The organism is Sphingomonas sp. CL5.1, from assembly GCF_013344685.1.
GTDB lineage: Bacteria > Pseudomonadota > Alphaproteobacteria > Sphingomonadales > Sphingomonadaceae > Sphingomonas.
On record NZ_CP050137.1, the window covers coordinates 3132386 to 3357407 of the forward strand.

At 67.8% G+C, this 225022-nt stretch carries 223 protein-coding genes, 4 tRNA genes, 2 other RNA genes and 1 pseudogene (2 of these 230 cut by a window edge); 129 read left to right on the forward strand and 101 right to left on the reverse strand.

Annotated elements, in window-relative coordinates; translation table 11 throughout:
- The 4 genes in view from F9288_RS15090 to F9288_RS15105 are tightly spaced (at most 52 nt apart) and all read left to right on the forward strand, a layout consistent with a single transcriptional unit that may run on beyond the window.
- A protein-coding gene (locus F9288_RS15090) for a bifunctional riboflavin kinase/FAD synthetase (RefSeq protein ID WP_174837539.1) crosses the window boundary here: on the forward strand, nt 1-498 show its 3' portion. The gene continues 429 nt to the left of window position 1, outside the view; only the last 498 of its 927 coding nucleotides appear in the window; its start codon lies beyond the left edge, outside the window; it ends in the stop codon at nt 496-498.
- A gap of 52 nt (nt 499-550) precedes the next feature.
- Nucleotides 551-3424, forward strand: a complete 2874-nt coding sequence (gene ileS, locus F9288_RS15095) for an isoleucine--tRNA ligase (protein WP_174837540.1) — start codon at nt 551-553, stop codon at nt 3422-3424.
- A complete protein-coding gene (gene lspA, locus F9288_RS15100; RefSeq protein WP_174837541.1) occupies nt 3421-3924 on the forward strand; it encodes a signal peptidase II in 504 nt (167 codons plus the stop codon). Before ileS ends, lspA begins: the two co-directional genes overlap by 4 nt.
- A gap of 2 nt (nt 3925-3926) precedes the next feature.
- Nucleotides 3927-4337 carry a DUF3035 domain-containing protein gene (locus F9288_RS15105; RefSeq protein ID WP_174837542.1) on the forward strand — a complete coding sequence of 137 codons (411 nt, stop codon included), beginning with the start codon at nt 3927-3929 and terminating at the stop codon, nt 4335-4337.
- Nucleotides 4338-4344: 7 nt separating this feature from the next.
- Here the strand turns inward: F9288_RS15105 and metC are convergent, their stop codons facing one another.
- The 3 genes from metC to F9288_RS15120 all read right to left on the reverse strand — a co-directional run bounded on the left by metC (nt 4345) and on the right by F9288_RS15120 (nt 6882).
- Complete coding sequence (gene metC, locus F9288_RS15110; protein ID WP_254620904.1) at nt 4345-5541, reverse strand: cystathionine beta-lyase; 1197 nt, start codon at nt 5539-5541, stop codon at nt 4345-4347.
- A complete protein-coding gene (locus tag F9288_RS15115) occupies nt 5538-6374 on the reverse strand; it encodes a sulfurtransferase (protein ID WP_174837544.1) in 837 nt (278 codons plus the stop codon). Before F9288_RS15115 ends, metC begins: the two co-directional genes overlap by 4 nt.
- Nucleotides 6375-6525: 151 nt before the next feature.
- Nucleotides 6526-6882, reverse strand: coding sequence for a hypothetical protein (locus F9288_RS15120; RefSeq protein WP_174837545.1), 357 nt, complete (start codon nt 6880-6882; stop codon nt 6526-6528).
- Between the two features lie 155 nt (nt 6883-7037).
- Here F9288_RS15120 and queF point away from each other — a divergent pair, with 155 nt between their 5' ends.
- The 3 genes from queF to F9288_RS15135 all read left to right on the forward strand — a co-directional run bounded on the left by queF (nt 7038) and on the right by F9288_RS15135 (nt 11200).
- Nucleotides 7038-7481 carry a preQ(1) synthase gene (gene queF / locus F9288_RS15125; protein ID WP_174837546.1) on the forward strand — a complete coding sequence of 148 codons (444 nt, stop codon included), beginning with the start codon at nt 7038-7040 and terminating at the stop codon, nt 7479-7481.
- A 128-nt stretch (nt 7482-7609) separates the two neighbouring features.
- Nucleotides 7610-9877, forward strand: a complete 2268-nt coding sequence (locus F9288_RS15130) for a glycosyltransferase family 4 protein (protein WP_254620905.1) — start codon at nt 7610-7612, stop codon at nt 9875-9877.
- 42 nt (nt 9878-9919) lie between these two features.
- The gene (locus F9288_RS15135; protein WP_174837548.1) at nt 9920-11200 is read left to right on the forward strand and encodes a glycoside hydrolase family 130 protein; all 1281 of its coding nucleotides are present in this window, start codon (nt 9920-9922) and stop codon (nt 11198-11200) included.
- On the opposite strand, the gene F9288_RS15140 is transcribed toward F9288_RS15135, so the two are convergent.
- Nucleotides 11175-13151 (reverse strand): OPT family oligopeptide transporter, encoded by a 1977-nt coding sequence (locus F9288_RS15140; RefSeq protein ID WP_174837549.1) that lies wholly within the window; start codon nt 13149-13151, stop codon nt 11175-11177. The two genes, F9288_RS15135 and F9288_RS15140, sit on opposite strands and share 26 nt — an antisense overlap.
- Nucleotides 13152-13254: 103 nt before the next feature.
- Here F9288_RS15140 and F9288_RS15145 point away from each other — a divergent pair, with 103 nt between their 5' ends.
- Nucleotides 13255-14541: a homoserine dehydrogenase gene (locus tag F9288_RS15145; RefSeq protein ID WP_174837550.1), complete on the forward strand. Its 1287-nt coding sequence runs from the start codon at nt 13255-13257 to the stop codon at nt 14539-14541.
- A 10-nt stretch (nt 14542-14551) separates the two neighbouring features.
- On the opposite strand, the gene F9288_RS15150 is transcribed toward F9288_RS15145, so the two are convergent.
- The 3 genes and pseudogenes from F9288_RS15150 to F9288_RS15160 all read right to left on the reverse strand — a co-directional run bounded on the left by F9288_RS15150 (nt 14552) and on the right by F9288_RS15160 (nt 16494).
- Nucleotides 14552-14890, reverse strand: a complete 339-nt coding sequence (locus tag F9288_RS15150; protein ID WP_174837551.1) for a DMT family protein — start codon at nt 14888-14890, stop codon at nt 14552-14554.
- Nucleotides 14891-15045: 155 nt separating this feature from the next.
- A pseudogene (locus F9288_RS15155) lies at nt 15046-15195 on the reverse strand (DNA primase); the annotation flags it as partial.
- Between the two features lie 66 nt (nt 15196-15261).
- Nucleotides 15262-16494: a multidrug effflux MFS transporter gene (locus F9288_RS15160; RefSeq protein WP_174837552.1), complete on the reverse strand. Its 1233-nt coding sequence runs from the start codon at nt 16492-16494 to the stop codon at nt 15262-15264.
- 104 nt (nt 16495-16598) lie between these two features.
- On the opposite strand from F9288_RS15160, the gene F9288_RS15165 reads away from it, so the two are divergent.
- A complete protein-coding gene (locus F9288_RS15165) occupies nt 16599-17555 on the forward strand; it encodes an isopenicillin N synthase family oxygenase (protein ID WP_174837553.1) in 957 nt (318 codons plus the stop codon).
- Between the two features lie 26 nt (nt 17556-17581).
- Here the strand turns inward: F9288_RS15165 and F9288_RS15170 are convergent, their stop codons facing one another.
- Nucleotides 17582-18010 (reverse strand): helix-turn-helix domain-containing protein, encoded by a 429-nt coding sequence (locus F9288_RS15170; protein WP_254621209.1) that lies wholly within the window; start codon nt 18008-18010, stop codon nt 17582-17584.
- A gap of 200 nt (nt 18011-18210) precedes the next feature.
- Here F9288_RS15170 and F9288_RS15175 point away from each other — a divergent pair, with 200 nt between their 5' ends.
- The 7 genes from F9288_RS15175 (at nt 18211) to F9288_RS15205 (ending at nt 27292) form a co-directional block, all read left to right on the forward strand.
- The gene (locus F9288_RS15175) at nt 18211-18549 is read left to right on the forward strand and encodes a hypothetical protein (protein ID WP_174837555.1); all 339 of its coding nucleotides are present in this window, start codon (nt 18211-18213) and stop codon (nt 18547-18549) included.
- A gap of 106 nt (nt 18550-18655) precedes the next feature.
- On the forward strand, nt 18656-20761 hold the full coding sequence (locus F9288_RS15180; RefSeq protein ID WP_174837556.1) for a bifunctional (p)ppGpp synthetase/guanosine-3',5'-bis(diphosphate) 3'-pyrophosphohydrolase: 2106 nt from the start codon (nt 18656-18658) through the stop codon (nt 20759-20761).
- A gap of 91 nt (nt 20762-20852) precedes the next feature.
- Complete coding sequence (locus F9288_RS15185; RefSeq protein WP_174837557.1) at nt 20853-22451, forward strand: S10 family peptidase; 1599 nt, start codon at nt 20853-20855, stop codon at nt 22449-22451.
- Nucleotides 22452-22541: 90 nt separating this feature from the next.
- Complete coding sequence (locus tag F9288_RS15190) at nt 22542-24344, forward strand: DUF885 family protein (RefSeq protein WP_174837558.1); 1803 nt, start codon at nt 22542-22544, stop codon at nt 24342-24344.
- A 97-nt stretch (nt 24345-24441) separates the two neighbouring features.
- Nucleotides 24442-25452 (forward strand): glycosyltransferase family 2 protein, encoded by a 1011-nt coding sequence (locus tag F9288_RS15195; protein ID WP_174837559.1) that lies wholly within the window; start codon nt 24442-24444, stop codon nt 25450-25452.
- 108 nt (nt 25453-25560) lie between these two features.
- Nucleotides 25561-26523 (forward strand): RcnB family protein, encoded by a 963-nt coding sequence (locus F9288_RS15200; protein WP_174837560.1) that lies wholly within the window; start codon nt 25561-25563, stop codon nt 26521-26523.
- 85 nt (nt 26524-26608) lie between these two features.
- A complete protein-coding gene (locus tag F9288_RS15205) occupies nt 26609-27292 on the forward strand; it encodes a 2OG-Fe(II) oxygenase (RefSeq protein WP_174837561.1) in 684 nt (227 codons plus the stop codon).
- Between the two features lies 1 nt (nt 27293).
- Here F9288_RS15205 and F9288_RS15210 read toward each other — a convergent pair whose 3' ends face one another.
- The gene (locus tag F9288_RS15210; RefSeq protein WP_254620906.1) at nt 27294-28217 is read right to left on the reverse strand and encodes a LysR family transcriptional regulator; all 924 of its coding nucleotides are present in this window, start codon (nt 28215-28217) and stop codon (nt 27294-27296) included.
- An 85-nt stretch (nt 28218-28302) separates the two neighbouring features.
- Between F9288_RS15210 and F9288_RS15215 the strand changes: the two genes are divergently transcribed.
- From F9288_RS15215 to F9288_RS15225, 3 genes are all read left to right on the forward strand, one after another.
- A complete protein-coding gene (locus tag F9288_RS15215; RefSeq protein ID WP_174837562.1) occupies nt 28303-28626 on the forward strand; it encodes a UrcA family protein in 324 nt (107 codons plus the stop codon).
- A gap of 80 nt (nt 28627-28706) precedes the next feature.
- Nucleotides 28707-30464: a single-stranded-DNA-specific exonuclease RecJ gene (gene recJ, locus F9288_RS15220; RefSeq protein ID WP_174837563.1), complete on the forward strand. Its 1758-nt coding sequence runs from the start codon at nt 28707-28709 to the stop codon at nt 30462-30464.
- Nucleotides 30465-30527: 63 nt separating this feature from the next.
- Nucleotides 30528-30602, forward strand: a tRNA-Glu gene (locus tag F9288_RS15225).
- A 77-nt stretch (nt 30603-30679) separates the two neighbouring features.
- On the opposite strand, the gene F9288_RS15230 is transcribed toward F9288_RS15225, so the two are convergent.
- Nucleotides 30680-31513, reverse strand: a complete 834-nt coding sequence (locus F9288_RS15230; protein ID WP_174837564.1) for a methyltransferase domain-containing protein — start codon at nt 31511-31513, stop codon at nt 30680-30682.
- An 82-nt stretch (nt 31514-31595) separates the two neighbouring features.
- Between F9288_RS15230 and F9288_RS15235 the strand changes: the two genes are divergently transcribed.
- The 5 genes from F9288_RS15235 to F9288_RS15255 all read left to right on the forward strand — a co-directional run bounded on the left by F9288_RS15235 (nt 31596) and on the right by F9288_RS15255 (nt 34250).
- Nucleotides 31596-32318 carry a ComF family protein gene (locus F9288_RS15235; protein WP_174837565.1) on the forward strand — a complete coding sequence of 241 codons (723 nt, stop codon included), beginning with the start codon at nt 31596-31598 and terminating at the stop codon, nt 32316-32318.
- Nucleotides 32319-32350: 32 nt separating this feature from the next.
- Nucleotides 32351-32608: a glutaredoxin 3 gene (gene grxC, locus F9288_RS15240; RefSeq protein WP_174837566.1), complete on the forward strand. Its 258-nt coding sequence runs from the start codon at nt 32351-32353 to the stop codon at nt 32606-32608.
- Nucleotides 32605-33429 carry a carbon-nitrogen hydrolase family protein gene (locus tag F9288_RS15245; protein WP_174837567.1) on the forward strand — a complete coding sequence of 275 codons (825 nt, stop codon included), beginning with the start codon at nt 32605-32607 and terminating at the stop codon, nt 33427-33429. The genes grxC and F9288_RS15245 overlap by 4 nt, the downstream gene beginning before the upstream one ends.
- Entirely contained in the window at nt 33426-33854 is a 429-nt protein-coding gene (locus F9288_RS15250) for a DUF1178 family protein (protein ID WP_174837568.1), read from the forward strand. The genes F9288_RS15245 and F9288_RS15250 overlap by 4 nt, the downstream gene beginning before the upstream one ends.
- A gap of 319 nt (nt 33855-34173) precedes the next feature.
- Nucleotides 34174-34250 (forward strand) — tRNA-Arg (locus F9288_RS15255).
- A 157-nt stretch (nt 34251-34407) separates the two neighbouring features.
- On the opposite strand, the gene F9288_RS15260 is transcribed toward F9288_RS15255, so the two are convergent.
- Complete coding sequence (locus F9288_RS15260) at nt 34408-34668, reverse strand: SWIB/MDM2 domain-containing protein (RefSeq protein ID WP_174837569.1); 261 nt, start codon at nt 34666-34668, stop codon at nt 34408-34410.
- A gap of 219 nt (nt 34669-34887) precedes the next feature.
- Complete coding sequence (locus F9288_RS15265) at nt 34888-37923, reverse strand: TonB-dependent receptor (protein WP_174837570.1); 3036 nt, start codon at nt 37921-37923, stop codon at nt 34888-34890.
- 231 nt (nt 37924-38154) lie between these two features.
- Between F9288_RS15265 and folE the strand changes: the two genes are divergently transcribed.
- From folE to F9288_RS15290, 5 genes are all read left to right on the forward strand, one after another.
- Nucleotides 38155-38769: a GTP cyclohydrolase I FolE gene (gene folE, locus F9288_RS15270; protein ID WP_174837571.1), complete on the forward strand. Its 615-nt coding sequence runs from the start codon at nt 38155-38157 to the stop codon at nt 38767-38769.
- Nucleotides 38766-39515 (forward strand): SDR family oxidoreductase, encoded by a 750-nt coding sequence (locus tag F9288_RS15275; RefSeq protein ID WP_174837572.1) that lies wholly within the window; start codon nt 38766-38768, stop codon nt 39513-39515. The genes folE and F9288_RS15275 overlap by 4 nt, the downstream gene beginning before the upstream one ends.
- Entirely contained in the window at nt 39508-39858 is a 351-nt protein-coding gene (locus F9288_RS15280) for a dihydroneopterin aldolase (RefSeq protein WP_174837573.1), read from the forward strand. Before F9288_RS15275 ends, F9288_RS15280 begins: the two co-directional genes overlap by 8 nt.
- 95 nt (nt 39859-39953) lie before the next feature.
- The gene (ettA, locus tag F9288_RS15285) at nt 39954-41633 is read left to right on the forward strand and encodes an energy-dependent translational throttle protein EttA (RefSeq protein ID WP_174837574.1); all 1680 of its coding nucleotides are present in this window, start codon (nt 39954-39956) and stop codon (nt 41631-41633) included.
- A gap of 2 nt (nt 41634-41635) precedes the next feature.
- Nucleotides 41636-42175 (forward strand): hypothetical protein, encoded by a 540-nt coding sequence (locus F9288_RS15290; protein ID WP_174839117.1) that lies wholly within the window; start codon nt 41636-41638, stop codon nt 42173-42175.
- Nucleotides 42176-42219: 44 nt separating this feature from the next.
- Here the strand turns inward: F9288_RS15290 and F9288_RS15295 are convergent, their stop codons facing one another.
- From F9288_RS15295 to F9288_RS15310, 4 genes are read right to left on the reverse strand one after another with little or no spacing between them, the layout of a single operon-like run.
- A complete protein-coding gene (locus F9288_RS15295) occupies nt 42220-43842 on the reverse strand; it encodes a M28 family metallopeptidase (protein ID WP_174837575.1) in 1623 nt (540 codons plus the stop codon).
- An 8-nt stretch (nt 43843-43850) separates the two neighbouring features.
- Nucleotides 43851-44591, reverse strand: coding sequence for an NYN domain-containing protein (locus F9288_RS15300; protein ID WP_174837576.1), 741 nt, complete (start codon nt 44589-44591; stop codon nt 43851-43853).
- A 30-nt stretch (nt 44592-44621) separates the two neighbouring features.
- Nucleotides 44622-45104 carry a transcription elongation factor GreB gene (gene greB / locus F9288_RS15305; protein ID WP_174837577.1) on the reverse strand — a complete coding sequence of 161 codons (483 nt, stop codon included), beginning with the start codon at nt 45102-45104 and terminating at the stop codon, nt 44622-44624.
- A 3-nt stretch (nt 45105-45107) separates the two neighbouring features.
- Nucleotides 45108-47123: a lytic transglycosylase domain-containing protein gene (locus F9288_RS15310; protein ID WP_254620907.1), complete on the reverse strand. Its 2016-nt coding sequence runs from the start codon at nt 47121-47123 to the stop codon at nt 45108-45110.
- Between the two features lie 104 nt (nt 47124-47227).
- Here F9288_RS15310 and dapA point away from each other — a divergent pair, with 104 nt between their 5' ends.
- From dapA to F9288_RS15355, 9 genes are all read left to right on the forward strand, one after another.
- Complete coding sequence (dapA, locus tag F9288_RS15315; RefSeq protein WP_174837578.1) at nt 47228-48109, forward strand: 4-hydroxy-tetrahydrodipicolinate synthase; 882 nt, start codon at nt 47228-47230, stop codon at nt 48107-48109.
- An 18-nt stretch (nt 48110-48127) separates the two neighbouring features.
- Entirely contained in the window at nt 48128-48610 is a 483-nt protein-coding gene (gene smpB / locus F9288_RS15320) for an SsrA-binding protein SmpB (protein WP_174837579.1), read from the forward strand.
- Between the two features lie 97 nt (nt 48611-48707).
- Nucleotides 48708-50741, forward strand: a complete 2034-nt coding sequence (locus F9288_RS15325; RefSeq protein WP_174837580.1) for a M13 family metallopeptidase — start codon at nt 48708-48710, stop codon at nt 50739-50741.
- A 60-nt stretch (nt 50742-50801) separates the two neighbouring features.
- The gene (locus F9288_RS15330) at nt 50802-53186 is read left to right on the forward strand and encodes an ATP-binding protein (RefSeq protein ID WP_174837581.1); all 2385 of its coding nucleotides are present in this window, start codon (nt 50802-50804) and stop codon (nt 53184-53186) included.
- A 40-nt stretch (nt 53187-53226) separates the two neighbouring features.
- The gene (locus F9288_RS15335; protein ID WP_174837582.1) at nt 53227-53571 is read left to right on the forward strand and encodes a response regulator; all 345 of its coding nucleotides are present in this window, start codon (nt 53227-53229) and stop codon (nt 53569-53571) included.
- Nucleotides 53572-53622: 51 nt separating this feature from the next.
- Nucleotides 53623-55344: a dihydroxy-acid dehydratase gene (ilvD, locus tag F9288_RS15340; protein ID WP_174837583.1), complete on the forward strand. Its 1722-nt coding sequence runs from the start codon at nt 53623-53625 to the stop codon at nt 55342-55344.
- On the forward strand, nt 55325-55699 hold the full coding sequence (locus F9288_RS15345) for a hypothetical protein (protein ID WP_174837584.1): 375 nt from the start codon (nt 55325-55327) through the stop codon (nt 55697-55699). Before ilvD ends, F9288_RS15345 begins: the two co-directional genes overlap by 20 nt.
- Nucleotides 55696-57078: an NAD(P)H-hydrate dehydratase gene (locus F9288_RS15350; RefSeq protein ID WP_174837585.1), complete on the forward strand. Its 1383-nt coding sequence runs from the start codon at nt 55696-55698 to the stop codon at nt 57076-57078. The genes F9288_RS15345 and F9288_RS15350 overlap by 4 nt, the downstream gene beginning before the upstream one ends.
- A complete protein-coding gene (locus tag F9288_RS15355) occupies nt 57069-58262 on the forward strand; it encodes a class I SAM-dependent RNA methyltransferase (RefSeq protein WP_174837586.1) in 1194 nt (397 codons plus the stop codon). Before F9288_RS15350 ends, F9288_RS15355 begins: the two co-directional genes overlap by 10 nt.
- On the opposite strand, the gene truA is transcribed toward F9288_RS15355, so the two are convergent.
- Both truA and fmt read right to left on the reverse strand, forming a co-directional pair.
- On the reverse strand, nt 58234-58980 hold the full coding sequence (gene truA / locus F9288_RS15360; protein WP_174837587.1) for a tRNA pseudouridine(38-40) synthase TruA: 747 nt from the start codon (nt 58978-58980) through the stop codon (nt 58234-58236). The genes F9288_RS15355 and truA overlap by 29 nt on opposite strands.
- Nucleotides 58977-59879, reverse strand: coding sequence for a methionyl-tRNA formyltransferase (gene fmt / locus F9288_RS15365; protein ID WP_174837588.1), 903 nt, complete (start codon nt 59877-59879; stop codon nt 58977-58979). The genes truA and fmt overlap by 4 nt, the downstream gene beginning before the upstream one ends.
- A 54-nt stretch (nt 59880-59933) precedes the next feature.
- Between fmt and recR the strand changes: the two genes are divergently transcribed.
- The 3 genes from recR (at nt 59934) to alaS (ending at nt 63824) form a co-directional block, all read left to right on the forward strand.
- A complete protein-coding gene (gene recR / locus F9288_RS15370; RefSeq protein WP_174837589.1) occupies nt 59934-60530 on the forward strand; it encodes a recombination mediator RecR in 597 nt (198 codons plus the stop codon).
- 31 nt (nt 60531-60561) lie between these two features.
- Entirely contained in the window at nt 60562-61101 is a 540-nt protein-coding gene (gene def / locus F9288_RS15375; RefSeq protein ID WP_174837590.1) for a peptide deformylase, read from the forward strand.
- A 62-nt stretch (nt 61102-61163) separates the two neighbouring features.
- Entirely contained in the window at nt 61164-63824 is a 2661-nt protein-coding gene (alaS, locus tag F9288_RS15380; protein WP_174837591.1) for an alanine--tRNA ligase, read from the forward strand.
- Nucleotides 63825-63865: 41 nt separating this feature from the next.
- Here the strand turns inward: alaS and F9288_RS15385 are convergent, their stop codons facing one another.
- Nucleotides 63866-64399: a hypothetical protein gene (locus tag F9288_RS15385; RefSeq protein ID WP_174837592.1), complete on the reverse strand. Its 534-nt coding sequence runs from the start codon at nt 64397-64399 to the stop codon at nt 63866-63868.
- Nucleotides 64400-64559: 160 nt separating this feature from the next.
- On the opposite strand from F9288_RS15385, the gene F9288_RS15390 reads away from it, so the two are divergent.
- On the forward strand, nt 64560-65264 hold the full coding sequence (locus tag F9288_RS15390; RefSeq protein ID WP_174837593.1) for a glutathione S-transferase family protein: 705 nt from the start codon (nt 64560-64562) through the stop codon (nt 65262-65264).
- A gap of 4 nt (nt 65265-65268) precedes the next feature.
- Here the strand turns inward: F9288_RS15390 and F9288_RS15395 are convergent, their stop codons facing one another.
- Nucleotides 65269-65703, reverse strand: a complete 435-nt coding sequence (locus tag F9288_RS15395; RefSeq protein ID WP_174837594.1) for a hypothetical protein — start codon at nt 65701-65703, stop codon at nt 65269-65271.
- A 73-nt stretch (nt 65704-65776) separates the two neighbouring features.
- Between F9288_RS15395 and radA the strand changes: the two genes are divergently transcribed.
- Genes radA through F9288_RS15420 form a run of 5 tightly spaced genes read left to right on the forward strand, consistent with a single transcriptional unit; the run spans nt 65777 to nt 70258 of the window.
- Nucleotides 65777-67150, forward strand: a complete 1374-nt coding sequence (radA, locus tag F9288_RS15400; RefSeq protein WP_174837595.1) for a DNA repair protein RadA — start codon at nt 65777-65779, stop codon at nt 67148-67150.
- Nucleotides 67151-67189: 39 nt separating this feature from the next.
- Nucleotides 67190-67744 carry a CvpA family protein gene (locus F9288_RS15405; protein WP_174837596.1) on the forward strand — a complete coding sequence of 185 codons (555 nt, stop codon included), beginning with the start codon at nt 67190-67192 and terminating at the stop codon, nt 67742-67744.
- A complete protein-coding gene (locus F9288_RS15410) occupies nt 67741-68169 on the forward strand; it encodes an iron-sulfur cluster assembly scaffold protein (RefSeq protein WP_174837597.1) in 429 nt (142 codons plus the stop codon). The genes F9288_RS15405 and F9288_RS15410 overlap by 4 nt, the downstream gene beginning before the upstream one ends.
- Nucleotides 68166-69929: a cation:proton antiporter gene (locus tag F9288_RS15415; RefSeq protein WP_174837598.1), complete on the forward strand. Its 1764-nt coding sequence runs from the start codon at nt 68166-68168 to the stop codon at nt 69927-69929. The genes F9288_RS15410 and F9288_RS15415 overlap by 4 nt, the downstream gene beginning before the upstream one ends.
- The gene (locus tag F9288_RS15420) at nt 69926-70258 is read left to right on the forward strand and encodes a DUF423 domain-containing protein (RefSeq protein ID WP_174837599.1); all 333 of its coding nucleotides are present in this window, start codon (nt 69926-69928) and stop codon (nt 70256-70258) included. Before F9288_RS15415 ends, F9288_RS15420 begins: the two co-directional genes overlap by 4 nt.
- A 1-nt stretch (nt 70259) precedes the next feature.
- Here the strand turns inward: F9288_RS15420 and aroB are convergent, their stop codons facing one another.
- Nucleotides 70260-71351, reverse strand: a complete 1092-nt coding sequence (gene aroB, locus F9288_RS15425; RefSeq protein WP_174837600.1) for a 3-dehydroquinate synthase — start codon at nt 71349-71351, stop codon at nt 70260-70262.
- Nucleotides 71348-71890, reverse strand: coding sequence for a shikimate kinase (locus F9288_RS15430; protein WP_174839119.1), 543 nt, complete (start codon nt 71888-71890; stop codon nt 71348-71350). The genes aroB and F9288_RS15430 overlap by 4 nt, the downstream gene beginning before the upstream one ends.
- 81 nt (nt 71891-71971) lie before the next feature.
- Between F9288_RS15430 and F9288_RS15435 the strand changes: the two genes are divergently transcribed.
- The 5 genes from F9288_RS15435 to F9288_RS15455 are packed head-to-tail and all read left to right on the forward strand — an operon-like array spanning nt 71972 to nt 75917.
- A complete protein-coding gene (locus F9288_RS15435; protein ID WP_174837601.1) occupies nt 71972-72109 on the forward strand; it encodes a hypothetical protein in 138 nt (45 codons plus the stop codon).
- Nucleotides 72090-73871: a hypothetical protein gene (locus F9288_RS15440; RefSeq protein ID WP_174837602.1), complete on the forward strand. Its 1782-nt coding sequence runs from the start codon at nt 72090-72092 to the stop codon at nt 73869-73871. Before F9288_RS15435 ends, F9288_RS15440 begins: the two co-directional genes overlap by 20 nt.
- Nucleotides 73872-73875: 4 nt before the next feature.
- Nucleotides 73876-74775 (forward strand): tyrosine recombinase, encoded by a 900-nt coding sequence (locus tag F9288_RS15445; RefSeq protein ID WP_174837603.1) that lies wholly within the window; start codon nt 73876-73878, stop codon nt 74773-74775.
- 9 nt (nt 74776-74784) lie between these two features.
- Nucleotides 74785-75732 (forward strand): acetyl-CoA carboxylase carboxyltransferase subunit alpha, encoded by a 948-nt coding sequence (locus tag F9288_RS15450; protein ID WP_174837604.1) that lies wholly within the window; start codon nt 74785-74787, stop codon nt 75730-75732.
- Complete coding sequence (locus F9288_RS15455) at nt 75729-75917, forward strand: hypothetical protein (RefSeq protein WP_174834736.1); 189 nt, start codon at nt 75729-75731, stop codon at nt 75915-75917. The genes F9288_RS15450 and F9288_RS15455 overlap by 4 nt, the downstream gene beginning before the upstream one ends.
- A gap of 32 nt (nt 75918-75949) precedes the next feature.
- Here F9288_RS15455 and F9288_RS15460 read toward each other — a convergent pair whose 3' ends face one another.
- Nucleotides 75950-76606 (reverse strand): alpha/beta hydrolase, encoded by a 657-nt coding sequence (locus F9288_RS15460; protein WP_174837605.1) that lies wholly within the window; start codon nt 76604-76606, stop codon nt 75950-75952.
- 98 nt (nt 76607-76704) lie between these two features.
- Here F9288_RS15460 and F9288_RS15465 point away from each other — a divergent pair, with 98 nt between their 5' ends.
- The 7 genes from F9288_RS15465 to F9288_RS15495 all read left to right on the forward strand — a co-directional run bounded on the left by F9288_RS15465 (nt 76705) and on the right by F9288_RS15495 (nt 81739).
- Nucleotides 76705-77766: a cysteine desulfurase family protein gene (locus F9288_RS15465; RefSeq protein WP_174837606.1), complete on the forward strand. Its 1062-nt coding sequence runs from the start codon at nt 76705-76707 to the stop codon at nt 77764-77766.
- A complete protein-coding gene (locus tag F9288_RS15470; protein WP_174837607.1) occupies nt 77763-78833 on the forward strand; it encodes a cysteine desulfurase family protein in 1071 nt (356 codons plus the stop codon). The genes F9288_RS15465 and F9288_RS15470 overlap by 4 nt, the downstream gene beginning before the upstream one ends.
- Nucleotides 78830-79165, forward strand: coding sequence for a 2Fe-2S iron-sulfur cluster-binding protein (locus F9288_RS15475; protein WP_174837608.1), 336 nt, complete (start codon nt 78830-78832; stop codon nt 79163-79165). The genes F9288_RS15470 and F9288_RS15475 overlap by 4 nt, the downstream gene beginning before the upstream one ends.
- Nucleotides 79166-79209: 44 nt before the next feature.
- A complete protein-coding gene (locus F9288_RS15480; protein WP_174837609.1) occupies nt 79210-79461 on the forward strand; it encodes a hypothetical protein in 252 nt (83 codons plus the stop codon).
- 38 nt (nt 79462-79499) lie between these two features.
- An RNA gene (gene ffs, locus F9288_RS15485) (signal recognition particle sRNA small type) lies at nt 79500-79597 on the forward strand.
- A gap of 193 nt (nt 79598-79790) precedes the next feature.
- A complete protein-coding gene (locus tag F9288_RS15490) occupies nt 79791-81419 on the forward strand; it encodes a DNA polymerase III subunit gamma/tau (RefSeq protein WP_174837610.1) in 1629 nt (542 codons plus the stop codon).
- Complete coding sequence (locus F9288_RS15495) at nt 81416-81739, forward strand: YbaB/EbfC family nucleoid-associated protein (protein WP_174837611.1); 324 nt, start codon at nt 81416-81418, stop codon at nt 81737-81739. The genes F9288_RS15490 and F9288_RS15495 overlap by 4 nt, the downstream gene beginning before the upstream one ends.
- A gap of 54 nt (nt 81740-81793) precedes the next feature.
- Here the strand turns inward: F9288_RS15495 and F9288_RS15500 are convergent, their stop codons facing one another.
- The 4 genes from F9288_RS15500 to F9288_RS15515 form a co-directional block, all read right to left on the reverse strand.
- Complete coding sequence (locus F9288_RS15500) at nt 81794-82342, reverse strand: DUF3617 domain-containing protein (protein WP_174837612.1); 549 nt, start codon at nt 82340-82342, stop codon at nt 81794-81796.
- 99 nt (nt 82343-82441) lie between these two features.
- Nucleotides 82442-83119, reverse strand: a complete 678-nt coding sequence (mtgA, locus tag F9288_RS15505; protein WP_174837613.1) for a monofunctional biosynthetic peptidoglycan transglycosylase — start codon at nt 83117-83119, stop codon at nt 82442-82444.
- 56 nt (nt 83120-83175) lie between these two features.
- Nucleotides 83176-84078, reverse strand: coding sequence for an RNA polymerase sigma factor RpoH (rpoH, locus tag F9288_RS15510; RefSeq protein ID WP_174837614.1), 903 nt, complete (start codon nt 84076-84078; stop codon nt 83176-83178).
- A gap of 63 nt (nt 84079-84141) precedes the next feature.
- Nucleotides 84142-85092 carry an RluA family pseudouridine synthase gene (locus F9288_RS15515; RefSeq protein ID WP_174837615.1) on the reverse strand — a complete coding sequence of 317 codons (951 nt, stop codon included), beginning with the start codon at nt 85090-85092 and terminating at the stop codon, nt 84142-84144.
- A 16-nt stretch (nt 85093-85108) separates the two neighbouring features.
- On the opposite strand from F9288_RS15515, the gene F9288_RS15520 reads away from it, so the two are divergent.
- From F9288_RS15520 to F9288_RS15570, 11 genes are all read left to right on the forward strand, one after another.
- The gene (locus F9288_RS15520) at nt 85109-85522 is read left to right on the forward strand and encodes a Mov34/MPN/PAD-1 family protein (protein WP_174839120.1); all 414 of its coding nucleotides are present in this window, start codon (nt 85109-85111) and stop codon (nt 85520-85522) included.
- A gap of 44 nt (nt 85523-85566) precedes the next feature.
- Nucleotides 85567-86211, forward strand: coding sequence for a histidine phosphotransferase family protein (locus F9288_RS15525; protein ID WP_174837616.1), 645 nt, complete (start codon nt 85567-85569; stop codon nt 86209-86211).
- Nucleotides 86212-86250: 39 nt separating this feature from the next.
- Nucleotides 86251-88530 (forward strand): chemotaxis protein CheA, encoded by a 2280-nt coding sequence (locus tag F9288_RS15530; RefSeq protein WP_174837617.1) that lies wholly within the window; start codon nt 86251-86253, stop codon nt 88528-88530.
- Entirely contained in the window at nt 88527-88952 is a 426-nt protein-coding gene (locus tag F9288_RS15535; RefSeq protein ID WP_174837618.1) for a chemotaxis protein CheW, read from the forward strand. Before F9288_RS15530 ends, F9288_RS15535 begins: the two co-directional genes overlap by 4 nt.
- 64 nt (nt 88953-89016) lie before the next feature.
- Complete coding sequence (locus tag F9288_RS15540) at nt 89017-89382, forward strand: response regulator (RefSeq protein ID WP_174837619.1); 366 nt, start codon at nt 89017-89019, stop codon at nt 89380-89382.
- 13 nt (nt 89383-89395) lie between these two features.
- Nucleotides 89396-90451, forward strand: coding sequence for a chemotaxis protein CheB (locus F9288_RS15545; RefSeq protein ID WP_174837620.1), 1056 nt, complete (start codon nt 89396-89398; stop codon nt 90449-90451).
- Nucleotides 90448-91299, forward strand: a complete 852-nt coding sequence (locus F9288_RS15550; protein WP_174837621.1) for a protein-glutamate O-methyltransferase CheR — start codon at nt 90448-90450, stop codon at nt 91297-91299. Before F9288_RS15545 ends, F9288_RS15550 begins: the two co-directional genes overlap by 4 nt.
- A gap of 43 nt (nt 91300-91342) precedes the next feature.
- Nucleotides 91343-92032: an N-acetylmuramoyl-L-alanine amidase gene (locus F9288_RS15555; RefSeq protein ID WP_174837622.1), complete on the forward strand. Its 690-nt coding sequence runs from the start codon at nt 91343-91345 to the stop codon at nt 92030-92032.
- A gap of 10 nt (nt 92033-92042) precedes the next feature.
- Nucleotides 92043-92419: RNase P RNA component class A (rnpB, locus tag F9288_RS15560), an RNA gene on the forward strand.
- A 42-nt stretch (nt 92420-92461) separates the two neighbouring features.
- The gene (locus tag F9288_RS15565) at nt 92462-92998 is read left to right on the forward strand and encodes a J domain-containing protein (protein WP_174837623.1); all 537 of its coding nucleotides are present in this window, start codon (nt 92462-92464) and stop codon (nt 92996-92998) included.
- Complete coding sequence (locus tag F9288_RS15570; RefSeq protein ID WP_174837624.1) at nt 92995-93297, forward strand: (2Fe-2S) ferredoxin domain-containing protein; 303 nt, start codon at nt 92995-92997, stop codon at nt 93295-93297. Before F9288_RS15565 ends, F9288_RS15570 begins: the two co-directional genes overlap by 4 nt.
- Here the strand turns inward: F9288_RS15570 and F9288_RS15575 are convergent.
- From F9288_RS15575 to F9288_RS15610, 8 genes are all read right to left on the reverse strand, one after another.
- Complete coding sequence (locus tag F9288_RS15575; protein ID WP_174837625.1) at nt 93294-93707, reverse strand: SufE family protein; 414 nt, start codon at nt 93705-93707, stop codon at nt 93294-93296. The two genes, F9288_RS15570 and F9288_RS15575, sit on opposite strands and share 4 nt — an antisense overlap.
- Before the next feature lie 69 nt (nt 93708-93776).
- Nucleotides 93777-94019: a hypothetical protein gene (locus tag F9288_RS15580; RefSeq protein ID WP_174837626.1), complete on the reverse strand. Its 243-nt coding sequence runs from the start codon at nt 94017-94019 to the stop codon at nt 93777-93779.
- Between the two features lie 15 nt (nt 94020-94034).
- Nucleotides 94035-94280, reverse strand: coding sequence for a hypothetical protein (locus F9288_RS15585; RefSeq protein WP_174837627.1), 246 nt, complete (start codon nt 94278-94280; stop codon nt 94035-94037).
- Between the two features lie 43 nt (nt 94281-94323).
- Nucleotides 94324-94593 (reverse strand): hypothetical protein, encoded by a 270-nt coding sequence (locus tag F9288_RS15590; protein WP_254621210.1) that lies wholly within the window; start codon nt 94591-94593, stop codon nt 94324-94326.
- Nucleotides 94594-94656: 63 nt separating this feature from the next.
- On the reverse strand, nt 94657-95040 hold the full coding sequence (gene pspC, locus F9288_RS15595) for an envelope stress response membrane protein PspC (RefSeq protein WP_174837629.1): 384 nt from the start codon (nt 95038-95040) through the stop codon (nt 94657-94659).
- Entirely contained in the window at nt 95040-95327 is a 288-nt protein-coding gene (pspB, locus tag F9288_RS15600) for an envelope stress response membrane protein PspB (protein ID WP_174837630.1), read from the reverse strand. Before pspB ends, pspC begins: the two co-directional genes overlap by 1 nt.
- Nucleotide 95328: 1 nt before the next feature.
- Nucleotides 95329-95997 carry a phage shock protein PspA gene (gene pspA, locus F9288_RS15605; RefSeq protein WP_174837631.1) on the reverse strand — a complete coding sequence of 223 codons (669 nt, stop codon included), beginning with the start codon at nt 95995-95997 and terminating at the stop codon, nt 95329-95331.
- An 85-nt stretch (nt 95998-96082) separates the two neighbouring features.
- A complete protein-coding gene (locus F9288_RS15610) occupies nt 96083-96229 on the reverse strand; it encodes a hypothetical protein (protein ID WP_174837632.1) in 147 nt (48 codons plus the stop codon).
- A gap of 174 nt (nt 96230-96403) precedes the next feature.
- Between F9288_RS15610 and pspF the strand changes: the two genes are divergently transcribed.
- A complete protein-coding gene (gene pspF, locus F9288_RS15615; RefSeq protein WP_174837633.1) occupies nt 96404-97438 on the forward strand; it encodes a phage shock protein operon transcriptional activator in 1035 nt (344 codons plus the stop codon).
- A gap of 62 nt (nt 97439-97500) precedes the next feature.
- The gene (locus F9288_RS15620) at nt 97501-98112 is read left to right on the forward strand and encodes a superoxide dismutase (RefSeq protein WP_174837634.1); all 612 of its coding nucleotides are present in this window, start codon (nt 97501-97503) and stop codon (nt 98110-98112) included.
- 57 nt (nt 98113-98169) lie between these two features.
- Here F9288_RS15620 and F9288_RS15625 read toward each other — a convergent pair whose 3' ends face one another.
- Genes F9288_RS15625 through F9288_RS15635 form a run of 3 tightly spaced genes read right to left on the reverse strand, consistent with a single transcriptional unit; the run spans nt 98170 to nt 100897 of the window.
- Nucleotides 98170-98781: a septation protein A gene (locus F9288_RS15625; protein ID WP_174837635.1), complete on the reverse strand. Its 612-nt coding sequence runs from the start codon at nt 98779-98781 to the stop codon at nt 98170-98172.
- The gene (gene ftsY / locus F9288_RS15630; protein ID WP_174837636.1) at nt 98778-99716 is read right to left on the reverse strand and encodes a signal recognition particle-docking protein FtsY; all 939 of its coding nucleotides are present in this window, start codon (nt 99714-99716) and stop codon (nt 98778-98780) included. The genes F9288_RS15625 and ftsY overlap by 4 nt, the downstream gene beginning before the upstream one ends.
- Entirely contained in the window at nt 99713-100897 is a 1185-nt protein-coding gene (locus F9288_RS15635; RefSeq protein ID WP_174837637.1) for a MiaB/RimO family radical SAM methylthiotransferase, read from the reverse strand. The genes ftsY and F9288_RS15635 overlap by 4 nt, the downstream gene beginning before the upstream one ends.
- A 16-nt stretch (nt 100898-100913) precedes the next feature.
- Here F9288_RS15635 and F9288_RS15640 point away from each other — a divergent pair, with 16 nt between their 5' ends.
- Complete coding sequence (locus F9288_RS15640; protein WP_174837638.1) at nt 100914-101471, forward strand: DUF924 family protein; 558 nt, start codon at nt 100914-100916, stop codon at nt 101469-101471.
- Here the strand turns inward: F9288_RS15640 and F9288_RS15645 are convergent.
- A complete protein-coding gene (locus F9288_RS15645; protein ID WP_174837639.1) occupies nt 101446-102786 on the reverse strand; it encodes a bifunctional diguanylate cyclase/phosphodiesterase in 1341 nt (446 codons plus the stop codon). The two genes, F9288_RS15640 and F9288_RS15645, sit on opposite strands and share 26 nt — an antisense overlap.
- A gap of 292 nt (nt 102787-103078) precedes the next feature.
- Between F9288_RS15645 and ffh the strand changes: the two genes are divergently transcribed.
- The 10 genes from ffh (at nt 103079) to F9288_RS15695 (ending at nt 112906) form a co-directional block, all read left to right on the forward strand.
- Nucleotides 103079-104560 (forward strand): signal recognition particle protein, encoded by a 1482-nt coding sequence (ffh, locus tag F9288_RS15650; RefSeq protein WP_174837640.1) that lies wholly within the window; start codon nt 103079-103081, stop codon nt 104558-104560.
- 33 nt (nt 104561-104593) lie between these two features.
- Nucleotides 104594-105046: a 30S ribosomal protein S16 gene (gene rpsP / locus F9288_RS15655; RefSeq protein WP_174837641.1), complete on the forward strand. Its 453-nt coding sequence runs from the start codon at nt 104594-104596 to the stop codon at nt 105044-105046.
- 51 nt (nt 105047-105097) lie between these two features.
- Nucleotides 105098-105592: a ribosome maturation factor RimM gene (gene rimM / locus F9288_RS15660; protein WP_174837642.1), complete on the forward strand. Its 495-nt coding sequence runs from the start codon at nt 105098-105100 to the stop codon at nt 105590-105592.
- A 61-nt stretch (nt 105593-105653) separates the two neighbouring features.
- Nucleotides 105654-107192, forward strand: a complete 1539-nt coding sequence (locus tag F9288_RS15665) for a serine hydrolase (protein ID WP_174837643.1) — start codon at nt 105654-105656, stop codon at nt 107190-107192.
- Nucleotides 107189-107908, forward strand: a complete 720-nt coding sequence (gene trmD, locus F9288_RS15670; RefSeq protein WP_174837644.1) for a tRNA (guanosine(37)-N1)-methyltransferase TrmD — start codon at nt 107189-107191, stop codon at nt 107906-107908. Before F9288_RS15665 ends, trmD begins: the two co-directional genes overlap by 4 nt.
- Nucleotides 107909-107921: 13 nt before the next feature.
- Nucleotides 107922-108308, forward strand: coding sequence for a 50S ribosomal protein L19 (rplS, locus tag F9288_RS15675; protein ID WP_174837645.1), 387 nt, complete (start codon nt 107922-107924; stop codon nt 108306-108308).
- Between the two features lie 122 nt (nt 108309-108430).
- Nucleotides 108431-110656: a S9 family peptidase gene (locus tag F9288_RS15680; protein WP_174837646.1), complete on the forward strand. Its 2226-nt coding sequence runs from the start codon at nt 108431-108433 to the stop codon at nt 110654-110656.
- 10 nt (nt 110657-110666) lie between these two features.
- Nucleotides 110667-111383, forward strand: coding sequence for an MgtC/SapB family protein (locus tag F9288_RS15685; RefSeq protein ID WP_174837647.1), 717 nt, complete (start codon nt 110667-110669; stop codon nt 111381-111383).
- A 60-nt stretch (nt 111384-111443) separates the two neighbouring features.
- On the forward strand, nt 111444-112472 hold the full coding sequence (locus F9288_RS15690) for an aspartate-semialdehyde dehydrogenase (protein ID WP_174837648.1): 1029 nt from the start codon (nt 111444-111446) through the stop codon (nt 112470-112472).
- A complete protein-coding gene (locus F9288_RS15695) occupies nt 112469-112906 on the forward strand; it encodes a GFA family protein (RefSeq protein WP_174837649.1) in 438 nt (145 codons plus the stop codon). The genes F9288_RS15690 and F9288_RS15695 overlap by 4 nt, the downstream gene beginning before the upstream one ends.
- Nucleotides 112907-112915: 9 nt before the next feature.
- On the opposite strand, the gene F9288_RS15700 is transcribed toward F9288_RS15695, so the two are convergent.
- The 3 genes from F9288_RS15700 to F9288_RS15710 are packed head-to-tail and all read right to left on the reverse strand — an operon-like array spanning nt 112916 to nt 116011.
- Complete coding sequence (locus F9288_RS15700; RefSeq protein ID WP_174837650.1) at nt 112916-114490, reverse strand: DHA2 family efflux MFS transporter permease subunit; 1575 nt, start codon at nt 114488-114490, stop codon at nt 112916-112918.
- Entirely contained in the window at nt 114490-115569 is a 1080-nt protein-coding gene (locus tag F9288_RS15705; RefSeq protein ID WP_174837651.1) for an HlyD family secretion protein, read from the reverse strand. Before F9288_RS15705 ends, F9288_RS15700 begins: the two co-directional genes overlap by 1 nt.
- On the reverse strand, nt 115562-116011 hold the full coding sequence (locus F9288_RS15710; protein ID WP_174837652.1) for a MarR family winged helix-turn-helix transcriptional regulator: 450 nt from the start codon (nt 116009-116011) through the stop codon (nt 115562-115564). Before F9288_RS15710 ends, F9288_RS15705 begins: the two co-directional genes overlap by 8 nt.
- Nucleotides 116012-116114: 103 nt before the next feature.
- Here F9288_RS15710 and F9288_RS15715 point away from each other — a divergent pair, with 103 nt between their 5' ends.
- Together F9288_RS15715 and F9288_RS15720 are read left to right on the forward strand one after the other, a co-directional pair.
- Nucleotides 116115-116558, forward strand: a complete 444-nt coding sequence (locus F9288_RS15715; RefSeq protein WP_174837653.1) for a GFA family protein — start codon at nt 116115-116117, stop codon at nt 116556-116558.
- The gene (locus tag F9288_RS15720) at nt 116545-117300 is read left to right on the forward strand and encodes an alpha/beta fold hydrolase (RefSeq protein ID WP_174837654.1); all 756 of its coding nucleotides are present in this window, start codon (nt 116545-116547) and stop codon (nt 117298-117300) included. Before F9288_RS15715 ends, F9288_RS15720 begins: the two co-directional genes overlap by 14 nt.
- Before the next feature lie 7 nt (nt 117301-117307).
- On the opposite strand, the gene F9288_RS15725 is transcribed toward F9288_RS15720, so the two are convergent.
- The 7 genes from F9288_RS15725 to F9288_RS15755 all read right to left on the reverse strand — a co-directional run bounded on the left by F9288_RS15725 (nt 117308) and on the right by F9288_RS15755 (nt 127148).
- Complete coding sequence (locus F9288_RS15725; protein ID WP_174837655.1) at nt 117308-117793, reverse strand: hypothetical protein; 486 nt, start codon at nt 117791-117793, stop codon at nt 117308-117310.
- 54 nt (nt 117794-117847) lie between these two features.
- Nucleotides 117848-119278, reverse strand: coding sequence for an AMP nucleosidase (locus tag F9288_RS15730; protein ID WP_174837656.1), 1431 nt, complete (start codon nt 119276-119278; stop codon nt 117848-117850).
- 54 nt (nt 119279-119332) lie between these two features.
- Nucleotides 119333-122653, reverse strand: a complete 3321-nt coding sequence (locus F9288_RS15735) for a glycosyltransferase (protein ID WP_174837657.1) — start codon at nt 122651-122653, stop codon at nt 119333-119335.
- A gap of 85 nt (nt 122654-122738) precedes the next feature.
- Entirely contained in the window at nt 122739-124214 is a 1476-nt protein-coding gene (locus F9288_RS15740) for a glycosyltransferase family 39 protein (RefSeq protein WP_254620908.1), read from the reverse strand.
- Nucleotides 124211-124696 (reverse strand): asparaginase domain-containing protein, encoded by a 486-nt coding sequence (locus tag F9288_RS15745; RefSeq protein WP_174837658.1) that lies wholly within the window; start codon nt 124694-124696, stop codon nt 124211-124213. The genes F9288_RS15740 and F9288_RS15745 overlap by 4 nt, the downstream gene beginning before the upstream one ends.
- Nucleotides 124697-124780: 84 nt before the next feature.
- Nucleotides 124781-126166, reverse strand: a complete 1386-nt coding sequence (locus F9288_RS15750) for a M20/M25/M40 family metallo-hydrolase (protein WP_174837659.1) — start codon at nt 126164-126166, stop codon at nt 124781-124783.
- Nucleotides 126167-126614: 448 nt separating this feature from the next.
- Nucleotides 126615-127148 carry a hypothetical protein gene (locus tag F9288_RS15755; RefSeq protein WP_254620909.1) on the reverse strand — a complete coding sequence of 178 codons (534 nt, stop codon included), beginning with the start codon at nt 127146-127148 and terminating at the stop codon, nt 126615-126617.
- A gap of 90 nt (nt 127149-127238) precedes the next feature.
- Between F9288_RS15755 and F9288_RS15760 the strand changes: the two genes are divergently transcribed.
- Both F9288_RS15760 and F9288_RS22315 read left to right on the forward strand, forming a co-directional pair.
- Entirely contained in the window at nt 127239-127613 is a 375-nt protein-coding gene (locus F9288_RS15760; protein ID WP_174837660.1) for a PRC-barrel domain-containing protein, read from the forward strand.
- 12 nt (nt 127614-127625) lie between these two features.
- Nucleotides 127626-127760 (forward strand): hypothetical protein, encoded by a 135-nt coding sequence (locus tag F9288_RS22315; protein ID WP_302675298.1) that lies wholly within the window; start codon nt 127626-127628, stop codon nt 127758-127760.
- Between the two features lie 21 nt (nt 127761-127781).
- Here the strand turns inward: F9288_RS22315 and uvrB are convergent, their stop codons facing one another.
- Genes uvrB through F9288_RS15775 form a run of 3 tightly spaced genes read right to left on the reverse strand, consistent with a single transcriptional unit; the run spans nt 127782 to nt 131944 of the window.
- Nucleotides 127782-129971 carry an excinuclease ABC subunit UvrB gene (uvrB, locus tag F9288_RS15765; protein WP_174837661.1) on the reverse strand — a complete coding sequence of 730 codons (2190 nt, stop codon included), beginning with the start codon at nt 129969-129971 and terminating at the stop codon, nt 127782-127784.
- Between the two features lie 27 nt (nt 129972-129998).
- Nucleotides 129999-130817 carry an arylamine N-acetyltransferase gene (locus F9288_RS15770; protein ID WP_174837662.1) on the reverse strand — a complete coding sequence of 273 codons (819 nt, stop codon included), beginning with the start codon at nt 130815-130817 and terminating at the stop codon, nt 129999-130001.
- 47 nt (nt 130818-130864) lie between these two features.
- Nucleotides 130865-131944, reverse strand: a complete 1080-nt coding sequence (locus F9288_RS15775) for a GNAT family N-acetyltransferase (protein ID WP_174837663.1) — start codon at nt 131942-131944, stop codon at nt 130865-130867.
- An 85-nt stretch (nt 131945-132029) separates the two neighbouring features.
- Here F9288_RS15775 and F9288_RS15780 point away from each other — a divergent pair, with 85 nt between their 5' ends.
- Together F9288_RS15780 and F9288_RS15785 are read left to right on the forward strand one after the other, a co-directional pair.
- Nucleotides 132030-132479: a DUF2721 domain-containing protein gene (locus tag F9288_RS15780; protein WP_254621211.1), complete on the forward strand. Its 450-nt coding sequence runs from the start codon at nt 132030-132032 to the stop codon at nt 132477-132479.
- Nucleotides 132480-132536: 57 nt separating this feature from the next.
- Nucleotides 132537-133712, forward strand: coding sequence for an MBL fold metallo-hydrolase (locus F9288_RS15785; RefSeq protein ID WP_174837664.1), 1176 nt, complete (start codon nt 132537-132539; stop codon nt 133710-133712).
- Here the strand turns inward: F9288_RS15785 and trmB are convergent.
- The gene (trmB, locus tag F9288_RS15790; RefSeq protein WP_174837665.1) at nt 133709-134392 is read right to left on the reverse strand and encodes a tRNA (guanosine(46)-N7)-methyltransferase TrmB; all 684 of its coding nucleotides are present in this window, start codon (nt 134390-134392) and stop codon (nt 133709-133711) included. The two genes, F9288_RS15785 and trmB, sit on opposite strands and share 4 nt — an antisense overlap.
- A gap of 98 nt (nt 134393-134490) precedes the next feature.
- Here trmB and F9288_RS15795 point away from each other — a divergent pair, with 98 nt between their 5' ends.
- Nucleotides 134491-135255: a hypothetical protein gene (locus F9288_RS15795; RefSeq protein WP_174837666.1), complete on the forward strand. Its 765-nt coding sequence runs from the start codon at nt 134491-134493 to the stop codon at nt 135253-135255.
- A gap of 43 nt (nt 135256-135298) precedes the next feature.
- Here the strand turns inward: F9288_RS15795 and metK are convergent, their stop codons facing one another.
- Nucleotides 135299-136504: a methionine adenosyltransferase gene (metK, locus tag F9288_RS15800; protein WP_174837667.1), complete on the reverse strand. Its 1206-nt coding sequence runs from the start codon at nt 136502-136504 to the stop codon at nt 135299-135301.
- A gap of 47 nt (nt 136505-136551) precedes the next feature.
- A complete protein-coding gene (gene lnt, locus F9288_RS15805) occupies nt 136552-138096 on the reverse strand; it encodes an apolipoprotein N-acyltransferase (RefSeq protein ID WP_174837668.1) in 1545 nt (514 codons plus the stop codon).
- Nucleotides 138097-138212: 116 nt separating this feature from the next.
- Between lnt and F9288_RS15810 the strand changes: the two genes are divergently transcribed.
- Both F9288_RS15810 and F9288_RS15815 read left to right on the forward strand, forming a co-directional pair.
- A complete protein-coding gene (locus F9288_RS15810) occupies nt 138213-138653 on the forward strand; it encodes a VOC family protein (RefSeq protein ID WP_174837669.1) in 441 nt (146 codons plus the stop codon).
- Nucleotides 138650-138952: a polyhydroxyalkanoic acid system family protein gene (locus F9288_RS15815; RefSeq protein ID WP_174837670.1), complete on the forward strand. Its 303-nt coding sequence runs from the start codon at nt 138650-138652 to the stop codon at nt 138950-138952. The genes F9288_RS15810 and F9288_RS15815 overlap by 4 nt, the downstream gene beginning before the upstream one ends.
- Before the next feature lie 4 nt (nt 138953-138956).
- Here F9288_RS15815 and F9288_RS15820 read toward each other — a convergent pair whose 3' ends face one another.
- From F9288_RS15820 to F9288_RS15870, 11 genes are all read right to left on the reverse strand, one after another.
- On the reverse strand, nt 138957-140282 hold the full coding sequence (locus tag F9288_RS15820) for a sorbosone dehydrogenase family protein (protein ID WP_174837671.1): 1326 nt from the start codon (nt 140280-140282) through the stop codon (nt 138957-138959).
- A 59-nt stretch (nt 140283-140341) separates the two neighbouring features.
- Nucleotides 140342-141274 (reverse strand): hemolysin family protein, encoded by a 933-nt coding sequence (locus F9288_RS15825; RefSeq protein ID WP_174837672.1) that lies wholly within the window; start codon nt 141272-141274, stop codon nt 140342-140344.
- On the reverse strand, nt 141255-141764 hold the full coding sequence (gene ybeY / locus F9288_RS15830) for an rRNA maturation RNase YbeY (protein ID WP_174837673.1): 510 nt from the start codon (nt 141762-141764) through the stop codon (nt 141255-141257). Before ybeY ends, F9288_RS15825 begins: the two co-directional genes overlap by 20 nt.
- Nucleotides 141761-142216 carry an SgcJ/EcaC family oxidoreductase gene (locus F9288_RS15835; RefSeq protein ID WP_174837674.1) on the reverse strand — a complete coding sequence of 152 codons (456 nt, stop codon included), beginning with the start codon at nt 142214-142216 and terminating at the stop codon, nt 141761-141763. Before F9288_RS15835 ends, ybeY begins: the two co-directional genes overlap by 4 nt.
- Nucleotides 142213-143208 carry a PhoH family protein gene (locus tag F9288_RS15840; RefSeq protein ID WP_174837675.1) on the reverse strand — a complete coding sequence of 332 codons (996 nt, stop codon included), beginning with the start codon at nt 143206-143208 and terminating at the stop codon, nt 142213-142215. The genes F9288_RS15835 and F9288_RS15840 overlap by 4 nt, the downstream gene beginning before the upstream one ends.
- Before the next feature lie 107 nt (nt 143209-143315).
- Complete coding sequence (miaB, locus tag F9288_RS15845; protein WP_174839124.1) at nt 143316-144656, reverse strand: tRNA (N6-isopentenyl adenosine(37)-C2)-methylthiotransferase MiaB; 1341 nt, start codon at nt 144654-144656, stop codon at nt 143316-143318.
- Nucleotides 144653-145333: a lysophospholipid acyltransferase family protein gene (locus F9288_RS15850; RefSeq protein WP_368076159.1), complete on the reverse strand. Its 681-nt coding sequence runs from the start codon at nt 145331-145333 to the stop codon at nt 144653-144655. The genes miaB and F9288_RS15850 overlap by 4 nt, the downstream gene beginning before the upstream one ends.
- Nucleotides 145334-145386: 53 nt before the next feature.
- Complete coding sequence (locus F9288_RS15855; RefSeq protein ID WP_174837676.1) at nt 145387-145809, reverse strand: Fur family transcriptional regulator; 423 nt, start codon at nt 145807-145809, stop codon at nt 145387-145389.
- A gap of 70 nt (nt 145810-145879) precedes the next feature.
- A complete protein-coding gene (gene sppA / locus F9288_RS15860) occupies nt 145880-147757 on the reverse strand; it encodes a signal peptide peptidase SppA (protein WP_174839126.1) in 1878 nt (625 codons plus the stop codon).
- A 33-nt stretch (nt 147758-147790) separates the two neighbouring features.
- The gene (locus F9288_RS15865; protein ID WP_174837677.1) at nt 147791-148447 is read right to left on the reverse strand and encodes a glutathione S-transferase family protein; all 657 of its coding nucleotides are present in this window, start codon (nt 148445-148447) and stop codon (nt 147791-147793) included.
- A gap of 23 nt (nt 148448-148470) precedes the next feature.
- The gene (locus tag F9288_RS15870; protein ID WP_174837678.1) at nt 148471-149022 is read right to left on the reverse strand and encodes a (2Fe-2S)-binding protein; all 552 of its coding nucleotides are present in this window, start codon (nt 149020-149022) and stop codon (nt 148471-148473) included.
- A 147-nt stretch (nt 149023-149169) separates the two neighbouring features.
- Between F9288_RS15870 and F9288_RS15875 the strand changes: the two genes are divergently transcribed.
- Entirely contained in the window at nt 149170-150465 is a 1296-nt protein-coding gene (locus tag F9288_RS15875) for a sugar MFS transporter (RefSeq protein ID WP_174837679.1), read from the forward strand.
- 4 nt (nt 150466-150469) lie between these two features.
- Here F9288_RS15875 and F9288_RS15880 read toward each other — a convergent pair whose 3' ends face one another.
- Nucleotides 150470-151591, reverse strand: coding sequence for a CaiB/BaiF CoA-transferase family protein (locus tag F9288_RS15880; protein ID WP_174837680.1), 1122 nt, complete (start codon nt 151589-151591; stop codon nt 150470-150472).
- A 157-nt stretch (nt 151592-151748) separates the two neighbouring features.
- Here F9288_RS15880 and F9288_RS15885 point away from each other — a divergent pair, with 157 nt between their 5' ends.
- The 3 genes from F9288_RS15885 to F9288_RS15895 are packed head-to-tail and all read left to right on the forward strand — an operon-like array spanning nt 151749 to nt 155679.
- Nucleotides 151749-153173: an amidohydrolase gene (locus tag F9288_RS15885; protein ID WP_174837681.1), complete on the forward strand. Its 1425-nt coding sequence runs from the start codon at nt 151749-151751 to the stop codon at nt 153171-153173.
- Nucleotides 153170-154468, forward strand: coding sequence for an amidohydrolase family protein (locus F9288_RS15890; protein ID WP_174837682.1), 1299 nt, complete (start codon nt 153170-153172; stop codon nt 154466-154468). Before F9288_RS15885 ends, F9288_RS15890 begins: the two co-directional genes overlap by 4 nt.
- Nucleotides 154469-154500: 32 nt before the next feature.
- Nucleotides 154501-155679 carry a VWA domain-containing protein gene (locus tag F9288_RS15895; RefSeq protein ID WP_174837683.1) on the forward strand — a complete coding sequence of 393 codons (1179 nt, stop codon included), beginning with the start codon at nt 154501-154503 and terminating at the stop codon, nt 155677-155679.
- Here the strand turns inward: F9288_RS15895 and F9288_RS15900 are convergent.
- Nucleotides 155680-155769 (reverse strand) — tRNA-Ser (locus tag F9288_RS15900).
- 101 nt (nt 155770-155870) lie between these two features.
- Between F9288_RS15900 and F9288_RS15905 the strand changes: the two genes are divergently transcribed.
- Genes F9288_RS15905 through mazG form a run of 10 tightly spaced genes read left to right on the forward strand, consistent with a single transcriptional unit; the run spans nt 155871 to nt 164746 of the window.
- Complete coding sequence (locus tag F9288_RS15905; RefSeq protein WP_174837684.1) at nt 155871-156905, forward strand: lytic transglycosylase domain-containing protein; 1035 nt, start codon at nt 155871-155873, stop codon at nt 156903-156905.
- The gene (locus F9288_RS15910; protein WP_174837685.1) at nt 156889-157503 is read left to right on the forward strand and encodes a septal ring lytic transglycosylase RlpA family protein; all 615 of its coding nucleotides are present in this window, start codon (nt 156889-156891) and stop codon (nt 157501-157503) included. The genes F9288_RS15905 and F9288_RS15910 overlap by 17 nt, the downstream gene beginning before the upstream one ends.
- Nucleotides 157504-157512: 9 nt before the next feature.
- Complete coding sequence (locus F9288_RS15915) at nt 157513-158688, forward strand: D-alanyl-D-alanine carboxypeptidase family protein (protein ID WP_174837686.1); 1176 nt, start codon at nt 157513-157515, stop codon at nt 158686-158688.
- Nucleotides 158685-159311 (forward strand): dTMP kinase, encoded by a 627-nt coding sequence (gene tmk / locus F9288_RS15920; protein WP_174837687.1) that lies wholly within the window; start codon nt 158685-158687, stop codon nt 159309-159311. Before F9288_RS15915 ends, tmk begins: the two co-directional genes overlap by 4 nt.
- Nucleotides 159308-160258, forward strand: a complete 951-nt coding sequence (locus F9288_RS15925) for an AAA family ATPase (protein ID WP_174837688.1) — start codon at nt 159308-159310, stop codon at nt 160256-160258. The genes tmk and F9288_RS15925 overlap by 4 nt, the downstream gene beginning before the upstream one ends.
- 9 nt (nt 160259-160267) lie before the next feature.
- Nucleotides 160268-161812: a methionine--tRNA ligase gene (metG, locus tag F9288_RS15930; RefSeq protein WP_174837689.1), complete on the forward strand. Its 1545-nt coding sequence runs from the start codon at nt 160268-160270 to the stop codon at nt 161810-161812.
- Nucleotides 161812-162588 (forward strand): TatD family hydrolase, encoded by a 777-nt coding sequence (locus tag F9288_RS15935; RefSeq protein ID WP_174837690.1) that lies wholly within the window; start codon nt 161812-161814, stop codon nt 162586-162588. Before metG ends, F9288_RS15935 begins: the two co-directional genes overlap by 1 nt.
- Nucleotides 162585-163349 (forward strand): MBL fold metallo-hydrolase, encoded by a 765-nt coding sequence (locus F9288_RS15940; RefSeq protein WP_174837691.1) that lies wholly within the window; start codon nt 162585-162587, stop codon nt 163347-163349. Before F9288_RS15935 ends, F9288_RS15940 begins: the two co-directional genes overlap by 4 nt.
- Nucleotides 163346-163948: a TIGR02281 family clan AA aspartic protease gene (locus tag F9288_RS15945; RefSeq protein WP_174837692.1), complete on the forward strand. Its 603-nt coding sequence runs from the start codon at nt 163346-163348 to the stop codon at nt 163946-163948. The genes F9288_RS15940 and F9288_RS15945 overlap by 4 nt, the downstream gene beginning before the upstream one ends.
- 30 nt (nt 163949-163978) lie before the next feature.
- Entirely contained in the window at nt 163979-164746 is a 768-nt protein-coding gene (mazG, locus tag F9288_RS15950; RefSeq protein WP_174837693.1) for a nucleoside triphosphate pyrophosphohydrolase, read from the forward strand.
- Here mazG and hflX read toward each other — a convergent pair whose 3' ends face one another.
- The 11 genes from hflX to F9288_RS16005 form a co-directional block, all read right to left on the reverse strand.
- Complete coding sequence (hflX, locus tag F9288_RS15955; RefSeq protein WP_174837694.1) at nt 164747-166042, reverse strand: GTPase HflX; 1296 nt, start codon at nt 166040-166042, stop codon at nt 164747-164749.
- Nucleotides 166039-166539 (reverse strand): RNA chaperone Hfq, encoded by a 501-nt coding sequence (hfq, locus tag F9288_RS15960; RefSeq protein ID WP_302675336.1) that lies wholly within the window; start codon nt 166537-166539, stop codon nt 166039-166041. The genes hflX and hfq overlap by 4 nt, the downstream gene beginning before the upstream one ends.
- A gap of 128 nt (nt 166540-166667) precedes the next feature.
- On the reverse strand, nt 166668-168038 hold the full coding sequence (locus F9288_RS15965) for a sigma-54 dependent transcriptional regulator (protein WP_174837696.1): 1371 nt from the start codon (nt 168036-168038) through the stop codon (nt 166668-166670).
- Nucleotide 168039: 1 nt separating this feature from the next.
- On the reverse strand, nt 168040-170274 hold the full coding sequence (locus tag F9288_RS15970) for an ATP-binding protein (protein ID WP_174837697.1): 2235 nt from the start codon (nt 170272-170274) through the stop codon (nt 168040-168042).
- A 62-nt stretch (nt 170275-170336) separates the two neighbouring features.
- Complete coding sequence (gene ntrC / locus F9288_RS15975) at nt 170337-171767, reverse strand: nitrogen regulation protein NR(I) (protein WP_174837698.1); 1431 nt, start codon at nt 171765-171767, stop codon at nt 170337-170339.
- The gene (locus tag F9288_RS15980) at nt 171764-172846 is read right to left on the reverse strand and encodes a nitrogen regulation protein NR(II) (RefSeq protein WP_174837699.1); all 1083 of its coding nucleotides are present in this window, start codon (nt 172844-172846) and stop codon (nt 171764-171766) included. The genes ntrC and F9288_RS15980 overlap by 4 nt, the downstream gene beginning before the upstream one ends.
- Complete coding sequence (dusB, locus tag F9288_RS15985; protein WP_174837700.1) at nt 172822-173820, reverse strand: tRNA dihydrouridine synthase DusB; 999 nt, start codon at nt 173818-173820, stop codon at nt 172822-172824. Before dusB ends, F9288_RS15980 begins: the two co-directional genes overlap by 25 nt.
- A 71-nt stretch (nt 173821-173891) precedes the next feature.
- On the reverse strand, nt 173892-174410 hold the full coding sequence (locus tag F9288_RS15990; RefSeq protein ID WP_174837701.1) for a GNAT family N-acetyltransferase: 519 nt from the start codon (nt 174408-174410) through the stop codon (nt 173892-173894).
- 1 nt (nt 174411) lies between these two features.
- Nucleotides 174412-174834: a nucleoside-diphosphate kinase gene (gene ndk / locus F9288_RS15995; RefSeq protein ID WP_174837702.1), complete on the reverse strand. Its 423-nt coding sequence runs from the start codon at nt 174832-174834 to the stop codon at nt 174412-174414.
- A gap of 83 nt (nt 174835-174917) precedes the next feature.
- Nucleotides 174918-175358: a DNA polymerase III subunit chi gene (locus F9288_RS16000; RefSeq protein WP_174837703.1), complete on the reverse strand. Its 441-nt coding sequence runs from the start codon at nt 175356-175358 to the stop codon at nt 174918-174920.
- 13 nt (nt 175359-175371) lie between these two features.
- The gene (locus tag F9288_RS16005) at nt 175372-176844 is read right to left on the reverse strand and encodes a leucyl aminopeptidase (protein ID WP_174837704.1); all 1473 of its coding nucleotides are present in this window, start codon (nt 176842-176844) and stop codon (nt 175372-175374) included.
- Between the two features lie 189 nt (nt 176845-177033).
- On the opposite strand from F9288_RS16005, the gene lptD reads away from it, so the two are divergent.
- The 4 genes from lptD to rsmA all read left to right on the forward strand — a co-directional run bounded on the left by lptD (nt 177034) and on the right by rsmA (nt 182495).
- A complete protein-coding gene (lptD, locus tag F9288_RS16010) occupies nt 177034-179241 on the forward strand; it encodes an LPS-assembly protein LptD (RefSeq protein ID WP_174839127.1) in 2208 nt (735 codons plus the stop codon).
- Between the two features lie 65 nt (nt 179242-179306).
- Nucleotides 179307-180671 (forward strand): peptidylprolyl isomerase, encoded by a 1365-nt coding sequence (locus F9288_RS16015; protein WP_174837705.1) that lies wholly within the window; start codon nt 179307-179309, stop codon nt 180669-180671.
- Between the two features lie 10 nt (nt 180672-180681).
- Nucleotides 180682-181677: a 4-hydroxythreonine-4-phosphate dehydrogenase PdxA gene (pdxA, locus tag F9288_RS16020; protein ID WP_174837706.1), complete on the forward strand. Its 996-nt coding sequence runs from the start codon at nt 180682-180684 to the stop codon at nt 181675-181677.
- A complete protein-coding gene (gene rsmA / locus F9288_RS16025; RefSeq protein WP_174837707.1) occupies nt 181674-182495 on the forward strand; it encodes a 16S rRNA (adenine(1518)-N(6)/adenine(1519)-N(6))-dimethyltransferase RsmA in 822 nt (273 codons plus the stop codon). Before pdxA ends, rsmA begins: the two co-directional genes overlap by 4 nt.
- A 6-nt stretch (nt 182496-182501) precedes the next feature.
- On the opposite strand, the gene F9288_RS16030 is transcribed toward rsmA, so the two are convergent.
- The 3 genes from F9288_RS16030 to guaB are packed head-to-tail and all read right to left on the reverse strand — an operon-like array spanning nt 182502 to nt 185672.
- Nucleotides 182502-183008, reverse strand: coding sequence for a M48 family metallopeptidase (locus F9288_RS16030; RefSeq protein ID WP_174839128.1), 507 nt, complete (start codon nt 183006-183008; stop codon nt 182502-182504).
- 34 nt (nt 183009-183042) lie between these two features.
- The gene (locus tag F9288_RS16035) at nt 183043-184218 is read right to left on the reverse strand and encodes an RsmB/NOP family class I SAM-dependent RNA methyltransferase (protein ID WP_174837708.1); all 1176 of its coding nucleotides are present in this window, start codon (nt 184216-184218) and stop codon (nt 183043-183045) included.
- The gene (gene guaB / locus F9288_RS16040; protein WP_174837709.1) at nt 184215-185672 is read right to left on the reverse strand and encodes an IMP dehydrogenase; all 1458 of its coding nucleotides are present in this window, start codon (nt 185670-185672) and stop codon (nt 184215-184217) included. Before guaB ends, F9288_RS16035 begins: the two co-directional genes overlap by 4 nt.
- Nucleotides 185673-185800: 128 nt before the next feature.
- Here guaB and F9288_RS16045 point away from each other — a divergent pair, with 128 nt between their 5' ends.
- Together F9288_RS16045 and F9288_RS16050 are read left to right on the forward strand one after the other, a co-directional pair.
- On the forward strand, nt 185801-186781 hold the full coding sequence (locus F9288_RS16045) for an SPFH domain-containing protein (protein ID WP_254620911.1): 981 nt from the start codon (nt 185801-185803) through the stop codon (nt 186779-186781).
- Entirely contained in the window at nt 186778-187266 is a 489-nt protein-coding gene (locus F9288_RS16050; RefSeq protein WP_174837710.1) for an NfeD family protein, read from the forward strand. The genes F9288_RS16045 and F9288_RS16050 overlap by 4 nt, the downstream gene beginning before the upstream one ends.
- Here F9288_RS16050 and F9288_RS16055 read toward each other — a convergent pair.
- Nucleotides 187228-187560 (reverse strand): hypothetical protein, encoded by a 333-nt coding sequence (locus tag F9288_RS16055; RefSeq protein WP_174837711.1) that lies wholly within the window; start codon nt 187558-187560, stop codon nt 187228-187230. The genes F9288_RS16050 and F9288_RS16055 overlap by 39 nt on opposite strands.
- A 68-nt stretch (nt 187561-187628) precedes the next feature.
- A complete protein-coding gene (locus tag F9288_RS16060) occupies nt 187629-189236 on the reverse strand; it encodes a phosphoenolpyruvate carboxykinase (protein ID WP_174837712.1) in 1608 nt (535 codons plus the stop codon).
- Nucleotides 189237-189378: 142 nt separating this feature from the next.
- Here F9288_RS16060 and F9288_RS16065 point away from each other — a divergent pair, with 142 nt between their 5' ends.
- From F9288_RS16065 to F9288_RS16120, 12 genes are all read left to right on the forward strand, one after another.
- Entirely contained in the window at nt 189379-190083 is a 705-nt protein-coding gene (locus F9288_RS16065; protein WP_174837713.1) for a response regulator transcription factor, read from the forward strand.
- The gene (locus tag F9288_RS16070; protein WP_174837714.1) at nt 190052-191617 is read left to right on the forward strand and encodes a stimulus-sensing domain-containing protein; all 1566 of its coding nucleotides are present in this window, start codon (nt 190052-190054) and stop codon (nt 191615-191617) included. The genes F9288_RS16065 and F9288_RS16070 overlap by 32 nt, the downstream gene beginning before the upstream one ends.
- A 1-nt stretch (nt 191618) precedes the next feature.
- Nucleotides 191619-192038, forward strand: coding sequence for an HPr kinase/phosphorylase (locus F9288_RS16075; protein ID WP_174837715.1), 420 nt, complete (start codon nt 191619-191621; stop codon nt 192036-192038).
- Nucleotides 192035-192949, forward strand: coding sequence for an RNase adapter RapZ (gene rapZ, locus F9288_RS16080; RefSeq protein ID WP_302675299.1), 915 nt, complete (start codon nt 192035-192037; stop codon nt 192947-192949). The genes F9288_RS16075 and rapZ overlap by 4 nt, the downstream gene beginning before the upstream one ends.
- A 17-nt stretch (nt 192950-192966) precedes the next feature.
- On the forward strand, nt 192967-193374 hold the full coding sequence (locus tag F9288_RS16085) for a PTS sugar transporter subunit IIA (RefSeq protein WP_174839129.1): 408 nt from the start codon (nt 192967-192969) through the stop codon (nt 193372-193374).
- Nucleotides 193371-193640: an HPr family phosphocarrier protein gene (locus F9288_RS16090; RefSeq protein ID WP_174837717.1), complete on the forward strand. Its 270-nt coding sequence runs from the start codon at nt 193371-193373 to the stop codon at nt 193638-193640. The genes F9288_RS16085 and F9288_RS16090 overlap by 4 nt, the downstream gene beginning before the upstream one ends.
- The gene (locus tag F9288_RS16095; protein WP_174837718.1) at nt 193640-194440 is read left to right on the forward strand and encodes an RNA methyltransferase; all 801 of its coding nucleotides are present in this window, start codon (nt 193640-193642) and stop codon (nt 194438-194440) included. The genes F9288_RS16090 and F9288_RS16095 overlap by 1 nt, the downstream gene beginning before the upstream one ends.
- A 44-nt stretch (nt 194441-194484) precedes the next feature.
- Nucleotides 194485-195339: a MoxR family ATPase gene (locus tag F9288_RS16100; RefSeq protein ID WP_174837719.1), complete on the forward strand. Its 855-nt coding sequence runs from the start codon at nt 194485-194487 to the stop codon at nt 195337-195339.
- A gap of 143 nt (nt 195340-195482) precedes the next feature.
- Nucleotides 195483-196016, forward strand: a complete 534-nt coding sequence (locus F9288_RS16105) for a CHAP domain-containing protein (RefSeq protein ID WP_174839130.1) — start codon at nt 195483-195485, stop codon at nt 196014-196016.
- 178 nt (nt 196017-196194) lie between these two features.
- Entirely contained in the window at nt 196195-199101 is a 2907-nt protein-coding gene (locus F9288_RS16110; protein WP_174837720.1) for a TonB-dependent receptor, read from the forward strand.
- 215 nt (nt 199102-199316) lie between these two features.
- Entirely contained in the window at nt 199317-199895 is a 579-nt protein-coding gene (locus tag F9288_RS16115; protein WP_174837721.1) for a hypothetical protein, read from the forward strand.
- A gap of 162 nt (nt 199896-200057) precedes the next feature.
- Nucleotides 200058-201134 (forward strand): IS5 family transposase, encoded by a 1077-nt coding sequence (locus F9288_RS16120; RefSeq protein ID WP_174837722.1) that lies wholly within the window; start codon nt 200058-200060, stop codon nt 201132-201134.
- Between the two features lie 133 nt (nt 201135-201267).
- Here F9288_RS16120 and secA read toward each other — a convergent pair whose 3' ends face one another.
- From secA to F9288_RS16135, 3 genes are all read right to left on the reverse strand, one after another.
- The gene (gene secA, locus F9288_RS16125) at nt 201268-204003 is read right to left on the reverse strand and encodes a preprotein translocase subunit SecA (RefSeq protein ID WP_174837723.1); all 2736 of its coding nucleotides are present in this window, start codon (nt 204001-204003) and stop codon (nt 201268-201270) included.
- Between the two features lie 114 nt (nt 204004-204117).
- The gene (locus tag F9288_RS16130; RefSeq protein WP_174837724.1) at nt 204118-204372 is read right to left on the reverse strand and encodes a hypothetical protein; all 255 of its coding nucleotides are present in this window, start codon (nt 204370-204372) and stop codon (nt 204118-204120) included.
- Between the two features lie 68 nt (nt 204373-204440).
- A complete protein-coding gene (locus F9288_RS16135; protein WP_174837725.1) occupies nt 204441-204959 on the reverse strand; it encodes an energy transducer TonB in 519 nt (172 codons plus the stop codon).
- Nucleotides 204960-205003: 44 nt separating this feature from the next.
- Here F9288_RS16135 and argJ point away from each other — a divergent pair, with 44 nt between their 5' ends.
- Nucleotides 205004-206230, forward strand: coding sequence for a bifunctional glutamate N-acetyltransferase/amino-acid acetyltransferase ArgJ (gene argJ / locus F9288_RS16140; RefSeq protein WP_174837726.1), 1227 nt, complete (start codon nt 205004-205006; stop codon nt 206228-206230).
- 1 nt (nt 206231) lies between these two features.
- On the forward strand, nt 206232-206843 hold the full coding sequence (locus tag F9288_RS16145) for a glutathione S-transferase family protein (RefSeq protein ID WP_174837727.1): 612 nt from the start codon (nt 206232-206234) through the stop codon (nt 206841-206843).
- A 3-nt stretch (nt 206844-206846) separates the two neighbouring features.
- Here the strand turns inward: F9288_RS16145 and trxA are convergent, their stop codons facing one another.
- From trxA to F9288_RS16190, 9 genes are all read right to left on the reverse strand, one after another.
- Nucleotides 206847-207170 carry a thioredoxin gene (gene trxA / locus F9288_RS16150; RefSeq protein ID WP_174837728.1) on the reverse strand — a complete coding sequence of 108 codons (324 nt, stop codon included), beginning with the start codon at nt 207168-207170 and terminating at the stop codon, nt 206847-206849.
- A gap of 61 nt (nt 207171-207231) precedes the next feature.
- Nucleotides 207232-210669: a double-strand break repair helicase AddA gene (addA, locus tag F9288_RS16155; RefSeq protein ID WP_174837729.1), complete on the reverse strand. Its 3438-nt coding sequence runs from the start codon at nt 210667-210669 to the stop codon at nt 207232-207234.
- Nucleotides 210653-213565, reverse strand: a complete 2913-nt coding sequence (locus tag F9288_RS16160; protein ID WP_174837730.1) for a PD-(D/E)XK nuclease family protein — start codon at nt 213563-213565, stop codon at nt 210653-210655. Before F9288_RS16160 ends, addA begins: the two co-directional genes overlap by 17 nt.
- A complete protein-coding gene (locus tag F9288_RS16165) occupies nt 213558-214313 on the reverse strand; it encodes a nucleotidyltransferase family protein (protein WP_174837731.1) in 756 nt (251 codons plus the stop codon). The genes F9288_RS16160 and F9288_RS16165 overlap by 8 nt, the downstream gene beginning before the upstream one ends.
- Nucleotides 214310-215290, reverse strand: coding sequence for an aminoglycoside phosphotransferase family protein (locus F9288_RS16170; protein WP_254620912.1), 981 nt, complete (start codon nt 215288-215290; stop codon nt 214310-214312). The genes F9288_RS16165 and F9288_RS16170 overlap by 4 nt, the downstream gene beginning before the upstream one ends.
- Nucleotides 215275-215721 carry a tRNA (adenosine(37)-N6)-threonylcarbamoyltransferase complex ATPase subunit type 1 TsaE gene (gene tsaE / locus F9288_RS16175; RefSeq protein ID WP_174837732.1) on the reverse strand — a complete coding sequence of 149 codons (447 nt, stop codon included), beginning with the start codon at nt 215719-215721 and terminating at the stop codon, nt 215275-215277. The genes F9288_RS16170 and tsaE overlap by 16 nt, the downstream gene beginning before the upstream one ends.
- Nucleotides 215718-218054, reverse strand: coding sequence for a PAS domain-containing sensor histidine kinase (locus tag F9288_RS16180; protein WP_174837733.1), 2337 nt, complete (start codon nt 218052-218054; stop codon nt 215718-215720). Before F9288_RS16180 ends, tsaE begins: the two co-directional genes overlap by 4 nt.
- A 112-nt stretch (nt 218055-218166) precedes the next feature.
- The gene (gene ahcY, locus F9288_RS16185) at nt 218167-219585 is read right to left on the reverse strand and encodes an adenosylhomocysteinase (protein ID WP_174837734.1); all 1419 of its coding nucleotides are present in this window, start codon (nt 219583-219585) and stop codon (nt 218167-218169) included.
- Between the two features lie 118 nt (nt 219586-219703).
- Entirely contained in the window at nt 219704-220264 is a 561-nt protein-coding gene (locus tag F9288_RS16190; RefSeq protein WP_174837735.1) for a YqgE/AlgH family protein, read from the reverse strand.
- Between the two features lie 106 nt (nt 220265-220370).
- Between F9288_RS16190 and F9288_RS16195 the strand changes: the two genes are divergently transcribed.
- A complete protein-coding gene (locus tag F9288_RS16195) occupies nt 220371-220850 on the forward strand; it encodes a peroxiredoxin (RefSeq protein ID WP_174837736.1) in 480 nt (159 codons plus the stop codon).
- Between the two features lie 43 nt (nt 220851-220893).
- On the opposite strand, the gene F9288_RS16200 is transcribed toward F9288_RS16195, so the two are convergent.
- The 5 genes from F9288_RS16200 to F9288_RS16220 form a co-directional block, all read right to left on the reverse strand.
- The gene (locus F9288_RS16200) at nt 220894-222195 is read right to left on the reverse strand and encodes a HAMP domain-containing sensor histidine kinase (RefSeq protein WP_254620913.1); all 1302 of its coding nucleotides are present in this window, start codon (nt 222193-222195) and stop codon (nt 220894-220896) included.
- Nucleotides 222196-222239: 44 nt separating this feature from the next.
- Complete coding sequence (locus tag F9288_RS16205) at nt 222240-222929, reverse strand: response regulator transcription factor (RefSeq protein ID WP_174839133.1); 690 nt, start codon at nt 222927-222929, stop codon at nt 222240-222242.
- The gene (locus tag F9288_RS16210) at nt 222923-223300 is read right to left on the reverse strand and encodes a PDZ domain-containing protein (protein ID WP_174837737.1); all 378 of its coding nucleotides are present in this window, start codon (nt 223298-223300) and stop codon (nt 222923-222925) included. The genes F9288_RS16205 and F9288_RS16210 overlap by 7 nt, the downstream gene beginning before the upstream one ends.
- 195 nt (nt 223301-223495) lie before the next feature.
- Nucleotides 223496-223572 (reverse strand) — tRNA-Pro (locus F9288_RS16215).
- 47 nt (nt 223573-223619) lie between these two features.
- Nucleotides 223620-223925, reverse strand: coding sequence for a putative quinol monooxygenase (locus tag F9288_RS16220; RefSeq protein ID WP_174837738.1), 306 nt, complete (start codon nt 223923-223925; stop codon nt 223620-223622).
- 122 nt (nt 223926-224047) lie between these two features.
- Between F9288_RS16220 and yajC the strand changes: the two genes are divergently transcribed.
- Entirely contained in the window at nt 224048-224386 is a 339-nt protein-coding gene (gene yajC / locus F9288_RS16225) for a preprotein translocase subunit YajC (protein WP_174837739.1), read from the forward strand.
- Between the two features lies 1 nt (nt 224387).
- On the forward strand, nt 224388-225022 hold the 5' end (the start) of the coding sequence (gene secD / locus F9288_RS16230; protein WP_174837740.1) for a protein translocase subunit SecD. 970 nt of this gene lie beyond the right edge of the window; 635 of the gene's 1605 nt are visible here — the first part of the coding sequence; its start codon is at nt 224388-224390; its stop codon lies off the right edge, out of view.

Below are 225022 nucleotides of genomic sequence, written 5' to 3' on the forward strand. Positions count from 1 at the left end.
GCACGCTACGGCTTCACCGACGCGACTGTGGGGGCGGTGCTGCTGGACGGCGCGCCGGTTTCCTCCAGCCGCATCCGCGATGCGCTGCGTGAGGGCAATCCGCGCGAGGCGGCGCGGCTGCTCACGCGACCTTGGGCGATCGAGGGGACAGTGCAGCACGGCGACAAGCTGGGGCGCGAGATCGGCTTTCCGACCGCCAATATCGACATGGGCAATTACCTCCGCCCCGCCTACGGCATCTATGCGGTGCGCGGGCGGCTGCCCGACGGGCGGCTGGTGAGCGGTGCGGCGAATCTCGGCATCCGGCCGAGCTTCAATCCGCCGAAGGAATTGCTGGAGCCGCATTTCTTCGATTTCCGCGGCGATCTCTATGGCCAGCGGATCGAGGTGGAACTGATCGACTATCTCCGCCCCGAGGCGAAATTCGATACGCTGGAGGCGCTGGTCGCGCAGATGAACGCGGATTGCGACCGGGCGCGGGCGATCCTCGCCGCATGATGACGATGGGACATGACGCCGCCGCAATCCCGCGCTAATGCCCCGCGCACTCATGGCTGACGCACCCGACACCCCGAAGCGCGACTGGCGCGACACCGTCTTCCTTCCGAAGACCGATTTTCCCATGAAAGCCGGGCTGCCGCAGAAGGAGCCGGCGATCCTCGAACGCTGGCGGAAGCTGGGACTCTACCAGCGCCTGCGGGAGCAGCGTGCGGGCCGCGAGAAGTTCATCCTCCATGATGGGCCGCCCTATGCCAATGGCGACATGCACATCGGCCACGCGCTCAACCACATCCTCAAGGACATGGTGGTTCGCACGCAGACCCTGCTGGGCAAGGATGCGCCCTACGTGCCCGGCTGGGATTGCCACGGCCTGCCGATCGAATGGAAGGTCGAGGAGGAATATCGCAAGAAGAAGCGCAACAAGGACGAGGTGCCTGCGCGCGAGTTCCGCGCCGAATGCCGCGCCTATGCGCAGCATTGGGTGGATACGCAGCGCGAGCAGTTGAAGCGGCTCGGCATCAACGGCGACTGGGACAAGCCCTATCTCACGATGGACTTCGCGGCGGAGGCGACGATCGTCGCGGAGTTGATGAAGTTCGCCGAATCCGGCCAGCTCTATCGCGGCGCGAAGCCGGTAATGTGGTCCCCGGTGGAAAAGACCGCTTTGGCCGAGGCCGAGGTGGAATATGAGGACATCACCTCCACCCAGATCGACGTGGCGTTCGAGATCGTCGAGGCACCGAACGCGCCGGAACTGGTCGGTGCCCACGCGGTGATCTGGACGACGACGCCGTGGACGATCCCGGTCAATCAGGCGTTGGCCTATGGGGAGGATATCCTCTACCATCATTATCGCGCGCATGATGGCCGCCGCTTCTTGGTGGCGACCGAATTGCTGGAGTCGTTCTTCGAGCGCACGGGGCTGGGGCCGATTGCCAATCAGGGGCCGGGCGGAACGGAAACCGACCTTTCCGAATATGCGCTGGGGGAAATCACTGGCTCCCAACTCGCCGGAGCCGTCGCGCGCCACCCGATGCACCATCTCGGCGGCTTCTTCGCCAAGCCGCGCCCGTTCCTCGCGGGCGATTTCGTCACCACCGACGCGGGCACCGGCCTCGTCCACATGGCGCCGGACCACGGCGAGGACGATTTCAACCTCTGCAAGGCGAACGGCATCGAGCCTGTGTTCGCGGTCGACGCCGCCGGCTTCTACCGCGAGGACTGGGCGTGGCTCGGTGGGCAGGGGAGCGTTATCAACAAGAAGTTCACCGCCAGCGACGGCCCGATTTGCACGGACCTGCGCGAAGCTGGCGGGCTGCTCGCCGCGTCGGACGATTTCGTCCATAGCTATCCGCATTCGTGGCGCTCCAAGGCGAAGGTGATCTTCCGTTGCACGCCGCAATGGTTCATCCCGGTCGACAAGAAGATCGACCGCCAGATGGCGCTCTGCGCGACCGAGGCGGAAATCCGCGCCGAGCAAGGTGACGGTGAGACGTTGCGCGAAACCGCGCTGGCCTCGATCGCCGCCACGCGCTTCGTGCCGGAAAAGGGCCGAAACCGTATCGGCGCGATGGTCGAGGGGCGTCCCGACTGGGTGATCTCGCGCCAGCGCGCGTGGGGCGTCCCGATCGCGCTGTTCGTGAACCGCAAGACCGGGCAATATCTCTGCGACCCAGCGGTCAACGCGCGGATCGTGGAGGCCTTCCGCCGCGAGGGCGTCGATGCGTGGAGCGACGAGGCGGCACCCGCGCTGCTCGGCCCGGATCATGACGTGGCCGATTACGAGCGCGTCGCCGACATCCTCGACGTATGGTTCGATTCGGGCTGCACCCATGCCTTCGTGCTGGAGAGCGGGCGCTGGCCCGAACTGCGCTGGCCGGCGGACCTGTATCTCGAGGGCTCGGACCAGCATCGTGGCTGGTTCCAGTCCTCGCTGCTGGAAAGCTGCGGCACGCGCGGCCGCGCACCTTATGACGCGGTGCTGACCCACGGCTTCACGATGGACGCCAAGGGCATGAAGATGTCCAAGTCGCTCGGCAACACGGTCAATCCGCTCGATCTGATGAAGGAATATGGCGCGGATATCCTGCGGCTCTGGGCGCTCTCGGTGGACTTCACCGAGGATCATCGCATCGGCAAGGAGATCCTCGCCGGCGTGGCGGACCAGTATCGCAAGCTGCGCAACACCTTCCGCTATCTGCTCGGCGCGCTCGACGGGTTCGAGGAGGCGGAGCGCCTACCGGTTTCCGAATGGCCGGAGCTGGAGCGCTATATGCTCCACCTCGTTCACGCGCTGGACGGGCAGTTTCGACAGGCGATCCACGATTTCAACTTCAACGGCTACGTCCGGCTGTTGAGCGACTTCGCCAACGAGGATCTGTCGGCCTTCTTCTTCGATATCCGCAAGGATTCGCTCTATTGCGACGCACCGACGGATACGAAGCGGCGCGCCTATCGCACGATGCTGGACGTGCTGTTCCACGCGCTTGTCCGCTGGGCCGCGCCGGTGCTGACCTTCACGGCGGAGGAAGTGTGGCAGACGCGCTTCCCGAGCGAGGAGGGGTCCGTGCATTTCCTCGACTGGCCGGAATTGCCGCCGCAAGTGGGTGAAGATGTGAGCCAGCGCTGGCTCGCCGTCCGCGCGCTGCGCGAGCGCGTCACCGAAGGGATCGAGCCGCTGCGCCGCGAGAAGATCGTGCGCTCCAGCCTGGAGGCGGAGGTGACGGTGCCCGACATGCCGCTCGTCGCCGATGCGCTGGCGGAGGCGTTCATCGTGGCGAAGGTGACGCCGGGCGATGAGGTGACGGTGACGCGCACCGATTACCATAAATGCGGCCGCTGCTGGCGCCTGCTCCCCGAAGTGGCTGAGGACGACGGTCTGTGCGGCCGCTGCGCCGAGGTAGTGGGGGAGGTGGTGGCGTGACGCGAGGCCTTCCCCGCGTCGGGCTGATCGCGGCGGCGGTGCTTTTCGTCGTCGATCAACTGGTGAAGTGGCTGGTCACCGGGCCGCTCGGCATCGACTATCTCGGCGCGGTGCGGGAGATATTGCCGATCTTCGACCTGCGCTTCGTGCAGAATATCGGCGTCAGCCTCGGCATGTTGCGCGCGGAGAGCGAGATGGGCCGCTGGGCGCTGGTGGCGCTGACCGGCGCGATCGCGGCGGGCGTGCTCGTCTGGATGTGGCGTGAGAAGAGCCGCGCCGATCAGGTCGCGCTCGGCCTCGTGCTGGGCGGCGCGATCGGCAATATCGTCGATCGCGTGCGGCTCGGCTATGTGGTCGATTTCGCGGACCTGCATTTCGGTGAATGGCGGCCGTTTTTGGTATTCAATGTCGCCGATGCGGCGATTACGATTGGTGTGCTGATCCTGCTGGCGCGGGCGCTCCTGATGCGCGACAAGCCCGGCAAGCCTGTGGAGAATTGATAATGCGTAAGATCGTCGTCGCCGGAGTGGGCATCGCCGCGCTCGCCCTGCTCGCGGGCTGCGGCAAGCGCGGCTACGATCGGGCGCGGCCCGATGAGTTCGCGGTCGCGCGCCAGCCCTCGCTGGTGATACCGCCCGATTTCGCGCTCGTGCCGCCGACGCCGGGCGCGGCGCGCGTGCAGGCCAACAGCACTACCCAGGCGCAGACGCTGGAGGCGCTGTTCGGCACCGCGCCGCGCAACGCCGTCGAGGCGGCGACGATCAACCAGACCGGCGGCACCGCCGATCCGGGCATTCGCTCGTCGGTCGGCGATCCCAAGACCAACGTGGTCGACAAGGGCCAGACGACCCGCGACATCGTGGCGGCGCCGGAGGGCGACGGACAGGACGCGCGCGCCGCGACGCCAAAGTAAGGCGGCGCTAGCCCAGCGCCGCCCGGAACCGATCCAGCCCGCGGGCGAGATCGGCGATCAGGTCGTCCACATCCTCAAGCCCGATCTGGAGCCGCACCAACGGCCCGGCGAAATCGGGCGTGGTCACGGTGCGGTATTTCGCGGGATCGACCGGGAGGGCGAGGCTTTCGAAGCCGCCCCAGGAATAGCCGATCCCGAAATGGGCGAGGCCGTCGATCAGGGCGGCGCGTTCCTTCTCGCCGCCGCCCTTGAGGGCGAAGGAGAACAGGCCGCTCGCGCCGGTGAAATCGCGCGCGAACAGTTCGTGGCCGGGGCAGGAGGACAGCGCGGGATGCAGCACCCGCGCCACCTCCGGCCGCGTCTCCAGCCAGCGGGCGATGGCGAGCGCGCTTCGTTCGTGCCGTTCGAGCCGCAGCTTCATCGTCCTCAGGCCCCGGCTGCCGAGCCACGAATCGTCGGGGCTGGCGACCTGCCCCAACTGGAAGCTGGTGTCGCGCAGCCGGGCGAACCGGCCCGCCGCCGCCGTCACCGAACCCAGCATCACGTCCGAATGGCCGACGACATATTTGGTGCAGGCGAGGATGGTGTAGTCCACCCCGCGTTCGATCGCGCGGAAGTTGAGCGGCGTGGCCCAGGTGTTGTCGAGCAAGGTTGTCACCCCGCGCGCCTTCGCCGCCGCGACGATCGCGGGCACGTCCTGCACCTCGAAGGTGAGGCTGCCGGGGCTTTCCATGAAGATCGCCTTCGTCCGCTCCCCGATCAGGTCGGCGATGCCCGCCCCGGCCAGCGGATCATAGAAGCGCGTCGCGATCCCCATCCGCTTCAACAGCCCGTTCGCCAGCGAGCGCGTCGGGTCATAGGCCGAATCCGGCACCAGCAGCTCGTCCCCCGGCGACAGCACGCTGAGCAGCGCGGCCGCGATCGCCGCGACGCCGGAAGGATAGAGGAAGGTCGCCTCCGCCCCCGGCTCCAGCTCGGTCAGCGCATCGGCGAGGCTCCATTGCGTGGGCGTGCCGCGCCGGCCGTAGAACAGGCGGTGATGCGTGTCGCGTCCGGCGCTCGCGCGCAGGTCCGCCACGTCGTCGTAGAGGATGGTCGAGGCCCGCCATACCGGCGTGTTGACCACGCCCGCCGTCCACTCCTTGCGCCGCCCGGCCGAGACGACGCGGGTGGCGTCGGCGATATCGTCGCGGCCGCCGCTCACCGGCCGGTTTCCTTGGGGGTGTCCGGCGTGGCGCCCCATTCGGCCCAGCTCCCGTCATAGACGGCGGCGTCATGGCCCAGCAGGTGCGCGGCGAAGGCGACGATCGAGGCGGTGACGCCCGAGCCGCACGTCGCCGTCACCGGACGGTCGAGGTCGATGCCGTGATCCGCGAACACGGCGGCAAGCGCCTCGCGCGGCAGCCACGTGCCGTCGGGCGCGAAGAAACGGCCGTAGGGGATGTTGACCGTGCCGGGGATATGGCCGGGCACGACGCCGGGGCGCGGCTCCGGCTCCTCGCCGGCGAAGCGGGCGGGGGAGCGGGCGTCGACCACCTGCTCGGCATGGCTGGCGAGGTTGGCGCGCATCCCCTCGATATCGCGCACGCCGACGCCGCGCGCGCGTGGCGTCATGTGGCGGGAACGGGGCGTCACCGCCTCGGCGGAGAGCGGGCGGCCCTCGGCGCGCCATTTGGCGAGGGCGCCGTCGAGGATCGCGACGTCCGGCACGCCGAAGCTGCGCAGCATCATCCACGCGCGCGCGGCGGTGTGGTGGGGCGAATCGTCGTAGAGCACGATCCGCGTCCCGTCGCCGAGGCCGAGCGCGGCCATGCGGCTGGCGAATTTCTCCACCGGCGGCAGCATCATCGGCGCGGGGTGATCGGCGTCGGCGATCTCCGCGAGGTCGAGGAACACCGCGCCGGGGATATGCGCCGCGCGATATTCCGCCGCCGCGTCCCGCCTGTCGCCGGGCAGGAACCATGAGCAATCCGCGATGCGCAGATCGGAAGCGCCGAGCGCGTCGGCGAGCCATTGGGTGGAGACGAGCGAGTCCATGCGCGGTTCCTTAGCGCGCGGGGCGGGTTTGTCGAAAGGATTGGGTGGACACGGGGCGCAGGTCGAGGTTGTGCGGCGACGGGGGATGGCTGGTTTCGCCACATAGCTCGTCGTTCATAGCCCGGCGTGGCTTGCCCTAACGCGGCATAACCTAATTTGGGGTTGTGATGCTGTCCTGATCAATCCCGGCATCGTTACATTGCCAGAGATCAATCACGTCTGGTTCGTTGAAGCGCCGTTTCAACGTCCCTTCAACAATTACGAAGCGATGGTTGAGGCGGTCCCTTCGTTTCCAGATATTCGCTCCTTCTGAAAGTGTGATGACGTGATCCCATCGCTTCCCCCGCTTTCGATAATCGCTCATTGAATCCCAAAGGCAACGAGAGTTCGTGCCCAGATCGACAACGCCACCGATCCGCACGCGCTTCCCATCCAGCGTGTCCGCTTGAGCAATTGCTTGTGATGGGGTCAGGTAGCTTGCCGCTGCCATCACCAGTAGCAAGATCATGAAGCGCCCCTCGGTTTCCTTGGGCGCAGTCTAATGCGGAAAGCTGACTGACGGCAAACCGGGAAACGTGGCTCAAAGTTGCCCAACCGCAAACCACCATTCCCCGTCACCTGCGGGAGTAGCATCACGCGCGATCAGCCACTATTTCGCGGCCCATGACACTGCATCTCGGCAAGGCCAGCACGCTTCCCGCTTCCCCGGAGGAAGCGGTACTCGACTACGTTCCCAATCCACGTCCGGGGCGGCTCTACGCCGTGCGCTTCGCGGCGCCGGAATTCACCTCGCTCTGCCCGGTGACGGGGCAGCCGGATTTCGCGCATCTGGTGATCGACTATCTGCCCGGCGAGACGATCGTCGAATCGAAATCGCTCAAGCTGTTCCTCGCCTCGTTCCGCAACCACGCCGCCTTCCATGAGGATTGCACCGTCGGCATCGGCGAGCGGCTGGCGGCGGAGATGAAGCCGCGATGGCTGCGCATCGGCGGCTATTGGTATCCGCGCGGCGGCATCCCGATCGACGTGTTCTGGCAGACCGGCGCGCCGCCGGCGGCGTTGTGGCTGCCCGACCAGGGCGTTCCGCCGTATCGCGGGCGCGGTTGATCTCGATCAGCATGATTCCGGCACGTTGCATTGCACAATTATTGCAACCATCTGTCGTCTCGCCGGTTTGACAGGACGTGCGGCGGATGCCCCGCCGGTACCCTGAACAACAAGAGAGTGAGGTCGCGGTGGAAAGGCGCGTTCGGAATACGGTCAATCACATTGCGCTGATTGGTAATTTCCTGCCCCGCAAATGCGGGCTGGCGACCTATACCACCGACACCTATGCCGCATTGCGCGAGCGCTTCCCGGACCTGCGCGTCGACGTCTATGCGATGGACGACCATCCGGGGAGCTACGCCTATCCCCCCGCCGTCACCGGCACGATCCCGGAGCAGGACCGCGCCGCCTATATCGAGACGGCGCGGCGGATCGAGCAATCGGGGGTGCAGGCGATCTGGCTCCAGCACGAATATGGTATCTTCGGGGGCGAGGCGGGGGAGAATATCCTCGCGCTGCTTGATCGCACCACGCTGCCGCTGATCGTCACGCTGCATACCGTGCTGGAGAAGCCCGACGAGCGGCAGCGCGCGGTGATGGAGGGGCTGCTGCGCCGCGCGGCGCGCGTGATCGTGATGGCGGAGCGCGGGCGCGAGATATTGAAACGCGTCCACGGCGCCGATCCGCGCATCGTCGTGACGATCCCGCACGGCGTACCCGATCGCGTGCTGACCGATCCCGCGCTGCTCAAGCCGCGTTTCGGCTGGGAGGGGCGCAAGGTGGTGCTCACCTTCGGCCTGCTCGCGCCCGGCAAGGGGATCGAGACGGTGATCGAGGCGATGCCGGAGGTGGTCGCGCGGCACCCCGACGCGCTCTACGTCGTGCTCGGAGCGACCCATCCCAACCTGATCGCGCACGAGGGCGAGCGATATCGCGACTCGCTCAAGGCGCTGGCGCGGGCGAAGGGGGTGGAGGACAGCGTGGTCTTCATCGACGCCTTCGTCGAATATGACGAGCTGATCGATTACCTCCAGGCGGCCGACATCTACGTCACCCCCTATCTCAACCCCGCCCAGATCACGAGCGGGACGCTCAGCTATGCGGTGGGGGTGGGCAAGGCGGTGATCTCGACGCCCTATGTCCATGCGACGGAGATACTGGCGGACGGCCATGGCGTGCTGGTCGATTTCCGCGATTCGGCGGCGTTCGCGCGCGAGATCGACCGGCTGCTCGGCAACGATCGCGATCGCGCGCGCCTGTCGGAGCGCGCCTATGCCCGCGGCCGCACGATGATCTGGCCGCGACTCGCCGAGCGCGCGATGGAGGAGATCGCCGCGATCGTCGCCGCGCGCCCGAAGCGGCTGGCCAAAAGCGGCAAGGACGACCGCCTGCTCCCTCCTGACATCGGCGCGGTCGAGCGGATGAGCGATTCGACCGGGATGCTCCAGCACGGCATCTATTCCGTGCCCGATCGCCGCCACGGCTATTGCATCGACGACAATGCCCGCGCGCTGATGCTGATGAGCGCGATCGACGGCCTCGATCCGGTGGTGCGGGATCGCTGGATGACGGTCTATGCCTCGTTCGTGCAATATGCGTGGAACCCGGACAAGCGCCGGTTCCGCAACTTCATGAACTTTGACCGGACATGGTGCGAGGAAGTGGGGTCGGAGGATTCGAACGGCCGCGCGCTCTGGGCATTGGGCGTCACCGCGCGGGACGCGCGCGAGCGCAAGCATCGCGACTGGGCCACCGCGCTGTTCGGCGACACCGCGAGCCTCGCCTTCGCGCTCGGCAGCCCGCGCGCGCAGGCGTTCGCGATGCTCGGCGCGGCGGCGATGCTGGAGGCGTCGCCCGGCAACCAGCTCGCCCGCGCGATCCTGGAGCGGTTCCCCGACGAACATCTCGCGCTGCTCGACGGCAACAGCCGGCCGGACTGGCGCTGGTTCGAGATCGTCCTCGCCTATGACAACGCGCGGCTGCCGGAGGCGCTGATCCGCGCTGGGCTGGCGCTGGGCCGTGACGATCTGGTCGCTTGCGGGATCGAGACGCTCGACTGGATCGTCGCGATGCAGACCGCGCCGGACGGCCATTTCCGCGCGATCGGCACCGAAAGCTTCGGCCGCGCCTATGCCGATCCGCTGCCGTTCGACCAGCAGCCGCTGGAGGCGCAGGCGACGATCGACGCCTGCTCCGCCGCTTTCGCCGCGACCGGCGACGCGAAATGGATCGCCGAGGCGCAACGCGCCTGGCGCTGGTATCTCGGCGGCAACGACCTCGACCTGCCGCTCGCGACTGCGCCGGACGGCGGCTGTTTCGACGGGCTGATGCCGACCGGGCTCAATCGCAATCAGGGCGCGGAGTCGATTCTCGCGCTGCAACTCGCATCCTGCGCGATTTCAAGGCTTTCAAAAGCGGGCACTGCCGTGGCAGGTCAGGGACGCGCTGCCGCCTGACGGGCGGCGCGCGCACCGATTGACGGCACGGCGAGGCGGGCTTTGGAGATATTCAACCACCGATTGCGGCTGCACGCCGATCCCTCGCGCGTCGTCGTGCGGCCGTTCCATCTCGGCTGGCAATCGAACGGGTCGGGCGTCAGCCGGTCGCAGCGGCTGATCAGCGAAGTGCTCGACATGACGGAGGCGGAGGCGAGCGCGCAGCTCGAGACCGTGCTCAAGGATTTCGAGGCACGGCACTGGCAGACGCGGCGCGTGTTCATGACCCGCTATGACCGGATCGCGGCGCAGCACGGGCTGGACGGCAGCCGCATCGGCGACGTGAAGCGCCAGCTCATCGGCGCCTATTTCTGCCACGAATACAGCTATGCCGCCGCCGCGCTGATGAATCCCAGCGCCGTGCCGCATCCCGATCAGTCGGGCATGCCCAAGGGATCGCAGCGCATCGTGATGTCGCTGCGCGCGGTGGGGGAGGGGCATATTTCCTCCGTCGCGTTCCGCGAGGGGATCATCACCTCCGACCGCCGGCTGAAGCTGGCGCCCGAGCCTCCGTTCGCCACCGCGGCCGACGCGGAAGGCATCAACGAGGAACAGGCGCCGACCGGCCCCGTGACGGTGGTGCGTCACCGCGATTCGACGCTTTCCGGCACGGTGATCTTCCCGATCACCGAGGCGCAGTCGAAGGGGCTGGAGGATTTGCGGCTCGTCAGGTTCATGCATGACGACGGCGAGCCGGAGTGGCTCGGCACCTATACCGCCTATAACGGCTCGACGATCCAGTCCGAGTTGATGCGGACGCGCGATTTCCGCTCGTTCGATCTCGTGCCGATGACCGGCACGGCCTCGCACAACAAGGGGATCGCGCTGTTCCCGCGCCGCGTCGACGGCGCCTATATGGCGATCGGGCGGCAGGACGGGGAGAACCTCTACCTGCTCAAGACCGACGATCTCACCCACTGGGACGACGGAGAGCTTATCCTCAAGCCGGACCAGCCGTGGGAGTTCGTCCAGATCGGCAATTGCGGCGCGCCGATCGAGCTGGACGAGGGCTGGCTGCTGCTCACGCACGGGGTGGGGGCGATGCGCAAATATTCGATCGGCGCTGCGCTGCTCGACAAGCGCGACCCGTCGAAGGTGATCGGCCGCACAAAGGCCCCGATCCTCGCCGCCGCCGATCAGGACCGCGAGGGCTATGTGCCGAACGTCGTCTATACCTGCGGGGCGATGAAGCACGGCGACATGCTGTTCATGCCCTATGGCATCGCGGACAGCTCGGTGGGTTTCGCCTTCGTCGATATCAAGGATTTGCTGGCGGTGATGTGACCAGCCCGCGCGTTCGGCGGTACAGCCACCAGACGAGCGCGACGAACAGCGCCGTCCCGCCGATCAATGCGGCGGGCGCGAAGCCATCGCCCGTCACCGCCAGCGGCGAATCGCTGTTGGTCGCCGCTACGATGCCCGCGAAGACCACGCCGAACAGGCTCTCGCCCACGATCATCCCGGTGGCGAGCAGCACGCCGAGTCGCTTCGCGTCCTCCACGTCGACGCGCCGTTCAGACCAGCGATCGTAGAACCAGCCGAGCACCGAGCCGACCGTCACCGGCAGGATCACCGCCATCGGGAGGTAGATGCCGATGCCGATCGCCAGCGGCGGCAGGCGCAGCAGCCTCGCGCGGCCGAGCGCCTCATCCAGCACGACGAAGGCGACGCCGGCGAGCGCGCCCCAGCGCAGCATCGGCCAGTTGAGGTCGCCGCCCAGCACGCCCTTCGCCAGCGCGGAGATCAGCCCGGCCTGCGGCGCGGCGAGCGCCTGCGGCCCCGCGCCGGGCGCGCCGGCGAAGCCGAAGGCGGTGTTGAGCAGGTCCATCACGATCGGCACCACCAGCGCGCCGAAGCATACGCCGATCACCAGCGCCACCTGCTGCTTCCACGGCGTCGCGCCGACGAGCTGGCCGGTCTTTAGGTCTTGCAGATTGTCGTTCGAGATCGTCGCCACGCCGAAGACGATGCCGGTGACGATCAGCGCATAGGCGATCAGCGCCTGCGCGGTGTCCGGCGGCGTGTCGCGCCCGAACAGTGCCACCAGCATCAGCGAGGCGGCGAGGATCGAGAGGATGCCGATCGCGGAGACGGGCGAATTGGACGCGCCGATCAGCCCGGCCATGTATCCGCACACCGCCGCGATCAGCAGGCCGATCACCAGCACGAACAGCAACGCCCCGCCGATCAGCACCACGCCCGACGCGGCGAGCGGTCCGCCTTGGAGAACGCTCCACAGCAGGATGCCGATCGGCGCCAGCATGGCGAGCGAGACGAGGCCGACGATCCCGATCGGCAGGTCGCGTTCGGTCAGCGCCAGCACCGCGCCGCCGCGCCGCGCGCGGCTCGCGGCGAGCGCGGAGGCGACGCCGCCGACCACCGGCCGCGCGATCTTCACCAGCGTCCACACCGCCGCGACGCCGATCACGCCCGCGCCGAAGAAGCGCACGTCGGCGCGGAACACGGCGTTGGCCAGTTCCTCCGCGCCGCCGCCCTTGCCGCTACGCGCGGTGAGGAAGGGGAGCAGCACCCACCAGCCGGTCGCCATGCCGACGAGCTGCGCCATGCCGACCGACAGGCCGACGAGATGCCCGACGCCAAGCAGCGCGAACGACAGCCCGCCCGAAATCCCGGTCGCGCCCGCGCCGACGCGGAACCAGCGCGCCGCCTCCGCCGCCGCCAGCTTCATCTGGGTGAGCAATGCGAAGCCGGCGGAGGCGAGGCTGCCCCAGATCAGCACCTTGAGGCCCTTGGCGCTCTCCGCCCCGCCGTCGCGCGCGGCGGAGCCGACCTCCAGCACCTCGGCGGCCGCGCGACCTTCGGGATAGGGCAGGTCGGTATCCACCACCAGCGCGCGGCGCAGCGGCACCGAGAACATCACGCCGAGGATGCCGCCGGTCGCGGTGATCGCGGCGGTGGTGACGAACGGGAAACCGTACCACCAGCCGATCATCACGAGGCCGGGCAGCACGAAGATGATCGCCGCCAGCGTTCCCGCCGCGCTGGCGATCGTCTGGACGATGTTGTTCTCGAGGATCGAGCTGTCGGGAAAGGCGCGCAGCACCGCCATCGAGATCACCGCCGCCGGGATCGAGGTGGCGAAGGTCAGCCCCACCTTGAGGCCGAGATAGACGTTCGCCGCCGTGAACAGCAGGGTGATGATCCCGCCGAGCAGGATGCCGCGGACGGTGAGTTCGGCAACGCCGGTGCGCTGCGCGTCGGAAGGGGTGGTCATCGGCGATCAGTAGCGGCGCGGCACGGCATGGGGAAGCCATCCCACTTGTCCCGGCCCGCTTCGTGGCCCAAGAGCGCGCGCGACCATTGGATAGGGAATCGACATGGCGGAAGCGTTGCGCGTGGCGTTGGCGGGGCTGGGTACGGTCGGATCGGGCGTGATCCGCGTGCTGGAGGCCAATCGCGCGCTGATCGAGCGCCGCGCCGGCCGCGCGATCGAGGTGGTCGCCGTCTCCGCGCGCGATCGCGGCAAGGATCGCGGCGTCGATATCTCCGGTTTCGCATGGGTCGACGACACGGTGGCGCTGGCCGACGCGGGCGCGGACGTGGTGGTGGAGCTAGTCGGCGGGGCGGACGGCCCGGCGCTGGCGCTGGCCCGCGCGACGCTCGGCAAGGGCAAGGCGTTCGTCACCGCCAACAAGGCGATGCTCGCGCATCACGGGCTGGAGCTGGCCGAGGCGGCGGAGAAGGCCGGCGTGCCGCTGAAGTTCGAGGCGGCGGTGGCGGGCGGCATCCCGGTCATCAAGGGGCTGCGCGAGGGCGCCGCGGCGAACGAGATCGCGCGGGTGCAGGGCATCCTCAACGGCACCTGCAACTTCATCCTCTCCAAGATGGAGGCCGAGGGCCGCGATTTCGGCGAGGTGCTCGCCGAGGCGCAGGCGCTCGGCTATGCGGAGGCCGATCCCAGCTTCGACATCGACGGCGTGGACGCGGCGCACAAATTGTCGATCCTCGCCAGCCTCGCCTTCGGAACGCGGCCGGCGTTCGAGGATGTCGCCATTCGCGGCATCCGCCAGGTGATCGCGGGGGATATCGCGGAAGCGGCGGCGCTCGGCTATCGCATCCGGCTGATCGGTCAGGCGGAGCTTGGCGCGGGCGGGCTGTTCCAGCGCGTCCAGCCGCAGCTCGTGCCGCAGGATCATCCGCTCGCCCATGTCACCGGATCGACCAATGCGGTGGTGGCGGAGGGCAATTTCGTCGGCCGGCTGCTGTTCCAGGGCGCCGGCGCGGGCGACGGGCCGACCGCCAGCGCGGTGATCGCCGACCTGATCGACATAGCGCGCGGCGAGGCGGGGCCGCCCTTCGCGATGCCGGCGGCGGCGCTGACGGCGGCGAACGCGGCGGATACCGGTTCGCGGCGCGGGCGGGCCTATCTGCGCTTCATGGTCGCGGACCGCATCGGCGTGCTGGCCGAGATCGCGGCGGCGATGCGCGACGCGGGCGTCTCGATCGAAAGCCTGATCCAGCGCGGCGCCAACCCCGACGGCAGCGCATTGGTCGCGATCGTCACCCACGAGGCGCCCGAATCCGCCATCGCCGCCGCGCTGGAACGGCTGCGCGGTTCGCAGAGCCTCGTCGGCGAGCCGATGTGGATGCCGATCCTGGGATAAGCCGGCGCGTTCAGGCGCGGCCGGCGAACATGAACACCACCGCGCCGATCAGGCAGAGGAACGCGCCCGCGTGGCGCCAGCCGAGCGGCTCGCCCAGCACCGTCACCGCGAACACGGCGAACACCGCGAGCGTGATGACCTCCTGCGTCACCTTGAGCTGCCCGCCGGTCCAGCCGTGGGCATAGCCGATGCGGTTGGCGGGCACGGCGAGGCAATATTCGGCCAGCGCGATGCCCCAGCTTATCAGGATCACCAGCGGCAGCGGCTTCGTCATCCCGCCCTTCAGGTGCCAGTACCAGGCGGTGGTCATGAAGCAGTTGGAAAGGATAAGCAGCGCGATCGTCGGCATCGGCATCCCCAGCCGGCGGGTGGCGGCGCCGATCGCCGCCCGCCCGTCGCGGTGGAGCGATACACCGGTTCAGAATCCGCGCAATCTCAGCGGCGCGGTTTTTCCTCGCTATCGGCGATATTGAGGCCGTCCTCGTCCGGGTCCAGATCGAGGTCCACGTCCGGCGCGAGATCGGTGATGATCGTCCCGTCGCTCGGCCCCTCGCGCGTCACCTCGAGGATTTCGGCGCGCTGGCTCTCGTCATAGCCGTCCTCGTCATAGCCGTCGTCGCCCGAGCCGAGCCCCGGCACCTGATGTCCACCCATCGCCATCTCCTCTCTTTCCATTTCCCTCGAACCCGCATCGGGCCGGGCGGTTCCCGGAAAGGAGCGTCAGGCGATCGGCTTGAACAGTCGCCCGTGCTCGGTGATCGCGGCGAGCGCCAGCGCGAGCAGCGCCGCGATCAGGAAGCCGGCGGTCAGCGGCATCGTCGTCCCGTCGAACGCATGGCCGATCAGCGAGCCGATCGCGGAGCCGAAGGTGAGGCTGACGAAGCCCTGCACGCTGGACGCCATGCCCGCGATATGCCCCATCTTCTCCATCGCCATGGCGGAGAAATTGGAGCTGGAAAGCGCGAAGCAGCCCAGGGTGATCGCCTGGAGCGTGGCGAAGACCGTCACCGTCTCATGCCCGGTCGTGGCGATGGCGAGGTGCAGCGCGGTGCACAGGATCATCACGCAGATCGCGCTGTGGCTGATCCGCCGCGTGCCGAGCCGCATCACCAGCCGCGCGTTGAACAGGTTCGCCACCAGCATCGTCCCCGCGCTGGTGGCGAAGATCACCATCAGCAGCTTCGGCGAGCCGAAGGTGATCGCCATGATCGGCTCGATCGAGCCGAGATAGCCGTAGAGCGCGGCGGTCAACCCCGTCGTGGCCAGCGTGTAGCCGAGCGAATAGCGATCGGCGAAGGTGGCGCGCCAGCCGGCGAGGATCGTCGCGACGCGGATGTCGTGGCGGTCCTCCGGCAGCATCGTCTCCGGCATCCGCGTCGCCACCCAGGCCATCACCAGCAGCGCCAGCCCGGCGACGATCCAGAACATCGTCCGCCACGTTCCGATCAGCAGGATCGCGGTGCCGAAGGCAGGGGCGATGATCGGCACCGCCATGAACACCATCACGGCGAGCGACATGATCTGCGCCATCGCCCGCCCGGCATAGCAATCGCGCACCATCGCCACGGTCGCGACGCGCGCCCCGGCGATCGCCACCCCACCGACGAAGCGCGAGGCGAGCAGCAGCGGGAAGCTCGCCGACACCGCCGCCAGCACGTTCATCAGCGCATAGGCCGCCAGCGCCCCGATCAGCATCCGCCGCCGGCCGTAGCGATCGACCAGCGGCCCGTGGAATATCTGCCCCGCGCCGAAGCCGATGCCGAAAATGGTGATGACGAACTGGTGATTGTTGGGGCTGGCGACGTGCAGCGAGCGGCCGATATCCGGCAGGGCGGGCAGCATCGTGTCGATGCCGAGCGCGCCCATCGCCATCAGCGCCGCGACGAGCGCCACGAACTCGCCGAACGGGATCGGCGCGCCGCGCGGCGTGTCCTGAGGTGACGATGCTGCCATGCAGCGCCCGTTACCGGCGGGAGCCGCGCAAGTCACCCCCTGGCGACTGGCGGAGCATCGGGGGAGGGGCTATGCCGGTCGTTTCCAATTCACGGACCGCACAGATGCTCGATACCCCGCTGGCCAAGGTGCCGACGCTCAGCCTGAACGACCAGGCAACCGACCCGATCGCCTTCGCCGCCGCGCTGGGCGGCTCGTTCGAGCGGTTCGGCTTCGCGATCGTCGCCGATCACGGCATCCCGCGCGACCTGATCGACCGCGCGTGGCGCGAGACGGAGGCGCTGTTCGCGCTGCCCGACGCGGAGAAGCGCGGCTATTTCGTCGCGGGTGGCGGCGGCGCGCGCGGCTATACGCCGTTCAAGACCGAGATCGCCAAGGACGCCAGGCACGTCGATCTCAAGGAATTCTGGCATATCGGCCGCGAGCTTCCCGCCGGGCACCGCTTCGCGGCGGACATGGCGCCGAACATCTGGCCGGCGCGGCCGGCGGGGTTCCGCGAGACGTTCCTCGAGCTGTTCACCGCGTTCGACCACGCGGGCGACCGGTTGCTCTCCGCGATCGCCCGGCACCTCGAATTGGAGCCTGACTGGTTCGATCGCGCGGTCACGGACGGCAACAGCGTGCTGCGCCTGCTGCATTATCCACCGATCCCGGCCGACGCGGAGGGCGTGCGGGCAGGGGCGCATGAGGACATCAACCTCATCACCCTGCTGCTCGGCGCGGAGGAGGCGGGGCTGGAACTGCTCGATCGCGATTCGGGGCGGTGGCTGGCGATCAAGCCGCCGGAGGGTGCGATGGTCGTCAACGTCGGCGACATGCTCCAGCGGCTGACCAACCATGTCCTGCCGTCGACCACCCACCGCGTCGTCAACCCGCCGCCCGAGCGGCGCGGACATTCGCGCTATTCGATGCCGTTCTTCCTGCATCCCGCGCCGGATTTCCTGATCGAGACGTTGCCCGGCTGCATCACCGCCGGCAACCCGAACCGTTATCCGACGCCGATCACCGCGCATGATTACCTGCACGAGCGGCTGGTAGAGATCGGACTAATCAGGAAGTAGGCGCTACGCCTCGCGGCGCCGGCGGGTCATTCCGCCGCGTGGGCGATATCCGCGCCGCCGCCGGTGACGACGTCGCCCGGCAACGCCCAGTGGAGATCGCCCTTGGCCAGCACGCGGCCGTCGTGGCTGAGCACGGCGACCTGCTGCACCGGACGGTTGTCGCGCGAGTCGACCAGGATCGGGAAGGCCGGCACGCCGGTCTCCCATCGCTCGCCCCATTGCCGCAGCGCAACCATGGTCGGCAGCAGCGCATGGCCCTTTTCGGTCAGGCAATATTGGATCTTGCGGCGATCCTCCGGCAGCGACTGGCGTTCCATGATTCCATGCTCGACGAAGCGCGCAAGCCGGTTGGCGAGGATGTTGCGCGCGATGCCGAGTTCCGACTGAAATTCCTCGAAATGCTGCAAGCCATTGAAAGCGGCGCGTAAAATCAGGAACGCCCAACGCTCGCCCATCGTTTCGAGCGCGGCCGGAAGGCTGCATTCGGTCAGGCGCTCGCGCAACTTCTCCAATCGGGTGCTCCTTGTTTCCGGCCATCCTAAACGAGCCGGGCGTGGCATCGAACAAAAATATCAATTGCCAATTGCAACTCGCACCTGCAATATGTAAGTAGCGTTCAGCAACTTATTTTCGCGAGGCTATGATGATTCGCTCGATGATCGCCGCAATGCTCACCTCGGCCGCTTTCCTTGCCTCGGCTGGCGCCTCGGCGCAGGCCAGCGGCGGCTATTTCGTCGCCACCCCCGTCGCGACCGCGACGAAGGATGTCGTGATGACCCGCGAGACGCCGTGGAATCTCCACGACGGCGTCTATGTCGCCGGGAAGGCGCCGTTGCGCGAGATGGCGGCGTGCCAGATGATGGCGCGCAACGTCGGCGCGCTTTCGGCTTTCACGGTCGCCGGCAAGGCGTTCGACGAGGCCGCGCTGGGCGAGTGCAACACCAAGGCCAGGGGCGGCGCGGCGGCGAAGGTCGCGTCCAACCAGCCGCGATAAGCTCGATCCGTTTTCGTGACGACAAGGGATGGTCCTTTCGCCGCTCCGCGCGGTGGAGGGACCATTTTTGTTGCAAAGCAATAGGCGAACGCGCCATCGTGCGCCGGTGCTGAGACAATATGAGCTGGTCGATCGGGTCCTCGCTTACGACCCGGACGCCGACGAGGCGCTGCTCAACCGCGCCTATGTGTTCTCGGTCAACGCGCACGGCACGCAGAAGCGCGCGTCGGGCGACCCCTATTTCAGCCATCCGATCGAGGTCGCCGGCATCCTGACCGAGCTGCATCTCGACGATGAGACGATCGCCACCGCGATCCTGCACGACACGGTCGAGGACACCGTCGCCACCTCGGAGCAGATCCAGCACCTGTTCGGCGACAATGTCGCGCGGCTGGTCGACGGCGTGACCAAGCTCTCCAAGATCGAGGCGCAGACGGAGAACGAGCGCGCGGCGGAGAACCTGCGCAAGTTCCTGCTCGCCATGTCGGGCGATATCCGCGTGCTGCTGGTGAAGCTGGCCGACCGGCTGCACAACATGCGCACGCTCCATCACATCGCGAAGCCGGAGAAGCGCCGCCGCATCGCGAAGGAGACGATGGACATCTACGCCCCGCTCGCCGAGCGGATCGGCATGTACGAGTTCATGAAGGAGATGCAGACGCTCGCCTTCCAGCAGCTCGAGCCGGAAGCGTATGAGTCGATCACCAGGCGGCTGGAGCAGCTCAAGGCGGGCGGCGGGGACCGCATCTCCAAGATCGGCTCCGGCCTCAAGCTGCTGCTCTCGCGCCACGGTATCCAGGCGGAGATTTCGGGGCGCGAGAAGCATCCCTATTCGATCTGGCGCAAGATGCAGGAGCGTCACATCAGCTTCGAGCAGCTATCCGACATCATGGCGTTCCGCGCGATCGTTCCCACGGTGGAGGATTGCTATACCGCGCTCGGCCATATCCATCGCCGCTGGCCGGCGGTGCCGGGGCGGTTCAAGGATTATATCTCGACGCCCAAGCGCAACGGCTATCGTTCGCTGCACACCACGATCATGCACGCGGAGAACCAGCGCGTCGAAATCCAGATCCGCACCGGGGAGATGCACGCAGAGGCCGAATACGGCCTCGCCGCGCACTGGGCCTACAAGCAGGACATGAACGTCCGGCCGGAGACGCAGCAGAACTGGATCGCCGATCTGGTCGAGATCCTCGACAATGCCGAGACGCCCGAGGAACTGCTCGAGCATACGCGCATGGCGATGTATCAGGATCGCATCTTCGCCTTCACGCCGAAGGGCGAGCTGATCCAGCTTCCCAAGGGGGCGACGCCGATCGACTTCGCCTATGCCGTCCACACCGATCTCGGCGACCAGGCGGTGGGCGCGAAGATCAACGGCCGGGTCGTGCCGCTGCGCACCGAGATCCACAACGGCGACCAGGTGCAGGTGCTGCGCTCCAAGGCGCAGACGCCGCAGGCGAACTGGCTGAACTTCGCGATCACCGGCAAGGCGCTGGCCGCGATCCGCCGCCACCTGCGGCTGGTCGAGCGCGAGCAGATCGTGGCGCTGGGCCGCAAGCTCTACGACGACATCGTCGCGCGCCTGCCGGCGCCGCTCGCGGCCGGGGCGCTGGAGGAGGGGGTGAAGCGGCTCAAGCTGGCGGATGAAGTCCAGCTCATGACCGCGATCGCCCGCCGCACGCTGACCGACGCGCAGGTGATGGAGGCGCTGATGCCAGGTTCCGCCGGGGCGGACGTGGCGCATGCGCCGCCGCAATCCTCCGCCATCTCGATCGAGGGGCTGGCGCCGGGCGTCGCCTATGAGCTTGCCACCTGCTGCCATCCAGTGCCGGGCGACCGCATCGTCGGGCTGCGGCGGCCGGATGCGTCGATCGAGGTCCACAAGATCGATTGCGCGACGCTGGCCGAACTTGCCGAGCGATCGGACGAGGAAACTGACTGGATCGACGTGCAATGGGGGCAGAAGACGCAGGGCGCGGTGGCGCGCATCTCGGTAGAGGTGCGCAACGAGCCGGGGGCGCTCGGCGTGATCGCGACGATCATCGGCCAGCACAAGGCCAACATCATCAACCTGCGGCTCGACAACCGCGATACCGGCATCCACACCAACACGATCGACGTGGAGGTGCATGACGCGCACCAGTTGATGCGCCTGCTCGCCGGGCTGCGCGCGGCCGACGCGGTGGCGGGCGCGGAACGCGTCTAGACGCCTTTTGCCGAAACGGCTTGCGATCCTTCGGATGCTCGGCGAATAAACCGCCATCACATATCCGGAAAAACAAAAGGGGAGCCTCGCCATGCTGGCGCGCACCATTGCCATTCTTCTCGCCACCACCTCCGTCGCGGTCGCCGCGCAGGACGCCCGGCCGGCGGAAAAGGCGGGGAAGGGCGCCCTCGTCTCCAATGCCGAACTGACGAAGCAGGAGGTCGAGGCCGCCTATGCCAACGCCCCGGTGCAGGAGCGGGAGGAACGCTCGAAGGGTAATGTCGCGGTCGCGGGGCGGACGCTCGCCTATACCGCGACCGCCGGCACGCTGACGATCCGCGACGCGGAAGGGAAGCCGACCGGATCGATGTTCTACACCGCCTATACGCTCGACGGCACCAAGCCGGGGACGAAGCGGCCGATCACCTTCTTCTATAACGGCGGCCCCGGCAGCCCGACCTTCTGGTTGCACATGGGCTCGTTCGCGCCGGTGCGACTGCGCACGGGCGACCCGGTGTTCATGCGCCCCGCGCCGTTCGATTTCGGGCCGAACCCGGATACCCTGCTCGACAAGACCGACATGGTGTTCCTCGACGCGATGGGCGCGGGCTATTCGCGCGCGCTGGGCGAGACCAAGCCGAGCCATTTCTACGGCGTGGACGAGGATGTCGACGCTTTCGCCCGTGCGATCATCCGCTACGTCACCAAGAACGGCCGCTGGAACAGCCCGAAGTTCATCTTCGGCGAAAGCTACGGCACGACCCGTTCGGGCGCGCTCGCCTATCAGCTTCAGGATCGCGGCATGGCGCTGAACGGCGTGGTGCTGCTGTCCTCGATCATGAACTACGGCTATCGCCAGCCGGGGCTGGATCAGGTCTATCTCAACTACCTGCCGAGCTTCGCGGCGGCGGCCTGGTATCACAACCGCATCGCCAATCGCCCGGCGGACGTGGCGACGATCGTCGAACAGGCGCGCGCCTTCGCGGTCGGTCCCTATGCCTCGGCGCTGGCCAAGGGGCAGTCGATCCCGGATGCCGAGCGCGATCAGGTCGCGAACCGGATGAGCCAGCTCATCGGCCTGTCGCCGGAGTTCATCAAGCGCGCCAATCTGCGCATCGACCTGCCGCGCTTCCAGAAGGAATTGCTGCGCGACAAACGCGAGCGGATCGGCCGGTTCGACGCGCGCTACGTCGGCATCGACACCGATGCGGCGGGCGAGCGGCCGGAATCCGATGCCTCGTCGGATGCGATCTCGGGCGCGTTCATCGGCACCTTCCACGATTATCTGACCAACACGCTCGGCTACAAGACGGACATGCAGTATCGCCTGTCCGCGCGCGACGCGGCGGGATTCGAGTGGAACTGGAAGCACAAGGCGCCGGGCGGCGGCTTCGCGTCGCAGCAGAACAACCCGAACACCGCCGTCGATCTCGCCGCCGCGATGCGCGAGAATCCCTATCTCAAGGTGCTGTCGATGAACGGCTGGTTCGACATGGCGACGCCCTTCTTTGGCACCGAATACGATCTCGGCCACATGATGCTGGAGCCGGCGCAGGTGAAGAACCTGTCGTTCACTTATTATCCCGCCGGCCACATGGCCTATCTGAACCCGGAGGCGCTGCACGCCATGCGGCGCGATCTGGTCAATTGGTACGACAACGCGCTTGCCGGATCGGGGAACGCCAACTGACCGCCGGGCGCGCAAGTGTATTATTGAGTTGTCACACCCGCGCGCCGCGCTACGATGAACCATCTCCCAGATAAAAGGGGCTTGCAACAGATGGATCGTCGTACATTCCTTGCTTCCTCCAGCGCGGCATCCGCGCTGGCGCTCATGTCCGGCGCGGTGCGCGCGCAGGCCGCGGCGGGCGATGCGAAACTCAACGCCACGTTCGACCGGGTGATGACCGGCATGCTTCCCGAGATGCCGTCGCTCGCCACGGTGCTCGGCATGGACAAGGGCGCCAACGCGCCGCTGAAGCACCGGCTGGAGGACAATTCCGCCGCCGGCCGCGTCAGGCTTCAGCGCATGCTGAAGCAGGCGATCGCGGACATCACCGCCGTCGCGCCGGATACGCTGTCGCCCACCGCGAAGCTCGATCGCGAGGTGGTGCTCTATTCGCTCAACGCGCAGGCCATCCCGCAGGATCGCTTCGGGCTGGATTCGGTGCAGCGGCCGTATCTGATCTTCCAGCAGGGCGGCAGCTATTTCGAGACGCCGGATTTCCTCAATTCCTCGCATACCATCACCAATGCGGAGGATTGTGCGGCCTATCTCGATCGTCTCGCGGCGATGGCGACTTCGCTGGACAACGACACGGCCGAGCAGAAGACGCAGGCCGCGCGGGGCTATGTCGCGCCGGGCTGGTCGCTCGACCTGACGCTGGGTCAGATGGCGAAGCTGCGCGATCCGTCGGCGGCGGAGAATGGCCTGACGCAATCGCTCGTCACGCGCGCGGCGAAGGCGAATATCCCCGGCGACTGGCAGGCGAGGGCCAGCGCGATCGTCGAGAAGCAGGTCTATCCCGCGCTCGACCGGCAGATCGCGCTGATCCGGGAATTGCGCGCGCATGGCCGCACCGACGATGGCCTGTGGGCGGTGCCGAGGGGCGAGGAAATCTACGCCGCCGCGCTGGCCGAGGCGACGACCACCAAATTCACGCCCGACGAAGTGCATCGCATGGGGCTGGATCAGGTCGCGTCGATCACCGCCGAGCTGGAAACGATCCTCAAGGCCAACGGGCTGACGCAAGGCTCGGTTGCGGACCGGCTCAATGTGCTCAACGTCCGCCCGGACCAGCTCTATCCCGATACCGACGCGGGGCGCGAGCAACTGATCCGCGACCTCAACGCCGGCGTCGCCGGCATGACGGCGAAGTTGGGGCAATTGGTCAACAATCCGCCCAATGCCCCGCTCGAGATCCGGCGCGTGCCGGTGGAGATCCAGGACGGCGCGTCGAACGGCTATTACTATCTCGCCGCGCTCGACGGCTCCCGCCCGGCGATCTACTGGATCAACCTCAAGAGCGTCGGCGACTGGCCGAAATATTCGCTGCCCAGCCTGACCTATCACGAGGGCGTGCCGGGCCATCACCTGCAACTCACCATCGCGCAGCAGGCCAGGACGCCGTTGCTGCGCAAGCTCGCCTTCTTCAACGCCTATTCGGAAGGCTGGGCGCTCTATGCCGAGAAGCTGGCGGACGAGGTGGGTGGCTATGCCACACCGCTGGACCGCGCCGGCTTCCTCCAGAGCTACCTGTTCCGCGCCGCGCGGCTGGTGATCGACACGGGCATCCACACCAAGAAATGGACCCGCGAGAAGGCCACCGACTATATGGTGCGGACGGTCGGCTTCGCGCAGCCGCGCTCGCAGCGCGAGGTGGAACGGTATTGCACCCAACCGGGGCAGGCGTGCAGCTACAAGGTCGGCCATGCCGCCTGGGTGCGCGCGCGGGAGAAGGCGATGGCGATCCAGGGCGCGAAGTTCAACGAGAAGGACTTCCACGACATCCTCCACGCCGGCGCGATGCCGCTGACCATCCTGGAGCGGATCGTGGAGGAACGCGCCCGCGCGGCGGCGTGAGGCGGGGTGGGGACGCGCGGTGGAAGCCAGCGTCCCCACCTTCCTCGCGCGTCAACAATCTGGTGATTTCCGCCCGGCTAGCCGATAAGGGGCCGCCATGTATCGTCCCCAGCTTTCCGTCGTCATCCCCTGCTACAACGAGGCGGCAACATTGCCGCTGCTGCATCAGCGCGTTTCCGCCGCCGTGCGCGCGGTGGTGGGCGACGATCATGAGATCGTGCTCGTCAACGACGGATCGCGCGACGATAGCTGGGCGATCATGCAGCGGCTGTCGGCGGCCGATCCGCGCGTGGTGGCGATCAACCTGTCGCGCAACCACGGCCATCAGCTCGCGCTCACCGCCGGGCTGGACCTGTGCGCGGGCGAGCAGATCCTGATCCTCGACGCGGATTTGCAGGACCCGCCGGAATTGCTTGCCGACATGCGCGAGACGATGAAGCGCGAGGGCGCCGACGTGGTCTATGCCGTGCGCCGCAGGCGCGAGGGCGAGACCCTGTTCAAGAAGGCCACCGCCTCCGCTTTCTATCGCGTGCTCGATCGCGTCACCGATACGGCGATCCCGCTCGACACCGGCGACTTCCGCCTGATGACGCGCCGCGCGCTCGACGCCTTCCTGTCGCTGCCGGAGCAGGCGCGCTTCATTCGCGGGATGGTGGCGTGGGTCGGCTTCCGGCAGGTGCCGTTCCCCTATGACCGCGCCGAGCGGCACGCGGGCGAGACCAACTATCCGCTGTCGAAGATGCTGCGGCTGGCGTTCGATGCGGTGACGGGCTTCTCCACCGCGCCGCTGCGCTTCGCCAGCCATGCCTCGGTCGCGCTCGCGGGGGCGTCGCTGCTGCTGCTCGTCTACATCGCCTGGGGCTATTTCGAGGGCAGCCCGGTGCAGGGCTGGACCTCCACGATGCTGGTGGTGACCGTGCTGAGCGCGGCGCAGATGTTCGTGCTGGGCATGATCGGCGAATATCTCGGGCGGCTCTACATCGAATCGAAGCGGCGGCCGCTGTATCTGGTCGCGGACATCGCCGGGCCGGTGCGCGGCCACGCGTCGCTGGGCTATCAGGCGGACCAGCCGCGCGAGCCCGCTGAACCAGCGACGGCGCGGCCGTGATTCTTACAATCTGCTGACAGCCCGGTTCAGCCGACATTCGCCACGACTCGGCCATATCCGTTAACATCAACGGGGCCGGCTCGTGCGCCGGCGATGGAGTGACCGGGAATGAAGAAGGTGATTTCAGTGACGCTGATGGCCGCGGCTTCGCTGCTGCCGCTTTCGGCGTCGGCGCAGGAGGGCTGGCAGCGCGGTGGCGATCGCGGCGGCGGTGCCGAGCACAGCGAGCGGCCGCAGCGTCAGGCCGCGCCGGGTGGCTGGCAACGTCCGGCGGCCCCGCAGGCACAGGTTCCGCAGGCGCGGCCGCAGCCTGGCATGCCGCAGCAGCAGGCACCCCGCCCGCAATGGAACGGCAATCGCGATCAGGCGCGGCAGCGCTGGCAGCAGAACGGCCAGCCCGGCGGCAATTGGCAGCGCCCGCCAGCACGCCCCTACCAGCCCGGACAACCGAACGCGGTGCCGCAGCGCCCCGACATGCCCGCGCAAGGCAATTGGGCGGGCCGCGACCGGCCAATGCCCGCGCAAGGCAATTGGGCGGGCCGCGACCGGCCGGACAACAACGTGCGTCAGCCGGGGCAGCCCGGTGGGTGGCAGCAGGCGCGGCCGGACGGCAATCGCGGGCCGAACAACTGGCAGGGGCGCAACCCGAACTGGCAGGGACGCGACCCGAACCAGTATAACCGCGATCAGCGGCGCGGCTGGAACGACCAGCGTCGCTACGGCTACGACAACCGCTATGCGGGCATGGGAAACCGGGGTCAGTGGAACCGCGACTGGCGGCGCGACAACCGCTACGACTGGAGCCGCTACCGCTACCAGAACCGTCAGGCGTTCCACCTGCCGCGTTACTACGCGCCGTATGGCTGGGATTACGGCTATCGCCGCTTCTCGGTTGGCATGGTCCTGTCGAACATGTTGTTCTCGCAGGACTACTGGATCGACGATCCCTATGCCTACCGCCTGCCCGAAGTTTATGGTCCGTACCGCTGGGTGCGCTACTATAATGACGCGGTGCTGGTGGACATCTATTCGGGGCAGGTCGTGGACGTGATCTACGACATCTTCTGGTAAGCCACCGCAAGCCGGGCAGGGCGGGCGCCGTTTCGCGACGGCGCCCGCTTGTCATCCGGCGCGGCCCGCGCAAAGTGGCGTCACCATGACGACCAGTTACGGATCTCCCGGCCAGCCTTCCCCGGTTCGGCGCTTCATCGGCGAACAGGTGCGGGCGCGGCTCGACGCCGATCCCCGGATGGAGCGCCTGCCGAGCGACCGCGCGTTGGCCTATCGCTGCCGCGAATATCTCGACGCCGACCGCTGCGAGCGGCTGATCGCGATGATCGACGCCAACCGCCGCCCCTCCACCCTGCTTTCCGATCGCGGCGATACCGCGTTCCGCACCAGCGACAGCTGCGACCTGCCGCGCTGGCAGCCCGAGGTGCGCGAGATCGACGAGGGGATCGCCGCGCTGCTCGGCATCGCGCCCGAGAATGCGGAGACGATGCAGGGGCAACGCTATGCCGTCGGCCAGCGCTTCCGCCCGCATCACGATTATTTCCACCAGGGCGAAAGCTATTGGCCGACGATGAAGGCGACCGGCGGGCAGCGGACATGGACCGCGATGATCTACCTCAACGACGTGGAGGAGGGCGGAGCGACATGGTTCCCGCAAGCCGGCCTGCGCGTCGCGCCGAAGCGCGGGCTGCTGCTCGCGTGGAACAACATGAACGCTGACGGCAGCCCGAACACGGCGACGCTGCACGAGGGATCGGCGGTGACGGAGGGGGTGAAATATATCGTCACCAAATGGTTCCGCGAAGCCGCCTGGATAGCTTCCGCCTGAGTCAGCTTGCGTAGCGCGGAATTCGCGGGGCGAGGAAATCCAGCACGGCCCTGATCCGCGGTTCGTGCCGGAAGCGTTCGTGATAGACCAGCCACAGGCTGACGGTGACGCCATCGAGCGGCGGCAGGCAGCGCACCAGATCGGGATCGTTGTCCGCTGCAAGACACGGCAGCACCGCCAGCCCCATGCCGGCGCGCACCGCCGCCAGCAGCCCGGTCGAGCTGTTGTGGTGCATCACCACCTGCCCCTCCAGCCCGTGCTCGATCAGCCATTGCTGATATTGCGCCCACACTTCCGGCTCGCCGCCGCCGATGAACGGCGCGCGCGCCAGTTCCTCTATCCGTCGCGGCACGCCATGCTGCTCGGCATAGGCGCGGCTGCAATAGACCGTCCAGGGATCGTGGGTCAGCCGGCGGCAGACGAGGCCCGCCCCGGTCGGCTGCTTGCTGACGCGCAACGCGACATCGGCCTCCCCGCCGGCGAGATCGCGCACCTCCTCGCTGGTATCCACCTCGATGCGGATTTCCGGGCGGGCGAGGCGCAGGTCGCGGATGATCGGCGCCATGAAGGTGAAGGCGAAGATTGGCGACATGGTGAGTCGCACCGCGCCGCCGGCCGCCCGGCCGAGCAGCGCCGCCTCGTCCCCCAGCCGCCGCATCGCTTCCTCCGCCGCGCGCGCTTGCCCCATGAGCGCCTCGCCGGCCGGGGTGAGCAGGTAGCCCGCCTGCCGTCGTTCGAACAGCACGAGTTCCAGCGCCGCCTCCAGCGCGGTGATGCGGCGGGCGACGGTCGTCTGGCTGACGCGCAGCGCCCGGCCGGCGGCCAGCGTGCTGCCCGTATCGGCCACCGCCAGGAAATGCCGGATGTCGCTCCAGTCGTGCATCGTGCCGCCATTCTGCACTTTTGCAGAACGGGCGCGCAACATCGTTGTTCGTCATCCGGGGTATAGCCGCACTATATGGGTGCTGCGCCGGCGCCGACGCGAACGACTTCCACCCCGGAGACATCCCATGAAGACCATCCTGACGCTCGCGGCGCTTGCCGCGGCTTTCGTCGGCGCACCTGCCTTCGCGCAAGGCGCCGAACCCGCGCCTTCCGTTGCGGTGCATCATGCCGATCTCGATTTCGCCCGCCCCGGCGACGTGCGGCGGCTCGATCATCGCATCGCCCATGCCGTGCGCGACGTTTGCGGCGAGGCATCCAGCGCCGATCCGGCCGGCAAGGTGAGCGTCACCCGCTGCCGCGCCGAAACGATGACCGCGGCCAATACGCAGCGCGCGGCGCTCGTCGCGGCGAGCCAGGAGACCCGGCTGGCCAGCGCGACGGTGCGTTGACTGCCCTGCCGTGCAGCCCGGCGACGCATTCCGCATCGCCGGGCTGTCACTATTATAGTGAAACGTGCCAATAGTGGGCGATGAGCGCTCCCGTCCTCGGCATTGAACGATCGATCCTCGGCCAGCCGTGGCGCTGGCGCGCCCTTGCGGCGGACCAGCGCGAGGATTTCGTGCCCGACGATCTCGTCACCCAGCTCCTGCTGGCGCGGGGCTGCCCCCGCGAAGGGCTGGACCTGCACCGCAACCCGACGATTCGCGGCTTCATGCCGGACCCGTCGATCTTCCGCGACATGGACCGCGCCGCCGCCCGCCTCGCCGATGCCGTGGAGGCGCGCGAGCAGGTCGCGATCTTCGGCGATTACGACGTCGATGGCGCCACCTCCGCCGCGCTGATGATCCTGCTGCTGCGGGAACTCGGGCTGGAGGCGCGGCCTTACATTCCCGATCGGCTGATGGAAGGTTACGGCCCGTCCGGCCCGGCGCTGGTGCGGCTGGCGGGCGAGGGGGCGACGCTGATCGTCACGGTCGATTGCGGCGCGCAGGCATTCGACGCGCTGGAGGCGGCACGCGCCGCGCCGGTCGACGTGATCGTCGTCGATCACCACCAATGCGCCAGCACCCTGCCGGCGGCGCTCGCGCTGGTGAACCCGAACCGGCTGGACGAAGGGGAGGGGCGCGCGCACGGGCATCTCGCTGCGGTCGGCGTCGCCTTCTTGCTCGGCGCGGCGCTGCTCCGCGAGTTGCGAGGGCGCGGCTGGTTCGCGGCGCGCGCCGAGCCGCGATTGATGGACCTGCTCGATATCGTCGCGCTGGGCACGGTCGCCGACGTGGCGCAGCTTCGCGGCCTCAACCGCGCCTTCGTCGCGCAGGGGCTGAAGGTGATGGCCGCGCGGCACAATATCGGGCTGACCGCGCTGATGGAGGCCGCGCGCCTCACTCGCGCGCCGACCGCGACCGATCTCGGCTTCGCGCTCGGGCCGCGGATCAATGCCGGTGGGCGCGTCGGCCGCGCGGACCTCGGCGTGCGCCTGCTGACCACGCGCGACCCGATCGAGGCGCGCGAGATCGCGGCCGAGCTGGATAAGCTGAACGAGGAGCGTCGCGCGATCGAGACGGCGGTGCAGGAAGCGGCCGAGACGCTGCTCTCCGCCGGCCGCGCGGTGACGGTGGTCGCCGGCGAGGGCTGGCACCCCGGCGTGATCGGCATCGTCGCCGGGCGGCTGAAAGAAAAGCTCGGGCGGCCCGCGGTCGTCATCGCGCTGGACGAGGCGGGGGTCGGCAAGGGTTCGGGCCGGTCGATCACGGGTATCGATCTCGGGCAGGCGGTGCTCGCTGCGAAGGAGGCGGGGCTGCTCGTCGCGGGGGGGGGGCACGCCATGGCGGCGGGGCTGACGATCGACGGCGGGAAGGTGTCCGCGCTCGCCGATTTCCTTGAGGAGCGGCTGGCCGAAAAGGTGACGGCGGCAATGGCGGATCGCGCGCTGCTGGTCGATTCGGTCCACGCGCCGGGCGGGGTGACACCCGAGCTGGTGTCGGCGCTCGACGCCGGCGGCCCCTATGGCACCGGCTGGCCCTCTCCCCGCGTCGCGGTGGGGCGGGTGCGCCCGGTGCGCGTCGATGTGGTCGGCAACGGCCATGTCCGCGCGATCGTCGCTGGCGACGACGGGCGCAGCTTCAAGGCGATGGCCTTCCGCGCGGCGGACACGCCGCTCGGCCAGGCGCTGCTCGGCGCGGACACGCATCGGCGGCTGTGGCTGGCGGGGCGGGCGAAGGTCGATACCTGGGGCCAGCGCCCGGCGGCGGAGCTGCATGTCGACGATGCGGCATGGGCCGATTGATTTCCGGCTGATTGCCGCCTTGACCGCGCCGCTTCCGTCGCCTAACCGCCGTCCCCGCCCAACGGCCCCTTCGTCTAGCGGTTAGGACGCGGCCCTTTCACGGCTGAAACACGGGTTCGATTCCCGTAGGGGTCACCATCGGCGCGGATGGCGCTGGAATTGGTCGCATCGGACGACGCCGCCCCCGCCGCAGCGCGGGGGATATGCCCTCATTCTCAATCTTTCTTGCCAATCGCGTTTGCCAGCGAGGCGGTCGCGCTGCCGCGCCGCGCCGGCTGCGGCTGATCGGGCGAAGGCGCCCAGGCGGTGAGGTAGAGGATCGCGAACCGTTCCGTCGTCCGCCCATCCGCATCCGCGCGGCCGGCGAACGCTTCAGCGGCGCGGGCAAGCACATCGCGGCGCATGGCGCGGCGTTCGGCGAGGATATTGCCCGCGCCCATCCCGCGCAGATCGTCGAGCAGCCGCCCGAAGCTCGCGTAGCGCACGTCGATCGTCTCGATATCCGCCACCGGCAGCGCGAAGCCCGCACGCATCAGCAGGTCGCCCGCCGCGCGCACGTCGATCTGCGGATGGATGCGCGGCGCTGGCCGGTCGCCCTCCGCCTCGCGCAGCACGGCGCGGAGCGTCGGGAGGCTGCCGGCGCCGGCGAACGCGGCGAGGAACAGCCCGTCCGGCCGCAAGGCGCGCCGCGCGAGCGCCAGCGCGCCGGGCAGATCGTTGACCGTATCGAGCACGCCGGCGGATACGATCAGGTCGAACGATCCGTCGCGGAACGGCAAGCGATCCTCGTCGCCCTGAACGCCTCCCGCCTTCGCGGCAAAGCGGTGGCCCGCGTCGAGCCGCGCGATGCGCGCGCCGGGCAGCGCGAAGCCGCCGCCGAAGCTGCCGAGATCGAGCACGTCGCGGAACTCGCGCTTCACGCTCGCCAGCCGATCGAGCAGCCCCTCGATCATCGCGGCGCGCAGGAAATCATGCGCCGGATAAGCGGCGGCGATGCGGTCGCGGCGGAACCGTCGCGCGGCGCGGTCGAAGATTTCGGGCGGGCGCATGAGCGTTCATCTGTCCTGCTTGACGAATTGCCGGCTTGTGCCCTTCGCCGATCGGCGGGACAAGGCCGCGAAAAGGGGAAAGATGCGCGAGACGATGCGCCGGATGCTCAAACTGGCGTTGCCGCCGCGCTGCCCCGGATGCGGGGCGGTGATCGCGGCCGATCATCGCTTCTGCGCGGATTGCTGGGGCGAGTTGCGCTTCATCGGGCCGCCGTGGTGCGCGTCGTGCAACGTGCCGTTCGCCTTCGCGCGCGGTGACGATGCCCGGTGCGGTGCCTGTCTCGCCGATCCGCCGCGCCATCGCGGGATACGCGCGGCGGTCGCTTATGGCGAGGTGGCGCGCGCACTGGCTCTGAAGCTCAAATATGCCGGGCGCACCGCTTACGCCGAAACGGCCGCGCGGCAGATGATGCGGCTGATGCCGGCGGAGGCCGACCTGCTGGTGCCGGTGCCGCTGCATCGCTGGCGATTGTGGCGGCGCGGCTACAATCAGGCGGGGCTGATCGCCGCCGCGCTCGGGCGGCTGACTGAAACGCCGGTCGAGCAGCGCGCGCTCGAACGCTTCCGCTCGACGCCGATGCTACGCGGGTTGGGTGCGCGCGAGCGTCGCGCCGCTGTGTGCGGCGTGTTCCGCGTTGTGCAGGAGGGAAAGATGCGGATCGCAGGGCGCAATATCGTGCTGGTCGACGACGTGCATACCAGCGGCGCGACCGCGAATGCCGCCACCGCCACGCTGCTCGGTGCCGGCGCCGCGTCGGTCACGATCATGTGCTGGGCACGCGTGCTTGATGCCGAGGCGGATTGACAAGCAACGCGCCCGCCCACACTTCGCAATCCATGGCGAACGTGGAAATCTATACCAAGGCCTTCTGCCCTTATTGCTCGCGCGCGATGCGATTGCTCGCGGAGAAGGGCGTCGAGCCGGTCGAATATGACATCACGCTGGGTGGCCCCAAGCGCGCCGAGATGATCGAGCGCGCGAACGGCCGCACGACCGTGCCGCAGATATTCATCGATGGCCGGCATGTCGGCGGATCGGACGATCTCGCCGCGCTGGAGGCGGATGGCAAGCTGGAGCCGCTGCTCGCGCCGTGAAGATCGCGCTGGCCCAGACGACGACCGGGATCGATCCCGCGCGCAACGCCGCCGAACTGGTGGAAGCGGTCCATGCCGCCGCGCGGGGTGGGGCGACGATGCTGTTCACGCCGGAGATGTCTGGTCTGCTCGATCGAGATCGGTCGCGGGCCGCCGCGTCGGTCGTGAGCGAAAATGACGATCCTGTGCTTGCCGCCGTCCGCGCGGCGGCGGCCGAGGCGGGAATCTGGGTTGAACTAGGCTCGCTCGCGCTTCGGCGGACGGATGGCCGCTTCGTCAACCGCAGCTTCGTGATCGATGCGACGGGCGCGGTGCGCGCGCGCTACGACAAGCTCCATCTGTTCGACGTGGATCTGCCGACCGGCGAGCGGTGGCGGGAATCGGCCGCTTATGCCGGCGGGGAGTCGGCTGTGGCGGTCGATACGCCGGTCGGGCGGCTGGGGCTGAGCATCTGCTACGACCTGCGCTTCGCCGGTCTCTATGCGGCGCTCAGCGGCGCCGGGGCGACCGTGCTGAGCATCCCGGCTGCCTTCACGCGCCCGACCGGCGCGGCACATTGGCATGTGCTGATGCGCGCGCGCGCGATCGAGTCCGCTGCCTTCGTGGTCGCGGCGGCGCAGACCGGCCGGCATGAGGATGGCCGCGAGACCTATGGACATTCGCTCGTGGTCGATCCGTGGGGTGAGGTGCTGCTCGACATGGGCGAGGTGCCGGGTCTCGGCTTTGCCGACATCGATCCGCTCGTGGTGACGGCGGTGCGCGGGCGCATCCCGGTGATCGACCATCGCCGGCCGATACCGCCGGTCGAGGTGGTGCCGTGATCGTTTTCGACCTGCGCTGCCCGGACGCGCACATATTCGAAGTATGGTTCGCCTCGTCCGAGACGTTCGAGGAGCAGAAGAGCAACGGGATGATCGCCTGCCCGATCTGCGGCGCGACCGAAGTGGTGAAGGCGGTGATGGCGCCGCGCGTCTCCGCCAAGGGCGATCATGGCGAGACGCCCGCGCCGGAACAGGTGAAGCAGGCGCTCGAAGCGCTCGCGGCGGCGCAGGCGAAGGCGTTGGAGGGATCGCAATGGGTCGGCGCGCGCTTCGCCGAGGAGGCGCGCTCCATGCACCTTGGCGAGCGTGAACAGGGTTCGATTCATGGCCAGGCCACGCCTGCCGAAGCGAAGGCGCTGGTGGAGGAGGGGATTCCCGTGGCGCCGTTGCCGTTTCCGGTGCGGCCGCCGGAGACGTTGAACTGACAGGCGGGGCGCTGCCTCGGGCAGGTGCCATTGCCGATTGGAAGTGCTGGGCGGATCGGCCAGATCGCCTCATCCGCGCTTGTGCATTGTCATTGCCGGGAAGTTCTTCGCCTCGCCCCGGAAAGCGTTCGATCGGATCGGCGCGGAGCATCCCTTTGCGGGCGTTCGTCCAATAGGCCGGGCGATCGAAAGCCGGTCCGGTCCTGGTCGGAATCCAGCCGCGGGATATAAGGATGGATCGGATCAAAGCCGCTCAATCCGTTCCCTTTCGGGTCCGATTGACCGTGGCTGGCGCAGCCTATAGGGGCAGGAACGGCCCGTCCCCGTAGCTCAGCAGGATAGAGCAACGGTTTCCTAAACCGCAGGTCGGAGGTTCGAATCCTCTCGGGGACGCCAGCTCTTCCGCCGATGTCATGCAGGAACGCGGTCTCTCCGGCGCGCCTGGCGTCGGTCTGTCGCGGCCGCACCGAAGGTTGCACCGGGCTAGTGTGTCACCGCGTCAGGAGAATACGAAAAACGGCGCCGATCGGGACGACCGGCGCCGGAAAGAGCGTCAGGCCTTGACGTGCTGCGAGATGTACTTGTTCATCTCGAACATCGTCACCTTGTCCTTGCCGAAGACCTTCTTCAGCTTGTCGTCGGCGAGAATCTCGCGCTTGTTCTCGGGATTCTGAAGCTTGTGCGACTTGATGTAGTCCCACACCTTGCTGATCACCTGGCTGCGGGGCAGCTTGTCGTTGCCGACGATCGCGCCCAGTTCCGCCGAGGGCTGGACGGGGGCGTGGATGCCGCCGCTCTTGGTAGTCGTAGCCATTATATTCCTTCCTGTTGCGCCGGTTGACCGGCCTCTTTCGGAATCACGCCTTCTGGAGCGCGCGACGCTTGTGCGCCGCCTTTTCACGATTGTCACGCCCCGGCATGATGTTGAACGGGCTTTCGTCGCGGCGCCGTGCCAACCCATTGCCTTTGGGCCGACAATGGCCCCCCAAAAAAGTCGGCCGGCACCCCGAAATGGATGCCGGCCGTCGATCGCTCAGAACTTGAACCCGGCCGCGACGCCGTAGCGGCGCGGTTCGAGGGTGAAGATGTTGGTGAACAGGCCGCTGGACTGGTCGGTCACGTACATACCGGTCGTAGCGCTGTTGTTGGTGAGGTTCTGGACGAAACCGCGGATGTAGAAGCGGTCGTCCGGCCCGTTGATCTGAAGCTGCGCGTTGACCACCGCATAGCCTGGGATGCGATCGATCGGATTCTTGTTGAAGATCGTGCCCCAGGTCTCGCCGGTATAATTGAGGTCCGCGCGCGGCACGATCGACCAGTTGCCGGCATCGATCGTATATTGCGCACCCACCGACCATTTATAGGACGGCGCGTTCGGCAGGCTGTTGCCGCGCACGTTGGTGAGCACACCGCTGGGATCGACCACGAACGGCAGGGTGCCGGGCTGGCCGCCGTTGAATACGGCCTGTAGCGGACCTTGCAATGCGGCCAGCGCGGGGTTGAAGCTGCCGACCGAACCCGCCGCCGCCGCCGCGAGGATCGAGCAGACCGAGAAAGCGCCGGTAGTGTTCGTGCCAGGGATCGGGGTGGGAGCCTGAAGGCCGATCGCACCGTTGACTATACCGACGAACTGATTGACCTGCGCGGCGGTCGCTCCTGAACCATTGGCCGGGCGGATCGCGCAGTTGGACGCATTCGTCGCATCCTTGATGATCACCGCATCCGAACGGCCGCCCGAGGGATCGCGCGGATTGGCGTGATAGCGGTCGTCGGCGACCTTCGACTTCAGATAGCTGAAGTTGGCATTGACCACGAAGGCCGGGATCGGGCTGATGATCGCTTCCGCCTCGACGCCGTAGATGTCGGCGTTGATATTGTCGTTGACCGACGTGCGGGCGACGATGCGGCTGAGCTGCAACCCCTTGTACTTGTAATAGAAGCCGGTGAGGTTAAGCCGCAGGCGGCCGTGGTCGAACGTGTTCTTCGACCCGATCTCGAACGAGTCCACCTGTTCTGGCGCGAAAGTCGTCGGCACCGCGAACACCGGCGACAGCGGCGGATTGATGCCGCCGGACTTGTAGCCGCGCGAATAGGAGGCATAGAGCAAATTGTTGTTGGTGACCTTGTAATCGAGCACCGCGCGCCCGGTTAGCCGGCCGAAGCTCACGGAGTTGATAGCGAATGCCTGGTTGCCAGGCGTGGTCGAGTCAAAGTCATAGAGAGCGGTGTTGTTCAGGTAGCTGGTGGCGTCAGTCGTGCCATATGGGGCAAGAACGGTCGACACCGCCGACGCGGTGATCTGATTTCCCTCGCGGTCAAGAAGCGGTGTTCCTCCCGCATTGAGCAGGACCCTGCTCTTCGTGTCGAAGATCAAGGTTGTACGTGCTATTACGTCTTTTTCATCGTGATTGTAGCGCATGCCAAGGGTCAATTTGACCTTGTCGCTGAACTTGAAATAGCTTTCACCGAAAATTCCATAGGATTTCAGGCGGAAGTCGGGCGTGTTGTTGCGGTAGAATGGAGTGACGCCGAATGCCGATCCTCCTCCAAGGAGGCCTGCGGCATAATCCAGCCCAAAGCTGTTGACGTAATAATCGGTATTGGTCGCCTTGCTGTCGAAATAGATCGCGCCAAGCAGGAAATTGAACATACCATCGAAGGAGCTGTCGATATGCGCTTCAGCTGAATATTGACGCACGCTGGCGCGGGAACGATCGAAATCCAGGCTGGTCGGCGCGCAAATGCCATTTCCACCGTAGACGCCGACACCCTTCGGATCCGCCAGTGATTGACAGAGCGTGCCGGGACCGTTCGGGATCAGCGTGTTGCGGATGTTGGCGAGCGAGGCGGCCGGCCCCCCCGGCACCGCCGCGGCATATAGCGTATTGAGGCCGACATTGGCCGCATAGGAATTCTCGACCGCCAGATTGTAGTCAGAGGTCGAATCGACGGTGTTCTTCATATAACCGCCAGTGAAGTTGAAGCTCACCTGACCGAAATTGTGATACACCTTGAGCGTATATTCTTGTTCCTCGGCATAATAAGTAGGCGAATAATCGATGTTCACCGTGCGAACGTCAGCCGGATTCGTTATGCCATAGAAGCTGTCGCGTGTCTGATAGACACTACCAAGCGCGAATGGCGTGAGCGCTGAGGCGCCGGCAATGTTGAGAAATTCCTTGCTGGTCAGGATTGTCGCTAGAGTAGCATTGCCGTTGAGCGTGTCATAAGCCAGCTTGTCCGGCAAGCAGCCCAGCACGCCGGTCGGGTCGCGATGGCAGAGCTGCTTCTGGATGCGGCTGCGGTCGTCGCGTTCGTGGAAATAATAGCCGATCAGGTCGACGCGGGTGTCGACCGATGGCTCCCACGACAACGTGCCGCGCACCGAATAAAGATCACGGCCGTCGATATTGGAGTTGTTGTAGAGGTTCTTGGTATAGCCGCCGCGGTTCAGCCAGGTGCCGGCGACGCGAATGCCCAAAGTGTCGCCGAGCGGCAGGTTGAACATGCCCTTGAGGCGTTTCGAATCATAATTGCCATATTCGAACTCGCCGGCCGCGTGGATGCCGGTGAGATCAGGCTTGGCGGTGATGAAGTTGACCACGCCCGAAGTGGCGTTGCGGCCGAACAGGGTGCCCTGTGGCCCGCGCAGCACCTCGACGCGCTCCAGATCGAAGAACTCGCTTTCGAACAGGCGGCTGTTGAGCAGCGGCATGTCGTTGACGTGGATCGCGGTCGCGCTGTCGCAGGTGGTGCCGACGCACAGGTCGCCGATGCCGCGGATCGTGAAGCTGGACGAGGTGAAGTTCGTCTTGGTGAAGGTGACGTTCGGCAGCGTCTGTTGCAGCGCGGACGGGTTCACGATCTGCTGCTTTTCGAGATTCTCGGCGTTGAACGCCGAAACCGCGATCGGAACGTCCTGCAGGCGCTGCGCCTGCCGCTGGGCGGTGACGACGATATCCGTCTGGGCGACCTGGGCTTCGTTGTCGGTTGCCGCTTGCTGCGCCCACGCCGGAGCGGCAAAGGTCATCGCCAGTGCAGACGCGGCAAGCAATGTGGATTTGGTCATGAGCATCCCCCTCCTACGGTCCGCGCCGGTCTTGAGCCGATTTCGCGGGTTTGATGGTGCGGTATGGAGATTAGCGTTCGTGAATTTGCCCAGTCAAACGAAATTACGCCTTGAACGATACGGAGATTTTCTCGCTGTGACCGAAAGGAAACAGTTGCATTAAGGAACCTAATCCAGAACGGCCTCCGTTACGTTTTCGCAAATGCGGTATGATTGATCAGGGAGAATGAGGTGAGCGACAGCATCCCCGGCGACCGGCGCGGGCCGGACGGCAAGCTGGAAGTGCCGGATGACGTAGCGGAAGCGGTGCGTACGCTGATCCGCTGGGCGGGCGACGACCCCTTGCGCGAGGGGCTGATCGACACGCCGCACCGCGTTGCGCGGGCGTGGCGGGAATATTGCGCGGGCTATGCCGACGACCCGGCGCGCCACCTTGCGCGCGTATTCGAGGAAGTGGGCGGTTATGACGAGATCGTCCTGTTGAAGGACATTCCGTTCCAGTCGCATTGCGAGCATCACATGGCTCCGATCATCGGCAAGGCGCACATCGCGTATCTGCCGCAGAATCATGTCGTGGGCATTTCAAAGCTGGCGCGCGTGCTCCACGCCTTCGCGCGCCGGCTTCAGGTGCAGGAGCGGCTGACGGCCGAGGTGGCGGATTGCATCTGGAACGGGCTGAAGCCGCAGGGCGTCGCGGTGGTGATCGAGGCGAGCCATGCGTGCATGAGCGCGCGCGGCGTGCGCACGCCGGGCGTCGCGATGGTGACGAGCCGGATGATGGGCGTGTTCCGCGAGGATGAGCGCAGCCGGAAGGAAGTGCTGGCGCTTATGGGCCATAAGGAGTGAGGCGCCGCACCGTCCTGATTACCGGTGGGGCGAAGCGGCTGGGCGCGGCGATCGTGCGCGCGGTTGCGGCGGCGGGGCATCGGCCGGTGATCCATTATGGGACATCGCGCGCCGAGGCCGAGGCCTTGGCGGAGGAAACCGGCGGAATCGCGGTGGGCGGTGACCTTGCCAATCTCGCCGGTCTGCCCGCGCTGTTCGCGCGCGCGATCGAGGCGGGCGGCGGGGCGATCGACGGGCTGGTCAACAGCGCATCCGCTTTCGCCTATGATCGGCCCGAGGCGATCGATCACGCGCTGGCGCTGCGGCTCCAAGCCGTCAATTGCCTCGCGCCGGCGCTGCTGGCGCAAGCGCTCGCCGCGCAGCCGGGGCTTGAGGACGGCGCGGTGGTCAATCTGCTCGATCAGAAGCTGGCCAATCCGAACCCGGACTTCTTCTCGTACAGCCTCACCAAATATGCGCTCGGCGGCGCGACCGAGATGCTGGCGCAGGCGCTGGCGCCGCGCGTGCGGGTCAACGCGGTGTCGCCGGGACTGACGCTGCCGAGCGGTGACCAGAGCGGGGCCGAGTTCGCCCGCGTGGCGAGCATGAATCTGCTCGGGCGGCCGGTCGACGCGGAGGAAGTGGCGCGCGGGGTGGTCTATCTGCTCGACGCGCGCAGCGTGACCGGCCAGAATCTGTTCGTCGATTGCGGGCAGCGATTCCTGAAGCGCGAGGGCGATGTGATGTTCGAAGGGCGCGATGGCTGAATATACGACGATCCTGGAGGGGCTGGAGGTGCGGATGCGCCTTGGCATCCATCCGCATGAGGTGGAGCCGCAGCGCGTGCGCCTGACGGTGGAGATGACGGTCGACTATCCCGCGCCGCCCGCGAACGACGCGATCGGCGAGGTGCTCGATTACGATTTCGTCCGCGAGGGCATCCGCGCGCTCGCCGAGGCGCGGGGATTCGCGTTGCAGGAGACGCTGGTGGAGGCGGTGGCGACGCTGTGCCTTGAGGACGCGCGCGTCCGGCGGGTGCGGGTCCGCTCGATGAAGCTGGACGTCTATCCCGACGCCGCCGTGGGATGTGAGATCGTGCGGACGCGCTGAACCGCATCGTCAGCGAATTGCCAACCGGCCCGCGCGCCCTTACATGGCGCCCAACCCAGCAGATGTGACCTGATCGACGGAGCGACCGAACCGCCATGGCCGTGCAATATACTTATGTCATGAAAGGTCTGACCAAGACCTTCCCCGGCGCGAACAAGCCGGTGCTCAACAACATCCACCTGCAATTCCTACCAAGCGCGAAGATCGCGATCATCGGCCCGAACGGCGCGGGCAAATCCACGCTGATGAAGATCATGGGCGGGATCGACAAGGATTTCCAGGGCGAGGCATGGGCGGCGGAAGGTATCCGCGTCGGCTATCTGCCACAGGAGCCGCAGCTCGATCCGACCAAGACGGTAATCGAGAACGTCCGCATGGGCGCCGGCCCGATCGTCGACAAGATCGAGCGTTTCAACGCCATCTCCGCCGAGATGGGCGACCCGAAGGACGACACCGATTTCGACGCGCTGATGGCCGAGATGGGCGAGCTCCAGTCCGAGATCGACGCGGCGGACGGCTGGAGCCTCGACAGCCAGCTCGAACAGGCGATGGAGGCCCTGCGCTGCCCGCCGTCGGACAGCCCGGTCACCAACCTGTCGGGCGGCGAGCGGCGCCGCGTGGCGCTCTGCCGCCTGCTGCTGGAGAAGCCCGATATCCTGCTGCTCGACGAGCCGACCAACCACCTCGACGCCGAAAGCGTCGCGTGGCTGGAGAATTTCCTCAAGGAATATGCCGGCAACGTCATCCTCGTCACCCACGATCGCTACTTCCTCGACAATGTGGTGAACTGGGTGCTCGAGCTGGATCGCGGCCGCTATTACACCTACGAGGCGAATTACTCCGGCTATCTGGAGAAGAAGGCCAAGCGGCTCGAGCAGGAGGAGCGGGACGAGGCCGGCCGCCAGAAGGCGATCGCCGACGAGCTGGCGTGGATGCGCCAGACCCCCAAGGCGCGGCAGACCAAGTCGAAGGCCCGCATCCGCGCGTTCGACGAGCTGATGGCTGCGCAGGAGAATCGCGCGATCGGCAAGGCGCAGATCCTGATCCAGATTCCCGAGCGGCTCGGCGGCAAGGTGATCGAGGCGCAGGGCCTGTCCAAGGCTTATGGCGACAAATTGCTGTTCGAGGATTTGTCCTTCACCCTGCCGCCGGGTGGCATCGTCGGCGTGATCGGGCCGAACGGCGCGGGCAAATCCACCTTGTTCAAGCTCATCACCGGGCAGGATCAGCCGGATTCGGGCACGATCGAGGTCGGCTCCACGGTGAAGCTGGGCTACGTGGACCAGAGCCGCGACGATCTCGATCCGAACAAGAACGTGTGGGAGGAAATCTCCGACGGGCTGGACGTGTTCCGCTTCGGCAAGCAGGAACTGGGCACCCGCGCCTATGTCGGCGCCTTCAACTTCAAGGGGCCGGACCAGCAGAAGAAGGTCGGCCAGCTTTCGGGCGGCGAGCGCAACCGCGTCCACATGGCGAAGATGCTGAAGGAGGGCGGCAACGTCCTGCTGCTCGACGAGCCGACCAACGACCTCGACGTGGAGACGCTCCGCGCGCTGGAGGAGGCGCTGGAAAGCTTCGCGGGCTGCGCCGTGGTCATCAGCCACGATCGCTTCTTCCTCGATCGCCTGTGCACCCATATCCTCGCCTTCGAGGGCGACAGCCATGTCGAATGGTTCGAGGGCAATTTCGAAAGCTATGAGGAGGACAAGCGCCGCCGCATGGGCGACGCCGCCGATCGCCCGACGCGGCTGGCGTACAAGAAGCTGACGCGGTGAAGATGCGCACGGGCGCGGATGAAGCCGCCGCGCCCAAATACAGCCATGTCGAGCGGGAGCGGCGGTTCCGTGTCGATCCGGCGCTGTTGCCGCCGCTGCCCGCCGATCATGTGCTGATCGAGGATATTTACCTTTCCGGCACGCGCTTCCGCCTCCGGCGCATGACCGATAGCCGCTCCGGCGAAATCGCCTGCAAGCTAGCCAAGAAATATGAGTCGGACGATCCGTTCGCCCGCGCGATGGTCAACGCCTATCTCACGCCGGAGGAACATGCGGTGTTCGCCGCGCTGCCGGGCCGGCCGATCGTCAAGCGGCGCTATCCGGTGACGATCGAAGGCGCGGAGTTCGGCGTCGATCTGTTCGCGGGCGATCTCGACGGGCTGGTGCTTGCCGAGATCGAGGCGCCGGATGCCGCCGCGCTCGCGGCTATCCCGCCGCCATCGTGGGCGGTGCGCGAAGTGAGCCACGATCCGCGTTATCAGGGCGGGGCGCTGGCGGCGCTGGACCGCGCCGGCGCGCTGGTGTTGATCGCGTATATCTGAAGGCGTCCGCCGCTCCGGCATGAATCCGGAGCGGCGAGAGGCGGTTACTTCCGCTCCGCTGCGCTCTGGCTACGCAGCGTGAGGAATTCGCTGCCCGCGCTCCATGTCGGCCAGACGCCGGCCTTGGAGAGCTGCTTGCCCATCGTGAAGAACAGATCGACATCCTGCGCCGCGCCGCCGAGGTTCCAGTCGGCGGACCAGGTGTCGCAAGTCTTGTGATAGCAGGCCATATAGGCGTCGAGCCATTTCTGCCCCGCCTCGCGGCCACCCGCCTTGAGGTCGGGCGCGCCGCCGAGCGCCATCAGGATCATCGACGGCACGCCGCGCCGGACGACCGAGAAATGGTCGGCGCGATAGAACAGGCCGCGCTCGCTCGCCGTTTCGGGGGTGACGATGCGGCCCTGCGCCTTTGCGGCCGTCGCCAGCAACGTGTCGAGCGACGAGGCGCCCGCGCCGACCAGCGTCACGTCCTTCGCCGGCCCGGCGGTCTGGAGGATATCGAGCGTCAGGTTCGCGGCGGTCTTCGCCAGCGGATAGATGGGATGCGCGGCGTAATATTCGGAGCCGAGCAGCCCGCGCTCCTCACCCGTCCACAAAGCGAAGACGAGCGTGCGGTCGGGCTTCGGCGCGGCCTTGAACTGGCGCGCCAGCTCCAGCACGCCGGCAGTGCCCAGCCCGTCGTCGTTGGCGCCGGGCCGCAGCGTGCGGCCACTCGCGTCGGGCGGGCCTTCGCCATAGGCGTCCCAGTGCGCGCCGAACATCACCGTCTCGTCCGGCCGCCTGGCGCCGGTGATCTTCGCGAGGACGTTGGCGCTCTCGATCCGCTCGGCGCTGACGGCGAGATCGGCGGAGAAACGCGGCTTCATCTCGACCGGGCGGAAGGCGGTGGAGCGGGCGGCGACACGCAGCTTCGCGAGGTCCAGCCCGGCGGACGCGAACAGCCGGTCTGCTGCCTCGTGCGAGATCCAGCCCTGCAACGGCACGCGCTGATCGTCCGCGCCGCGCACGATATCGTAATTCTCGCCGTTCGAGGCGTTGGCGGTGGACCATGGATAGCCGGCCGCGTCGGTGTCGTGGACGATCAGCGCGGCCACCGCGCCGCGTCGAGCGGCTTCCTCATACTTATACGTCCAGCGACCGTAATAGGTCATGCGCTTGCCGCCGAACCGGCCGACCGCATCCTCGCCCGGACGGGCGGCGAAATCGGGATCGTTGACAAGGAACACGACGACCTTGCCGCGCACGTCCACGCCCTTGAAATCGTCCCACTTCGCCTCTGGCGCGGACACGCCATAGCCGACGAACACCATCGGGGCGTCCTTGATCGAGATATGGGCGGCGTCGCGCACCGTCGTCATCGCGACGTCCTTGCCCTGCACCAGCGGCATGTCCCCGGCGCTGATCGTCCCGTCGCCGATGCGGGTGTGGATCAGCGGCACCTGCTGTATCCACTGGCCGTCAGCCGCGCCCGGCTCCAGCCCGAGCTTCCTGAACTCGGCGACCAGCCAGTCGGTCGTCGTCTTCTCGCCGGCCGTACCCGGTGAACGTCCGCCGAACTCGGGCGAGGCGAGGGTGCGGACGATATCGGAGAGACGTTGCGGGTCGGTTTGCGCGGCGGCCGGCGCGGCGAGGACGGTGGCAAGAGCGAGGAGGGGAGGGATGCGCATGATGACTCCTAGTGGACGCGGCGGACGAAGACGCGGCCGTCGTCGCGGCGCTCCGTCGAGAAATTGGGGACCGACTGGATCAGATCGGAGAGGCGCTTGAAGCCATAGTTGCGCACGTCGAAGCTCGAACGATTCGCGGCAAGCTGCCCCATCGCCGACAGGCTCACGAAGCCGCGCTCGTCGCGCTTCACATTGTCGTAAGCGTCGATCAGCAGCTTCACCAGTTCGGGATCGACGTCCGCCTTGCGCGCGCTGGCTTGCGGGGGCGTTGCGGCGACCGGCTCGACGGGCGCGGAGGCAGGGGCGGCCGCCAGCTTGTCGATGTCGATGAAGCGCGAGCAGGCGTTCTGGAACGCCTGCGGCGTGCGGCTCGATCCGAAGCCATAGACGTCATAGCCGTCCTGCCGGATACGCATGGCGAGCGGCATGAAGTCGCTGTCCGACGACATGATGCCGAATGCCTGCACCCGGCCGCGATAGAGCAGGTCCATCGCGTCGATCGTCATCTTCATGTCGGTGGCGTTCTTGCCCTTGGTCAGGTCGAACTGCTGCTGCGGCTCGATGCCGTATTTCACGGTCATGTCGCGCCAGCCCTTCAACCCTGGCTTGGTCCAGTTGCCATAGACCCGGCGGACGTTGACGCTGCCCAGCTCGGCAAGGACGGTCAGCACCGGGTCGATCGCGTGCCATGAGGCGTTGTCGGCGTCGATCAGCAGCGCGACGTTGAGGTTCGAATTGTCGATGGCCATGCGGCCTGATCGCCCTCCGGCGCGCGATCGTCAACCGCCGGGATAAGTGATGGCGATCACTTCATATTCACGCTCGCCCGCGGGTAGCGCGACACGACGCAGATCCGCCACAGCCGCGCCGCGCAGCGCGCGGGCGAGGGGGGCGTTCCAGCCGATCAGGCCCTTGCCCGCGTCCGCTTCGTCATCGCCGACGAGGGTGAGCGTGCGGTGATTGTCGTCCTCGTCCGCGATCGTCACCGTCGCGCCGAAGAACACGCGGGCGCGATCGGGGGCCTGCGCCGGATCTACCACCTTCGCCGCCTTCATCCGCTTCGACAGCCAGCCGAGTCGCCGATCGATCTCGCGCAGCCGCTTGCGGCCGTAGATATAGTCGCCGTTCTCGGAACGGTCGCCGTTGCCGGCCGCCCAGGCGATCGTGTCGACCAGCGCCGGCCGCTCCTTCGCGAACAGCGCGTCATATTCGGCGCGCAGCGCGGCATAACCCGCCGGGGTGATGTAATTCGGGCGCTCCATGGCTCAGCCCCGTTTCGACCGGCCGAGATACCAGCTCAGGTTCGCCGGCCCCCGGCTCCGCGCCTTTTGCGGGTTCATCAGGTCATAGACCACCGCATTCTCCAGCACGCGCTGGACGTAGCTGCGCGTCTCGGTGAAGGGGATCGCCTCCACCCAGTCGACCATGTCGACCGCGCCGGTGCGCGGATCGCCGTTCGCCGCGAGCCATTTGTTCACGTTGCCCGGCCCGGCGTTATAGGCCGCGATCGCCAGCGGATAGCTGCCGAACAGCTTGAAGATGCGCTGGAAATAAGTCGATCCAAGCTGGATGTTGTAGCTCGTGTCGCTGGTCAGCGCGCCGACGTTATAGGCAAGCCCCATCTTCGCCGCCTGTTCCCGCGCGGTGCCGGGCATGAGCTGCATCAGACCGCGCGCCCCGGCGCCGGAGACAGCCATGCGATCGAAATTGCTCTCCTGTCGCGAGATCGCATGGATCATCGTCCATTCGTCGTCATAGCCGCCCGGCACGGTGACGGTGGGAAAGCCGGTGGCGATATATTGCGTCAGACCGTTCTGCATCGCCTTGCGCCCGACCATCACGCCGAGATCGGGCCGCCCGATCGAGCGCGACAGCTCGTCCGCGAGCAGGTGATCGCTATCGCTGGTCGCGTCGGCCGCGATCTGCTTCACGAACGCGGTCTGGTCCTGCCAGTCGTTCGCTGAACCGAGGAACTGCGCGGCGCGCACCACCTCCCGGCCATAGAAGGCGGTGCGGGCGGCGGGCGCGACCGGGCTGGCGTTGAGCGGCGGCGGGGCGACCAGCGCCCGGCCGAGATGCTCGTTGGCGAGCTGGCCGTAATATTGGTCGCGGAAGCCGGCGGCGCGCTCGAAGAAGGCGTTCGCTTCCGTCGCCCGCCCGGCCGCTTCCGCCGCGCGCGCCGCCCAGTAGAAGCCCTTGGCCCGCGTCTGCGGCGCGATCGTGCCGCGGCCATAGCGGTCGAACAGCGGCATCGCGTCCGCCGGCCGCCTCAGCCTGGTCAGCGCGGTCTGGCCGGCGAGCCAGACCAGGTTGGTATATTGGTCGCGCTCGCCATAGGATTTGGTCGAGACGTCGGTGCCGGCGGGATAGGCGTCGTCGACCTGCCGGGCGATGTCATAGGCGGTCTGCCACTGGCCGTCGTTCGCCGCCGCCTTGGCGTTGGCGTAGAGCACCAGATAGAATTTCTCGGGATTGCCGGGCCGGTTCATCCCGGCGGCGCGGCTGCGGGCGAGCCACATGCGGGCGGCGGCGGGGTTGGTGCGGCCGAGCCACGTCGCCTTGTCCGCGATATAACCGGCGTCGCGCTCCCCGATCACGTCATATTGCGCGGCGAGGTCGGCCGCGTTGGCCGCGCCGCCGCGGAAGGCGAGCCGCGCCTCGAACAGCGGTCGCTGCGACGGGGAAACGAGGTTGATCTGCCGCGCCGCTACGCTGGTCGCGCCCTGCCACAACAGCGCGTCCATCCGCGCGTCCTGATCCTCCGGCCGGAGCGCGCCGCCGAATTGCTGGAGCAATGCCGCCTCGTCAGCGGCGGAGAGCGCGCCGCGCCGCCACGCCGCGCGCGCCGCCTCATTCGCCTCCGCCATCGAGCCGGTCGAGGCGAGCGCGCGCGCATAGGCGAGGCCGCCGGCGGCCGATTGCGGCGGGAAGCGGCGGAAATAGGCGACCATGCTCGACGCCGACGCGGTTCCGGCCGCCGCCTGCTTCTCCGCCGCGCGGCGATTCGCCGCTTCGCCCGGCCAGCCGGGATGGGCGAGCAGGAAGGTGGCATAGCTGTCGAACGGCAAGGCGTCGGTCTGCTGGAGTGCCTTCCATTGCGCGATCGACTGGACCAGCCCGGCGGCGTTGATGACCGGCATGGGGCGCGGCGCGGCGGCGGGCGCGGCGACCTGTGTCTCCCGCTGCTGCGCGCGCATGTTCGCCATGCGGGTCGCATATGATTCGCCCTGATCCTGCGCGAGCGCCAATGCCGCGCCGGCCCCTGCAAGCAATCCGATCAAAACACCTGCCTTCAATCCAGCCACCGTTATGGACAGACTAGCCGCTCAACCCGTATCTGTCCTGAACGAACCTACCATCTTCGCGCATTCAGGAACGCACAATCATGTTTTCCGGCTCTATTCCGGCGCTCGTCACGCCGTTCGACGCGCATGGCGATTTCATCGAATCGGCCTATCGCGAGCTGATCGAATGGCAGATCGCCGAAGGCTCCGCCGCACTGGTGCCGTGCGGCACGACGGGGGAAGCGGCGACGCTGACCAAGGAGGAGCAGTTCGCGATCGTGAAGATTTGCGTCGATCAGGCGAGGGGCCGCGTGCCGGTGATCGCCGGGGCCGGATCGAACGACACCCGCGTCGCCGCCGCGAATCTGGCCGCCGCGAAGGAGGCGGGGGCGGATGCCGCGCTGATGGTGCCGCCTTATTACAACCGCCCGTCGCAGGAAGGCATCTACCGGCATTTCGCCGCGCTCGCGCCACGGGCGGGGTTGCCGATCGTGCTCTACAACGTTCCCGCCCGCACCGTGACGGATATCCAGCCGGAAACGCTGATTCGCATCGTCGCCGGCTTCCCGGAGGTGTTCGTCGCGGTGAAGGACGCCTCGGGCGTGCTCCAGCGCGTGTCGCAGCATCGCGCGGCGCTCGGCGCGGGCTTCTGCCAGCTTTCGGGCAACGACGATCTTGCGCTGGGCTATAACGCGACGGGCGGGGTAGGGTGCATCTCGGTCACCGCCAATGTCGCGCCGCGCCTGTGCGCCGATTTCCAGTCGGCCTGCGCGGTGGGCGATTATGCCAGGGCGCTCGAACTGCACGATCGCCTGTTCGCGCTCCATGTCGCGCTGTTCACCGATGCGTCGCCGGGGCCGGTCAAATATGCAATGACGAAGGTGAGGCCGGGATTCCCCGCTGGCCTGCGCCTGCCGATGACCCCGGCGGGCGAGGCCGCGCGCAAGGCGGTCGACGCGGGGCTGGCGCACGCCGGCCTCTGACCCTACATCGCGCGCCTTATGCCTCGTCCCAAGCCAGCCACGTTCGACAAGAAGAAGGTCGTCGCCGAGAACCGACGCGCACGGTTCGAATATTCCATCGAGGACAAGTTCGAGGCGGGGATCGTGCTCACCGGCACCGAGGTGAAGTCGCTGCGCTTCGGCGAGGGGTCGATAGCGGAGAGCTATGCCGAGGTGAGCGACGGCGCGGTCTGGCTGATAAACTCTAACGTGCCGGAGTTCAGCCACGGCAATCGATTCAATCACTCGCCGCGCCGCCCGCGCAAGCTGCTGCTCCACGAGCGCGAGATCAACAAGCTGCACGGTGCCGTCGCGCGCGAGGGCATGACGCTGGTGCCGCTCTCGGTCTATTTCAACAGCCAGGGCCGCGCGAAGGTGGAACTGGCGCTCGCCAGGGGGCGCAAGGCGCATGACAAGCGCGAGGCGATCAAGGAACGCGACTGGAAGCGGGAGGCGGGACGCCTGATGCGCCAGCGCGGATGATCGCGCGAAATCGTCGCATCCGTAACCGGTATTTGACGAGGCGTGTTATCGGCGTAAATCACGACGCATCCTGAAAAGACCAGAAGGTCCACTGTCGATGCGTTCGATCATCCTTGCTTCCCTGCTCGTTACCGCCGGCGCCGCCGCCATCGCGCAGACCGCGCCGCAATCCGCCCCCGCCGACCAGTCGCGCCCCGAGATCGGGGATTTCGGCGTCGACCTGGCCGGTCGCGACACCGCCGTCCCGCCGGGCAAGGATTTCTACGACTACGCGAATGGCGATTGGCAGAAGAATGCGCAAATTCCCGCCGATCGCGCCTCTTACGGCATGTTCCACAAGTTGCAGGACCTGTCGCAGCAGCGGCTGCGCGCGCTGCTCGAGGAAGTGTCGGGGCAGCCCGGCAACAAGTCGGGCGATTTCTATGCCAGCTTCATGGACGAGGCGACGGTCAACGCGAAGGGCGCCGTGCCGATCAGGCCGTGGATCACCGCGATCAAGGCGGCGAACGACAGAAACGCGCTGACGATCGAGGCGGCGCGGATGCAGCGTTACGGCGTGTCCGACCTGTTTGAAACCTATGTCGGGCAGGACGACAAGAACCCCGACGCCTATATCGTTTCGCTGGCGCAGGGCGGGCTGGGCCTGCCGGATCGCGATTATTATCTGAAGGACGATCCCGAACTCGCCAGGACCCGCACCGCCTATCAGGCCTATCTCGCGAAGATGCTGACACTGGCGGGCGAGCCGGATGCCGACAGCCGCGCCGCCGCCGTCTTCGCGTTCGAGAAGGCGCTGGCCGGCGCGCACTGGACGCGGATCGAGAGCCGTGACGCGGACAAGACCTACAACAAGATCGCCTTCGCCGATCTCGCCACGCGCGCGCCGGGGTTCGACTGGGCCGGCTTCGCCAGGGCGGCCGGAATGCCCGTCACCGGCGACTATCTCGTCGCGCAGCCGAGCGCGCTTGCCGCCGAGGCGAAGATCTGGGCCAACACGCCGGTCGCGGTGCTGAAGGATCACCTGCTGCTCCGCATGATCGGCGGCTATGCGCGCTTCCTCTCGGACGATTTCAACAAGACCCGCTTCGGCTTCTACGGCACCGTCCTGTCGGGCACGCCGGAGCAGCCGGCACGGTGGAAGCGCGGCAGCGACCTCATCAAGGACGAACTGGGCGAGGATATCGGCCGCGCCTATGTCGCGAAATATTTCCCGCCCGAGGCGAAGGCGGCGGCGGACGAACTGGTGAAGAACCTGATCGCCGCGATGGGCGAGCGGCTGCGCAAGCTGGAATGGATGGCGCCGGAGACGAAGGAGAAGGCGCTCGCCAAGCTCGCCACCTTCCGCCCCAAGATCGGCTATCCGGTTAAATGGCGCGATTATTCGAAGCTGGTGGTGAAGCGTGACGATCTCGTCGGCAATGTCGCGCGCGCCAATGAGTTCGATTTCCAGCGCGAGCTGGACAAGCTCGGCAAGCCGGTGGACCGCGACGAGTGGTTCATGACGCCGATGGAGATCAACGCCTATTACAACCCGCCGATGAACGAGATCGTCTTCCCGGCGGCGATCCTCCAGCCGCCGTTCTTCGATCCCAAGGCCGATCCGGCGGTGAATTACGGCGCGATCGGCGCGGTGATCGGGCATGAGATCAGCCACGGCTTCGACGACCAGGGCCGCAAATACGACGCGCATGGCAAGCTGACCGACTGGTGGACGCCGCGCGACGTGGAGCGGTTCAAGAGCTTCACCGACCGGCTTGTCGCGCAATATGACGCCTATGAGCCTTTGCCCGGCCAGCATATCCAGGGCGGGCTGACGCTGGGCGAGAATATCGCCGACCTCGCCGGCCTCACCGTGGCGATCGATGCCTATCACAAGACGCTCGGCGGCAAGACGGCGCCGGTGATCGACGGCACCACGGGAGATCAGCGCTTCTATCTCGGCTGGGCGCAGGTGTGGCGGATCAAGCAGCGCGAGCCGGCGCTGCGGCAGGCTCTGCTCTCCGATCCGCACTCGCCGGGGCATTGGCGCGTGCTGACGGTGCGCAATCTCGATCCGTGGTATGCCGCTTACGGCGTGAAGGCGGGCGACGCGCTTTACCTCTCGCCCGAGGCCCGGATTCGTATCTGGTGACCGCATTCGCCGCTCGTCCGCGCTTGACGCGTGGCGGGCGGCGAAGGATCACCCGCGATCATGGCTTCCCGATCGCCCGTTTCTCCGACCCTGCTCACCCCGCGCACGGCAATGCCGGTCGCGGTGGCGGCGGCGCTGCTCGCGGCATTGCTCGTGCTGTGGCTGGTGGGAGACCGCGTGTTCGCCGCCGGCTTCGGCGCGAGCGCGATCGTGGTGGTCGGCGGCGTGATCGCATGGCGTTCGCTGGGGCAGGGACGCGACGAGGCCGATAGCGAGCCGGACTGGGGCCTCGCCCGCGCCGTCACGCAGACCTCGCACGACGCGGTGGCGATCACCGATCGCGGCGGGCGGCTGGTTTGCGCCAACGACCTTTATGAAACCCTGTTCGGCGGCTTCCCGACGCCGCCAGATCTGACCGCGAAGGAGGGAAGCGTGTCGGCGCTCGCATCCGCCGGGCGCGCGGCATGGCGCGACGGCGCGGCGCAGGTGGCGCAGCTCCGGCTCGATCGCCAGACGGTGAGCGTGGAGATCACCCGCGCGGGCGACCGGCAGGACATGCTGATCTGGCGCTTCGAGCGCGCCGCGAACGCCAATCGCGTCGACCGGCTCACCGATGCGCTGGCGGGCGATCTTGGCGACCGGCTCGGCGCGGCCGGAATCATGGCGGCGATGATCGCGCCGGACGGCCATATCCTCGCGGCCAATCCAGTATTCGCGCATCGTGCGCTCGGCCGTGCCGAGGGACAGGTGGAGGGCATGGACTTCGCCCGCTTCCTCATCACCGACAGCCGCGGGCTGGTGCGCTTCGAGCGCGAGGGGCTGGACGGCAATCCGCTGCGGCTCGTGCAGGTGCCGTTCACCGATGGCGACGGCGGCCCCCTCCTCATCGCGATGCTCGACGAGGAGGAGGAGGCGCAGGCGATCGATGGGGTGACGGCGTCGAGCCATGTCAGCACGCTCGTCTCGCTGATGCCGGTCGGGATCGCGCTGGTCGATCGCGAGGGACGATTCGTGCAGATGAACCGTGCCTTCGCGCGCGCCGCCGGGGTCGATCCGGCGGTGCCGCCGCTCTATCCGGGCGATCTCGTGGTGCGCGAGGACAAGGCGGCGGTGGCCGACGCGGTGCGCCGCTTCGCCAACGGCGCCGCGCAATCGAGCGACATGGCGGTCAGGCTGCGCGACCATCCGGACGAGCCGGTCGCGCTCACCATCGCCGGCGCGCGTGGCCTCGGGCAGGCGGCGGTGGTGCTCAGCCTCAAGGACAATAGCGAGGAATCGCGGCTGAAGCGCGAGGTCGCGCAGGCAACCAAGATGCAGGCGGTCGGCCAGCTCGCCGGCGGCGTCGCGCACGATTTCAACAATATCCTCACCGCCATCCTCGGCCATTGCGACCTGATGCTGATGCGCCATTCGCCCGGCGACAGCGACTATGACGATATCCAGCAGATCCGCAGCAACTCGAACCGCGCGGCGGGGCTGACGCGGCAATTGCTCGCCTTTTCCCGCCAGCAGACGCTGCGGCCGCAAGTCCTGCAACTGCCCGACGTGGTGTCGGAAGTGTCGAACCTGCTCAAGCGGCTGCTCGGCGAGACGGTGACGTTGAACGTCAGCCACGGGCGCGATCTCGGCGCGGTGCGGGCCGATCCGGGGCAATTGGAGCAGGTGGTCGTCAATCTCGCGGTCAATGCGCGCGACGCGATGATGACGAAGAATCCGCATGGCGGCGGCACGCTGACGATTCGCACCCGCTCGGTCGGCCTCGCGGAGGTGCGCGGGCGTGGCGACATCATGCCGGCGGCGGATTACACCGCGCTGGAGATATCCGATACCGGCACCGGCATCCCGCCCGAGGTGCTGCCGAAGATTTTCGAGCCGTTCTTCACCACCAAGGAGGTGGGCAAGGGCACCGGCCTTGGCCTCTCCACCGTCTATGGCATCGTCAAGCAATCGGGCGGCTACATCTTCGCCGATTCGCGCCCCGGCCAGGGCGCGACGTTCACCATCTACCTTCCGGTCCACAACAGCGGCACGGTGGCGCCGGCCCGCGCGCCCGCGCGCCCGCGGCAGACCGACCTGTGGGGCTCCGGCACCGTCCTGCTGGTGGAGGATGAGGCGATGGTCCGCGCGGTGGCGGAACGCGCGCTGTCGCGCCAGGGCTATACCGTGCTGAGCGCCGAGAACGGGGAGGCGGCGCTGGAGCTGCTGGAAAGCTGCCAGCCGCCCGACCTGCTGATCTCCGACGTGGTGATGCCGACGATGGATGGGCCGACGATGGCGCGCCACGCGCGCGAGCGGTACCCGCACCTGCCGATCCTGTTCATGTCGGGCTATGCCGAGGAGCAGCTCCGCCGCTCGATCGACCTGGACAATGTCGCCTTCCTGCCGAAGCCCTTCTCCGTGCAGCAGCTCGCCGAGGCGGCGCGCGACGCGCTGACGGCAGCGTAACGGACTTGCTTCGCCGCCGCCGCTCGTTAAGGGCCGGAGCATGACCAAGAGAGTCCTGATCGTCGAGGACGAGCCGCTCATCGCCATGATGCTGGAGGACTTTGTCGATGCGCTGGGGCGCAGCTGCGCCGGCACCGCCGATTGCAGCGCGGAGGCATTGCCGTTGGTCGAATCCGGCGCGGTCGATTGCGCGATCCTCGACGTCAACCTGCGCGGCGGGGAAAAGAGCTGGGCGATCGCCGACGCGCTGGAAACGGCCGGCATCCCGTTCGTCTTCGCGACCGGCGGGACGAGCGACACGATCGTCGAGCGCCATCGCGATCGCCCGCAACTGATGAAGCCCTTCACCATGGAGGGCGTGCAGCGGGCGCTCGATCGGCTTTGAGCGCGATGCGAAGGGTTGCGCGGGTATGGCGCGGAGCCTAGCGGAGCCGGCATGACAAATCGATTCGACAAGTCCCGCCTGCCCAGTAGGCACGTTTCAGTCGGTCCGGAGCGTGCCCCGCATCGCAGTTATTACTATGCGATGGGGCTGACGGAGGCGGAGATCGCGCGCCCGTTCGTCGCGCTCGCCTCCGCCGGCAACGACAGCGCGCCGTGCAACACCACGCTGGACGCGCAGGCGGACGCGGCGCGCAGCGGAGTGGAACAGGGCGGCGGCACGCCGCGCCGTTTCAACACGATCACCGTGACGGACGGGATCGCGATGGGGCATCAGGGCATGAAGTCCAGCCTCGTCAGCCGCGAGGTGATTGCCGATTCGGTCGAGCTGTCGGTGCGTGGCCATTGCTATGACGCGCTGGTCGGTTTCGCGGGGTGTGACAAGTCGCTGCCGGGCATGATGATGGCGATGCTGCGGCTCAATATCCCGTCGATCTTCGTCTATGGCGGGTCGATCCTCCCGGGCCGCTACCACGATCGCGACGTGACGGTGGTCGACGTGTTCGAGATTGTCGGCAAATATGCCGCTCACGCCTGCCCGCTCGAAGAAGTGCACGCGCTGGAGAAGGTGGCCTGCCCCGGCCATGGCGCGTGCGGTGGACAATATACCGCCAACACCATGGCCTGCGTCGGCGAGGCGATCGGATTATCCTTGCCGAACAGCAACATGGTGCCGGCACCTTACAGTTCGCGCGAGCAGATCGCGGTGGCGGCCGGCGCGCAGGTGATGGAGCTGCTGGCGCGGAACATCCGCCCGCGCGACATCTGCACCCGCGCGGCGTTCGAGAATGCCGCGCGCATCGTCGCGGCGACCGGCGGCTCGACCAACGGCGCGCTGCACCTGCCGGCGATGGCGAACGAGGCGGGGATCGACTTCGACCTGTTCGACGTGGCCGAGATCTTCAAGACCACGCCTTATTGCGCCGATCTGAAGCCCGGTGGCCAATATGTCGCCAAGGACATGTACGAGGCGGGCGGCGTCTATATGCTGATGAAGACGCTGCTGGCGGAGGGGCTGCTGCACGGCGATTGCCTCACCGTCACCGGCCGCACGCTCGCCGAGAATATCGACGAGGTCACGTGGAACCCTGACCAGAAGGTGATCTACGACGCGCGGACGCCAATCACCCCGACCGGCGGCGTCGTCGGCCTCAAGGGCAGCCTCGCGCCCGAGGGCGCGATCGTGAAGGTCGCCGGGATGCATCGCCTGCAATTCGAGGGGCCGGCGCGCTGCTTCGATTGCGAGGAGGAGGCGTTCCAGGCGGTCGAGCAGCGCGAGATTCGCGAGGGCGAGGTCATCATCATCCGCTACGAGGGGCCGAAGGGCGGGCCGGGGATGCGCGAGATGCTCTCCACCACCGCCGCGCTCTACGGCCTCGGCATGGGCGAGAAGGTGGCGCTCATCACCGATGGGCGGTTCTCCGGCGGCACGCGCGGCTTCTGCATCGGCCATGTCGGGCCGGAGGCTGCGGACGGCGGCCCGATCGCGTTGGTCGAGGACGGCGACACGATCCGCATCGACGCCGAGGCGGGCACGATCGACCTGCTGGTCGACGAGGCCGTGCTGACGGAGCGCCGCAAGGCGTGGACCGGGCGCGTCAACGATTACGGATCGGGCGCTTTGTGGCGCTATGCGCGGAATGTCGGCCCGGCGCGCAAAGGCGCGGTGACGCATCCCGGCGCGGCTGCCGAGCGCCATGTCTACGCGGATATCTGATCGACGGATCGCGGCGTTCCTTGCGGTCGTGCTGCTCGCCGGCTGTAAGGAGCATCAGACTGACGCGCCATCGCCCAGGCTCGCCGGAGATCTGGGCTGCGCGCTCGGCGGGGCGGCCGGTTTCTCGCCTTCCTGCGGGGTGGAGCGGGCCGAGACGACGCGCGGGCTGGTGCTGACGTTGCGTCATGCGGATGGCGGCTTCCGGCGCATGCTGGTGACGAAGGACGGGCGCGGCGTCGTCGCGGCGGACGGCGCGGTGCCGGCAAGGGTGACGATCGTGGGGAACAACGAGATCGAGGTCGCGCTGGGGGACGACCGCTACCGTCTGCCCGCGACGATCGCGACGCGGCGATGATGCCGCTCGACTGCAGGCCGATCCTGACGGCGGCGGCGATGCGCGCGGCGGAGGAGCGCGCCGTCGCGGCCGGCACCAGCGTCGAGACACTGATGGAGCGCGCCGGCACGGCGATCGCGGGACAGGTGCGGCGGCTGGCGGGCGATCAGGAGGTGCTGATCCTCTGCGGCCCCGGCAACAATGGCGGGGACGGTTATGTCGCGGCGCGCGTGCTGGCGGCCGCAGGCCATCCGGTGCGGGTGGCGGCAACCGGCGAGCCGCGCAGCGCGGCTGCGATCGCGGCGCGGCGGCGATGGGATGGCGCGGTCGAGATACTGGGAGAGGCGCGCCGCGCGCCGGTGCTGGTCGATGCACTGTTCGGTACCGGGCTGACGCGCGGACTTGAACCGGAAGTGGCGGCCACGCTCACCTGCCTTGCCGCCGGCGCGCGGCTGCGGATCGCGGTCGACCTGCCGAGCGGCGCAGCGACCGACGACGGGCGGCTGCTCTCACCGGTGCCGGAATATGACCTGACGCTGGCGCTGGGCGCGCTCAAGCCCTCGCACCTGCTGCTGCCGGCGGCGGCGCGGGCGCGGCATGTCGCGGTGCTCGATATCGGCGTCGCGGCGGAAAGCGAGGTCACGGCGCTCACCCGCCCGCGTCTGTCCGCGCCGGGAGCGGAGGCGCATAAATACAGCCGGGGGATGGTCGCGATCGTCGCGGGGGCGATGCCCGGCGCTTCGGCGCTGGCGGCGAGCGCGGCGGCGGGCGGCGGCGCCGGTTATGTGCTGCTGCTCGGCAGCGCGACCGATCAGGTGCCGCATGCCGTGGTGCGGCGTCGGTTCGATCCCGTGACGCTCGCCGACCACCGGATCGACGCACTGCTGATCGGGCCGGGGCTGGGCCGCGATGAGCGAGCGCGGGAGCGGCTGGATGCGGCGATCGACTCGGATCGGCCGCTGGTGATCGACGGCGACGCGCTGCGGCTGGTTTCGGTCGAGGTGGTTGCGGCGCGGAAGGCCCCGACGATCCTGACTCCGCATATGGGCGAGTTCGACGCCCTGTTCGGCGCGAGCGACGCGGCGAAGACCGATCGCGCGCTCGCCGCCGCCCGGTCGAGTGGCGCGACGATCGTGTTCAAGGGCGCGGATACGGTGATCGCGGAGCCGGATGGCAACCTGCGCGTCGCGACCGGCGCGCCGACGTGGCTCTCCACCGCCGGCACCGGCGACGTGCTTGCCGGGCTGGTCGCGGCGCGGCTGGCGGTCACCCGCGATCCGCTGGCGGCGGCGGGCGAGGCGGTGTGGTTGCACGGCGAGGCCGCGCGCCGCGCCGGCCCCGCCTTCATCGCCGACGATCTCGCGCGCCATCTGCCGGAGGCGATCGCGGCATGTCTGTGAGCGAGATCGTGCGAGTCGCCGCGCGCGGCGAAGGGGTTACGGCGGACGGCCGCCACGCGCCCTTCGCCGCGCCCGGCGATCTGCTGGAGGATGACGGCACGGTCGTTCCTGGCCCGCATCACATGACCCCGCCGTGCCGGCATTTCCCTGCATGTGGCGGGTGCCAACTCCAGCATCTCGACGACGTATCATGGGCGGGCTTCATCACCGACCGCATCGCCTCCGCGCTCGCCGCGCAGGAGCTGGCGAGCGACATCCGCCCGCCCGCGCTCTCCCCGCCGCGCACCCGCCGCCGCGCGACATTGCATTGGGAGCCGGCGGGGCGGCTCGGCTTCACCGGCGAGAAAAGCCACGCGATCGTCGATCTGGCCGAATGCTATGTCCTCGCAACGGAACTGTTCGCTTTGGTCGCGCCGCTAAAGCGGCTGCTCGGTCGGCTGCGGCTGAAGCGGCGGCTCGACGTGCACCTGACGCTTGCCGATCAGGGAGCGGACGTGCTGATTTCGGGCGCGCTGCCAGAGGGGCTGGAGTCGGCGGAGGCGATCACTGATTTCGCCGCGCGCCATGCCCTAGCGCGGCTGGCGTTCGACGAGGGGTTCGGTCCCGAGGTGCGTTGGGAGCCGGATGCGGTGACGGTCACGCTCGGCGGCGTGCCGGTGCCGCTGCCGCCCGCCGCTTTCCTTCAGGCGACGCGCGAGGGAGAGGCGGCGCTGGTCGCCGCGATGCGCGAGGCGGTGGCGGGTGCGCCGACCGTCGCGGACCTGTTCGCCGGCCTCGGCACCTTCGCGCTGGCGCTGCCGGCGAAGGTCTATGCGGCGGAGGGCGCGCGCGATGCGATTCTGTCGCTCAAGGGCGCGGCGGCGCGGGCTGGCCGGCAATTGTTTACCGAGCATCGCGACCTCTATCGCCGCCCGCTGATGCCGACGGAACTGGATCGCTTCGCGGCCGTGATCCTCGATCCCCCCCGTGCCGGTGCGCGCGAACAGGTCGAGATGCTGGCGGCGAGCAAGACGCCCTTGGTGGGCTATGTTTCATGCAATCCCAGCAGCTTCGCGCGCGATGCCAAGACATTGTGCGAAGGCGGCTATGTGCTGGAATGGGTGCAGCCGGTCGGCCAGTTCCGCTGGTCGACCCATGTCGAGCTGGCGGCGCGCTTCACCCGGCCGGATAGTCCGCCCCGATGAAATAAAGCCCGTCCGGCGGCGCGTTATAGCCGAGCGCTGCGCGAGCGCGCGCCTCCAGCGCTTCCGTCACGTCGTCAGGCGTCCATCTGCCTTGTCCGACCAGCGCGAGGCAGCCGACCATCGAACGCACCTGATGATGCAGGAACGAACGGGCGGAGGCGTACACGTCGATCCGCGCGCCGTCCGCCACGACGTCCAGCCGGTCGAGCGTGCGCAGCGGGTTGTCCGCCTGGCAATGCGCCGAGCGGAAGGTGGTGAAGTCATGCCGCCCGACCAGCCGCGCCGCGCCCGCCTGCATCGCCGCCACGTCGAGCGGCGTGGTGACGCGCCACGCGAGGCCGTGCTCGAAGGTGAGCTGCGCGCGGCGCTGGACGATCACGTAGCGGTAATGCCGGCCGATGCAGGAGAAGCGTGCGTGCCAGTCGTCCGCCACCTCCTCTGCCGCCAGCACCGCGACCGGGGCGGGGCGGACACGGGCGTTGAGCGCCTCCATCAGCCGGAACGGGGTGATCGGCTTCGCGATATCGACATGCGCGCGCATCGCGGTGGCGTGAACGCCCGCGTCGGTGCGTCCGGCGGCCTGGACAGCCGCTTCCTCGCCGGTGATCGCGAAGACGGCCTCCTCCAGCGCCTGCTGCACGCTGGGGCCGTGCGCCTGCCGCTGCCAGCCAATGAAGGGGCGGCCGTCATATTCGATCGTCAGCGCGAATCGGGTCACAGCGCGGTGCCGGCGGGAATGGGGAAGCCGCGGAGCAGGTCGGTGGCGGTCATCACCCCGCGCCCGGCGCGCTGGACCAGAGTCGGCCGGATCGCACCCGTCGCGCAGGCGATGGCGAGGCGGTCGTCCAGCACGATTCCCGCCGCGCCGCCGGTGTCTTCCACGGTTGCCTCCAGCATCCGCACCCGCTCGCCGTTCGCCTCGAACCAAGCGCCCGGCGGGTTGAAGGCGCGGACCTGCCGCTCCACCGCCGCCGCATCCTGGGCGAAGTCGAGCCGGGTTTCCTCCTTGGCGATCTTGGCGGCGTAGGTGACGCCTTCCTCCGGTTGCGCGACCGGCGGATACGCGGCCGGATCGGTCAGCACCTCCACCATCAGCCGCGCGCCGAGCGCGGCGAGCTCGTCGGTCAGCTCGCCCGCCGTCTTGCCGTCGATCGGCGTGCGCCCCTCCAGCCGCACCGGGCCGGTATCCAGCCCCGCCTCCATCTGCATGATGCCGACGCCGGTCTCCGCGTCGCCGGCAAGGATCGCGCGCTGGATCGGCGCCGCCCCGCGCCAGCGCGGCAGTAGCGAGCCGTGGACGTTGAGACAGCCGAGGCGCGGCGCCTCCAGCACGGCGCGCGGCAGGATCAGGCCGTAAGCCGCGACCACCGCCACGTCCGCGTCGAGCGCCGCGAACGCCGCCTGCTCCTCCGGCGCCTTGAGGCTTACCGGCGTGCGCACCGCGATGCCCAGTTCCTCCGCGCGCCGCTGGACAGGCGAGGGGACCAGCTCGCGCCCGCGCCGCCCGCCGGGACGCGGCGGCTGGCTGTATGCCGCGACGATCTCATGCCCCGCGTCGGCCAGCGCATCGAGCGTCGGCACCGCGAAGGCTGGCGTTCCCATGAAGACGATCCGCATCGCCGCTCTCGACACGCTGGCGGCGCGCGACGCAACCCCCTATCTGTTCCGCTTATGGCATCGCAGGAGATCGAGGCGCTGACGAGCGCGCTGGCGCGGCTTCCCGGACTGGGACCGCGGTCGGCGCGGCGCGCGGTGCTGCATCTGGTGAAGAAGCGCGAGACGGCGCTCGTCCCGCTGCTCGCCGCGCTGGCGCAGGTGGAGGAACGGCTCGCGACCTGCTCGGTGTGCGGCAATGTCGACACCACCGATCCATGCGCGATCTGCGCCGATCCGCGACGGGACGCGCGATCCTTGTGCGTGGTGGAGGAGGTGGCCGATCTCTGGGCGCTGGAACGCTCGCGGCTGTTTCCGGGGCGGTTCCATGTGCTCGGCGGGCGGCTTTCCGCGCTGGAAGGCGTGCGGCCGGAGGATCTCGCGATCGATTCGCTCGTCCGCCGGATCGAGGCGGGCGGGGTGGACGAGGTGGTGCTGGCGATGAACGCCACGCTGGAGGGGCAGACCACCGCGCATTACCTCGCCGAGCGGATCGAGCGTTTCCCGGTGCGCGTGACGCAACTCGCCCACGGTCTGCCGGTCGGCGGCGAGCTGGACTATCTCGACGAGGGGACATTGGCGCAGGCGTTGCGCGCGCGCCGTCCGGTCGCTTGACGCCCGCCGCCCGCGCTCCTAGCTCAGACGCATGTCTCTGCTCTCGATCGTTGAAATCCCCGATCCCCACCTGCGCCTCGTCTGCGAGCCCGTGGCGGCGGTGGATGACGAGGTGCGCACGCTCGTCGCCGATATGTTCGAGACGATGTATGCCGCGCACGGCATCGGCCTCGCCGCAAGCCAGGTCGGCGTGATCCGCCGCGTGATGGTGGTCGACCTTCAGGAGCGCGAGACGGAGGAAGAGGACGCCAAGCCGGAAGCGAAGCGCGATCCCCATGCCTTCATCAACCCGGAGATCCTCTGGGTCAGTGACGAGAAATCGACCTATAACGAAGGCTGTCTTTCGATCCCCGAGCAATATGCCGAGGTCGAGCGCCCCGCGCGGTGCCGCGTGAAGTGGCTGGATGAGCAGGGCAAGACTCATGAGGAAGAATTCCACGGCCTGATGGCGACGTGCGTCCAGCACGAGATCGACCACCTCAACGGCGTGCTGTTCATCGATCATATCTCGCGCCTCAAGCGCCAGATGTTGATCAAGAAACTCGACAAGGCGCGCAAGGCGGCGGCCTGACGCCGACAAAAGGCGCACTCGTCTCACTTGAGCGACGCGTCATGCTCGCCTAAGTCGCGGGCATGAACTCTACCAACGACATCCGCCGCGCGTTCCTCGACTATTTCGGCCGCAACGGGCACCGGATCGTGCCGTCCGCGCCGCTCGTGCCGCAGAACGATCCGACGCTGATGTTCGTCAACGCCGGGATGGTGCCGTTCAAGAACGTCTTCACCGGGCTGGAGACGCGGCCCTATTCCACTGCCACCTCCTCGCAGAAATGCGTCCGCGCCGGCGGCAAGCACAACGATCTCGACAATGTCGGCTATACCGCGCGGCACCATACCTTCTTCGAGATGCTGGGGAATTTCTCTTTCGGCGATTATTTCAAGGAACAGGCGATCATTCACGCCTGGACCTTGCTGACGAAGGATTTCGCGCTGCCGGCCGATCGGCTGCTCGTGACCGTCTATCACACCGACGATCAGGCGTTCGACCTGTGGCGGAAGATCAGCGGCCTGCCCGATCACAAGATCATCCGCATCCCGACCAAGGACAATTTCTGGGCGATGGGGTCGGACGGCCCGTGCGGCCCGTGCTCGGAGATCTTCTACGACCACGGCGACCATATCTTCGGCGGCCCGCCCGGCTCGCCCGATGAGGACGGCGACCGCTTCGTGGAGATCTGGAACCTCGTCTTCATGCAATATGTGCAGGAGGCGGACCAGATCATCGGCGACCTGCCCAAGCAGTCGATCGACACCGGCATGGGGCTGGAGCGGATCGCGGCGGTGATGCAGGGTGTCCACGACAATTACGACACGGATACGTTCAAGGCGCTGATCGCCGCCTCCGGCGCGCTGACCCACACCGCCACCGACGGCGAGATGAAGGCCAGCCATCGCGTGATCGCCGATCACCTGCGCTGCTCGGGCTTCCTCGTCGCAGACGGCGTGCTGCCGGCGAACGAGGGGCGCGGCTATGTCCTGCGCCGCATCATGCGCCGCGCGATGCGCCACGCGCACCTGATCGGCGCGAAGGAGCCGCTGATGCACCGGCTGGTCCCCGCGCTGGTGGCGGAAATGGGCGCGGCCTACCCCGAACTGGTCCGCGCGCAGCCGCTGATCGAGGCGACGCTCCAGCAGGAGGAGACGCGCTTCCGCCAGACGCTCGACAAGGGCCTGAAACTGCTCGACGAGGCGACGACCGGCATGAAGGCGGGCGACGTGCTGCCGGGCGAGACGGCGTTCCGTCTCTACGACACCTACGGTTTTCCCTATGACCTCACTGAGGATGCGCTGCGCGCGCAAGACCTGTCGGTCGACCGCGCCGGCTTCGACAGCGCGATGGCCGAGCAGAAGCGCGCGGCGCGTGCGGCATGGAAAGGCTCGGGCGCGAAGGCGTCGGACGAATTGTGGTTCGATCTCGCCGAGGAACTGGGCGCGACGGAGTTCACCGGCTATGCCAACGATATCGGCGAAGGTGTTGTTCTTACGCTAGTAAAGGATGGTGTTCGCGTGGATCGCGCCGGTGCGGGCGATGCGGTGGACGTGATCGTCAACCAGACGCCTTTCTACGGTGAGAGCGGCGGCCAGGTCGGCGATACCGGCACGATCAGCGCGGAGAACGGCTTCAGCGCGAGCGTTTCAGACACGTCGAAGCAGCTCGGCAAATTGTTCGTCCACCATGCGAAGGTGGATGCGGGCGAGGTGAAGGTCGGCGATCCCGTCAGGCTGGCGATCGACGTGAAGCGCCGCGACGCGATCCGCGCCAATCACTCCGCGACCCATCTGCTGCATGAGGCGCTGCGCCAGCGGCTCGGCACGCATGTCGCGCAGAAAGGCTCGCTGGTTGCGCCGGATCGCCTGCGCTTCGACGTGTCGCATCCGGTGGCGATGACGCCGGCCGAGATCGCCGACGCCGAAGCACAGGTCAACGCGATGATCCGCCAGAACGGCGCCGTCAGCACGCGGCTGATGACGCCGGAGGAAGCGATCGAGATGGGCGCGATGGCGCTGTTCGGCGAGAAATACGGCGACGAGGTGCGCGTTGTCTCGATGGGCAGCGAGGACGGCGACAAGGTCTATTCGCTTGAATTGTGCGGCGGCACACATGTCAACGCGCTCGGCGACATCGGCCTGTTCAAGGTCGTGGGCGAGGGTGCGGTGTCGTCCGGCGTGCGGCGCATCGAGGCGCTGACCGGCGAGGCGGCGCGGACATGGTTTGCCCAGCGCGAGGAGAAGCTGCGCGAGGCCGCCGCCGCGCTCAAGACCACGCCGGACGAAGTGCCCGCGCGCGTTGTCTCGCTGCTGGAGGAGCGCAAGCGGCTGGAGCGCGAACTGGCAGAGGCCAGGAAGGCCTTGGCGATGGGCGGCGGTTCCGGTGCGCCGACGCAGGTCGAGCAGGCCGGCGGCGTTGCCTTCATCGGGCAGGTGCTCGACGGATTCGAAGCGAAGGGCCTGCGTGGCGCGGTCGACGAGGCCAAGCAGCGGCTCGGTTCGGGTGTCGCAGTGCTGGTGGCGGTCAATGATGGGCGCGCGTCGGTCGCGGTAGGTGTCACCGACGATCTGGTGGCGCGGTTCAGCGCGGTCGAACTGGTGAAACGCGCGGTCGCGACGCTCGGCGGGCAGGGCGGTGGCGGTCGTCCCGATATGGCACAGGGCGGCGGGCCTGATGCTGCGAAGGCTGACGAGGCGCTCGCCGCGGTCCGCGCGACGCTCGACGAGGCCCGCGCCGCGGCCTGAACGGCTCGCCCCGGCATAGCGTCGGGGCGAGCGCGTATAACTTACTTCTTCGGCGCGGCGCTGCTGATAGCGGCCTGAAGCTGCTCGGCGGTGAGGCCGATCGTCACGCCCTTCGGCCCCGGCCCGAAGGCGGTGATCGGCAGGCGGGCTTCGCCGCTCGACGTGGTCAGCGTGACGAACTGGGCATCGGCTTCCTTGATCGTGCCAAGCTCGGTCCCACCGCTGCCATAAACGGCCGCGCCAGGCACCAGCTTCGCCTTGAACTCGGCCGAACCGCCCGACTGCTGCTGGGCGGCGGCCTCTAACTGCGCCTTGGTCAGGCCCAGGGTCGGGCCTTTCGGGCCGGTGCCGAACGAGCTTACCGCCAGCGCCGCCTTGACGGTGCCGGTGTCGACCACCGCATTGGTGCCATCCGTCGATGCGATCGTGCCGACCACATCGCCCTGCGCGTCGTAAACGGTCGCTCCGGTCGCTACGCCTGCGGCAGCGGTCGCCGCCGGTGCTGGCGCGGTCTGCGCAAATGCGGGGGTAGCGAGCAGGACGCCCGCCGCGATCATGAACACTTTACGATCCATGGTTACTCCTCGGTTGGTAAACAGGACAACGATCCTGCCTGAAACTTGCTCCGCAACCGTTGCGCGACAAATCGAGCCGGCGGGGGGATGAACTGGCGGTTGATCGGGCCGCGCGCATCCCTACCTGCCGGATCATAGCTGACCTCATGGAGCCACGCCGATGACTGATCTCACCGCTTTTCCGATCACCCGCCGCTGGCCCGCCGAGCATCCCGATCGCATCCAGCTCTATTCGCTCCCGACGCCCAACGGCGTTAAGGTCTCGATCATGCTGGAGGAGACCGGACTACCCTATGAGCCGCATCTGATCGATTTCGGGAACAACGACCAGAAAACACCTGAATTCACATCGTTAAATCCCAATGGCAAGATACCCGCGATCATCGATCCGAACGGGCCGCACGGCAAGCCGCTGGGCCTGTTCGAGAGCGGTGCGATCCTGCTCTATCTGGCCGACAAATCGGGACGGTTCATCCCAGCCGATCCGGCCGGCCGCTGGCATACGGTGCAATGGGTGATGTTCCAGATGGGCGGAGTCGGCCCGATGCTCGGCCAACTCGGTTTCTTCAACAAATTCGTCGGCAAGGAGTGGGAGGACAAGCGCCCGCTCCAGCGATACGTCGATGAGGCGAAGCGGTTGCTTGGCGTGATGAACGGCGTGCTGGAGGGCAGGAACTGGTTCCTCGGCGAGGATTATACGATCGCCGATATCTCGATGCTTGGCTGGATGCACAATCTCATCACCTTCTACGAGGCGCGCGAATTGGTGGAGTTCGACCGCTATGCCAATGTCGCGGCGTGGCTGGAGCGCGGCCTTGCCCGGCCGGCGGTGCAGCGCGGGCTGACGATCCCCGCGCGGGAGTGAAGCGTCAGCCCCATGCGGAGCAGCGCGGGGGAAGGAGGTGTTTCACACCTTCCAGCCGGATGACGCGTTTGGTGGAGCAAATCGGCGCGGCGCTGAGGCGCATCCGGTGATGCGGTGCGCCGTCCGCCGGCGCGATCTCCACGTCGAGCGTGAAGCCGCGGCAATGCGCGATTGCGTGGGCGCGTAGCTGCTCCATCGCCGCGCGGGATTCGCCGACGTAGCAATCGGCGGCGGAGCGGCGCGTGATCCGCGCGTCGACCGGGAAGCCGAACAGCTCATACACGCCGCGCTCCCACACCATCTCGCCGCTGAGCAGATCGAACGACCAGCGCCCGCCGATCGTCCCGGCATCGCTTCTCCAGCGATCGATCCGCGCCGCGCGCTCCGTCAATGGCCAACTGAACTGGAGCGGCAAGGGCGCGGGGAGTCGCATCCCCATGTTTCTCGCATTGCGCGGGTTAACGAAACGTCACCATGTTCCCCTATCGTTCCGCTTCTGTTAGGGAGGTTGCATGGCCAAGATCCAGAAGCGTTTCGTTTGCCAATCCTGCGGGTCGGTCACGTCGCGGTGGCAGGGGCAATGCCTCGATTGCTCGGAATGGAACACGTTGGTCGAGGAGGCGCCAGCGATCGTCACGCCGTTCCAGGCCAAGCACAACCTGCAAGGCGGCGGCCGTGCGATCGCGCTGGTCGGGCTGGACGCGGAGGTTGCGCTGCCCGCGCGGCTGGCCAGCGGCATCGCGGAGCTGGATCGCGCGCTGGGCGGCGGTTTCGTCGAAGGGTCCGCGACGCTGATCGGCGGCGATCCGGGGATCGGTAAGTCGACCTTGCTGCTTCAGGCGGCGGCGCGGATGGCGCTGGCGGGCGCGCATGTCGCCTATGTCTCGGGCGAGGAAGCGGCCGATCAGGTGCGGCTGCGCGCGCGGCGGCTGGGGCTGGGCGCGGCGCCGGTGCAACTCGCCGCCGCCACTTCGGTCCGCGATATCCTGACGACGCTAGGGCAGGGGCGGCCGCCAGCGCTGCTCGTCATCGATTCGATCCAGACGATGCACTCCGACCTGATCGAGGGCGCGCCCGGCACGGTCAGCCAGGTCCGCGCCTCCGCGCAGGAACTGATCCGCTTCGCCAAGGAGCGCGGCACGGCGCTGGTGCTGGTCGGCCATGTCACCAAGGACGGCACGATCGCCGGCCCGCGCGTGCTGGAACATATGGTCGACACGGTGCTGTCGTTCGAGGGCGAGCGCAGCCACCAATATCGCATCCTGCGCGCGATCAAGAACCGTTTCGGCGGCACCGACGAGATCGGCGTGTTCGCGATGCAGTCCGAGGGTCTGGCCGAAGTTTCAAATCCTTCCGCGCTGTTCCTGACACAGCGTGAGGAGGGCGTGACCGGCACCACCGTTTTCCCCGCGCTGGAGGGGACGCGGCCGGTGCTGGTGGAGATACAGGCGCTGGTCGTCCGGCTGGCGAGCGGGGCGACGCCGCGCCGGGCGGTGGTCGGCTGGGATTCCGGGCGGCTGGCGATGATTCTCGCGGTGCTGGAGGCGCGGTGCGGGCTGAGCTTCTCCTCCGCCGAAGTCTATCTCAACATCGCCGGTGGCTATCGCGTGCAGGATCCGGCGGCGGACCTCGCGGTGGCGGCGGCGCTCGTCTCCGCGCTCAGCGAGCGGCCGGTGCCGGCGGAGGCGGTGGCATTCGGCGAGATCGCGCTGTCTGGCGAGGTGCGCCCCGTCGCGCATGGCGCATTGCGGCTCAAGGAGGCGGGCAAGCTTGGCTTCGAGCGCGCGCTGGTGCCCGCCGCGATCGCGGGCGAGAAAAGCGAGCTGCGGCTCGCCGGCTTCCGCACGCTCGGCCAATTCGTTGACCATATGCTGGGGCGCGGGTAGCGCCTTCCGTGCCTGCCCTCCTTGCCCGAAGCGGACCCGATGAACCTCAACGGCGTTGATATCCTCGTATTGATCGCGGTCGGAGGCAGCGCCCTGCTCGGCATCAAGCGCGGTTTCGTGACAGAGGTGCTGGCACTGTTCGCATGGGTGGCGATGGTCTTCGCGCTGAAATTCTTCCACCTGCCACTGGCGAAGGTGCTGGCCGGGATCGTGGGCACGGCTTCCGGCGCGGCGGTGCTGGCCTTCGCGCTGCTGGCGGGCGTCACCTATTTCCTCGGACGGATGGTCGCCAATGCGATCGGCGCGCGGGTGCGCAGTTCGGCGGTCGGCCCGATCGACCGGGCGCTGGGCTTCGGCTTCGGCGCGCTCAAGGGGCTGATCCTCTCCAGCCTCGCGTTCCTGCTGGTGGTGCTGGTGCTCGACACGATCGGCGGCGGGCGGACGCACCGCCCGGCGTGGCTGACCGGCGCACGCACCTATCAATTGCTCAACGCGACCAGCGCCGGGATCGCCGATTTCGTCGACCGCCGTCGGCGTGGCGAGCCGGTGTTCGGCACCTATGTGCCGTCCGGCAACGCGGACGACGGGGCATGAACGCGCCGCTCTACAACGAACGCATATTGCGGCTGACCACCGAGGTGCCGGATCGCCGGCTGGCCGCGCCGATGGCGTCGAGCGAGAAACGCTCGCCGGTCTGTGGCAGCCGGGTGACGGTGGACGTGAACCTCGACGCGAGCGGGCGGGTCGGCGAGATCGGGATGCTGGTCAGTGCCTGCGCGCTGGGGCAGGCGTCGTCCGCGTTGCTCGCGGCGCATGTCGTCGGGCGGTCGCCGGGCGAGCTTGCCGCCGCGCGCGACGCGCTGGCCGCCTGGCTGGCGGGAGCCGGCGCGCCGCCCGACTGGCCCGGCCTCGACGTCTTCGCGCCCGCGCTGTCCCACACCGCGCGCCACCCGGCGATCCGCCTCGCGTTCGAGGCGGCGGCGGAGGCGGCCGCGCGGGCGCGAGGCACCGCCGGATGAGCGATCCCGGCGCCACCTCGCTGCTGCGCGACGGTTTCATCCTGCTCGGCGCGGGGTTGGGCTTCGTCCTGCTGTTCCGCCGGCTCGGACTGGGCGCGACGCTGGGTTATCTGGTCGCGGGCGCGGTGGTCGGCCCGCAATTGCTCGGCCTCGTCGGCGACGCCGAATCGAAGATGGGGATCGCCGAACTTGGCATCACGCTGCTGCTGTTCGTCGTCGGGCTGGAGCTGAACCCGTCGCGCCTGTGGCGGATGAAGCGAGATATCTTCGGCTTCGGGTTGATTCAGGTGATCGCCTGCGGACTGGCGATCAGCGCGATCATCGCGGTGTTCGCGCATTTCTCGCTCCCTGCCGCGCTGGCGCTCGGTCTGCCGCTCGCGCTGTCGTCGACCGCACAGGTGCTGCCGATGCTCCAGTCGTCGGGCCGGCTGCGCACGCCGTTCGGGGAGCGTGCCTTCTCGATCCTGCTGTTCCAGGACCTGTCGATCATCCCGCTCATTACGATCATCACCGCGATGAGCCGTAATCCTGCTGATTCCGTCGGTCCGCCGGGCTGGCTGCTGGCGATCTACACCGTCGCGGCGATCACCGGGTTGATGGTCGCCGGCCGCTTCGTGCTGCGGCCGCTGTTCCGGGGCATCGGCAATCTCGGCGAGCGCGAGATGTTCGTGTTCGCGGCGCTGTTCACCGTTATCGCCAGCGCCGCGCTGATGGAAGCGCTGGGCCTCTCCACCGCGCTCGGCGCGTTCGTCGCGGGCGTGATGCTGGCGGACAGTCCGTACCGGCACGAGCTGGAGGCCGATGTCGAGCCGTTCCGCTCGATCCTGCTCGGCCTGTTCTTCCTGACGATCGGGATGATGCTCAACCTCCACGCGATCGCGGAGCGACCGCTGTTCGTGGTGACGATGGCGCTGGCGCTGATCGCGACCAAGACGCTGGTGATCTTTCTGATCGCATTGGCGTTCCGCATGAACTGGCGGGCGGCGCTCGCGCTCGGTGTCCTGCTGAGCCAGGGCGGCGAGTTCGGCTTCGTGCTGTTCGCGCAGGCGACCAACGCCTATCTCGTCGCGCCGGAGGCGGCGTCGCTGTTCGGCGCGATCGTCACCCTGTCGATGGCGACGACGCCGTTCCTGATGATGGCCACGCGGCGGCTGCGCGAGCAGCCCGCGCGCGACGATGAGGAGCGCGAGGGGCCGAGCGCGGACGGCGCCAACGCGCTGGTGGTGGGATACGGGCGGTTCGGCCAGACGGTCGGCCAGATTCTTCTCGCAAGCGACATTCCCGTCACGCTGATCGACACCGATATCGAGATGATCGACGTCGCCGCCGAATTCGGTGCCAAGGTCTATTATGGCGACGGCACGCGGCTCGACGTGCTGCGACAGGCGGGCGCGGCCGAGGCGGAGCTGATCCTGTTCTGTATCGATGGCGACCAGATCGCCCCCGACATCCTGGAGGGCGTGCACGAGGCTTTCCCCGATGCCGCGATCTACGTGCGCGCCTATGACCGTCGCGCGCTGGTGAAGCTCAAGGGTGGGCCGGCGAAGCTGGTGGTGCGCGAAGTGCTCGAATCCGCCGTGCGGATGGCCCGGCATGCGCTCGAGGAGTTGGGCATCGACAAGGAAGAGATCGACCGCGCGGAGCAGATGTATCGCGCGCGCGACAAGGAACGGCTGCGCCTCCAGATCGAGGCTGGTGGCGACATGCGCGCGGCGCGCGCCGATGTCGCGCAACAGGTGCCATGGGGGAACGGGAAATGAATCTGCTGATGATCCTCGCCGCGCTGTCCGGCGCGCTGGCGGTGGCGGCCGGGGCGTTCGGCGCGCATGGCGCTAGCGGCGCGGCGGCGGAGTGGCTCAAGACCGGGGCGCATTATCAGCTCGTCCACGCGGTCGCGGCGCTGGTCGCGCTGCGGCTGGAGGCGCGCGGGCCGGCATGGCTGTTCGTCGCGGGTGGCGCGCTGTTCGCGGCGACGCTCTATCTGATGGCGCTCGGCGCGCCGCGCTGGTTCGGCGCGATCACGCCGATCGGGGGCACCTTGCTGATCGCCGGCTGGCTATGGCTCGCGTGGAACGGGCTTCGAGGGTGAATCAGGCGGCGAGAAATGCCTCGACCGCGGCAAGATCCACGTCGCGATCGAGATAGGTCTGCCCGATCCCCCGCGCGAGCAGGAAGGGGATGCGTCCGGCGCTGGCCTTCTTGTCGTGACGCATATGTTCGATCAACCGCGCTGCCGGCGCGCCGATACCGGCCGCGTCGAGACCGTCCGGCAACCCGACCGCGCGCCAGTGCGCCGCGACTCGCGCGGCATCCTCGGCGGGGCACAACCCCCGCGCGGCGGAGAAACCGAACGCCAGCGCGCAGCCCGCCGCGACGCCCTCGCCGTGCAGCAGCCGGTCGGAGAAGCCCGCCTCCGCCTCGAGCGCATGGCCGAAGGTGTGGCCGAGGTTAAGCAGCGCGCGCCGCCCGGATGTCTCGAACTCGTCGTCCCCGACGATCCGCGCCTTGGCGGCGACCGAATGGGCAATGGCATAGGTGCGCGCCTCGGCATCGCCCGCGAGCAGCCGCGCGCCATTCTCCTCGCACCAGGCGAAGAAGGCCACATCGTCGATCAGGCCATATTTCACCACCTCGGCATAGCCGGCGCGAAGCTGGCGCGCGGGGAGCGTATCGAGCACGTCGGGATCGATCAGCACCATCTTCGGCTGGTGGAAGGCGCCGATCAGGTTCTTGCCGGCACGGGTGTTGATCCCGGTCTTGCCGCCGACCGACGAATCGACCTGCGCGAGCAATGTCGTCGGCACCTGCACGAAGCCGCAGCCGCGTTTCAGGATCGCGGTGGCGAAGCCGACGAGATCGCCGATCACCCCGCCGCCCAGCGCCACGACATGATCGCCGCGCTCGACGCCGATATCGAGCAGCCAGTCGCACAGCGCCTCCAGGGTCGCCCAGCTTTTCGATCCCTCGCCGGCCGGAAGGACGATCGCTTCGCTGCGCAGGCCGGCCGCGTCCAGCGACGCGCGCAGGGTGGCGAGATGGCCCGCGACATTCTCGTCCGCGACAATCACGATCGGGCGCCCCCGCGCGATCGGTGCGAGATGCTCGCCGGCGCGGGCGAGCAGCCCGGATTCGATGATCACCGGATAGCTGCGCGCACCCAGTTCAATCTTCACCACGCTCACTTGCCGATCGCCTCCAATATCGCCCGGACGGTAACGTCATGCGGCACGTTGTTGCTCGGCACGCGGACATGCGCCTGCGCGTAGAGCGGATTGCGCACCGCCGCCAGTTCGCGCAGCACCTGCGCGGGGTCCTTGCCGACCAGCAGCGGGCGGTGGCCGCGTTTGCGCACGCGCTCCACCAGCACCTCGATCGAGGCGTCGAGCCACACCGCCATCGCCTCCGTCAGGATCAGCGCGCGCGTCTCCTGGTTGACGAAGGCGCCGCCGCCCGTGGCGATCACCTTTGGCGCGCCGTCCATCAGCCGCGCGATCACCCGGCGCTCGCCATCGCGGAAATATTGCTCGCCATATTGGGCGAACATCTCCGCGATGGTCATCCCGGCCGCCTGCTCGATTTCCGTATCGGCATCGACGAAGGGCAGGCGGAGCCGCAGCGCCAGCCTTCGCCCGACGGTGGATTTGCCCGCGCCCATCAGCCCCACCAGCACGATCGGCTGGCCGGTCCAGACGGCCTGGGGCGGGGCGGGGCTTTGCAACATCGTCAGCGCGGCTATACAGCGCAGCGGCGTGGAGGCCATAGTGGACGTGGCCGGGTTCTCGCGTCGGACAGGATAGGTGTGATGTCACGATTGATCGTCTCGCTGGTGGTGCTGTTGGTGATCGTGATCGGCGCGCTGTTCTTCTTCGCCGGCCGCGCCGGTGAAAAGCCGACGGCGCGGATCGAAAAGGCGGTCGAGCTTGGCAATCTCGCGAGTTAAGGTTGCGGCGGCCGCGCTGACGGCCGCAACGCTGGCCGCCGCGGCGGTCGCGCAGAGCAACAAATCCCCCGAATCGCTGTTGCCGCCCGGCTTCGGCGAGCCGGTCGCGCAGCCGAGCGCCGCGCCGCAAGCCGGCGGGCCGCCATCCGCGACCGCCGCGCCGCCCGCGACGGTGCAGCAGGTTCCGTCGAGCATCGCCGACAACGGCACGGCGCCGGAGCCGACTCCCAGCGCCACGCCGACGCCGGATGCGGCGACGCTGGCGCAATATGAGATGCCCGCCTTCGCCCGCCGTTCGCTGGCGCTGGTCGGGCCGACCGGCATGGCGGAAGGCGGCCTTGCGCCCGACGCATGGGGCAATGCCAACGGCCGTTTCCTCGAGATATTGATGCGGCGGCTCTCCGCGCCGCTGCCGTCGCGCTGGCTGTCTATCGCGCTGCGCCGCGCTCTGGTGTCGCGGGTCGACACGCCGCGCGGATTGAACGGCGCGGACTTCGCGGCGGAGCGGGCGTGGCTGCTGCTGCGCATGGGCGAATCGGTGTCGGCGCGCGCGGTGGTCCAGTCGGTCGATACCGGCAATGTCACCCCCAAGCTGCGCGAGGTGTGGATGCAGGCGGCGCTCGCCACCGCCGATCCGGCCGCGCTCTGCCCGCTGACCGACGCGGCGTTGCGCAACGACAACCAGCCCGGCTGGGTGCTGGCTCAGGCGATGTGCGCCGCGCTGACCGGCAATCCGGGCGAGGCGCAGCCGCTGATCGCCGAGGCGCGCCGCGCCCATTTGGCGAGCGGCATCGACCTGCAACTGGCGCAGAAGGTGATCGGCGCGGGAGCGGACAGCCGGCAGGCGATCACGATCGAATGGACCCCGGTGGTCCAGCTCAACGCCTGGCGCTTCGGCCTCGCCACCGCGACCGGCATCGCCGTGCCCGATTCGCTCTACGACACGGTGGGTCCGCAGGTGACCGGCTGGCGCGCTTTGGCCCCAGCGATCCCGCTCGCCGCCCGCGCCGCGCCGGCCGAGCAGGCGGCGGCGATGGGCGTACTCTCCAATCTCGCGCTGGTCGATCTCTATGGCGCGATCGACGCGGCGGACGATATGCCGGCTGTTCTCTCCTCTACCGCGTCGGACCTGCGTAGCGCTTATGCCGGCGCGGACGTGGCGACGCGGATCGGCGCGCTGCGGCAATTGTGGGAGGGAGGCACGACGCCGCAGGGCGAATACGCCCGGCTGATTCTCACCGCGCGCGCGGCGGCGCGCGTCCGCCCGATCGACGGCAAGGGCGAGGCGGATCGCATCATCGCCGCGATGCTCTCGGCCGGCATGGATCGCACCGCGATGCGCTGGCGCGACACGGTGAGCGCCGGCACCGATGGCTGGGCGCTGCTGATGCTCGCCGATCCCGACGCAACCGCGCGGCTGGGCTACGGCGCGGTGTCCGGCTATGCCAGCGCGCGCAAGCAGCAGGTCTTCTTCGCCGGTCTCGCCGGTCTCGGCCGGCTCTCATCGAGTGATATCGAGCGCGGCGCGCAGGCGTTCGACGTGAGGATCGGCGCCGACAATGCGTGGACCCGCGCGCTCGACCGCGCCACGCGCGACCGTCAGCCGGCGACTGTTCTACTGCTCTCCGCGATCGGCATGCAGACCGGCGACTGGCGCGGGGTGCCGCCCGAGATGCTGTATCGCATCGTCACCGCGCTGCGCGTCGTCGGGCTGGGCGGCGAGGCGCGGATGATCGCCACAGAGGCGCTGACGCGCGCCTGACGCGATGGGCGCCGACCGCGACCTGATCGAACGCTTCCTCGAGATGATGGCGGCGCAGGCGGGCGCGGCGCGCAACACGATCGCCGCCTATCGCAGCGACCTGCTGCTCGCCTCCGAGGCGCTGGGCGGCGGGCTGGCCGACGCGGACACGGCGGCGCTGGAGCGGCTGAGCGAAAGCTGGCTCGACCTTTCGCGATCGAGCGTGGCGCGCAAGTCGGCGGCACTGCGGCGCTTCTACGCCTTTCTGGCCGATGAGGGCCTGCGCGGCGACGATCCGGGCAAGGCATTGCCGCGCCCCGGCACGCGGCGCGCGCTGCCCAGGACGCTCTCCCACGCCGATATCGATAGGCTGTTCGCGACGATCGCCGCGCGGCTGGCGCGCGATCCGCCCGATCCCACCGACCGGCGGATGGAGGCGCTGCTGGAACTGCTCTATGGCTCCGGCCTGCGCGCGACCGAGCTTGTCTCGCTGCCGCGCAACGCGATCCAGCCCGACCGGCCGTTCCTGATCCTGCGCGGCAAGGGCGGGCGGGAGCGGCTGGTGCCGGTATCGGATCGCGCGCGGGCGGCGGTGGCGCGGTGGCGCGAGCATGTCGCGGCGGAGCGGCCGTTCCTGTTCCCCTCCGGCAAGGGGCATCTCTCGCGCGTCAGGCTCTACCAGCTCGTCCGCGCGCTGGCGGGGGAGGCGGGGATACCGCCCGAGCGGATCAGCCCGCACGTCCTGCGCCATGCCTTCGCGACGCATCTGCTGGAGGGCGGGGCGGACCTGCGCGCGCTGCAATCGATGCTCGGCCATGCCGATATCGCGACGACCGAAATCTACACCCATGTCGACAGCAGGCGGCTGGTCGAACTGGTCAACGAACGCCATCCGCTCGTTGACGTGGCGAAGCGCGCGCCCTAGCGCAGCGGGATGCCGACTTTCCTCGATTTCGAGAAGCCGATCGCCGAACTTCAGGCGCGGATCGACGAACTGCGTGAGACGGGCGCCGATGGCGGCGTCGATCTCAGCGCGGAGATCGCCAGATTGCAGGCGAAATCCGACAAGTTGCTGCGCGACACCTTCGCCAGACTGTCGCCGTGGCAGAAGACGCAGATCGCCCGCCATCCCGAACGGCCGCATTTCAACGATTATGTCGCGGGGCTGTTCAGCGAGTTCGTGCCGCTGGCCGGCGATCGCGGTTTCGCCGACGATCAGGCGATCCTCGGCGGCTTCGCGACCTTTCGCGGCCGGCGCGTGATGGTGCTGGGGCATGAGAAGGGCGACGACACCGCCTCGCGCCTCCGCCACAATTTCGGGATGGGCAAGCCGGAGGGCTATCGCAAGGCGGTGCGCCTGATGGAACTCGCCGACCGGTTCGGGCTGCCGGTGGTGACGCTGGTGGACACGTCCGGCGCTTTCCCCGGTCTTCAGGCCGAGGAGCGCGGGCAGGCCGAGGCGATCGCCCGCTCGACCGAGGCGAGCCTCGCGCTCGGCGTGCCGATGGTCGCGGCGGTGGTGGGCGAGGGCGGCTCGGGCGGCGCGATCGCGCTGGCCGCCGGCAATCGCGTGCTGATGTTCGAGCACGCCGTCTATTCGGTGATCTCGCCCGAGGGTTGCGCCTCGATCCTGTGGCGCACCGCCGACAAGGCGCCGGAGGCGGCCGAGGCGATGAAGGTGACGGCGCAGGACCTGAAGGCGCTCGGCGTGATCGACGCGATCGTGCCGGAGCCGATCGGCGGCGCGCATCGTGATCCGGCGGCGGCGATCGCCGCGCTCGGCGACGCGATCGAGCATTCGCTGGGCGAGCTTTCCGGCATGTCGGCGGATGCGCTGCGCAAGGATCGCCGCGCGAAGTTCCTCGCGATGGGCCGGGTGTGAACAATGCGCTGACCGGCATCGCGCAGGCTGCGCCCGCGATCGGCATGATCGCGGCGTTCGCCTGTCTGATCGGCGGCCTCTATCTGCTGCGCAACGGGCGCGACCGTCGCAAGGGCGTGCTGCTGCTGGTGATGACGGCGGTGCTGGTGGCGAACGTCCTGATCTGGACACTGCCGACCGCGTAGAATTGGGGCGCCCGGTAGCGCCCCTTTCCGTGTCAGCGGATCGGCGAATCCGGCGCGAGGCGCATGTCGAGGTAATTGTCGACCGACCTCATCATATCGTCCATCTCATGCTCGAAGAAATGGTTGGCGCGCGGGATCACGTCATGGTGGATCGTGATGTGCTTCTGCGTGCGCAGCTTGTCGACCAGCTTCTGCGTCGCGCCGGGCGTCGCCACCTCGTCCTGCTCGCCCTGGATAATGATGCCGGACGAGGGGCAGGGGGCGAGGAAGGTGAAATCATAGAGATTGGCCGGCGGCGCGATCGAGATGAAGCCGCGGATCTCCGGCCGCCGCATCAGGAGCTGCATCCCGATCCACGCGCCGAACGAGAAGCCGGCGATCCACGTCGTCGATGCCTCCGGGTGGAAGCTCTGCACCCAGTCGAGCGCGCTGGCGGCGTCGGAAAGCTCGCCGATGCCGTTGTCGAATGTCCCCTGGCTCTTGCCGACGCCACGGAAGTTGAAGCGCAGCGTGGCGAAGCCGCGCCGCTGGAACGTCTTGTAGAGCTGCTGCACGATATGGTTGTTCATCGTGCCGCCCGCGTTGGGATGCGGATGCAGGATCATCGCGACCGGCGCGCGGGGCTTGGGGGCGGGGGCGAAACGCCCCTCCAGACGGCCCTCGGGGCCGGGGAAGATCACTTCAGGCATTGTTTCCCGTTCGTTGGTGGGCGCGGGTGTAGCGCCGTGCTTTGCGCGCTATATAGGACGCATCACCGGATTTGGAACGAGTTTTGCCGGAATCAGCCTTGGCCCCACGTCTCTATCTCGATCACGCCGCGACCACGCCGATGACGGCGGCCGCGATCGCCGCCGTCGCGCGCGGGCAGGCGATGTGGGCGAACCCCTCCTCGCCCCATGCCGAGGGACGCGCCGCGCGCGCCGCGCTGGAGGAAGCGCGCGCCGCGATCGCCGCCGCTTATGGCTGGCGGCACGAGACGTTGCTGACCAGCGGCGCGAGCGAATCGCTGACGCTCGCGCTCGGCCGGGCGCAGGTGGCGCGGCGCATCGTCTCGGCGGTGGAGCATGACGCCGCTATCCGCGCGGCCGGCGTGGCGGAGACGGCACCGGTGGATGCGGACGGCGTGATCGACCTTGTGGCGCTCGCCCGGCTGGTCGAGGGCGAGCCGGCGCTGGTCTGCCTGCAATGGTGCAATAGCGAAACGGGCGTGCGCCAGCCGATCGCGGCGGCGGCTGAGATCGTCCACGCCGGCGGTGGCCTGCTGCTGGTCGATGCGGCGCAGATGCCGGCGTCGGGGGAATTGGCCGATCACGCCGATCTGGTCACGCTCTCCGCCCACAAGCGCGGCGGGCCGCCAGGGGTCGGCGCGCTGCTGGTGCGCGATCTGGCGACGCTGCGGCCGACCGGCGGGCAGGAGCGCGGCTATCGCCCCGGCACCGAGAACCTTCCCGCCGCGCTGGGCTATGCCGCCGCGCTCGCCGAGCCGGAGCCGGATCACGCCGCCCTGCGCGCGCGGCTGGACGATGCGATCCGCCGCTCGGGCGGGATCGTCGTGGGCGAGAAGGCGGCGCGTCACCCCGCGATCGGCAGCTATCGCCTGCCCGGCCTCGCCGCGAGCGCGCAACTGATCCGCTTCGACCTCGCCGGCATCGCCGTTTCCGCCGGCAGCGCCTGCGCGAGCGGCAGCCTGAAGCCGAGCCACGTCCTGCGCGCGATGGGCTGGGGCGAGGAGGAGACGCGCGAGGTGATCCGCGTCAGCTTCGGCCGCATGACGGGCGAGGCGGACGTGGATCGCTTCATCGCCGCGTGGCGCGACGTCGCGCGGCAGGCGCGGCGGCTGGCGGCATGATCTACCTCGATTATCAGGCGACCACGCCGCTCGCGCCCGAAGCGTTCGAGGCGATGCTGCCGTGGCTGCGCGACGAACATGCCAACCCGCATTCCGCCCATTCCGCCGGGCGCAAGGCCAAGGCGGCGATCGAGGTGGCCCGCGCGCAGGTCGCCGCGCTGCTGCCGAAGGGCGGCCGGGTGGTGTTCACCTCCGGCGCGACCGAGGCGCTCAACTGGGCGATCAAGAGCGTCGGTGGCCCGGTCGTGACGATCGCCACCGAACATGCCGCCGTGCTCGACACCGCGCGGGCGGGCGGCGAGGCGCGGATCGTGCCGGTCGATCGAGAGGGACTGATCGATCGCGCCGCGCTGGCCAAGGCTCTGCCGGGCGCAAAGCTGGTCGAGGCGATGCTGGTCAACAACGAGATCGGCGTGATCCAGCCGGTCGCCGAGATCGCGGTGCAGGCCCATGCCGCTGGCGCGCTGATGCTGTGCGACGCGGTGCAGGGCTATGGCCGCGTGCCGATCCCGGACGGCTGCGATCTGATCGCGCTCTCCGCGCACAAGATCCACGGGCCGAAAGGCGTCGGCGCGTTGTGGGTCCGCGATGGCGTAACGCTCGCGCCCTTACTGCACGGCGGCGATCAGGAGAGCGGGCGTTCGGGCACGCTCAGCCCGGCGCTGTGTGTCGGCTTCGGCGTCGCGGCGCGGTTGATGGCGGAGCGCGCGGCGCAGGACGCCGCGCATGTCGAGCAGCTGTGGTCGCTGGCGACCGGTATGCTCGCCGGCTGGACGATCAACGGCGCGGTCAGCCCGCGCTATCACGGCAATCTCAACGTGCGCCGCGCCGGGCTGGACGTGAACCGGCTGATGTCCGACTGTCGCGATATCGCCTTTTCCGCCGGGTCGGCCTGCGCCAGCGGCTCGGGACGGCCGAGCCATGTGCTGAAGGCGATCGGCCTGAGCGATGCGGAGGCGCGCGGCTCGATCCGGCTCGGCTTCGGGCGCTACACCACGGAGGAGGAATTGCGGATCGCGCTGACCCGCATCGCGGCGGCGGCCGACGCGCAGAGGATCGCGGCATGACCGTGAAGGTGCATTTCGTCGCCACCGACGGAACGGTGAGCGAGGTGGAAGCGGCGCCCGGCGAGAGCCTGCTCGAAGTGGGGCAGCGCAACGGCCAGCCGCTGGAGGGCACCTGCGAGGGACAGATGGCCTGCGCCACCTGCCACGTCATCGTCGATGCGGCCGACTTCGATCGGTTGCCCCCGGCGAGCGAGGACGAGGAGGATATGCTCGATCTCGCCTATGACGCGACGCGCACCAGCCGGCTGTCGTGCCAGATCATGCTGTCGGAGGCGCTCGACGGCCTGACTGTACGCTTACCATCGGGTTCACGGAACATGCAGGGGCGGTGAATTAATGTCGGCCTCATGTGGGAAGAAGCACTGGAGTGAACCACATGAAGAAGATCGTTCTCGCGCTCGCCGGCCTGATGGTGGCGGGCACCGCGCTGCCCGGCGCGGCGGAAGCGCAAGGCTGGCGCAACGACGGCTATTACGGGAAGCATGATCGCTGGCGCGGCGATCGCGGCTATCATCGCGGATGGGACAGGAATCGCGGCTGGCATCGTGGCCCGCGCTTCCGGACCGTGTGCGAGTGGCGCGGCCACTATCGCCGGCACCGCGTCTGCTATCGCGTGCGTGCTTGGTAAGATGGCTTGAACACGCCGCCCGGCTCCGCCATATGGCGCGCGGGAGTCGGGCGGACGTGGTCGTCGCCAACCTGGTCAGATCCTGACGGAAGCAGCCACAACGATTTCGCCACGGGTCGTTCCGGCTCCCACCGCGCGCTGCGCAAGCGATAGTGAAGCTATCGCGCGCACCAGCAGCGCGAACGGCCGGCGGCGTTACCAGCGCCGTCCGACGACGCGGCTTCGCCGCGTCGCACCCCGATACATTCCTCACCTACTCATCCGAACGCGGAAAGCTGTTTCCCGGATTGTAGCTGACGAATCCCTCCGCACCCCCTATCTACCTCCGGGTGAATGATCTCTCCGCCTCGCTCGGCCTCGACGAGCCGCCACAGCCGCAACGCGCAGGCGACGCCTATCGCGTGCTCGCGCGCAAATACCGGCCGCAGACCTTCTCCGCGCTGATCGGGCAGGAGGCGATGGTCCGCACGCTGGAGAATGCGATAAAGCGCGACCGCATCGCCCATGCCTTCCTGCTGACCGGCGTGCGCGGGGTGGGCAAGACCTCCACCGCCCGGCTTATCGCCAAGGCATTGAACTGCATCGGCCCGGACGGGCAGGGCAACCCGACGATCGACCCGTGCGGTGTCTGCGAGCCGTGCCGCGCGATCGCCGAGGGGCGCCATATCGACGTGATCGAGATGGACGCCGCCAGCCACACCGGCATCGACGATATCCGCGAGATCATCGAGGCGTCGCGCTATGCGGCGGTTTCCGCGCGCTACAAGATTTACATCATCGACGAAGTCCACATGCTGTCGAAGGCGGCCTTCAACGGCCTGCTCAAGACGCTGGAGGAACCGCCCGCGCACGTGAAGTTCCTGTTCGCCACGACGGAGGTGAACAAGGTGCCGGTGACGGTGCTGTCGCGCTGCCAGCGGTTCGACCTGCGCCGCATCCCGGCGGAAATGCTGGCGAAGCATTTCGCCAACGTCTGCGAACAGGAGCAGGCGGCGGCCGAGCCGGAGGCGCTGGCGCTGATCGCGCGCGCGGCGGAAGGATCGGCGCGCGACGGCCTGTCGATCCTCGACCAGGCGATCGCCCATGCCGATCTGGAAGGCGGCGGCGTCCGCGCGGCGGCGGTGCGCGAGATGCTCGGCCTGTCCGATCGCGGGGCGGTGCGCGATCTGCTCGGGCTGTTGCTTGCGGGCGATGCGCCGGCCGCGCTCGCGGCGCTGCGCCGGCAATACGACCTTGGCGTCGATCCGCAATCGGTGTTCCGCGCGCTGCTGGAGGCGGTGCATGGCGTGACGCTGGTGAAGGTCGGCGCGCCCGACGATCCGGCCCAGCCGGAGGATGAGCGCACCACCTATCGCGACTGGGCGACGAAGCTCTCCTTCGCGATGCTCCATCGGCTGTGGCAGTTGCTGCTCAAGGGGCATGATGAGGTCGCCCGCGCCGCCATGCCGATCGAGACGGCGGAGATGGCGCTGCTGCGCATCGTCCATGCGTCGACCTTGCCCGATCCCGGCGAGCTGGCGCGGCAGATCGCGAGCGGCTCGATATCGGTCGGTGGCCCTGCCGTCGCCGCAGCGCCCGCACCGCCGCAGGGCGCGCAAAACGAATTCGCCGCGATCATGGCGCTGCTGGAGGAACGCGGCCACCACGCGCTCTATCACCGGCTGCGCGGCAGCGCGCGGCTGGTGCGGATCGCGCCGGGCGAGATCGCCTTCAGCGGCTCGCGCCCGGTTTCGGCCGATACCCTCGCCGAGTTCGCGCAGGTGCTGAAGGCAGAAACCGGCCGCGCATGGAAGGTGGCGATGGTCGACGAGCCGGGGGAGCCGACCATGAAGGAGACGGATGACGCGGCGGAGGAAGCGGCGCGTCAGGCGATCCTCGACACGCCGATCATTGCCGCGGCGCGCGCCGCCTTTCCCGACGCTGAACTCATCGAATGGCCCAGACGGAGCATATTGTGAAGGACTTGAACGACATTCTTGCCATGGCGCAGAACGTGCAGAACGAGCTGACCAAGGCGCAGGAGAGCCTCGACACGATCGAGGTGGAGGGGGCCGCCGGCGGTGGCCTCGTCAAGGTGAAGGCATCGGCCAAGGGGCGCATCATCGCGGTTTCGATCGACGAATCCCTGCTCCAGCCGTCCGAGAAGCAGATGGTGGAGGATCTCGTCGCCGCCGCGCTCAACGATGCGCGGGCGAAGGCCGATGCGGCTTCCTCCGCCGAGATGGCGAAGATGACGAGCGGCCTGCCGCTGCCGCCGGGATTCAAGCTGCCGTTCTGATCGCCTTGCACGGAGCCGGCTGGCGCGCGGATCGTGCCGGCCGGCTCCTGCCCGTCAACTCGCGGCGGCGGTGCAGTCGCCGATCCGCGAACCCTTCACCTTGGTCTTGGTGGTGATGCTCTGGCCGTTCATGTCGGTCTTGGTCTCGCTGACCAGATCATAGCCCTTGCTGCCGAAATCGCCTGACAGCGTGCTCTGGATCGTGCCCTGGCCGGCGGGACCGCCCTGGCAGGTCATCTGCGCATTGAGCTTGCCGCCCTTGATCTCGAACGTGTCGTAGCGGCACGATTTCATGCCCTTGCCGCCGAGCAGGTCTTCCGGCGGTCGCTCGGCCTGTTCCTTGGTGACGCAGGCTTCGACGGTCTGCTTGCCGGAAGCGGAAAGCCGCTTCTTCATCATGTCGGCGACCTGCGGCGGCGCGTTGGCGATCTCGACCGAATCGACCGACACCTCGGTGCGCCATTTGCCCGGCTCCATCCGTATCGCGCTGTCGGCGGCGGTGGCGACCTCCGCGACGGAGGCGTTCTCGGCCTTCACTTCCGGTTTGTTGTTACATCCCGCCAACGCCAGCGGAACCAGCGCGATCGCATAGGCGAGCTTCATACATCCGTCTCCCGTTCCGTTCCCGTCACGTCCGTCTGATGGCGGACCCGCCCTCAACGCGCGCAAGCCGCGCGGTATCCCTGCGGGCAGGAAACGCCTTTATTTCAGGCAGCTATCCAGCCCGTTGCGCTGCACCACGCCAACGTAGCGCGCCAGCGCGTTGCCGTGGCGCCGCACGAAGCCGCTGGGATCGATGGCGGCGCGCTTTTTCGGCAGCGGCAGCACGGCCGCGATCCGCCCGGCCTCCAGCGGCGTCAGATGCGCGGCCGAATGGTGGAAATAGCGCAACGCCCCGGCCTCCACGCCATAGGTGCCGATGCCGGTCTCGGCGACATTGAGATACATCTCCATGATCCGCCGTTTGCCCCAGATCGTTTCGATCAGGACGGTGAAATATGCCTCGAACGCCTTGCGGAGATAGCCGCCGCCCTGGAACAGGAAGACGTTCTTCGCGGTCTGCTGGCTGATCGTGGAACCGCCGCGAATCCGGCCGCCCTCGGCATTGCGATACGCCGCGCCCGCGATCGCCCGGAAGTCGAAGCCGTGATGGGAGCAGAAGCGCGCATCCTCCCCGGCGATCGCGGCGCGCGCCATATTGGGGTCGATCCGGTTCAACGGCCGCCATTCCTTCGTGACCGAGCCGCCGGACAGCAGGTCGCCCAGCATCGTGAAGGTGAAGGGTGTCGGCACGAAGCGCAGGATCACGACCCACAGCACCGACAGGGCGACGAACCACAAGGCGACCTTGCCGCCGACACGAAGCACGCGAGCGATCATGCGCCCGTCGTTAGCCGAGCATCATGATCGCCAGCAATGCCTCGCAAGGGAATGCCTCAGGCCGGCAGCAGCCGTTTCTCCCCCGCAAGGCGCATCATCGCCTTCTGGAGCTTCTCGAACGCGCGCACCTCGATCTGGCGGACGCGCTCGCGGCTGACGCCGTACACCTGCGACAGTTCCTCCAGCGTCTTGGGATCGTCGGTCAGGCGGCGCTCGGTGAGGATGTGCTTCTCGCGATCGTTGAGGTCGTCCATCGCGGAGACGAGCATCTCGTGCCGCACGTCGGCTTCCTGCGACTCGGCCAGGACGCTGTCCTGCAACGGCGTGTCGTCGGCCAGCCAGTCCTGCCACTGGCCCTCGCCGTCCTCGCGCATCGGCACGTTGAGGCTGGTATCGCCGCCCATCGCCATGCGGCGGTTCATGCTGACGACTTCCGCCTCGGTCACGCCGAGATCGGTGGCGATCTTTTGAACGTCCTCCGGCTTGAGATCGCCGTCCTCGAACGCGTCGAGCCGGGCCTTCATGCGGCGCAGGTTGAAGAACAGCTTCTTCTGCGCCGCCGTGGTGCCCATCTTCACCAGACTCCACGAGCGCAGGATGAATTCCTGGATCGACGCCCTGATCCACCACATCGCATAGGTGGCGAGGCGAAAGCCGCGATCCGGCTCGAACTTCTTCACGCCCTGCATCAGGCCGATATTCCCTTCGGAAATCAGCTCGCTGACCGGCAGGCCGTAGCCGCGATAGCCCATCGCGATCTTCGCCACGAGCCGGAGGTGCGAGGTGACGAGCTGCGCAGCCGCCTCGGTATCGCCATGCTCCTGGAAGCGCTTGGCGAGCATATATTCCTGCTCGGGCGCTAGGATGGGGAACTTCTTGATCTCGGCGAGATAGCGGTTGAGGCTCTGCTCCCCGCCGAGCGCAGGGATCGTCGCGGGGACGTTGCTGCGGTTTGCCATGATCCTTACCCTTTCCCTTTGCGGAAAGTCGCGGCCGTGATGAACGCCGCGCCGTTTCCAGTCTTATACGTTGAGCTGAATGAACAGTTCCTGCATGTCAGCAGGCATCGTGCTTTCGAACGACAAAGCAACTTTTGTTATCGGATGGATGAACCCCAGCCGCGCCGCATGCAAGGCCTGACGCCTGAAACCCAGCGTTTCGAGCAAGGCGCGATGCGCCTGCTTCGTCCGGCCATAGACCGGATCGCCGAGCAGGGCGTGGCCGAGCGAGGCCATATGCACGCGCACCTGATGCGTCCGCCCCGTCTCCAGCCGGCATTCGACCAGCGCGGCGTCGCGCTTCAGCCGCTCCACCGTGCGATAATGCGTAACAGCGCGCTTGCCGTTCGCGACGATCGCGATCTTCTTGCGGTTCTGCGGGCTGCGCGCGAGCGGCGCGTCTACGCTGCCGGCGGGCGGCGTGGGCTGACCAGAGACGATCGCCAGATAGCGGCGGTCGATCGAATGGTCGGCGAACTGCTTCGCCAGCCCCTCGTGTGCGCGATCGGTCTTGGCGGCGACCATCAGGCCGGATGTGTCCTTGTCGATGCGATGGACGATCCCCGGCCGCGCCACCCCCCCGATGCCTGAAAGCGAGCCTTGGCAATGGTGCAGCAGCGCGTTGACCAGCGTGCCGTCGAGGTTCCCTGCGGCGGGATGAACGACCAGCCCGGCCGGCTTGTCGACGACGATCAGATGCTCGTCTTCGAACGCGATCCGGAGCGGGATATCCTGCGCCTCGTTATGCGCCGGCGCGGGATCGGGCACGGTGACGGCGAAGGTCTCGCCCGCCGCCGCCTTGCGCGCCGGCTCGCGGACGAGCTGCCCGTCGCGCGCGACCTTGCCGCCCGCGATCAGCACCTTCAGCCGCTCGCGCGACAGCGTGGGAACAGCGTCCGCCAGCGCGCGATCGAGCCGCCACCCGTCGGCGGTCGGCGTGATCGTTGCTTGAATGACGGAAGCCCCCCGGTGCATCGTGTCTTAGATGGATATGACGCTCCGAATTTCAAGGTCGCTGCTCCGGCGGCTCGTCGCGGAAGCGGGGGCCAATAGGGAGGAGATTTGCGGCCTGCTGCTGCGTGCGCCGGACGGCAGCATCGGCGCGCGGCCGTGCGCCAATGTCCACCCCATGCCGGCCACCCGCTTCGAGCTCGATCCGGCGGCGCTGCTCGCGGCGCATCGCGCGGCTCGGATGGGGGGAGATGCGGTGATCGGGCACTACCATTCGCATCCCTCGGGTGACGCCATGCCGTCGCGCACCGACGCGGCGCAGGCGGCCGACGGCGCGATCTGGCTCATCGTTGCCGGGAACGGCGAGGCGCGCGCGTGGCGGGCGGTCGGCGACGGGGCGGTGCATGGCCGCTTCGATCCGCTGACGATCCTGATCGACGAGGCTTGCGCCTGACTCCGCGCTTCGCCAAAAGGCCCGCGCCTGTTTGGGGGACCAATATGACGATCAGCCCGGTCGATTTCGCCAGCCTGTTATGCTCGCGGCTGTGCCACGACCTGCTGTCGCCGGTGGGGGCGCTCAATAACGGGCTGGAACTGCTCGCCGACGAGACCGATCCGGCGATGCGCGAGCGCTGCCTCGACCTGCTGGGCGAGAGCGCGCGGGTTTCGGCGAACAAGCTGAAATTCTTCCGCCTCGCCTTCGGGGCCGGGGGTGGTTTCGGCGACCTCATCGACACGCGCGAGGCGCAGGCCGCGATCACCGGGCTGCTCGGCGAGAACAAGCGGCTCGACCTCAACTGGCTGGTCGAGGAAGCGGAACTGCCCAAGACGGCGATCAAGGTGCTGCTCAACCTGGCGATGATCGCGGGCGACGCGCTGGTGCGCGGCGGCACGCTGGCGATCGGCGGCGAGAACAATGCCGGCGTCATCGAAATCGTGCTGAAGGCGGAGGGCGCGCGCGTCATCCTGGACGATGAATTGCGCGCGACGCTTACCGAGGGCGCGGGCGGGCGCGAGGTGACGCCGCGCAGCGCGGCGGCCTATATGGTCCATTCGCTCGTCACCGAGACCGGCGGATCGGTGCAGGTGAGCGCGCCGGCCGAAAACGTCCTGCTGTTCGGCGCGACGCTCAACGCCCGGTAAACGCTGATTTAACTGTCGCCGGGGCAAGGTCGCGGCGACATGGACGACCTGTTGCAGGAATTCATCGCCGAGACTCGCGAATCGCTGGAGGCGATCGCGGGCGAAATCGTCGCGTGGGAAGCCGATCCGGCTGACCGCGCGCGGCTCGATGCCATTTTCCGCTTCGTGCATACGGTGAAAGGAAGCTGCGGCTTCCTCGACCTGCCGCGCGTCGGCCGGCTCAGCCATGCGGCGGAGGACGTGCTGGCGGCGGTGCGCGCTGGCGAGCGCCTGCCGGATCGCGCGCTGGTCAATGCCGTGCTGTCGATCGTCGACCGGATCGGGGAGATCGTCGAGGCGATCGACGCTGGCGCCGGGCTGGACGACAGCGGCGAGGATGCGCTGATCGCGGCGCTCGAACGTCAGGATGACGCGCCGGCCACCGCGCTTCCCGTCCAGCCGGCCGTGGCGGCCGGTCGCGCGCAGAGCCGCAGCATCCGCCTCTCGGTCGATCTGCTCGACCGGATGATGAACGGCGTGTCGGAGATGGTGCTGGCGCGCAACGAACTGGCCCGCCGCCTGCGTGAGACGGGCGAGGACGCGGCCGGCCATACGCTCGACCGGCTGTCGCAGACCGTCGCCGAACTTCGCGACACGGTGACGCGCACGCGGATGCAGACGGTCGATGCTTTGTTCTCCGCTCTCCCGCGCGTGGTGCGCGACACGGCCGCCGCGCTGGGCAAGCAGGTGTCGCTGACGATCGATGGCGGCGACGTGGAGCTTGATCGCGAGATGATCGAGCTGCTGCGCGATCCACTCGTCCACATGGTCCGCAACGCGCTCGACCACGGCCTCGAAACCCCCGCCGAACGCCGCGCGGCCGGCAAGCGCGAGGCGGGGCGGCTCACCGTCTCCGCGCGCCAGTCCGGCAACCGCATCCTGGTCGAGATCGCAGACGACGGGCGCGGGATCGACACCGATCTGCTCGCCGCCCGCGCGCTGGCGCGTGATCCGGCGCGCGATGCCGAGATTCGCGGGTTGAGCGAGCGCGGACGGCTCGACCTGATCTTCGAGCCGGGACTCTCGAGTCGCGATGTCGTCACCGGCACCTCTGGGCGCGGCGTCGGGATGGATGTGGTGCGGACGAACGTCGAGCAGATCGGCGGCCGTATCGCGATCGCCAACCGGCCGGGGCGCGGGCTGAGCATCACGCTGGAAGTGCCGCTGACGCTGGCGATCCTTTCCGCCGTGATCGTCGAAGCCGGCGGCCAGGTGTTCGCGCTGCCACGACAGGCGATCGACGAGATCGTCTCGGTTCGCGCGGACATGGTGCGGATCGACCCGATCGGGGAGGGGCGCCTCGCCACGATCAGGGACCGTCAACTGCCGCTGGTCGCGCTCGGCGGAATACTGGGGTTGCCGCACGGCGCGCCGGGGCTGCTGATGGTGCTGGAAGTGCCGGGCGGCGCCTATGCGCTGGCGGTCGACGCGGTGCTGGATACCGAGGAACTGGTCATCAAGCCCGCCGCGCCGGCGGTGATGCGCGCGGGCGTCTATGCTGGACAGACCTTACCCGACAGCGGACGGCCGATGCTGCTGCTCGACGTCGCGGGGCTGGCGGCGGTAGCGGGGTTGCAATTCTCCGCGATCGAGCGCGAGGAGCCGCCCGTCGCGGAAGTGCCGGTGGAGGCGGGTGTTCAGGCATTGCTGTTCCACGATATCGACGGCTGCCGCCGGGCGATCGCGCTGGCCGCGATCAACCGCATCGAGCCGCTCTCCCCGGACGCGGTGCATGAGGCCGCCGGACAATGGTGGATGACGAGCGGCGAACAGGCGGTCGGGCTGGTCTGCGCGGCGACTCCGCGCGCGGCGGAGACGGGCTGGTCCGTGCTGCGGTTGAACGAGGAGCTTGGCGCGCTGGCCTATCCGGTGTGCGAGGCGATCGACATCGTCATGCTGCCGGCGGAGATCGCGCCAGCCTTGGGAGCCGGCGTCATTGCCGGTATCGCGATGATCGACGGCGCGCCGGTGGAGGTGATCGATCCGCTCGCCCTGACCGAACGGAACGCGAGCACGCGCCATGCGCCGCTGTGCCTGTTGCGCGGGGCGGAGGCCGGCTGGATGGAAATCTTCCTGAAACCGGCGATCGAAGCGGCCGGATATCGCGTCGTGCGGCGACTCGCGGAGGGCGAGGCGGCGGACGTGATCCTCGCGATGGACGACGAGGAAGTCGGCGGAGTCGGCGAGGAACGTATCCTGCGGCTTGGCCGCTCGCCGGGCGACCCGCTCTATCGCTACGATCGTGTCGCGTTGGTCGATGCACTGGGGAGGGCGGCATGAGCCAGCCCGCGCTTCATCTGATCGGCAGCCTCGGCGATAGAGGTGTCCTGTTCGACGCCGCGCAGGTCAAGGCGGTGATCGATGTCGGGGAAATCGTGCCGGCGCCCGGCGCGGCGCCGGCGGTGCGCGGGCTCGCCGCCTTGCGTAGCCGCGTCGTGACGGTGATCGATAGCTGGCAGGTGCTGGGATTGCCCGCGCCTGACGGCGAACGTCGCCGCGCCGTCATCACGTCGGTGGAAGGGCAACTCTATGCCGTGCTGGTCGATGCCATGGAGGATGTCGCCCCGGTCGAGGTCACGCCGCTCGCGCCGGGCGTGGCGGTGGGCGATCGCTGGTCGGCGGTGGCGGCCGGAAGCGCGGTGCGCGATGGCCAGCCGATGCTGGTGATCGATCTTCCCCGGCTGGTTTCGCGCGTGGCGTGATTAACCTTGCCGTTACTGCTTTCTGCGATGACGGCATGTCATTGCGTTTCAACAGGATTGCGGCATGAAATCGTGTCTCGTCGTCGATGATTCCAAGGTGATCCGAAAGGTCGCGCGGCACATTCTGGAAGGAATGGATTTCGCCGTCGCGGAGGCGTCGGACGGGCGCGAGGCGCTCGATCACTGCATGACGACCACGCCGGACGTGATCCTGCTCGACTGGAACATGCCGGTGATGAGCGGCATGGAATTCCTCCGCGCGCTGCGCGAGACTGCGCTGGAATCACGGCCGAAGGTGGTGTTCTGCACCACCGAGAACGGCACCGCGCATATCCGCGCGGCGATCGATGCGGGCGCGGACGAATATGTCATGAAGCCATTCGATCGCGAGGCGCTCGCGAGCAAGCTCCAGATCGTCGGCGTCGTCTGACCGGCGGCTGCCGATGCCTGCATCGCCCGGTCTCCTGCGAAGGAATGCGCCGTCCCGGCCGCGTGTGCTGATCGTCGACGATTCGGCGGTGGCGCGCACCGTCCTGGCGCGGATGACGGAGGACGGCGGGCAATTCGCGGTCGCCGGCGCCGTCGCGAACATCGCGGACGCGCTGGCCTTTCTCGGCGGCGAGCGGGTCGACCTGATCCTGCTCGATCTGGAGATGCCGGACATCGACGGCCTGACCGGCCTTCCTGACCTGGTCGCGGCCGGCGGCGGCGACGCGCGGGTGCTGGTCGTCTCGTCGAGCTGCGATCAGGGCGCCGCGACGACCGTGCAGGCGCTCGCGCTGGGGGCGGCCGATACGCTCGTGAAGCCGGGCGGCCCCGGCTTCGTCGGGCGGTTCGCGGAGGTGTTGCGCGAGCGGATGACCCGGCTGACCGAGCGCCGGCCCAAGCCGATACCGCCAAGAACCGTGGAGCGCCCCGCCATCGGGCGTTTCGATATAGTGGCGATCGGCGCCTCGACGGGCGGAATCCACGCGCTCTCCAGCCTGCTCCGCGCGGTGCCGCGGACCTTCGACCGGCCGATCCTCATCACCCAGCATCTGCCAGCCTCCTTCTCGCCCTATTTCGCGGCGCAGATGGCGGTGCTCGGCAATCGCCCGTGCGATATCGCGGGGGACCGGATGCGGCTCCATCCGGGGAGGATCGTGGTCGCACCGGGCGATGCGCATATCGTCGCCGTGTCGCTGGGGGATAGCGGCTGCGCGCTGCGGCTGTCGCGCGAGCCGGTCGCCAACGGCAATATGCCATCGGTCGACCCGATGCTGTCGTCGCTGGCCGAGGTCTATGGCCCGCGCCTGCTCGCGGTGGTCCTGAGCGGCATGGGCCGCGACGGGCTGGAGGGCGCCGAGGCGGTCCGCCGCGCGGGCGGCACCGTGGTGGTGCAGGACGAGGCGTCGTCGGTCGTCTGGGGGATGCCGGGCGCGGTCGCCGGGGCGGGCCATGCCGATGCCGTCATGCCGCCGGAGGCGATCGGCGAGATGATCGCCGCGCAGGCGCGATGACCCAGCCGTCCGAGCCGGCCAGCGCCAGCACCGCTTCGATCGGCGCGCTCGCCGCGCTGCTGGCGGAGCGGACCGGGCAGCAGCTTTCCTCCTCGCGCACCTGGCGGATCGACGTCGCGCTGAAGCCGCTGGTCGCGGAATGCGGGCTGGCCACGATCGAGCAGCTCGTCCAGCGCTGGCGCGCGGACAAGGATGCGGCGATGGGCGAACGGATCGTCGACGCGCTGCTCAATCAGGAAACCTCCTTCTTCCGCGATCCCGGCATCATCGACACCTTCGCCGAGGCGGTGCTCACGCGCGGCAAGGGCGGCCTCCGCCTGTGGTCCGCCGGCTGCGCCTTCGGTCAGGAACCATTGTCGCTGGCGATGGCCTTCGCGGAGCGTGGCGCGACGGCCGAGGTGATCGCCACCGACGTCTCGCCCGGCGCGCTCGCGCGGGCGCGGACCAGCCGGTACAGCCAGTTCGAGATACAGCGCGGCCTGCCGGTAACGCGGATGCTGCGCTGGTTCGAGCAGGCCGGGAGCGACTGGGTGGCGGTGCCGGCGCTTCGCGCGCATATTTCCTATCGCCGCCACAATCTCGCGACCGACCCGCCGCCACCCGGCCGCTTCGACGCGATCCTGTGCCGTAACGTATTGTTCTATCTGGCGCCGGTGCTGCGTACACAGATACTGAGCCGTCTCGCCGATGCGATGCGGCCCGGCGGGCTGCTCATGCTCGGCGCGGGGGAGACGGTGATCGGCCTTTCGAACCGCTTCGTGCCGAGCGCGCGCTTTCGCGGCTTCTACGAACTGGCGCCGGTGCGCGCCTGCCAGTCTTCACTTGGTTCCGCCACCGCATCGGGCTAGCGATATCCCCGGCGGCCGTAGCCGTCTGTGATGAGGACAGGCAATGAAGGTGATCGAGGCGCCGTCGCCCAATTTCGACGACCGGTCGCTGCCGATCACGATGATCGTGCTTCACTATACCGGGATGCAGGATGGCGAATCCGCTATCGCCCGGCTGCGCGATCCGGCGGCGAAGGTCTCCTCGCATTATGTCGTGGCGGAGGACGGCACGATCCTGCGGCTGGTGGAGGAGGAGATGCGCGCGTGGCACGCGGGCGCGTCGCACTGGCGCGACGTGGATGACGTCAACTCCGCCTCGATCGGGATCGAGATCGTCAATCCCGGCCACGAATTCGGCTATCGCCCGTTCCCGGACGAGCAGGTCGACGCGGTGATCCGCCTCGTCCATGACATCAAGGACCGCTACGAGATCACGCGCGGCAACATCGTCGGCCATTCAGACGTGGCGCCGGCCCGCAAGCGCGATCCGGGCGAGCTGTTCCCGTGGGGCAGGCTCGCGCGCCTTCGGCTGGCGCTGCCGCGTCCGACGAAGAACCTCGTCGACCCGATGTGGAGCCAGTCCGGCTTCCTGCTCGCGCTGGAACGGTTCGGCTATGACGTGAGCGACGCGATGGCGGCGATCATGGCGTTCCAGCGCCGCTTCCGCCCCGAGCTGATCGATGGGGAGATCGATGCGGAATGCCGCATGATCCTGCTCGCGCTGCTGCTTCCCAAACCGCAGGGAGACGATTAGGAGGGGCAAGCCAGAGGGCCGGGCGACCGCGGCTTCCCGCAAGGGAGGGCGAGGAAAGTCCGGGCTCCACGGAACGACGGTGGCGGGTAACGCCCGCCGGGGGCGACCCCAGGGAAAGTGCCACAGAGAGCAGACCGCCAACCGCCCGGCGACGGGCGCGGCAAGGGTGAAAGGGTGCGGCAAGAGCGCACCGCGCGGCTGGCAACAGCGGCGGCATGGCAAACCCCACCGGGAGCAAGACCGAATAGGGGCGGCAAATCGGCGTGTTCCCGCCGGTCGCCCGGGTTGGTTGCTTGAGCCCGTCGGCGACGGCGGGCCTAGAGGAATGGTCGCCCAGTCCCGGTCCGCCGGGATGGACAGAACCCGGCTTACAGGCCCTCTGGCATTTTCGCTTTGCGTGGGCGGGGCGAGTGCCTATCTCGCACCCGCATGGCGCGATCGAGCAGATCAAATGACTGGGGCTTCCCTCGCTGGCGCGGCTACGGCTCCAGCCGGGAAGCGCGGCAGGTGCGCATCTGCGATCGCCACGGCTGCGACGAGCCGGGGGATTGCCCCGCGCCGAAATCGCCCAACAGCCCGGATCGCTGGTATTTCTGCGAGCGGCACGCGGCCGAATACAATCGCGGCTGGAACTATTTCGAGGGGCTGGACGCGGAGGAAGCCGCCGAGCGCGAGGCGGCGGAGCGGCGCGACGCTTCCGGCTTCGAGCAGGCGCGGCACTATCGCTGGGCCGGGCCGGGCGACGGCACGCGCTCGCGCGACGAGATGCGCGCACTGGAGGCGCTTGAGCTGGAGCCGGACGCCGATTTCGACGCGATCCGCGCGGCATGGCGGCGGCTCGCCAAGGCCAATCATCCCGATGTCCGCCCCGGCGACGCCGAGGCGGCGACGCGCTTCCAGGCGATTCAGGCGGCCTATGACGTGCTGCGTGTCGCCGAGGAGGCCAAAAGCTGGCGCCCGGCATGAAGCGCGCGCGCTCCAACTGGCAGGAGGCGGTGCTGGTATGCGACAAGTGCAGCCGCAAGATCGACGGCAGCTTCGGGCCGAAGGGGCGCGGCCGGCTTGCCAAGCTGCTCAGGAAATGTCCCGGAATGGGAAAGGGACGCAAGGCGACGGTCGGTGTGATCGAGACGAAATGCCTCGGCCTCTGCCCGAAACATGCCGTGACGGTGGTCGACACGCGCCACCCCGGCGAGTGGCTGGTGGTCGAGCGCGGTGAGGATGTCGCGGTGCTGGCCGAGCGTTTCGTCTCGCTCGGAGATTAGGTGAGCCGCGCCGCCGTGTCGCGGATCAGCGCGATCATGTTCGGAATGCCCTGCGTCCGGTTCGAGCTGAGCTGCGCCTTCAGCTCGAACGGCGCGAGCGCGGCGTCGATGTCGGTCGCGCGCACCTCGGCCGGGGTGCGATCCTGCACCGTCGCCAGCACCAGCGCGATGATCCCCTTGGTGATCGCCGCATTGCTGTCCGCCAGGAAATGCAGCGTCCCGTCCTCGCGCTGCTGGGGATAGACCCACACCGCAGCCGAGCAGCCGCGCACCAGAGTCGCATCGGTCTTGAGCGCATCGGGCATCGGCTCCAGCGCGCGGCCGAGGTCGATCAGCAGGCGATAGCGGTCGTCGGCGTCGAGGAACTCATATTCGGCGTGAAGCTCGGCAATGTCGGTGCGGTCGGCCATTGCCGGCCCGCGTAGAACCTCCGGCGAGCCGCCGCAACCGCCGGGCGGGAGCGGCGGCGCCTCGATATGTCAGAGATCGACCCCGGCGGCGATGGCCTCCAGCTTGCGGATACGTTCCTTGAGATCGGCGATCTCAATGCGCGCAGTGGCGCTCGTCGCCGTACCGGGCGCGCGCATCTCATGGTCGGCGGCGAGCTGTTGCTGCTTGAGCTGGAGCCAGCCGCGCCAGCCGGAAAGCGCGGCGGCGACCAGCATCGCTAGCCCCGCGAGCGCGGCGGAAGCCATGGTGAGGTAGAAGCTCGGGTCGGACATGGTTCGACTCCTCGTTCAGCGGTCACGCAGTTCTTCGATCTGACGGCTCAGATCGGTGCTGCCGTGATTGTCGGTGATGACACGCTCAAGGACGGCGACGCGCTCCTTGAGCTGGCGGATCTCGTCGCGCGCGGCGATCAGGTCGGCGGGGGGCGGTTGCTGCCCGTCCTGCTCGCGGCCCAGCGCCTTGTAGCGTTCGGAGAAAATCTTACCCAGCGTTGCGATCAGCACGATCGCCACCACCATCGAAAATGGACCCATCGTCCAGGCTCCCTTGCCCTGCTTGTTTCGCGCGCGCCGGCGATCAGTTGCCGCGCAGCGCCTCGATCTCGGCGGCGGTGCGGGTGGCGGGATCGGTGGCGATCCGCTCCAGCACCGCGATCCGCTCCTCCAGCCGGCCGACCTGCCCGGTCAGCTTCTCATTCTCGTTCGACAGCAGCATGATCTGTCGCTGGTCGTCGAGGCTGGAAGCGTTGCGTGCCCGGCGGCCCCGCCGGAAATCGTCCAGCGGATAACCGTGTTTCGCCTGCACCCACGTGCGGAAGGCGCGGCTGCCGAATACGATCGCGACCATCGCGATCGGCACCAGGAAACCGAAGTCATGCATGGTTAGTCTCTCCGTTGCCCGGCTTTATGCTCAGCGCAGGCTGTCAATTTCGTTGGCGAGCTGCGTGTTGCGGCTCGTATAGTGCAGCTCGATATCGGCGAGGCGGCGGTCCAGTTCGCGGAACTTGGAGCGGACCTCGGCGGTGGTGCGCTTCGGGTTGGAGCGCACGCCCTGCCAGAATTTCTCCTGATCGGCGGACTGGTAAAGGCCGATAGGTTTCTTCGGCGTCACCCAGGCAATCACGAGATAGGCGATGACGATCCACCATTGCTGCGCCACGAAGACCATCGCCGCGGTGCCGAGGCGCACCCAGAGCGGATCGATGCCGGTATAGTCCGCGATCCCGGCACAGACGCCCTTCCATTTGGCGTTCTGCTTGTCGAGATAGAACCTCGTCGGGCTTTCGTCGGCCATCAGTTCCTCCTCTGGGTCTGGTTTTCCAGCCGATAATCCGGTTCGCGGTGATAATCACTCAGCCCGGGACGGAAATCGGGATTGTCGGCTGCGACCAGCCGCTCGACGGTATTCACGCGGTCCTCAAGCCGGCGCGCGAGCGAGTGCAACTCGTCGAGCAGTTGCTCATCCTCCGCCGTCATGCCGCCGGGGGCCTGTTTCCACTTCGTGACATAATGCATGATCAGCCAGGGCAATCCGATGAACAGGATGCCGCAGACGAACACCGGGACGAACACGTCCTCCATCTCAATTCCCCTTGTTCAGCCGGGCCTTCAACGCGGCCAGCTCGGCATCGATCTTGTCGGCGGATTTCAGCTCCGCGATCTCCTCCTCGAGCGTCTTGGGCTGCGCGCCCAGACCCATCGCGTCGGCGCGGCCCTCGGCCTCGTCCACGCGGCGCTCCAGCATGTCGAACCGGCTGAACGCCTCGTGCGTGCGCGGCCCATTCCACATCTCGCGCAGGCGGGTGCGGTTGTTGGCGCTTTCCAGTCGCGTCGCGATGTTGTTCTGCTTGGCCCGCGCCTCGCGCAGCTTGGCCTGGAGCTTGGCGATATCCTCCTCGGAGGAGCGCAATGCATCGTCCAGCACCTTCACCTCGGCGCGGAGTTGATCGACCATGTCGGTCGCCTTCTGGCGCTCGACCAGCGCGGCCTTGGCCAGATCCTCGCGATCCTTGGAGAGCGCGAGTTCCGCCTTCTCCGTCCAGTTCGCCTCCAGCGATTCCAGCTTCGCGATATGGCGGCGCATCTCCTTGCTGTCGGCGATCGTCCGCGCGGCCGATGCCCGGACCTCGACCAGCGTCTCCTCCATCTCGAGGATGATCATGCGGATCATCTTCGCCGGGTCCTCCGCCTTGTCGAGCAGCTCGGCCATGTTCGCGGCGACGATGTCGCGGGTGCGGGAAAAGATGCCCATTCACGAAACTCCAAGGTTGCCCCTGCCGATATAAACCTTCCGCCGGGGTGGGGCGAGGGGCGGCGCACCTCCCCGGCGAGGCGACTTATGCGATCGAACGGGCGATCGCGCTCGCCTGAGCTGCATTCCCCTGATTGGCCGGGCCGACCGCCATGATCAGCATCGACGCGCTGGCGACGAAGGTGAGGGCGATGGCGGCGAAGGTGCGGCCGATGGTGTCGAGCTTGGTCATGTCTTCCTCCGTGATCCTGATCCGTACATTCCGCCTCGCGGCGGTTGCCACATGCTTTGCAGGAGCCGTGCCAATTTCGTTTTTGGCGGATTTGCGTGGGTTTCGTGCGCTCGCGGGAATAAAGTCGCCATGCCGCACTTGCCAAGCGTTGGGAAATTACGCCAGATATTGGCGATGGAGCGGACGACACAGGTTATCGGGCAATCGGGCGTGTTCCTCGATGCGCTCGAGCGTGCCAGCCGCGCGGCGGCGCTTGACCGGCCCGTGCTGGTGATCGGCGAGCGGGGCACCGGCAAGGAGCTGGTTGCCGAACGCCTCCACCGTCTCAGCCCGCGCTGGGATCAGCCGCTCGTCGTCATGAATTGCGCCGCGCTGCCCGAGACGCTGATCGAGGCGGAATTGTTCGGCCACGAGGCGGGTGCCTTCACCGGCGCGACCAAGGCGCGCGTCGGGCGATTCGAGGAGGCGCACCGCGGCACGCTGTTCCTCGACGAGCTGGGGACCCTGTCGATGGGCGCGCAGGAGCGGCTGCTGCGCGCGGTGGAATATGGCGAGGTGACGCGGATCGGCGCCTCGCGCCCGGTGCAGGTCGACGTGCGCATCGTCGCCGCCACCAACGAGCATCTGCCCGACAAGGTGGACCGCAACGAATTTCGCGCCGACCTGCTCGATCGCCTGTCGTTCGAGGTGGTGACGTTGCCGCCACTACGCGCCCGGCGCGGCGATATCCCGGTGCTGGCGGACTATTTCGGCCGGCGCATGGCGGCGGAGCTTGGGTGGGATAGCTGGTCCGGCTTCGGGCCGGCGGCGCTCGACGCGATGCTTGAATATCGCTGGCCGGGCAATGTGCGCGAGTTGCGCAACGTGGTGGAGCGCGCGGTCTATCGCTGGGACCTGACCGACCCGATCGACGTGATCGAGTTCGATCCCTTCGCGTCGCCCTATCGGCCCGGTTCGGCGGGTCTGGTGCAAACGGCGCCGGCAAGGGTCGCGCCGATGCCGGATCAAGAGGACGATGAGGTCGCGGCGTGCGAGGTCGGGCCGTCCGACTTCAAGAGCCGGGTCGCGCGGTTCGAGAAGGAATTGCTGACCCGCGCGCTGGCGGAAAACCGCTTCAACCAGCGCGCGACGGCGGACGCGCTCGGCCTCAGCTACGACCAGCTTCGCCACGCGCTTCGCCGCCATGATCTGGTCGGAGCGGTTGCGTAACGAGGTTCGTGGAGCCATTTGGGCCAAGTCGCGTTTGCCAACGCGAGACCAAGGAGGATCCAATGGCTTTTGAACTGCCGCCGCTGCCCTATGCCTATGATGCGCTGGAGCCCGTCATCTCCAAGGAGACGATGACCTTCCACCACGACAAGCACCACGCCGCTTATACCGCGAAGCTCAACGAGGGCGTCGAGGCCGATCCGAAGCTGGCGGGCAAGTCGATCGAGGAAATCATGGGAATGATGTCCCAGCTTCCGCCGCTCGTGCGCAACAATGGCGGCGGCTATTGGAACCATGACTTCTTTTGGAAGATCATGGCCCCCAAGGGCTCGACCCAGCCGAGCGGCAAGCTCAAGGAGGCGATCGACGCCTATGGCGGGCTGGACAAGCTGAAAGAGGATTTCAACGGCAAGGGCGCGGGCCAGTTCGGTTCGGGCTGGGCCTGGGTGATTGTTGATTCATCGGGCAAGCTGAAGGTCACTTCGACCCCCAATCAGGACAACCCGCTGATGGACGACGCCAAGGAGCCGGGCACCCCGGTCCTCGGCAACGACGTGTGGGAGCACGCCTATTATCTCACCTACAAGAACGACCGCCCCGGCTATCTGAAGGCGTGGTGGGACGTGGTGAACTGGGACGAGGCGGGGCGTCGCTACGACGCGGCCGTCGCCTGATCCCGATCGGTGCAAGTGGAAGGGGGCGGCGCCACGAAGCGCCGCCCTTTTTTCGTATCAGCCTTCGGGAGGAATCGTGTCCGGCGCGCTCGCCGCTTGCAGACCATGCTTGAGCAGCATCGGCACGTTGGCAAAGGCGAACAGCAGGGTGAGGGGGATCGCGCCCCACAGCTTGAAACCCACCCAGAAATCGGTCGAGCTGTTGCGCCACACCGCCTCGTTCAGGACCGCCATCAGCACGAAGAAGATCGTCCAGTTGCGGGTGAGCTTGCGCCACCCTTCCTCGTTCAGTCCCGGATAGGCTGTTTCCAGCAAGCTCTGGAGCAGCGGCCGTCCAGTCGCGAGGCCGAAGCCCAGCACGGCGGCGAAGGTCGCATAGACGAAGGTCGGCTTCATCTTGATGAAACGCTCGTCGTGGAAATAGATGGTGAGGCCGCCGAACACGAGCACCAGCACGGCGGAAATCAGCAGCATCGGCGAGACGCGCCCGGTCCTGAACCAAGACAGCGCGATCGCGACCACCATCGCGACCATGAAAGCCGCGGTCGCCGCGATGATGCGGAAGATCGCCGCGCCGGGCGTCAGGAAGTTTACCGCGAAGAAGACAAGCAGTGGCCCATAATCCAGCGCGAGCCGGAAACCGGCCGAAGCGTTGCGCGGTTCGCTCATTTGCGTGCTCCTTCGTCCACTCCGGCGATGATCCGGCTGACCTCATTGGCGTCGAACGGGCGCAGGTCCGTCATGCCCTCGCCGACGCCGATCGCATGGATAGGCAGGCCATAGCGTTCCGCCGCCGCGACCAGCACCCCGCCGCGCGCGGTGCCGTCCAGCTTGGTCATCACCAGCCCGGTGACGCCGGCGACCTCCTTGAACACCTCGATCTGGGAGAGCGCGTTCTGCCCGGTGGTCGCGTCCAGCACCAGCACCACGTCATGCGGCGCGGCCGGATTGAGGCGGCCGAGCACGCGGCGGATCTTGGCCAGCTCGTCCATCAACTCGCGCTTGTTCTGGAGCCGGCCGGCGGTGTCGACGATCAGCACGTCGATGCCGGTCGCGGTCGCCTGCTTCACCGCGTCCCACACCACGCCCGCCGCGTCGCCGCCCTCCGGTCCGGTGACGATCGGCACGCCGATCCGCTCGGCCCAGGTCGCGAGCTGGCCGATCGCGGCGGCGCGGAAGGTGTCGCCCGCCGCCAGCATCACGCCGTAATCCTGCTCCATCAGCAGGTGCGCGAGCTTGGCGATGGTGGTGGTCTTGCCCGATCCGTTGACGCCGATGACGAGGATCACTTGCGGACGGGGGAAAGCGTCCACCTCCAGCGGCCTGGCGACCTGCGCCAGCACCTTTTCCACCTCCTCCGCGACGACGAGGCGGATGCCGAGATCCTCCATGTTGCGCTCGAAGCTGCCGTCGGCCAGCCGCGTGCGAATCTTGCCCGCCGTCTCCGGCCCGAGATCGGAGGCGATCAGCGCCTCCTCGATCTCGTCCAGCGTCGCATCGTCGAGCGGCGCGGTGCCGAGGCCGGTGAGGTTGCCGATCAGCCGGTCCGAGGTGCGGCGGAAGCCGCCGAGCAGCTTTTCGTGCCAGGATGGGTTGGTACTCATATTGGTGTTCCGATGAGATGGTCGTCGGTCGCGCCGGTGACGCGCGTTGTGAGGATTTGTCCGATATCGTCGCGCGGTCCGGCGAGGCGAAGCTCGGCAAAACCGGGCGTGTGGCCACGATCGCCGGGTTTTTCCAGCACGATCGCCTGTTGGCTGCCGATCATGCCGGCGAGCCATGCCCGCCTGAGCCGCGCCGACGTCGCGCGCAGCCGCGCCGCACGCTCTCTCGCCACCTCGGTCGCCACCTGCGGCATCCGCGCGGCGGGGGTGTTCGCGCGCGGCGAATAAGGGAAGACATGGGCTTGGACGATCTGGCAATCGTCGATCAGCGCCAGCGTGTTGGCGAACATCGCCTCGTCCTCGGTCGGGAAGCCGGCGATCAGGTCCGCGCCGATCGCGATGTCGCGCTTCGCCTTCAGCCGTTCGATCATCCGTACCGCATCGGCGCGCAGGTGACGGCGCTTCATGCGCTTGAGGATCAGGTCGTCGCCGGCCTGTAGCGACAAATGAAGGTGTGGCATGACGCGCGGCTCGCCGGTGACCAGCTCGAACAGCCGCTCGTCGATCTCGATCGTGTCGAGCGAGGAAAGCCGGAGGCGGGGCAGGGCGGGAACCCCGGCAAGGATGCGCTCGACCAGCCCGCCGAGCGTCACCTCGCCATCGGCATAGCTGGTGAGGTCGACGCCGGTCAGCACCACCTCGCGCGCGCCGGCCTCCGCCAGCGCGGCGACGCGCGCGACCACCGCGCCGGCCGGATCGCTCCTGCTCGGCCCACGCCCGGCGGGGATGGCACAGAAGGTGCAGGCGTGGTCGCAACCGTTCTGCACGCCGACGAAGGCGCGGGCGTGGCGTGGCGCGGGCGCTCGATTGGGAAAGCCGCCCCATGTCGCCGGAAGCAGCTTGGCGGCATTGCCGACGACACGGGACACCCCCGGAAGCGCCGCGAAGCCGTCCGGGTCGAGCTGCGCCGCGCAGCCGGTCGCGACGATCTCGGCCCCCGGCCGCGCGCGATGGGCGCGGCGAATCGCCGCGCGACTCTGCTTGACCGCCTCGTTAGTGACGCCGCAGGTGTTGACGACAACCATGTCGCGCGCGCCGAGCAATCCGCGGATCGTTTCGCTCTCGGCAAGGTTGAGGCGACAACCCAGGGTCACGACGTCGGGTCGGGGCAGGGCGGTCATAAGGGGCGATCTAGGGATGAGCGAAGCCGAAGTCCACGAAAAGGCCGCCGAGGTGCTGCGCTTCTGGTTCGGGTTGTCGCCCGACAGGCATTTCGCAAAAGACGCCGCGCTGGATCGCGAGATTGCGGAGAGGTTCGGCGCATTGCGCGACGCGGTGCTCGCCGCCGGTGCTGCCGGTTGGCGGGAGGCGCCGGATACGTTGCTCGCGGCGGTCATCCTGCTCGATCAATTCTCCCGCAATATCCACCGCGATTCGCCGCGTGCCTATGAAGCCGATCCGCTCGCCCTGGCACTGACGCTGTCCGCGATCGAGCGCGGCTGGGACGAAGGCTATGCGCCGGAGGAGCGGGCGTTCCTGTATCTGCCGCTGATGCACGCGGAGAGCGAGGCGATGCAGGCGCTGAGCGTAGAGAAATACACCGCGCTGGGGCTACCGGAGAACCTGCGCTTCGCTCGCGACCATGCCGCCGTGATCGCGTGCTTCGGCCGCTATCCCAGCCGCAATGCCGCGCTCGGCCGGGAATCGACGCAAGAGGAAGAAGAATATCTCAGCCAGCCAGGCGCTGGCTGGTGACCGTTGTGGGGATGAGGCGCTGCTCGGCGAGCATCCGCCGCGTCTGCATCAGGCTCATCGGCTGGCCGAACAGATAGCCCTGGCCGATCGTGCAGCCCATCGCGCGCAAGCGCTCGGCGATCCGCATGCTTTCCACGCCCTCCGCCACGATCGGCAGGTTGAGGCTCTCGCCGAGACGCAGGATCGCGTCGGCGATCGAGGCGCGCGCCGGATCGTCGGTCATCGCGGTGACGATCGAATGGTCGATCTTGATGCGGTCGAACGGCAGCGCGCGCAAATGGGTGAGGCTCGACACGCCGGTGCCGAAATCGTCCAGCGCGACGCGCACGCCCTGCGCCTTCAGGCTCTCGATGATCGAAGGGGCGATGCCGTGCGGATCCATCAACGCACCCTCGGTCAGTTCGATCTCCAGCCGGGATGGCGGATAGCCAAGCTCGGTGAGCAGGCGGATCACTTTCTGCGCGAGCCACGGATCGCGCATTTCCGGCACCGCGCAATTGACCGACAGCACCAGCCGCGCGTCCCAGTCCTTCGCGGCGCATAGCGCCTGCCGCATCACCGAGAGCGTCAGGTCCGAGATCAGGCCACGCTCACGCGCGATGTCGATGAAATGCGCCGGTGCGATCGTGCCGTGGACCGGATGTTCCCACCGCGCGAGCACCTCGAAGCCGAGCAGTTCGCCACTCTGGAGATCAACCACCGGCTCGAAATAGGGAGCGATCGCGCCGCTTCCGATCGCTTCGGGCAGGCTGTGCGCGATGGTGTCGCGCGCGCGGCGCTGGACGGCCATTTCGTCCTCGAACCACAGGCTGCGCTCGCCGCGCATGCGGGCGACCATCGCGGCGATATCGGCGGCCTCAAGAAGCGGCTCGATCGAGCCGCTTTCGCGATCCGACCGCGCGAGGCCGATCGAGGCCCCGCGCGCCGCCGCGCTTTCCTGGTGGGCGAGGAACGAAGTGAGCCGTCCGACGAGTTGATCCGGGGCATTGGGCGAATGGGATTCGACGGTCAGCACGCAGGCGAGCTGTGTCGGGCCGACGATGCCGGCCAGCGTCTCCCCCGGAAGCATCGCGGTGATCGCCGGGGCAACGTCGCCGATCGCGCCCACCGGCGCTTCCGGCCCGACATCGATGGCGATGACGGCGACGACGCGATCCCCGGAGCGCGTGAGGATCTGCGTTCCAGCCTCGATGAAGCCCTGTCGATTCGAAAGGCCCGTCGCGGGATCGCGCGGGATCGCCCGATTGAGACGCGGCGACAGCGGCTCGCCGTGCAGATCCGGACGGCGCCGGATGATGAGGACGGTGGCCAGCACGAGGGCGCCCAATAAAGCGATAACGGGGAGAACTTCCATCGATGACCTTATCCTGACCGCGCCGTTGGCATGTCGCACGGGCGGGGTGTAGAAGGGGTTAAGGGGCAGGTGCTTGCTTCCGCAGGCGCTTTCCACTAGGAGCCGCGCCACGTTCCGACGTTGAACGCTGAAGGAAAGCGCCCATGTGGTGCACGCTGGCCGGCGAGGTTTCGCCCGCCGGCGCTTTTGTGTTTGGGGCCGGACCTCCACCCCGGCTGTTGCGGGCGGTGGGCGGATATAGTTGGGATTCTGGATGTTCGACAGCCTGAGTGATCGTCTTGGCGGAGTGTTCGACCGGCTGCGCGGCCGTGGCGCGCTGACCGAGGCGGACGTGCGCCAGGCGATGCGCGAGGTCCGCATCGCGCTGATCGAGGCGGACGTGGCGCTGCCGGTGGCGCGGCAGTTTGTCGAAGACGCGACCGAAAAAGCGGTCGGGCAGAACGTGTTGCGCTCCGTCACGCCGGGGCAGCAGGTCGTCAAGATCGTCCATGACGCGCTGGTCGACATGCTCGGCGGCAAGGAGCCGCAGGACGCGGAGCTTGATCTGAACGCCGCGCCGCCGGCCGTCATCATGATGGTCGGCCTGCAAGGCTCGGGCAAGACGACCACCACCGCCAAGATCGCCAGGCGCCTCGCGGGCAGGGAGCGCAAGAAGGTGCTGATGGCGTCGCTCGACGTCAATCGCCCGGCCGCGCAGGAGCAGCTCGCCACGCTCGGCACGCAGGTCGAGGTGCAGACGCTGTCGATCGTCGCCGGCCAGCAGCCGGTCGATATCGCGCGGCGCGCGTTGCAGGCGGCGAAGCTGCAAGGCTTCGATGTGCTGATGCTCGATACGGCGGGCCGCCTCCATGTCGATCAGGCGCTGATGGACGAGATGAAGGCCGTGGCGGAGATCGCGCGACCGCAGGAAATCCTGCTCGTCGTCGATTCGCTGACGGGCCAGGATGCGATCAACGTCGCGCAGAGCTTCTCGGCGCAGGTGCCGCTGACCGGCGTGGTGCTGACCCGCATGGACGGCGATGCGCGCGGCGGCGCGGCGCTGTCCATGCGCGCCGTCACCGGCAAGCCGATCAAGTTCGCCGGCACCGGCGAGAAGATGGACGCGATCGAGGCGTTCCATCCCGAGCGGGTCGCCGGCCGCATCCTCGGCATGGGCGACGTCGTGTCGCTGGTCGAGCGCGCGGCGGAGGCGATCCAGCAGGAGGACGCCGAGCGCATGGCCGCGCGGCTCGCCAAGGGCCAGTTCGACATGGACGACCTGCGCGGCCAGCTCGCGCAGATGCGGCGGATGGGCGGGCTGGGCGCGCTCGCCGGCATGATCCCCGGCATGAAGAAGGCGCAGGCTGCGATGGCCTCCGGCGCAGTGGACGAGCGCATCCTGCTCCGCATGGACGCGATGATCACCTCGATGACGCGCAAGGAGCGCGCCAAGCCCGAGCTTATCAACGCCAAGCGCAAGATCCGTATCGCCAAGGGTAGCGGGACGACCGTGCAGGACGTCAACAAGCTGCTCAAGATGCACCAGGAAATGTCCACCGCGATGAAGCGCATCAGGAAGATGGGCGGCATCAAGGGGATGATGGCGATGCTCGGCAAGGGCGGCCTCGGCGGGCTGGGCAATGCGCTCGGCGGGCCGGAGCTTGGCGACGTGCTGGGCAAGGCGGGCGGCGGCTTGCCGGGGCTGCCCGGTGGCACGGGCGGGCTTCCGCCAGGGTTTCCGAAATTCAAGAAATAAGTTAATTTAGATAGTTGGAAGGAAGAATTAACAATGGCTCTCAGCATTCGCTTGTCGCGTGGCGGCTCCAAGAAGCGTCCTTACTACCGCATCGTCGTGGCCGATGCCCGTTCGCCGCGTGACGGCAAGTTCATCGAGAAGATCGGCAACTACAACCCGCTGCTCAAGAAGGACGACGAGAAGCGCATCGTGCTCGATGCCGATCGCGCGAAGCATTGGCTGGGCGTGGGCGCGCAGCCGACCGATCGCGTCGCCCGCTTCCTCGACGCCGCCGGCGTGCGTGAGCGCGCGGCCCGCAGCAATCCGAAGAAGGGCGAGCCGGGCGACAAGGCCAAGGAGCGCGCCGAGGAGCGTGCCGAGAAGCTGAAGGCCGCCGAGGAAGCGCAGAACGAGGCGCAGGAAGTCGTCGCGGCCGAGGTCGAGGCGGCCACCGAGGAGCCGACGCCGGAGGGCGAGCAGGTCGCCGAAGCGACCTCCGAGCAGTAAGGTCGGGCAAGGGTCGCGGGTGCCGCTCGCGATCCTTCCGGTCCTGGCGCGATGAGCGACAAGGCTGTCCCCACCGAACCCGAGGTCGTTCTCGCGGCCGTCATCGGCGCGCATGGCGTGACCGGCGAGGTGCGGCTCAAGGTGTTCGCCGACGATCTTGGCGCGCATCGCTCGTTCAATCGCGGCGCGCTCACGCTGAAGGCGTTACGCGACGGCCCGAGCGGCGCGATCGCGCGTTTCGCCGAGGTGGGCGACCGCAATCGCGCCGAGGCGCTGCGCGGCACGGAGCTTTCCGTGCCGCGATCGGCGCTGCCTCCGCTCGGCGAGGGCGAATATTATCATTGCGATCTGATCGGCCTGGCGGCGGTTTCGAGCGACGGCGACGCGCTGGGTCGCGTCGTGGCGGTCGAGAATTTCGGCGCGGGCGACGTGATCGAGATCGAGCGCGCCAATGGCAAGCGCTTCATGGTGCCGATGCGCGCCGAGGCGGTGCCGGAATGGAATGGCGAGCGGCTGGTGGTTGCCGCGTCTTTCGTCGATGGTTGAGGCATCACCGCCGCGCCCTTCGGCGGCATGATCGCGCAATTCGATATGGGGGGATCAGGCGATGATTCGTAAGACCGCCGCGACGCTGGTCGTTCTGGCCATGGCAACTGCCGCCACCGCACCGCCGCAGGCCGCCGTCGCCCCGGCGTCCACGGCCGAAACGCCGCGGACGATCGAGGCGATGGCGCCGCAACTGACCACCTATTTCGATACATGGATGAAGGATGCGCACGTCCCCGGCCTTGTCTTCGGCGTGGTGAAGGACGGCAGGCTCGTGCTGGTGCGCGGTCTGGGCGTGCAGGACCCGGCGACGGGCGCGCCGGTGACGGCGGACAGCAGCTTCCGCATCGCATCCATGTCCAAGGCGTTCACCGCGCTCGCGATCCTCAAGCTGCGCGATGCCGGCAAGCTGTCGCTCGACGCGCCGGCCGAACGCTACGTGCCGGAATTGGCGAACTGGCGCTATCCGACCAAGGACTCGCCGCGCATCACGGTGGCGGACCTGCTCCATCACGTCGCCGGCTTCGTCGAGGACAATCCCTGGGGCGACCGGCAGCAGCCGTTGCCCGAGGCCGACTTCACCGCGCTGCTGAAAGCCGGTGTCCCCTTCGCGCGGGCGCCGGAGTTGAAGATGGAATATTCGAATCTCGGCTATGCGACGCTCGGGCGGATCGTCTCGAACGTCTCGGGGATGCCCTACGAGCGCTATATCCGGCGCGAGATCATGACGCCGCTCGGTATGAAATCGACCGGCTATGACGTGGCGGGCCTGCCGCGGGGCAAGCGCGCGCTCGGCTATCGCTGGCAGGAGGACGCGGCCGGCAAATGGGGCTGGGTGCGCGAGCCGGACATGGCGGACGGCGCGTTCGGCGCGATGGGCGGCGTGCAGACCAATGCCAACGACTATTGGCGCTGGGTCGCCTTCCTCCTTTCCGCCTGGCCCGCGCGCGACGACGCCGACAACGGCCCGGTTCGGCGCGGCACCGTGCGGCAGATCGTGGAAGGCGCGAACTTCGTCGAGACGAGCGAGCGCGCCGCCGCGCTCGGTGCGCCGTGCCGGCAGTCACGCGCTTACGGGAAGGGCTGGTTCGTGGTGTCCGATTGCGATCTCGGGCGCGTCGCCACCCATACCGGGGGCTATCCGGGGTACGGCTCGGTCGTCGCGCTGCTGCCGGAAGCGGGCGTGGGCGTGTTCGCCTTCGCGAACCGGACCTATGGCGCGCCGAGCCTGCCGGCGTTCCAGGCGCTGATCGCGTTGCGCGCCGCCGGGCTGGCGGCGGACCGGCCGATCCCGGTCTCGCCCGGACTGGCCGACGCCTATCGTGCGGCCAGGGCGAGCTGGCGGAGCGGCGATCCGGCGAGCGCGCCGCTCGCGATGAACGTCCCGCTCGATCGCGACCTTGCGCGGCGGCGGGCCGATATCGCGGCACTCAAGGCGAAGGTCGGCGCGTGCGCGATGGGCGAGGCGATCGTCCCCACCTCCGCGATGGAGGGGACATTCGTGTGGCACTGCGCGACCGGCAAGGTCGCCGGCCGCGTCCAGCGCGCGCCGACGCCAGCGCTGAGCCTGCAGGTTCTGGATTTCAAGCCGGCGCCGTGACCTTCGCCGCCACCGTCCTCACGCTCTACCCGGAGATGTTCCCCGGCCCGCTCGGCCTGTCGCTGGCGGGGCGCGCGCTGGGCGAGGGGCGCTGGTCGCTCGATGCGCTCAACATCCGCGATTTCGCCACTGACAGGCACCGCTCGGTCGACGACACGCCGGCGGGCGGCGGGGCAGGGATGGTGCTGCGCGCCGATGTCGTGGCGCGCGCGGTGGATCATGTGTCTGACGGCCGCCCGATCCTGGCGATGACGCCGCGCGGCAAGCCGCTCGCCCAGGCGCGCGTGCGCGAACTCGCGGCCGGTCCCGGCGCGATCGTCCTGTGCGGCCGGTTCGAGGGTTTCGATGAACGCCTGTTCGAGGCACGCGCGATCGAGGAAATCGCGATCGGCGACTATGTGCTCTCCGGCGGTGAGATGGGGGCGCTCGTCCTGCTCGACGCTTGCGTTCGGCTGCTTCCCGGCGTAATGGGCGCGGCTTCCAGCGGTGACGAGGAAAGCTTCGAAAGCGGCCTCCTCGAATATCCGCACTATACCCGACCTTATGAATGGGAAGGGCGCACGATCCCCGAAGTGCTGCGATCGGGGGATCATGCGAGGATCGCCGCCTGGCGGAAACAACGGGCGGAGGACGACACACGGCTAAGGCGGCCGGACCTTTGGGAACGTCACACCGGCGTTCGGGTCGACCGCCCTCTGGCGCGCGGCGAGGATTGAGGACGTAACGCAAATGAACCTGATCCAGCAGCTCGAAGCCGAGCAGATCGAGAAGCTGACCGCGCAGCGCGCGATCCCCGAATTCCGCCCCGGCGATACGCTGAAGGTCGGCGTGAAGGTGGTCGAGGGCGAGCGCACCCGTGTCCAGAATTACGAGGGCGTGTGCATCGCGCGCTCGAACAAGGGCATGGGTTCCAGCTTCACCGTGCGCAAGCTGTCGTTCGGCGAGGGCGTGGAGCGCGTCTTCCCGCTTTATTCGCCGAACATCGATTCGATCGAGGTGGTGCGCAAGGGTGCGGTCCGCCGCGCCAAGCTGTATTACCTGCGTGGTCGCACCGGCAAGGCGGCGCGTATCGCCGAGCGTCGCGACAACCGCACCACGGTTGCCGCCGCCGAGTGATCGCCGCCCGGCGTTGACTTGCCGAAAGGGCGCGGACGCGATGCCGTCCGCGCCCTTTCTCTTTTCCCGGCTTGTTTTTTCGCGGCGGTCGGGCTTTCCCGTGGCAATTCACGGAGAAAGATATGCGCGCATGGCCGCTCGCGATTGCCCTTGCCTGTTCCGCCGCGAACTTCGCGGTGCCCGCCGTGGCTGAGACGGTCGCCGCGCCGCAGGCGCTGACGCTTGAACGCGTCTTCGCCAGCCCGGACCTGTCCGGCCCACAGCCGCAGGCGCTGCGCCTCTCGCCCGACGGATCGCTGCTGACGTTGGTGCGCAACCGCGCCGACGAGCGTACCCGCTACGACCTCTGGGCGATCGACACGCGTACCGGCGCCGAGCGGATGCTGGTCGATTCGCGCCAGGTCGGCAGCGGCGCGGCGCTGTCCGAGGCCGAGAAGATGCAGCGCGAACGCGACCGCTCCAAGACCGGCAAGACCGGCGTGCTCGATTACGACTGGTCGCCCGACAGCCGCTCGCTGCTGGTGCCGGTCGACGGCGAATTGTTCCTCGCCGACCTTGCCGGCGGGACGCGCCGGATCGAGGGGACCAAGGGCGTGCTCAACCCGGCGATCTCGCCGCGCGGCGGCTTCCTGAGCTTCGTGCGCGACCAGAACCTGTGGGTCCAGCCGCTCGCGGGCGGCGCGGCGCGCGCGCTGACCAGCGGGGGCGGGGGCACCGTCCATTTCGGCGAGGCGGAGTTCGTCGCGCAGGAGGAGATGGATCGCCGCACCGGCTATTGGTGGTCGCCGGACGACAGGCTTCTCGCGGTCGAGCGGTTCGACGAGGCGCCGGTGAAGGTGTTCACACGCGCGGCGATCGGCGCGTCGGGCACCAATATCTATCAGCAGCGCTATCCTGCCGCCGGCACGCCCAATGCGCTGGTCGAGCTGTGGGTGATGCGCGCCGACGGCTCCGGGCAGGTGAAGGTCGATCTCGGCGCCGATCCCGATTTCTATCTCGCCCGCGTCAACTGGCTGCCGGACGGATCGGCGCTGCTCGTCCAGCGCGAGAGCCGGGATCAGCGCGCGCTCGATATGCTGCGCATCGATCCGGCGACCGGCAACGCGACGGTGATGTTCACCGAAAAGGCCGGCGAGAAAAGCTGGATCAACCTGTCGGACGCCTATCGCGTGATGCCGGACGGCAGCCTGCTCTGGCGGTCGGAGCGCGACGGCTTCGCGCACCTCTATCGCTGGAAAGCGGGCAAATGGACCCAGCTCACCAAGGGCGACTGGGTGGTGAGCGCGCTGGTCGGGGTGGACGACGCCTCCGGCCGGATCTTCTTCACCGGCAATCGCGACGGGGTGCTGGAGCAGCATCTCTACGCGCTGGAGCCGGACGGCCACCGGATCACCCGCTTGACCGAGGCGGGGTGGTGGAACGGCGCCAGCGCCGATGCGCGCGGCTCGCGGTTCATCATCACCCGCTCCAATTCTGACCAGCCGCCGCAGACCTATCTCGCCGATGCGAACGGCAAACGGCTGTCGTGGATCAATCAGAATGCGGTGGCGGGCGATCACCCCTATGCGCCCTATCTGGCGGCCCAGCGCCCGACCGGGTTCGGCACGCTCAAGGCGGCGGACGGCACGACGCTCTACTGGAAGATGATCGCCCCGCCGCTGGAGCCGGGGAAGAAATACCCCGTGTTCTTCCAGCATTACGGCGGACCGGGCAGCCAGACGGTGACACGGGCGTGGAACCCGCCGCTGATGCAATATCTCGCGCGGCAGGGCTGGATCGTGTTCCAGCTCGATAATCGCGGATCGCCCAATCGCGGCAAGAAGTTCGAGGATGCGATCTGGCACGCGATGGGCACGGTGGAGGTGGAGGATCAGCTTGCCGGCGCCCGCTACCTGAAGTCGCTGCCGTTCGTGGACGGGGACAGGATCGCTACCTACGGCTGGTCCTATGGCGGCTATATGTCGCTGAAGATGCTGGAGAAGAATCCCGGCGTCTATGCCGCCGCCGTCGCCGGCGCGCCGGTCACGGACTGGTCGCTGTACGACACGCATTACACCGAGCGCTACATGGGCGACCCGGCGAAGGACGCCGCCGGTTATGCCGCCTCCAGCGCATTGCCGGACGCGACGGGCATCCGCGATCCCCTGCTCATCATGCACGGCATGGCGGACGACAACGTGTTCCTCGACAACACCACCGCCTTCGCCGCGCGGCTCCAGGCGGCGGACATGAAGTTCGAGATGATGCTCTATCCCGGCAAGACGCACGGCGCGGTGCGCGAAATCCATCCATGGACGACGATGCTCGATTTCCTCGACCGGACGGTGAAGAACAAGCCCGCGCGATAAGGGGCCGGCGATGCGTTTCCTGACGACCTTTCACCTGTGGCCGTTCCTCGACATGCTGGTCAGCTACGTCGCCGCGTTCGTTCTCGGCACGCTGATCGGTGCGGAGCGGCAGTATCGCCAGCGCACCGCCGGGTTGCGCACCAACGCGCTGGTGGCGATCGGCGCGGCGGCATTCACCGATCTCGGGCAGCGGCTGGGCGGGGACGTCGAGTCGATCCGGGTGATCGCCTATGTCGTTTCGGGCATCGGCTTCCTCGGCGCCGGCGTCATCATGAAGGAGGGGATGAACGTCCGCGGCCTCAACACCGCGGCGACCCTGTGGTGCTCCGCGGCGGTCGGCGCGATCGCGGGCAGCGACATGCTGGCCGAGGCGGGATTGCTCGCCGCGTTGGTGATCGTCGCGAACACGCTGCTGCGGCCGATCGTCGATGCGATCAACCGCATCCCGCTGGAGGGGCGCAGCCTGGAGGCGACCTATTCGGTGACGATCACCGGATCGGCCACCCAGGCCGGGCCGCTCGGCGACATGCTGGTCGAGCATCTGGAGGCGCAATCCCTGCCCGTCGCGGAGCTGGACGTGGAGGAGCGCGGCGAGGGCAGGGTGGATATTGTCGCGACGCTGGTCAGCACCAATGTTCCCTCCAGGGAACTGGACGATATCGTCGATCATCTCGCGACAGTGCATGGTATCGCCCATGCGACGTGGCAGGCGCGAACGCACGATTAGAATAAGGTTGATGCGGCCCGCGCAATGACTGTAATGCCGCGTTGCAGCAAGGAGTGAGTCATGGGTTATCGGGTGGTGGTCGCCGGTGCGACGGGCAATGTCGGGCGCGAGATGCTGAACATCCTCGCCGAGCGCGAATTCCCGGCGGACGAGATCGCGGTCGTCGCCAGCGCACGGTCGACTGGCGATCAGGTCGAATATGGCGAGACGGGCAGGAAGCTGACCGTCAAGAACATCGAGCATTTCGATCCCGCCGGCTGGGATATCGCGCTGTTCGCGATCGGTAGCGAGGCGACCAAGATCTATGCCCCAAAATTCGCCGCCGCCGGCTGCACGGTGATCGATAATTCGTCGCTCTACCGCATGGACCCGGATGTTCCGCTGATCGTGCCGGAGGTCAACCCCCAGGCGATCGACGGCTATACCCGCAAGAATATCATCGCCAATCCGAATTGCTCGACCGCGCAGATGGTCGTCGCGCTGAAGCCGCTGCACGACGCCGCCACGATCAAGCGGGTGGTCGTCGCGACTTATCAGTCGGTGTCCGGCGCGGGCAAGGCGGGCATGGACGAACTGTTCGAGCAGAGCCGCAACATCTTCGTCGGCGATCCTGCCGAGCCGAGGAAGTTCACCAAGCAGATCGCCTTCAACGTGATCCCGCACATCGACAGCTTCCTGGAGGACGGCTCCACCAAGGAGGAATGGAAGATGGTCGCGGAGACGAAGAAGATCCTCGACCCGAAGGTGAAGGTGACGGCAACCTGCGTGCGCGTGCCGGTGTTCGTAGGCCATTCCGAGGCGCTCAACATCGAGTTCGAGAAGGAAATCTCCGCCGACGAGGCGCAGAAGATCCTGCGCGAGGCGCCGGGCGTCATGCTGGTCGACAAGCGCGAGGACGGCGGATACGTCACCCCGGTCGAATGCGTCGGCGACTATGCCACCTTCGTCAGCCGGGTGCGCGAGGATTCGACGATCGAGAACGGCCTTTCGCTGTGGTGCGTCAGCGACAATCTCCGCAAGGGCGCGGCGCTGAACGCGGTGCAGATTGCCGAGCTGCTCGGCCGCCGGCATCTGAAGAAGGCCGCATGACGATCACCGGCGGCTGCCGCTGCGGCGCGTGCCGCTACGAGCTGGCGCTCGACGCGCCGCCGCCGGTCTATGCCTGTCACTGCCATATGTGCCAGCGCGCGTCGGGCAGCGCGTTCAGCGTGCAGGCGCTGGTGCCGGAAGCGAGCCTGACCGTCACCGGGCCGATCGTGGTTCATGAGATCACGACCGGGGACAGGACGTCGATCCAGCGTTTCTGCGGAACCTGCCATGCGCGGGTCTACAACACCAACACGCGTCGGCCCGGCATCGCGGTGGTACGCGCGGGCACGCTCGACCGCTCCGAGGAACTGGAGTGCCGCGCGCATATCTTCACCGACTATCGCCAGCGTTGGGTGACCATTCCCGAAGGCGTGCCGCAATGGCCGGAGATGGCGCCGCTAGCCGAGTTCGCCGCCGCGCTCACGCAGGGATGAGGCACCGCCTCATTCGGCGTGGATGATCTCCATCTTCCCCTTCGGCCGCTTCAGCAACAGCACCATCGGGATGGCGGCGAGGCTGATCCAGCTCATCAGGTAGAAATCGTCGATATAGGCGACCATCGCCGCCTGCTGATTGATCATCGCGTCGGCGAACGAGAAGATGCTGTCCCCGATGCTGCCGAACTGGTCGATCTGGCTCAGGTTGATCGCCGGCACCTTGTCCTGCGTGACGTGCTGGACGAGATCGGCGTGGCTGACCTGGATGTTGCGCGCGAGGAGCACCGTCACCATCGAGATGCCCGCCGACTGCCCGATCGAGCGCATCAGGTTGAGCATGCTCGCCCCGTCCGTGCGATAGCGGTTGTCGAGCGTCGCGAAGGCCAGCGCGTTCATCGGCATGAACACCAGCCCCATGCCCAGCCCCTGAACGAAGCCGGCGGTGATCACCGGCCAGAAATCCATCTCAAGGGTGTAGCCCGCCATCCAGCGCAGCGAGACCGCGAACAGGACCAGCCCCAGCATGATGACCCAGCGCGTATCCGCGCCGCTGGTCATGAGGCGGCCGGCGAACCACATGGTGAACAGGACGCCGACGCCGCGCGGCGCCATCATCAGGCCGGTATCGATCACCGGATAGTTGAAGAGCTGCTGGAGCATCGGCGGCAGCAGCGCCATCGGCGCCATCGTGCTAACGCCGATGACGACCATGAAGAACATGCCGGTCACGAGATTGCGGTTGCCGAACAGGTGCCGGTCGAACAGCGGTTTCTTCGCCGTGGAGAGGTGGACGATCGCCATCCAGGCGAAGGCGGCGGCGATCATCGCCTCCAGCACGATCTCCCAGCTCGAGAACCAGTCCTTGTTCTGCCCGCGATCGAGCATAAGCTGGAAGGCCGCGACGGCGATGCCGATGAACATGAAGCCCAGCCAGTCGAACGAGCGATGCGCACGCGGCCGGGAAGGGAGCAGGAACCACAGGATCGCGAAGGTCAGCGCCCCCACCGGCACATTGACGTAGAACACCCAGCGCCAGTTGTAGCTCTCGGTCAGCCAGCCGCCGATCACCGGGCCCATGATCGGCCCGACCATCACGCCCATGCCCCAGATGCTCATCGCCTTCGCCGCATGTTCGGGCGGGTTGATGTCCAGCATCGAGGTTTGCGACAGCGGGTTGATGAAGGCGGCGAATACGCCCTGGAAGATGCGGAACAGCACCATCTCCTCCAGGCTGACGGCGGTGCCGCAGGCCATCGAGGCGAGGATGAAGCCGCCGACCGCGATCAGGAACAGGTTGCGGCTGCCCAGCCGGTCGGAAAGCCAGCCGGTCGCCGGCAGCGCGATCGCGGTGGCGACGATATAGCTGGTCAGCACCCACGTCACCGTGTCGGCGGTCGCGCCGAGGCTGGTCTCCATATGCGGCAGCGCGACATTGGCGATCGTGGTGTCGAGGATCTGCATGATCATCGCGCCCATGATGCCGATCGTCAGCACGCCGCGATGCCGGACCGGCAGCAGTGGCTGGCTGGCGCGCGGTCCCTCGGCGGGCGACGCGCCGGCCGGAGCGGCGGCGGAAGCCATCAGCGCGCCTTCGTGTCGATCGTCACGTCGGTCGACAGGCCGGCGATCATCGCGCGCGGCGGCGTGCCGTCGATCGCGATGCGGACCGGCACGCGCTGCGTCACCTTCACCCAGTTGCCGGTGGCGTTCTGCGCCGGCAGCACGGAGAATTCGCTGCCGGTGCCGGCGCCGATCGACTGGACGCGGCCCTTCACCTTCAGCCCCGGATAGGCGTCGAACGACAGCTCGGCGGGCTGGCCGACCTTCATGTGGTTGAGGTCGGTTTCCTTGAAGTTCGCCTCGACCCACGCCTGCTGGCTGACGACGAGGCTGAGCGCGGGAACGCCGGAGGGCGTGATATTGCCCACCTGGAGTCGGCCGGTCTGGCTGACGATACCGTCCTTCGGCGCGCGCACCACGCTTCGTTCGAGGTCGTAGGCGGCCTTCTCGCGCTTGGCGAGCGCGACCTGGATCGCGGCCGGCTGGCCGGTGCCGCCGCCCGAGCCAAGCTGCTGGCGCGCGCGCGCGGCGGCGGCCTCGGCGGTGGCGAGCTTCGCGTTCGCGGCGGCAACGCCCTGCGTGGCCGCGTCGAAGGCGGCGCGGGTGGTGAAGCCCTGCTTCATCAGCGCGGCCTGCCGGGAATAGGTGGCCTGCGCCAGCGTCAGCTCAGCCCTGGCATTCTGGATATCGGCGGCGGCGCTGCCGGTGTCGGTCGCCATCGTGGAGACCTGCACCCGCGCGGTGGCGAGATCGGCGTCGGCCTGCGCCAGCGCGATGCGATACGGTTCCGGATCGATGCGGAACAGCACGTCGCCGGCCTTCACCTGCTGGTTCTCGCGCACGTCTACCTCGACGATGCGACCCGACACGTCGGGGCTGACCGAGATCATGTCCTGCCGGACATAGGCGTTGTCGGTCGAGATGTAGCGGCCGGAGGTGATGTAGAAATAGCCGCCGACCAGCGCGATCAGCAGCGGCACACCGAGCATCAGCACCAGCCGCAGTACGCCGCGCTGCTTCGGGGCGGGCCCATCCTCCTGCGTCAGCACGGAGATTTCCTTGTCGGCGGCGAATTCGCGCCTCGGATCGGCGTCAGCCATGAACGGCGTCCTTCTGCTGCTGCGGCGCGTCGGCGAGATTCTCGCGGATGCGGTTCAGCACTTCGGAGAGGTGGGTGATGGATTCTTCGGGGATGCCGCGCAGCGCCTGCGCGGTGAGTTCGATGCCGGTCTCGCGGAGCAGATCGATGACCGGGTGAGCCTTGTCGGTGAGGAACAATTGCCATGCGCGGCGGTCGTTCGGATCGCGACGGCGCTCGACCAGCCCGGATTCCTCCATCCGGTCGATCAGGCGGCAAAGCGTGATCGGCTCGACCTCCAGGATGTCGGCAAGGCTGCCCTGATTGATTCCCTCCTGCTGGCTGATGCCGAGCAACGCCTTCCACTGCGCGCGAGTCGCGCCGTGCGTGCGTGCGCGCTCGTCGAAGCGGCGGCGCAGCAGCCGTGACGTATCGCTGAGCAGGAACCCGAATGTCTCTGTCATGGGCGCGCATATAATAAGCGTGCTTATATAATGGAAGTGCCGCGTCGTGCGAAATTTGCAATCGTTCCGTCGCCGCGCGAAACTGTCGACACGGAGGAAAGCGATGACCGAGATGACCGGCGGCTGCCAGTGCGGCCGCATCCGCTATACGGCCGAGATCGACAGCGACGACGCCTATCTCTGCCATTGCCGCATGTGTCAACGCGCGACCGGGGGTGTGGCGGCCGCGTTCCGGAACGCGAAGCGCGCGGACGTGCGCTGGGAGCGGGAGCCTGATCTCTATGCCTCGTCGCCGATCGCGCGGCGCGGCTTCTGTTCGGCGTGCGGCACGCCGCTGACGTTCGAATACGTCTCCGGCTCGGACAAGATCGACCTTACCGTCGGCAGTTTTGACGATCCCTCGCGCTTCCGCCCGATCTCGCATTTCGGGATCGAGCATCGCCATGACGCATGGTTCGACACGCGCGGCTTGCCCGGCCACCGCTGCGACGAATATCAGGCGCTGGTCGATCGTTGGCGGGAAGCAGGTCAAGATGTCCCCGAGTGAAACGCATTATTTCGAGAGTTTCGACGGCACGCGCCTCGCGTGGCGGGAAATGGGGGAGGGGCGCCCGGTCGTCCTGATCCACGGCTATTTCTCCGACGCGCGGACCAACTGGATACGCTATGGTCACGCCGCCGCGATCGCCGCGCGGGGCTTCCGCGTCATCATGCCGGACCTGCGCGCGCACGGCGAAAGCGCGAAGCCCCACGAGACGGCCGCTTATCCGCCCGACGCGCTGACGAAGGACGGCCATGCGCTGATCGCGCATCTCGGGCTGAAGGAATATGATCTCGGCGGCTATTCGCTCGGCGCGCGGACCACCAGCCGGATGCTGGCGACGGGCGCGACCCCTCGCCGCGTGATCTTCGCCGGCATGGGGCTGGACGGGCTGATCTCGGCCGGACGCCGGGCGGACCATTTCCGCAACATCCTCACCAACCTCGGCAAGCATCCGCGCGGCAGCGCCGAATGGATGGCGGAAGCCTTCCTCAAGACGACGGGCGGCGATCCGGTCGCGTTGCTCAACGTGATCGACACGTTCGTCAGCACGCCGATCGAGGTCGTTGAGGGCTTCACATGGCCGACGCTCTGCGTGAACGGCGTGTATGACGACGACAACGGCTTGGCGGCGGCGCTGGCCGACGTGCTGCCCGACGCACGCTATGTCGAGATTCCCGGCAATCACATGAGCGCCGTGACCAAGCCGGAGCTTGGCCAGGCGATCGCGGACTTCCTCGCCGGCTGAAGCGGGGTCACACCTTGTCGGGAATCGAATTCTCGTCGGCGATGCCGGCACGGAACGATGCCGAGGCATCCTCGCCGTCGGGGCTGTGTGCCCCGCCTTCCGCCTCGTCCTTGCGGGGTGTCGAGCCGCGCAGCGAGAGCAATGCCGCGGTGGCGGCCGCGCCGACTACCGCCAGCCCGCCGGCGATCGCGGCCGATCCCCATTTGCCGCCGACCTTCTCGCTGGCTTTTCCCGCAGCCTTCGTCACCCGCGCCTTCACGGTGGCGACCTTGCCGGTGGCGACCTTGCCGGTGGTGGCCGTTTTGGCCTCGCCCTTGGCGGGGCGGGCCGAGGCGCGCGGCTTCGCGGCGGGCTTTGCGCCATTGGCGGCGGATCTTTTGGCCTTGGGCGCGGCCTTCGCCGCCGGTTTGGCGGCGCTGGTCTTGCGCGGCGCGTGGCGGCGGGTGGCCGCGCGGGGCACGGGGGCCTTGGGTGTCTCGGGCGTGTCGGCCATGCGGAATTCTCCCTGATAGCGGCGGATCAACGCACGGCCGCCCCGGTCGTTGCGTCAGCGGAAGGGTGGCTCGTTGAACGCCCGCAATTTGCGACTGTGCAGCCGGGCGCCCTCGCGGCGCAACTCCTCGCACGTCTCGATCCCGATTCGCATATGCTCACTGATCGCGCGCTCGTAGAAGCGGTTGGCCTGACCCGGCAGCTTCAGCTCGCCGTGGAGCGGCTTGTCCGACACGCAAAGCAACGTGCCGTAGGGGACGCGGAAGCGATAGCCCTGCGCGGCGGTGGTGGCGGATTCCATGTCGATCCCCACCGCGCGGCTGAGCGAGAAGCGCAGGGCGGAGCGGCTGTAGCGCAATTCCCAGTTACGGTCGTCGGTGGTGACGATCGTGCCGGTGCGCAGCCGGCGCTTCAGCTCCTCGCCCGACTGGCCGGAGACCGTCTCCGCCGCGCGGGCGAGCGCGAGCTGCACCTCGGCGATGGCGGGCACCGGGATTTCCGGCGGCAGCACGTCGTCCAGCACATGATCGTCGCGCAGATAGGCGTGGGCGAGCACATAGTCGCCGATCCGCTGCGACGGGCGCAGGCCGCCGCAATGGCCGATCATCAGCCACGCATCGGGGCGCAGCACCGCGAGATGGTCGGTGATCGTCTTGGCGTTCGACGGCCCGACGCCGATGTTGACGAGCGTGATGCCGCTACGATCCGGCGCGAGCAGGTGATAGGCCGGCATCTGGAGCCGCCGCCACGCGCTGTCGTCGAGCATCGCCGGATCGTCGCCGGGCCGGAACATCACCCCACCGGGACCGGAGAGCGCGGTGAAGCGCGAATCGCCGTTGACCTGCGTCGCCGCCCAGCGGACGAACTCGTCGATATAGCGGTGGTAGTTGGTGAACAGCACGTAACGCTGCACATGCTCCGGCGGGGTGCCGGTATAGTGGCGCAGCCGGGCGAGGCTGAAATCGGTGCGCAGCCCGTCGAACAGCGCCAGCGGGCGAGTCTCGTCGACCGGCGTCCATAGCCCGTCCGCGATCTCGTCGCCGATATGGGACAGCTCGGTCGCCGGGAAGAAGCGCGCCAGCTCGGCGGCGGACACTTCGTCGAGGCCGAGCGCATGGCCGGGATCGAGGACATAGGGGAAGGGTATCTCCGTCCGCCCCGCGACCGCCTGCACCTCGACGTCGTAATCCTCCAGCAGCAGCGTGAGCTGCTCGGTGAGGTAATCGGCGAACAGCGCCGGCTTGGTCACGCTGATGCGATATTCGCCCGGCGTCACCAGCCGCCCGAACGATCGCGGCGGCGTCGGGCGATCCTCCTGCCCGCGATAACGCAGGTGGATTTCGGGATAGGCGAACGATCCGTCGCGGCGCGATTCGGGCGGCGGCGGCGTGCCGTCGGTGAGGTAGCGGGTCAGCGCCTGCTGCAACCGGCTGACGGAGGCGGTATAGAGCCGATCCAGCTCGGCGACGATTTCTGAAGCGATCATCTCCAGCGGATAAGGCGTGGACGTTACGCTGGCAAGACGGGTGGGGCTCGCCCGCTATGCAGCCTGCACCCGGCCCGAACGCTCCAGCTTGCCCCAGCCGACCACCCAACCGCCGATCGCGGAGCTGATCGCGCGCAGCACCACCCAATACATGATCTGGCGATAGACCAGCCGCTGCGCGACCAGCAGGAACGCCGGATAGCGCACCTTCCGCCCGTCCAGCCGATAAGCGACCCAGCCGCAGATCACGTCGATCACGGTGAAGCACAGCCAGTAGAGGCCCATCTTGCCCACATCGCCGCTGGTCTGCGCCCAGCCGTGCTGCTGGACGCGCATGATCGTGCCGCCGATCGACAGCACTAGCGCGAGATCGATCAGCGGCGAGATCGCGGCGAAGGCGATCTGGAACAACCACGCCTGCGGCAACCCGATATGCGCCAGCCCCTTGGGCTTGCCGCTGGCGATGACGCCGCGATGCTTCCACAGGCATTGCAGCGTGCCGAACGCCCAGCGATAGCGCTGCTTGGCGAGCGCGCGGAACGTCTCCGGCGCCTCGGTCCACGCCACCGCGCGCGGATCATAGGATACGCGCCAGCCCGCGCGCTGGATCGCGATGGTCAGGTCCTGATCCTCCGCCAGCGTGTTCTCCGGATAACCGCCGACCGATTCCAGCGCCGCGCGCCGCCACGCGCCCACCGCGCCCGGCACCACCGTCATCGCGTCGAACCCGGCGAGCGCGCGGCGTTCGAGGTTCTGCGCGGTGATATATTCGATCGCCTGCCAGCGCGTGACGAGGTTCACGCGATTGCCCACCCGCGCGTCGCCCGCCACCGCGCCGATCGCGGGATCGGCGAACCAGCGCGTCAGGCGCGCGATCGTCTCCGGCTCGAACTGCGTGTCGGCGTCGAGCGCGATCACCACCTCGCTGTTCGCCTGCGCCAGCGCGCGGTTGAGCGCCGCCGCCTTGCCGCCGTTGGTGAGCGTCATCAGAGTGACGCGCGGATCGTCGGCGAACGCCTCCGCCACCAAGGCGCTGGTGCGGTCCTTCGATCCGTCGTCGGCGACGATCACCTCGATCCCCGGATAGTCGCTCGCGAGCACGCGGCGCACGGAAGCGACAATCACCCGTTCCTCGTTATAGGCGGGAATGATGACCGACACGCTCGGATGGAAATCGGGCGGCACGGCGCGGCGCCGGCGCGTCTGTATCCAGGCCAGCCCGGCCATCAGCACCGCGCGCGCCACGCCCAGCACGATCGCGACATAGAACAGCCACGACAGCGCGATCGACAGCAGCGCGAGCGCGATGAAGATGCCGACGTCGGTCCGCACCGCGAGCAGGTCGCGCCCCCTCACCTCCGGCATCGCCACCGATTGCGGCAGGCCGACGAGCTGCGAGGCGGTGACGAAGCTGTAGCCGCGCGCGCGCAGCCCGGCGATGATCTGCGGCAGCGCCTCGACCGTCTGCTCGCGATTGCCGCCGCCATCGTGGAGCAGCACCACATTGGCCGACCGGTCCGGGGTGACGGCATCGACCTGACCGAGCACCTCGCGGATGATGGTCTGGGTCCCTGGCCGCTGCCAGTCGTTCGGGTCGACGTGCAGCCCGACCACCGTATAGCCATGTTGCTGCGCGATCAGCGCCGGGCCGATCTCGTCGGCGGTGGTCGGCTCGGCGTCCCCGAAATAGGGCGCGCGGAACAATGTCATCGAACGGCCGGTATAGGCCTGCACCAGCCGCTGCGTGGTGTTCAGCTCAAGGTCCACCGTCCGCTCGCCCGAGAGCGCGAGATTGGGGTGGGTATAGGTGTGGTTGCCGATCTCCGATCCGTCCGCGACGATGCGGCGCAGCAATTGCGGATGCTGCAAGGCATTCTCGCCGATGACGAAGAAGGTGCCGGGCACATGCTCGCGCTCGAGGATATCGAGGATCTTCGGCGTCCAGGTGGCGTCGGGGCCGTCGTCGAAGGTCAGCGCGATCTTCTTCGGCACCGCGCCGGCGCGCTGGACGACATAGGGCGTCGGCAGCGACACATAATCCTCGCGCCGGATCATCGCGTCCTTGTCGTAAGCCACGCGGCGCTGGCCGTCGGTGGGGGAGGCGGTGATGCGCAATATCTCGCCCGATCCCTCCACATCCACCTCGAGGTCCGCCTTCAGCTTGTCGAGCACCGGCACCTTGTTCGGCAGCTTCGTGCGGAAGGCGGCGAGCGCGTTCCAGAAGCCAGGGTCCTCGGTGCCGATCCGCCACATCGCGATATTGGCGATGCCGAGCCGGCGCAGCGCGACGAACTGGTTCCAGCTCGTCGCCGCGTCCAGCATCCATATCTGATGCTGCGTGCCGTCCTCGTTATAGGCGTAGCCGGCGTTGCCGCTGGCGGGATCGAAGGTGACCGGCGTGTCGGCGTTGCGCGCGGCGAGCCACGCCTCGCCGACCGACATCGCGTCGGCGGAATCGTCGTGCCAGTCATAGCCGTAGCTGCCGAGCGCGACGATCAGCTTGTCGTGCCCGACCTGCCGCAGCGCGTCCTCGACAACCTGCACGAACCACGGCTGCGAGGCGATCGGCCCGGCCTTGCCGCTCTGCCAATGCTCGTCATAGGCCATCAGGATGACGTTATCGACGACGCGGGCGAAGCTGGCGAGCCGCCACTCCGGCTCGCCCGCCGGCACTGTCACGGCCAGCGTCGCGCTTTCGGGAAGCGCCTTGTTGAGCTGCGCGAGGAACGAGACATAGGCGGGCAGCACCTCCGGCGGGAGGTTCTCATAGTCCATCACCAGCCCGGCGGCGTGCTGGTCCGCGACGAAGGCGACGAGCCGCTGGATCGCCGCCTTGCGGTGGGCGCGGTCGCGCAGCATCGTGGCGGCGCCCTTGCCGTCCCATTGCGCGTTGATGATGTTCTGCACCATCGGCAGCAGCTTCGGCGGGCGCGCGGCAGCGGCCATCACCTGCGCAAGGCGCGGCGCGCGCGACTGGATGACATTGCCGGAGGCGTCGGTGGTCAGCACCGCCGGCACCACCCAGTCGAGCGAATTGATGTGTCGTTGGAGCGAGGCGATGCTGCCGTCGTTGCCGGAGACGTAGAAACCGATCGTCACCGGCTTGCCGGCGGTGCCCTTGGTCGCCTTCGGCGTGCGCACGAGATGCGGCAGCCAGCGCGAGGCGGACCTGGTGGTTGGCGCGGCGTGCGGGTTGAATCGCTCCGCCTGGCGATGCGCGAAGGGCAGCGGCAGGTCAGGCCCCGACGGCACCGCGACCAGCGTCGAGGCGAAGGCGATCGCCACCAGCACGATCAGCGCGATCAGCACCGCGACCGATCGCCGCGCGCGCGTTCCTCGTCGGCCACTGGGATCGTAGAAGATCGGAGTATTCAATTCGCTTTTCCCGGATCATGCCGCTTCGCCGCGGGCAGGACGCGTCCCTATAGCATGGTGCGGCGGGGACGCAGTGTTCGCCTTATTACGCTTTTGTCACATCCGTCGGCGCGTCCGCGCGGCCGGCCGTCACCGCCAGCCAGCATAGCACGGGGACGGCGACCGCCTGCCACAGAATGAACCCGGTACCGGGGGACCAGCCGAGCCAGTCGCTCGCGAAGCTGCGGATATGGCCGTCGACGAACGGCCCCATCACCACTTCGCGAAGCTGGAACGCCGCGCTCGGGCTGCCGTATATATCGGTCGCCGCCATGCAGGCGTTGATCGCGACCGACAGCACGATCACCTCCGCCGGCAGATAGCGCCCCGCGCCGCGCCCGCGCTTCGCCCATGCCGCCGCGACGCCGAGCGACAGCACGCCGACGATCGGCACCGAATGGCGCGGGCCGGTCGAATAGCCGCCGTCCCAATAGAAATAGCCGGCGTTGATCAGCAGGGTGATCGTCGCCACCGCCAGCACGACGAGGCCGATGTCGCGGGTCCGCCGGTCGCGGATCAGCAGCGCCACGCCCCACAGGCCGAGCAGCAGCACCGGCGCGAACCAGAACAGCCCGCGCTGCTGGCCGAAGGTGATGCGCCACAGCACCAGCGGATCGGGCAAGCCGACGCCGAACAGCCCCCGGTTCATGCCGTCGAAGCCGACCACGCCTTCATAGCCGAGCTGAAACGGGTTGCCGAAGGCGAACAGGTTGTAGGCGAACAGCGGCGCGAGGCCGATCAACCCGCCGGCGATGGCAAGGCCGAGGACCGTCACGCGATCCGCTCGCCGCCACGCGCGCCACGCGGTCCACAAGGCGATCGCGCTGCCCGCGACGACGGCGGGATATTCCACCACCACCGCCCAGCCGAGCACCAGCCCGAGTAGGAACGCGGGCCAGCGCCGCGTCTCCTCCCCGCTCGTGGCACGCAACGCCGCCCACAAGGCGATGACGTAGAGCGCGGCGAGCGGCGCATGGCCGAGCAGCGAGGTCGACCACGCCCAGGCCGGCGTCCCCAGCCCGTAGGCGACCGCCGCCGCCAGCCCCGCCGAGGCGCTGCCGGTGAGGCCCAGCCCCATGTCGAACAGCAGCAGCGCGGCGATCGCGGTGAGCAGCGCGGGGCCGGTCGCCACCGCCAGCCGTGTCCGCACCCGGATGAAGCGCGCGAACGCGCCGCTGCCGGTGATGAGCTGGAAATTGTTGCTGCGCGCCGGCGACAGGGCGTGGAGCGCGGCGACGGCGGGGATCGCCATCAGCGTCATCCCCGGCGCCTTGTCGAGATAGATGTGGTCGCCGAAGCGCGCCTTGTCGGTGGTGGCCGAATCATATTGGTCGATCGTCGCCTCGCCGCGTTCGACGATCGCCAGCGTGGCGTAGAGGCGCACGGCGTTGTTGGTGTTCATCTCCCATGATCCGAACCAGCTGCAACTGGCCCAGACGAGCAGGAACAGCACGATCCTGATCGGGCGCAACCGCCCGTTGGCCCTGATCGGGCGCAACCGCCCGTCGACAATGCCGCTCACACCGGGACGAAGGCGTTGGCGGCGCGGTCCTTGCGCACCTTGTCCGCCGGGAAGATCGTGCCGTTCATCGCGATCCACACGCCCGCCGGCGCGATCTGCGCGGTGGCGAAGGCCATGCCGAGGTTGAACGTCGCGTCGCTGTCCGCGAAACGTGCCGGGGCGAGCGCGCCGACCAGCACGATCGTCTTGTCCGCGATGCCCGCCAGCGCCTTCGCGGTCTCGGTCATCGTGTCGGTGCCGTGGGTGATGACGATCCGCCGCTCGGGCGCCTCGGCGGCGGCGCGGGCGATCGCCGCGCGATCGGCGTCGTCAAGCTCCAGGCTGTCCTTGCGCATCAGCCCCTGAACGCGGAACGGCTTGCTCACCCGCGCGGTGGTGAGGAGCCGGTCCACCACGCTGTCGCCGATCTGATATTCGCTGAGCGCGTCGAAATAGAGCTTGTCGATCGTGCCCCCGGTGGTGAGCACCAATATGTCCGGCATAACGCAACCTCTTGCTGTCGGACGCTCCCTAACGCCCGCGCCGGGAAAGCGCGAGCGGGGAAGCGGCCGGCCGCGTCGGATGCGTTACTTGCTGAGATCGGTCAGCAGCGAGCGGAAATAGGTGACGCCCAGCGGCACGTTGTCGACCGGCGTGCGCTCATTGAGGCCGTGGGAGAATTCGTCCGATTCCTTGATGAAGATCGGGCTGATCCCGTAGCTGGGGATGCCGACGGCACGGAAGTGCATCGAATCGCTCGCGCCGGCCGACATCGACGGGAACACCGGCACGCCGGGCCGCACCAGATGGATCGCCTTCGTCACCGCATTCACCAGATCGGGGCGCAGCGGCGAGGCGTCGGTGGGGTTGGAGCCTTCTGTGACGTCGCTGAACTTGATGCCGGAATCGCCCGCCACCTTTTCCAGCTCGGCCATCACCGCCGCCGGTTTCACGCCGGGGAAGATGCGGCAGTTGATATTGGCGGTCGCGCGCTGCGGCAGCGCGTTGAGCGCATGGCCGCCCGACACCATCGTCGGCACGCAGGTGGTGCCGATCTGCCCGACATAAGCGGGATTGGCCGCCAGCGTCTCGATCGCCTGCTGGTCGGCGGGATTGGCGGCGAACGCCTTCATCGCCGCGCCGACATCCGGCGTCTGGAGCGGCGCGACGCCCTCGAAATACGCCTTGGTGATCGGCGAGATCTGCGGCGTGAAGCGATAGCCGTCGATCTTCACCAGCCCCTTGGACAGCTCGACGATCGCGTTCACCTTGCGCGGCGCGGAGGAATGGCCGCCGGGATTGGTGACGGTGAGCTGGAAATCGGCATAGGTCTTCTCGGCCGCGCTGATCGAGAGATATTCCGGCTTGCCGCTTTCGCTCAGCAGCCCGCCGCCGCCGTCGACATTGAGCACCATCTCCGCCGCGCCCTTCACCTTGCCGGCCAGCATGGCGGAGGTTTTCATCGTCGTCTCCTCGTCGCCCGAGAAGGCGAGGACGATGTCGCGCCGCGGCTTGTAGCCGGCGCGCTTCATGTCGATCACCGTGGCGGTGACGAGCGCCAGGTCCATCTTCATGTCGGTGGCGCCGCGGCCGAAGATGTAGCCGTTCTCGATCACGGGGGTGAACGGATCGCGCTGCCAGTCGGCGGGCTTGGCCTCCACCACGTCCATATGGCCGGAGATGACCAGCGCCTTCGCCTTCGGATCGGTGCCGCGCCAGCGCAGCAGCAGATAGGCGGTGTCGTCGACCGGCTCGACCGTGACGTCGGCGGCCGGGAAGCCCGCCTCGACGAACAATTGCTTGAGATAGGCGGCGAGCTGCGGCGTCTGGTTGCCGGGGCCTTGCACGCTGCGGAAAGCGATCGCGCGCTTGGTGATCTCCAGCGCGTTGTCGGCAGCGTTCGATGCCGGGGCCGCGTGCGCCGCGCCGGCGAGCAGGATGGAGAGGGTCGCCGCGAATCCGATTTTTTTCATGCCCCACCTTTTAGGTTGTTCTGGCGCGAGGCTAGCGCCGGATCGCGGGCGGGGAAAGCCGTGAGTTGGCCATCGATCAGATATGAGAAGAGGTTGCCGGATACCTCCGAAGAAGCATCCGACAACCCCTAAACATGGTCAGCGGCCGGAGAGCTCCAGCCCGGGAGACCATGCGAGCCTCCTTGCCTGTGGATCGTGCCGTTGATTGGGGGAGGATACCCCCCGGCGCGATCCGGCGGCTTCAGAAGCGCGTCCCCCGAACGAACTGAACCGACCCCATTGCTGAACCATGAGACATCGGATCACCTCCTTTCGCTGGTTGAAGACGAATGTGGCTCAAGCCACGACCGTTATGTCGGGGTTAAATGGCAGATAAACAAGTCTTGTATTTCAGGCCCTTTTCAACGATCTTCATTGGCTGTTGCCCGGTCCCGAGGCAACGACTCGCTCAGCCCCGGCAATCCTCGATGACGCGCCCGATCTCGGCATAGGACGGCACGACCAGCACGGGCGCGCCCTCCTGCTGGAGCGCCACCCGGCCACGGCTGAACGCCATCGCGTCGAGCAGCGGATCGTTCACCGCCAGCGCCGCCGCGACATAGGGGAGCGTGCCGCCGGTCGGCTGCACGGCAAGCGCGCGGCTGGCGCTGCTGGTGCGCACCGTGAGCGGCGCTGTCACCGCGCCGGCGCGTGACAGGTACATCCGCCGCTCGATCCGATCGCAGCGCAGCACCACCAATGCGTCCCCGCCATTGCCGAACATCGCGCGCGTGCCCCGGCTGTCGGCGGCGTAGCGCCATGTGCCGGGCGTCACCGGCCAATCGTTCCAGTCGCTCGCCAGCGGCGGCGGGGGAGCGATCGGCGCGGGCGCCGGGGCGGGGGCGGCGATCACCGGCGGCTGCCTGGGCTCCGGCGCGGCGACGCAGGAGGCGAGGGCGAACATGGCGATGACGGGAACGGCGGAACGTGGCTGAAACGGCATGCCCCATGGTATGACCGGGCCAGCGCCGCTACTCAACCGGAACCGGCGCCGCGACGTATCGGTTCAACGTGAATGGAAGGGATTCCACGGATGCAGTCATCGAAGGGGGAAGCGACGCTCGCGCTGGCGCACGCCGATATCGCGGGCACGCTGAAGGTGGAGAGTCGCGACGGCGACAGGCTGGGCAGCGTCGCCGCGTTCATGGTCCACAAGCGCATCGGGCGGGTGACCCATGCGGTGCTCAGCCTCGGCGGGTTCCTGGGCATGGGCAAGAGCTTCTACGCGCTGCCGTTCGCGCTGCTGCAATTCGATCCGGTTCGCGACGTCTATGTCGTGACGATCGACCGCCGGATGCTGGAGGGCGGCCCGAGCTGGGCGAGCAACGCGCCGGTGTTCGACCAGGCCTATGCCGATCGCGTCGCGGGCTATTACGGGGTAGCGCAGGAAGACCTGACGCTGGGTTGAGAAGGACGATCGATGGACGAAAAGAAGAAAGAGAATCTCGTTGAGGAGACGCTGGACGAGGTGTTCACCGATCCCGATTCGGTGAAGAACCACCAGTCGAAAACACCCCCGCAGACGATCGAAGCGGAGGATGACGACGAGGATTGAAGGTATTGGGCGGCGGGGGCGTCACCGTCCCCGCCCACCGAACTTGCGCTGCACCTTGCCGTAGCGCGTCTTGCGCGTGCCGGGCTTGCCCTCGTTCGAGCGGCCCATGACCTGCGCCTTGTGCTCGCCGGCGGGCAGGCCCAGTTCCTCCTGCTCCAGCGCGCGAATCTCGTCGCGCAGGCGGCCGGCCTCCTCGAATTCCAGATCGGCGGCGGCCTTGCGCATCTTCTTTTCCAGCTCCTCGATATAGGCGCGCAAATTGTGGCCGACCATGTGCGGCCGTTCCTCGTCGATCTCGACCGTCACCTGATCCTTCGAGGCGACATGCGCGATGATGTCGCCGATGCTCTTGCGCACCGTCGCCGGGGTGATGCCGTGCTCGTTATTGTACGCCTCCTGCTTCTCGCGGCGGCGCGCGGTTTCGTTCATCGCGCGCTCCATGCTGCCTGTAATGCGGTCGGCATAGAGGATCACGCGCCCGTCGACGTTGCGCGCCGCGCGGCCGATCGTCTGGATCAATGAGGTCTCGGAGCGCAGGAAACCCTCCTTGTCCGCATCCATGATGCAGACGAGGCCGCATTCCGGGATGTCCAGCCCCTCGCGCAGCAGGTTGATGCCGACCAGCACGTCATAGACGCCGAGCCGCAGGTCGCGGATCAGCTCGATACGCTCCAGCGTCTCCACGTCGGAATGCATGTAGCGGACCTTCACCCCCGCCTCGTGCATATATTCGGTGAGGTCCTCCGCCATCCGCTTGGTCAGCGTGGTGATGAGCGTGCGATATCCCTTCTCCGCCGTCTTGCGGCATTCGACGATGCAATCCTGCACCTGTTCCTCGACCGGGCGGATCTCGACCGGCGGATCGATCAGGCCGGTGGGTCGGATCACCTGCTCGGCGAAGACGCCGCCGGTCTGCTCCATCTCCCACGATCCCGGCGTGGCGGAGACGCTGACCGTCTGGGGACGCATCGCATCCCATTCGTTGAAGCGCAGCGGGCGATTGTCGATGCAGGACGGGAGGCGGAAGCCGTATTCGGCGAGCGTGATCTTGCGTCGGTGGTCGCCGCGCGCCATCGCGCCGATCTGCGGCACGGTCTGGTGGCTCTCGTCCACGAACAGCAGCGCGTTCTCGGGGAGATATTCGAACAGGGTGGGGGGCGGCTCGCCGGGCAGGCGGCCGGTGAGGAAGCGCGAGTAATTCTCGATCCCGGCGCAGCTTCCGGTCGCCGCGATCATCTCCAGATCGAAATTGGTGCGCTGCTCCAGCCGCTGCGCCTCCAGCAGCCGGCCTTCGCCGGTGAGTTCCTTCAGGCGCTCGGCCAGCTCGTGCTTGATCGCCTCGCTTGCCTGCTTGAGCGTCGGGCCGGGCGTCACATAGTGTGAATTGGCATAGACGCGCACGTAATTGAGCGAGGCGGATTTCTTCCCCGTCAGCGGATCGAACTCGACGATCTCCTCGATCTCGTTCCCGAAGAAGGACACGCGCCACGCGCTGTCCTCATAGTGCGAGGGGAAGATTTCGAGATTGTCGCCCTTCACGCGGAAATTCCCGCGCGCGAAAGCGGCGTCGTTGCGCTTGTATTGCAGCGCGACCAGCTTGCGCACGATCTCGCGCTGGTCGACCGTCTGGCCCTTCTTGAGATCGAAGATCATCGCCGAATAGGTCTCGACCGAGCCGATGCCGTAGAGGCACGAGACCGAAGCGACGATCAGCACGTCGTCCCGCTCCAGCAGCGAGCGGGTGGCGGAGTGGCGCATCCGGTCGATCGCCTCGTTCACGCTCGACTCCTTCTCGATATAGGTGTCGGAGCGCGGGACATAGGCTTCGGGCTGATAGTAGTCGTAATAGCTGACGAAATATTCGACCGCGTTCTCCGGGAAGAAGCTCTTGAACTCGCCGTAGAGCTGCGCGGCGAGGATCTTGTTGGGCGCGAGGACGAGCGCGGGGCGCTGCAATTCCTCGATCACCTTGGCCATCGTGAAGGTCTTGCCCGAGCCGGTGACGCCGAGCAGCACCTGATCGCGCTCGCCCTCGCGCGCCGCCGCCGTCAGCTCCGCGATGGCGGTCGGCTGGTCGCCGGACGGTTCATAGTCGCTGACCAGCCGGAAGGGCTTGCCGCCCTCGACCTTGTCGGGGCGCTGCGGACGATGCGGGACGAAGGTTTCGCCGGTTTCCGGCTCGGCCAGGCTGGTGCGTATCTGGATCGCCATGTTCCCTATATGGACCCGGCGACCCGTTCAGAAAAGGCCGAGCGCGGCGACTTCCTCCTCGCTCAGGTCGATTCCGAACATCAGGCTCATGCGGATGCGATAGACACGCGGATCGGTGATCTCGCCGCTCGTCTCGCCCTCGCTCGAGATGCGGCGATAGGTGCGGTCGACCAGGGTCGCGAAGCCCAGGGGCAGCACGATCGAGGCGATGGTGATCTGGGTGAAGCGGCTCTCCGGCGCGACGGACGCCCAGAGATTGCCCATGCCGATGTCGTTCTCGTACACCTGCCGCAGGTCGAAGCTGTATTGCGGCTGCCAGCCGGGGCCGATGCCCGAGGCGACGGTGGTGGCCGGCACGCCTTCGCGCAGCAGCATCCAGCCGAACTCCTCGTTCCGCTCCAGCCGGTGCCGCGTGCCGTCGGGTGCCTCGGTCTCCGCGCCGTCCGCCAGCGGCATGACGGGCGCGAAGCTGCCGCCGAAACCGGCGTCGGCGATCCAGTCCTCGCCGTCGATCGTGACGAGCGTCAGCGCATGGGTGAGCGGCTGCGGCTCGGTCATCCCCAGCCACACCCGCGCGAGCAAGGGCCGCGCCTCGAACCCCAGCGCGGTCAGCGCGTCGCCGAGCAGGCGGTTCTGCTCGAAGCAATAGCCGCCGCGCCGCCGCCTCACGAGCTTGTCGAACACCGATGCCGAATCGACCGCGACGCCGCGCCCCAGCCGCACGTCGAGATTCTCGAACGGGATGGCGAGGCGGTGGGCGCGCTGCACCGTCGCCAGCCCCGCGACATCGGGAGCGGGCGCTTCGGGCAGGTCGATACGGGCGAGATAGACGGGAAGATCGAACATCGCGTGCTTATAGGGCGGCCGCGCCGGAAACACATAATCCGATCGGCTCAGCGCCCCCGCCACGCCAGCCTGACGAGCGGCGCGAGCGCTGCGGGCAGGCCGGGGCGCAGCAGCAGCCAGTCGCGGATCATCGGCCCCGGCGTCGCGCCGATCACGCCCTTGTAGCCGCTGTCGCCGGCGCCCCAGTCGACCTTGCGCGTGCCGCCCGCCAGCGCATCCACGAGGTTGCGGTAATAGAGCAACTTGCCCGGTGAGTGCTTCGCGTAGGCCGGGTCGTAGCTGTTGGCGATCGCATAGCGCAGGCCGCCGACGTCGAGGTCGAAGGAGAAGGCCGCCGGCCGGCCGCCCACCGACAGCAACGCGCCACGCATCATGCCGGCGAGCGCCTCGTCCTCGGCCAGCGCGCGCCAGAAGGCGCCGTGGCCGCTATCGGTGAACTTGGCGTCGCGGCCGTCGGTGCGCGCGCTGATCCAGCTCGCCCGCTCGATCGCCGCGAGCGTGTCGAAGGCGGCGGGCCAGTCCGCCGCCGAAAGGAAGCGCCAGTCGAGCGCGCCATGCGCCGCGAGGTGCCGCTCGTGGTTGCGGTTCTTGCGCAGCGTCGAGTTGCGCGGCCAGTCGCCCGCCGCGCGCAGCCCGGCCATGTCGAGCAGGAAGCCTTGCGCGATGGTCCGCTCCACCACCGCCCAGCCGCGCGCCCGCGCCGCCTCGACCAATGGGGCGGCGGCCGGATCGTCCTGATAGACCGGGCCGATGCGCAAGGCGTTGACCTGTCGCGCCAGCACCGCGAGCGCGGCCTCCAGCACCTCGAACCCGGCGCTTTCGGCGACCGGGAAGCTGCGGAAGGGCCAATAGCAGCCCGGCACCGCCGCGACGCGCAGCCATGCCGGCCCGATCGCGACCATCGGCAGCGCCAGCACCGGCACATCCTCCGCGCTGACCAGCAACGTCCGCGCCTCGCCGCCATAAGCGCGCAACGCGCCGGCGAACCATTGGTGACGCAGGAAACGATGCGTCGGCGCGGCCGCGTCCGCCACCAGATCGAGCGCGGCGGCGAGGCCGTCGACGGTCTCGGCGCGCAGGAGGCGGGGCAGGCGGACGAACTGGTCGAGCGGCATCGGCTTGGTCATCTCGGCGAATCGGTCTAGGACGCCACGGTTACCAGCCCGTTGCCGCTTGCCTCCATTCGGCGTCGCGGGCATCCTGTTCGCGGTGCTGCAATATTCCCCCGCCGTTTCGACGATCGCGCAGACGATCCAGCTTTCGCTCAGCCCGGTGTTCATGCTCGCCGGGATCGGCGCGCTGCTCAACGTGCTGACCGGGCGGCTGGGGCGCGTCATCGACCGCGCCCGCGTGCTGGAGGCGCTGCACCCGCGCTCGCACGGACCGGAGCATGATCGCCATGTGTGGGAGCTGCGGCTGCTCGACCGGCGCATCGTCATCATCAACCGCGCGCTGTATCTCGCCGTCTCGTCCGCCGTGATGACCTGCTCGGTGGTCGCGCTGCTGTTCATCGCGGAGCTTGCCGGGCTGCGCATCGGGCAGTTGGTGGCGACCGCCTTCGTCCTGTCGATGGTGCTGCTGATCGCGGCGCTGGTGTCCTTCCTCGTCGAGGTGCGCATGTCGCTCCGCGCGGTGGAGGTGCGGGAAGAATTGTTGCAATAGCTGGCGCTTGGAGCAGGACGCCCCTATCTCTGCGCGACTTTTCCGGGGAGCCTGCTCTTGGCGTTAGTCCTGAAGATCGCCGGCGCGGTGATCCTGTTTTCCGTCATCGCCCTGTGCCTCGCGATCACGATCGTCCCGCGCTTTCTCGATCGCATCTATTATGAGGGGCCGGCGAGCGACCATTTCGACGGCGCGCGCTTCTTCAACCCCGGCGGCGATGACGACACGTTCCGGATGCCGACCGGCAGCGGCAGCCGCGCCGGCTTCTTCTGGCGCTACCTGACCGGCAGCGACGGGCGCCCGCCATGGCCCGCCAGCGTGCCGGTGACGCAGGGCAAGCCCGAGCCGCGCGTGGAAGGCGAGCGGATGGTCGCCACCTGGATCGGTCATGCGACCGTCCTGATCCAGACGCAGGGGCTGAACATCCTGACCGATCCGATCTGGTCCGAGCGCACCGGGCCGTTCGTGTTCGGGCCGAAGCGCGTCACCGCGCCGGGCGTGGCGTTCGAGGACCTGCCGAAGATCGACCTGATCCTCGTCAGCCACAACCATTATGACCATCTCGACAAGCCGACCCTCAAGCGCCTGTGGGAGCGCGATCATCCGACGATCGTCACCTCGCTGGGCAACGACACGGTGATCGATTCGGTCGGCGCGAAGGCCACCGCGCTCGATTGGGGGCAGAAGCTGGCGATCCGCCCCGGCGTGGAGGTGATCGTCGCGCGCAACCATCATTGGGGCAGCCGCTGGTTCACCGATCGCAATCGCGCGCTGTGGTCGGCCTTCGTCGTGAAGCTGCCGTCTGGCGGCAACATCTTCTTCGCGGGCGATACCGGATTCGGCGACGGCAAATGGCCGGCGGAGGCCGCCGCGCTCGGGCCGATCCGGCTGGCGATGATCCCGATCGGCGCGTTCCGCTTCGTTCCCGGCCAGATGGATTCGGGCAGCCATATCGGTCCGGCCAACGCCGTGCGCGTGTTCGACCGGCTCGGCGCGGGTCACGCCATCCCGATCCACTGGGGCACCTATCGGCTGAGCTACGAGGCGCGCGACACGCCGCCGACGATGCTCACCACGCTGATGCGCTGCACCGGTGGCGACGTGGAACGCTTCGCGCCCGCGACGGTGGGCAAGCCGACCGAGATCGCGCCGTGGTCGGCGCCGGCGAAACGGCCGGACGAATCGCTGATCGACGCCTGCCTCAAGCGGCCCGAGATCGCCGCGCTGGACTAACCGGCGCGGCGATAGGTGAAATACCAGACCTCATGCCCCTGCCGGCGGGCCTTGCGCTCATAACGCGTCTCCGGCCAGTCGGCGGGGCGGGTGAGGAAATCCTGCGGGCCGCGCGCGGTCCATTGGAAATCGCGGCGCTGGTTCATGACCATCATTGCCCAGCGGCAATAAGTGGGATCGTCGGTGCCGAGGCGGAACTCGCAGCCGGGCTTCAGTTTCGCCGCGATCAGGTCGAGCGGGCCGTGGTTGACCATCCGCCGCTTGGCATGGCGCGCCTTGGGCCATGGATCGGGGTGGAGCAGGTAGACGCGGGTGAGGCTGGCGTCGGGCAGCCGCTCCACCACCTCCAGCGCGTCGCCCATGTGGATGCGGACATTCTCCAGCCCGCGATCGCGGACATGGCCGAGCGCGCCGACCACGCCGTTGAGGAACGGCTCGCAACCGATGAAGCCGGTGCCCGGCGCCGCCTCCGCCTGCCCGGCGAGATGCTCGCCCGCGCCGAAGCCGATCTCCAGTTGCAGCGGGCGATCGTCGCCGAACAACGCCTGCGCTGTCAGCGCGCCGGTTTCGGGGACGGCGAGGCGGGGCAGCAGTTCCTCGACCAGCGCGGCTTGCCCGGCGCGCAGCGCATGGCCCTGTCGCCGGCCGTAGAGGCGGCGGATCGTCGTCGGATCGTTCATGGCGAGGCCGGGTAGAGGCGTGGCGTGACAAGGGCAATGCCGCGTTCATCGACGCGCACCTAAACACGCGCGCGGACGAAGGATCGCAGGAGAAGAAAATGCGTTGGGCCTGGGTGTTGGCGGCAACCGCACTGGCGCTTCCGGTGGCTGGCGGCGCGCAGCTTGCCTCGGAAAAGTCGATATCGTTCGTGAAGCGCGACGGACGCTGGTCGCCGGTGCCGCTGATCTGCGACGCGACCAACCGCGACCGCGTGCTGGTGCTCGGCGCGCCGGGGCCGGACCGGCAGATGGACCTCATCAGCTTCGCCAAGCCGGACCTCACCGCGCGGCGCATCGCGGTGCGGCTCGGCGCGGGCGATCCGGGGGCGGGGCAGATCTATTATCCGCTATTCAATCTCGTCGGACGCCAGGTCGGCAACGTCCATGCGATCAACCCCGGCATGGTCGAGCCGGGCGCGACGACGCCGACCGTCACCTCGATCACGCTGGGGCGGGAAACCACCAACTGCCGCTTCGCCGCGCAGACCCGCGTGCTGGGCATCACCGGGCGGCGCTCGATCCAGATCGTGCGGACGGAGCGCAACGGCTATCGCTACACGAGCTATAATTTCGACAGCGACCTGCCGGAGGTGACGCAGCCGTGGGGCGGGCAGGATACGCGCGCCTCGCTCACCATCGATGGCGGGCGGCTGGTCGACCGGAGCGGCGGGCGGCGCATCTATGAATTCGCCAATCGCGGCTTCGTCTATCGCGTGATGGTGTCGGTCGAGCCGGGCCACGCCGGCGGCGGCGTCGAGGTGACGCAAAATGGCCGCACGGTGCTGCGCGAGGCGTTCGGGGCCTATACGGCGGCGTTGCAGTAAGAAGGCAAGGGCGCCCCGCGAAAGGGCGCCCGAGCGGTAGGCCTCAGGCCGCTACAGCTTCCTTCAGCTTGTCGACCAGATCGGTCGCTTCCCAGGTGAAATGCGTGCCGTCCGAATCGCGGCCGAAATGGCCGTAGGCAGCGGTCCGGGAATAGATCGGCGCGTTGAGCTTCAGATGCTCGCGGATGCCCTTGGGCGTCAAGCGGACGAGCTTGGGCAGCACCTCCTCCAGCTTCGCCTCCGGCACGGTGCCGGTGCCGTGGGTGTCGACATAGACCGAAAGCGGCTCGGCGATGCCGATCGCATAGGAAAGCTGGATCGTCACCCGCCGCGCAAGACCCGCCGCGACGACGTTCTTCGCCAGATAGCGCGCGACATAGGCGGCCGAACGGTCCACCTTGGTCGGGTCCTTGCCGCTGAACGCACCGCCGCCGTGCGGGGCCGCGCCGCCATAGGTGTCGACAATGATCTTGCGGCCGGTGAGGCCGGCGTCGCCGTCCGGGCCGCCGATCTCGAACAGGCCGGTCGGGTTGACGTAGATCTTGTCCTCCGCCGGCAACCAGCCCTGTGGCAGAACGTCCGCGAACACGCCCTTAACGTAATCGCGCAGCTTCTTCTGCCCCGCGTCGTTCGACAGCTCCGCCGAATGCTGCGTCGAGACGACCAGCGCGGTGGCGCGCACCGGCAGCTCGTTCTCATATTGAAGCGTCACCTGGCTCTTGGCGTCCGGCTCGAGGAACGGCGCCTTGCCGGAGTGGCGATCCGCCGCCATCCGCTCGAGGATCTTGTGGCTGTAATAGAGCGTCGCGGGCATCAGGCCGGGCGTCTCGTCGGTGGCGTAGCCGAACATGATGCCTTGATCGCCCGCGCCCTCGTCCTTGTTGCCGCTTTCGTCCACGCCCATCGCGATATGCGCGGACTGCGGGTGGAGGTTGTTCGAGAAATCGAACGTCTTCCAGTGGAAGCCGGACTGCTCATAGCCGATCCGCTTCACCGTCTCGCGCACGGTGCGCTCGATCTCGTCGAGGATGCCGGGCGCCCAGTTGCCGTTCGTATCCATGATGCCCCTGCCGCGGATTTCGCCCGCCAGCACCACCTTGTTGGTGGTGGTCAGCGTTTCGCAGGCGACGCGCGCTTCGGGGTCTTTCGACAGGAACAGATCGACGATCGAGTCGGAAATCTGGTCGGCAACCTTGTCCGGGTGGCCTTCGCTGACCGATTCGCTGGTGAAGATGAACGACTGACGCATGATCGCTCCAATTAACTTAACGATATAAAGATAGCTTTATATGCGCCCTAGCGACGGCGGCGGCGGAAGGCAACCGCCGTACCGGCCAGCAGCAGCGCGATCGCCAGCGCCGCCCAGTTGCCGACGCGGGAGAACAGGGTGGGCGGCGCGGGGGGGGGAATCGCCACCTCGATCGCGCCAGCCTTCTCATGCGGCACGTTGGCGATCAGGCGGCCGTCGGCGGCGATCACGGCGGAGATGCCGTTGGGAGTCGCACGGACGATCGGCAATCCTTCCTCGATCGCCCGCATCCGCGCCTGCGCCAGATGTTGCGGCGGCCCCCATTTGCCGAACCACGCATCGTTCGACGGGTTGAACAGCAGGCGCGGGCGGTGCGCGCGGTCGATCACCTGCCCGGAGAAGATGATCTCATAGCAGATCTGCACCCCGATCGCGCCGAAGCCGGGGAGGGTGAGGTCGCGCGGCCCCGGCCCGTCGGCGAAGTCCATGTCCCCCGGCACCAGCCGCGCGAGGCCGAGCGGCTTCAGCAGCCACGGCATCGGGAGATATTCGCCATATGGTACGAGATGCGCCTTGTCGTAGCGCCCCACGATCCGCGCGGACGGGTCGATCGCGAACACCGAATTGGTCGCGGTGGTGACATTGCCGTTGCGGTCGAATTGCAGCGCGGTGCCGCCGGTCAGCAGCATGTCCCCCGGCCCGAGCAGCGCGGCCATGCGGCGGCGTATATAATAAGGGCTGGACTGGAAGCCGTAGGCGTAGGTGGGATAGCCGTCCTCGATGAAGTCGCGCACCACCCCCTCGGGCCATAGCAGCAGGCGGGGCGCGGTGCCGGGAGTGCCGGAAAGCGCCGAGAGCTTGCGGAGCAGCAACTCACCGTCGCTCTCGCCGCGCTGGTCCTGCGAGACGTTGGGCTGCACGACGACGAGGCGCGGGGCGGCGGCGCGCGGGGCTAGAGGAGCGGCGCGGTAGCTGAACGCCTGCGCGACGATCAACGCGGCCAGCGCGACGCCCGCCCCCATCCACGGCAACGGCCGGCGCGGCAGGAGCAGGAGCGCGCCCGCCAGCGCCACCGTCAGCCCCGACAGCGCATAGGTGCCGATCCACGCCGTCAGCGCCGCGACCGGCTGTACGGGCACCCAGATCACCCCGAGCGGGTCCCATGCATAGCCGGTGAACATCACGCTGCGCAGCCACTCGCTCGCGATCCAAGCCGCGCCGAAGCCGAGCACATAGCATGCGTTCGTCCGCGCCCCGCGCAGCCGCCATGCAAGGCCAGCCGCGAGCGCCGGATAGACCGCGAGATACAGCGCCAGCGCGACGGGCGCGGCATAGCCGAGCAGCGGCGGCATCTTGTCCTGGAAATCGAAGGCGTGCTGGAACCAGTTGTCGTTGATCGTGAAATGCCCGACCCCGAACACCCAGCCGAGCCACAGCGCCTGCCTCGATGAAGCCGCGCGCCGGACCAGCCACATCCACGCCGCAACACACGCCAGCGTCAACGGCCACCAATCCAGCGGCGCGAAGCCGCAGGCCGCGAGCGCGCCGAGCAGGAGGGCGATCGGGGCAGGGCGCCGGGCGAGGGAGATCATCGTCAAACCTTCGTCGATGCGCGCTACATTGTCCCGCGCGGGCGGTTCATGCGGGAGGCGCGGGAAGGCTTCAAGTCCGGGGTGACGAATAATCGCGCCGGGTGTATGATCGAGGCATGACACTACGCCCGTTTCATCTCGCCTTTCCCGTCCACGATCTTGCCGCCACGCGCGCCTTCTACGGCGACGTGCTCGGCTGCCGCGAGGGGCGGTCGAGCGAGCGCTGGATCGATTTCGACTTCGGCGGCCATCAGATCGTCGCCCATCTCGACGATTCGCTGCGCGCACCGGAGGCGTCGAACCCGGTCGACGGGCATGACGTGCCGGTGCCGCATTTCGGCGTCGTGCTGACGATGACGGACTGGCGCGCGCTTGCCGCGCGGCTGGAGGCGGCGGGCGTCGCGTTCGGCATCGCGCCGCATATCCGCTTCGCCGGCCAGCCCGGCGAGCAGGCGACGATGTTCTTTCGCGATCCTTCCGGCAACGCGCTGGAGTTCAAGGCGTTTGCCGATGACGCGATGCTGTTCGCGACCGGCAGGGAGGAGATCGCAGCATGACTGCCCCGATCGAAGTGGATGTGCCGCACCGGCTGGGCAAGACGGCGGCGCGGGAGCGTATCTCGAACGGCTTCGGCAAGCTCGCCGATTTCGTGCCCGGCGGCGCGATCACCGAGCATCGCTGGGAAGGCGACTCGCTGCACTTCACGGTGGAGGGGCTGGGGCAGCGCGTCTCGGCGCGGATGGACGTCAGCGACGCCAACGTCCATTGCACCTTCACGCTGCCCGCCTTCCTGTCGATGTTCTCCGACCGTATCCGCGCCAAGCTGGAGCGCGAGGCGCCGAAATTGCTCGAATAGGGGCTTATTTCGCGCTCACCCGCCAGACGCGGTTGCCCACATCGTCCGCCACCAGCAGCGCGCCGGTCCTGTCGATGATGACCCCGACCGGGCGGCCCTGCGCCTCGCCATCCTTGTTCAGGAATCCGGTCAGCACGTCGATCGGTTTCGCGTCCTTGACGGGCCAGCCGGTATCGCCGAACGGCACGAACACCACCTTGTAGCCGGACAGCGGCTTGCGGTTCCACGAGCCATGCTCGCCGATGAACGCGCCGTTGGCGAATTCCGGCCCGAGCCTGGCGTCCTCGGCGAAGGTCAGCCCCAGCGCCGCGACGTGCGGGCCGAGCGCATAGTCCGGCCGCTTGGAATATTGCTGGAGCGGGGCATTGCCCGGCTCGACCCGCCGGTCAGGATAGCCGCCCCAATAATACCACGGCCAGCCGAAATGGTCGCCCATCTCCACCGCCGTCAGATAATCCGGCGCAAGATCGGAGCCGATCATGTCGCGCTCGTTGACGACGGTCCAAAGCTCGTGGCTGTGCGGCTCCAGCGCCATGCCGTTGGGGTTACGCAGCCCAGCCGCGTAGATGCGGTACGTCTTCTCCTTCGGCCATACCTGGAGGATGTTGGCGCGATAGCGCTCCGCCGCCAGCCCGTTGTCGGCGATGTTCGTGGACGAACCGACCGAGACGTACAGGGTCTTGCCGTCCTCCGCCGGGATGACGTTGCGCGCCCAGTGATTGCCGCCACCGCGCAGCTTGATCACCAGTTCCGGCCTGGCGGTCACCTTGGTCATGCCCTCGGTATAGGGCACGCGGACCAGCGCATCGGTGTTCGCGATGTAGAGCTGGCCGTCGAACAGCGCCATGCCGGACGGCGAGTTCAGCCCGGTCATGAACACCGTCTTTACCTCCGGCACGCCGTCGCCGTTCGCGTCGCGCAGCAGGGTGATGCGGTTGGCGGAAGGGACGCCCGCGCCGGCACGACCCATCAGGAAGCCCATCACCTTGTTGGCGATGCCGCCGGCCTCGCGCGGCGGCGAATTGCTCTCCGCGACGAGCACGTCGCCGTTGGGCAGGCGATAGAGCCAGCGCGGATGCTCCAGCCCGGTGGCATAGGCGGCGACGGTCAGCCCCGCCGCCGCGACCGGCTTCGCGTCGCCCTGCCAGCCTACCGCCTTCGCCACGTTCATCGTGGGAATCCACTGGGCGCGAGGATCGGTGATCTCGGGGCGCTGGCCCTCGACCCTGGCGATGTCGAGCCGGGCGGTGTCCGGCCAGGCGATCCACGCGATGATGGCGATCGCCGCCAGCACGACGAGGCCCGATACGATGAGGATATGTCTGCGCATCGCGCGACGATAGGCGCGCGATCACAGCGACGGAAGGGGGCAGGTGTGCGGGGCCGCGATCAGCCCTGCGCATCCTCCGGCGCGGGGCGGGGCGGGTGGAGGCGGACGCGGTTGACGCGCCGCTCGTCCGCGTCGACCACCTCGATCCGCCAGCCGCTCGGGTGGAGGATGCAGGCGCCCGGCTCCGGCACACGGCCCGCGAGCACCGCGGTTAGCCCGCCGATCGTGTCGACGTCGCTTTCGGCATCGCCAAGCCGGGGATCGACCGCCTCGCCGATATCCTCCAGCTCGACCCGCGCGTCCGCTTCCCACGCGCCGCCGTCGAGCGGGACGAGCAGCGCCTGCGGCGCCTCGTCATGCTCGTCCTCGATCTCGCCGACGATCTCCTCGATCAGGTCCTCGATCGTCACCAGCCCCTCGGTGCCGGAATATTCGTCGAGCACGATGGCGAGATGCACGCGCGTCTGGCGCATGTCGGCGAGCAGATCGAGTGCGCCGCGCGACATGGGGACGAACAGCGGCTGGCGGATCAGCCCGGCGATGCCAGCCGGACGTGCATCGTCGGCGGCGAGGATCGCGAACACGTCCTTCAGATGGACCATGCCGATGATCGTATCGAGTTTCTCGCGATAGACCGGCAGTCGGCTGACCCCCGCCTCCGCGAAGACGCGGACGAGATCGTCGAAGCCGGTCCGCTCCTCCACCGCGATGATATCCGCGCGCGGCACGCCGACGTCGCCGGCATCGCGCTCGCCGAAATGGAGCAGGTTGCGCACCATCTGCCGCTCCAGCAGCGTCAGATCACCCTTGGCATCGGGGCCGGGATCATCCTCGTGGCGGTCGATCGCGTCCTCGAGCTGGTCGCGCAGCGTATCTTCCTGGCCGTCGCCGAAGATCAGGTTGCGCAGGCCGCGCCAGATGCCGCTTTCATGGGAATCGCCGTTGCCGGCGCTACTTCGGTCCTCGGGCAAGTCAGTCCTCGCGGATGGCATATGGGTCTGCGACGCCGAGGTCGCCAAGGGCGTCGCGTTCGATCGCTTCCATCGCATCGCCCTCGTCGTCGGTCAGATGGTCGTAACCTAGCAGATGCAGCGTCCCGTGCACGATCAAATGCGTGAGATGCGCGTCGAACGTGACGTCGCGCTCCGCCGCCTCGCGCGCGCACACGCCGTATGCCAGCACGATATCGCCGAGCAGCAATTCGCCGTCGTCGGTGTTCTGATCGACCGTTTCGATCAGGTCGGGTTGCACCATCGGGAAGGACAGGACGTTGGTGGGCTTGTCCTTGCCGCGATACTGGCGGTTGAGCCGATGCACCTCCTCATCCGAGGTGAGGCGCACGCTCACCTCGACCAGCGCGGGCACGGTGGCCAGTTCACCATTGGGCGTCCGCGCAACCGCCGCGCGCACCGCCACGTCGGCCAGCGCCGTCCAGTCCCGGTCGGGCCAGGGCTGCTCGCGGCTCAGTTCGATCTGGATCATATCCGGTCCCTATGCGCGATTTCGGTTCCCGCGTCCCGGAGATGCGGTATGCCGGTTCGCGGATCGACCAGCGTCACGTTATGCGCCGTCTGGATGCGCCATTCTCCCTCGCGGCGCGTCACCACCGCGACGAGTAATGTATCGACCTGATGCGGGCCGGCTGGATGCGCGGGGCCGGCGGAGAGTCGCGACCAGAAATGCAGGATCGCCGCATCGTCGGATAGCGGATCGACGTCCGGCGCATCGTTGGCCAGTGTCGAATCGCTGTAGATGGTCGCGTGGATCGACGCATGGCCCGCAACGATATCCTCCACCCCGCGCCAATACGTGCCGAAGCGGTTCACGAAGGTCGCGTCGGTGTGGAACAGCGCCCCGAAAGCCCGCATGTCGTGCGCGTTCCATGCGTCCTCGAAGCGCTGGACGACCGTGGCCGCTGATCCCGTGTCGCTCAAGCCTCGCCCTCATAGGCTTCGACGATCCGCCCGACGATCGGATGGCGCACCACGTCCGCGGCGGTGAAGCGGCACATCGAAATGCCCTCGATCCCCTCCAGCCGGAAGGTCGCGTCGGCCAGCCCCGACGCGCCGATGCCGGCGGGGAGGTCGGTCTGGTTCGGATCGCCGCAGATCACCATGCGGCTGTTCTGGCCGAAGCGGGTGAGGAACATCTTCATCTGCGCCGGCGTGGTGTTCTGCGCCTCGTCGAGGATCACGAAGGCGTCGGCGAGTGTGCGCCCGCGCATGAACGCGATCGGCGCGATCTCGATCTCGCCCGAGGCGATGCGGCGCTCCACCTGCTCGGCGGGCAGGCAATCGTAGAGCGCGTCGTAGAGCGGGCGGAGATAGGGATCGACCTTCTCCTTCATGTCGCCGGGCAGGAAGCCCAGCCGCTCGCCAGCCTCCACCGCCGGACGCGACAGGATCAGCCGCTGCACCGATCCGGTGATGAGCTGCGCCACCGCCTGTGCCACGGCGATATAGGTCTTGCCCGTGCCAGCCGGGCCGAGCGCGAAGATCATGTCGTGGGTGGTCAGCTCGCGCATGTAATGCGCCTGCGCCGGGGTGCGCGGGACGATCGTCTTCTTGCGCGTGCGAATCATCACCGAAGGGGCGGGCGCGCGCTCGGCCGAGACGATGCCGTCGAGCGTCGGCTCCGCCGCCATCGCGATCGCGGCGTCCACCAGCCCGGCGTCCACCTCCTCGCCGCGCTGGATGCGGGCGTAGAGGTCGTTGAGCACGTCGCGCGCCATCGCCACCTGCTCGGCGGTGCCTTCCAGCCCGATGCGATTGCCGCGCGCGGTGATGTAAACGCCGAGCCTGTTTTCCAGCGCCACGAGGTTCTGGTCGTATTGACCGAACAGCCGGGAAAGCAACTGGGGCTTGTCGAACAGCACGTCCACCCGGCTGCGTTCGCCGGAATGGGCGGGGACGGGCTTGCGGCTCATGCGCCTCCTTCGATTCTCGCCATCATGGCTCGCCCACAAAGTGCGGCGCGCGCCGGCTTGCCGCAAGCGCTAATGGCGAAGGATTTCATTACTGTGTCTCCGCTGCATCACGCGGCGGCGACCGAGACCGGCGGAGACGGGATTTCCCGCGCGGTGAGCGAATTGGGGCCGGCGCTGAGCAACTCGACCTCGACGATCGAGCCGATCGGCGCGTCGGTTTGGAGATGCACCGATTGCAGCCACGGCGATTTGCCGAGCATCTGGCCCGGCAATTTGCCGCGCCGCTCGATCAGCACGGCGCAGCGCCGCCCGACCGATGCCTTGTTGAAGGCGAGCTGATCCCGGTTGAGCGCTTCCTGAAGCCGCTGGAGCCGCTCGTCCATCACCTCCGGCGCGATTTGGCCGTCCATCGTCGCGGCGGGCGTGCCGGGGCGGGGGCTGTATTTGAAGCTGAACGCCTGCGCATGTCGCACCTCGTCGATCAGGCTCAGCGTCTCCGCAAATTCCGCCTCCGTCTCGCCGGGGAAGCCGACGATGAAATCGCCCGACAGCGCGATATCGGGCCGCGCGGCGCGGACGCGATCGAGCACGCGCAGATAGCTGTCGCGCGTGTGGCTGCGGTTCATCGCCCTGAGCACACGGTCGCTGCCGGCCTGCACTGGCAGGTGAAGGAACGGCATCAGCTTCTCGACATCGCGATGCGCGTCGATCAGCTCCTGCGTCATGTCGTTGGGGTGGCTGGTGGTGTAGCGGATGCGCGCCAGCCCGGCGATCCGGTCGAGCGCGCGGATCAGGTCGTGCAGCCCGCGCCCGTCGTCGTCGCTCCACGCGTTGACGTTCTGCCCCAGCAAGGTCATCTCGCGCGCGCCGGCATCGACCAGCGCCTTCGCCTCGTCGACGATCTCGCCGAACGGCCGGCTCGTCTCCGCGCCGCGCGTATAGGGGACGACGCAATAGGTGCAGAATTTGTCGCAGCCTTCCTGCACCGTCAGGAAGGCGGTCGGCCCCACCTTGCGCCGCGCTGGCAGCGCGTCGAACTTGGAGAGCACCGGCATGTCTGTATCGAGCGCCGCCTCGCCCTTCGCCGCGTCCGCCACCAGCTTCGGCAGGTTGTGATAGGCCTGCGGACCCACCACCACATCCACCTTCGCGCGGCGCACGATCTCCTCACCCTCGGCCTGCGCGACGCAGCCGGCGACGGCGATCATCTTGGCGGGGTCGTCCTTCCGCAGCCGGCCGATGTCGGAATAGACCTTTTCGGTCGCCTTCTCGCGGATATGGCAGGTGTTGAGCACCACCAGATCGGCGCTGGCGGCATCGACGGTCGCGGTCAGCCCTTCGGCGGCCATCAGCTCGGCCATGCGCTCGCCGTCATAGACGTTCATCTGGCAGCCGAACGACTTGACGTGGAATGTCCGGGGCGGGGTCTTGCTCATCGCGGCGCCTATACAGGCGTGGGTGGCGGATCGCCACCCGCCGCCGCGATCCGCGCGCGCGCCTCCGCCGCAACCGCCTTTCGGCCGGGGAAGTCGCGCGGGTCGAACGGGTCGCAGAAGTGGAGCGTCGCGGTGAAATGGCCCGGCCGGCGCATCACCCGCCGCGCATGATCCTGTCCCGGCTCGTCGCCGACCCACGCCAGTTCGCGCGTCGCCGCGCCGTAATCGACCCGCACCGGCTGGACCAGCACGCCGGGCGGCGGCGGATCGAGCACCGCGAGCAGCGCCGCCTTGAACGGCAGCAGTTCCGCACCGTCACCGGTGGTGCCTTCCGGGAAGATGGTGATCGCCCATGTCTCCGCCAGCGCCTCGCGGAGCTGGTTGATTTGCCCGGCGATGCCCAGCCGGTCCTCGCGGCGGACGAATATGGTGCGGTTGAGCGTGCAGAGCCAGCCGACCACCGGCAACCCGCGCACCTCCGCCTTGGCGACGAAGGCGCTGCCGTTGGCGCCGGCGAGAATAGGGATGTCCATCCAGCTCAGATGGTTGGCGAGGAACACCACGTCGCGTTTGAGCGGCGTGCCGATCACCCGTCGCCGCGCGCCGATGATCCGGCCCATCGAGCCGAGGAACCATTTCGGCCAGGGAGAGGGGAGGCGGAGCAGCCGCCACAGCAGATGCAGCGGCACCGCCACGATCAGGGCGGCGACGATGCCGGCCAGTCTCAGCCGGGCGCGAACAGTCAGTCCTCGCGGCTCAGACTGACGCCGTAAAGCTCCATGCGGTGATCGACCAGCCGATAGCCCAGTTTTTCCGCGATCTGCTTCTGAAGCTGCTCAAGCTCGGGATCGACGAACTCGATCACCTTGCCGGTTTCCACGTCGATCAGATGGTCGTGATGTGCCTCGGGAGACGGTTCGTAGCGCGCGCGGCCGTCACCGAAATCGTGACGATCGAGGATTCCCGCCTCCTCGAACAGCCGCACCGTGCGATAGACCGTGGCGATCGAGATGCCGGGGTCGATCGCGGACGCGCGCGCATAGACCTTCTCGACGTCCGGATGATCCACCGCCTCGGACAGCACGCGCGCGATGACGCGCCGCTGCTCGGTGATGCGCAGTCCCTTTTCGTGACACAGGGCTTCAAGATCGATCTTCAGGGGCATGGTAGCAATGTAATACCCAAAGCCTGTTGCGAAAAGCGAAAGCGACTCGCAATTACGGATTAAGCGGAAATTACAGGCCGATCCGCGCCAGCAGCACGTCGAGCAGCCGCGCATCGGATGGCGCGCCGGCATCCGGGCCGAACCCGCCGCATTCGATGCACGCCGCCTGCACGCCGCCGCCGGTCACCAGTCGCTTCACGTCGCCGATCGCACGCGCCACCAGCGCGCGACGCTCCCACGCCACGCGGGCGAAGGCGTCGGCCGGCGCGGCGCTGTCGTCGTCATTGTCACGGTTGAACTGGCGCGCCAGCTCGGCCGCCCAGCCCGGCTTCTTCTCGAGATAGGTGACCTGCACCGTCGCCGGATCGAGCTTCGCGCGCTTCGCCGCCTCGGCCACCGCGTCCTTGAGCGTGCCGAAGCGGTCGATCAGCCCGAGTTGCCGCGCGGTGCCGCCGATCCACACGCGGCCCTGCGCGATCTCGTTCACCTTGTCGACCGGCATCCGGCGCGATTGCGAGACGCGGGCGAGGAACTGTGCATAGCCGTGGTCGATCGCGGACTGGAACACCGCGTCGGTCACCGGATTGGTGCCGCCCATCATGTCGGGCTGGCCGGAAAGCGGCGTGGTCTTCACGCCATCGGTGGTCACGCCGATCTTCGCCAGCGTGTTCTCGAAGGTGGGGATGATGCCGAAGATGCCGATCGATCCAGTGATGGTCGAAGGTTCCGCGAAGATCACGTCGCCCGGCGTCGATACCCAGAAGCCGCCCGACGCAGCGACGCCGCCCATCGAGACGACCACCGGCAGGCCCTGCTTCTTCGCCTCCAGCAGCGCGAGCCGGATGCGTTCGGACGCGGTGACCGATCCGCCCGGCGAATCGACACGCAGGACGAGCGCCTTCAGCTTCTTCTTCGCAAGGCCGTCGTAGATGAACTTCGCGATGGTATCGCCGCCGGCGGTGCCGGGGCCAGCCTTGCCGTCGACGATATCGCCGGCGACGGTGACGATCCCGACATCGCCGCTCTTGGGCAGTGGATGGGCGTCCAGCCAGGCGTCATAGTCGATCGTCCTGAACCAGCCGGCCGGCTTGCTGCTGTCGCCCCCCGCGAGTTCGGCGACACGACGGCCGAAGGCCACGCGATCCCCGAGCTTGTCGACGATGCCGTCGGCCAGATTGGCCTGCGCGATATCACCGTGCGCCGTCTCCACCACCTTGTCCGGTGCGGTGAGCCATTCGGCGATCTTCGCCTTGGGGCGGACGCGGGCGATCGCTTCCTTCCATTGGTCGAACAGGCCATTCTGGAGGACGGTGGCGGCTTCCTTCGCCTCCGGGCTTTGCCCGGTGCGGGTATAAGGCTCGACGAACGATTTGTACTTGCCGACGCGATAGACGTGCGCGTTGACGCCCAGCTTGTCGATCAGCCCCTTGTAATAGAGCTGGCTGCCGCCCGGCCCCGCGAAGATCGTGCCGCCCATCGGGTCCATCCACACCTCGCTCGCGGCGGAGGCGAGGCGGTAGCCGCCGTCGGTATAGCCGGTCGCGAAGGCGAGGACGTGCTTGCCGGCGGTGCGCGCACGGACCAGCGCGTCAGCCACCTCGCCGAGCGCGGCCGGATAGGCGCCGCCGAAATGATCGAGATCGAGCACGATCGCCTTGACGCGCGCATCGTCCCTCGCGTCGTCGATCGCGCGCACCACGTCGCGCAGGCGATATTGGCGCATCGCGCCCTGCTTGCCGCTCAGCATCGCGAGAGGCGCGACTTCCTCCGGCTGTTCGACGATCGACCCGTTGAGGTTGAGCAGCAAGGCCCCGTCCTTCACCGCCGAGGCCGACGGGCGGCTGTTGAGCGCCGCGAACAACAGGCCAAAGAACAGCAGCATCGCGACGAGCACCAGCGCGTCCTTGATGCCCACCAGCAGTTTCCACGCACCGCGCACGAGGCTCATCGCGATCGTCACTCCAGATATTCGCGATCCGCTTTAGCGCGAAGTGTATGGCTCGGGCAATACGCTTGCCTGCGCGCCCTGCGCCTCCCGCGCCCGAAGAAAACCGGGACGCGCCGACAGGCGTTCCCAATAGGCGGCGATCGCCGGCTGCAGGTCGGCATCCAGCCCCAGACCGCGCGCGAGCAGCAGGGCATAGCCGACCGAGATATCCGCGCCGGTGAACCGCTCCGCCACCAGCCACTCGCGACCGTCGCCAAGCGCCCGATCCACTGCGCGCAGGCGGGAGCGATACCATTGTGCGTAATCGTCCGCCGCCTGCGGCAACCGGCGCTCCGGCGGCTCCATCCTGCGATAGCGGAGCACCAGCGTCTGCGGGAAGGTCAGCGTCGCCTCGCCGAAATGCAGCCAGTTGAGCCACGCGCCATAATCCGCCTCGTCCGCCGTGACAGCGATCGGGGTCGGCCCGTGGCGGACGGCGAGATATTCGATGATCGCGGCGGATTCGGTCATCCGCGTCTCGCCGTCGATCAGCAAGGGAATGGTGCCGAGCGGATTGCGTTCGAGATAGTCGGGCTGGCGGATGCGCGGCGGGAAGGGGAGAAGGTGAAGGCGATAGGGGAGGCCCATCTCCTCCAGCGTCCACAATGCGCGGAAGGAGCGTGCGTCGGCGCAATGCCACAATTCGATCATGCCCGTTCAGTCCTCGCCCGCCCTCATCGGCCCGCCGCGTGATCGGGATCGAGCGCGGGAACGGAACGCGCGGCCTCTCGCGGATCGATGCCGGTGCGCGGGCCGGCGGGCAGCCGCTCGTCGCCGTGCATCGCCCGCGCCGCGCGCTGGATCGCGTCGATCAGCCGGGGATAGATGCCGCAGCGGCAGATATTGTCGATCGCCGCCGCGATCGCCTCTTCGCTCGGCGCGCGTTCGCGCTTGATGAGTACGGCGGCGGCCATCGTGATGCCGGGAATGCAATAGCCGCACTGCGGGACGTTGGCGTCGATCAGCGCGAGCTGCACCGGATGGCTGCGCTCGCGCGACAGCCCCTCGATCGTCGTGACGAACGTGCCCTCGGCCTGCTCCAGCGTAAAGCGGCAGGATTTCACCGCCTTGCCGTCGACATCGACGATGCAGGCGCCGCAGCTTCCCGTGCCGCAGCCGTATTTCGTGCCGGTCAGGTTCGATGCGTCCCGCAGCGCCCACAACAGGGGCGTCCGCGGGTCCATGCGATATTCGATCGCCTCGTTGTTCACCGTCAGCTTGGGCACGCCGCGATGAATAGGCCAGGCGCACCGCCGGCGCCAAGCACGTTCCGATCGCTGCGCGCGGGATTTACGGTCTTGTCATCCTGTTTGTTGTCGGCTTTGTCTGCCGTCTGTGGCGTCCATCGCGCGCCGGGGAGGAAATCTGGGCATATGCACGTCGATACACGTTCGACCGCCGCCAGCGGTGATGCCGCGCACGGCTATGACGCGCCGGACCTGCGCGTGTTCGTCTTTGCGCTGTTCTTCATCTTCGGCGGGATCACCAGCCTCAACGACGTGATCATTCCGAAGCTGAAGGAGCTGTTCACGCTCAACCACGCGACGGCGATGCTGGTGCAGACCGCGTTCTTCCTCGCCTATGCCTTGTTCTCGATCCCCGCGGCCGCGATCGTGCGCCGGTTCGGCTATATGCGCACGGCGTCGATCGGGCTGGTGATGATGACGGCGGGGTGCCTTTTGTTCATCCCGGCATCGTCGCACGCGGCGTTCGGCATGTTCCTCGCCGCGCTGTTCGTGCTCGGCGCGGGTATCACGATCGTCCAGGTCGTCGCCAATCCGCTCATCTCGCTGCTCGGCAAGCCGCAGACGGCGCACAGCCGCCTGACCTTCGCGCAGGCGTTCAATTCTCTCGGCACCACGCTCTTTCCGCTGGCCGGATCGGCGCTGATCCTCGGCGGCCTCGCCCATGTCTCGGCGGCGTCGCTGACGGGCGCGGCGCTCGACGCCTATCGCGCGGAAAGCTCGCGGGCGATCGTCCACACCTATATCGGCCTTGCCATCGCGCTAGTGGTGATCGCGGCGGTGGTGTGGACGCGCCGCAACCGGCTGCGCGAGGAGCAGGACGAGGGCGGCGGCATGTTCCACGCCTTCTCCCTGCTCTCTCGCCCACGTTTCGCCTTCGGAGTCGCCTGCATCTTCCTTTACGTGGGGGCGGAGGTCTCGATCGGGTCGATGATCGTCAATTACCTGATGCAGGGCGATGTATGGGGCGTTCCCGACAAGGTCGCGGGGAATCATGTGCCCTTCTACTGGGGCGGCGCTCTGCTCGGGCGGTTCGTCGGCGCCTGCGTGCTGACGCGCGTTTCGCCAGGCAAGGTGCTCGCGGGCGTGGCGACCGGGGCGATCACGCTGATCCTGATCTCCGCCAACACCGCCGGGCTGATGTCCGGCTGGACGCTGCTGGCGATCGGATTGATGAACTCGATCATGTTCCCGACGATCTTCAGCCTCGCGAGCGAAGGGCTGGGCGCACGGGCGGCGGAAGGCTCGGGCGTGATCGCCACCGCGATCGTCGGCGGCGCAATCGTCCCGCCACTGACCGGGCATCTCGCCGACGTCACCGGCAGCCTGCATTTCGCGCTGCTGCTGCCGGCGCTCTGCTACGGAGCGATCCTCGCTTACGGCATCTACGCCCGCCGTCCGGCGCAGGGGATCGCCGCGGACTGACCTTTCAAAGACCGAGCGCGGCGACCTCCGCGTCGTCGAAACCAAGCTCGCGCAATACCTCCGCATCGTGTCGCTCGCCGGCCATCACCGGCGCGACGGTCTCGCTCTTCGAATAGCGCGGCGCCGGGGCCGGCTGGCGCACGCCGCCCGCCTCGACGAAGGTACCGCGCGCGCGATTGTGCGGATCGTCCCACGCCTCGTCGAAGCCAAGCACCGGCGCGAAACACACTTCATGCCCCTTGAACGCCGCGACCCATTCGTCGCGCGTCCTTGTCTTGAACAGCTCTGTCAGCTCGGCCTTGAGCGCCGGCCATTGCCGTGCATCCATCTGCGCCGCCCATTTCTCGTCGGAAAGGCCCATGACGTTGCGGAATTCGGCATAGAATTGCGGCTCGATCGCGCCGAGCGAGACGAAGCGGCCGTCCTTCGTCTCATAGGTGTCGTAGAAATGCGCGGCGGTGTCGAGCAGGTTGGCCCCGCGCTCGTCACTCCACCGCCCCATCGCGCGGAACGACCACATCATCGACATCAGCACCGCCGAACCGTCGGTCATCGCCGCGTCCACCACCTGACCCTCGCCGGTGCGCTGCGCATGGAGCAGGGCGGCGAGCATCCCGAAGGCCAGGAACATGCCGCCGCCGCCGAAATCGCCGGCGAGGTTGATCGGCGGCGTGGGCTTCTCGCCCTTTCGCCCGAGCGCGTGGAGCACACCGGAGATCGCGATGTAATTGATGTCGTGCCCCGGCTCAGGCGCCATCGGCCCGGTCTGCCCCCAGCCGGTCATGCGGCCATAGACGAGCTTCGGATTGTCGGCGAGCAGCACATCCGGTCCCAGACCAAGCCGCTCCATCACACCGGGACGAAAGCCCTCGATGATCGCATCCGCCGATTTGACGATGCGGCGCACTGCCTCGATCGACTTCGGGTTCTTCAGATCCAGCCCGATCGACTTTCGGCTGCGCAGCAGCGCGTCCTTGGTGTCGATCGACAGCGCGTCGCCACGTACCGGGCGGTCGATGCGGATGACCTCCGCACCGTGATCGGCCAGCATCATGCCCGCAAACGGTCCGGGGCCGATTCCAGCGAACTCTATCACGCGGATGCCGGAAAGGGGCGGGGTGCTCACGATGCGTCTCTCCTCGATATCTGCGCCACGCCTATAACGGGTGGGCGCGGCGGACAAGCGCGACATGACAAATGTTACGCTCGCCCACCCTTGTCTTTGCGGGCCGCCCGGCCCATCAGATCGCGCCATAACGAAAGACAATAGGGGATCATCGGAAATGAGGTCGCGTATCAGGAGCCTGCGCCTGTTCGCCGGAGCGGCAGCCGCATTGTCCCTGGCGGCGTGCGGCGCGGACGGCGAGCGGCCGAAGACCGCGTCGAGCACCCCCGCCAAGGCCGGCACGCCCTATCCGCGCGATCCGTATCCCTCGACCTATCACACCTATCCCGGCGTCCCGACGCTGGTGCGCAACGTCACGGTGTTCGACGGCGAGGGCGGGCGGATCGACAATGGCGCGGTGCTGTTCGCTGACGGCAAGATCGTCGCGATCGGCCAGACACTCGATGCGCCGGCAGGGGCGAGCGTGATCGACGGGCAGGGCAAGTGGATCACCCCCGGCGTGATCGACATCCACAGCCACTTGGGCGACTATCCCAGTCCCGGCATTCGCGCCCTATCCGACGGCAACGAGGCGACCGCGCCAGTCACCGCCGATGTCTGGGCGGAACATAGCGTGTGGCCGCAGGACCCCGGCTTCGGTCGCGCGCTTGCCAATGGCGGGGTGACGACGCTCCAGATCCTGCCCGGCTCGGCCAATCTGTTTGGCGGTCGCTCGGTGGTACTGAAGAACGTCTATGCCCGCACGGTGCAGGGGATGAAGTTCCCCGGTGCCGGCTACGGCCTCAAGATGGCGTGCGGCGAGAATCCGAAGCGCGTCTATGGTTCCAAGGGCCGCGAACCTTCGACCCGCATGGGCAATATCGCGGTCGATCGCGCGACCTGGGCGAAAGCGCAGGCCTATAAGCGCAAGTGGGACAAATATGAGCGTGACGGCGGCGATCCGCCCGAGCGCGATATCGGCATGGACACGCTGCGCGGCGTCCTCGCCGGCGAGATACGCGTGCAGAACCACTGCTATCGCGCTGACGAGATGGCCAACGTCCTCGATATGGCGAAGGAGTTCGGCTACAAGGTGACCGCCTTTCATCACGCCGTGGAGGCATACAAGATCGCCGACCTGCTCAAGGCGACCGGCACCTGCGCCGCTGTCTGGGCCGATTGGTACGGCTTCAAGATGGAAAGCTATGACGGGATCGGCGCCAATCTCGCGCTGCTGGAAAAGGCCGGCGTCTGCGCGATGATCCATTCGGACGACGCCAATGGCATCCAGCGGCTCAACCAGGAGGTGGCGAAGGCGCTGGCATCCGGCCGCCGCGCGGGAGTCGACATTCCCGATGCGGTGGCGTGGAAATGGCTGTCGCTCAACCCGGCCAAAGCGCTCGGCATCGACGACAGGACCGGGAGCCTGAAGGCGGGCAAGATGGCCGATGTAGTGTTATGGAATGGCAATCCGTTCAGCGTCTATACCCGGCCGGAGAAGGTGTGGGTGGACGGCGCTCTGCTCTATGACGCCAATGATCCGAAGCGACGGCCGGTGAGCGATTTCGAGCTTGGCCAGCCCGGCGAAGGAGACGTGAAATGATCCGCGCCTTCCTTCTTTCCGCCGCCGCGCTGATCGCATTGCCGGCGGGCGCGCAGACCGTCGCCGTTACCGATGCGACCGTCGCGCTGGGTGACGGCAGCGCGCCGATCCGCAACGGCACGGTGGTGTTCCGCGACGGGCGGATCGTCTCGGCGGGCGCTAATGTCGCGGTGCCGGCGGGCGCGGAAGTGGTCGACGGGCATGGCAAATGGGTCTCGCCCGGCCTGATCGCCGGCTTCACCGATCTCGGTTTGCAGGACGCGGGCGGGATCGAGGAGAGCAACGACACGGCGGCGCGCGGCAGCCCGTTCGCCGCCGCGATCGACGTATCGACCGCGATCAATCCGGCCGGCGCGAAGATCGGCAACGAGCGGCTCGCCGGCATCACCCGCGCGCTGGTCGCGCCCGACGCCGGCGGCTCGATCTTCGCCGGGCAGGGGGCGGTGATCGACCTCGGCGACGATGCCGATGCCGTCACGCGGCCGCGTGCGTTCCAATATGTCGAGCTTGGTGAGCATGGCGCACGCGAGGCGGGCGGCAGCCGGCCGGCGGCGTATGCGCTGTTCCGCGACGCGCTGGCGCAGGCACAGGACTATCGCGGCAACCCGGCCGCGTTCGGCGGGCGCGAGCGCGCTTCGCTGCTCAAGCGCGGCGATGCCGAGGCGCTGCTCAAGGTGATCGACGGGCAGATGCCGCTCGTCGTGCATGTCGAGCGCGCCAGCGATATCCGCACGGTGTTGGGACTGGTTCGCGACTATCCCAGGCTGAAGCTGGTGCTGACCGGCGCGAGTGAAGGCTGGTTGGTCGCGCGCGAGATCGCCGCCGCGAAGGTGCCTGTGGTCGCCGCCGCGCTCGCCGACCTGCCGGAGAGCTTCGAGGCATTGGCCGCGACCGAATCGAACGTCGGCCGGATGCGCGCCGCCGGGGTGCAGGTGGCGCTCTCCGCCGCCGGCGCGTCGGGCGGCGAACGCAACATCCGCCAATATGCCGGCAATCTCGTCGCGATCACCCGTATTCCCGGCGCTACCGGGCTGGATTGGGGGCAGGCGCTGGCGTCGATCACCTCCGGCCCCGCCGCCGCGTTGGGGCTGGAGGGCGAACTTGGCTCGCTCAAACCGGGCCGGCGCGCCGACGTCGTGCTGTGGGACGGCGATCCGCTGGAGATCGAATCACAGCCGGTCGCGATCTGGATCGACGGCCGGCCGCAGCCGATGCGCTCGCGCCAGACCGAATTGCGCGATCGCTACCTGACCCCGACCGAAGGGGTTTTGCCCAAGGCCTATGATCGGCGCTAATATGCCGCCCTGCTTATTGCCGGAGTCTCCGCGTGTTCCTGAATTTCCTCGATGAACTGCGTAGCGCCGGCATCCCGGCGAGCATGAAGGAGCATCTGCTGCTGCTGGAAGCGCTCGACAAGGAAGTGATCGAGCGCACGCCGGAGGATTTCTACTACCTCAGCCGCGCAGTGTACGTGAAGGACGAAGGCCTGCTCGACCGCTTCGATCAGGTCTTCTCCAAGGTCTTCAAGGGGATCGAGACCAGCTATGCGCAGACCGGCGTGGAAATCCCCACGGACTGGCTGAAGGCGGTCGCGGAGAAATATCTCACGCCCGAGGAAATGGAGGCGATCAAGTCGCTCGGCTCCTGGGACGAGATCATGGAAACGCTCAAGAAGCGTCTGGAAGAACAGCAGAAACGCCACGAGGGCGGCAACAAGTGGATCGGCACCGGCGGCACCTCGCCCTATGGCAATTCGGGCTATAACCCCGAAGGCGTCCGCATCGGCGGGGAGGGCAAGCAGAAGCGCGCGCTCAAGGTGTGGGACCAGCGCGAGTTCAAGAACCTCGACAGCACCCGGGAGTTGGGCACGCGCAACATCAAGATCGCGCTCCGCCGCCTCCGCAAGTTCGCGCGCGAGGGCGCGGCCGACGAACTCGATATCGACGCGACGATCGACGGCACCGCGCGACAGGGCTGGCTCGACGTCCATATGCGCCCCGAGCGTCGTAATGCGGTGAAATTGCTGCTGTTCCTGGACGTCGGCGGCTCGATGGATCCGTTCATCAAGCTGTGCGAGGAACTGTTCTCCGCCGCGACCAGCGAGTTCAAGAACCTCGAATTCTTCTATTTCCACAACTGCCCCTATGAAGGCGTGTGGAAGGACAATCGCCGCCGCTTCTCGGAACGCACGCCGACCTGGGACGTGCTCCACAAATTCCCGCACGATTACAAAATCATATTCGTCGGCGACGCGGCGATGAGCCCGTATGAGATCACCCATCCCGGCGGCTCGGTCGAGCATTTCAACGAGGAATCCGGCGCGGTGTGGATGCACCGGCTGACCACCACTTATCCGGCGGCAGTTTGGCTCAATCCCGTGGCGCAGGCGCAATGGGGCTATTCGCAGTCGACCAAGATCATCCGCGAATTGCTGAACAACCGCATGTTCCCGCTGACGCTGGAAGGGCTGGACGATGCGATGCGCGAGCTGTCGCGCAAACGGTGATGGCGGAGAGGGTGGGATTCGAACCCACGGTGAGCGTGAACCCACGGCGGTTTTCAAGACCGCTGCCTTAAACCACTCGGCCACCTCTCCGGGTGCGTGGCCCGCGCGCTGTGGCGTGCTGCGACGGCATGTGCAAGTCCGGCGATGACTTGCTGTTTCACAATCCCGGCGCACCGTGCAAGATGGGAGGTATGAGGGGGACGCTTACCCGCACCGTTCTGGGGATCGCCGCGCTGGCCGGGGCGACGCTCGCCGTGCCCGCGGCGGCACAGGACGAGGCTGGATTCCAGGCTTATCTTTCGACGTTGCGCGGGCAGGCGCTGGCGGCGGGCGTTCGACCGGCGACGGTCGATTCGGTGCTGCCGACGCTGACCTTGAACCCGCGCGTGATCGAGCTTGACCGGCAGCAGCCCGGCGGCAGCCCGAACGCGCCGGTCGCGATGTTCGCGCCCTATCGCGTGCAGCATGTCGATGCGGCGCGGATCTCACGCGGCCGCGCCGCCTATCTCGCCAATCGCGGGCGGCTGGCGGCGGTGGAGCGTGAGACGGGTGTGCCCGAATCGATCATGGTCGCGATCTGGGGGCATGAGACGAACTATGGCAGCTACACCGGCAATTTCGATCTCCTCCGCAGCCTCGCGACCCTGGCCTATGAGGGGCGCCGGCGCGACTTGTTCGCGGGCGAGTTCATCGCCGGGCTCAAGATGATCGACCGGGGCGTCACGCGCGAACAACTCAAGGGAAGCTGGGCCGGCGCGACCGGCAACCCGCAGTTCCTGCCATCGATTTACCTCCGGCTGGCGCGCGATGGCGACGGGGACGGGCGGATCGACATCTGGAACAGCGCCGCCGATACGCTCGCGTCGATCGGCAATTACTTCGTCAACGCCGGTTGGCGCCCCGGCCAGCCATGGGGCATCGCCGTCACCGTGCCGGCCGGTTACGACCGCAGCGCGCAGGTCAACCGCCTCGTCTCGCCGCGCTGCCCGCGTGTGTTCGAGCGGCATAGCGGCTGGCGAACGATGGCGGAGTGGCGCGCGCTCGGTCTGGTGCCGCAAGGGCAGCCATGGCCCGGTGACGACGTGCTCGCGACGCTGCTGGAGCCGGACGGGCCGGGCAAGACAGCCTATCTGCTCACCGGCAATTATCGCGTGATCCTCGATTACAATTGCTCGAATTTCTATGCGCTTTCGGTCGGGCTGCTCGCCGATGCGGTTGAGCGTTAGCGTCGCGCTGCTCGCGCTGCCGCTCGCGGCGGTTTGCCATGCGGGCGGCGATGCGCCGCGTCCGGCGGCCAGTTACGACGAGGTCGGCTATGCCACCTGGTATGGCGAGGAACTGGCCGGGGTGCGCACCGCATCGGGCGCGCCGTTCCGGCCTTCGGCGATCACCGCCGCGCATCGGACACTCCCGCTCGATCTCTCGCGCGGCGCGGCGGCGCTGCTCGGCACCGGCGGTAATTCCAGAGCCGCGGTGCGCGTGCGCGCCGTTGCCGCGCCGGCGGATCGCTCGATCCTGTCGCGTGACACCGCATCGCCGGAGGTGCTCGCTGACCTGCGCCATCGCTTGCCTGGGGCCATGACGGCTCATCTTCCACGGCCACCGCTTCGGACAGACGGCAGGTATATCGCGCAAGCTACAGCTTTTTATGATAATTTCTCTCCAAATTCGCTCGCATCCAGGCGTCGGGGCAGCGTCGATTCGCGCGGGCGGAGCTATCGTGTTCGCCTAGGCTCTTTCGACGATGCCGACGCCGCGCAGCGGGCGCGTGACGACGCCGCCCGGCGCGGCTATGGCGATGCTTCGATTGTCGTTCAGCCCTGAGTATCGGTCATGCCAAAGATTCCATACATCCTCGCCGCTCCCGCCATCGCGCTGTCGATCGCCTATCCTTCGGTCGCCTCCGCGCCGCAGTTCGAGACGCCGGCGCCGGTGGCGTTCATGGAGGATCTGTCCTCTGGCGCGGTGTTGTATGAAAAGGATGCTGACCGACGGATGCCGCCGGCGTCGCTGGCGAAGATGATGACGGTCTATGTCGCTTTCGACCTCGTCAAGCGCGGCGAGTTGAAGCTCGATCAGGAGTTCGAGGTTCGCCCGGAGACATGGAAGAAGTGGCACGGCCCGGCTGCCGGCTCGACCATGTTCCTCTCGTCGGGCGAGAAGGTGTCGGTCGCCAATCTGCTCTATGGCATCGTCACGCTTTCCGGCAACGACGCCTGCGTCGTGCTGGCGGAGGGGATTTCGGGCACTGAGGATGCCTTCGTCCAGCGGATGAACGAGGCAGCCAAGCGGCTCGGCCTGACCAACAGCCATTTCGGTACGTCGAACGGCTGGCCGGACAATGGCGTCACCTATGTCACCGCGCGCGACCTGGCGAAACTCGCCGCCGCGACGATCACCGACCACCCGAAGCTCTATAAGCAATTCTATTCCCGACCCGATTTCACCTGGGGCAAGACCATGGGATCGGGTTCCGCGATCACACAGGCGAACCGCGATCCGCTGCTCGGCCGCGTGGCCGGCGCGGACGGCCTCAAGACCGGCCATACCGAGGAGGCCGGCTATGGTTTCACTGGGTCGGCCGAGCAGAACGGGCGGCGGCTCGTGATGGTGCTCGCCGGGCTTACCAGCTTCAACCAGCGCATCAGCGAATCGGTGCGCTTCATGGATTGGGGCTTCCGCGCGTGGCAGGCGAAGCCGGTGGTGAAGGAAGGCCGGAAGGTCGCCGACGCGGAAGTGCAGATGGGCAGTTCCTCGAAGGTCGGCCTCGTCGCGCCGCGCGACCTGAAGGTCGCGCTACCGGCCGGCGCGGTGCCGGTGCTGAGCGCCAAGGTCGTCTATCAGGGGCCGATCAAGGCGCCGATCAAGGCCGGCGATCACGTCGCCGACCTCATCGTCACCTCGCCGGGCCTGCCGGAGCAGACGCTGCCGCTGGTGGCGGACAAGGATGTCGGCGCGGCGGGCTTCTTCGGTCGCGCCTGGGCCGGGCTGACCGGCCTCTTCGGATGACCGGCCGCTTCCTCTCGCTCGAAGGCGGGGAGGGAGCCGGCAAGTCCACCCAGGTGCGTGCGCTGGCCGACGCGCTGGAGGCGCGCGGCATCCGCACCCTGGTGACGCGCGAACCTGGCGGCAGCGAGGGCGCGGAGGCGATCCGCGCGCTGCTGATGCAGGGCGATGTGCAACGCTGGAGCCCGCATACCGAGGCATTGCTGTTCGCCGCCGCGCGCGCCGATCATGTCGAAAAGACGATCCGCCCGGCAATCGGCGCGGGCGTGTGGGTGATTTGCGACCGCTATCTCGATTCGAGCCGCGCCTATCAGGGCGTCGCCGGCGGGATCGACGATGCGGCGGTGCTGGCGCTCCACGCCTTCGGCTCGCGCGGGCTGCTGCCCGATCGCACCTTCGTGCTGGAACTGCCGCCCGAGGAAGGCGCGCGCCGCGCCGCCGGGCGTGATGGCGCGGGGGCGGACCGTTTCGCTATGCGCGGCGACGACTTCCATATCGCCGTCGCTGCCGCATTCGATCGCTTCGCCGCCGCCGAGCCGGATCGTTTCCGCCGCATCGATGCCACCCGCCCGCCCGAGACGGTGACGGCCGCGCTGCTCGATGGGCTGGCCGATCTGCTGCCATGACGTCACTTCGCGGCAACGCCCCGGCACGCGCGGCCTTCGACGCCGCGATGGCGAGCGGCGCGCTTCATCACGCATGGCTCCTCACCGGCCCGCAGGGAGTGGGGAAGGGGACGTTCGCCCGCGAGGCGGCGGCGCGCCTGCTCGCACAATCAGCGGGTGACGAAGGCGGCGCACGGACGCGCGCGCTGATCGAGGCCGGCTCGCACCCCGATTATCGTGAGCTGGCCCGGCTGGCGAAGGAGGAGCGCGGCGAGACACGTCTGGCGCGCAGCATCACGATCGCGCAGGTCCGTGCGCTCCAGCCGTTGTTCGCCACTACACCCTCGCTCGGGCCGCGCCGCGTGATCGTGATCGACGCGATCGACGACCTCGAGCGGGAAGGGGCCAACGCCCTGCTCAAGAGCCTGGAGGAACCGCCGCCCGGCACCGTCTTCCTGCTCGTCAGCCATGCGCCGGGCCGGCTGCTGCCAACGATCCGCTCGCGCTGCCGCGCCCTGCGTTTCGGGCTGCTCGACGAAAGCGACGTGCGTGAGGTGCTGCGTGAGCGGGCGCCGGAGCTGCGCGGCGACGAACTGGACACGCTGATCCGCGCCGGAGCAGGCGCACCGGGGCGGGCGCTGCGTTATGCCGGGCTGGAACTTGCCGCGATCGACAACGCGCTGGCCGCGATCGCTCGCAGTGGCGACCGAAGCAACGCGGAGCGCGCGCGGCTCGCCAAGGCGCTGTCGACCAAGGCCGCACAGCCGCGTTACGAGGCCTTCCTCGATCGCGCGCCGGAATTCATCGCTTCCCACGCGCCGGGGCGCGCCGGCGAGGAGTTGCGCGTGGCGCTCGATGCCTATGAAGAAGCGCAGGGAATCGCGGGCGCGGCGCGGCGGCTGTCGCTCGATGCGGGGGCGACCGTATTCGAGCTGGCGGGGGTGGTCGCACGGCTTGCGCGGATGTAGGGGAGCGGCATGGGCCAACCCTTCTACATCACCACCGCGATCAGTTATCCCAACGGCAAGCCGCACATCGGCCACGCTTATGAAGCGATCGCCGCCGACGCCATCGCGCGCTTCAACCGACAGACCGGGCGCGAGGTGCGCTTCCAGACCGGCACCGACGAACATGGCCTGAAGATGGTCCAGACGGCCCGCGAGCGCGGCGTCGACGTTCGCGATCTCGCGACTGAAATGTCATCCATGTTCAAGGGGATGTGTGATGTTCTGAACATCTCCTATGATCGTTTCATTCGCACCACGGACCCCGATCACTACCGCGCCAGCCGGGCGATCTGGCAGGCGATGCGCGATGCGGGCGACCTGTATCTCGATCGCTATGAGGGCTGGTATTCGGTTCGCGATGAAGCCTTCTATGACGAGAAGGAACTGATCGAAGGGGAAGGGGGGGAGAAGCTCTCGCCACAAGGCACGCCGGTGCAATGGACGGCGGAGGAGACCTGGTTCTTCCGCCTGTCGAAATACCAGCAGCCGCTGCTGGATATCTATCGCGACAATCCCGATTTCATCCGGCCGGAGGCGCGTCGCAACGAGATCATGCGTTTCGTCGAAGGCGGGCTTTCCGATCTTTCGGTATCGCGAACGAGCTTCGACTGGGGCGTGCCCGTTCCGGACAGCCCCGGCCATGTGATGTACGTGTGGGTCGATGCGCTGACCAATTACCTCACCGGCGCGGGCTATCCCGATGGCGACATGCGCTGGTGGCCGGCCGATCTGCACCTGATCGGCAAGGACATCGTCCGTTTCCATGCGGTCTATTGGCCGGCCTTCCTCATGTCCGCCGGCATCGCACTGCCGAAGTCGGTGTTCGGCCATGGCTTCCTGCTGCACCGCGGGGAGAAGATGTCGAAAAGCCTCGGCAACGTGGTCGATCCAATCGACCTGACGGCGGCGTTCGGCGTCGATGCGCTGCGCTATTTCCTGCTGCGCGAGGTGAGCTTCGGGCAGGACGGCAGCTATTCCGCCGAAGCGATCGTGACGCGGGTCAACGCCGAACTGGCCAATGCCTTCGGCAATCTCGCCCAGCGCACCCTGTCGTTCATCGCCAAGAATCTGGACGGCGAGTTTCCCGGCGTTGGCCGGGCGGACGAGGCGGATGGTGTGTTGATCGAGGAAGTGATCGTCGCCGCCGCTGGCTTCAAGACCGCGTTCGGCGACCTGATACTCAGCCAGGGGGTCGAGGCGTGGCTGCGCGGGGTGTTCGCCTGCAACGCCTATATCGACGTGCAGGCGCCCTGGGCGCTCCGCAAGACCGATCCTGAGCGGATGCACGCCGTCCTGCGCACGCTGATCCGCGCGATCCGCATCCTGGCTATCACCATCCTGCCGGTCGTGCCGGATTCGGCGGGGAAGGTGCTCGACCAACTCGGCGCGGCGGAGCGCGATCATGCGGCGGTTGACGATGACGGGTGGTATGACCGCCACGCCGCCAGCGGCTTCCGTATCGCGCCGCCGTCTCCGGTCTTCCCGCGTCTGGAACTGCCGGTGGAGAGCACCTGATGCTGGCCGACAGCCATTGTCACCTCAACTACAAGGGGTTGGTGGAAGAGCAGCAGGCGGTGCTTGAGCGCGCCCGCGCGCGCGGCATCACCGCAATGCTCAATATCGCGACACGTGAAAGCGAATGGGATGATGTGCTCGCCACTGCCGAGCGCGAGCCGGACGTATGGGCGACGGTTGGCATCCATCCGCATGAGGCCGATCAGCATCCACATATCGATACCGCGAAGCTCGTCGCCCGTGCCGCGCATCCGCGCATCGTCGGGATCGGCGAGACCGGTCTCGATTATTATTACGATCATTCCGACCGCGCTCGCCAGCAGACGAGCTTCCGCGCTCATATCGTCGCCGCGCGCGAGGCGGGTGTGCCGATCGTGGTCCACACCCGAGACGCGGAGGGCGACACCGCCGCGATCTTGCGCGAGGAAATGGGGAAGGGCGCCTTCAAGGGCGTCATCCACTGTTTCACCGGCACAGGCGCGTTCGCGGACATCGTGCTGGACCTCGGTTTCTATATCTCCATCTCCGGCATCGTGACGTTCAAGAGCGCGCGCGAGCTGCAGGAAACCGCCGCGCGGCTGCCGATCGAGCGGCTGCTGATCGAAACGGACGCCCCATTCCTCGCCCCGGTGCCACATCGCGGCAAGACCGGGGAGCCGTCGTTCGTGGCCGATACCGCCGCGTTCCTCGCGCAATTGCGTGACGATACGGTCGATCAATTACAGGATGTTACCGCACGTAACTTCCACGCCTTGTTCAACAAGACGGCCGCGTGAAGGCGCGAATCCTCGGCTCGGGCACCTCGTCCGGCGTGCCGCGGATTGGGAACGATTGGGGTGCGTGCGATCCGGCAGAGACGCGTAACCGCCGCACCCGCGCGTCGCTGCTGGTAGAGCATGAGGGCACCCGCATCCTCGTCGACACCAGCCCGGACATGCGCGAGCAATTGCTCACGGCGGATGTGGGAACGGTCGATGCGGTGATCTGGACGCATGAACATGCCGACCATGTCTTCGGCATCGACGACCTGCGACAGATCTTCCATACGCTTGGGCGGCCGGTCGTGGCCTATGCCCGGCCAACGACGGGCGCGGCGCTGAAGGCGAGGTTCGGCTATGTCTTTCAGGGGCATGACGGCTATCCGCCGACGGTCACACTCTTGCCGTTGCCGGACAGGCTGATGATCGGATCGATCGCGGTTGAGGTCGCGGATCAGCCGCATGCGTCGATCACCACCGCCGGCCTGCGCTTCTCGGCGGATGGCAAAAATATCGGTTATGCCACTGATCTCAGCGGCATGACCGATACGATGCGAACGCTTTATTCCGGGCTGGATGCATGGATCGTGGATGCGCTCCGCCGCCGTCCGCATCCGTCGCACCCGCATCTCGCGCAAGTCGTCGAGTGGGTTGCCGAACTGTCGCCGCGCCGAACCGCGCTGATCCACATGGATTCGTCAATGGACTATCAGGCGCTGTGCGCTGAACTGCCGCCCGGAATCGAGCCGGGATATGACGGCATGGAGATCATCGCATGAGCAACGGCGCGGAGATCGCGCTCTATGCCTTGATGTTGGTGCTGCCGCTGTCGGCGCTGCTCAGCCGCCGGGTGCCAATAGGCAGGACCGTGAAGATGGCATTGGCGTGGATCGCGATCTTCGCGATCGCATTGGTGATCGTCGGACAACGCGATCGGCTGCGCCCGATATGGGAAGACACGCAGAACGCTCTGTTCGGCCGCGACCAGCGCGTCGTCGGATCGGCCGTGCGGGTCAACATGGGGCCGGACGGTCATTTCTGGGCCAGCGCGCGGATCAACGGTGTCGAACGCCGGATGCTGATCGACAGCGGCGCCACGTCCATCGCCTTGTCGACAGCCACGGCGAAGGCTGCGAACGTCGAACTGGACGAAGGCCCGTTCGCGACCATGATCGAAACAGCCAACGGACCGGTGCCGGCTCAGCGCGGGCGTATCGCGAAGCTCGAACTGGGCGGCATCGTCGCGCGCGATATCCCGGTGGTGATCGCGCCGGAATTTGGGGACATGGACGTGCTCGGCATGAATTTCCTCTCGCAACTCGCTTCATGGCGGGTGGAAGGGAGTACGTTGGTGCTGGAGCCGAAACCGAGAGTGTAATTTACATAATGTATATTATCAGCTCAAAATATGAATAGTCTGAGCAAGCCCCCTATCGAGCGGTTGCGAGCGATCATGGTTCGCTTGCGCGATCCTGTCGTTGGTTGCGAATGGGATACCGCGCAAACCTTCGCGACGATCGCGCCTTACACGATCGAGGAAGCGCACGAAGTCGCCGACGCAATCGCGCGCGGCGACATGGCTGATCTGAAAGACGAGCTTGGCGACCTGCTGTTCCAGGTGATCTTCCACGCCCGGATGGCCGAGGAAGCCGGCCAGTTCGATTTCGATGCGGTTGCCACGGCGATCTCCGACAAGATGGAGCGGCGCCACCCCCATATCTTCGGCGACCGCGTTGAAGGCGGTCATCATCTTTGGGAGCAGATCAAGGCCGAGGAGCGCGCCGGCAAGGACGACACGGATCGTAGCGCGCTGTCGGGTGTCGCACTCGGCTTGCCGGCGTTGCTGCGCGCGGAAAAGTTGCAGAAGCGCGCCGCTCGTGTCGGCTTCGACTGGCCCGACGAGAGCGGTCCTCGCGCCAAGATCGACGAGGAGCTTGAAGAAATAGAAAACGCGCCTGAACAAAAGGTTGCGGAGGAAATCGGAGACCTTTTGTTCGCTGCCGTCAATTGGGCGCGCCATCGTGGAGTCGACCCGGAAGCGGCGCTGCGAGCCGCCAACGCCAAGTTCGAGCGTCGTTTCCGCGCGATGGAGGATAGTGCCGGTGCGGCGTTTCCCGGACTGACGCTCGATGAAAAGGAGCAACTCTGGCAGCGCGCCAAGGCAGCCGAACGCTGATCACACGCCGCGCCGCGTCATGAACCTTTCGTAATCGCGCGGTGCCATCCGCACCTCATAAGCAGCGCGATCGCCTTCGACCTCCTGGTCCAGTACCTCGCCATGCTGGTGGAGCCACGCCGCCCCCGCACCGTCGGCCGCGTCGAGCGTGATCGTGTAGCGTTGGTGGCCGGCGGTAAGAAGATCGGCAACGGTGGAAAGCAGCGTCGCCACCCCTTCCCCGGTCAGCGCCGAAATCGCCACCACGTCGTCGCGCCGAGCGGCTTCAGCCAGCACCTCCGCGCGCGCATCCGGCTCCAGCAGATCGAGCTTGTTCCATGCCTCGATGCGCGGCGTCGTCTCGGCAACGCCGATCTCGGCAAGTACCGCCTCGACGTCGGCGCGCTGCGCCTCGCTGTCAGGATGCGCCACGTCGCGGACATGGATGAGGAGGTCGGCTGAAACCACTTCCTCCAGCGTGGCCTTGAACGCGGCGACGAGCTGGGTCGGCAGTTCGGAGACGAATCCCACCGTGTCGGACAGGATCGCCTTGTCGATCCCCGGCAGCGATATCTGTCGCAACGTCGGATCGAGCGTCGCGAACAGCAAGTCCTTCGCCATGACGTCACTTCCCGTCAGGCGATTGAAAAGCGTCGACTTACCGGCATTGGTATAACCGACCAGCGCAATCACCGGCCACGGCGCGCGCTGCCGGCGGCCGCGATGCAGGCCGCGCGTGCGCGTCACCTGCTCCAGCTCGCGCCTCAGCCGCGCCATCCGGTCGCGGATCAGGCGGCGGTCGGCCTCAATCTGCGTTTCGCCCGGCCCGCCGAGGAAGCCGAAGCCGCCGCGCTGGCGCTCGAGATGGGTCCAACTCCGCACCAGCCGCCCAGCCTGATAGTCGAGATGGGCCAGTTCCACCTGCAGCCGGCCTTCGGCGGTCGCCGCGCGTTCGCCAAAAATCTCCAGGATCAGGCCGGTGCGATCGATCACCTTGGCTTCGAGCCGGGTTTCGAGGTTACGCTGCTGGATCGGCGTGAGGCTGGCGTCGAATACCACCAGCCCGGCATCTTCCATCCGCGCCAGCGTGGCAATCGCCTCTACCTGCCCCGCGCCGATCAGCGTCGCGGCGCGCGGCGCGCGGACGCGCACCGCCTCGCGGCCGACGACTTCGATGCCGATCGCCTCGGCCAGCCCGGCGGTTTCCGCGAGCCGTGCGTCGGCGTCGCGGGAGGAACCGCCGAGATCGGGATAGACGACGATCGCCCGCGCGCCACGCGCGAACTCATCGCGATCGCGTTCGAAACCGGTGCTCAATCCTCGTCCGAACCCGCCGCTTCTTCGGCCAGATTGAGCGCGCGCGACGGCTGGATCGTCGAAACGGCATGTTTGTAAACGAGCTGCGACGCACCATCGCGCTGCAACAGCATGCAGAACAGGTCGAACGCGGCGATATTGCCCTGAAGCATCACGCCGTTGACCAGGAACATGGTGACCGGATCGTGCGTCTTGCGCACCGCGTTGAGGAACACTTCCTGCAACAGCGGCTGCTTCTTCCCGTTCTCGCCCATCTGCTCGACGATCGTCTCGACGTCGAGGTGACCGCCCGGCATGATGGTGGAAATGGCGTGCTTGTAGATCAGTTGGGATTGTCCGTCGCGGCGCAGCAACACCGAGAAATTGTCAAACCAGGTGACGATGCCCTGGAGCTTCACACCCTTGACGAGGAACATCGTGACAGGAGTCTTTGAACGGCGAAGCGCGTTGAGGAAGAGATCCTGAAGAGAGGTTTGCTTTTCGGCCATTGGCTCGATCCTTCGATTCTTGGCGGGGTTTGCCCCGCGATGCGCCGGTGCCCGGCGTCGGGTTGCCGCCGGCCCGGCGGCGGCGCTAATCTAGGGGCGCACGCGAGCGGCGGCAACGGAGATCGACATGCCCTCGCTTATTCTTCGCGCGTTTCGGTGATGCCGAGCAGCTTCAACTTTCGGTGCAGCGCGGATCGCTCCATTCCGATGAAGGTCGCGGTGCGGGAGATATTGCCCGAAAAGCGCCGAATTTGGACGCGCAGATATTCGCGCTCGAACGTCTCGCGCGCCTCGCGCAGCGGCGCGCCCATGATCGCGGCAGTGCTCGCCGCGCCCTCATTCTCGCCCAGCACCTCGGCGGGCAGAAGATCGAGGTCGATCCGTCCGATCCGGTCGCCCGGCGCGAGGATGATGGTGCGCTCGACCACGTTGCGCAGTTGGCGGACGTTGCCGGGCCAGTCGTAGCTTTGCAATGCGACCATCGCATCGACTGCGACCTCGGGCGTCGGCACACGACGCTCAGCGGCGTAATGGGCGACGAAATGCTCGATCAACACGGGGATATCCTCGCGCCGCTCAGCCAGTGGGGGCAGCGTCACCGGCACGACGTTGAGCCGATAGTAGAGATCCTCGCGGAACCTGCCCTCGGCGATTTCGGCCGTTAGGTCGCGCGCGGTGGCGGATACGACGCGGACATCGACCTTAACCTGCCGCGTGCCCCCCACCCGCGTGAAGCTCTGGTCGGTAAGCACGCGTAGGATGCGCGCCTGCGTCGCGATCGGCATGTCCGCGATCTCGTCGAGGAACAGGGTGCCACCATGCGCCTGCTCGAGCAGACCGGTGCGGACGAGATCGCCCCCCTCCTCCACGCCGAACAATTCCTCCTCGACGCGTTCGGGTGTCATGCGCGCCGCGCTGACGATCACGAATGGCGAGCCGGCACGCGGACTCCAGCCGTGAAGCAGGCGCGCGGCGATCTCCTTGCCAACGCCCGCCGGACCGGTGATCAGGATGCGGCTGCCGGTGCCGGCAACCCGCTTGAGCGTCGCGCGCACCGCGTTGATCGCGCTCGAATTGCCGGTGAGATCGGTGTCATGCCCGGCCGAGGCGCGCAGCGACGCCACCTCGCGACGCAGTCGCTCCGTCTCGGTCGCGCGCTCGACCATCAGCAGCAGGCGTTCGGCCTGGAACGGCTTTTCGATGAAATCCACCGCGCCCGCCCTGATCGCCGCCACCGCTGTATCGAGATTGCCGTGGCCGGAAATCATCAGCACCGGGATCGAGGCATCACGGCGCTTTATCTCGTCGAGCAATTGCAGCCCATCCAGCCGCGACCCTTGCAGCCATACGTCGAGCAGCACGAGGCTCGGGCGGCGTGTGGCGATCGCCTCCAAGGCGGCGTCGCTGTCGGCGGCGACGCGGGTTTCATAGCCCTCGTCCTCCAGCACGCCGGCGACCAGTTCGCGGATGTCGAGTTCGTCATCGACGACGAGGATATCGAGGGCCATGTCAGATTGTCCGGTTAGGGGTAAGCGCGGCGATGCCCCCCACATCGCCGTCAGTGACAAGATCTTCCCCGGCATCGACGCCGGAGAGCATGGTGGTATCGAATGTCATGGTCACCACGGCGCCCCCGCCCTGATGGTCGGAAAACGTAATCGTTCCAAAATGTTCCTCGACAATCTTCTTGACGATCGCGAGGCCGAGTCCAGTGCCCCGCGCGCGCGTGGTCATATATGGCTCGACGATGCGGTCACGCTCCACGGGCAGGCCGACGCCGCTGTCCGCCATTGTGATCGTCACCCGTCCCGGCGCCTCGGAAAGCGTCATGCAGACCTCACCGCCCTCCGTGCCCTTGGCCTCGATCGCTTCCACCGCGTTCTTGACGATATTGGTGAGCGCCTGCCCGATCTGCCGCCGGTCGCAGACCAGCATCGGGCCAGGCTCGTCATGCACCAGCTCGAACCGCACGCCGCTGTGCGCGACTTCGTGGAGGAACATCGTCTGTCGCGCGATATCGACCAGCGATTCCGCGCGGAACACCGGCTTGGGCATGCGCGCGAAGGAGGAGAACTCATCGACCATCCGCCGGAGATCCCCCACCTGCCGGACGATCGTGTCCGTCAGCCGGGCGAATGTAGTGTCCCCTTCCTCCACCTTGCCGCCGTAGCGGCGCTGGAGCCGTTCCGCCGCGAGCTGGATCGGGGTAAGCGGGTTCTTGATCTCATGCGCGATGCGCCGCGCGACATCCGCCCAGGCGGCACGGCGCTGGTCGAGCAATTGCTGGGTGATGTCGTCGAAAGTGAGGATCGGGCCGGTCCCGTCGCGCGCGATGCGCACCGCGAGCGTGCGCGGTTCGCCATTGACCGCGACCTGCACGATCGCCTCGCGCGCATTGCCGTCAAGCAGCGCGTTCAGCTCCGGCGCGATCGTCGCCAGCGGCTTCCCGGCGGGCGCCTCGGAAGTTCCGAGCAAGGTCTGCGCCGAGCTGTTCATCAACCGCACGGTGCGGTCGCCGGCGATCGAGATCACGCCCGCCGACACGCCGGACATCACCGCCTCGATCAGCGCGCGGCGGCTGTCGAGCTGGGCGTTGGCGGTGACGAGCGCTTTGTTCTGTGCCTCCAGCCGCTCGGTCATGCGGTTGAAGGCGGTGGCGAGCGTGCCGACCTCATCGCGCGCGGTGGTGTCGGGCACGCGCGCCGAAAGATCGCCGCCTTCCACGCGCCGCGCCGCATCGACAAGTTGCCCCACCGGTCGCACCAGCCGGTCCGCCACCGCCAGCGCGATCCACACCGCGACCCCCACGATCAGCAGCGACAGCACCAGCAGCGCGACGTTGAAGCGGATCTGCAACGTCCGCGCCTTGGCCAGCAAAGCGTGATAGTTGGCCAGCGCCGCCTCCGCGCGCTTGGTCTGCGTCGTCATCTGCTTGGGGTCGGTGACGCGCGCGGCATAGAGGAACATGTCGGAGCCGGGAACGCGGGTGACCGTCTGGATGCGGTCGCCAGTCACGGTTACGACGCTGCGCTGCCCGCGCCGAAGCTCCTTCACCGCATCCGCCGACACCTGTCGCGCGAGATTGAGGTCATAGGGGTTAACGAACGCCAGCGTCTGCAACTCGCCATTGGGGGCGACGGCGAACAGCAGGGCTTCCGAAAGGCTGCGATAATAGGTCTGCTGGAACAGGAAGGGGCGGAAGCGGGGATCGTCGAGCGGGCGCTGGCGAAGCTCGTCGGAAATGTCCTGCGCCATCGTCACTGTGGCTTCCTCCCAACGCTGGAGGAACTGGTTGTACGAGGCGCGGGTCAGCGTGGTCGCATTCTCGAACACGCCGCGCGCGCGATCCGAATACCAGAATTGCACGCCATATTGGAACAATAGCGACGCCGCGATCGTGACGAGCAGCATCGGCACCGCCGCGACGATCGAGAAGATCGCCACCAGCCGGACGTGCAACCGCCCCTCCCCGCCGATCGGCGATCGCCGCGCGCGACGGTTGGCGATACGCCGGCCGAGCAGCATCAGCAGCGCGATTCCAGGCACGAGATTGGCGATCAGCAGCAGCGCGACCAGCGGCGGCGCGATCAGCCCCTGTGGCTTTCCGGCATGCTCGATGACGAAATAGCTCGCGACGCCCATCGCGATCGACAGCCCAAGCACGGCAAATTCGAGCAGGGGCGTGACGGCGAAGCGCCTTTTCGGCGCGGATTCGCTTCCAACAGGTGCCAGGCCGGCAGTCATCGTCACCCTGCTACAACAAAGGTGTTGCAGCGAGAACACATAAAACGATCGCTGAGGCTACATCAAAGATCAGGCGAGCGTGGCGCGGGATCAATGCCCAGCATGTCGAGCCGCTTGCGCAAGGTGTTGCGGTTCAGCCCCATCGCCCGCGCCGCGCGAAGCTGGTTGCCGCCGAACCGCGCCAACATCGCCTCGATCAGCGGCCGCTCCACCTCGGCGATCAGCCGGTCGTAGAGCGTCCCGTCCTCCAGCACTTTCGGCTCGGTGCGGGCCAGCCGGTCGATATAGGCGCGCACCGCATCGTCGATCGCCACGACCTGAGCCGGCGTGGCAGCCGGCTCGCCCAGCATCTCGCGGATTTCGCCCGCGCTTATCTGGTCGTCGCGAGACAGCGCCGCCAGCCGGCGCATGAGATTCTCCAGCTCACGGACGTTGCCGGGCCAGTCGTGCGCCTCCAGCACGTCGACCGCATCGTCGTCGAGCATCTTGCGCGGCAGCCCGGATTCGGCCGCGCGATCAAGGAAATGCCGGGCGAGCGCGCCCACGTCCTGCCGCCGCTCGCGCAACGCCGGCAGCACCACCGGCACGACATTGAGCCGATAATAAAGGTCCTCCCGAAACGCGCCGCGCGCGACCGCCTGCCTGAGGTCGCGGTTGGTCGCGGCGACGATGCGGACGTCGGCGCGGATCGTGCGCGAGCCGCCGACCGTGGTGAACTCGCCCTGCTGCAAGACGCGCAGCAACCGCGTCTGCGCCTCGATCGGCATGTCCCCGATCTCGTCGAGGAACAGGGTGCCGCCCGCCGCCTGCTCGAAGCGGCCGGCGTTGCGCTGCGCCGCACCGGTGAACGCGCCGCGCTCGTGCCCGAACAGCTCCGCCTCGATCAGCTCGCGCGGGATCGCGGCCATGTTGATAGCGACGAACGGCCCATGGCGGCGCGGCCCGAGATCATGGATCGCGCGCGCCACCAGCTCCTTGCCGGTGCCCGATTCGCCGGAGACGAGCACGGTCAGGCCGTTCGACACCAGCCGGGCGATCACGCGATAGACTTCCTGCATCGCGGGCGAGCGGCCGATCAGCGGCAGCGCGTGATCGTCGTCCACATCCGGGCGCGGTTCCACCGGCCCGCGCCGGGCGAGCGCGCGGGCGACGGTGCGCCCCAGCGTGTCGAGGTCGAACGGCTTGGGGAGATAGTCATAGGCGCCGGCCTCGTTGGCGCGGACGGCAGTGGCGAGCGTGTTGCGCGCGGACAGCACGATCACCGGCATGTCCGGCCGCTCCGCGACCAGCCGCATCGCCCGCTCGATCCCGTCGCCGTCGGGCAGCACGACATCGGTGATGAGCAGGTCCGGCGTACCGAGCCTCAACTCGCGGTCAAGCTCCGCGAGGTTGGCGGCGGTGCGGACGCGGTGCCCCGCGCGGCGCAACGCCTGCGCCACCACGGTGCGCACCGCATTGTCGTCATCGACCAGCAGCACCTCGCCCGGCGTCACGCCGTCGCTCTCGGCAGCAGGATACGGAATACGGTCATATGCGGCGTGCCCTCGCGCGAATATTGGATGATCCCGCCCATGTCGCGGACCAGCTTGTCGACCAGCGCGAGGCCCAGCCCCTTCCCCTCTGGCCGACTGGAAACGAACGGGTCGAACAGATGCTCGGCTATGTCCTCCGGCGCGCCGGGACCGGAATCCATCACGCAGATCTCGATCGGCAGCGGCAGGCGCGGCCGTCCCGGCGCGGGGCTGACGGCCATGCCGTGTCGATAGGCGGTGGCGAGGACGATGCGCCGCTCGCCGCGCGGCCCCAATATCTCGGCCGCGTTCTTGAGCAGATTGAGCAACACCTGGAGCAAGGCGTCGCGGTTCGCCAGCGCCGGGGGAAGCGAGGGATCGAACCGCTCCTCGATCGTCATGCCGCGCGCGAAGCCGGTGAGCGCGACGCCGCGCGCATGGGCGAGCAGGGGATAAATGTTGAGCGGCTCCACCGCGAGCGGCCGGGTGTCGGTGAAATCCTCCATCCGGTCGATCAGCGCGGCGATGCGGTCCACCTCATCGATCACCAGCCGGGTAAGCTCCTCGGCGGGCGCGCCGTCCGCGATGAGTTGCGCCGCGCCGCGGATGCTGGACAGCGGGTTCTTGATCTCATGCGCCAGCATCGCCGCCGCGCCGACCGCCGAGCGCGCCGCCGCCGCGCGGTCCGCCGAATGGCCCAGCCGGCGCGTGGTCGCGGCATTGTGCAGCGTGATCGCGCGCCATCCAGGGTGGTCCGCCAGCTCAACCCGTGCGAGATCGACGCGGATGCGCCCGTTGGCGCGCGTCTCGATCTCGGTATCGAAGGCGGCGAAGCCCCTTCCATGCTGCCCGTCCACTTCCTCCGGCAACGCCAGCACCGCGCGCAGCGGCCGCCCGATCATCGAGCGTTCCGAGCGGTTGAGCAGCAACTCGCATTCCGCATTGGCGCGGACGATACGCTCGTCGGGATCGATCAGCAGCACCGCGACCGGAAGCGCCGCCAACACCTCGGCCGGCTCGGGCGCGGCGGCGATCGTCACGCGGCCGCGCGGCTCCGCCACGGCGCGTAGAATTCCGCGAGCATCGCCTGCACGCGCTTCGCATCCGGTTCCTGGTTCACCTTGTTACGGAATTCCGCCGAGCCGGGCAGGCCCTTGGTGTACCAGCCGATATGCTTGCGCGCCATGTTGACGCCGGTCATCGTGCCGTAATGTGCGAGCATCGCATCATAATGCTCAGTGATCGCTAGATATTGTTCCTCGATCGACGGATCGGGCACGCGGCGGCCGGTGGCGAACCATTCCATCACCTGGGCGAGCAACCATGGCCGGCCATAAGCGCCGCGCCCGATCATCACGCCGTCCGCGCCGGACAGCTCCAGCGCCCGCTCGGCATCCTCGATGCCGCAGATGTCCCCGTTGACGATCACCGGCACGGTCACGGCATTCTTCACGCGGCGCACGAAACCCCAATCCGCCGAGCCTTTGTACATCTGATTGCGGGTACGGCCGTGGACGGTGATCATCCGGCAGCCGAGATCCTCCGCGATCCGCGCCAGTTCCGGCGCGTTGAGGCTGTCGTGGCACCAGCCCATCCGCATCTTGAGCGTGACGGGCGCCTTCACTGCCTTGACCACCGCCTCGACGATCCCGCCGGCCAGCTTCAGGTCGCGCATCAGCGCCGAACCGGCATCGCCGTTCGTCACCTTGCGGACCGGACAGCCCATGTTGATGTCGATGATCGCGGCGCCCTTGTCCTCCGCCAGCTTCGCCGCCTCCCCCATCTCATAGGGGGTGCAGCCGACAAGCTGCATCGACACCGGCTCCTCAGAGAGGTGCCACGCCGCCTTCTGAAGCGACTGCCGCGTCTCGCGCAGCGCCGCCTGACTGGCGATCATCTCGGTGACGTTGAGGCCCGAGCCGTAGCGGCGCACAAGCGTGCGGAACGGCTGGTCCGTCACGCCGGTCATCGGCGCGAGCACCACGGGGCTGTCGATCCGCACCGGGCCGATCTGGATGGGGGCGAGGGTTCGCATAGGCTGCCTGAAAAATAGGCAATTAAGCGAAACCGGCACCTCTGGCAAGATGCTGCGCTGCGGTATCCCAGTTATAGCGCGCGGGCGAAGATCAGGTCGTCGTGCCAGGTCGCACCGACCAGGAAGCGTCGCTCGCCGGCCACGGTGAAGCCCTGCTTGCGATAGAAGCGTTGCGCACGACGGTTGCCGCCATAGACGCCGAGCAGGATGCGCTTGCGCCCGAGCGCTCGGGCATCGCTGAAGGCGCGCTCCATCAGCGCGGGGCCGAGTCCGGTGCCATGACTGGGGAACAGCGCGTAGATGCGCTTCAACTCGATGTCCCCCTCCTCCACGGGCACGGGAAGATCGGGCGTGGTGAGCACGGTATAACCGAGCGGCGCGGCACCGACGTTTGCTTCGGCCAGGGTTACGACACTGTTCGGGTCGGCGATCAGCGTGGCGAAGCTCGCCGCATCGGATTTCGATCCGACATGGGCGACGATATCGGGACCATCGAGGATGCCGGCGAACGCCTCGAGGAAAGTCGCCCCCGCGACGAGGGCGCAGGCGGCCGCGTCAGCCGGTTCGGCACGACGCAGCCGCCATTCCATGTCAGCCGACGATTTCTTCGGGGCGGAAGAAATAGGCGATCTCGATCGCTGCATTTTCGTCGCTGTCCGAGCCGTGGACCGAATTGGCCTCGATCGACTCGGCCAGTTCCTTGCGGATCGTGCCGGGCGCGGCATTCTCCGGGTTGGTCGCGCCCATGATGTCGCGGTTGCGCTGGACGGCATTGTCGCCCTCCAGCACCTGCACCACCACCGGGCCGGATATCATGAAGGAGACGAGGTCGTTGAAAAACGGGCGTTCCTTATGAACAGCGTAGAAGCCCTCGGCCTGCTCCCTGGTCATCCGGATGCGCTTGGAGGCGACGACCCGCAGGCCGGCTTCCTCCAGCATCTTGGTGACGGCGCCGGTCAGGTTGCGGCGGGTGGCGTCGGGCTTGATGATCGAAAAGGTACGGTTCGCGGCCATGACGGTCACGGGCTCCTTGGGCATGTTATGGGTGGAAAAGCTGCGCGGCGCTCTAGTGCGGGTACGGCCAAAGCGCAACGGGGCTAAGCGACCTGCTCCCAGCGGCCAGCATCATTCTGCTTCCAGTAGCGCCGCTCGACGCCCTCGCGCGCCTGCAACCCGCGCCACGCCGCGCGCGCCGCCTCGATCGAATCCTCGTCGAAGAAGTGGAAGGCGCGCTCGAAATCCAGCGCCGCGTCACGCCATATGCCATCGACCAGCGCAACGTGCCGCGCGCCATTCGCCGCCGCTATCTCGCCTGCGATCAGCACCGGCTGCACCGCATCGTCGCCCGCCCCGGCCTGCGCGTGGGGCAAGAAGCTGTCGGGGGAATAGCCCCACAGCAGCCGGTCGAGCGCGGCGCGCTGCGCCTCGCCATCCGCGACGATCAGCAGCCGATTGCCGGACGCCACCACCTTCTCGGCGATCTGCGGCAGCGCCCGGTCGAGCGGTGTGATGGTCAGGTGATAGAAATCGACCTGCATGGCTTTCCCGACATCAGCCCTCGAAATTATCCGCGATGAAACGATCGAGCAGCCGCACGCCATAGCCGGTCGCGCCCTTCGCCCAGGTCGCACCGTCCTTGTCGGCCCAGACCATCCCGGCAATGTCGAGGTGCGCCCATTTCACGCCATCCTCCACGAAACGCTGGAGGAATTGCGCGGCGGTGATCGAGCCGCCGCCGCGCGGGCCGACATTCTTCATGTCGGCGATCTGGCTGTCGATCAGCTTATTGTAGGCGTCGCCGAGCGGGAAGCGCCACAACTGGTCGCCGCTCGCCTTGCCCGCCGCGAGCAATTTGTCGGCAAGGCCGTCATCATTCGAGAACAGGCCGCCATATTCGGCGCCGAGGCTGATGATCATCGCGCCGGTCAGCGTCGCGAGATCGACGATCGTCTTCACGTTGTGCGTCTTCTGCGCCCAGGTGATGCAGTCGCACAGCACCAGCCGCCCTTCGGCGTCGGTGTTGATGACCTCGATCGTCTGGCCGGACATGGAGGTGACCACATCACCCGGCCGCTGGGCATTGCCGTCGGGCATATTCTCCACGAGGCCGCAGATGCCGATGACGTTCGCCTTCGCCTTGCGCAGCGCCAGCGTCTTCATCGCGCCGGCAACCGCGCCCGCGCCGCCCATGTCCCACTTCATGTCCTCCATCCCGGCGGCGGGCTTGATCGAGATACCGCCGGTGTCGAAGGTCACGCCCTTGCCGACCAGCGCCACCGCCGGGTCACCCGCGCCGGCGCCGTTCCAGCGGATCGCGAGCAGCCGCGGCGCGCGGCGCGAGCCTTGCGCCACGCCAAGCAAGGCGCCCATGCCGAGCCTGCTCATCGCCGGCTCGTCGAGCACTTCGATCTCCAGCCCGAGGCCGTCGGTATCCGCGATCACGCGCTCGACAAAGCTCTCGGGATAGAGGATGTTGGCCGGCAGCGTGACGAGGGTGCGGGTCAGCGCCAGCCCCTGCGTCACAGCGTCGCGTTCGCGCCACGCCTCCTCGCTTCCGGCGGGCGCGCCGGCGATCGTCACCGTCGCAAGCGTCGCCTTCGACTTTTCGGGCAGGCGGGTGCGATATTCGTCGAAGCGCCAGCCGCGCTGCGCCGCGCCGGCCGCCAGTCGCGCCGCGCTCACCGCATTCGCGCCGGTGCCGGAAAGGTCGACAGTCACGCCCGTCGCGCCCGAGGTGATGAGCTTCGCCGTCAGCGCCCCGCCCGCTCGCTCATAAGAGGCGTCGTCCCCTCCGCCCACGCCTAGCAGCAGCACGCGCGTCACTCCCTGCCCTTCGCCCACGAAGGCCTCCGCGACGCTCCCCGGCTCGCCCTCGAAACGCTGCCCGGTGGCGGCGGCGGCCAGTACCGCGCGGCCAGCCGCGTCTACGCCCGGCAGCGCGAGCGCAGGCAGATCGTCCTTCTTCACCGCATAGGCGACGACATCGGCATCGGCGGGGCGCGACTGGGCGAAAACGATCTTCATTGCATGTTCCTCTATACCTGCGTCCGATCCCTGGGCTTTCCCGCTCCGGCTGGCAAGGCGTTGCAGCCCGCGCGCTGCGATGCGATAGGGCGCAAGTCCGCCGCCATCCCGGCCAGCGGACGAAAGTTGCGGGAATTGCGCGCGTTGCGTTTCGACCTTCTGGCCTGTTGCGCTCTACCTGTCGCCCTGATGGCCGGCGTCGCCGATGCGCAGGACTTGCAGGACCGGGCGGTCGGGCCGCCCCCGCCGTCCTCGCAAGCCACCCCGCCCGGCGCCGACGACCAGGTGCAGTTCAGCGCCAATGCGCTCGAATATGATTACAATGCCGATATCGTCACCGCCACCGGCGACGTGCGCATGTTCCGCCAGGGGCAGCGGCTGCGCGCCGAGCGCGTGGTGTGGAACCGCAAGACCGGGCAGGTCATGGCGAACGGCAATGTCGCGATCACCAACCCGGAGGGCGACGTCGCCTACGGCGATTCGATCGACCTGACCGATTCGCTGCGCGACGGCGTGGTGCACAACATGCTGGTCGTGCTGGATCAGGGCGGCCGCCTCGCTGCGACGGAAGGCACGCGGCATGACGACGGCTCGATCTCACTCAAGCACGCCGCCTATACCGCCTGCCCGGTGACGGATTCGGATGGCTGCCCGAAGGAGCCGAGCTGGAAGATCACCGCGATCAAGGTGCTTTACCGCCCCGATCGCGAGCGCGTCTATTACACCGGCGCGCAAATCCATGTCTTCGGCATCGCCAGCGTGCCGCTGCCGCGCTTCTCGCATCCGGTCGGCGATGCGAACACCAGCGGCCTGCTCAGCCCGTCCTTCCGTCTGAACGGGGTGAACGGGCTGGAACTGGTGACGCCCTATTATTTCGACCTGGCCCGCAACCGATCCGTCACGATCACGCCGCATGTGTTCAGCGCCGTGCTGCCGATGCTGCAGGCCAATTATCAGGCGCTGGAAAGCAACGGGGCGTTCAGCGTGACCGGCTATATCACCGCCAGCCGGCGTAGCGACGACATCTCCGCCGGCCCGGATGCGCCGACCACGATGGCGCTGCGCGGCTATCTCGACGGCGCGGGCAAATTCCAGTTCGACCAGAACTGGAGCCTTTCCGGCTCGCTGCGGCTTGTCACCGACCGCACCTTCCTCCGCCGCTACGACATTTCGAACGACGACCGGCTGCGCACCACGCTGTCGCTGGAGCGGGTGGACCGAGACAGCTATTTCTCGCTCGCCGGCTGGGCGGTGCAGACGATGCGCGTCGGCGACGTGCAGGGGCTGCAGCCAGTCGCGCTGCCCGAGATCGATTACCGCCGCCGCTTCACCGAAGGGCTGCTTGGCGGCGTCGTGCAGGTCCATCTCAACACGCTGGCGATCGCGCGGTCCGCCGGGCAGGACACGCAGCGCGCCTTCACCGAGCTGCGCTGGGACCTGCGCCGCATCACCACGCTGGGGCAGGAAGTGACCTTCACCGCCTATGGCCGGCTGGATGCATACAACACCAGCGACATCGCCGCGACGACGGTTGCGAGCTATCGCGGGCTGGACGGTTTCCGCGCGCGGGGCATCGCCGCGCTGGCAATCGACGTGCGCTGGCCCTTCGTCGGCTCGCTGTTCGGTGGCACGCAGCGCTTCACGCCGCGCTTCCAGATCGTCGCCTCGCCGAAGATCGACAATCTTGACGTGCCCAATGAGGACGCGCGCGCGGTGGACCTCGAGGATTCCAACCTCTTCGCGCTCAACCGCTTCTCGGGCTACGACCGCTGGGAGGATTCGAGCCGCGCGACCTATGGCGCGGAATGGGCGCTGACGCTGCCGGGCTTCACGCTCTCCACCGTGATCGGCCAGAGCTACCGCCTGACCGACCGGCCCTCGATCCTGCCGCCGGGCACGGGGCTGAGCGACCGTTTCTCCGACATCGTCGGCCGCACCGAGCTTCGCTTCCGCGATTTCGTGTCGATCATCCACCGCTATCGCGTCGACAAGGACGATTTCGCGGTGCGCCGCAACGAGCTGGACGCGACGATCGGCTCGCGCTCGAACTACATCATGCTCGGCTATCTACGGCTCAATCGCAACATCACCTCGATCGAGGATCTGCAGGACCAGGAGGAGTTGCGCGTCGGCGGCCGGGTGAAGTTCTCGCGCTTCTGGTCGGCCTATGGCTCCACGGTGATCGACCTCACCAACAGCGCGGCCAACAGCACCGTCCTGCCGACCACCACGAACAGCGATGGCTTCAATCCCGTCCGCCACCGGCTAGGCATCACCTATGAGGACGATTGCCTGACGCTCGGCGCGACGTGGCGGCGCGACTATCAATCGACCGGCGACGCGCGCGCGGGCAACAGCTTTCTCTTGACGCTGGCGTTCAAGAACCTCGGGCGCTAAGCCCAAGTTCAGCAAGCCTGGAGCAGACCCGCGACGCTGCGGAAAATAGGAATCCTATCAGAGTGATGATGCGACGGAACGGAGCGGTGCGATATGGCCGCCTGATCGGGGCGATGCTGGCGGTGGCGGCGGCGACCGCTGCGGTGGGCCAGCAGCAGACGGTGCAGGATCAGTCGGTGCCCGACAATACCGGGCTGGACATTCCGGCCAACCTGCAGATTTTCGGCAAGCTCGATCCGAACATCCGCAAGGCCACCGCGATCGTCAACGACACCGTCATCACCGGCACCGACGTCGACCAGCGCACCGCGCTCATCATGTCGGCGAATAACATCAACCTGAAGGGCGAGGAATATGATCGCCTGCGCCTTCAGGTGCTGCGCCAGTTGATCGACGAAGTGCTGGAGATCCAGCAGGCCAAGACCGCCGACGTGAAGGTCACGCCGGAGGAAATCGACCAGAATTACGCCAATGTCGCGAAGAATTTCGGCAAGACGCCGAAGGAATTCTCCGCCTTCCTGCGCGAGCACGGCTCGTCAGACCGCTCGATCCGCCGCCAGATCGAGGCGGAAATGGCCTGGAGCCGCTATCTCCGCCGCCGCGTGGAGCCGTTCGTCAATGTCGGCGACGAGGAGGTGAAGGCGATCCTCGCCCGGCTGGAGGCCGCGAAGGGCACCGAGGAATTCCACCTCAACGAAATCTACCTCTCCGCCACGCCCGATCGCACCGAGCAGGTCTATGCCCAGGCCCGCCAACTCATCGACGAGATCCACAAGGGGCAGGCGCCGTTCGGCTATTTCGCGCATAATTTCTCCGAAGCCTCGACGCGCGGCGTCAACGGCGATCTCGGCTGGGTGCGCGGCTCGCAGCTTCCCGACGTGCTGGCGGAGGCAGCGGCCCAGATGAAAGTCGGGCAGGTCGCCGGCCCGATCGCCGTGCCCGGCGGCTTCTCGATCCTGTTCCTGGTCGACAAGCGTCAGGTGCTCACCGCCGATCCGCGTGACGCGCGGCTCAGCCTGAAGCAGATGACGATCAAGTTCCCGCCCGGCACGACGCAGGCGCAGGCCAGCGCGCGCACGGCGGAATTCGCCAACGTCACCCATTCGCTGCAAGGCTGCGGCTCGGTCGAGAAGGTGGCGGCGCAGATCGGGGCGGAAGTGGTCGACAACGACACGATCCGCATCCGCGATCTGCCCGCGCCGTTGCAGGAGATCATGCTCCAGCTCCAGGTCGGCCAGGCCAGCCCGCCATTCGGTTCGCCCTCGGAGGGCGTGCGCACACTGGTGTTGTGCGGTCGCGACGAGGCATCGAGCGGGAAGCTGCCCGGCGCGGATCAGATCCAGAGCCAGCTTGAGCAACAGCGCGTGAACCTGCGCGCGCAGCAGGCGCTGCGCGACCTGAGGCGCGACGCGGTGGTGGAATATCGCTGAGGGAAAAACGATGCCGCCGCTAGCGATCTCGATGGGCGACCCGGCGGGGATTGGCCCGGAGATCATCGCCAAGGCATGGAGCGCACGCGACGCGCACGCCCTGCCGCCGTTCGTCGCGGTGGGCGACGCGCGCGCGATCGAGCGCGTATGGCAGGGACCGATCGCGCGGCTCGGCGATCTCCGGCAGGTCGCCGCCGCCTTCGCGGAGGCGCTGCCGGTGCTGACGGTGCAGGATGCCGGCGAGATCGAGCCGGGCGCGCCCGATGCCGATGGCGCCCGCTGCGCTCTCTATTCGCTGGAACTGGCGGTCGGGCTGACGCGCTCGGGCGCGGCGGGCGCGCTCGTCACCGGGCCGGTTTCCAAGGCGCAGCTCTACGGCGTCGGCTTCACCCATCCGGGGCAGACCGAGTTCGTCGCGGAGCGCTGCGGCATCGCTGGCGCCAACGCGGTGATGATGCTCGCGGGGCCAGGGCTGCGCGTCGTGCCGATCACGACCCATGTACCGCTCGATGAGGTGGCGTCGCGGCTGACGGTCGACCTGATCGTCGCCAAGGCGCGCGCGACCGCGCGGGGCCTGCAACGCAACTTCGGGATCGACAATGCCCGGCTCGTCTTCGCCGGCTTCAATCCCCACGCGGGCGAAGGCGGCGCGATCGGGCGGCAGGAGATCGACCTGATCGAGCCGGCCATCGCCATCCTGCGCGGCGAAGGCATCGATGCCCGCGGCCCGTTCGCGGCGGACACGCTGTTCCATCCCCGCGCCCGCGCGCAATATGACGCGGCGCTCTGCTGCTATCACGATCAGGCGCTGATCCCGCTGAAGACTCTGTATTTCGACGAGGGCGTCAACATCACGCTGGGGTTGCCGATCGTCCGCACCTCACCCGATCACGGCACCGCTTTCGCGCTCGCCGGCAAGAACCAGGCCGAGCCGGGCGCGATGATCGCAGCGATCGCGATGGCGGGAGAGGCGGCGGCGCTCCGCGCGGCTTGCCCGGCGGCGTGACCGTGCTTCCGCCGCTGCGCGAGGTGATCGCGCGGCACGGCCTGTCGGCATCGAAGGCGCTGGGGCAGAATTTCCTGTTCGACGCGCAGCTTCTCGCGCGCATCGCCGCGATTCCCGGCAATCTCGCCGATGCGGAGGTGCTGGAGGTCGGCCCTGGCCCCGGCGGCCTGACCCGTGCCTTGCTCGCGGCTGGCGCGCGTGTCATCGCGATCGAGCGCGACCGCCGCTGCCTGCCCGCGCTCGCCGAACTGGGTGACGCCTACCCCGGCCGGCTCAGGGTGATCGAGGGCGACGCGCTGGAGATCGATGCGCGCGCCTTATTTGAAGGTGCGCCGCATATCGTCTCGAACCTGCCCTATAATGTCGGCACCGCGCTATTCGTCGGCTGGCTTTCCGCTGCGTGGCTGCCGTGGTGGAAATCGCTGACGCTGATGTTCCAGCGCGAGGTGGCCGATCGCATCGTCGCGGCGCCGGGCAGCGACGCCTACGGGCGACTTGCCGTCCTCGCGCAATGGCGTTCGTCGGCGCGGATCGCGATGCCGGTGCACCGCTCGGCTTTCACCCCACCGCCCAAGGTGATGTCGGCGGTCGTCCATGTCGTGCCGACGGAAGCGCCCGCTGGCGTGGCGCTTACGATGCTCGAACGGCTGACGGCGGCGGCGTTCGGCCAGCGCCGCAAGATGCTGCGTCAAAGCCTGCGCGGCGTTCCCGGCGCGCTGGAGGCGCTGGAGGTTGAAGGCATCGACGCGACGCGACGCGCGGAAACGGTCAGCGTCGCGGAGTTCGTGGCGGTCGCCCGGCGATTAAGCGCGAGTTGAAGCCGGTTAATCCTTCACCGTCGCGGGCTTTGGCGGCACGACCTGCGCGGTCGCCACCGGCGGCGGCCCCTTGGCGATCACCGCCGCCAGCTCGTTCGCCTGCGGGCATTCGCCCTTGCAGACGGTGCGCAGCTTCGCGAGATTCTCCTTCGCCCGCGCCATCGCGCCCTTGGCGACCAAAGCTTCGCCCTGCCCCTTGAGCGCGACGGGATCGTTCGGCTCCAGCGTCAGCGCCTCGCGATAGAAGCGGATCGACTTGCCCGAAAGCCCGCGCGCCTCGGCCACTTCGGCCAGCACGATGAACGCCTGGCGGTTGCGCGGATCGACCGCCACCGCGGTCTCCAGCGCATCGCTTGCGCCGTCGAGATTGCCGGCAGCCTTGGCCGCGCGCCCTTGCGCCAGCAGCGCCATCGAACGCGCGTCGATCTGGTCGTCGGGGCGCTGGCCGTAGAGCGAGGTCGAGATCGAGACCAGCGCCAGCGAAGCGGCGATGGCGACGGACGAGAAACGCATGATCAGCTCCGGCTTCGGCACGATGTCCATCGGGTTAGCATGGGGCGATGAGGCGTGCGACAAAAAAGCCGTCGGTTCCGTCATGCGCCGGGGTAAGACGGAAACCGGCGCCATGCATGCGGCCGAGCGGCAGCGCTGGCGTTTCCGCCTTCCACCCCGGATGCCGCGCGAGGAAGTCCTCGATCTGCCGCACGCCCTCCTCGTCCAGCAGCGAGCAGACGATATGCACCAACGCGCCGCCCGGCCGGGTCAGGTCCGCGCCGATATCGAGCAAGCGGCGCTGCGTCTCGACCAGCCGCGCAAGCCGCGCCGGGCTGAGCCGCCAGCGCGCCTCCGGATTGCGCCGCCATGTGCCGGTGCCGGAACAGGGCGCGTCGATCAGCACCACATCGGCCGCGCCGCGCAACTCTTCCAGCGCGACGAGCTCGCGGCCGGGATCGAGCAGCACCGTCTCGGCGATCGTCACGCCGGCGCGCGTAGCACGCGGCGCGAGTCGGGCGAGGCGCGCGCGATCGGTGTCGGCAGCCACGACCCGCCCTGCGTTGCGCATCGCCGCCGCCAGCGCGAGCGTCTTGCCGCCGGCCCCGGCGCACAGGTCGACGATAGTCATCCCCGGCTCGACGCGCGCTGCCCCCGCGACGATCTGGCTTCCGGCGTCCTGCACCTCGACCCGGCCGGCGAAAGGCTCGACGTTGGTTCCGGCGAGCAAGCGAAGCGCGTCGGGCACACCGGGAATCGGCGCGGCGTCCGCGATCTCGGCCGCAATTTTCTCCGGCGTGGTCACGAGCGTATTGACGCGCACATCGAGCGGCGCACGCGTCACCAGTGCGGCGATTTCCGTATCGGAAAGCTCCGCCTCTCGCATCCGCTCGACCAGCCACGCGGGGGCGGTGCCCGCAACGGCGACCGGCTCTCCCTCCACGATCGGCGCAGGCCCATGCGGCGAGCCGTCGAAACCGGCGGCGAGTGCCGCGTCGCCCCGCGCGAGCAGCAGCAGCGCCGCGCGGCCCGATGGCGGCGCTTCACCGCAGGCGCGGATCGCGGCGAACACCAGGTCCCTCACCGCCCGTCGATCCTTCGATCCGGCATAGCGCCGCGTCGAGAAATAGCGTTGGACGACCGTATCGGCCGCCGCCCCGCTCTCGCGCGCGGCGACGAGGACGAGATCGAGCACCTCGATCGCCGCCTGGATGCGCGCGGCAGGGGTCATCGTGTGGGGTAGTTCGGCGCCTCGCGCGTGATCGTCACGTCATGGACGTGGCTTTCCTTCAGCCCCGCGCCGGTGATGCGGACGAATTGCGCGCCGCGCTGGAGATCGGGAATGGTGGCCGAGCCGGTATAGCCCATTGCCGCCTTGATCCCGCCGACGAGCTGGTGGATCACCTCGCGCGCCGGCCCCTTATAGGCGACCTGCCCCTCGATCCCCTCCGGCACCAGCTTGAGCTGATCCTTGATATCGCCCTGGAAATAGCGATCCGCCGAGCCGCGCCCCATTGCGCCGACGCTCCCCATACCGCGATAGGATTTATACGCACGACCTTGATAAAGGAAGGTTTCTCCCGGCGCTTCCTCCGTCCCGGCAAGCAGCGAGCCGACCATGCAGGTCGATGCCCCCGCCGCCAGCGCCTTGGCGAGATCGCCCGAGGTGCGCAGGCCGCCGTCCGCGATCACCGGCACGTCGGCCTTCGCCCCGGCCTCCGCGCAATCCATCACGGCGGTGAGCTGCGGCACGCCGACGCCGGCGACGATCCGTGTGGTGCAGATCGAGCCGGGGCCGATGCCGACCTTGATCCCATCCGCGCCCGCGTCGATCAGCGCGCGGGTCGCCTCCGCCGTGGCGACGTTGCCCGCGACGATCTGCACCGAATTGGAGAGCTTCTTCGCCCGCTCGACCGCCGCCGCGACATCGCGGTTATGGCCGTGGGCGGTGTCGATCACGATCAGGTCGCACTCGGCATCGACCAGCGCCTCGGTGCGCGCGAAGCCCTTGTCGCCCACCGTCGTCGCCGCCGCGACGCGCAGGCGGCCGGCGGCATCCTTGGTCGCGTCGGGATAGGTGACCGCCTTCTCGATGTCCTTGACGGTGATGAGGCCGACGCAGCGATAATCCTCGTCCACCACCAGCAGCTTCTCGATCCGGCGCTGGTGGAGCAGGCGCTGCGCCTCCTCCTGCCCGACGCCGCTCCTCACCGTGGCGAGATTGTCGCGCGTCATCAACTCGCTGACCGGCTGGCGCGGATTCTCGGCGAAGCGCACGTCGCGGTTGGTAAGGATGCCGACCAGCTTGCCGCTATTCTCCACCACCGGAATGCCGCTGATGCGATGCTGCGCCATCAGCGCCTGCGCCTCGGCCAAAGTCGCGTCGGGGGCGATGGTGATCGGGTTGACCACCATGCCGCTCTCGAACCGCTTCACCTGCCGCACCGCCGCGACCTGCTCCTCCACCGTCAGGTTGCGGTGGAGCACCCCCAGCCCGCCGAGCTGCGCCATGACGATCGCCATGTCCGCCTCGGTCACGGTATCCATCGCGCTGGAGAGGATCGGGATGTTGAGCGCGATGCCGCGCGTCACCTGCGTCCGCGTGTCCGCCGCGCTCGGCAGCACGCCCGATTCGCCCGGAACCAGAAGGACATCGTCAAAGGTGAGACCGAGTCGAATGTCCATAAGCGTGCCGAATCCTGCTGGGGGTGGAGGAGTGGCGGGCCATGTAACCGCACCGGCGCGGTTTCGCTAGGCCCCTGCCTGCCGCAAGGCTATGATACGCTCTACCGACCGGAGAGGGATGGAGGAATATGGCGACGATCGTGGTGATCCTGCTGCTGGCGCTGGTGCTTTTTTACCTCATGACGAGTATCAAGATCGTCCGGCAAGGCTATCAATATACGATCGAACATTTCGGCCGCTACACGACCACGGCCGCGCCGGGATTCAATTTCTATCCCGCTTTCTTCTATCGCGTCGGGCGGCGCGTGAACATGATGGAGCAGGTGATCGACATCCCCGGACAGGAGATCATCACCAAGGACAATGCGATGATCTCGACCGACGGGGTCGTGTTCTTCCAGGTCCTCGACGCCGCCAAGGCCGCCTATGAAGTGAGCGACCTCTATGTCGCGCTGCTCAATCTCGTCACCACCAACCTGCGCACCGTGATGGGCGCGATGGACCTCGACGAGACGCTATCCAAGCGCGACGAGATCAATGCGCGGCTGCTCTCGGTGGTCGATCACGCGACGACGCCGTGGGGCGTCAAGATCACCCGCGTCGAGATCAAGGACATCCGCCCGCCGCAGGATATCGTCAACGCCATGGCCCGCCAGATGAAGGCGGAGCGCGAGAAGCGCGCCAACATCCTCGACGCGGAAGGTTCGCGTGCCGGTGCGATCCTGCGCGCGGAAGGTGAGAAGCAGGCGCGCATCCTTGAGGCCGAGGGCCGCCGCGAATCGGCGTTCCGCGATGCCGAGGCGCGCGAGCGCGCCGCCGAGGCGGAGGCAAAGGCGACGCAACTGGTCTCCGACGCGATCGAAGCCGGCTCCAGCCAGTCGCTCAACTATTTCATCGCACAGAAATATGTCGACGCGGTCGGCAAGTTCGCCACCTCGCCCAATGCCAAGACGATCCTGTTCCCGGTCGAGGCGACCCAACTCATCGGCACGCTGGGCGGGATCGGCGAACTGGCGAAGGATGCGCTCGCCAGCGCGACCGCGAGCGCGACCCAGACGCCGGCGGAACGCTCCGTGCCGCGAGTCAAGGGATCGTCGACGCCGCAATGATATTCGAGGAGATCGCCCAGCATCTGTCGGCGGCATGGCTCGCCGCCGCGATCCTGCTCGGCATCGCGGAGCTGCTGATACCGGGCATCTTCCTGATCTTCCTCGCGGTCGCCGCCGCGATCACCGGCCTCGCGCTGCTCGCCCTACCGGAACTGCCGCTGATCGCGCAGGTCGGCAGTTTCGCCGCTTGGAGCATCGTATCGGTGACGGTCGGCCGCCGCTGGTATCGCGACTATCCGCTGGAAACGAGCGACCCGATGCTCAACGACCGCGCCGCGCGGGTGATCGGCGCGACGGTGGTGGTGGCGGAGCCGATCGTCGACGGCACCGGCCGCGCCGTGCTGGGCGACGGCACATGGCCGGCGACCGGCCCCGATGCCGCCGCCGGCACACGAATGCGGATCGCCGCCGTGGAGAACGGCGTGCTCCGCCTGGAACCGATAGGTTCAGCCCCGGCCGAACAGCTTCCCGGCCAGCCCGGATAGCAGGCCGCCCGCACCGCCCTCGCCTCCTTCGCCGCCGACCGCGCCGATCATCTGCGCGAACTGGCCGAGCGAGCCTTCGCCGCCGATATGGCCGACAATCTGCTGCAAGGTGTCGGCCGGCAGGCCGGTGGTCTCGGCGGCGGTGTCGACGGTGTCGCCGTCCTGGGTATGGGCATGGCTGAGCGCGGCGATCGCCTGCTCCACCTGATCCTGCGGTAGCCCGACCTTGGCGGCCAGATTGGCCACGTCCACGTTCGACCCGAGCTGGCTCAGAATGGTGTCGATAAGTCCCATCGTTAACCTCGCAAAAACAACCCCCGGACAGCCACTGTAGCAGCGGTCGTCCGGGCGCGCGAGCGCGATCACGCGGGTTGCGAAACCTTCGGCGCGGACCGGCGGACGCCTTCGTCGACATGATCGGCGAATTGCGCGAAATTCTCGTTGAACAGATCGACGAGCCGCGCGGCGGTCGCGTCATATTCGGCCGGATTGGCCCAGGTCGCGCGCGGATCGAGGATCGTCGCATCGACTCCCGGCACGCTCACCGGCACCTTGAAGCCGAAATTCGGATCGGTGCGGAACTCGGCATCGTTCAGGCTACCGTCGAGCGCGGCATTGAGCAGCGCGCGGGTCGCCTTGATCGGCATGCGGTTGCCGACGCCGTATTTGCCGCCCGTCCAGCCGGTGTTGACCAGCCAGCAATCCACCCCGCCCTTGGCGATCCGCTCCTTGAGCAGATTGCCGTAAACCGAGGGGTGGCGCGGCATGAACGGCGCGCCGAAGCAGGTGGAGAAGGTCGCATCCGGGTCGGTCACGCCGATCTCCGTGCCGGCGACGCGCGCGGTGTAGCCGGAGAGGAAGTGATACATCGCCTGGTCCGGCGTCATCTTCGCGATCGGCGGCAGCACGCCATAGGCATCCGCCGTCAGCATCACGATATTGGTCGGCACCCCGCCCATATTCTCTTTCGAGGCATTGGGAATGAAATCGATCGGATAGGCGGCGCGGCTGTTCTCGGCGAGGGTCGCGTCATCGAGGTCGAGCGTGCGCGTCTCCTCGTCCATCACCACATTCTCGAGCACCGTGCCGAAGCGCTTGGTGGTGGCATAGATTTCCGGCTCCGCCTCAGGCGACAGGCGGATCATCTTGGCGTAGCAGCCGCCCTCGAAATTGAACACGGCGGTATCGGACCAACCATGCTCGTCGTCACCGATCAGCGTGCGGCTGGCGTCGGCCGACAGCGTGGTCTTGCCGGTGCCCGAAAGCCCGAAGAACACCGCCGTCGAGCCATCCGCGCCCATGTTGGCGGAGCAGTGCATCGGCATCACGCCCTTCGGCGGCAGCAGATAGTTGAGCAGTCCGAACACCGATTTCTTCATCTCGCCGCCGTAGAGCGTGCCGCCGATCAGGATCAGCTTCTCGGTGAAGTTGACCGCGATCACCGTCTCGCTGCGGCAGCCGTGGCGCGCCGGATCGGCGCGGAAGCTCGGCAGGTCGATGATCGTATAGTCGGCCTCGAAGCCCTTCAGCTCCGACACCTCGGGGCGCACCAGCATCGTGCGGATAAACAGGTTGTGCCACGCAAGCTCGTTGATGACGCGGACGCGCACGCGGTGCGACGGCTGCGACCCGCCGTAGAGGTCCTGGACGTAGAGATCGTCCTTGTCGGCCAGCGCGGCGAGGAAATCCGCCTTGAGCGCGGCGAAATGCGCCGGCTCCATCGCCTTGTTGGTCTTGCCCCACCACACGGTGTCGGCGGTCTCGGCATCCTTGACGATGAACTTGTCCTGCGCGGACCGGCCGGTATGCGCGCCGGTCTTAACCACCAGCGGGCCTTCGGCGGCCAGTTCGCCCTCGCCGCGCCGGATCGCCGCTTCGACGAGGCGGGCCGTGCCGAGATTCCAGTGCAGCGCCGCGCGGGTGCTGATCCCCTGGGCCTCGAGGCCGGCCGCCGGAATACGATCGCTCACAAGCAACTCCCCTAAAAACCTAAGTATCACGCGCCCCCCGCATGAGAACGCGACGTCTCCGGCTCGCATAGAATTAGCGGTCCGCCCCGTCAAACCACGCGGGCATTGAGCCTGTGCCGTCTTTGCACTAGTCGGCTGTCTCATGACGGCAACGATCGCGCTCGTCGACGACGACCGGAATATCCTCACTTCGGTCTCGATCGCGCTTCAGACCGAGGGCTTCCTCACCCGTGTCTATTCGGATGGGGAGACCGCGCTGAAGGCGCTGATCGACAACCCGCCCGATCTCGCCATCTTCGACATCAAGATGCCACGGATGGACGGGCTGGAGCTGCTCCGCCGGCTGCGCGAGAAAAGCCAGATCCCGGTGATCTTCCTCACTAGCAAGGACGACGAGCTGGACGAGGCGCTCGGCCTCGCGATGGGGGCGGACGATTATATCGCCAAGCCGTTCAGCCAGCGCCTGCTGATCGCGCGCATCCGCGCGATCCTGCGCCGCGCGGAACTGACGCAGGCGCCGGAAGGGACGGAGACCGAGGCGCAGGGGCCGCTGGAACGCGGGCGGCTGGTGATGGACCCCGCGCGCCACCGCGTCACCTGGGGCGGCGCGGCGGTCACGCTGACGGTCACGGAATTCCTCATCCTCGAGACGCTCGCCCAGCGCCCCGGCATCGTGCGCACCCGCAATCAGCTCATGGATGCGGCCTATCAGGACGACATCTACGTCGACGATCGCACCATCGACTCGCATATCAAGCGGGTGCGGCGTAAGTTCCGCGAGGTCGATCCCGAATTCGACGCTATCGAGACGCTCTATGGCGCCGGATACCGTTTCTCCGAGGAGTGAGGGCAGCGATCTCGCGCTGCGCTGGTCCGGCCGGGTTTCGCTGACCCGCCGCATTCTTGCGGTGAACATCTTCGCGCTGTTGCTGCTGGCGGGGGGATTCTTCTACCTCGATTCGTATCGCGTCCGCATCCTCGACAACCGCACCGAGCAGGCGATGCGCGAGGCGCGGCTGATCGCGGAGGCGTTGCAGGCCGTCACGCCGAAGCTGCGCGATCCACTGATCGTCCAGCTCGCGCAGGATACCGGCACGCGCATCCGCCTGTTCGGGCCGGACGGCAAGCTGATCGTGGACAGCCGCGCGCTGGGCAAGCGCAACTTCCAGCTCCTCGATCCGGACAAGGACGACAGCGGGCAGCGCATCGCGCGCTTCCTCGATGCCGGGATCGACACCGTGGTCGGCGCGGTGCGCGCGCCGCTCTATCGCGAGCATAATGAGGGGCGCGACTGGCCCGATGTGCGCACCGCGCAATCCGGCCATGCCGCCGCGACCGTGTGGCGCGCGCCGGATCGCACGCCGGTCATCACCGCCGCCGCCCCGATGCTGGACGGCGCGGCGGTGATGACTGCGGTCAACGCGCGCGACATCACTCAGACGGTGCGCGTGGAACGATATCGCCTGAGCCTGGTGCTGCTGACGGTGACGATCGTCTCGATCCTGGTGTCGCTGTTCCTCGCACGGACGATCGTCCGCCCGCTGCGACGGCTGGCGCGCGCGGCGGTCCGCGTCAGGCTGGGCCGCGCGCGCGAGGTGGTGGTGCCGCGCCTCCCTGCGCGCAAGGACGAGATCGGGATGCTCGCCCGCGCGCTTTCCGACATGAGCCTCGCGCTGCGCGCCCGGATCGACGCGACCGAGGCGTTCGCGGCGGACGTGACGCACGAGCTGAAGAACCCGCTCGCCTCGCTCCGCTCGGCGGTCGACGGCCTCGGTCATGTCAAGGACCCGGAATTGCAGGAGCGGCTGCTGTCGATCGTGCGCGAGGACGTCCACCGGCTCGACCGGCTCATCACCGATATCTCGGAGGCCTCGCGGCTCGACGCGCAGCTAAGCCGCGCCAAGTTCGAGCCGGTCGACGTGGGCACGATGATCGAGGGCATGGTCACGCAGCGACGCGAGCGCGGGATAGAGCGCGGCGTGCGCATCCGCTTCGACCGCCCCGCCGGGGAGCGCCTCATCGTCTCGGGCGAAGGCGCGCGGCTGGAGCGTGTGTTCGAGAACCTGATCGACAACGCCCTCTCCTTTTCCCCGGACAGCGGCCTGATCGCGATCGCCGCGCGCCCGCTAGACGGTGAGCTGGAAGTGGTGGTGGAGGACGAAGGCCCCGGCGTGCCGGAGGATGCGCGCGAGGCGGTGTTCCGCCGCTTCCAGTCGATCCGCCCGCACAGCGAGGCGTTCGGCCAGCATTCGGGTCTCGGCCTCGCTATCGCGCGGACGATCGTGGAGGGGCATCAGGGGGCGATCGAGGTGCGGGATCGCAAGGACCGCCTGAGCGGCGCGCGCTTCGTCGTGCGCCTGCCGCTGGCGGAAGGAGGCTGACATGCCCGCGCTTGAGACGATCCACGCCACCAGCGTCGCGATCGGCGGGCGGGCGGTGCTGCTGATCGGCCCATCGGGATCGGGCAAGTCCGATCTCGCGCTACGGCTGATCGATCGCGGCGCGGTGCTGGTGTCGGATGATTACACCGATCTCGATGGCGCCGGCGACACACTGATTGCCCGCCCGCCGGCGACGATCGCCGGGCGGATCGAGGTGCGCGGGGTGGGCATCGTCGATCTGCCATATCTCGACCACGCGCCGGTGGGGCTGGCGGTGCGCCTCGACGCGCGGGTCGAACGGATGCCGGAACCGGCCACATGCACCCTTGCCGAACGCGTGGTTCCGGCTATCGCGGTCAATCCGTTCGAGGCTTCCGCCCCGATCAAGATCGAGCTTGCGATGCGCCGGATTTCCTCGTGACCCCGCCCCCGGAGATATTGCTCGTCACCGGCATGTCCGGCGCCGGCAAGTCGACCGTGCTTAAGACGCTGGAAGACCTCGGCTGGGAGGTGGTGGACAATCTGCCGCTCTCGCTGCTCGACCGGTTGCTCAACGCCCTGCCGCCCGAAGGGACAGAGGGGATGCAGCGCCCGCTCGCCCTCGGCATAGGCGCGCGCACGCGGGATTTCGACGCGGCGCAGGTCGTCGCGCAGGTCGATCGGCTCCGCGCCAAGGGCGGCTATGAGATCGGCACGCTGTTCCTCGATTGCGATTCGGACGAGCTGGCCCGGCGCTACGACGAGACACGCCGCCGCCATCCGCTCGCACTCGACCGGCCGGCGCGCGACGGGATCGAGCGCGAGCGGGAGTTGCTCGCGCCGCTCCGCCGCTGGGCCAACCGGTTGATCGACACCAGCCATTTCAACGCCAATGCGCTGGCGCAGCAGGTGCGCGCGGCCTTCTCCCGCTCCGGGCTGGGCGATACGATCGTCTCGGTCATGTCATTCGGCTTCGCGCGCGGGCTGCCGGGCGACGCCGACCTGGTGTTCGACATGCGCTTCCTGCGCAATCCGCATTGGGAGCCGTCGCTGCGCCCCGGCACCGGCCAGGATGAGGATGTCGCCGCCTATATCGTCGCCGATCCCGCCTATGCGGACGCGCTGCGGCGGATCGAGGATCTGCTGCTGCTGCTCGTCCCGCGCTATATCGCGGAGGGAAAAGCCTATGTCACGATCGCGTTCGGCTGTACCGGGGGGAGACATCGCTCGGTCCATGTCGCCGAACGGGTGGCGGGGCGGTTGCTTAATGCCGGATTTTCGCCCACGGTCACGCATCGCGATCTCGCGGCGGCGCCGCAGGATGCGCTTGAGGGACACCCGATAGGGCAATGAACGACCTGAACAAGCAATTGATCGGCCTGGTACTGGTAACGCACGGGCGCCTCGCCGACGAATTCGTCACCGCGATGGAGCATGTCGTCGGCCCCCAGCAGCAGGTCCGCACCGTCGCGATCGGCCCCGATGACGACATGGAGGCGCGGCGCGGAGACATCCGCGATGCGATTGCCGCCGTCGACGCCGGGCGCGGCGTGATCGTGCTGACCGACCTGTTCGGCGGCACGCCCTCGAACCTCGCCATCTCGCTGATGGAGCGCGGCCGGGTGGAGGTGATCGCCGGCATCAACCTGCCGATGCTGATCCGGCTCGAATCGGCGCGCAAGGCGATGACGGTGGTCGCCGCCGTCGCCGCCGCGCGCGAGGCGGGGCGCAAATATATCTCGGTCGCATCGGAAGTGCTGGGCGAGGCCGCTGCGTGACGGTCTCGCGTGAGGTGCAGATCACCAACCGCCGCGGCCTCCACGCCCGCGCCAGCGCGAAATTCGTGACGCTCGCCTCGGCCCAGCCGATTCCGGTCAGCGTCGCCAAGGGCTGCTCCAGCGTCACCGGCACCTCGATCATGGGGCTGATGATGCTTGGCGCGGCGATGGGGGACACGATCGTCATCAGCGCGGTCGGCGAGGCGGCCGAACAGGTGGTTTCCGCCATGTGCGAGCTGGTCGAGGCCAAGTTCGGCGAGGATTGATGCCCCGCCAGATCACCGCTTATTCCAATCCGCTGGTGAAGCACGTCCGCGACCTGCGCGACAAGCGACACCGCCGCGAGTCACGCCAGTTCCTCGCCGAAGGGCTGCGCATCCTCACCGAGGCGCATGAGACGGGGCGCCTCCCCCGCCTGCTGTTCTTCGCCGCCGCCAGCGCGCGGCATCCGCTGGTCGAGCGACTGGTCGCGGCGGTCGAGGCGGCCGGCGGCGAGGCGATCGAGACGACGCCGGACATCCTTTCCAAACTCTCCGGCAAGGACAATCCGCAGGCCGTCGTCGGCGTGTTCGATGAGTTCGCCACCGCCCTCGACGCGCTCGACCGGAGCGGCGCCGGCATCTGGCTGGTCGCCGAGCGGCTGCGCGATCCGGGCAATCTCGGCACGATCCTTCGTACCGGCGATGCGGTCGGCACCGGCGGGCTGATCCTGATCGGCGATTGCGTCGATCCCTTCTCGGTCGAAGCGGTGCGCGCCAGCATGGGGGCGCTGTTCACGGTGCCGGTGGTGCGCTGCGATTGGGAGGCGTTTCTGACATGGCTGCGCGCCGGGCCGGGCATGTTGGTCGGCCTCAGCCTCCAGACCAAGCATGACTATCGCGCGCCCTCCTACCCCGCCCCCACCTTCCTCCTCACCGGCAACGAGGCGCAGGGGCTGCCGGAGGAATATGAGGCCGCTTGCGACCTGCTCGTGAAGCTGCCGATGCTCGGCAAGGCGGACAGTCTCAACGCGGCGGTGGCGACCGCCGTGATGGCCTATCAGGTGCTTGCAAGCCAGCGCGGATAGAAGCTATCGCCATACCGGGTTTTTGAATGGAACGGGATGAGGGCATGAAGCGCTTCGAGGGCACCCAGAGCTATGTCGCGACCGAGGATCTGAAGGTCGCGGTCAACGCCGCCGTCATGCTCCGCCGCCCGCTGCTGGTGAAGGGCGAGCCGGGCACCGGCAAGACCGTCCTCGCCTATGAGATCGCCAAGGCGACCGGCGCGCCGCTGATCGAGTGGAACGTCAAGTCCACCACCAAGGCGCAGCAAGGCCTCTATGAATATGACGCGGTCGCCCGCCTGCGCGACGGCCAGCTCGGTGACGAGCGTGTCCACGACATCTCGAACTATATCCGCAAGGGCAAATTGTGGGAGGCGTTCACCGCGCCGCAGCTTCCCGTCCTGCTGATCGACGAGATCGACAAGGCCGATATCGAGTTCCCCAACGACCTGTTGCAGGAACTCGACCGGATGGAGTTCCACGTTTACGAAACGCGCGAAACCGTCCGCGCTGCCGAGCGCCCGATCGTCGTCATCACCTCGAACAACGAGAAGGAACTGCCCGACGCCTTCCTGCGCCGCTGCTTCTTCCACTACATCAAATTCCCCGATCGCGAGACGATGCAGGCGATCGTCGACGTCCACTTCCCCGGCATCCAGAAGATGCTGGTGAGCAAGGCGATGGATATCTTCTACGAGGTTCGCGAGGTGCCCGGCCTCAAGAAGAAACCCTCGACCAGCGAATTGCTCGACTGGCTCAAGCTGCTGCTGCACGAGGACATGCCGCTGGACGTGCTCCAGAACCGCGACCCGACCAAGGCGATCCCGCCGCTGCACGGCGCGCTGCTCAAGAACGAGCAGGACGTGATGTTGTTCGAGCGGCTGGCGTTCATGGCGAAGCGGCAGGCCAATCGCCCCTGATTGTCGGCGAATCGATGAAGCGAGTCCCCGGCGCGACGATTCGCGCCGGGCGATAACCGGTTGTTAACCAATAAAGGTAACCATTCCGCCATCAGTGCAAGCTGAGAGAGCGGCGGGTGTTTAGACGATTTTCTTTCGGCCTGATGGGCCTTGCGGTTGCCGCGTCGGCCGTTCCTGCGTCCGCCGCGCTGCTGGATTATGTCGGGCAATGCGTGCCGTTCGCGCGCGCCGCGTCGGGCATCCAGATCTACGGCGACGCCTGGACATGGTGGGATCAGGCAGAGGGCCGCTATCCGCGCGGTCATCAGCCGAAGGTCGGCGCGGTCATCGCTTTCGCGAAGCAAGCCCGTCTCCCGCTCGGCCATGTCGCGGTTGTCAGCCGCATCGTGGAACGGCGCGTGCTGATGCTCACCCACGCCAACTGGTCCCGCATCGACGGTGCGCGGGGGCACACCGAGCAGGACGTGACGCTCTACGACGTATCGCCACGCAACGACTGGAGCGAGGTGAAGGTCTGGTATCGCGACTCCCAGGGGCTGGGCGGCACGATCTACAGCGTCAACGGCTTCATCTACGCGCCGGGCCAGCCTTCGCCCGAACTCACCTCGCGCAACCCCGATTATGTCGGCGCGCTGATCGACGCCTATGTCCCGGATGCCGGACGGGCGATGCGGTAGACCTATTCGGCAGCTTTATTGCCGTTTTGTAACATGGACGACACACAGCAGCTACAAAGTGTCCGTTTCGTAACTTTGCAATTGTGCTCCTCAATGCCGCTTTGGCACTGCCTTCTGATCGCCAACAGGGATTCAGGCGGTTCAAGAGGGGGAATCAATGACTTTACGAGGAACTATCATGCGCTCGAGCGCGCTCGGTGCATTGGCACTGGGCATTGGCGCGGTCTCCGGGCCGGTGTTTGCGCAGACTACGAGCGACCCCGCCGCAGCGGCGGAACAAGGCGAAGTTGTCGTCACTGGATCTCGCATTGTTCGCCCGGACTTGGAAAGCGCCAGTCCGGTCAGCGTGATCTCCGCACAGGAAATCCAGCTTCGTCAGCCGGGCACTGCTGAAGAACTGCTTCGTGACATGCCGGCGCTACGTCCTGCCATTGGTCCAGGCGTAAATAACGGTTCGGATGGCTCAGCCACGCTGGAACTGCGCGGTATCGACGCTAAGCGCACAATGGTATTGCTTGACGGTCGTCGCTTGGTGCCGTTTGGTCTTGACGGCCTCACTGACACCAACAACATCCCGGTTGCGCTGATCGAGCGCGTCGACACGCTGACGGGTGGTGCATCTTCGACTTACGGCGCCGACGCGGTCGCGGGCGTCATTAATTTTATCACGAAGCGCGATTTCAAGGGCATCACCGCTTCCGCCAACTACCGCGTTTCCGAAAAAGGCGACGCAACCCGGCTCAAGGCGGACGTCGTGGTCGGTGCATCGTTTGACGACGATCGCGGCAATGTCGTGCTGAGCGTTGGATATACCAAGGCCAATCCCTTGGAGACCACCTCGCGCGCCATCGGCGCCTATCCGATCAGTTCCGTGAATGGCCAGTTCCAGGGCGCTACTGCGGCGCTGGTGACGATCTTCGCCGCACCGTCGAATGCGAAGCTCGGGCTACCGGCAAGCTCGTTCGGTGCGGTGGTGAATCCAACCACCGGGCTGCTTCAGGCGGCAACGGCGGCGGATACTTTCAACACGAATATCGGCACCTATTTCCAGACGCCGCTTGATCGCATCAACGTCTATGCCGCCGGTCATTACAACATCAACGATAACGTCGAGTTCTACTCGACCGCAATGTTCACCCGGAACACCGTCCGCTTGCAACTCGCATCGTCTGGTACGTTCAGCAACACTTATCAGCTGGCGCTGAACAATCCTTATATTCCAACGGGTATTCTGTCCCAACTCTGCACTGCTAGCAGCATCTCCGCGACCGATTGTGCCACTGCGGCGGCGGTCAAGGGCGGACCTGGCACCGTGGGATATCGCGAAATCCCCGTCGTCGCACAGCGACGTATCACCGAAATGGGACCACGCGGCAACTCTGTGGAATCGCAGATGTTCCAGGTCGTGGGCGGTTTCCGTGGCTCGATCGTCGATTCTCTACGCTACGATGTTTCGGCACAATATGGCGAGACAACGCAGAATCAGACCCGAGAGCACTGGGGTTCGTACAGCAAGGTCCAGCAGGCCCTGCGCGCTTACAAGAATGCTGCCGGCCAATATGTCTGCGCCGATACCAGCAATGGTTGTGTGCCGCTCAACCTGTTCGGCCCGAACGGCAGCATTACTCCGGATCAGGTCGGGTTCATCGACCTGAGCGCGTTGATCAATCGCAAGGTTCGCCAGACGGTCGTCACCGGCAACATCACGGGCGACCTGTTCACCGTTCCGCTCGCCGACCATAAGATCGGCTTCGCGGTCGGTGCGGAATATCGCAAGATTTCCGCCAGCAGCATGCCGGACAGCGCCTCGCAGATTCAGGGCGAGGTGCTCGGAACCGGCGCGCGTACCCCGCCAGACTTCGGCGAATATAGCGTCAAGGAAGTGTTCGCCGAGATCAATGCACCGCTGGTCGAGGACAAGCCGTTCTTCTATCGCCTGGCCGTGGAAGCCGGCATCCGTTATTCCGATTACACCACGACCGGTGGCAGCACGACTTGGAAGGCAGGCGGCACATGGGAACCTTATCAGGGCTTCAAGTTCCGCGGCACCTATTCGGTTGCGGTACGTTCGCCAAACATCCAGGAACTGTACCAATCCCCCGTGCAGAGCCTCGGTAACCTGACGGTTGATCCTTGCTCCGGGAACGTGACGGGTGCTTTGGCGGCGCTCTGCATCGCGACCGGCGCTCCGGCATCGACGATCGGCTCGATTCCGTCGCCGACGTCCAACCAGATCAACACTACAACCTCTGGCAACCGTAACCTCGACGTGGAGCGCGCCCGTACCTATACGTTCGGCACCGCACTCACGCCGTCGTTCCTGCCGGGCTTCGCGCTTACGGTGGATTATTTCCACATCCGTATCCGTGATGCGATCACCCAGCCGGCGCAGTCGGACATTCTGAACGGCTGCTATTCAACCGTGCTCAATCCGACGCTCTCGTACAATTCATTCTGCCAACTCATCAAGCGTAACCCGCTGACGGGCAGCCTGAACGGCGCGGGTGAAACGCCGGGCGTGATCCTCGGTTACTCCAACCTTGGCGTGATCGAGACTGCGGGCTGGGATATCGGTCTTACCCAGCGGGCGCGGATGGACGATCTTGGCATCAACGTGCCGGGTATCCTGTCGATCGCGATGAACGCAACGCGTCTGAATTACTATCACTTCCAGGCCAATCCAAATTCGATCAATCGTGATTGCACCGGTTATTACAGCTCCGGTGGCTGCACCAATCCTCGTGCGAAGTGGCGTTGGACCGGTCGCTTGGGCTACGGCACCGACGTGTTCGACGTATCGCTGCTGTGGACCCACGTCAGCCGCGTTTCGCTCGAGCCGGGCGTGGCCAATATTCTTCCGGCATTCCGACAAATCCCGGCGTACGACTATTTCGATCTGGCCACTCGTGTGAGTCCGACCGAAAACCTCGAACTGTCGTTGACGGTCAACAACTTGTTCAACAAGCAGCCGCCGCTCGTCGGCAATGGCGTCGGCGGGACGACCTATAACGGTGGCAACACCTTCCCGACCATCTATGACGTGATCGGACGCTCGTTCACCATTGGTGCGCGTCTGAAATTCTGATTACCGACACAACGATCAACTCTTGGGGGCGCCGCGCAATCGGCGCCCTTTTTTTTCGACCCACTCCCCGAATGCCGCAGTTCATAAAGCCAGGCGAAAAATGTTTCGCTTCCGGCCCGGATTTGCGCGATGAAACCCGGCGCGTTCATCGCACGTTTCGTCGTCATGCCCCATGTAAGGGGAAACCGTCGACGTGACGGATTTGGAGATAGAAGATGATCAAGCATCTCAAGGGTCGCGGCACGATTTTAGCGGCGATCGCCTCGGGCGCGCTGCTCGTCAGCGGATGCGCGACCGAGACAACCTACCGCCCCGCGACGGGCAAGGGATTCTACCGCACCGGCTATAGCGACCGGCAGATCGAGACGGACCGCTGGCTGGTCACGTTCGCGGGCAACACCGTCACCGATCGCGACACGGTGGAGCGCTACCTGCTCTATCGCGCGGCCGAGCTGACGCTTCAGAACGGTTATGATTATTTCGTGATGGTCGACCGGTCGACCGATCGCCAGGCGCAGACCTATTCCACGCCGGGGCCGAGCTTCGGCATGGGCGGCTGGTGGGGGCCGTCGTGGCGTTATTACGGTCGCGGCTTCGGCTGGCGCGCGTGGGACCCGTGGTGGGGCGACCCGTTCTGGGGCGATGACATCGATATCCGCACTGTCGATCGCTACGAGGCTTCGGCGGAGATTCTGATGCGCAAGGGCACGCCGGCGCGCGATGAGGTCCGCGCGTTCAATGCGCGCGACGTGATCGACAAGATCGGGCCGACGGTGGTGATGCCGAAACCCTGATCTTGGGCGACAGGCAAAAGAAAGGGCGGCGGATCACCAACGATCCGCCGCCCTTTTTGCTTGGGAGCTAAAGAGCGAGCAGGTGGACAGTTCGAAAAACCGATAGCGCCGCGGGCGGAGATATGATTCTGGATTTCCGGTGATTTGTTCGGGGAGTACGGCGTGGGCCAGCGGGGATTTTTCGATGTCGAGGATCGGCTATCGCGGCTGAGCGATCTCGGAGATCAGCTGGAAGCGTTTTCCCGTGCGGTGGATTTTGAGCAGTTCCGGCCTGATCTGGAACGGGCGCTGGCTTATTCGGATGGCAGTAGGGGCGGGCGTCCGCCGATCGACCCGATGCTGATGTTCAAGGTTCTCGTCATCCAGACGATCAACACATTGTCGGACGAGCGGACCGAGTATCTGATCAACGACCGGCTTTCGTTCATGCGCTTCCTCGGGTTGTGCCTGTCGGATCGCGTCCCCGATGCAAAGACGATCTGGCTCTTTCGCGAGCGTCTCACCAAAGTCGGTGCCATCGCCACCCTGTTTGACCGGTTCGATGCCATGTTACGCGGGGCGGGCTATATCGCGATGTCAGGGCAGATACTCGACGCCTCGCTGGTAGCAGCGCCACGCCAGCGCAATACCAGTGCCGAGAAGGCGGACATCAAGGCCGGACGGATTCCGGAGCACTGGAAGGACAAGCCGGCGAAGCTCCGTCACAAGGACCGCGACGCGCGTTGGACGCTGAAGTTCACGAAGGCGAAGCCCAGAGACGATGGCTCGATGCCGGCGGTGAATCTGGCCATCCCGGCCTTCGGGTACAAGAACCACATATCCATCGACCGCCGGTTCAGGCTGATCCGGCGATGGAAGGCGACCGACGCCAGCGCGCATGATGGCGCCCGGTTGCGAGAGGGCCTGCTCGATCGCAGCAATACCGGCTCCAATGTCTGGGCCGATACCGCCTATCGATCGGGGGCGAATGAGGGCTTCATGGAACGCCATGGCTTCGTGTCGAAAATCCATCACAAGAAACCGCCGCATCGTGACATGCCGCCCCGGACCAGGCGGTCCAATACCGGAAAATCCGTCATCCGCTCCCGGGTCGAGCATGTGTTCGCCGACCAGAAATCCCGCATGGGCATCTTCGTGCGCACCGTCGGCATCCAGAGGGCAGAAATGAAGATTGGCCTCGCCAATCTCGTCTACAATATCCGACGCTTCCTGTATCTCGAGCGCATCAACGCCGTCTGAACCCGCCACACACCGTAGTACGGGTGCCGAAAGGCGCCAACCGCACCGCCGCCCAGCCCATCACGCGCTCAAAATAACGCCCTGAGCGCCAAATAACCGGTTCTTCGATCCGTCCAGGTTGCCCGCTCCCGCCTCACACCGCGCCGTGGCAATGCTTGTATTTGCGCCCCGAACCGCACGGGCACGGCGCATTGCGGCTCACCACGCCCTTCCAGCTTTCCGGGTCCTCGCCGATCTCGGCGGCGGTCGGCTGCGCGATCTGGAGCGGCGGGAGCTGGCTGGCGACGATGCCGAGCGTGCCCGCGTCGATATCGGCCGAATCGTCCTCGCCCGAAAACGGATCGAAGTGTGTGGTGATGAAATCCGGCAGCTCCGGCAGATCGGGCGGCGGCTGCATGCGGAACTGAGCGTAAGCGATCGTGCGCGTCACGTCCTCGCGGATGGCGTCGAGCATCCGCTGGAACAGCGCGAACGCCTCCTGCTTGTATTCGTTGATCGGCGTCTTCTGCGCATAGGCGCGCAGGTGGACGACCTGCCGTAGCGCGTCGAGCGTCGCGAGATGCTCCTTCCAGTGATGATCGAGATTCTGGAGAAGGATCGATTTCTCGATCTGCGTCCAGGTCTCCGGCTCGAGATCGGCCGCCTTGGCCGCGACCATCGCGTCGGCCTCGGCCTGGATGCGCTCGGTCACCAGCTCGGGATCGATCGATTCCTCGGTCAGCCAGTCGTCGATCGCCGGGGTCAGGTTGAGCAGCTCGGCGACGCGCTCCTTCATCCCCGCGACGTTCCATTGCTCGGGATAGGAATTCGGCGGGCAGGATTCGCCGACCACCGCGTTGACCGTCTCCGCGCGCATGTCCGCCACCACGTCGCCGACCGTCGCGGCATCCATGATGTCGGCGCGCTGCTCGTAGATCACCTTGCGTTGATCGTTCATCACGTCGTCATATTCGACGACCTGCTTGCGGATGTCGTAGTTGCGCGCCTCGACCTTCTTCTGCGCGGTCTCGATCGCCTTGGTGAGCCACTTGGAGCCGATCGCCTCGCCGTCCTCGATGTTGCTGCGCATCATCCGCGCGAACAGGGTATCCGGCCCGAAGATGCGCAGCAGGTCGTCGTCGAGGCTCAGGTAGAAGCGGCTGAGGCCGGGGTCGCCCTGACGCCCCGAACGGCCACGAAGCTGGTTGTCGATGCGCCGGCTCTCGTGCCGCTCGGTGCCGAGCACGAACAGGCCGCCGGCTTCCAGCACCTTCTGCTTCTCTGCCGCGATCTCGGCCTTGATCGCCTCGATCGCCGCGTCGCGTTCCGGCCCCTCGGGCATTCCCGCCAGTTCATCTTCAGTACGAAATTCGAGATTGCCGCCGAGCTGGATGTCGGTGCCGCGACCCGCCATGTTGGTGGCGATCGTCACCGCGCCCAGCCGTCCGGCCTGCGCCACTATATGCGCTTCCCGCTCATGATGGCGCGCATTGAGCACGGAGTGATCGACGCCCTCCTGGTTGAGGAACTCGCTCAGCATCTCGGACTTCTCGATCGAGACAGTGCCGACCAGCACCGGCTGGCCCTTTTGCGCATGCTCGCGGATCTTGCGGGCGATCGCGCGGAACTTGTCGTGGGTGTTCTTGTAGAACTCATCCTCCTCGTCGACGCGCTGCACCGGCAGGTTGGTCGGGATGGTGACGACGTTCATCTTGTAGATGTCGTAGAATTCCGCCGCCTCGGTCGCGGCGGTGCCGGTCATGCCCGAAAGCTTGGGATACATGCGGAAATAATTCTGGAAGGTGATCGAGGCCATCGTCTGGTTTTCCGGCTCGATCGTCACGCCTTCCTTCGCCTCGACTGCCTGATGCAGACCGTCGGACCAGCGCCGCCCATCCATCATGCGGCCGGTGAACTCGTCGATGATGATGACCTTGCCGTCCTTGACGATATAGTCGGTGTCGGCCTTGAACATCACGTTTGCGCGCAGCGCCTGGTTCAGGTGGTGGACCACCTGCGTATTCTCGAAATCGTAGAGGTTGCTGCCCTTGAGCAGCCCGGCCGCTTCCAGCAGCCGCTCGGCCTTTTCGGTGCCGTCCTCGGTCAGGACGATGCTGCGCTGCTTCTCATCCTTCTCGTAATCGTCTGGGGTGAGCTGCTTCACCACCGCGTCGACGCTGACGTACAGCTCGGACTTGTCGTCGGTCGGGCCGGAGATGATGAGCGGCGTGCGCGCCTCGTCGATCAGGATCGAATCCACCTCGTCCACGATCGCGAAGCTGAAGGCGCGCTGCACCATCTGGCTGCGCTCATACTTCATGTTGTCGCGCAGGTAATCGAAGCCGAACTCGTTGTTCGTGCCATAGGTGATGTCGGCGGCATAGGCCGCGCGGCGCTCCTCGTCCGACAGGTTGGGGATGATGACGCCGGTGGTGAGGCCGAGGAAGCGATAGACGCGCCCCATCCAGTCCGCGTCGCGGCTGGCGAGATAGTCGTTGACGGTGACGACGTGCACGCCCGTCCCTGGCAGCGCGTTGAGATAGGTGGCGAGCGTCGCGACCAGCGTCTTGCCCTCGCCGGTGCGCATCTCCGCGATCTCGCCGCGATGGAGGACGATGCCGCCGATCATCTGCACGTCGTAATGGCGCTGGCCGAGCACGCGCCGCGCCGCCTCGCGCACGGTGGCGAAGGCTTCGGGCAATATCTGGTCGAGCGTCTCGCCATTGTCGAGACGCTCGCGGAACAGCACGGTCTGGTTGGCGAGCGTCGCATCGTCCATCGCCTCAAGCGCCGGCTCGAACGAGGCGATCTTGTTGATGACGGGCTTGAGCGAGCGGACGTAGCGATCGTTGGAGGAACCGAAAAGCGACTTGGCGAAGCCAGCGAACATGGCGGATTTCCTGTAGATATTTGATGGACGCGACGCCACGGCGAACGCGGCGCGCAATTGTTCAGCGATGGGGGAATGCGGCGGGCAAGCGTGCTGCCCGCCGCATCGGGCGCCTTATTCGCGCCGGCGACCCACCCAGGCGGGTATGGCGGAAACCAGGTCGGCGGGAACGGACACGCCGCCCGCGACGGTGGCGAGCGCCGGCAGCGATGCCGCCGGGCGCAGGATCGGCCGCGCCACAACCGCCAGCGGCGCCTGACGCACCGTCTGCTCCTGCGCCACGGCCTGAACCGGCTGCGGCCCCGCGACGCGTGCGCCGACGCCGGTCAGCGCGGACAGCAGGGCGGAAAGGAGCAGCAGCAGGTTCATGCGCGCGAAGACATAGGGATGCCGCCCGCAAACGTCCAACCGTTTTCGCCGCGATCGCCCGTATTGTGTCACTCCGGGATCACCCATTTGACCGGCAGGCGCAGCCTTCCCGCGACTGCATCGCCCCTCGCATCGCGCGCCGGCTGATAGTGAATCCGCTGAAGCGCGATACGGCAGGTCGCCTCGTCGAGCGAGCGCGACCCGCTGCTCGTCACGATCTTGCAGCCGGTCGGCGCGCCGGTGGCATCGATGGCGAGATCGGCCACCGTCCGCCCTTGCTCGCCGCGCCGTAGCGCCTCGGCCGGATAGCTGTCTCCCGAGAAAGCGCCGGTGAGATCGGCCTGCGCGGGCTTGTTCGCCTTCGCCGGATCGCGTGAGGGAATCGTGCGCGCGGGCGACGCTTCCTGCTCGCCGCCGTGCTTCCGGGCGGCGAAATGCTCGCGCGCGCTATCCACCCATTGCTGGAGTTGCAGCGCCACGAGGAAGGCGATGCCGAGGCCGAGCGCCGCGCAGACCAGCGTGACGGCGATGCCGCGCGCGTCCAGTCCCGCTCCGTCCCGTTCGCGCTTCACCTCATCCTCGCTCACACTCACCCCTTTTGCCGCGCCGGGCGGGAGTCTATGGCGCGGGCATGTCCACGTCCACCTCCCCGCTCGCTACGCCTTTTCCCGATCTTCCCGCCGTCGCCGGCGCGAAGCCGCGCGTCGCCCGCGCGCGCTACAAGCAATGGGATCGCTGCGACCTCACCTTCGTCACGCTCGATGCGGGAACGGCGGTCGCCGGGGTGCTGACGCAATCGAAATGCCCGTCGCCGGAGGTGGAATGGTGCCGCAAGGCACTGGTGCTGGGGCAGGCGCGCGCGCTGGTGGTCAACGCCGGCAATTCGAACGCCTTCACCGGCAATCGCGGCCGCGCGGCGGTGGAGGCGATCGCGGCGCGGGCGGCGGGGCATCTCAGCTGCCAGCCGTCGGATGTGTTCGTCGCCTCGACCGGGGTGATCGGCGTGCCGCTGCCGATCGACAAGGCGGAGGCCGGGCTGGACGCTGCCTTCACCGCCGAGCCGTGCGACTGGCGCGCGGCGGCGGAGGCGATCGGCACCACCGACACCTATCCCAAGGGCGCGATGACCCGCGCGGTGGTCGACGGGCGAACGGTCACCCTGGTCGGCATCATCAAGGGATCGGGCATGATCGCGCCGGACATGGCGACGATGCTCGGCTTCATCTTCACCGACGCGGCCGTGGAGCCTGCCTTCCTGCAAGCCGCGCTGTCGGCGGCGAACGGGCGCACTTTCTCCTGCATCACGGTGGACGGCGACACCTCGACCAGCGACACCGTGCTGGCCTTCGCCACCGGCAAGGCCGGCAATGCGCCGCTCTCGGGCGACGACAGCCCCGGCGCCGACGCCTTCCGCGCGGCGCTCGCCGACCTGTGCCGCCAACTCGCGATGCTGGTGGTGCGCGATGGCGAGGGCGCGCGGAAGCTTATCGAGATTACGGTCGAGGGCGCGGAGAGCGACGCCAGCGCGCACCGCATCGCCATGTCGATCGCCAACTCCCCACTGGTCAAGACCGCGATCGCCGGCGAGGACGCCAATTGGGGCCGCGTGGTGATGGCGGTCGGCAAGGCGGGCGAGCCGGCCGAGCGCGACCGCCTCGCGATCCGCTTCGGCGCGACGCAGGTGGCACGCGAGGGGTTGGCGGTGGAGGGCTATGACGAGGCCCCCGTCGCCGCGCATCTCAAGGGCCGCGAGGTGGAGATCGGCGTCGACCTCGGCCTCGGCGACGGCCGCGCGACGGTTTGGACATGCGACCTGACCCACGGCTATATCTCGATCAACGCCGATTATCGGAGCTGACATGCTGCGCATCTGGGGTCGTCTCAACTCGCATAACGTCAAGAAGGTGGTGTGGCTCGCGGAGGAGCTGGCCCTGCCCTATGAGCGGATCGACGTGGGCGGCGCGTTCGGTATGGACGCGGCCTATCTCGCGAAGAATCCCAACCGCCTGATCCCGACGATCGAGGACGGTGATTTCGTGCTGTGGGAATCGAACGCGATCCTGCGCTACCTCGCGGACAGCCATCCCGACGCCGGGCTGTGGCCCGGATCGCCGCGCGAGCGCGCGTTGGCCGATCGTTGGATGGACTGGCAGTTCCTCTACGGCGAGGCGCAAAAGGACGCATTCCTCAACCTCGTCCGCAAGGCGCCGGAGGAGCGCGACACGGCGGCGGTCGAGCGTTCGAAAGCCGCCTGCGCAAAGATGCTGACCGTACTGGAGGACGCACTTGCCCGCGAGCCGTGGCTATCCGGCACGCGCTTCGGCATCGGGGACATACCGATGGGCGTCTATATCCACACCTGGTTCACGCTGCCGATCGAGCGGCCGGACATGCCGCGCCTCGCCGACTGGTATCGAAGGCTGCGGGAGCGGCCCGGCTATGCCGGCCGGGTCGCCATCCCGCTGAGCTGAGCGTCAGCCCAGTTCGCCCTCGAGCCACGCCTTGATCCGGCCCTTCGGCTCCGCCCCGACCTTGGTCGCGGCCGGGTTGCCGCCCTTGAACAGGATCATCGTCGGGATGCCGCGCACGCCGTAGCGGCCGGGGGCGTCGGGGTTCTCGTCGATGTTGAGCTTGGCAATCGTCACCTGCTCGCCCAGTTCCTCGGAGATTTCCTCCAGGCTCGGGCCGATCATCTTGCACGGGCCGCACCATTCCGCCCAGAAATCGACCAGTACCGGCTTGCCGGATGCGATGACGTCGGCGTGGAAGCTCGCATCGGTGATCTTCTTGGTGGCCATTCGTGAATCTCCTTCGCGGCCAATCTAGGATGCGTCGCGTCCGCGCTCAACGGCCATGCGACTAGCTTTGCTCCGCCATGCGATAGCGCGGCTTGTGCTCCGCCAGCAGGTCGGCGGAAAGCGGCACCAGCAACGGGCCGCCGGTATACAGCAGCGCCGCCTCGATCCGGTGGCCGGGGAAGATCACCGCGAGCGCGGCGGCATAGGCCGCCATCTGCCGCAGGTGATAGGGCGGCACCTCGTCCACGCTGCGCGGCACCCGCCGTGCGGTCTTGAAATCGACGATGCGAACGAGCGTGTCGGTGACGAGCAGCCGGTCCACCGTCCCCGCCACGACCATGCCGTCGGGCAGCACCGCGCTGACCGGCGCTTCGGCCAGCGCATCCGGCCCGAACAAGGCGGCGTGCGCCGGATCGTCGATCACCCGCAGCGCCGCCTCGACGATCGCCGCGCGCCCGGCGGCGTCGGCGACCTGTCCCACATCGGCCAGCCAGCGATCGGCGGCGCGCGCGCGATCGGGTGAGGCGACCGCCGGAAGCCGCTCGAACAGGGCATGGATCAGCCGCCCGCGCTCGGCCGACGCGCGCATCGCCGGGCCTGGCGGCGGATCGGCCACCTCGTCCTCGCCAAGCGACGACGGCGCGAGCGGGCGCGGCGGGCGCTGCTCCTGGGGTGCGGGCCGGCGCGCCCATTCCGGCACGGCGGGCGCCTCGAACCGCTCCGCCCGCGTCGCGGCGCGCGGTTTCGCGGCGGTCGGCGGGGCGATGCCGGCGAAGGTCCGCACGCCCTCCCCCGCAACGCCGAGCGCGTCGAAGGTGCCGGCGGCGAGGCCGTACCAGCTTTCCGGAGGCGGCACGCCCTGCCATTTGGCGCTGAGCGAGCCGGCGATCACCAGCCTTTCCTCGGCGCGCGTCGCGGCGACATAGAACAACCGCCAATGCTCCTGCCGCTCGCGCAGGTCGGTCGCGGCGACCACCGCGTCGATCTCGCCGGCGCGCTCGTCCTTGCGCGGGCGGAACACGGGCAGCGGCGCGGCGAGATCGGGCGGCGCCCACATCAGCGCCGAGCGCATCGCCGCATCCGGGTCGGCGGTGGCGTCGGCGAGGATCACCAGCGGCGCCTGAAGCCCCTTCGCGCCGTGCGCCGTCATCACCCGCACCGCGTCGCGCGGCTGGGCGGCGTCGCGCACGATCTCCACCTCGCCGCGATCGAACCAGTCGAGGAAGCGTTGCAGCGAGGGCGTCGCGCTCGTCTCGAAATCGAGCGCGGCGGACAGCAATTCCTCGATCGGATCGCGCGCTTCCTCGCCCAGCCGTTCGAGCAATTTGCGCCGCCCGTCGAGCGCGCCCGACAGCAATTCCTCCAGGAACTGATAGGGCGTGGTGAAATCCGCCCGCGCCAGCATCGCATCGAGCGGCGCGAGCAGGTCGCGATGCCGCGCCGACAGGTGCCGCCACAAGCTCCCCGATCGCGGCACGGCGCGGTCGAGCAGTTCCTCCTGCGTCCAGCCGATCAGCGGCGAGACGAGCAGGATGGCGAGGCTCAGGTCATCCTCCGGTTGCAGCACGAAGCGGATCGCGGCGAGCAGATCCTGCACCGCGAGCGGCGCATTGAGCCGCAGCCGGTCCACGCCCGCCACCGGCACGCCCTCGGCATAGAGCCGCGCGACGAGCAGTTGCGCCAGCTCGCCGCGCCGCTTGACGAGGATCATCACGTCCTCGGGCCTCAGCGCGCGGCCCTTGCTCTCCAGCATCAGCCCCTGATCGAGCCACGCGCGCACCTGCCGGGCGATGCGGGCGGCATTCTCGCGCACCGCATCGTCGATCCATTGTTCCTCGCCGTCGTCGCCCTCGCCCGCCCCGGCGCAGACCGGCGGCCATAGCTCGACCACGCCCGGCCCCGGCACCTCGCTGGCGTGCGGCGGCACCGACTCCGCCATGCCGAGCGCCTCATGCCCGATCAGCCCGATCGCCGCGTCGACGAACTCCAGCACCGGCCGCGTGGAGCGGAACGAGGCGAGCAGCGACAGCTTCTCGAACGCCAGCCCGCGTTCCTCGTCGGGCATATGGTCGTCGCCGCGCACCTCATCCGCCCGGCCCGCGAAATAGCGCTCGGCCGCGACGAAGTTGATCGGATCGGTGCCCTGGAACCCGAAGATCGCCTGCTTGTGATCGCCCACCGTGAACAAGGTGCGCGTCGAAGGGGCATGGACGCCGCGCCCGACGAAATATTCGTCGACCAGCGCGCGCACGATCCGCCACTGGTTCGCATTGGTGTCCTGCGCCTCGTCGATCAGCACGTGCTCGGTGATCTGGTCGAGCTTGAAGCGCACCCACTCGCCGATCCCCGGCTGATCGAACAGATCGACCGTCGCCGCGATCAGGTCGTCGAAATCGACCGCCCCGGTCCGCCGCTTCGCCGCCGCATAGCCGCGCGCATAATCGCGCCCGACCGTCAGCGCGTCGGCGAGCAGGTCGGCGAAGGCGGCGCGCACGCGCAGCGACAGCAGCTCCGCGCATTGCCCGTGCAGCCGCATCGCGAGATCGGCATAGGCCGGCTCCTGCGGCGCCTGCCCCTTGCCGAACGAGCGCGGATCGCCGTCCGCCCTGGCCCAGACGGCGTGGAGGTCATCCAGCGCCGCTGCGCGCTGCTCCGCGCCGAGCGCGAGCCATGTCGCGATCGCCTCCGCCCGCGTGACGCCGTTCTTCGTCCCCCATTCGCGGTTGAGCGCGGCGATCGTCTCCAGCGCGCGCCGGTCGATCGCGTCGTCACCGCAGGCCGCGCGGATCGTATCCTCGACATCGCCCGCCGGCAGCCCGAGCGCGCGCCGCACATAAGGACCGACCCCGGCCGGCAGCGCCTCCAGCGCCCGCCCCGCGCGCGCGCAATCGCGCAGGAACGCCTCCGCTTTCTCCTCGCCCAGTCTCACGGAGAGCGCGCCGATCGTCGCCGCCGGCCCGTCGCGCCCCTCCCGCTCGGCATCGACCAGCAGGTCGGCGAGTGCCTGCCGCATCAGCAGCGCCTCCTCGCGCGGCTCGATCGGGCGGAAGCCGGGCACCAGACCGGCCTCGGCCGGGAAGGCCGCGAGCAGCCCCTGGCAGAAGCCGTGGATCGTCTGGATGCGCAGGCCGCCGCCCGGCGCGTCGAGCACCTTGGCGAACAGCGTGCGCGCGCGCGCGACGCGCTGCGGCGTCGGCTCCTCGCCCAGCGCGATCAGGTCCTTCGCCAGCACCGTCTCCGGCGCGCGCACCCACGCCGCGAGCCGCTGGCTGACGCGCGCCGCCATCTCCGCCGCGCCCGCCTTGGTGAAGGTGAGGCACAGGATCGCCCCCGGCTCCACCCCGCGCAGCAGCAGGCGGAAGACGCGCGCGGCGAGCACCTGCGTCTTGCCCGTGCCGGCCGAGGCGGAGAGCCACACATGGCTGTCCGGCCGGCTCGCGGTGCGCTGCTCGCCGCGCAGCGGGGGCAAGGGGGCGAGCGCGTCAGCGGTCACGGCCATACCATTCGTCGCGCCGCATCAACTGGTCGTAATCGGCATAAGGGGCGTATTCGGGATGGAGCTTGGCGACGAACGGCTCGTCGCCGGTGAGCCATTGCTCCGCCGCCGCCGTGAACGCCCGGCGCGCGCGCTCGACGAACTCGTCCGTCACGATCCGCCCGTTCTTCCCCGCCGGATCGACCGGGCTGGTGACCTGCCCGAACTCGTCGCGATATTTCGCCAGCGACCAATATTCGAACCCGCCGGCCGTCCCCGCGATTCCCTCGAACCCGCCGGCCTCCGCGATCGCGCCGAGCAGGCCGAGCTGCATCGAGAAACCGGCCGCGACCGCCGAGGGCGACGGCGCCTTGCCGGTCTTGTAATCGACGATGACGAGGCTGCCATCGCCCGCGCGGTCGATGCGGTCGAACTTGCCGGAAAGCCTGACGCCGGCGATCTCCGCCGCGCCCTTCTCCTCGACGCGCAACACCTCGCGCCCGGCCGCGCGCTGCTGGACGAGTCGGTTCGCGATCCAGTCGATCGCGGCGATCAGCCGGGGCTGCCACAAGGCGCGGAGCAAGGGATGCGCCGCCGGATCGTCGAGCATCGCCAGCGCGCGCGGGCGCAGCTTCTCGATCGCGCAACCGTCCTCGCGCGCCCATTTCTCCAGCACCTCATGCACCGCCGTGCCGCGCCACGCGGCGGTGGGATCGGCATCGACCGGATCGAGCGCGGCGAGCCGCAGGATGCGCTGGGCATAGAAGGCGAAGGGATCGGCCTTCAGGCGGTCGACCTGCGTCACCGAAATCTCGCGCGGGCGCAGTTCCTTCGCCGGCGCGGGCGCGGGGCGCGGCGCGGGCAGATACACCACGGGCCGGTCGAGCGCCTCGACCCAGCTTTCGAGATCGTGCGCGCGGGCGAAATCCTTCCCCGCCATCGCCTCCAGCCGCAGCCAGAAGCGCGAGGCGAGCGTCGGCGAGCGGCTGTCGCGCCGCGCGCGGGTCATCAGCACGTCCGGCGCGCCCAGCCCCTGCCCGAAGTCATGCGCGGCGACCCCGATCCGCCGATCCAGCCCCGGCAGGCCGAGCGCGGCGCGGATGCGCGGGGCGAGCCACGGGTCGGGCGCTGGCGTGCCCGGCCACACGCCCTCGTTCAGCCCGCCAAGGATCATCAGGTCCGCCGATTGCAACCGCGCCTCGATCAGGCCGTAGATGGCGAGGCGCGGATGCCCGCCTTGCGCAGGGCGCACCGCCACCTCGTCCATCAGCAGCCGGATCAGCGGCGCGAGATCGTCCGGTGACACCGCGCGCGGCCCTGCCGCCGCTTCGGCTTCAAGTTCGGCGAGCAGGTCCGCCGCCGCGCGCCCTGCGGGGCCGCGCCACGCCTCGTCGCCGGCCAGCGCCTGCGCCGCCTCGCGCAGCGCCGCGATGCGTCCCGCGAACGGGCGATCCGCCGCGCCCAGCGCCGCCGCGATCGGCGCGAGCGGGGCGCACGCCTCGCTCCACCAGCGATCCTCGCCCATCCGCGCGTCGATGCCGGACAGCCCCGGCGCGGGTCGCGGCCCGCGCAGCGCGCGGTCGAGCCGCCGCACCCCGTCGAGCCACGCCGCGCGTTGCTCGCCGGCGCGCACCAGCGGATGCTTGAGCAGGGTGAGCAAGGCGAGCGGCGCGAAATCCTGCGCGGCGGCCTCGGCGATCGCACTCAGCAACGTCCCCGGCGGCAGGATCGAGAGCGGCCGCCCGGCGGTATCGTCGATCTCGATATCCCAGCGTTTGCAATGCGCCGCCACCCGGCGCGCCAGCGCGCGATCCGGCGTGACGAGCGCCGCCGTCCGCCCTTCCGTCTCCAGCGCGCCGCGCAGCGCCAGCGCAATCGCCTGCGCCTCGCCGGCCGGATTGGCGAATTCCGCCGCGCGCACGCCTGCCAGCCGCCGGTCGGCCGCCGCCAGCCCGGTCCATTTGCCGGTGAAGTCGGCCGGCGCGAGCGCATTGGCGATCGCTCGCCCGCGCGCCGCCGATGCGTCGAAATCGCTGCCGTCGCGCCATGTCGCCACCTCGCAGCGCGCGACGCCGATGCGTTCGAGCAGCAGCTTGAGGTGGAATTGTGGATGCACCTCGATCGCGCGTCGCCGCTCGTCTTCCGGATGCGGGCCGAGCGCCTCCCATTCCTCCTCGGGCATCGCGGTATCGACGCCGGCCAGCACCACCATGCCTTGCGGCAAGAAGGCGATACTACGCAGCAGCCGCGCGACGGCGGGCGCGGAATCGGTGATGCCCGCTGCGCAGACGAACCCGGCCGGCGGATTAAGGCCCCACCGCTCCGCCAGCCGCGACAGCAGCCGCGCGCGCCGCTCGGCAAGGTCGATCCGCCCGAGCCGCGCCAGTTCGCCCGGCCAGCGATCGAGCACCACGCGGAACGAGGCGAGCGCGCGCTGCCAATGTTCCGACAGTTCCGGTCCGAGGTCCAGCTCGGCCAACCGCGACGGCGGCACCTCCTCGACGATGAGCTGGTCCAGCGTCCGCGCCAGCTCCCCGGCCAGCCGCACCGCCTCCGCCGCGTCGAGGTCGCCACGCTCCTCCTGCACCAGCCGCGACAGGATCATCCGCCGCGCGAGCGGGGCGATGGCGGGCGGCACGGGCGCCGCGTCGTCGGCCGGATCGAGCGCGGCGCCGATCGCCTCACCCAGATCATCCGCGCCGATCGCCACCAGCCGGGGCAGCACCAGCCCACCGCCGGACGCGCGCACGAACGCCTCGGTGATCGCGATCTTGGCGCGGTTGTTCGGCAGCAGCACCAGCCCGCGCGCCAGCCCCAGCGGGTCGCCGCCATGACGTCGCATCAGCCCCGCGACCAGCGCGTCGGCGAAGGCCCGATGCGCCGGGATAGTGTAGACTCGCGGCCGCCGGCCTTCAGCCATCGGCCAGCAGCGCCTCGGTCTGCCTGATCGCGCCGGGCGTGCCGACATCGAACCACAGCCCCTGATGCACCACGCCATAGGCGCGGCCAGCCTCGATCGCGCGATCCCAGAACAGGTTGGTGGAGAAAGGCCCTTCCGGCCAGTCCCTGATGAGACGCGGGTGCATGATCTGCACGCCGGTCCACACGAAGGGCGCGACCTGCCCGCGCCCGCGCCGCCCGACGATCCGCCCGTCCGGCGCGAGGCGGAAGTCGCCCTGCCCGCCATGATTGTGCGCGCGGGCATAGGGCACCATCAGCAGCAGCGCGTCCATCGCCGCATCGTCCCAGCGCGAGGCGAGCAGCCGGATCGCGTCGCTCGGCCCGTCGATCCACAGATTGTCGCTGTTGACGTAGAGGAACGGCTCGTCGCCCAGCAGGTCGCGCGCCTGCACCAGCCCGCCGCCCGTCTCCATGAGCTGCCCGCGCTCGTCGGAGACGATGATCTCGATCCCCTTCACGCGGTGGCGCAGGTGCGCCTCCAGCGCGTCGGCGAGATAGTGGACGTTGACCACCGCGCGCTCGACCCCGGCCGCCTTCAGCCGGTCGAACACATGATCGATCAGCGCCTTGCCCGCCACCTCGACCAACGGCTTGGGCCGCGTCGCGGTGAGCGGGCGCATCCGCTTGCCGAGGCCGGCGGCCATCACCATCGCAGTCTTCGGCACCTTGCCGCCGGGGTTGGGGCGGATCGCCTTGGGTCGGGTCATCGTCCTGACAGCACCATCGGATCGCCACGCAATTCGGGCGGGATATTCGCATCGAACCAGGCGGCGACCGGCGCCAGCGCGGGATAGCTCAGGTCGCGCTCCAGATAGGCCCAGACGCGCGGGCAAAGCGCAGGATAACGCGGCTTGCCGTCGCGCTTCCACAGCCGGGTGAAGATGCCGACGATCTTCGCGTTCCGCTGCGCGCCCAGCACATGATAGGCGTCGAGGAACGCCTCGCCCTCGCCGGTCGCGGCACGATAGCGGGCGAGCATCGCCTCCTCGATCGACGGCTCCACGTCGCGCCGCGCGTCCTGCAACAGCGAGACGAGATCGTAGGCGGAATGCCCCGCCAGCGCATCCTGGAAATCGAGCAGCCCCAGCCCGGCCGGGATCAGCATCAGATTCTCGACGTGATAGTCGCGCAGCACCGTCACCGGCCGCTCGGGGATCGCACGCGCCAGCACCTTGTCCCACGCCGCGCGATAGCCCGCGGCGTCCACTTCCAGTCCGATCGCGGGGCAATACCATTCGGTCAGCAGCCCCGCCTCCCGCTGCAACTCGGCGAGGTCATAGGGCCGCAGCCCCGCCATCGCCTCATGCCCGCGCAGTGCCACCAGCACGTCGATCGCCGCGCCATAGAGCCGCATCGCCGCGTCGGGATCGCGCTCGATCGCCTCGCGCATCCGCGCATCGCCGAAATCCTCGATCAGCACGAGGCCCACCGCTTCGTCCGCCGCATGGATCGCCGGCGCGAAGAAGCCGCGCTCGCCCAGCCAGCGCGCGACCGCGATGAACGGGCGCGGGTCCTCGTGCGGCGGCGGTGCGTCCATCAGCACGCCGCGCCGTTCGCCGAGGCGCACCCGGAAATAGCGTCGGAAGGAGGCATCGCCCGCCAGCGGCGAAATCTCCGCCCCCGCCCAGCCGTTCGCGGCGAGGAAGGCGGCGGCGCCGGCGGGGGGAATCATGTCGATCGCCATCGCCGCTCCCAAGCCGGGGGCGCGGCCCAAGTCAACCCGCGCGCGCCATCCGGCAATATCTCCAGCCTCAGCCGCAGCGCATCGGGCCAGGCGTCCGGCCCGGCGCGCTCCGGCCATTCGACCAGCAGCGCGGAATCATGACGCGCCTCGTCCAGCCCCAGCTCCTCCATCTCGTTCGGATCGTCGATACGGTAGAGATCGACGTGCAGCACCGGCAGCCGCACCTCCGGCGGGGCATAAGGCTGGACGATCGCGAAGCTCGGCGACGGCGCCTCCCCCGCCAGCCCCAGCGCGGCGAGCAGCCCGCGCGCGATGCTCGTCTTGCCCGCGCCGAGCGGTCCGTCGAGCGTCACCACGTCGCCCGGCGCCAGCACGGCGGCGAGCGACGCGCCGATCGCCTCGGTCGCCGCCGGATCGGCCAGCCGGATCATCGCCGCGGCAGTTCCACCGTGACCAAGGTCCCCTCACCCGGCTCGCTGAGTAATTCGATCGTGCCGCGATGCGCCTCGACGAACTGCCGGGCGAGTGGCAGGCCGAGATCGAGCGCGCGCTCCCCGCCGCTGGCGATGCCCGGCCGGGGAAAGCGATCGAAGGCATGGGCGACGGCTTCCGCGTCCATCCCCGCCCCGTCGTCCGACACCACGATCCGCGCCGCGCCTGCATTGCCGTCCACGTGGAGCAGCACCCGGCCGTCCTTCCCGGCCGCGCCGATCGCGTGGCGCAGCAGATGCTCGATCACCTCGCGGATGCGCCGGGCATCGCCGGTGATCCGGCCGACCGAGTGGCTGATCTCCACGACATAGTCGATCCCGTCCTTCTTCGCCTGCGGGGCGAGGCGATCCGCCGCCGCGCGCGCAATCGCGGCGAGGTCGATATCCTCCTGATCCAGCCCCTCGCCCTCGTCGGCCGCCTGCGTCAGGTCGAGCACGTCGTCGATCATCACGCCCAGCCGCTCGACCGATTCGAGGATCGCCTCGACATAGGCGTCGGCCTGTTTGGTGAGCTTGCCGGCATAGCCGCCGTGCAGCATCTCCGCGAAGCCGCTGATCGAGGTGAGCGGCGTGCGCAATTCATAGCTCATGCTGGCGACGAACGCGGTCTTGGTGCGGTCGGCCTTCTCCAGCGCCTCGGTGCGCTCGCGCAGCGCCTGCTCGATGCGGCGGCTGTCGGTGATGTCGAGCATCGTGAACAGCGCGTTGCCGTCCGGCAGCGGCACCGCCGCGAACTCGAAATGCCGTCCGTCCGCCAGATCGACCCGCCCGCTGCGCGTCTGCCGCTCGACGGTCGCGGCGCGAACCAGCTCGTTGATGAACCGCGCCTGCCCCGGATTGGCGAGCTTCGCGGCCACCTTCTCCGCCACCGCATCGACGCGCGGATGGCCGCTGAGGAACTCCTCCTCCAGCCCCCACAAAGCGCGGAAGCGGTTGTTCCACAATTGCAGCTTGCCGTTGGTGGCGAAGACGGCGAGCGCCTCGAACAGATTGTCGAAGGTGGCGGTGCGGACGCGCAGCAGGGTGTCGCGCGCGGAGGCGAGCTGCACCTGCTCGGTCCGGTCCTCGAAGATCAGCAGCAGGCCGCCGTCGGGCAGCGGCTGGGCCAGCACGCGGATATGCGCGCCGTCGGGCAGCAGCCACGTCTCCTCGAACGCGCCGTCCTGCGTGAACCAGTCGCGCCGCTCCGCCTTCCAGCCGGGGAAATCGCGTACTTCGGGCACGCGGTTCGCCTCGCGCATCCGCTCCAGCACGCGGTCGAATTCGGGCCGGTCGGCGAGCCACTCGCTGCGCATCGCGAACATGCGACGGAACGGCTGGTTGCAGAAGGCGAGCGCGCGGTCGCGCCCGAATTGCGCCACGCCAGCCGAGAGCCGGTCGAGCAGCGCGCGCTGCGCCTCGCCGAAGCGCCGCTCGCGCGCATGGGCCTGCTCCAGATCCTCGATGTCGATCGCATAGCCGGCGACACCCCCGCTCGGCAGCGGGATATCATGGAGCCTGAGCGAGCGCCGCTCGCCACCGATCGTCGCGGGCAGCACGCGCTCCTGCGGGCGCCCCAGCTCGCGCGCCGCCACCGCGCCGCCGAGCGGCCCGCCCTGCCCGGAGCCTTCGACAAGCTCCAGCCCGCGCGCCACCACGTCCGCCGCATCCGCCGCCTCGACCGCCGCGACATAAGCGGTATTGGCCATCGCCAGCTTCAGGTCCGGCCCGCGATACCACATCGGCAGCGGGGCGGTCTCGATCAGGCTGGTCAGCGCCTCGAACGCTTCCTGCAACTCGTCCTTCTGCCCGGTCAGCCGCGCGATCTCGCGCTGGCTGTCGGTGGCGTCGAACACCCAGACGACGACAGCGCCGCCCATCTCCTGTGGCCCGCGCTCGCCGCGCCACATCAACGTCCGCGACGATCCGGGAAGCGTCATCGCCCGCGCGAAGCCACGCCCGGCGCGCTGCGCGGCCGCGATATCGCTCTTGAGCGCGGCGATCGTCTCCACCGGCAGCACGCTCGCCAGTTCGTCGATCCGCCCCGGCAACCCCTCGACGCCCAGCCAGCGCGCGACGGTAGCGTTCAGCTCGATCCGCCCGTCGCCATAAGCGATGATCGGCGATGCCGGCGCCGTGTGCAGCAGCGCCTCGTAGCGCGCATTGGTCGCGCCGGTGGCACGCGCTCCGGCCGTCGCGCGCAATCCGGCGAACAGCAACCACGCGCCCGCGAACAGCAGCAGCGCGACGGCCGCGCCAACGGCCAGCGCGGCGGCGGTCGAAATCTCGATCATGCCGGGCGCACCCGCCCTTCGTGGATCGTCATGGCGGGGGTGATAGGCAGAGTCAGGGCATGAAAAAAGGGGGCCGCAACCGCGACCCCCTCGTTTCGGGCATTATTCCCGATCAGTAACGATAATGATCGGGCTTGAACGGCCCCTCGACCTTCACGCCGATATAGTCCGCCTGCTTCTGGCTGAGCTTGCTGAGCTTCACGCCCAGTTTCTCGAGGTGCAGCGCCGCGACCTTCTCGTCGAGGTGCTTCGGCAGGACATAGACCCTGTTCTCATATTCGCCGCTCTTGGTCCAAAGCTCGATCTGCGCGAGCGTCTGGTTGGTGAACGACGAGGACATGACGAACGACGGGTGGCCGGTGGCGCAGCCGAGGTTCACGAGGCGGCCCTTGGCGAGCACGATGATCTGCTTGCCGTCCGGGAACTTCACGAGGTCGGTGCCCGGCTTCACCTCGGTCCACTCGTAGTTCGACAGCGCCGCGATCTGGATCTCGCTGTCGAAATGGCCGATGTTGCAGACGATCGCCATCGGCTTCATCGCCTTCATGTGATCGGCGGTGATGACGTCGGCGTTGCCGGTGGCGGTGCAGAAGATGTCAGCGCGCTTCACCGCTTCCTCCATCGTCACCACCTCATAGCCTTCCATCGCTGCCTGAAGCGCGCAGATCGGGTCGATCTCCGTCACCAGCACGCGCGCGCCGCCGTTGCGCAGCGAAGCGGCCGAGCCCTTGCCCACGTCGCCGAAGCCCGCGACGCAGGCGACCTTGCCGGCCAGCATCACGTCCGTCGCGCGGCGGATCGCATCGACCAGCGATTCCTTGCAGCCGTAGAGGTTGTCGAACTTCGACTTGGTGACCGAATCGTTCACGTTGATCGCCGGGAAGGGCAGTTCGCCCTTCTTCGCGATCTCGTAGAGGCGGTGGACGCCGGTGGTGGTTTCTTCCGAAACGCCCTTCAAATTCTTCACCGTCTCGGTGAGATAGCCCGGCTTCTTCGCGATGAATGCCTTGAGCGCGCGCTGGAATTCCACCTCCTCGGCATTCTCCGGCTCGCCGAACTGCTCGCCGCGCTCCAGCTTCGCGCCCCACAGCGCGAACATCGTCGCGTCACCGCCGTCGTCGAGGATGATGTTGGCGGTCTGGCCGGTGCCGTCGTCCCAGTCGAAGATCGAGCCGACATAATCCCAATATTCCGCGAGGCTCTCGCCTTTCACCGCGAACACCGGGATGCCGGCGGCGGCGATCGCGGCGGCGGCGTGATCCTGCGTCGAGAAGATGTTGCAGGTCGCCCAGCGCACGTCGGCGCCCAGCGCGACGAGCGTCTCGATCAGCACGGCGGTCTGGATCGTCATGTGCAGCGATCCGGTGATGCGCGCGCCCTTCAACGGCTGCGATGCGCCGAATTCCTCGCGCAGCGCCATCAGGCCGGGCATCTCCGTCTCGGCGATCTCGATTTCCTTGCGGCCGAAATCGGCGAGCGCGATATCCTTGATGACGTAATCACTGGTCGGGCGATCGAGAACGGTTGCCACGTTAATTCTCCGGGAAATGCTGGATCACGCGCCCATAAGCGCCCACGCGGTCAGATGCAAATATAAAGATATCTTTATATCGAATGGCGGACATGGCGACCGAGGGCCAGAAGCGGTATCAAGCCGTCCCCGCTTCCCCCGCCAGCAGGCGCGGGTTGATCCCGGCCGCGGCGAAGGCGCGCTCCCAGCGCTCGTCGGCGGACGCGTCGAACAGCAGGGCATCATCCGCCGGCGTGTTGAACCAGCCGTGGCGCGTCATCTCGCCATCGAGCTGCCCCGGCCCCCAGCCGGCATAGCCCAGCGCGACCAGCCAGCGCGCCGGCCCCCTGCCCTCCGCGATCGCGCGCAGCGCATCCAGCGTTGCCGACAAGGCCCAGCGTCCCGCGACGTCGATCGTGTCCGCCCCGCCCCAGTCGCGGCTGTGCAGCACGAAGCCGCGCCGCGTCTCCACCGGGCCGCCGCGATAGACGGGAGCGTCGGGGGCAACGCCGGGATCGATATCCACCTGTCGCAGCATGTCGTGGAGCGTCAGCCCGTCGAACGCCGCGCCGATGTCGATCCCCATCGCGCCTTCCTTGTCATGCGCGCAGATCGCGATCACCGCCTGATCGAAGCGCGGATCGCCGATTCCCGGCATCGCCAGCAGGAACTGGCCGGCAAGAAAGGTCGCGGACTCCATTCGGCACAGCATAGCCGCCGCGTGCCGTACAGGCCACGCTTGAAAATCGCGCCCGTCCTTGCGACCTAGCCGGCGGCCGCATTCGCGCGGCGACAGGAGATTCCAGATGACGATCAGCGTCGGCGACAAGCTGCCCAAGGCCACCCTCGTCAAGGCGACCGCCAATGGCCCGGAGGCGGTGGACAGCGAGGATTATTTCAAGGGCCGCCGCGTCGCGCTGTTCGCGGTGCCGGGCGCCTTCACGCCGACCTGCTCGGCCAAGCACCTGCCCGGCTTCGTCGACAAGGAAGCCGAGCTGAAGGGCAAGGGCATCGACGAGGTGGCCTGCACCGCCGTCAACGATCCGTTCGTGATGAGCGCCTGGGCGAAGTCCGCCGACGCGGACGGCATCACCATGCTGGCGGACGGCAACGGCGATTTCGCCGAGGCGATCGGCCTCACCATGGACGGCTCCAAGTTCGGCCTCGGCAAGCGCAGCCAGCGCTATTCGATGGTCGTCAACGACGGCGTGGTCGAGCAGCTCAACGTCGAGGCGCCCGGCGAGTTCAAGGTGAGCACCGCCGAGCATATGCTCGCCAGCATCTGATATATCCGTGCTCCCGCCCCGGCGGGGGCACGAACGCCCGGTCCTAGCGCGCGATGGTCATCGTCGCGATCAGGCCTGGCGCATTGTCGCCCAGCGTCAGCGTGCCGCCGTGCAGGTGCGCCACCGCCGCGACCAGCGACAGGCCCAGCCCCGCGCCGCCCTCATGCCGCGCCGCATCGAGCCGTCCGAAGCGTTTCAGCGCATCCTCGCGCGCCTCGGGCGGAATGCCGCGCCCCTCGTCCGCCACGCTGATCGTCACCTCGCGCGGCCCCGTTTCGGCCGACAGGGTGATGGCCCCCGCCCCGTATTTCAGCGCATTGTCCACCAGGTTGGCAAGCGCCTGCCCCAGCATCTCGCGATTGGCGTTGACCGCGATCGGCTCGCCCGGCGCCACTGTCACGCTCATGCCGCGATCCTCGGCCAGCGGCCCGAACATATCCGCAAGCCCGTCCAGCATCGCGTGGATATCGACCGCGCCGAACGCCTCGCGGCCCAGCCCGGCCTCGGCGCGGGTGATGCGGAGCGCGGTGTCGAGCATCGCCAGCAGCCGCTCGCCTTCTTCCATCGCGCGCAGGATCGTCGCGCGGCCCGCCTCGTCGGGCGCGGCGGCCAACGCGCGCTCCAGCGTCGCGCGGAGCCGGGTGAGCGGCGCGCGCAGGTCGTGCGCCAGCCCGTCGGTGGCGAGCTTCAGTTCCCCGACGAGCGCGGCGATCCGGTCGAGCATCGCGTTGATCGCCCGCGCCAGCGCCTCGAACGCGTCGTTGCCGCCGCCGAGCGGCACGCGGCGGGTGAGGTCGCCCGCCGCCACCGCATCGGCGGTCGCGACGGTGCGGCCGAGCCGGCGCTCGATCATCCGCGCCGCGATCACGCCGGCCAGCCCCGCGAAGATCAGCGCCACCGCCATCGCCAGCAGCATCGCCTCCTCCATCGCGCGGGCGAAGCGCAGCTCGCTCTCGATGACATGGCCGGTGAGCACCCTGCTCCCATCGGGCAGGCGGGTGGCGATGACGCGCATCCGCTCCGACAGGTCGCGGTCGATGCGGAAGATCTCGATCGTCGTCGCGCCGCCGTCCGCCGTGACGGTCGGCGGCCAGTCCGCGACGTTGCCGGCGAGGAACCGCCCGTCGCGATCGACCAGCAGCAGCACGAGCTGCTGGCCCCGCGCGCGGGTAAGGCGCGACACCTCCGCCCGCACCGCCGCCGTCCCCCCGCGCCGGTAGATCGTGACCAGCCCGTGCCGGACCTGCTCCGCCCCCTCGCCCGCCGCCGCGGTGATCTGGCCGCGCGTGATCTCGCGCACCGTGCCGACGGTGATCGCCGCCCCGGCGAGCTGAAGCCCGAACACCAGCACCGCGAAGCGCAGCGTCGTGGAGCGGAGCAGGTGCGGCCTTATCGCTCGACGCCCAGCTTGTAGCCCGCGCCGCGCACCGTGTGCAGCAGCGGCCGCGCGAAGCCCTCGTCGATCTTCTTGCGCAGCCGGCTGATATGCACGTCGGTGACGTTGGTGCCGGGATCGAAATGATAATCCCACACGCCTTCGAGCAGCATCGTGCGCGTCACCACCTGATCGACATGGCGCAGCAGATATTCGAGCAGGCGGAACTCGCGCGGCTGGAGGTCCACCGGCCGGCCCGCGCGCTTCACGCGGTGGGCGAGCAGGTCCATCTCCAGATCGTCGCACACCAGCTTGGTCTCGGGCGCCGCGCCGCCCGCCTGCCCGCGCCGCACCAGCAGCCGCACGCGCGCCAGCAGCTCGGCGAAGACGAACGGCTTGGTGAGGTAATCGTCCGAGCCGGAGGTGAGGCCCGCGACGCGATCCTCCGGCGTGCTCATCGCGGAGAGGATCAGCACCGGCGTCGTCACGCCGGCCGCGCGGATCGCGGCCAGCGCCGCCATCCCGTCCAGCCCCGGCAGCATCCGGTCGAGGATGATGCAATCGTATCCCCCGTCGGTCGCCTGGAACAGGCCGTCGCGGCCGTTGTCCACGCGATCGACGACGAAGCCCGCCTCGCTCAGCCCATTGGAGATGTAATCGGCGGTCGAATCATCGTCTTCGACCAAAAGGATCTTGCTCAAGATGCGCCTCCCGGCACCTCCTTTAGCAAGGTCAGGGTGAAGACGTCACCATTGCGCTGCACCTTCAGCACGGCGGGCGGGCGCCGCGCCTCGGCCGCGCGGAGCGTGGCGAGCGTCGCGCCGGCATGGCCGTCGATCGCCTCCACCATGTCGCCCACCTTCAGCCCGGCGGCCGCCTCCGCCCCGCCGGTGCGCAGGCTGGTGACGACCAGCGCGTGATGCCGGACATGGCTCACCGGGGAATAGGTCGCGCCGCCCACCGCGCCGCGCGGCGCGGCGACGCGCGGGACATTGTCCGCGAGCAGCCCGAACGCGCCCGCGCCGACCGCCGCCGCGCCGACCGCCGCCCAGCCGGCCATGCGCAGCCCGTTCATCGCCGGGCGCCCCGGCAGCGGTCGATCCGGTGAAGATGAGAAGCGCGCGACATGGTGCATATCCACGCCGGACCATGCGGCAGCGGCCCTTGAAGCCGCGTGGGCGCACCATGACAAATCCGTCATGGACCGAATCGGCCTGAGCCGCGCGCATCCGCCCCCGCCGGGGACACGCTTCATATCGCTGCATGAAATTGGTCGGGGCGACAGGATTCGAACCTGCGACCCCCACACCCCCAGTGTGATGCGCTACCAGGCTGCGCTACGCCCCGACCGGAGGGGCGCCTCTACGCGCCCCCTGCACGCAACGCAAGCGGCCTTAGATCAGCTTGCGCCAGTGCGTCCCGTCCCACGCATCGACCGACATTTCCTGCGGCGAATGGAGACGCAGCGAGCGGCCGAACGCCTTCTGATGCTCCGCCGCGCCGTGCGTCGCCAGCGCCTCCACGCTCGCCCAGCGCTCGGCGACGCGGATCAGGTCGGGATCGGCGGCGTCGAAGGAGAAGCAATATTCGTCGCACCCCGCCTCGGCGCGAGACGTCGCCGCGTGATCGGCGAGCAGCTTCGCCGCCTTCGCCCCCTCGCCCGCCGCCAGCCGGATCGTGCCCATCACCAGAATCGTCATCGCTCTCTCCTTCGTCCGGCGCCGCTTCGGCACCGCTTCTGTTGCGCCGATTTCGTTACGATGATAGCGCGCCACGCTTCCGTGCGGGTTTTTCGCCCGCCGAACAATCACGAACGGGTAAAATGCTCATTTCTCCAGCTTACGCCCAGGTGGCCGGGGGCGCCGCGCAGCAAGGCGGGATGGCCGGATTCCTCGGCCTCGCGCCGTTGTTCCTGGTCTTCATCGTTTTCTATTTCCTGATGATCCGCCCGCAGCAGCGGCGGATGAAGACGCTCCAGAACGCCGTCTCGGCGGTGAAGAAGGGCGATTCGGTCGTCACCGCCGGCGGCCTGATGGGCAAGGTGACGAAGGTCGAGGACGCGGTGGTCGAGGTGGAGATCGCCCCGAACACCCGCGTCCGCGTGGTCAAGGCGACGCTGGCGGAAGTCACCCCGCTCGGCGGCAAGCCGGCGAACGACTGACATGCTGGACTTCCCGCGCTGGAAGGTTCTGTCGATCTGGGCGCTGCTCGCGGTGCTGGTGGCGCTCGCCATTCCCAGCCTGCTGCCGCAGCGCATCACCGATCAATGGGGCCACATCCCGCACCCGCGCATCAACCTCGGGCTGGATCTCGCCGGCGGCAGCTACCTGCTGCTCGAGGCGGACGTGAACGATCTCCAGTCCAGCCGGCTGGAGCAGATGCGCGAGCAGGTGCAGACCGAGATGCGCCGCCAGAATCCGCGCATCGAGATCGGCGACATCTCGACGCGCGACGGCAAGCTCACCTTCATGCTGCGCGATCCGACGCAGGTCGACGCCGCGCGCGAGCGGCTGCTGTCGATCACCGGCGGCGGCGCGGGGATGACCGGCCAGCGCGAGTGGGACATCCAGGTGGTGGACACCAGCCGGTTCGTCCTCACCCCCACGGCCGCCGGGCTGAACCAGGCGGTCGATCGCGCGATGGGCGACGCGACCGAGGTGGTCCGCCGCCGCATCGACGAGCTGGGCACGCGCGAGCCGACGATCATCCGTCAGGGCAGCAGCCGCATCGTCGTGCAGGTGCCGGGCCTGCAAAATCCGCAGGCGCTGAAGGACCTGCTAGGCAAGACCGCCAAGCT

Coding starts and splice junctions, on each gene's coding strand:
- F9288_RS15725 (WP_174837655.1), bottom strand. CDS start 117,793: ATGGCCGACACGCCCGAGACACCCAAGGCCCCCGTGCCCCGCGCGGCC.
- F9288_RS15165 (WP_174837553.1), top strand. CDS start 16,599: ATGCTCGATACCCCGCTGGCCAAGGTGCCGACGCTCAGCCTGAACGAC.
- F9288_RS16130 (WP_174837724.1), bottom strand. CDS start 204,372: ATGAACCTGCTGCTGCTCCTTTCCGCCCTGCTGTCCGCGCTGACCGGC.
- sppA (WP_174839126.1), bottom strand. CDS start 147,757: ATGAGCCTCGTGCGCGGTGCGTGGAAACTGCTGGTGGGCATCAAGGAC.
- F9288_RS16170 (WP_254620912.1), bottom strand. CDS start 215,290: ATGGCGATCGACATGATTCCCCCCGCCGGCGCCGCCGCCTTCCTCGCC.
- mazG (WP_174837693.1), top strand. CDS start 163,979: ATGAATAGTCTGAGCAAGCCCCCTATCGAGCGGTTGCGAGCGATCATG.
- F9288_RS15745 (WP_174837658.1), bottom strand. CDS start 124,696: ATGCCGGACATATTGGTGCTCACCACCGGGGGCACGATCGACAAGCTC.
- F9288_RS15325 (WP_174837580.1), top strand. CDS start 48,708: ATGCGTTCGATCATCCTTGCTTCCCTGCTCGTTACCGCCGGCGCCGCC.
- F9288_RS15355 (WP_174837586.1), top strand. CDS start 57,069: ATGTCTGTGAGCGAGATCGTGCGAGTCGCCGCGCGCGGCGAAGGGGTT.
- F9288_RS15585 (WP_174837627.1), bottom strand. CDS start 94,280: ATGGGTCCATTTTCGATGGTGGTGGCGATCGTGCTGATCGCAACGCTG.
- F9288_RS15825 (WP_174837672.1), bottom strand. CDS start 141,274: ATGCCATCCGCGAGGACTGACTTGCCCGAGGACCGAAGTAGCGCCGGC.
- ilvD (WP_174837583.1), top strand. CDS start 53,623: ATGACAAATCGATTCGACAAGTCCCGCCTGCCCAGTAGGCACGTTTCA.
- F9288_RS15795 (WP_174837666.1), top strand. CDS start 134,491: ATGCGTTGGGCCTGGGTGTTGGCGGCAACCGCACTGGCGCTTCCGGTG.
- F9288_RS15755 (WP_254620909.1), bottom strand. CDS start 127,148: ATGCCGTTTCAGCCACGTTCCGCCGTTCCCGTCATCGCCATGTTCGCC.
- F9288_RS15160 (WP_174837552.1), bottom strand. CDS start 16,494: ATGGCAGCATCGTCACCTCAGGACACGCCGCGCGGCGCGCCGATCCCG.
- pdxA (WP_174837706.1), top strand. CDS start 180,682: ATGCCGCCGCTAGCGATCTCGATGGGCGACCCGGCGGGGATTGGCCCG.
- F9288_RS16005 (WP_174837704.1), bottom strand. CDS start 176,844: ATGAAGATCGTTTTCGCCCAGTCGCGCCCCGCCGATGCCGATGTCGTC.
- F9288_RS15770 (WP_174837662.1), bottom strand. CDS start 130,817: ATGTTCGATCTTCCCGTCTATCTCGCCCGTATCGACCTGCCCGAAGCG.
- F9288_RS22315 (WP_302675298.1), top strand. CDS start 127,626: ATGGACGAAAAGAAGAAAGAGAATCTCGTTGAGGAGACGCTGGACGAG.
- F9288_RS15120 (WP_174837545.1), bottom strand. CDS start 6,882: ATGATCTTGCTACTGGTGATGGCAGCGGCAAGCTACCTGACCCCATCA.
- F9288_RS15265 (WP_174837570.1), bottom strand. CDS start 37,923: ATGACCAAATCCACATTGCTTGCCGCGTCTGCACTGGCGATGACCTTT.
- F9288_RS15695 (WP_174837649.1), top strand. CDS start 112,469: ATGACGATCACCGGCGGCTGCCGCTGCGGCGCGTGCCGCTACGAGCTG.
- metK (WP_174837667.1), bottom strand. CDS start 136,504: ATGCGTCAGTCGTTCATCTTCACCAGCGAATCGGTCAGCGAAGGCCAC.
- F9288_RS15820 (WP_174837671.1), bottom strand. CDS start 140,282: ATGCGCAGACATATCCTCATCGTATCGGGCCTCGTCGTGCTGGCGGCG.
- F9288_RS16000 (WP_174837703.1), bottom strand. CDS start 175,358: ATGCAGGTCGATTTCTATCACCTGACCATCACACCGCTCGACCGGGCG.
- F9288_RS15450 (WP_174837604.1), top strand. CDS start 74,785: ATGCCGACTTTCCTCGATTTCGAGAAGCCGATCGCCGAACTTCAGGCG.
- tsaE (WP_174837732.1), bottom strand. CDS start 215,721: ATGATCCGGCTGGCCGATCCGGCGGCGACCGAGGCGATCGGCGCGTCG.
- F9288_RS15525 (WP_174837616.1), top strand. CDS start 85,567: ATGACGATCAGCCCGGTCGATTTCGCCAGCCTGTTATGCTCGCGGCTG.
- F9288_RS15775 (WP_174837663.1), bottom strand. CDS start 131,944: ATGACCAAGCCGATGCCGCTCGACCAGTTCGTCCGCCTGCCCCGCCTC.
- ileS (WP_174837540.1), top strand. CDS start 551: ATGGCTGACGCACCCGACACCCCGAAGCGCGACTGGCGCGACACCGTC.
- F9288_RS15885 (WP_174837681.1), top strand. CDS start 151,749: ATGAGGTCGCGTATCAGGAGCCTGCGCCTGTTCGCCGGAGCGGCAGCC.
- F9288_RS16055 (WP_174837711.1), bottom strand. CDS start 187,560: ATGGGACTTATCGACACCATTCTGAGCCAGCTCGGGTCGAACGTGGAC.
- F9288_RS15730 (WP_174837656.1), bottom strand. CDS start 119,278: ATGATCGCTTCAGAAATCGTCGCCGAGCTGGATCGGCTCTATACCGCC.
- recR (WP_174837589.1), top strand. CDS start 59,934: ATGGCATCGCAGGAGATCGAGGCGCTGACGAGCGCGCTGGCGCGGCTT.
- F9288_RS16105 (WP_174839130.1), top strand. CDS start 195,483: ATGGGCCTTGCGGTTGCCGCGTCGGCCGTTCCTGCGTCCGCCGCGCTG.
- F9288_RS15750 (WP_174837659.1), bottom strand. CDS start 126,166: ATGAAAAAAATCGGATTCGCGGCGACCCTCTCCATCCTGCTCGCCGGC.
- F9288_RS15680 (WP_174837646.1), top strand. CDS start 108,431: ATGCGCGCATGGCCGCTCGCGATTGCCCTTGCCTGTTCCGCCGCGAAC.
- F9288_RS15855 (WP_174837676.1), bottom strand. CDS start 145,809: ATGCCCCTGAAGATCGATCTTGAAGCCCTGTGTCACGAAAAGGGACTG.
- F9288_RS15200 (WP_174837560.1), top strand. CDS start 25,561: ATGAAGAAGGTGATTTCAGTGACGCTGATGGCCGCGGCTTCGCTGCTG.
- F9288_RS15105 (WP_174837542.1), top strand. CDS start 3,927: ATGCGTAAGATCGTCGTCGCCGGAGTGGGCATCGCCGCGCTCGCCCTG.
- rpsP (WP_174837641.1), top strand. CDS start 104,594: ATGGCTCTCAGCATTCGCTTGTCGCGTGGCGGCTCCAAGAAGCGTCCT.
- trmB (WP_174837665.1), bottom strand. CDS start 134,392: ATGAACGATCCGACGACGATCCGCCGCCTCTACGGCCGGCGACAGGGC.
- F9288_RS15535 (WP_174837618.1), top strand. CDS start 88,527: ATGAGCCAGCCCGCGCTTCATCTGATCGGCAGCCTCGGCGATAGAGGT.
- F9288_RS15530 (WP_174837617.1), top strand. CDS start 86,251: ATGGACGACCTGTTGCAGGAATTCATCGCCGAGACTCGCGAATCGCTG.
- F9288_RS15460 (WP_174837605.1), bottom strand. CDS start 76,606: ATGCCTGAAGTGATCTTCCCCGGCCCCGAGGGCCGTCTGGAGGGGCGT.
- F9288_RS15405 (WP_174837596.1), top strand. CDS start 67,190: ATGAACCTCAACGGCGTTGATATCCTCGTATTGATCGCGGTCGGAGGC.
- F9288_RS16075 (WP_174837715.1), top strand. CDS start 191,619: ATGCCCGCGCTTGAGACGATCCACGCCACCAGCGTCGCGATCGGCGGG.
- F9288_RS15435 (WP_174837601.1), top strand. CDS start 71,972: ATGTCACGATTGATCGTCTCGCTGGTGGTGCTGTTGGTGATCGTGATC.
- F9288_RS15555 (WP_174837622.1), top strand. CDS start 91,343: ATGAAGGTGATCGAGGCGCCGTCGCCCAATTTCGACGACCGGTCGCTG.
- F9288_RS15115 (WP_174837544.1), bottom strand. CDS start 6,374: ATGGACTCGCTCGTCTCCACCCAATGGCTCGCCGACGCGCTCGGCGCT.
- F9288_RS15705 (WP_174837651.1), bottom strand. CDS start 115,569: ATGGCTGACGCCGATCCGAGGCGCGAATTCGCCGCCGACAAGGAAATC.
- F9288_RS16065 (WP_174837713.1), top strand. CDS start 189,379: ATGACGGCAACGATCGCGCTCGTCGACGACGACCGGAATATCCTCACT.
- F9288_RS15550 (WP_174837621.1), top strand. CDS start 90,448: ATGACCCAGCCGTCCGAGCCGGCCAGCGCCAGCACCGCTTCGATCGGC.
- metG (WP_174837689.1), top strand. CDS start 160,268: ATGGGCCAACCCTTCTACATCACCACCGCGATCAGTTATCCCAACGGC.
- F9288_RS16110 (WP_174837720.1), top strand. CDS start 196,195: ATGCGCTCGAGCGCGCTCGGTGCATTGGCACTGGGCATTGGCGCGGTC.
- F9288_RS16160 (WP_174837730.1), bottom strand. CDS start 213,565: ATGGCTGAAGGCCGGCGGCCGCGAGTCTACACTATCCCGGCGCATCGG.
- F9288_RS15520 (WP_174839120.1), top strand. CDS start 85,109: ATGACGCTCCGAATTTCAAGGTCGCTGCTCCGGCGGCTCGTCGCGGAA.
- lptD (WP_174839127.1), top strand. CDS start 177,034: ATGGCCGGCGTCGCCGATGCGCAGGACTTGCAGGACCGGGCGGTCGGG.
- F9288_RS15945 (WP_174837692.1), top strand. CDS start 163,346: ATGAGCAACGGCGCGGAGATCGCGCTCTATGCCTTGATGTTGGTGCTG.
- F9288_RS15280 (WP_174837573.1), top strand. CDS start 39,508: ATGGCTGAATATACGACGATCCTGGAGGGGCTGGAGGTGCGGATGCGC.
- F9288_RS16220 (WP_174837738.1), bottom strand. CDS start 223,925: ATGACGATTCTGGTGATGGGCACGATCCGGCTGGCGGCGGGCGAGGGG.
- F9288_RS15300 (WP_174837576.1), bottom strand. CDS start 44,591: ATGGCCATCGACAATTCGAACCTCAACGTCGCGCTGCTGATCGACGCC.
- argJ (WP_174837726.1), top strand. CDS start 205,004: ATGTCCACGTCCACCTCCCCGCTCGCTACGCCTTTTCCCGATCTTCCC.
- F9288_RS15185 (WP_174837557.1), top strand. CDS start 20,853: ATGCTGGCGCGCACCATTGCCATTCTTCTCGCCACCACCTCCGTCGCG.
- F9288_RS15515 (WP_174837615.1), bottom strand. CDS start 85,092: ATGCACCGGGGGGCTTCCGTCATTCAAGCAACGATCACGCCGACCGCC.
- F9288_RS15700 (WP_174837650.1), bottom strand. CDS start 114,490: ATGGCTTCCGCCGCCGCTCCGGCCGGCGCGTCGCCCGCCGAGGGACCG.
- F9288_RS15195 (WP_174837559.1), top strand. CDS start 24,442: ATGTATCGTCCCCAGCTTTCCGTCGTCATCCCCTGCTACAACGAGGCG.
- F9288_RS15935 (WP_174837690.1), top strand. CDS start 161,812: ATGCTGGCCGACAGCCATTGTCACCTCAACTACAAGGGGTTGGTGGAA.
- F9288_RS16035 (WP_174837708.1), bottom strand. CDS start 184,218: ATGACCCCTGCCGCGCGCATCCAGGCGGCGATCGAGGTGCTCGATCTC.
- F9288_RS15570 (WP_174837624.1), top strand. CDS start 92,995: ATGAAGCGCGCGCGCTCCAACTGGCAGGAGGCGGTGCTGGTATGCGAC.
- F9288_RS15235 (WP_174837565.1), top strand. CDS start 31,596: ATGCGCGAGACGATGCGCCGGATGCTCAAACTGGCGTTGCCGCCGCGC.
- F9288_RS16100 (WP_174837719.1), top strand. CDS start 194,485: ATGAAGCGCTTCGAGGGCACCCAGAGCTATGTCGCGACCGAGGATCTG.
- ffh (WP_174837640.1), top strand. CDS start 103,079: ATGTTCGACAGCCTGAGTGATCGTCTTGGCGGAGTGTTCGACCGGCTG.
- mtgA (WP_174837613.1), bottom strand. CDS start 83,119: ATGATCGCTCGCGTGCTTCGTGTCGGCGGCAAGGTCGCCTTGTGGTTC.
- ettA (WP_174837574.1), top strand. CDS start 39,954: ATGGCCGTGCAATATACTTATGTCATGAAAGGTCTGACCAAGACCTTC.
- F9288_RS16190 (WP_174837735.1), bottom strand. CDS start 220,264: ATGGAGTCCGCGACCTTTCTTGCCGGCCAGTTCCTGCTGGCGATGCCG.
- def (WP_174837590.1), top strand. CDS start 60,562: ATGTCTCTGCTCTCGATCGTTGAAATCCCCGATCCCCACCTGCGCCTC.
- F9288_RS15415 (WP_174837598.1), top strand. CDS start 68,166: ATGAGCGATCCCGGCGCCACCTCGCTGCTGCGCGACGGTTTCATCCTG.
- F9288_RS15815 (WP_174837670.1), top strand. CDS start 138,650: ATGACTGCCCCGATCGAAGTGGATGTGCCGCACCGGCTGGGCAAGACG.
- F9288_RS16045 (WP_254620911.1), top strand. CDS start 185,801: ATGGCGACGATCGTGGTGATCCTGCTGCTGGCGCTGGTGCTTTTTTAC.
- F9288_RS15470 (WP_174837607.1), top strand. CDS start 77,763: ATGATCTACCTCGATTATCAGGCGACCACGCCGCTCGCGCCCGAAGCG.
- F9288_RS15545 (WP_174837620.1), top strand. CDS start 89,396: ATGCCTGCATCGCCCGGTCTCCTGCGAAGGAATGCGCCGTCCCGGCCG.
- F9288_RS15865 (WP_174837677.1), bottom strand. CDS start 148,447: ATGATCGAATTGTGGCATTGCGCCGACGCACGCTCCTTCCGCGCATTG.
- F9288_RS15210 (WP_254620906.1), bottom strand. CDS start 28,217: ATGTTGCGCGCCCGTTCTGCAAAAGTGCAGAATGGCGGCACGATGCAC.
- F9288_RS16050 (WP_174837710.1), top strand. CDS start 186,778: ATGATATTCGAGGAGATCGCCCAGCATCTGTCGGCGGCATGGCTCGCC.
- F9288_RS15890 (WP_174837682.1), top strand. CDS start 153,170: ATGATCCGCGCCTTCCTTCTTTCCGCCGCCGCGCTGATCGCATTGCCG.
- F9288_RS15990 (WP_174837701.1), bottom strand. CDS start 174,410: ATGGAATGGCGGCTGCGTCGTGCCGAACCGGCTGACGCGGCCGCCTGC.
- F9288_RS15925 (WP_174837688.1), top strand. CDS start 159,308: ATGACGTCACTTCGCGGCAACGCCCCGGCACGCGCGGCCTTCGACGCC.
- F9288_RS15205 (WP_174837561.1), top strand. CDS start 26,609: ATGACGACCAGTTACGGATCTCCCGGCCAGCCTTCCCCGGTTCGGCGC.
- F9288_RS16195 (WP_174837736.1), top strand. CDS start 220,371: ATGACGATCAGCGTCGGCGACAAGCTGCCCAAGGCCACCCTCGTCAAG.
- lnt (WP_174837668.1), bottom strand. CDS start 138,096: ATGATCTCCCTCGCCCGGCGCCCTGCCCCGATCGCCCTCCTGCTCGGC.
- F9288_RS15635 (WP_174837637.1), bottom strand. CDS start 100,897: ATGACCGCCCTGCCCCGACCCGACGTCGTGACCCTGGGTTGTCGCCTC.
- rplS (WP_174837645.1), top strand. CDS start 107,922: ATGAACCTGATCCAGCAGCTCGAAGCCGAGCAGATCGAGAAGCTGACC.
- F9288_RS15145 (WP_174837550.1), top strand. CDS start 13,255: ATGGCGGAAGCGTTGCGCGTGGCGTTGGCGGGGCTGGGTACGGTCGGA.
- F9288_RS15590 (WP_254621210.1), bottom strand. CDS start 94,593: ATGGTCGCGATCGTATTCGGCAGCCGCGCCTTCCGCACGTGGGTGCAG.
- F9288_RS15610 (WP_174837632.1), bottom strand. CDS start 96,229: ATGACCAAGCTCGACACCATCGGCCGCACCTTCGCCGCCATCGCCCTC.
- F9288_RS15430 (WP_174839119.1), bottom strand. CDS start 71,890: ATGTTGCAAAGCCCCGCCCCGCCCCAGGCCGTCTGGACCGGCCAGCCG.
- F9288_RS15840 (WP_174837675.1), bottom strand. CDS start 143,208: ATGAGCCGCAAGCCCGTCCCCGCCCATTCCGGCGAACGCAGCCGGGTG.
- greB (WP_174837577.1), bottom strand. CDS start 45,104: ATGGAGCGCCCGAATTACATCACCCCGGCGGGTTATGCCGCGCTGCGC.
- F9288_RS15690 (WP_174837648.1), top strand. CDS start 111,444: ATGGGTTATCGGGTGGTGGTCGCCGGTGCGACGGGCAATGTCGGGCGC.
- addA (WP_174837729.1), bottom strand. CDS start 210,669: ATGGCCGTGACCGCTGACGCGCTCGCCCCCTTGCCCCCGCTGCGCGGC.
- ftsY (WP_174837636.1), bottom strand. CDS start 99,716: ATGAGTACCAACCCATCCTGGCACGAAAAGCTGCTCGGCGGCTTCCGC.
- F9288_RS15965 (WP_174837696.1), bottom strand. CDS start 168,038: ATGGCCCTCGATATCCTCGTCGTCGATGACGAACTCGACATCCGCGAA.
- F9288_RS16070 (WP_174837714.1), top strand. CDS start 190,052: ATGGCGCCGGATACCGTTTCTCCGAGGAGTGAGGGCAGCGATCTCGCG.
- rpoH (WP_174837614.1), bottom strand. CDS start 84,078: ATGGCAAACCGCAGCAACGTCCCCGCGACGATCCCTGCGCTCGGCGGG.
- F9288_RS15140 (WP_174837549.1), bottom strand. CDS start 13,151: ATGACCACCCCTTCCGACGCGCAGCGCACCGGCGTTGCCGAACTCACC.
- F9288_RS16115 (WP_174837721.1), top strand. CDS start 199,317: ATGATCAAGCATCTCAAGGGTCGCGGCACGATTTTAGCGGCGATCGCC.
- secA (WP_174837723.1), bottom strand. CDS start 204,003: ATGTTCGCTGGCTTCGCCAAGTCGCTTTTCGGTTCCTCCAACGATCGC.
- F9288_RS16145 (WP_174837727.1), top strand. CDS start 206,232: ATGCTGCGCATCTGGGGTCGTCTCAACTCGCATAACGTCAAGAAGGTG.
- F9288_RS15970 (WP_174837697.1), bottom strand. CDS start 170,274: ATGACTGCCGGCCTGGCACCTGTTGGAAGCGAATCCGCGCCGAAAAGG.
- F9288_RS15910 (WP_174837685.1), top strand. CDS start 156,889: ATGCGGTTGAGCGTTAGCGTCGCGCTGCTCGCGCTGCCGCTCGCGGCG.
- F9288_RS16165 (WP_174837731.1), bottom strand. CDS start 214,313: ATGACCCGACCCAAGGCGATCCGCCCCAACCCCGGCGGCAAGGTGCCG.
- F9288_RS15580 (WP_174837626.1), bottom strand. CDS start 94,019: ATGTCCGACCCGAGCTTCTACCTCACCATGGCTTCCGCCGCGCTCGCG.
- F9288_RS15540 (WP_174837619.1), top strand. CDS start 89,017: ATGAAATCGTGTCTCGTCGTCGATGATTCCAAGGTGATCCGAAAGGTC.
- F9288_RS15395 (WP_174837594.1), bottom strand. CDS start 65,703: ATGGGGATGCGACTCCCCGCGCCCTTGCCGCTCCAGTTCAGTTGGCCA.
- F9288_RS16180 (WP_174837733.1), bottom strand. CDS start 218,054: ATGATCGAGATTTCGACCGCCGCCGCGCTGGCCGTTGGCGCGGCCGTC.
- grxC (WP_174837566.1), top strand. CDS start 32,351: ATGGCGAACGTGGAAATCTATACCAAGGCCTTCTGCCCTTATTGCTCG.
- recJ (WP_174837563.1), top strand. CDS start 28,707: ATGAGCGCTCCCGTCCTCGGCATTGAACGATCGATCCTCGGCCAGCCG.
- F9288_RS16210 (WP_174837737.1), bottom strand. CDS start 223,300: ATGAACGGGCTGCGCATGGCCGGCTGGGCGGCGGTCGGCGCGGCGGCG.
- rimM (WP_174837642.1), top strand. CDS start 105,098: ATGAGCGACAAGGCTGTCCCCACCGAACCCGAGGTCGTTCTCGCGGCC.
- radA (WP_174837595.1), top strand. CDS start 65,777: ATGGCCAAGATCCAGAAGCGTTTCGTTTGCCAATCCTGCGGGTCGGTC.
- dapA (WP_174837578.1), top strand. CDS start 47,228: ATGTTTTCCGGCTCTATTCCGGCGCTCGTCACGCCGTTCGACGCGCAT.
- F9288_RS15710 (WP_174837652.1), bottom strand. CDS start 116,011: ATGACAGAGACATTCGGGTTCCTGCTCAGCGATACGTCACGGCTGCTG.
- queF (WP_174837546.1), top strand. CDS start 7,038: ATGACACTGCATCTCGGCAAGGCCAGCACGCTTCCCGCTTCCCCGGAG.
- F9288_RS15445 (WP_174837603.1), top strand. CDS start 73,876: ATGGGCGCCGACCGCGACCTGATCGAACGCTTCCTCGAGATGATGGCG.
- pspB (WP_174837630.1), bottom strand. CDS start 95,327: ATGGAGGACGTGTTCGTCCCGGTGTTCGTCTGCGGCATCCTGTTCATC.
- alaS (WP_174837591.1), top strand. CDS start 61,164: ATGAACTCTACCAACGACATCCGCCGCGCGTTCCTCGACTATTTCGGC.
- F9288_RS16015 (WP_174837705.1), top strand. CDS start 179,307: ATGATGCGACGGAACGGAGCGGTGCGATATGGCCGCCTGATCGGGGCG.
- F9288_RS15905 (WP_174837684.1), top strand. CDS start 155,871: ATGAGGGGGACGCTTACCCGCACCGTTCTGGGGATCGCCGCGCTGGCC.
- F9288_RS15290 (WP_174839117.1), top strand. CDS start 41,636: ATGCGCACGGGCGCGGATGAAGCCGCCGCGCCCAAATACAGCCATGTC.
- F9288_RS16095 (WP_174837718.1), top strand. CDS start 193,640: ATGCCCCGCCAGATCACCGCTTATTCCAATCCGCTGGTGAAGCACGTC.
- F9288_RS15170 (WP_254621209.1), bottom strand. CDS start 18,010: ATGGGCGAGCGTTGGGCGTTCCTGATTTTACGCGCCGCTTTCAATGGC.
- pspF (WP_174837633.1), top strand. CDS start 96,404: ATGGAGCGGACGACACAGGTTATCGGGCAATCGGGCGTGTTCCTCGAT.
- pspC (WP_174837629.1), bottom strand. CDS start 95,040: ATGGCCGACGAAAGCCCGACGAGGTTCTATCTCGACAAGCAGAACGCC.
- F9288_RS15810 (WP_174837669.1), top strand. CDS start 138,213: ATGACACTACGCCCGTTTCATCTCGCCTTTCCCGTCCACGATCTTGCC.
- F9288_RS15715 (WP_174837653.1), top strand. CDS start 116,115: ATGACCGAGATGACCGGCGGCTGCCAGTGCGGCCGCATCCGCTATACG.
- F9288_RS15150 (WP_174837551.1), bottom strand. CDS start 14,890: ATGCCGACGATCGCGCTGCTTATCCTTTCCAACTGCTTCATGACCACC.
- F9288_RS15760 (WP_174837660.1), top strand. CDS start 127,239: ATGCAGTCATCGAAGGGGGAAGCGACGCTCGCGCTGGCGCACGCCGAT.
- F9288_RS15215 (WP_174837562.1), top strand. CDS start 28,303: ATGAAGACCATCCTGACGCTCGCGGCGCTTGCCGCGGCTTTCGTCGGC.
- F9288_RS15385 (WP_174837592.1), bottom strand. CDS start 64,399: ATGGATCGTAAAGTGTTCATGATCGCGGCGGGCGTCCTGCTCGCTACC.
- F9288_RS15190 (WP_174837558.1), top strand. CDS start 22,542: ATGGATCGTCGTACATTCCTTGCTTCCTCCAGCGCGGCATCCGCGCTG.
- F9288_RS15665 (WP_174837643.1), top strand. CDS start 105,654: ATGATTCGTAAGACCGCCGCGACGCTGGTCGTTCTGGCCATGGCAACT.
- trxA (WP_174837728.1), bottom strand. CDS start 207,170: ATGGCCACCAAGAAGATCACCGATGCGAGCTTCCACGCCGACGTCATC.
- F9288_RS15625 (WP_174837635.1), bottom strand. CDS start 98,781: ATGAGCGAACCGCGCAACGCTTCGGCCGGTTTCCGGCTCGCGCTGGAT.
- F9288_RS15410 (WP_174837597.1), top strand. CDS start 67,741: ATGAACGCGCCGCTCTACAACGAACGCATATTGCGGCTGACCACCGAG.
- ndk (WP_174837702.1), bottom strand. CDS start 174,834: ATGGCCGCGAACCGTACCTTTTCGATCATCAAGCCCGACGCCACCCGC.
- F9288_RS15295 (WP_174837575.1), bottom strand. CDS start 43,842: ATGCGCATCCCTCCCCTCCTCGCTCTTGCCACCGTCCTCGCCGCGCCG.
- F9288_RS15640 (WP_174837638.1), top strand. CDS start 100,914: ATGAGCGAAGCCGAAGTCCACGAAAAGGCCGCCGAGGTGCTGCGCTTC.
- pspA (WP_174837631.1), bottom strand. CDS start 95,997: ATGGGCATCTTTTCCCGCACCCGCGACATCGTCGCCGCGAACATGGCC.
- uvrB (WP_174837661.1), bottom strand. CDS start 129,971: ATGGCGATCCAGATACGCACCAGCCTGGCCGAGCCGGAAACCGGCGAA.
- smpB (WP_174837579.1), top strand. CDS start 48,128: ATGCCTCGTCCCAAGCCAGCCACGTTCGACAAGAAGAAGGTCGTCGCC.
- F9288_RS15335 (WP_174837582.1), top strand. CDS start 53,227: ATGACCAAGAGAGTCCTGATCGTCGAGGACGAGCCGCTCATCGCCATG.
- F9288_RS15330 (WP_174837581.1), top strand. CDS start 50,802: ATGGCTTCCCGATCGCCCGTTTCTCCGACCCTGCTCACCCCGCGCACG.
- F9288_RS15720 (WP_174837654.1), top strand. CDS start 116,545: ATGTCCCCGAGTGAAACGCATTATTTCGAGAGTTTCGACGGCACGCGC.
- F9288_RS15420 (WP_174837599.1), top strand. CDS start 69,926: ATGAATCTGCTGATGATCCTCGCCGCGCTGTCCGGCGCGCTGGCGGTG.
- F9288_RS15565 (WP_174837623.1), top strand. CDS start 92,462: ATGGCGCGATCGAGCAGATCAAATGACTGGGGCTTCCCTCGCTGGCGC.
- F9288_RS15475 (WP_174837608.1), top strand. CDS start 78,830: ATGACCGTGAAGGTGCATTTCGTCGCCACCGACGGAACGGTGAGCGAG.
- F9288_RS15500 (WP_174837612.1), bottom strand. CDS start 82,342: ATGAAGCTCGCCTATGCGATCGCGCTGGTTCCGCTGGCGTTGGCGGGA.
- F9288_RS15175 (WP_174837555.1), top strand. CDS start 18,211: ATGATCGCCGCAATGCTCACCTCGGCCGCTTTCCTTGCCTCGGCTGGC.
- F9288_RS15390 (WP_174837593.1), top strand. CDS start 64,560: ATGACTGATCTCACCGCTTTTCCGATCACCCGCCGCTGGCCCGCCGAG.
- F9288_RS15350 (WP_174837585.1), top strand. CDS start 55,696: ATGATGCCGCTCGACTGCAGGCCGATCCTGACGGCGGCGGCGATGCGC.
- F9288_RS15260 (WP_174837569.1), bottom strand. CDS start 34,668: ATGGCTACGACTACCAAGAGCGGCGGCATCCACGCCCCCGTCCAGCCC.
- F9288_RS15480 (WP_174837609.1), top strand. CDS start 79,210: ATGAAGAAGATCGTTCTCGCGCTCGCCGGCCTGATGGTGGCGGGCACC.
- F9288_RS15875 (WP_174837679.1), top strand. CDS start 149,170: ATGCACGTCGATACACGTTCGACCGCCGCCAGCGGTGATGCCGCGCAC.
- F9288_RS16030 (WP_174839128.1), bottom strand. CDS start 183,008: ATGCGTTTCTCGTCCGTCGCCATCGCCGCTTCGCTGGCGCTGGTCTCG.
- F9288_RS15685 (WP_174837647.1), top strand. CDS start 110,667: ATGCGTTTCCTGACGACCTTTCACCTGTGGCCGTTCCTCGACATGCTG.
- F9288_RS15230 (WP_174837564.1), bottom strand. CDS start 31,513: ATGCGCCCGCCCGAAATCTTCGACCGCGCCGCGCGACGGTTCCGCCGC.
- guaB (WP_174837709.1), bottom strand. CDS start 185,672: ATGGACATTCGACTCGGTCTCACCTTTGACGATGTCCTTCTGGTTCCG.
- dusB (WP_174837700.1), bottom strand. CDS start 173,820: ATGCGAACCCTCGCCCCCATCCAGATCGGCCCGGTGCGGATCGACAGC.
- F9288_RS15915 (WP_174837686.1), top strand. CDS start 157,513: ATGCCAAAGATTCCATACATCCTCGCCGCTCCCGCCATCGCGCTGTCG.
- F9288_RS15620 (WP_174837634.1), top strand. CDS start 97,501: ATGGCTTTTGAACTGCCGCCGCTGCCCTATGCCTATGATGCGCTGGAG.
- tmk (WP_174837687.1), top strand. CDS start 158,685: ATGACCGGCCGCTTCCTCTCGCTCGAAGGCGGGGAGGGAGCCGGCAAG.
- ybeY (WP_174837673.1), bottom strand. CDS start 141,764: ATGATCCAGATCGAACTGAGCCGCGAGCAGCCCTGGCCCGACCGGGAC.
- yajC (WP_174837739.1), top strand. CDS start 224,048: ATGCTCATTTCTCCAGCTTACGCCCAGGTGGCCGGGGGCGCCGCGCAG.
- F9288_RS15575 (WP_174837625.1), bottom strand. CDS start 93,707: ATGGCCGACCGCACCGACATTGCCGAGCTTCACGCCGAATATGAGTTC.
- F9288_RS15345 (WP_174837584.1), top strand. CDS start 55,325: ATGTCTACGCGGATATCTGATCGACGGATCGCGGCGTTCCTTGCGGTC.
- fmt (WP_174837588.1), bottom strand. CDS start 59,879: ATGCGGATCGTCTTCATGGGAACGCCAGCCTTCGCGGTGCCGACGCTC.